Source organism: Achromobacter sp. 01N37, from assembly GCF_056399725.1.
In genome coordinates this window covers 515,814-715,547 of record NZ_JBFTRX010000001.1, presented here as the reverse complement: position 1 = coordinate 715,547, position 199,734 = coordinate 515,814, and the positions used below count along the sequence as shown (strand labels likewise).

The following is a 199,734-nucleotide window of genomic DNA, read 5'->3' as shown; positions in this document are numbered from 1 at the left end:
GCCAGCACGCCCCAGTCCATGCCGGAGGCCGACACGGTTCGGGTCATGGTGGCGACGATGGGCTTGGCGTTCACCGACGTGAGCGTGCGCGCCAGCAGCAGTTCCACCCAGCTGAACATGAAGCAGAAGAAGGCCGCCACGCCTACCCCCGACTTGATCAGCGGCAGGAAGATCGTCAGGAAAAAACGTGGAAACGAGTAGCCGTCGACATAGGCGGTTTCGTCAATTTCGCGCGGCACGCCCGACATGAAGCCTTCCAGAATCCACACGGCCAGCGGCACGTTGAACACCAGATGCGCCAGCGCCACGGCCAGGTGCGTGTCCATCAGGCCGAACGAGCTGTACAGCTGAAAGAACGGCAAGAGGAACACGGCGGGCGGCGTCATGCGGTTGGTGAGCAGCCAGAAGAACACGTGCTTGTCGCCGATGAAGCGGTAGCGCGAAAACGCATAGGCCGCGGGCAGCGCCACGGCCAGCGAGATCACGGTGTTGATGACCACGTAGATCAGCGAGTTGATGTAGCCCGAATACCAGGCCCGGTCAGTGAAGATGGTGCGGTAATGCTCGAACGTGAAGTCGCGCGGCCACAGCGTCAGCGTGCTGACGATTTCCGTATTGGTCTTGAACGACATGTTCAGCATCCAGTACAGCGGCAGGATGGCGAACACCAGGTACAGGATCAGGAAGGCGGAACGCCACCAGGTGGATTGGTCACGCATGGGGATGCTCCTCGTCCAGGCCGCCGGAGGTGCCTGCGCGCTGCATCCAGTTGTAGAGGATGAAGCACAGCAGCAGGATGATCAGGAAGTAGATGATCGAGAACGCCGCGGCCGGGCCCAGGTCGAACTGGCCCACGGCTTTTTGCGTCAGGTATTGCGACAGGAACGTGGTGGAGTTGCCCGGCCCGCCGCCGGTCAGCACGAACGGCTCGGTGTAGATCATGAAGCTGTCCATAAAGCGCAGCAGCACGGCAATCATCAGCACGCCGCGCATCTTGGGCAGCTGGATGTAGCGGAACACGGCCAGCCGCGACGCCCCGTCGATGCGCGCGGCCTGGTAGTAGGCGTCGGGAATGGCGCGCAGGCCCGCGTAACACAGCAGCGCGACCAGCGGCGTCCAGTGCCACACGTCCATGACCAGCACGGTCACCCAGGCGTCGAGGTCGTTGCCGGTGTAGTTGTAGTCCACCCCCAGCCAGGTCAAGGTGGCGCCCAGCAGGCCGATGTCGGTGCGGCCGAACACCTGCCAGATGGTGCCCACCACGTTCCACGGAATCAGCAACGACAGCGCGATGATGACCAGCACGGCAGAGGCGCGCCAGCCGCTGGCGGGCATGGACAGCGCCAGCAAAATGCCCAGCGGAATCTCAATGGCCAGCACCGCCAGCGAAAAGCCGATCTGCCGGAACAAGGCGCCGTGCAATTCTTCGTCCTGCAAGACAGCGGCAAACCATTCCGTGCCGACGAACACGCGGCGTTCGGGGGAAATGATGTCTTGCACCGAGTAGTTGACGATGGTCATCAGCGGCAAGATCGCCGAAAACGCCACGCACAGCACCACGGGCAACACCAGGAACCAGGCTCGATGATCGATGGGTTTCATGGGATCAGCACCTCGTCGCGATAAAAGCAGGTGTGCGGATTCAGCACCGACAGCCAGACCGTGCCGCCCGCCGCCACGGGCACGATGTTGCTGCCCAGCCTGGCGCGCACGGCGGTGCCTTCGAAGTCGGCCACCAGCAAGGTGTAGGTGCCCACGTCTTGCACGCGCTCCACCCGCATGGGCACGCCGCCGGCCGCGCCGGGTTCGGTGACGCGCAGGTATTCAGGCCGCACGCCCAGCTTGACGGGGCCGGCGCCTTCCAGCTTGGCGGCGAGCTCGCCGCTTGCTCCTTCCACCCGCGCCTGCCCTACCGTCAGCCCGCCCTCGCGCCACTGCGCTGGCAGGAAGTTCATGCCCGGCGAACCGATGAAATGGCCCACGAAGGTATGCGCGGGCCGTTCGAACAAGTCGTCCGCGCTGCCCACCTGCACGGCGCGGCCACGCGCCATCACCATGACCTGGTCGGCAAAGGTCAGCGCTTCGGTCTGGTCGTGGGTGACGTAGATCAGCGTCAGCTTGAATTCGTGATGGATTTCCTTGAGCTTTCTGCGCAACTCCCATTTCAACTGGGGGTCGATGACGGTAAGCGGTTCATCAAACAAAATCGCCGACACGTCGCTGCGCACCAGGCCCCGGCCCAGCGAGATCTTCTGCTTGGCGTCCGCCGTCAGGCCGCTTGCGCGCCGGTCCAGCACGGACGACATTTCCAGCATCTCGGCGATGCGGCCCACACGTTCGCGGATGCGGTCTGGCGGGATGCCCCGGTTGCGCAGCGGGAACGCCAGGTTTTCGGCCACCGTCATCGTGTCGTATACGACCGGGAACTGGAACACCTGAGCGATGTTGCGCGCCTGCGGCGTCTTGGCCGTGACGTCCTGCCCATCGAACAGAATCCGGCCATGCGACGGCTGCAGCAGCCCCGACACGCAGTTAAGCAATGTTGTCTTGCCGCAGCCCGATGGCCCCAGCAAAGCGTACGCGCCGCCATCGCGGAACGTGAACTTCAGCGGCAGCAGCGCGTAGTCCTCGTCGGTTTGGGGATGGGCGACGTAGGAATGGGAAAGGTCCAGCTCAATCTGCGCCATCAGGTCAGCTCCCCGGCGCCCGCGGGCTGGCGCGGCGCGGCCAGCAGCGCGCCGTCGGCGCCAAAGGCATAGGTCTGCGCGGGGTCGAAATACAGCTGCACGCGCTCGTCCAGCTTGTACCGGTGCACCCCCGGCAACTGCGCCACCACATCGCCCGCTGCGGTTTCGGCATGCACAAAGGTGTCGGAACCTGAAATCTCGGCCAGCTTCACCGTGCCCGGCAGGCTCAGGTGGCCCGCGCGCGGTTCCACATCCAGCGCGCCCGCCCGCAAGCCGGCGGTGATGTCGCCCCCGGCGTTGGCGGGCAAGTGGCGGTCCACCGCCAGCTCGCCTTGCAGGACGAAACCCGTGCCGGTGCGCCGCGCGGGAAACAGGTTCATGGGCGGGTCGCTGAACGCGCGCGCCACCCGGATGGAATTGGGCCGGTGAAAGACCTCGGCGGTGGGGCCGTATTGCAGCAGTTCGCCGGCATCCAGCACGGCGGTGTGGCCGCCCAACAACAGCGCTTCGCCCGGCTCCGTCGTGGCATACACCACGGTCGAGCGCCCTTCTGCGAACAATTCCGAAAGCTCGTCGCGCAATTCTTCGCGCAGCTTGTAGTCCAGATTGACGAGCGGCTCGTCCAGCAGGATGAGCGGCGCGTCCTTGACCAGCGCGCGCGCCAGCGCCACCCGCTGCTGCTGCCCGCCCGACAATTCAGACGGATAGCGCTCAAGCAAGTGGTCTATGTGCAGGCGCGCCGCCATGGCGCGAACTTTTTCGCGGATGTCCCGTTCGCCGCGCAGCTTCAGCGGCGACGCAATGTTGTCGTAAACCGACATGGACGGGTAATTGATGAACTGCTGATACACCATCGCGACGTTGCGCTGGCGCACGGGAACGCCTGTGACGTCGGCGCCATCGACCAGCACGCGGCCTTCGGTGGGCCGGTCCAGCCCGGCCATGATGCGCATCAACGAGGTTTTGCCGGCCAGGGTCACCCCCAGCAGCACCGTCATGGCGCCCGGAACCGGGGCCAGGCTCATGGGAGTCAGGTGCGTTTGCGAACCGGCGCGCAAACCTATCCTGTCCAGGGTCAGCTGCATCTAGTCTCCTCAACCTACTTATATGTCCCTGTTTTTACAAACGGACTTCGGCATTCGGTACAGCGCGGCACAACTTCCCAGCCGTTGCGCGCAGGGGCGCAACACGATGAGCATACTCTTTCAGATGGCTTTCGTTTTTTGTGCGTTTTACCGAAGAAGCGAACAAAAAACAATCTTGCAGTGCGGCATTATTTTTCGCTTTTGTTGTTTTATCATTCGCATATGACATTAAATCCACGACAGAGCGCCTTGGTCGAAATGGTGCGAGCCCAAGGCTCGGCCACGATCGAAGAACTCGCCAAACGCTTTGACGTCACGCTGCAAACCGTGCGGCGGGACGTGAACATCCTTTCGGAAGCCGGCCTGCTGTCGCGCTTCCATGGCGGCGTGCGCATTGAAGCGTCCACCATCGAGAACATTGCCTACCGCAAGCGCCAGGGCCTGCACGCGGCCGGCAAGCAGCGCATTGCCGAAGCCGTGGCGCGCGCCGTGCCGGACGGCTGTTCGCTGATCCTGAACATTGGCACCACCACCGAAGCCATCGCGCGCGCCCTGCTGCGCCATCGCGGCTTGCGCGTCATCACGAACAACCTGCATGTGGCGGACATTCTGTCTGACAACCCGGACTGTGAAGTCATCGTGGCGGGCGGCGTGGTGCGGTCGCGCGACCGCGGCATCGTCGGCGAAGCCACCATGGATTTCATCCGCCAGTTCAAGGTGGACATCGGGCTGATCGGCATTTCGGGCATCGAAGCCGATGGCACGCTGCGCGACTACGACTTCCGCGAAGTGCGCGTGGCGCGAACCATCATCGAGCAATCGCGCGAGGTCTGGCTGGCGGCAGACAGCAGCAAGTTCAAGCGCCAGGCCATGGTGGAACTGGCGCATATCTCGCAGATCGACCGTTTCTTTACCGACGCGCATCCGCAGGAACCGCTGGCGCAAGTGTTGCTGGATTCCGGCGTGCGCTGCGACGTTGCGGCGGCCCCGAATCCGGCTGGCGCAACCGTCACGACGACCTCCTCGGCAACCCCCGCTTGAATGTGAACGCCAGACCCGGGAGCGCCAGACCCGGGCCACCCGCCCGCCACTGACGCCCCGCACGAATCCACCCGTATTTAATTGGCGGCTTTGCCGCAACAACTTATGAACCAACCGCTAGCCAACGTCACCCCGCCCGATCGCAACCGCCTGTTGTCCACGCTGGACAACACGCCGTCCTGGGACGTCATCGTCATCGGCGGCGGCGCAACGGGCCTGGGCACCGCCGTGGATGCCGCCTCGCGCGGGTTTCGCACGCTGCTGATCGAAGGCGCCGACTTCGCCAAAGGCACGTCAAGCAAAGCCACCAAGCTGGTGCACGGCGGCGTGCGCTATCTGGCGCAAGGCAACGTCAGCCTGGTGCGCGAAGCGCTGCACGAACGTGGCCTGCTCAACCGCAACGCGCCGCATCTGGTGTGGCCGCTGGGCTTTGTGGTGCCGGCCTACAACCTGCTGGATCAGCCCTTCTACGGCATCGGCCTGAAGATGTACGACATGCTGGCCGGCAAGCTGAACCTGGCGCCCAGCCGTTGGCTGTCGCGCCGCGACACGCTAGCCAACGCGCCGACGCTGGCTGAAAAGGTCAACGGCCGCGGTTTGAAGGGCGGCGTGCTGTATTACGACGGCCAGTTCGATGACGCGCGCCTGGCCATGAGCCTGATGCGCACGCTGTTCGATCTGGGTGGCACGGCGGTGAACTACGTGCGCGCCACGGGCCTGACCACCAGCAACGGCAAGGTGGACGGCGTGACTGCCCAAGACGTGATCGGCGGCGCCAGCTTTTCGCTGCGCGCGCGTTGCGTGATCAACGCCACGGGCGTCTGGGTGGACGCCGTGCGCCGCATGGAAGACAAGAACGCGCAGACCATGGTGGCGCCCAGCCAGGGCGTGCACCTGACCTTGCCGCAGGATTTCCTGCCGGGCAAGCGCGCCATCCTGATCCCGAAAACCGACGACGGCCGCGTGCTGTTCGTGGTGCCATGGAATGGTCACACCATCGTCGGCACGACCGACACGCCGCGCAACGACCTGCCGCTGGACCCGGAAGCGGGCGCGCAGGATGTGGACTTCATTCTGAGCACGGCCGCGCGCTACCTTAGCCGCAAGCCCACGCGCGATGACGTCACCAGCGTCTGGGCGGGCCTGCGTCCGCTGGTCAAGGCTACGGGCGATGCGTCGACCAAGCAGCTGTCGCGCGAGCACACCATTCTGGTGTCCAACGCCGGGCTGGTGACGGTAACGGGCGGCAAGTGGACGACCTACCGCCGCATGGCGCAAGACGTGGTGGACACGGCGATTCAGCATCAGCTGCTGACGCAAGCCACCTGCCGCACCGAGTCCCTGCCCTTGCATGGCGCGTCGGGCCTGTCGCCTGCGCAAGAACACGCGGGCACGCCGGACAGCTATTACGGCAGCGATCTGGCCACGCTGAAGGCCTTGCCGGGCGCCGAGCGCATGCTGATCAAGGCCAGCGGCCTGACCGAAGCGCACGTGCGTTTCGCGGCGCGCTTTGAACTTGCGCGCAGCGCCGAAGACGTGCTGGCGCGCCGCAACCGCGCGCTGTTCCTGGACAGCGAAGCCGCAATGCTGGCCGCCCCGGAAGTGGCGCGCATCCTGGCCGAAGAACTGGGCCACGACGCAGCGTGGCAGCAACGCACGCTGCAAGATCTGGCCGTGGTGGCGGCGAAGTACAGGCTGTAATTACCGGCTGTAATTACCGGCTGTAATTACCGGCTGTAGTTAGCGCCTGTAGTTAGCGCCTATAACTACCGCCTGTCATTCACGGCACCCGCAACGGGCTGATCAGAATCATCGCTTCAAACACGCGCAGCATGTCGGGGTCGCATTTTGACCCCGCTTCGCGATTCAGGATGCGCATGATCTCGGCGTGCGACCGAGCAGGATGGTACGGCCGCGTATCGCCCAGCGCATCGTAGGAATCGGCCAGCGAAATAATGCGCGAGAGCATCGGGATGTCGTGTCCCGACAGCCCGGCCGGGTAGCCCGACCCATCGAAATGTTCATGATGATGCCGTACCGCCAGCGCGATCAGATCGCGCTGCGGCATGGCGCTGTGCATGATGATGTCGGCGCCGGTTGCGGCATGCCCCTTCATGATTTCCCAGTCTTCCGCTTCCAGCCGGTTCGGCGAAAACAGCACGCGGTCAGGGGTGCCGATCTTGCCCACGTCATGCAGGCGGGCGGCGACGGCAACGGCCGCTTGTTCGGATTCGCTCAGGCCGCAGGCTTGGGCCAGCGCCACACTTAAGGCGACCACGCGGTCGCAGTGGCGGCCGGTGGCGAGATCACGCGCTTTCATGGCCGCAAACAGCGCGGCCTCGCAGGAACCTGCGGCGGCATGACAGCCGCTGGAACCTTCGGGGTTTTCGGGTACGTCGGGAGGCATCAGGGAAGGCGCGCCGCTGCAACGGAGAGGCACGCTTGTGTCAGAAAGTAGCAATTCTGACACAGTGTGCCGAACTTCAACCCAAACAGACCAATGACCCGGCAAGCGGCGCAGATGCTGCCTTTGCCGCCGCCCCGCTCCAGCTGGCAACGATTTCAGGCCATTATCAGTTCTTCAGCCGCGCCAGCAAGGCCTGCGCCACTCCCACTGACGATGCCGGGTTCTGCCCCGTAACCAGCAAACCATCGCTGACCACATAGGGCTGCCAATCCGGCCCCTTGCTGTACACGCCGCCCAAGCGGACCAGTTCATCTTCCACCAGAAAAGGCACCACGTCGGTCAGTTGCACCGCCGCCTCTTCCGCGTTGGAAAAGCCCGTGACCTGGCGGCCTTGCACCAGCGGTTTGCCATCAGCGGTCTTCGCGTGGCGCAGCACGCCGGGCGCGTGGCACACCGCCGATACCGGCTTGCCCGCCGCCAGCATCGTTTCAATCAAGGCCACCGATTTGGCGTCTTCCGCCAAGTCCCACAAAGGGCCATGGCCGCCCGGATAGAACACCGCGTCGTAGTCCGCCGCCTGCACCTCGGCCAGGCGGCGGGTGGACGCCAATAGGCGCTGGGCCTCGGCATCCTGGCGAAAACGGCGCGTGTCGTCCGTCTGCGCGTCGGGGTCATCGCTCTTGGGGTCCAGCGGCGGCTGGCCGCCTTGCGGCGAGGCCAGCGTCACCGTCGCGCCCGCGTCGACAAACGCGTAGTACGGCGCGGCAAACTCCTCCAGCCAGAAGCCGGTCTTGCGGCCCGTGTTGCCCAGCGTGTCGTGGGAAGTCAGCACGATCAGGATTTTCATGTTGTGCGTCCTTAAGCTGCGGGTTGCTCGTCCGGGCCGACGCGCACAATGCGCTTGCCCGCGTTTTCGCCCTTCAACAGGCCCATCAAGCCGCGCGGCGCGTTCTCCAGGCCTTCAACCACGTCCTCGCGATACTTGATGCGCCCTTGCTGGATCAGCCCTTCCATCGCGTCACGGAATTCACCATAGCGATGCGCGTATTCGTTGAAGATGATGAAGCCCTGGAACGTCAGGCGCTTGGTCAGGATGGTGCGCATCAGCAGCGCCAGACGGTCGGGGCCTTCCGGCTGGCTGGTGGCGTTGTAGGCCGAGATCAGGCCGCAGACCGGCACGCGCGCACGCGGGTTCAAGAGCGGCAGCACCGCATCAAACACCGCGCCGCCCACGTTTTCGAAATACACGTCAATGCCTTGCGGCACGGCGCGCGCCAGGCGGCCGGCCAGATCGGGCAGCTTGTGGTCCAGGCAGTCGTCAAAGCCCAGCTCATCAACCACATAGCGGCACTTGTCCGCGCCGCCCGCAATGCCCACGACCTTGCAGCCGTGGATTTTGGCGATCTGCCCCACGACCGCGCCCACCGCGCCGCTGGCGGCGGCCACGACAACGGTCTCACCCGCCTTGGGTTTGCCGATGTCCAGCAGCCCCATGTAGCCGGTAAAGCCGGGCATGCCCAGCACGCCCAGCGAATACGACGGATGCTGCGGCTTGGCGCCCAAGCGCAACAGGCCCGCGCCATCGGACAAGGCGTAGTCCTGCCAGCCGGACTGGGCCAGCACCCATTCGCCCACGGGGAAATCAGGATGATTCGACGCCACCACGCGCGTGACGGTGCCGCCCACCATGGGCTGCCCCACTTGCACGGGCTCGGCGTAGGACGGCGCATCGCTCATGCGGCCGCGCATGTAAGGGTCCAGCGACAAGTACACAGTGCGCAGCAGCACCTGGCCGGGGCCGGGCTTCGGGACTTCGCCTGTTTCCAGACGGAAATCGCTGTCTGCCGGTTCGCCATGCGGGCGAGCGGCAAGCACGATACGGCGGTTGATCGACGGTGATTGCGACATGAATCCAGCCTCCTACGGGGGAAGCCGCCCGGGTCTTGCGGGCAAGGCCCGGGTGGCAAGATGGGGAACGGCCCATTACACCATCGAAGCCCCGCCCACTGTTTTGTAACCCTGGCGCTTGCTCCCCTTTTAATTAATTAAAGACTTAATTAAACTGCGGCCCATGTCTTCGCCCTCTTCCACCCCGCGCCGTCCCGGCCGCCCCGTGCGCCCCGACAACGCCGCCATGCGCGCCAACTTGCTCGACATCGCCACGGGCCTGTTCGCCGCCCAAGGCGTGGCGGCCACCACCATTTCGCATATCGCCCAGCTTGCGGCCGTCACGCCGGCGATGCTGCATTACTACTTCAAGAGCCGCGACCAGTTGATTGATGCCGTGGTGCAGGAGCGGGTCTTGCCGGTGATCGGCTTCGTGTGGGCGCCGGTGCCGTTGATGGCGGAATCCGCAGGCGACACGAACGCGGACCCCGCCGCCGCCGCACGCCGCTACCTGGTTGAAATCGTCAACCGCATCGTGCAGAGCGCCACCGAACGGCCGTGGCTGCCCGCCTTGTGGATGCATGAAGTCGTCAACGAAGGGGGCCAGTTGCGCGAACGCGTGTTGCCCCATCTGCCGTCAGAACGCTTGCAGGTGTTTGCGGGGCTTATTGCACAAGCCCAGGGCCAGGGCGGGATCACGCCGGGCGTGGAACCCCGGCTGGTGTTCCTGTCCATTCTTGGCCTGACCTTGCTGCCGCTTGCCACGTCCAACCTGTGGCGCCGCATCTGGCAAGGCGATGCGCAAGCGCAAGCGATCGACACCCGCGCCATCGCCGCCCACGCCATCGCCATGCTGACTGGCGGTTTGTTTTCGCCGCCGGCCCCGCCCACCCCCGCCCCCCAGGAATGCCAACCATGAGCATGCCGCGCCCGCTGTTGCATTGTTCTTTGCCCACGCTGGCGCTGCTGCTGCTGGCCGGTTGCGGCAACGACAGCCACCCCTTCTATCAAGGCTATGTCGAAGGCGATTACGTGTATGTGGCCTCGTCCGAAGCTGGCCGGCTGGATGCGCTGGCCGTCAAACGCGGGCAGCAGGTTGCAGCCGACGCGCCGCTGTTCACGCTGGAGGCCACGCGCGAACGCGCGGCCCGCGATCAGGCCAGCGCGCAATTGGCGGCGGCCACCGCGCAGCTGGAAGACATCGCCACCGGCAAACGCCCGGAAGAAGTGGATGTGAGCCGCGCGCAGTTGGCGCAGGCCGAAGCCGCCAGCCGCCGCTCGGCCGCGCAACTGCAACGCGACGCCGCACAATTCCGCATCGGCGGGATTGCGCGCGCGCAGCTGGACGACAGCCGCGAACAGGCGCAGTCGGACGCCGCCCGCGTGCGTGAACTGCGCGCGCAATTGGAAGTGGCCAACCTGCCCGGCCGGCAGGATCAGCGCCGCGCGCAGGCCGCCCAGGTCGATGCCGCGCGCGCCACACTCGCCCAAGCCGAATGGACGCTGGCGCAAAAGCAGCTGGGCGCCCCGGCGGCAGGCCAGGTGTTTGACACGATGTACCGCGTGGGCGAATGGGTGCCCGCCGGCAGCCCCGTCGTCAGCCTGCTTCCGCCCGGCAACATCAAGGTGCGCTTCTTCGTACCGGAAACGGTGGTGGGCGCATTGAAAGTCGGCCAGCAGGCCACCTTGCGCTGCGACGGCTGCGGCGACCCGATACCCGTGCATATCGACTACGTGTCGAATCAGGCCGAGTACACGCCGCCCGTCATCTACAGCCGCGAAAACCGCAGCAAGCTGGTGTACATGGTTGAAGCGCGCCCCACTCCCGACGCCGCCACGCGCCTGCATCCGGGCCAGCCCGTTGAGGCAACGCTGCAATGAACGCGCCGGACAACGCCCGCCCCGCCCCCAGCGCCGTGCCCGACCCCGGGCGCGCCGTCATCGACGTGCATGGGCTGAACAAGCATTTTGGCGACAAGCACGTCGTCAACGATGTGTCGCTGCGCGTGCAGGAAGGCGAGATCTTCGGCTTTCTTGGCCCCAACGGCAGCGGCAAGACCACCTGCATCCGCCTGATGTGCGGCCTGTTGACGCCCGACTCGGGCAGCGGCACCTGCCTGGGCTTCGACATCCTGCGCGAAAGCGCCGAGATCAAGCGGCATGTGGGCTACATGACGCAAAAATTCTCGTACTGGGATGACCTGACGATTCGCGAAAACCTGGACTTCGTGGCGCGCATGTATGGCATGCCGCAGCGCAACGACACCGTGGACCGCGCGCTGGAAGAGCTGGGCCTGCAAAGCCGCGCCAAACAGTTGACGGGGTCGCTGTCGGGCGGATGGAAGCAACGGCTGGCGCTGGCCGCCTGCCTGCTGCACGAACCGCGCCTGCTGCTGCTGGACGAACCCACCGCAGGCGTGGACCCGACAGCGCGGCGCGACTTCTGGGAACAGCTGCATGAACTGGCCGCGCGCGGCATCTCGGTGCTGGTCAGCACGCATTACATGGACGAAGCCGAGCGCTGCCACAAGCTGGCCTATATCTCGTATGGCCGTCTGCTGACGCAAGGCACGGCAGACGAAGTGATTACCGAACAGCACCTGACCACCTGGGCCATCCACGGCCATAACCTGGTGCCGCTGGGCAAGCGCTTGCGCGGCGCGCCGGGCGTAGACCAGACCGTCGCCTTCGGCTCGGCGCTGCACATCAGCGGCCGCGACGCCGAACTGCTTGAACGCACGCTGCGCCAGGCCATCGACGGCCAGGACCTGCGGCTGGAACGCATCGACACCAGTCTTGAAGACGTCTTCATCTATTTGATGAACCGGTCCACCGACAACTTCGCGAGCCCGCCATGATGCGCCATTTGCAGGGCTTTTCGTGGTCGCGCTGGTGGAGCATGGTGCTCAAAGAGTTCCTGCAACTGCGCCGCGACCGCATCACGTTCGGCATGATTGTGGGCCTGCCCATCATGCAGCTGGCGTTGTTCGGTTACGCCATCAATACCGACCCCAAGCTGATGCCCACGGCGGTCATCACCGCCGACCACAGCCCCTTCACGCGCAGCTTCATCGCGGCGATGAAGTCGTCAGACTATTTCCACATCACCGAAGAACTGGACAACGAGGAAGCCGGCCGCGCGGCGCTGGCGCAAGGCCGCGTGCTGTTCGTCGTGACGATCCCGCCGGACTTCTCGCGCCGCTTATTGCGCGGCGAGCGCCCCGCGTTGCTGATTGAAGCCGACGCCACCGACCCCATGGCCACCGGCATGGCGATTGGCGCGGCCACGCAGTTGACACAAGCCGTGGCGCAGAAGGACCTGACGGGGCCGCTGGCCGGACTGGCGGGCGGGCAACCCGCGTTCGACGTGCGCGTGCACCAGCTCTATAACGAAGAGCAGATCTCGCAATACAACACCGTGCCGGGCCTGATGGGCGTGATCCTGACGATGACGCTTGTGATGATGACGGGCCTTGCCATGACGCGCGAACGCGAGCGCGGCACGATGGAAAACCTGCTGGCCATGCCGGTGCGCCCGCTTGAGGTGATGACGGGCAAGATCGTGCCCTACATCGCTATCGGCCTGATCCAGGCCACCATCATTTTGCTGGCCGCGCACTTTGTGTTCCATGTGCCAATTCTGGGCAGCCTGTTGTCGGTGTATATGGCGGCGCTGCTGTTCGTGGCGGCGAACCTGACGGTGGGGATCACGCTGTCGTCGCTGGCGCAGAACCAGCTGCAAGCCATGCAGCTGACCATGTTTTATTTCCTGCCCAACATGCTGTTGTCCGGCTTCATGTTCCCGTTTCAGGGCATGCCGATGTGGGCACAGTACCTGGGCAACCTGCTGCCGCTGACGCATTTCAACCGGCTGATCCGCGGCATTCTGCTCAAAGGCAACGGCTGGTGGGACCTGTGGCCCAGCATCTGGCCGCTGATCCTGTTCACGGCCGTCGTCATGACCCTTGCCGTGAAGTTCTATCGCCGAACCCTGGATTGACGCGCCATGTCCCTGCCCCCACCTTTTTCTTTACCGCACCAGCGCCCACCCCTGGCGGCGCTGAGCCTGCTTGCGCTGCTGGTTTCCGGATGCGCGGTGGGGCCTGATTTTCAGACGCCCGCCGCACCGGATGTGGCGGCGTACTCCGCGCAAGACAGCGCCACAACAAGCGGCGCACAGCAACTGAAACCCGGCGCCGATATCCCCGCGCAATGGTGGACGCTTTTCCATTCCGACGCGCTGGATCAATTGGTGCGCCAGGCGCTAGAGGCCAGCCCCACCTTGGATGAAGCGCGCGCGCGGCTGCGCCAGGCTAGTGAAGATCTGGACGCCGAGACGGGCGGCCGCCTGGCCCCATCGGTTGACGCCAACCTGTCGGGTGCCCGCAAGAAGGTGGACCCGTCCGCTTATGGCGTGCCCGTTGCGGAACCGCCGCCACCGTTCACGCTCTACAACGCGTCCATTGATGTGTCCTACACGCTGGATGTGTTTGGCGGCAACCGCCGCGCGCTGGAAGGCATGGCCGCGCAAGTGGATTATCAGTCGCACGAATGGCAGGCCGCGCGGATGTCACTGGCCGCCAACGTGGTCACCGCCGCGATCCGCCAGGCGGACTTGTCCGAACGGCTGGCCGCCACCCGCGAATTGCTGGCGGCGCAGCTGCGTCAGCAAGACATCATGCGGCAACGCGTGGCTGCGGGCGGCGTCGCGCAGGCGGACTTGAGCAATCAGGAATTGCTGGTGGCGCAAACGCGCGCCACCTTGCCGCCACTGGATAAGCAGTTGTCGCAGGCCACGCACCAATTGGCCGTCTATCTGGGCTTGCCGCCCGCTGCGCTGACGACGCCGCCGTTGCGCCTGGCCGACCTGACGCTGCCCGCCGACGTTCCCACCGGCGTGCCGTCCGCCCTGACACGGCAGCGGCCCGACATTCTGGCCGCCGAAGCGTTGTGGCATAAAGCGTCCGCGGATGTGGGCGTGGCCACGGCAAATCAGTATCCGCAGTTCACATTAACGGCCAGTTTTGGGTCGCAACGCACCAGCGTGGGCGATATTGGCAACGGCGTGAACGTGTGGAACCTGGGGCTGGGATTGGTGCAACCCTTATTTCGCGGCGGTGAACTTCGGGCGCGCAAACGCTCGGCCGAAGCCGCGTATGAAGCGGCTGCCGCGTCGTACCGGCAGACCGTGCTGGATGGTTTTCGCCAAGTCGCCGATGCGCTGCGCGCCGTGCAAACCGATGGCGAAGCCTTCGCTGCCTATGACCAGGCCTGGCGCCGCGCCGAGGACGCCGAACGCATCGCGCAAGGCCGGTATCAAGCCGGCGGCATCAGCCATCAAAGCCTGCTGGACAGCCAGCGCCAGCTGCTGCAAACGCGCATTGCACGCACCGAGGCGGATGCCGCGCGCTATGCGGATACCGCAGCGCTGCTGCAAGCGCTGGGCGGCGGCTGGTGGAACGAACCCGCGGATGCTGCGCCCGCCACTGCAACCCGATAGCGCCCGCGCGTTCAACCCCGAGTCAGAGGGGTGGCACCTTTCTCTGATTCAAACAATGTTCGACCCGATCAGGCGTGCGCACCCCGCCCGCGCGTAGCAGATGGCCCGCAATCATGTCTGAGAATTCGGGTACGAAAGTGGCGTTGTGCGACGTTTGGGAAATGGTGGTATCCGTAGCATCATGCATGCGCTCAAGCTGCACAGATCACTACGATTCATGAATGACCTACTAGACCTGATCGTCTTCTCTCCCGATCCCGACCAACGAGTGCGCCGCAGCGACGCACTGGCTGGCATGGGATTTTCGCCTCGACGCTGTGAGGACTCCAATGGCCTGTTCCGCCTGTTCCAGGCGCGCCGCACGCCTTTGTTGGTGATGGAAGCCGAATTAACCGACCTTTGTATGGCAGTCGCAGGTCTGCGCGCCATGGACACCACCGCCGGCATTGTTGCGGTCTCAACCTTCGACACGCCTGAAAACCGCATCCTGGGGCTGCATTGCGGCGCCGACGCCTGCTTTCAGCCCGACGTGGCCACCGCCGAAATCGCCGCGGCATTGCAGGCGCTGGTGCGCCGCGTTCCGGCCACGGGGCGCCGCCCGCTCGTGCCGGAGATCGAGCCGCGCGTCGTGCCCGCCGCGCCGGTCATCGCCGATGCGCCGGGAAAATGGCAATTCCACGACGCCGCCTGGACGCTGGTCAGCCCGCAAGGCACGCGGCTGTCTTTGACCTTGGCCGAGCGCGAGTTCATGCTCAAGCTCACGGCGTCCGCCGACAAACGCTTGCCGCGCAGCGACCCGCCGGGCGTGGACCCGCAAGCCGGACGCGAATCCGTCCGCCGCACCGACGTCGTCGTCAGCCGCTTGCGGCGCAAGGCGCTGGACGTGAACGTAGAGCTGCCCATCCGCACCGTTTGGGGCTGGGGCTATGCCTTCACCGGAGACATCTGAGCGCCGCTGGCGGGCGTATCATGCGACGTGCGGGGCCGCGAATTGCGGCCCCCGTCCGTCCACCTTTCTATTGCCGCCATGGAAGTCTTTGAACGCCTTCAAGCCCTGCTCGCCCAGCACCAGGTTCGCCACCGCCTGATCGAACACGCGGCGGCGGGCCGATCCGTGGAAGTTGCCGCCATACGCGGCACCGAAGTCAGCCAGGGCGCCAAGGCGCTGGTCTGCCGGGTGAAGATCTCGTCCAACGTGCGCAAGAACGTGCTGGCCGTGTTTCCGGCCGACCAGCAGGCCGACCTGGACGCCATTGCACGCGCCGCGGGCGGCAAAAAGGCGTCGCTGGCCTCGCAAGACCTGGCGCGCGAACTGACCGGGTGCGAGATCGGCGCCATCCCGCCCTTTTCCTTCAACCCCGAGCTGCACTTGCTGGTGGACCCCACCCTGCGCTTACGCCACGATGAAATCGTGTTCAATGCCGGCCGCCTGGACGCGTCCATTCTGTTGAACACGGAAGACTACTTCCGGCTGGCCGCGCCCGATGTGGCGCCGCTGATCAAGGCCTGACGCCCCCCCACCATGATGTCGCCGCCACGATGTCACCCACTCTGAAGCCGCCGTGTCCCGCTCATTCCTGACCCGCGGCGCGCGCAGCTCGAACATGCGCTGGCTGATGAGCCTGGCCCATATGGAGCCTTCGCCCGTCAGCCGATGGGTGGCGCTGCGTGCGGCGCTGGCGATCGGCTTGCCATCGGCGGTGGGCCTGGCGCTGGACCAAAGCGCGGCCGCCGCCCTGGTTGCGCTAGGCGCCCTGCCCGCCATCACCGGCGACAACGGCGGCCCCTACCGCAACCGGGCGCTGTCCATCGGCTCCACCGTATTTGGCGGCGCCTTGGGCTACCTGCTGGGCAACCTGGTGGCTGGACATGGCTTGTGGACCAGCGCCGCGATGACGCTGCTGGTGCTCATCGCCAGCCTGATCGGCACCTTCAACAACATCGCCGCGGTGGCCACGCTGCAATTCGCGGTGTACGTCATTGTGGGCGCGAGCCTGACCTCGACCCTGCCGCCCTGGCTGCCGTCGGTGCTGGTGGGCGCAGGCGGCTTGTTCGGCTTGGCGCTGACCTTGTCGGGGTGGGTGGTGAACCCCATCGCGCCCGAACGCGCCGCCGTGGCGCTGGCGTACCGCAAGCTGGCCGCCATGTTCGCCGCCATTGGCACGTCGCGCACGATGGTGGCGCGCCGCGATATGGAAGCGGCCATGACCACCGCTTACGACACCGTGCTGGCAGCGCGTGGCCGGGCGATGGGGCCATCGCCCCGGCTGGCGCGGCTGGCGGCGCAGTTGCAGGCCTGCACGCCGCTGACCAATGCCGCGCTGGCGCTGGCGCGTGCGGGCCGCGTGCTGCCGCCTGAATGTGCGCGCGTCATGAACCGCCTGGCGGATCGCGTGGAGAACGACGCTGAACCCGACCCAGGCGACGATATCGCCGCCTTGCGCCTGGCCAATATGCCGCAACTGGCAGACGCCCTGGCGCAGGCGTTGCCGTTGCTGGATGGCGCAAAGCCCGTCAACCCGGACCCGCTGGCGGGGCTTGCGCCCGTGCGGCCGCGCACGCCCTGGCGGGTGCTGGCGCGCACGTATCGGCCCGGGCCCACGACGGTGCGCTACCTGATCCGGCTGGCGCTGTGCCTGATCGCGGCGGAAGCCGTGGCGATGGCCGCATCGCTGCCCCGGTCGTACTGGGTGCCGCTGATTGTCGTGGTCATCTTCAAACCGAACTTTGGGTCGGTCTTTGCGCGCGCGCTGCAAAGCTGCGGCGGCAGCGTGGTGGGCGTGGCCATCAGCGCGACCGTGCTGGCCGTGGACCAGAGCGGTGTGGCCAGCCTGCTGACGGTGGCGGCGCTGGCCGCGTTGCTGCCCTGGTCCATTCGCCGCAACTACGGTTTGTTCTCGGCCATTCTGGTGCCCATCCTGATGCTGTTGATTGGCGCCCTGCAACCCGGCACCTGGACCATCGCATTGGCCCGGCTGGTGGATGTAGGCGTGGCGGCCGGCATTGTGCTTGTGGTGGGATACCTGCCCTGGATACGCATCGAACGCAGCAACCTGGACCACGCCGTGTCCGCGTCGATGGACACCTTGGCGGCCTATCTGAACACCGTATTCCAGGCCGATCCGGCCAACCGCCATGACCTGCGCGCTCGCGCCTATGCGCGGCTGTCTGACCTGCGCATCGCCTTGCAGCGCGGGCTGTCTGAACCGCGTCTGGTCAGCCGCCGCGCGCTGGCGTGGTGGCCGGTCGAGGTGGCGCTGGAACGCGTGGCCAACGCCATCTCGGACACCGCGTGGTCGTGGCCGGAAGGCCAGACGCCGCCCAGCGCCGCCGAAGTTGCGCAATTGGCCGACGCCTTGCACGCCATGAGCGTCGCCGTCGACCAAGGCGTGGCCATGCCCGTCACCGCCATCACCGCCCCCTCGCCCGCGCTGGCCGATGTGGCCGCCGAAATCGAAGCCTTGCGCGCCGTGCTGGCCGGGCCGGATTTTGCAGCCGCCCCCGGCGCTGGCGCCCCCAAACACCCCGTCCACCAGGTCTGAACCATGTGTCTTGCCGTATTGGCCCTGCATGCCTTGCCGGGCATCCCCGTCTTGATCGCCGCCAACCGCGATGAATTTCACGCGCGTCCCACGCGCCCCGCCGCGCAATGGGATGACGCGCCGGCCATCTACGCGGGCCGCGACGGCTTGGCAGGCGGCACCTGGATGGGCGTGACCACGTCGGGGCGTTTTGCGCTGGTGACCAATTTCCGCGAGCCCGGCAAACACCTGAACCCGGCGCCGTCGCGTGGCGCGCTGGTTGAAGATTTTTTGCGCGGCACGGCCTCGCCTGCCGATTACCTGGCGAGCACGCACGCTGTTGATCAGGCGTACAACGGCTTCAACCTGATCGTGGGCGACACGCGCGAAGCCTGGTATTTGAGTAATCGCAATGGTGGCCCGCGCGCGCTTGAACCCGGTATCTATGCGCTGTCCAACCACTTGCTGGACACGCCGTGGCCCAAGCTGGCCCGCACCAAGGCGGCGTTCACGGCCGTGTTGGCGCAGTCACCCCAGCCCGATCTGCCTGCGCTGTTCGACGCATTGGCCGACCGCCAAGCCGCAGACGATGAAGACATGCCCGCCACGGGTCTGCCGCGAGATCGCGAAAAACTATTGAGCAGCCCGTTTATCGTCAGCCCCGACTATGGCACTCGCAGCTCCAGCGTCTTGGCGCTCCATGAAGGCGGCGCCGGACAGCTGGATGAAAGGGGCTTTGCGCCTGACGGCACGGTCAGCGGGGAAAGCCGGCTGACCTTTGATTGGCAGGCCGCATAACGCGGCGATATGCTGGGCAAGCGCGAACTCCCGGGCGGCATGCCAGTCGAAATCCTCAGGTCCTTATCAGGAGACCCTTATGAACAAACGCATTGAACGCTGTACCTTGGCCGCCATGATGGCGGTGGGCAGCATCGCACTGGCTGGCGTCTTGTCGACCGCGCAAGCGGCGTTGCCGCCCGTCAAACATCAGGGCACGGTGCAGTACGTAAGCGGCGGCATCGGCATTGACGAATCGGAAGCCATGAAGGCGGCCGCCAAGGACTATCCGCTGGCGCTCACCTTCGCCGCGCAACGCGACGGCAAGGCGGACTATGTGGCCAGCGTCGGCGTCGCCATTCATGACGCGCAGGGCAAGGAAGTCTTGAAGGCCACGTCCGAAGGCCCGTACATGCTGGTCAAGCTGCCGGCAGGCGCTTACAAGATTTCAGCCACCTATGAAGGCAAGACGCAGGAACGGGCGGTGACGGTACAGAACACCGGCACCGCCCGCGCGACGTTTGAGTGGAAATAAGCGAGTGGAAATAAGAGCACGCACGTCGGCGAGGGGCACCGCCCCCGCCGCGTAGCAAAAGCGCTGGTGCGTCAGACGCCCGAAAACAGGATGGCGATCACGAAACCCACGCTGACCGCCCAGACCAGCGAGCGCAGCGCGCCCCAGCCCGCCAGGTACATGGCGATGTAGCCCAGCCGTACACCCAGCCAGCACGCCATCAAGGTGGCAACATGCGCAGGCGGCGCCTGGTTGTACAGCGCGAACAACACGGCGGCGTAGAAGAACGGCAGCGCCTCGAAGGTGTTGACCTGCGCCGCGTTGGCCCGCGCACGCCAGCCTTGCTGACGGGCCAGCCACGCCCGCGGATCGTTGTTGTCGTACTTGTTGCCGCCCGCCTTGGCAAGCAGCGCCGACACGAACGGCAGAATTGCCGCCGCCAACATCAACCACGCGATCATTTTCATTTTGACTCCCGGTGCTGGCGAACAATCGGGTCCGCCGGATACATGGCGGGCCTGCGCCGCCGCTGCGGCATGGTCGCCTGAAAGCGGCGAAATGAAAAGCCTGCACGTAAACTCTGCGCTTTGCCTTCGCATGCTTGCCTTCCATGCCCTTGCTTAGCCCCTGGTCTGCGCTGTTTCTTTCCGCCGCCCTGCTCTGGCCGCCTGCCACGCGCCGCTGGGCGCTGGCGCCGTTGGCGGTGGCGTGGGGGTGGGCGTTGGCGGATGGAGTGATCGACCCGGTGGCGCTGATGGCGCCAGCGCTGTTGCTGCTGGCGGCCGTGTGCGTCCGGCCGGCGGCACCTGACGCGGCCCGCGCGGCCGGGCATGTGTTGTTTCTGCTGCTGGCTGCGGCGCTGTTCCTGCATGGGCTGCCGGGGTTCCACAACCCGCAGGTCATCGCCCCCGCGCCGCTAAGCCCGGACGCGGTGCCGTTCGGCATGTACCTGAACCTGGACAAACCGCTGGTCGCGTTCTGGGTGATGCTGGCGCTGGCCCCGCCGATGGCAGGCGCATCAGGGCGCGCAACCCTCGCCGCCGCCGTGCTGGCGGGCGCGGTGCTGGTGTGTTTGGGATTGGGGTTGGCGTTGAACGTGGTGGGCTGGGCGCCCAAGTGGCCTGAACCTGCCTGGATCTGGCTCGTCAACAACGCATTGCTGGTCACGCTGGCCGAAGAGGCGCTGTTTCGCGGCTATGTGCAGCAGCAGTTGTCGATGTGCTGGCGCCGCCATGCCTGGGGCGGCTGGGCGGCGCTGGCGATTGCCGCCGTGCTATTCGGACTGGCGCATTACGCGGGCGGCTGGCAGTGGATGTTGCTGGCCAGTTGCGCGGGCGTGGCCTACGGCGTGGCGTATCGATACGGCGGACTTGCCGCCGCCGTGCTGGCGCACCTGGGCTTGAACGCCGCGCACTTCGGCTTGTTTACGTACCCGATGCGCGCGGTGTTCTAGGGCCGAACCGGCACGGGCTAACGCGGCCCAAGTGCCGCTAAGCGGCCCGAGGAGGCCCGACGTCCCCCGAAGCGGCCGGCGTTGGCGCTCGTTGGCGCTTCAGGGCAGCGCCGGATAGTCCGTGTAACCCACGGCGCCTTGCGCGTAGAACGTGGACGAATCCGGCGTGTTCAGCGGCGCGTTCAATTCAAAGCGGCGCACCAGGTCCGGGTTGGCGATGTATTGCACGCCAAACGCCACGGCATCGGCACGGCCGGCGTCGATGGCGGCTTCGGCGGATTCACGCGTGAACCCTTCGTTGGCGATGTACACGCCGCCAAACGCGGCCTTCAGCTTCGGGCCCAGGCTATCTTCGCCTTCGTGTTCGCGGGCGCAGATGAATGCGATCCCGCGCTTGCCCAGTTCGGTAGCCACGTAGGTAAACGTGCCGGCCAGATCCGAATCACCCATCGTGTGCGCATCGGCGCGCGGCGACAGATGCACGCCCACACGGCCCGCGCCCCAGATTTCCACGCACGCATCCACCACTTCCAGCAGCAGACGGGCGCGGTTTTCCAGGGAACCGCCGTACTGGTCGGTGCGATGGTTGGTGCTGTCTTGCAGGAACTGGTCCAGCAGATAGCCGTTGGCGGCATGCACTTCAACGCCGTCAAAACCGGCTTCCTGCGCCATCTTCGCGCCATGGCGATAGGCTTCGAGCACGCCCGCCACTTCGGCCGTTTCCAGCGCACGCGGGGTGACGTAGGCGCGCTTGGGGCGCACATGGCTGACGTGGCCGCCGGCCGCAATCGCGCTGGGCGCAACGGGCAGTTCGCCATTCAGGAAGATCGGGTCGGAAATGCGGCCCACGTGCCAGAGCTGCGCAGCAATCAAACCGCCCTTGTCGTGCACGGCGGCGGTGATCTTGCGCCAGCCCTTCACTTGCTCGGTCGACCACAGGCCCGGGGAATCGGCATAGCCCACGCCCTGCGGGGTCACGGAGGTGGCTTCGGTCAGAATCAGGCCGGCGTCGGCGCGCTGGGTGTAGTACTCCAGCATCAAGTCGTTGGGTACGCGGCCTTCGCTTGCGCGCTGACGGGTCAGCGGGGCCATGATGATGCGGTTGCGCAGCGTAAGGTCGCCGACGCGCAGGGGGTCAAACAGGGAGCTCATGCAAAATCCTTCCGTCCCGGATCACGGGGCGCTGGGGCCGCGGCCAGGGGCCTGCGGCTGACTACATATCCTGATTCAATTGCCGCAAAAACGCGGCAATCACGGGTTCATTGCGACGGAAAAATACCCACTGCCCCACCTTCGTCGACGTGATCAGGCTTGCACGCTGCAAGACGGCCAGGTGCGATGACACGGTGGACTGTGACAAGCCGCAGCGGTCATCGATGTGGCCCGCGCACACCCCATGTTCAAAGGTGTGGCCGGGGCGCTCTTCGAAGTACGCCTGCGGTGTCTTCAGCCACGCGAGAATGTCGCGCCGCACGGGATTGGCCAGCGCCTTGAGGATGGCGTCGGCGTCAATGCCCGGCAGGTTGCCGGTCTGATCGGTCGGTGAAGAGGATGCGGTCATATTGGTATATCGCAATTTATCGAATCATATATCGTGAATGCTCGATATATAGTCATGCCCCTGTGCGAATTGGGGTTTTTGCTTTGCAACACGGGAGAGATCAGTCCCCCTGCACCCGGCCACGCAGCCGTTTTACCTCGCCGTGCTGGACCTTGCGCTGCACCCGGCGGCGCTGGGAAGAACGGGTCGGTTTGGTGGCGCGGCGCGGTTTGTCGACCTGAATCGCCGCCCGCACCATGCCGATCAGGCGCTCAATGGCTTCGGCCCGGTTTTTTTCCTGGCTGCGAAACGACTGCGACTTGATGACGATGACGCCCTCTTTAGAGATGCGGTGGTCGCTGACGGCGCACAGCGCGTCCTGGACCTCGGGCGGCAGGCTGGAGGCGCGCACGTCAAAACGCAGGTGCACGGCGCTGGACACCTTGTTGACGTTTTGCCCGCCCGCGCCCTGGGCGCGGATCATGGAGAACGTCAGGTCGCGCTCGTCGATATACAGGGAATCTTGAACATGAAACATGGGCGCGAGTCTATACCAAGTAAAATAATCCGCTTTTGCTTTAATCCGCTTTTGCGTGAACTTACGGCGTCCGGCTCTGCACCACGCCATTACTCCCCCCTATGACCTACTCCGCCAAAGAAATATTCAAGACCCTGCAAGGCGAAGGCGCCCATGCGGGCCGCGCGGCGGTGTTTTGCCGGTTTGCGGGCTGTAACCTCTGGACCGGCCGCGAAAGCGACCGCGCCAGCGCCGCCTGCACGTTCTGTGACACCGACTTCATCGGCACCGACGGCGAAGGTGGTGGCAAATTCACCACCGCCGAGCTGCTGGCCGACGCCATCGCCGCATCCTGGGGCCCAGGTACGGAAGACCGCTACGTGGTCTTCACGGGCGGCGAACCGCTGCTGCAACTGGACGACGCGCTGCTGGCCGCCGTCCATGCGCGCGGCTTCACCGTGGCCATTGAAACCAATGGCACCGTCAAGCCGCCCGAGGGCATCGACTGGATCTGCGTCAGTCCCAAAGGCACCGCGCCGCTTGTCATTGAACGCGGCAACGAGCTGAAGCTGGTCTACCCGCAGCTCAATGCCCTGCCCGAAGCCTTTACGCATCTGGATTTCGAGCACTTTTTCCTGCAACCCATGGACGGCCCCACGCGCGTGAAGAACACCGAGCAAGCCGTTCAATACTGTATGCAGCACCCGCAATGGCGGCTCAGTTTGCAGACTCACAAATACATAGGCATTCCATGATTTACCCGAACGCGCGGCGGAGCACGCAATGATTTCCGTGACCCGCAGGCTGGAATTCGACGCCGGCCACCGCATTCCCGATCACCGCAGCCAGTGCCGCAACCTGCATGGCCACCGCTATGTGCTGGAAATCACCCTGACGGGTGACATCGTGCAAGCCCCCGGCGAATCCGACAACGGCATGTTGATGGACTTCTCCGAAATCAAGCACATCGCCAAGACCCACATCGTGGACGTCTGGGATCACGCGTTCCTGGTGTTTGAAGGCGACGCCGCCGTGCGCGGCTTTTTGGACACCCTGCCCGGCCACAAGACCGTGGTGCTGGACCGTATTCCCACGGCCGAAAACCTGGCCAAGATCGTGTTCGACACGCTGGCCCCGCACTATCACGGCCACTACGGCGCCGACTTGCGCCTGTCGCGCGTGCGTCTGTATGAAACGCCCAACTGCTGGGCGGATTGCAACGGGTAGTTGAAGGATTGCGCGCAATGACGTGGCCGGTTTCTGGCCAGGGGGTTCTGGCCCCATCTGTTGCGCGCATTCCCCCTGGTGCGCTGGCCGTCAGCGCCGCCCGGCAGGGCCGCACCGGCCCCGTTTTTCCACCTATGGAAAGACCCCCTCCTATCTAGCCAATTGAAAAAATCAATGGGGATATTCGCCATTTTCAATTATTAGTAAGCTAATAGATAGGATACAATCTATCTCCATGAACACGCCTTCCGACTCCCAACTCATGGCCACCACCGCAAATCTGATGGTGCTGTCCCGCGCCTATCGTGGCGCCGCTGATAAAGCGCTGGTCGACTACGGCCTGTCGCAAGCGACGGCCTGGCCCGTCATCCTGGCTGGCCGCCTGGGCGACGGCGTGCGCCAAGGCGCGCTGGCCGAGGCGCTGGGCGTCGAAGGCCCGTCCCTGGTTCGTGTGCTGGATCAGCTGGTGGCCGCCGGCCTGATGGAACGCCGCGAAGACGCGCACGACCGCCGCGCCAAGACGTTGCACCTGACGCAAGCCGGCCATGCGCTGCGCGCGCAGGTCGAAGACGTGCTGGTGGAATTGCGCCGCCGCCTGTTCAGCGGCGTCAGCGAAGCCGACCTGGAAGCGTGCCTGCGCGTCTTCGATGCGCTGAAAGTGTCCCTGGGGCGCGGCACCGCAGGCGGCCATCAACAGGACAATCAATCGTGAAATTGCCGAACGTCCGCGAAACCATCTTTTCGCTGAAGAGCTACCTAAGCGCCATCATGGCGCTTTATCTGGCCTACAGCATGGGTTTGCCGCGTCCGTTCTGGGCGATGACCACCGCCTATGTCGTGGCCCAGCCCTGGTCGGGCGCCGTGCGCTCCAAAGCGCTGTACCGACTCGTCGGCACCTTCTTCGGTTCGGCCGCCACCGTGTACATGGTGCCGCGGCTGTCGAATTCGCCCGTCATCATGACGGGCGCCATGGTGTTGTGGGTAGGCGCCTGCCTGTACATGTCGGTGCTGGACCGCACGCCGCGCTCGTACCTGTTCATGCTGGCCGGCTACACCGCCGCGATGATCGGCTTTCCCAGCGTGACGGACCCTTCCCTGGTGTTCGACACCGCACTAGCCCGCGTGGAAGAGATCAGCCTGGGCATCGTCTGCGCCACGCTCGTCCACAGCATTGTGCTGCCGCGTGGCCTGGCGCCCGCGTTGACGCTGCAACTGGACAAGGCCGTGCGCGATGCGCGCAACTGGATGCACGACACGCTTAGCGGGCAGAACGCCGAACAGCGCGACCGCGACCGCCGCGTGCTGGCCAACGACATCACGCAGCTGCGTCTCTTGTCCACCCACGTGCCGTTTGACACTAGCAACCTGCGCTGGACGTCCGGCGCGGTGCGCGCCATGCAGGACCAGATTTCGGCGTTGACGCCCGCCGTCTCGGCCGTGGAAGACCGGCTGCGCGCCTTGCAAGCGAACGATCAGCCGCTGCCGGAACCCGTGTCTACGCTGCTGAACGACATCTCGGAATGGATCAATGCCGGCGCCCAGGCCTCGCACGAAACCGCCGTGCAATTGCGCGCGGCCGTCACCCGCCTGACACCCGCCATCGACAGCCATTCCACATGGCGCGACGCGCTCTTGGCCAGCCTGATGACGCGGCTGCGCGAGTTGATCGACACCTATGACGAATGCCTGGCGCTGCGCCGCGAGATTCGCGCCGGGCTGGAAGGCGCGCCGCTGCGGGCGCCCATGCGCACGCAGCGTTCCAACCGCGACCCGAACGCCGCGCTGCACCGCGACCACGGCATGGCGCTGTTGTCGGCCCTGGCCGCGGGTGTGGCCATTTCAGTGTGCTGCGCGTTCTGGATCGGCACGGCCTGGAGCAACGGCGCGACTGCCGCGCTGATGGCCGCCATCTTCAGCTGCTTCTTCGCGTCGCAAGACAATCCCGTGCCGGGCATCATGCAGTTCCTGACCTACACGGTGTATTCGATTCCGCTGTCGGCGCTGTATCTGCTGGGCATCATGCCCGCCATCCATTCGTTTGAAATGCTGGCGCTAGCGATGCTGCCGACCGCCTTCGTGCTGGGTATTTTCATCGCCCGCCCCGCCAGCGCCGGCAAGGCCATGGCGATGCTGTTCGGCTTTCTGGGCACGATGGCGCTGCAAGACACCAACACTGCCGACGTCGTCTCGTTCATCGACACGCAAGTCGCGCAGTGCATGGGCGTGGCCACGGCCGCCATCATCGCCGCCATCTTCCGCACGGTCAGCGCCGACTGGAGCGCCCGCCGCATCCAGGCCGCCAACTGGAAGGAACTGGCGACCTTGGCCAGCTCGCCGCGCGCGCCTTCCCGCCACACCTACACCGCGCGGATGCTGGACCGCATCGGCCTGTTGCAGCCGCGCCTGGCGCTGGCCCAGCGCCCCGATGATCTGGTTGCCGCCGACGCGCTGAAAGACCTGCGTGTGGGCCGCGACATCACCGAGCTGCAACGCGCGCGCCGCCATCTGCCGATCGCCGAGCCCACGATACAGCCGGTGCTCAATAGCCTGGCGCAGTTTTTCCGCGCACGTTCATCGTGGCGCATCGGCGAAAAAACGCCGGAGTTCCTGGCGCAGATCGACCGCGCCTTGTCCAGCGTTGCCGCCACCCCGCAAGGCCTGGCCGCGCGAGACCGCGCCGTGGTGGCCCTGGTGGGCATCCGCCGCGCCTTCTTCCCCGACGCGCCCGACTACCAACCCGCCCATCCCGCCATGGAGGGCCACGCATCATGATCGGCGAATTCAATCTCTACGGTATTTACTTCCCTTGGCTGCTGGTGCTGGGCGTGGTCACGCTTGGCGTGGCCTGGGCGCTGCGCCGCGTGCTCGCGCGCGCCGGCCTGTACCGCCTGGTGTGGCACCCCGCGCTGTTTGATCTGGCGCTGTTTGTGGTGCTGCTGTATGGCGTCTCCCTGATTTCCCCTTATTTTCTCCAGAGATAGGTATGAAACTCCCCAATGCTCTTCGCCCTGCTGCTATCGGCAAGTTCGCGGTGACGGCGGTTGTCGTCGCCGCCGCCGCTTACGCCGGCTGGCAGCTCTGGGTGCACTACGAAGTTGAACCCTGGACGCGCGACGGCCGCGTCAAAGCCTATGTGGTCCAGGTGGCGCCCGACGTGTCCGGCCTGGTGACCGCCGTGCCCGTACACGACAACCAGGACGTCAAAGCCGGCGACCTGCTGTTTGAAATCGACCGTGCCCGCTTCCAGCTGGCGTTCGATCAGGCGCAAGCCTCCGTGCGTTCGCAGCAAGTGGCGCACGACCAGGCGCTGCGCGACGCCAAGCGCAACCGTTCGCTGGGCCAGTTGGTGGCCGCCGAAGCCGTTGAACAAAGCCAGACCAAGGTGCAGCAGACCGAAGCCGCGCTGGCTCAGGCCGAAGTGCAGTTGAACACTGCCCGCCTGAACCTGGAACGCAGCCGCGTGCTGGCCGCAAGCGATGGCCGCATCACCAACCTGGACTTGCGCGCGGGCTCGTACGCCACCGCAGGACACGGCGTGATGGCGCTGGTAGACGCCGGGTCGTTCTATGTCGAAGGCTATTTCGAAGAAACCAAGCTGCCCGGCATTCATGAAGGCGACCCCGTCACCGTGACCTTGATGGGCGACTCGCGCCACATCCGCGGCCACGTGGAAAGCATCGCCATGGGCATCGCCGACCGCGACCGCAGCACGGGCGCCAACCTGCTGCCCAACGTGAACCCGACGTTCAACTGGGTGCGCCTGGCGCAGCGCATTCCGGTGCGCGTAAAGATCGACGACGTGCCAGAGGGCGTGCGCCTGGTGGCGGGCCAGACGGCGACGGTGTCGGTCGACCCGAAGCCTGTGCAGGCGGCCCAGCAAGACACCTCTCCTGGCACCACTCCGGCCACGACCCAGAGCCCCTCGCAACGCGCGGCGCCCGACACGCCTCCGCCGGCCTGATCGCCTGTTTTTCCGCAACCTGATTTCTGACGATCTATTTTTCAACCCTCTTATCAACGCCAAGCCGTACCTGCCATGAACACCAAACACCTTCTGCCGCTGATGCTGGCCCTTGCGCTGGCCGGATGCACCACCGTGGGCCCTGATTACCAGGTGCCGGCCGGGTCGGTCGTCCAGCGACAGGCGGCCCAGGGTGCGTTCCTGGAAGCGCAGGCGGGCGTGTTCCAGCAGCAGGCGGTGTCGGGCCACTGGTGGCGTTTGTATAACGACCCGGTGCTGGACGGCCTGGTTGAAAAAGCGTTGTCGGCGAATACGGACTTGCGTGTGGCCAGCGCCAACCTGGAACGTGCGCAGGCCGCCGTGCAGGAATCGCAGGCACAGCAGCAGCCGACCATCGGCGTGAACGCGTCGCCCACGTTTGGCCATGTGTCGGGCTTGCAAGAGCTGCAACCGGGCATTGATCCCCCCAGCCGCTGGTCGTACTCGGCGGGCGCCAGCGTGTCGTACCAGCTGGACCTGTTCGGGCAAATTCGCCGCGCCATCGAAGCCGCCAGCGGCGACGCGCAGGCCGCGCAAGCCGCCTACGACGCCACGCGTGTGACGGTCGCCGCCGAGACCGCGCGCGCCTACGCCAACATGTGCGCGGCCGGCATGCAGTTGGCGTCGGCGCAGCACTCGGTGCAGGTGCAAAAGGAATCGCTGGATGCCGTCAGCCGCCTGCAACGCGCAGGCCGTGGCACCACCTTGGATGTGACCCGCGCCCGCAGCCAGCTTGAACAACTGCAAGCCAACCTGCCGCCCTTCCAGGCGCAGCAACGCACCGCCTTGTATCGCCTGGCCGCACTGACGGGCCAGACGCCCAACGAAATTCCCGCATCGCTGCTGCAATGCGCCGCCGCGCCGCGCCTGACCGACACCATCCCCGTGGGCGATGGCGCGTCGCTGCTGCGCCGCCGTCCCGACATCCGTCAGGCCGAACGCACGCTGGCCGCCAGCACGGCACGCATCGGCGTGGCCACGGCGGACCTCTATCCGAAGATCACGCTGGGCTTGTCCGGCGCATCGGGCGGCCCCGCTTCGATGTTTGGCGACCGCGGCACGTTCGGCTGGAGCGTGGGCCCGCTGATCTCGTGGACGCTGCCGAACACCGGCGCGGTGCAGGCCCGCATCGCGGAAGCCGAAGCCAACACCAAGGCCGCGGTGGCGCGTTTTGACGCCACGGTGCTGAACGCCTTGCGCGAAACGGAAAGCGCGCTGGTCGTCTACGCCCGCCAGCTGGACCGCAATGCGTCGTTGCGCGCCGCCCGCGACCAAAGCGCCGAAGCCGCTTCGCAAGCGCGCCAATTGTTCCAGTACGGCAAGACCGACTACCTGACCGTGCTGGACGCCGAGCGCACCCTGGCCACCAACGAAAGCGCGCTGGCCGCCTCGCAGGCGGAACTCAGCAGCGACCAGATCGCCGTCTTCCTGGCGCTGGGTGGCGGCTGGGAAAAGTAAGCCGCAGGCCGGCAATGTCGTTTCCATAATATGGATATGACATTGCCCGCGGGAAATGGCCGCCCGTAGAATTGTCTCATCGCTGATTTTTATAACTATCAATGAACCGCGTGGCGCAGCACATTGCGCCAGAGCGGTTCAGGCAATGAGACAAATCCATAATATGGAATACCTATCAGGGGCGGCGGGTGCGCGCGTCCTCGACAGCATCACCAAACTGACGCCCGACGATGCGGGCCGCGTTGTGATCGCGGGGTCGCACGGCGGCCGCTACGCGGCCTATTGCGCGGCACGCGGCAACGTACTCGCCGTCATCCTGAATGACGCCGGGGTGGGCTGGGAACAGGCCGGCATTGCGGGCTTGGCAGATTTACAGCAATGGGGCGTACCCGCCGCCACGGCCGACTACCGCAGTTGCCGCATCGGCGACGGCGCCGACATGGCACGCCACGGGGTCATCAGCCACGCCAATGCCCTGGCGCAAGCGCTGGGCTGCCGCACGGGTATGGCCGTCGCCGACGCCGCCCTGGCGCTGGGCCAAGCGCCTGCCGGCCAGGCCCGGCCCGCCACGCAGCAAGAATCCCGCTCCATTTTCAAAGCCGCTGCCGATGGCACGCCGCTGGTCATTGGCGCCGACTCCGTATCGCTGGTGGATGCCGCCGACGACGGACGCATCGTGGTCACGGCCTCGCATGGCGAGCGGCTGGCGGGCCTGCACACCGACGGCGTGAAAGCCGCACCGCGTCTTGTGACCTTCAACGACGCCGGTATCGGCAAAGACAGCGCCGGCATCGGCCGGCTGCCGCTGCTGCAACAGCGCGGCATCGCAGCGCTGACCGTGTCGGCCTACAGCGCGCGCATCGGCGATGCCCGCTCGTGCTACCAGGAAGGCGTGATTTCCTGCGCGAACGCACGCGCCCGCGAATGGGGCTGCCGCGTTGGCACGCCGCTGAAAACTTTTATCGACGCCCTGCTGAACGGGCGCGGCACTTACTAGGAGCATTACCCGCATGTCGGAAAAACTGGAAATCACGGGCGGCGAAGCCATTGCACGCATGTTCGCCGCGCACGACGTGGGCTTGATGTTCGGCATGGGCGGCTTTCAGCTGCTGCCGTTCTACGACGCCGTGCGGCGCCTGAAGCTGAACCACAACCTGATCAACGACGAGCGCTGCGCCGTGTTCGCCGCCGATGCCTACACCAAGGTCAGCGGCCGCCCCGGTGTCTGCGACGCAACCCTTGGCCCCGGCGCGACCAATCTGGTCACCGGGCTGGCCGAAGCCTATAACGCCGGCACGGCGATGGTGGCGCTGGTAGGCGATTCGCACCGGATGCATTCGTGGAAGAACATGACGCAGGAAGCGCGCCAGCTCGAGGTGCTGCGGCCGGTGGTGAAAGACGTGCTGCGCGTGGAAAAAATCGAGCGCATCCCGGAACTGGTGCGCCGCGCGTTCGCGGTGGCCACCAGCGGCCGGCCGGGTCCGGTGGTGCTGGATGTGCCGGAAGACATTGCGCACGAGGTTCACGCCTTTGATGCCGACGCCTTTTTTTCCAGCGCCAACTACCGCCGCGCCCCCGCCCTGCGCTGCCGCCCTGCCGCCGACGATCTGGCGCAGGCCGCCAGCATGCTGGCTGGCGCCGCCCGCCCGCTGATGCTGTGCGGCGGCGGCGTACACATCAGCGACGCGGCCAACACCGTGCAAGCCTTCGCCCGGCAATTCAACATCCCCGTGGCGCACACGATGAGCGGCAAAGGCGCAGTCGCCTGCAACGATCCGCTGAACGCCGGCCTGTTCGGCCGCTACAGCCGCATCGCCAACGACCTGATCGCCAAGGCCGATTGCCTGTTTGTCGTGGGCTGCAAGCTGGGCGAAGTGGCCACGCGCCGCTACGACCTGCTGTCGGCGGGCACGCCCATCATTCATTTGGACATCGTGGCCGAAGAGTTCGATCGCACCACCACGCCCGCCTTGCGCTTGTGGGGCGACGTGCGAGCCACGCTGGAAGAACTGGGCGAACGCCTGGCCGCCCAACCCGCGTCCGCGCAAGGCCGCCAGGACTACGTGGATGAAGTGGGCCAGGCCATGCACACGTGGCGCGAATCCGTGAACGGCAAGCTGACGTCGGCCGACAGCCCCATTGGCATGGCGCGCCTGATGCATGAGATCAACGCCGCGCTGCCGGAAGACGGCATTCTGGTGGCCGACGGCGGCTTCGCCGCGCACTGGGGCGGCCTGCTGTTCGACACCAAGCGCGCGGGACGCGGCTTTGTGCCGGACCGCGGATTTGCGTCAATCGGCTATGGCATCCCGGGCGCCATCGGCGCCGCGGCCGCCGCGCCGGGGCGGCAAGTCGTCAGCCTGACGGGCGACGGCGGCTGCAATATGTCGTTGGGCGAGCTGGAAACGGCCGTGCGCATGGGGCTGGCGTTTACGCTGGTGGTCGTCAACAACGCCGCGTCGGGCTACATCAAGGCGCTGCAACATCTGATGTACGGCAGCGGCAGCTACCAATCGTCCGACCTTGTGGAAACCAATTACGCCAACGTGGCGCGCGCGCTGGGCTGCCAGGGCATCCGCGTGGAAGACCCGGCCGACATCCCCGCCGCGCTGGCCCAGGCCTTCGCCTGCAAAGACCGGCCGACCATTCTGGACGTGGTGGTCACGCGCGACCCCGCGCACATGCTGCCGGGCGTGGACAGCCGGGCGGCCAAGATCAAGCCGGGCGACCGCATCGCCTGACCCGGGACATAACAACAAAGCGGCAACGCACACCACAATATCGAAGCGAGGAGACAACCCATCATGAAAGCAAAAACCTGGATGACGCTGGCAGCCGCAACGCTGGCCATGACGCTCACTGGCGCGGCCGGGGCGCAAAGCAGCTACCCCGACCGGCCGATTCGGCTGATCGTGCCCTTCCCGCCTGGCGGCACGTCGGACGTGGTGGGGCGCATCTTTGCCGAAGCGCTGGGCAAGCAGATCGGCCAAACCGTCGTGGTTGAAAACCGGGGCGGCGCGGGCGGCACGGTAGGCTCGCGTGCGGTCGCCTCCGCCGCGCCGGACGGCTACACGCTGCTGCTGGGCACGTCCAGCACCAATGGCACGAACCCCGCCGTGTACAAAAATCTGCCCTATGACGCCATCAAGGACTTCACACCCGTCACGCAGATCATTCGCGTGCCTGGCGTGATCGTCGTGAACAAGAACTTTCCCGCCAAGGATTACGCGTCGTTCGTGACGCTGATCAAAGGCGCGCCAGGCAAGTATTCGTATGCCTCGTCCGGCAACGGCGGCGCCACCCATATGGCGATGGAATACTACAAATCGCTGTCCGGGCTGGACATGATGCATGTGCCGTACCGCGGCACCGGCCCGGCGCTCAACGATGTCATCGCGGGCCAGGTGCCTATTTTGTGGGACACGGCGGCCTCATCGATGGCGCACATCCAGTCAGGCAGCGTGCGCCCAATCGTGGTGGCGGCCAAGGCGCGCCTGCCGCAATTGCCGGATGTACCCACGTTCGCCGAAGTGGGCCTGCCCGACTACGACGCTGAAATGTGGAACGGCCTGCTGGCGCCGGCCGGCCTGCCGAAAGACATTCTTGCCAAGCTGAACGACGCATCGCGCAAGGCCTTGGCCGATCCCGATGTGCAGGCCAAGTACGCCGGAGTGGGCGCGTATGTCGTCGCCGATAAACCCGACGCGTTTGCCGCGATGATTCGTGACGATGTGGCCAAGTGGAAAAAGGTGGCCGACTTCGCGCACATTTCGGCGGAATGACATGGGCCAGCGCTTGAAGGATAAAGTGGCGCTGGTGTTCGGCGCCGGCTCGTCAGGCCCCGGCTGGGGCAACGGCAAGGCGGCAGCCGCCCTGTATGCACGGGAAGGCGCGTGGGTGTTCGCGGTGGACGTGCGCGCAGACGCCGCCGAAGAGACCCGCCGCGTCATCGACGCCGAGGGCGGCCGCTGCGTGGCGCTGACAGCCGACGTGACCGATTCCGCGCAGATTCTGGCGGCGGTCTCGGCGGTGCTGGCCACGGCCGGACGCATCGACGTGCTGCACAACAATGTCGGCATCACAGAAATGGGAGACCCCATCGAGGCCAGCGAGGAAAGCTGGCACCGCGTGCTGGACACCAACCTGACCGGCGTGTTCCTGACGTGCAAGCACGTGCTGCCCGCAATGGTGGCGCAAGGCGGCGGCAGCATCGTAAACATCTCATCGCTGGCGTCGATTCAGGTGAACACGTATCCGTACACGTCGTACTACGCGGCCAAGGCGGGGCTGAACCACCTGACCCGCTCGCTGGCCGTGCGGTATGCGCCCAACAACATCCGCGTCAACGCCGTGCTGCCGGGCGTGATCGATACGCCGCTGATCTATGCGCAGATCGCCGGGCAGTTTGAAGACGTGGATGAGATGCGCCGCCGGCGCAACGCCGCCAGCCCCATGGGACGGATGGGCGATGCGTGGGACGTGGCGCACGCGGCGCTGTTCCTGGCCAGCGATGAAGCCAAGTACATCACCGGCGTCTGCCTGCCGGTGGACGGGGGCAAGGCCTGCGCCGGACGCTAGCCCGCGGGCGCTAGCCCCATGGCATGGGCTTCAAGGCACCAGCGTCAAGGCGCCGGCTTCAAGGCAGCGGCTTCAAGGCAGCGGCGTCAAGGCAGCGGCATCAAACCCGGGGCGCCAGATCGGCCGATAGCTCAGCCGCCGCCCGTTGCAACGCGGCCACCACGTCCTGCAAGCGGGCGCCCGACAGACGCGAGCGTATCGCCGCCACACTCAGCGCCGCCACCACGCGCTGCTCGCGGTCCAGCACCGGAACGCCCACGCCGAGCATGTCGGGAATGATGCGGCCGGGGTTGAGCGCATAGCCGTTCTTGCGCGCGGCGGCGATGTCGTCGCGCAGCATGTCGGTGGACGGCAGATCAGGCGCCACCGTGGCGTCGTAACGCGCCAGCACCCGTTCAATATCGTCATTGGGTAAAAAAGCCAGCAGCGCCAGGCTGCCCGCCCCCACCCCCAGCGGCCGGCGATGCCCCACTTCCAGCGTCAGGATCTTGATGGGAAAGTCGCCCGTCTTGCGGTCGACGCAGACGGCTTCATGGCCGGATCTAACCGACAGGAAACTGGTGTCGCCGGTGGACTGCGCCAGGCGCAGCACGGCGGATTCGGCGATGGCCTTGATGCCGTGCCGCCCTTCCGCGGCCAGGCCGAGAATGTAGGACTCGCGCCCCAGGCTGTAGGTTTTTAGCTTGGGGTTCAGCGACAAAAACCCTTCTTGCAACAGCGCGGCCAACATACGGTGCGCGGTGGGTGGCGTCAGACCAATGTCGCGCACGACGTCGGTCAGCCCCACCCCACGCGCGGGCGCCGCGCCCACATATTTCAGGATGCGCAACACGCGGAAAATGCTTTGCGCGCCGCCCACCGAATCCGCAGCGTGCGGCAACGGGGCCTGGGCCGCCATCAATGCACCGTGGTGCCGTCCGGCGGCGTCTGGTTCAGCCCCAGCGCCGCTTCCCAGGCGCGCAACGGCACGCAGGTCTGCAAGCGCACGATGGCGCGCTGGATCAACGCGGGATGCAGTTCGTGGCCGACGTGGCTGGCGATGTCGATGGTGGAATCGCCATGCAGCTCTTCCAAGCGGGCCTGAGCGGCCTGGATGTGGGCCACGCTCATTACCGGATCATCGGCGCCGTGCAACAGATGCAGGGTGGTGTATTGCGGCGCGGCCTTGGGCAGCTGTGCGTAGCGGCCCGAAAACGCGATGACGCGCCCGGCCATGCCGTCGTGCGCCTGCACCAATTCCAGCGCCATGATGGCGCCCTGCGAAAAGCCGGCCAGCGCGGTGTCGGACTGCAACAGGCTGAAGCGCGCCTGCGCCTCGCGTACATAGGCTTCCAGGGGCGGCATGGCTTGCGCCACGCGTTCGGCGCGATTGTCTTCCGTCACGCCGCGCACCGAGAACCATTGCCGCCCCGAGCCGCCGCCATCAAAGGGCTCGAAGCCTTCGGGTGCCAGCACGGCCGCCGCCGGAAACGCTGCGCGCACGGCCTCAGCCAATGGCCGAAGGTTATCGGGCGAACCGCCCACACCGTGCAGCAGGATGAACAACTGGCGTACGTCGACGCCAGGTTCGGGAAGGAATTCCAATGAGCGGGAAGATGCCATGAAAACTGCTCCGTGCTAGCGTAGCACCGTCCGGCTACGCCTTGATTACCGCATTGTAAAATGCGCGCCTTAATGCGGACGGGCAAGCTGCAAGCCAGACTGCCGCCGCAACGGCCTTCTTTTACCCCTGCAATGCACACACCCACCACCGACTCGGGCGCCACGCCGGCGAGCCAGAACCAGCTGCACCGCGTGCTCAAGGCGCGCCACCTCACGATGATAGCGCTGGGCGGGGCCATCGGCACCGGCCTGTTCGTCGCCTCTGGCGCGGCAATTGCCCAGGCAGGCCCCGGTGGCGCCCTGCTCGTGTATCTGGTGATTGGCCTGATGGTCTACTTCATCATGACCAGCCTGGGCGAGCTGGCCACCTTCATGCCCGTGTCCGGTTCCTTTTGCACCTATGCGTCGCGCTACGTGGACCCGGGATTTGGGTTTGCGCTGGGCTGGAACTTCTGGATCAGCTGGGCCACGGTGGTTGCCGTGGATGTGGTGGCCGCCCAACTGGTCATGGCGTACTGGCTGCCGGACACGCCAGGATGGATATGGAGCGTGGCCTTTCTGGCACTGACCTTCGGGCTGAACGCATTTTCGGCGCGCAGCTTTGGCGAAGCCGAATACTGGTTCGCCATCATCAAGGTGGTGGCCGTGCTGTGCTTCATTGCGGTCGGGCTGGGCATGCTGGTGGGCATCATCCATAGCGGCAATGAAGTGGGCCTGGCCAATTGGAAGGTGGGCGACGCGCCGTTCGTGGGCAACGCGGCAACGTGGGTCGGCGTGGCGATGGTGGTGGCCTATTCCTTCCAGGGCACCGAACTGGTGGGCGTCGCCGCGGGCGAATCCGAGAACCCGCGCCGCAACGTGCCGCGCGCGATCAACAACGTGTTCTGGCGCATTCTGCTGTTTTACGTGCTGGCCATTCTGATCATCGGCCTGCTGCTGCCCTATACCGACCCGCAATTGCTGCGCAACGAAGTGGAAGACATTGCCGTCAGCCCCTTCACGCTGGTGTTCCAGCACGCGGGGCTGCTGTCGGCCGCCACCGTGATGAACGCCGTGATCCTGACCTCCGTGCTGTCGGCCGGCAATTCGGGCATGTACGCCGCCACGCGGATGCTGTTCAACATGGCGGCCGAAGGCCAGGCGCCGGCCATCTTCAAACGCCTGACCGCCAATGGCGTGCCGCTGTACGCGCTGCTGGCGACCACCGCGCTGGCCTGCCTGTGCCTGTTCAGCGTGGTGTACAGCCCGAAGGCGGTCTACATCTGGTTGCTGAATTTTGCGGGCATGACGGAATTCATCGTCTGGCTGAGCATTGCGATCAGCCACTACCGGTTCCGCCAGGGCTATGTGAAGCATGGCTTCAACCCGGATGACCTGCCCTACAAGGCCGGCCTGTTCCCGTTTGGCCCGGTGCTGGCGTTTGTGCTGTGCCTGATCGTGACCTTGGGCCAGAACTATCAGGCCTTCTTGCAAGACCGGATCGACTGGATCGGCGTGGTGTCGACCTATCTGGCCATTCCGCTGTTCCTGGCGCTGTGGATCGGGCATCGCGTGGTGAGGCGGTCGCGCTGGGTCAAGTACCAGGACATGCGGTTTTACGGCGGCGCGTAAATCGAATGTGACGCTGTCCAACGTGACGCAGACATGGCGGATGCCGGCGGGGTCGAAATACTGTATATTTATACAGTGTAAATTCACCCTATAAGCCTCAAGCCCGATACCGGGCCCCACCCGCCATGCAGTCCCCCGAACGCATCCACCCCGCGTTGTGGCGCGCCACCCAGTTGGCTAAAGGCGCCGCCCGCACCCTGCCCACCGGGCACGCTCCGCTTTCCGCCGAGCTGCCGGACGGGGGCTGGCCGCTGGGCGCGCTGGTTGAATTGCTGACCCCGCACCCCGGTATCGGTGAAATCCGCCTGCTGCGCCCCGCGCTGGCCCAATTGGAAACGCGCCGTCCCATCGCCCTGGTGCAGCCCCCGCATGCCCCCCACATCGCCAGCTGGATGAGCTGGCGGCTGGACCCCCGGCAGTTGCTGTGGGTCGCGCCGAAAAAGCCCGTCGATACCTTGTGGGCCGCCGAACAGATTCTGAAAAATGGCAGTTGCGGCGCGCTGATCTGCTGGCTGCCGCATGTGCGCCCCGAATCCTTACGCCGCCTGCATCTTGCGGCGCAGGCTAGCGACCTGCTCTTTATTGCCGTCCGCCCGGCCAACGCCGCGCAGAACGCCACCCCCGCCCCATTGCGGCTGGCGCTTGCGCCCGCGCCGGGCGGCTTGTCTGTCCATATTCTGAAGCGCCGGGGGCCTGTCTGCGACACGCCGCTATACGTGGGCCTGGAACCCGGCGCGCTTACGCCTTCTTCCCCCCGCCATGCGCCTCTGGATCGCCGCCTACCTGCGCTGCCTGCCGCTGGACGCACTACGCCCGCACTGGCCGCATGAGGGTCTGGCATTCGCCGTTCTGGACCAGGAACGCGTTGCCGCCCTTACCCCCGCCGCCCGCCAGGCCGGCGTCAAGGCGGGCATGCGCCGCGCCGGCGCAGCCGCCATCGCCCCCCAGGTCGACTTGCTGCCGCGCCAGCCGCAAACTGAAGCCGATGCGCTCCACGGCGCGGCGCTGGCCCTGCTGCAATACACCCCCGAAATCGCCCTGGGCGACGACGACACCGTGCTCCTGAATGTCGGCGCCAGCCTGATGTTCTTTGGCGGACCGCGCGCGCTCAGCCAGCGCATCCGCGCCACCCTGCGCGCGCTGGATTTGCGCGTGTCGCTGGGCATGGCGCCCACCGCCACGGGCGCCTGGCTGCTGGCGCACCGCCCGGGCCGCCGCATGCCCCGCCGCACCTTGACGCTACCCACGCTGACGCGCCGGCTCGACGCCCTGCCGCTGGCGCTGCTGCCGCAGGCGCTGGCCCGCCGCGACTGGCTGGACGACATCGGCTGCCACACGCTGGCCGACTTGCGCGCCTTGCCGCGCGCCGGCCTGCAACGGCGCAGCACGCCCGAACTGCTGCAAGCGCTGGACGCCGCCTACGGCCAGAAACCCGAGCTCTATCGCTGGATCGAACCGCCCAACCAGTTCTCGCGGCGCATCGAACTCATGGACTATGTCGAGCACACCGACGCCGTGCTGGCGGTGGCGCGCCGGCTGGCCGAACAACTGGGCGGCTGGCTGACCGCGCGCCAACTGGCCGTGCGCCGCGTGGTGCTCAGCATGGAACACGAACGCGGCCGCCACGCCCGCCCGCCCACCGAACTGGAACTGGCGCTGGCGCAACCGGTATGGCAGGCCCCGCAACTGCTGCATCTGCTGCGCGAAAAGCTGAACCACTTCACTCTGGAAGCGCCCGTCATCGCGGTATCGCTGCTGGCGCCCGACACCGTTGAGCAGCCGGCCGCCAGCACCACCCTGTTTCCCGAGCCCGGCGGCACGGCGGCCGACCATGCCCGGCTGCTAGACTTGCTGGTGGCCCGGCTGGGCCGCGATCAGGTCCGCCACGCGCAACCTACCCCCGACCACCGCCCCGAAGCCGCGAATTCCTGGGGCGACGCGCTGGCCGCGCCCCGCCCGCCCGAACCCCTGCCCCCCTTGCTTGACCGCCCGTTCTGGCTGCTGGAAACGCCGCTGCCCTTGAAGCTGTCGGGCCATCGCCCGCAATACGGCGGCCAGGCGCTGCGCCTGATGCGCGGCCCCGAACGCATCGAAAGCGGCTGGTGGGACCCGGCCCTGACCGTGCGCGACTATTTCGTCGCCGAAGACGCCGCCGCCGCGCGCTACTGGATCTACCGCGAACGCGACGCGGAGCACGCGCGCTGGTTCCTGCACGGGCTGTACGCCTGAGGCCGCCGGCATGGACGACGATTCCTACGACGCGCTTGACCCGTCCGACCTGTTGGCGACGCTGCCCGGCTACGCCGAGCTGCAATGCCAGTCGAACTTTTCCTTTCTGCAAGGCGCGTCCCACCCCGAAGAACTGGCCGCACGCGCCGCCGAACTGGGCTACGCCGCGCTGGCGCTGACCGACGAATGTTCGCTGGCGGGCGTCGTGCGCGCCCACATGGAAGCCAAGACCCAGAAGTTGCCGCTCATCATCGGCGCCACCTTCCAGCTGCGCGCCGCCCCCGACGCCGCGCCGCTCGGGCTGACCCTGCTGGCGCAAACGCGCGAGGGCTACGGCAACCTGTCGGAGCTCATCACGCTGGCCCGCACCCGCGCGCCCAAAGGCGAATACCGGCTGGAGCCAGATGACTTCACCGATCCGCCCGAGGGCAGCGCGCATCTGCGCCACCTGCCCGAATGCCTGGCCATCCTGACGCCCGCCTACGGCACCGACGCCGACCGCCTGGCCGAACAGGCGCGCTGGCTGGCGCGCGTCTTTCCGAACCGCGCCTGGGTGGGGCTGAATCTGCTGTACCGCTCGCGCGACGACCAGCACCGCGCCGCCATCGAACACGCCGCGCAGCAAGCCGAGCTGCCCATCGTGGCGGTGGGCCAGGTGCAGATGCATGTGCGGTCGCGCAAACCGCTGCACGACACGCTGACTGGCATCCGCACCCATCGGCCCGTGTCCCAATGCGGCTACGAACTATCCGGCAACGCCGAGCAGCATCTGCGCACCCGCATGCGGCTGGCCAACCTCTACCCGCCCGAGGCGCTGGCGCAAACCCTTGTCATCGCGCGCCGCTGCGCGTTTTCGCTGGACGAGCTGCACTACGAATACCCCGACGAAATCGTGCCGCGCGGCCACACGCCCGCCACCTATCTGCGCCAGGAAACCCTGGCGGGCGCCGCGCGCCGCTTTCCCGCCGGCGTGCCGGAAAGCGTGTCCGAGCAGATCGAAAAAGAGCTCGACCTGATCGCCGACCTGCGCTACGAAGCCTATTTCCTGACTGTCTACGACATCGTCCAATACGCGCGCAGCGTCGGCATCCTGTGCCAGGGGCGCGGCTCGGCCGCCAACTCGGCCGTCTGCTATTGCCTGGGCATCACCGCGGTCGACCCGGTCCGCGGCAACAATCTGTTCGAACGTTTCATCAGCAAGGAGCGCAACGAACCGCCCGACATCGATGTGGACTTCGAGCACCAGCGCCGCGAAGAAGTCATCCAGTACATCTACCGCAAATACGGCCGGCAGCGCGCCGCTCTGACCGCCGTCGTCATCTCCTACCGCCCGCGCAGCGTGCTGCGCGATACCGGCCGCGCGCTGGGCGTGGACCTGGGCGTCATCGACGCCGTGGCGCGCGCCCATCAATGGTGGGACGGCAAAAAGGAAATGCTGCGCACGCTGGGCGCTTGCGGGCTGGACCCGGAATCCCAGGTGGCGCGGCAATGGGCGTCGCTGGCGCAGACGATGATGGGCTTTCCGCGCCACTTGTCGCAGCATCCGGGCGGCTTCGTGATTTCACGCGGGAAGCTGTCGCGCCTGGTGCCAATTGAAAACGCCGCCATGCAAGACCGCAGCGTCGTGCAATGGGACAAGGACGACCTGGACGCGCTGAAGCTGCTGAAGGTGGACGTGCTGGCGCTGGGCATGCTGTCGGCGCTGCGCCGCACGCTGGAACTGGCCGGCCAGCGCCGCGGCCAGCCGCTGGCGCTGCAAGACATCCCGGAAGGCGACGACGCCACCTACGACATGATCTGCGACGCCGACACCGTAGGCGTGTTCCAGATTGAATCGCGCGCGCAGATGACGATGCTGCCCCGCCTGCGGCCGCGCAAATACTACGACCTGGTGGTGCAAGTCGCCATCGTGCGGCCCGGCCCCATCCAGGGCGGCATGGTCCACCCCTATCTGCGCCGCCGCCAGGGCAAAGAAAAAGAAACCTATCCCAGCGAAAAGGTGCGCGGCGTGCTCAGCCGGACGATGGGCGTGCCCATTTTCCAGGAACAGGTGATGCAGATTGCCGTGGTGGCCGCCGGCTTTACGCCGGGCGAAGCCGACCAGTTGCGCCGTTCCATGGCCGCCTGGAAACGCAAAGGCGGCGTGGACAAATTCCGCGTCAAACTCGTGGGCGGGCTGCTGGCGCACGGCTACACGCTGGATTTTGCCGAAGCGCTGTTTCGCCAGGTGGAAGGCTTTGGCGAATACGGCTTTCCCGAAAGCCACGCGGCCAGCTTCGCCCTGCTGGCCTATTTCAGTTCCTGGTTGAAGCGCCACGAACCCGAAGCCTTTCTGGCCGCCCTGCTCAATTCCCAGCCCATGGGCTTTTACGCCCCCGCGCAACTGGTGCAGGACGCCCGCCGCCACGGCGTATGCGTGTTGCCCGCCGACGTCACGGTCAGCGGCTGGGATTCCGCCCTGGAAACCTTGCCGCCTGACCACCCCGGCCCCCAACGGCCCGCCCGCCCCCACGCACCGCCCCGTGACGACACCCGCCCCGCCGTCCGGCTGGGCCTGAGCCTGATCCAGGGCATGCGGGAAGACGCCGTCCGGCGCATCGAAACCGCGCGCGCCCAAGACCCGTTTACCGACACGGGCGATCTGGCGCGCCGCGCCGGCCTCAACCGCCATGACCTGAATGCGCTGGCCGCCGGCGACGCCCTGCGCACGCTCGCCGGCCATCGGCGCCAGGCCAGCTGGGAAGCCGCCGCCAGCGTACACAGCCGCGACCTGCTGCGCGACGCCGCCATCGAAGAAACCCAGGCGCCCCGCTTGTCAGCCCCCTCCGAAAGCCAGACGGTTGCCGCCGACTACCGCAGCGTCGGCCTCACCCTGCATCGCCACCCCGTCGCACTGCTGCGCCCCCAACTCACCGCCCGCAATTTCCAGCCGGCAGAAGTGCTGAACCGCTATCCCAACAAACGTTCGGCACGCGCCTGCGGCATCGTCACCGTGCGCCAACGGCCGCAAACCTCCAAGGGCGTGATCTTCGTCACCCTGGAAGACGAGACCGGCCCCGTCAACGTCGTCGTGCGCCCCGAGCTCATCGAACGCCAGCGCCGCGAACTGCTGGGGGCCACGCTGCTGGGCGTCTACGGCGCCTGGCAAAGCGTAGACGGCGTCCGTCACCTGATCGCCCAGCGGCTGGTGGATATGTCCGATCTGCTGGGCGGGTTGGCGGCGCAAAGCCGGAATTTTCATTGAGGGGTGGGATGAGGTTGAACCGGTGAATTGCGGGCAGTACCCGTGACATGGGTGTCACGCATCGCGGCAATCCCCGACGCGCGCGGCCTATGCTTTGCGCCTCGACTCACCATCGTTGCCGGGGACCCACTCATGTCGCCATCGCGAATCCATTTCTATCAAGAGCACTTGGCTGACCTGCATCAGGCCTTGGTTCAACATCCGATCGTGCTGAAGCATTTAAGCGGCCGGAACATCCGCCTTGATGGTGTAGCGCTATTGCCCGAGGACACTTTCTCCACGCCCTTCGGCAATATCTCAGCCTTGGAATTCGCCCGCTTATTTTCGGTCTTCGACGGCAGCCGCGTGCATCAACAGGCGGAGCACAAATTGGGGCTGGATAATGCGCCACCCGGCCTCTACTACACCGTGGTCAACCCCCGTTTGATACAGGCGCCGTTCAAGAACAAGCTTGGCCTGTATGCACCAGACGCCGGCACCAACTGTCGCCTCATTTACGCGCTGCACATCGACCATTTCTACTTGAGCGCCACGTTGGCGCCCCCTTACCTGGGCCGCTTCGCTTTTGCGCTTTGCGCCATCACGGCCTATCTGTCCGGACTTGTCAGAATATCCCTGATGGCTGCGGGCGGCCTGGGCTACAGCGCCCGCTACATTGGCTATCGGTTCTGGCCGAAACTCGGGTTCGATGCCCCGCTACATACCGGTGAAACCGCTGGGCAAATGCGGTTAACGGGATGCGCCACAGTGCAGGACGTGTTGGCCATTGATGAGGCTTGGTGGATCAGCGCGGGTTCGCAAAGACCTATGGTTTTTGATCTGGCGCCTCATAGCGCCTCCTGGCAAAAGCTAGTACCCTACATCAGCACTCAAATCGCGCCAGGGAGGCTTATATGAATGACCAAACTACGCTGAAATGCGCCAATACGGTTGGCTACGATAAGACAGGCCGCCCAACCCAAGCAACGGGCTCAGAAGACAACTCCGCGAAGCCAGGCCGGGTGATCAAGGTCTCCATGAAGGGTATCCCGGTGGTCACGCAGGGCATTTGGGCGGAAATGATAGCCCGCGCGCGTCAGCCGTCCACGGTCTTCCGTCCTTATCCGATCTTGCCCGACGCAAACTGACTCAGCCCCACCCCCGCTTTCCTTACACCAGGCCCGCCTTGACATCAGATCAACGCGGGTTTTCATTTTTTGCCACGCTGCTGCCGCACCCCATCACAGCCCGCCACGGCTGGTCTATCATGGCTTTTTTGTCGCGTAGTTGTAAGGAGCTTTACATGATCCGCAAGCTGATCCCCTTCCTTCTGGTTGCCACCCTAAGCGCGTGCGCCAATACCGGGACGTCGTCTTCGTCCAGCCGCGCACCGGCAGCCTCCAGCTCCCCTAGCTCCTCCACCTCGTCCGATTCGTCCGGTGGCGCAACGTATGGCGGGTCTTCGTATGGGTCGTCGTCGAACATGCCCGGCAGCAGCATGGGTGGCGGCAAGACTTGCGACGCGGGCGCGCTGCAATCGCAGATTGGCCAGAAAGCCAGCCAGTCGGTCATGGAAGATTTGCGTTCGCGCAGCGGCAGCACCACCGCCCGCATCCTGCGCCCGGGCCAATTGGTCACCATGGAATACAACGCGACCCGCCTGAACCTGATCGTGGATGACAAAGATGTCATGACTGCCATCCGCTGCGGCTGATCCCACCGCACTCCTGCCCCGGGGGCCGGCGCTGAGCCCGGCCCGCCGCTAGGCTTGCCCAACGCCGCTAGGCTTGCCCAAGTTTCGCGCTGGACTTGCCCAAGCCGACTCGCCCAAGCCGCCTCGCCCAAGCCGCCTCGCCCAAGCCGCCTCGCCCAAGCCCCCTCGCCCAAGCCCTCGCCCAGCGCTTCGCGCTATGCCTCGTTCATGGCCGCGGGCGGCACGTGGGGCAGGAATGCCCCCGCCACTTCGAACGCGCATTCCTCGCGCGCAATATCGATCACCCGAGACACGATCGGGTTGACGATGTTTTTCTTGTGCACCGCGTAGTAATTGATGGTCGGCAAGTCCGGTTGCACGTTCAGCTGGCAGAGCGCGCCGCGTTCCACCAGCGGCGCGAAATACGCGCCCGGCAGATAGCTGATGCCCAGGCCCAGCATGGTCAGCTGCGCCATCATCCCCAAGCTATTGCACGTCAGCACGCGCTTGACCGGCAGGCCCTGCTCGGCGAACCAGGCGTCATACAGATGCGACAGCGCGGAATTCGTGGGTTGTGAAATCACCGGATACGGCGCCAGATCCTGCGGCGTCAGCTGTGCCGAAAAATCGATATCCAGCGCAGGGCTGGCCATCCAGACGTTGGTGACCGCGCCCAAGTGCGTGCAGTCGTACTGATAGCTCCAGAACGGGCCCGGCATGATGGCCAGGTCCAGCTGGTCTTGCTCCAGCCGTTCGTAGAGCGTGATGCCGCCATCGATTTCCGGCATCAGTTGCACGCGCGGGTAGCGCAGGCTGATCTGGTTGATCAGCCGCGCCAGCCAGGTCATGCCGACGAGTTCGGTCACGCCCAGCCGCACCACGCCTTCGAAGCTGGCCGGGTCGGCCATGTTCTGCACGATGCGGCTGTTCAAGTCGAGCATTTCGCGCGCCAGTTCGAACAGCTTGCGGCCCTGCGGGGTCATCAGCAATTTCTTGGCGCGGCGTTCAAACAAGGGCGAACCGGCAAAAGCTTCCAGTTCGCCCACCCGCTTGGCCACCGCCGATTGGGTGGTGTGCAATTTTCGGGAAGATGCGCTGAAGCTGCCAAGTTCGGAGCTCCAGTAAAAAGCCTCTAGCTGCTTAAGGGTGTACATCGCGGCGGTCGATGCGAAACGCATGGAAACCCTCACCTTACCATCGCCGCCGCGCTGTCCGACCCGGCCTTAGCCGCGCGGATGCAGGATGTCGGCCAGGAAGCGCTGCGCGCGCGGATGCGACGGCGCGCTGAAGAAGCGCTCGGGCGTGTCCATTTCCAGGATCTCGCCGCCGTCCATGAAGACCACGCGGTCGCAGACGTCGCGCGCGAAACCCATTTCATGGGTCACGCACACCATCGTCATGCCGTCCTTGGCCAAGCCCTTCATTACTTGCAGCACTTCGCCCACCATTTCCGGGTCAAGCGCGCTGGTGGGCTCGTCAAACAGCATCACCGGCGGTTGCAGGGCCAGCGCCCGCGCAATGGCCACGCGCTGCTGCTGGCCGCCCGACAACGCCCCCGGGTAGGCGTCAATCTTGTGCGCCAGGCCCACGCGATCCAGCAGGCTTTTCGCGAGTTCCACCGATTCCTTGCGGGATTGCTTGCGGATGTTCACCGGCGCGAAGAGCACGTTTTCCAGCACGCTCATGTGCGGAAACAGGTTGAACTGCTGGAACACGAAACCAATCTTCTGGCGCAGCGCGTTCAGGTTGGCGCCCTTCTGATAAATGTCTGCGCCGTCGATCAGGATGCGACCTTTTTCGATGGGCTCCAGCCGGTTGATCGTGCGGATCATGGTCGACTTGCCCGAGCCCGACGGCCCGCACACCACCAGCACTTCGCCCCGCGACACCGCCAGGTCCACGTCCTTCAGCACGTGATGCGCGCCGTACCACTTGTTCACTTTTTCAAGCTTGATCATGTTTGTTCCTTTAAGCCATGGCGCGCGAGCGGCGGATACGCAGGTCCAGCCAGCTCAAGCCGCGGCTCAGGCTGAAGCACACCAGGAAATAGATGATGGCCAGGATGCCGAACACCTGTAGCGGCTGGGTCAGCACCAGGTTGTTGACCTGGTTGGCTGCGAAGGTCAGTTCATTGACGCTGATGACATAGCCCAGCGACGTTTCCTTGATGGTCGACACGAACTGGCTGGTCATGCTGGGCAGCACGTTAAAGAGCGCTTGCGGCAGCACCACTTTGCGCATCGTCGTCCAATAGCCCACGCCCAGCGAGCGCGACGCCTCGATCTGACCGCGCGGCACCGCCTCGATGCCCGACCGGATCACCTCCGACAGATACGCGCTTTCATAGACGACCAGCGCGAAGATCAGCGTCCAGAAGCCGCTGACGACCTGGCCCGTCAACTTGGGCACCACAAAGTAGGCCCAGAAGATCAGCATCAGTAGCGGCATGCCGCGCACCACATTGACCAGCGCCTTGCTGGCCACGCGCAGCCAGCCAAACGGACTGACACGCGCCAGCGCGATCAACAACGCCAGCGGCATCGACATCGCCAAGCCCAGCGCGGCCAGAATCAGCGTGAGCGCCAGGCCGCCCAAGGGGCCGTTGGGGTATTGGCCGACCAGCAGCGTCGGCCAGTATTGCAGTAGCAGATCAAGCACCGTGGCCTCCGCGATTCAGACGATAACGGGCGTAGATGCGCGATCCCAGCGCCATGATCAGGAACGATCCCAGCAGGTACATGATCGTCGCCGCGCCGAAGGTGGCAAAGGTGCGATAGGTTTCGTTTTCGATCTCGCGCGCCTGGTAGGTCAGCTCCATCACCCCAATCGCCATGGCGACGCTGGTGTTCTTGAACAGCAGCAGCGCGCGGCCCACCAGCGGCGGAATGGAAATGCGCAGCGCTTGCGGCACGATCACGAAGCGCATGCATTGCAGATAGCTCGCGCCCAGCGCGCGCGCCGCTTCGAATTGCGTGCCGGGAATGGCGCGCAGGCCGCTGCGGATGTCTTCGGCGATGTAGGCCGCCGACCCCAGCCCCAGCGCAATCGCCGCCAGCGACATCTCGGCGTTATGGTCGTACAACCACAAGCGCACGCCTTCCGGCAGCAGTTCGGGCATGCCGAAATACCAGAACAGCACCTGCACCAGCAGCGGCACGTTGCGGTGGTATTCCACATAAGCGTCGACCACCCAGCGGCACGGCGCCAGATTGGTCGCGCGCACCACCACCAGCGTCACCGCGATGGAAAACGCCAGCACCCAGGCAACCAGAAACAGTTGCACGGTGATGGCCATGCCGCTGAGCAGCAGCTGGTATTGGGAAGCGTCAAGTAGGCTCATAAAGCAGTCAATCTCCAACAATCGCGCGGACCACGCCAAACGTCACGGTTTCCAACCGCCCGCCTGGGCAAGCGCCGGAAACCGTGACGGGGCATTCGGGCCTTGGATACGGGCCTTGGATACGGGCCTAGATGCGGGCCTAGTACGGGCATCTAGACACGGGCCTAAACACGGGCCTAAACACGGGCCTAAACACGGGCCTTCATACGGGCCTTCATACGAGTTCTGGCCGAGATCCGCGCTGGGGTTCGCGCTTCAGCCGGCGATGGGGCCGATCTTGAAACCGCGTTCCAGCTTGTAAGGCGTTTCTGCGCCGAACCACTTGTCGAACAGCTTGGCCGCGGCGCCCGAGCTTTCGGCCTCGTCCAGCGCCTGGTTCACCGTTTGCAGGAAACGCGGTTCGGACTTGCGCACGCCCAGACCCCACGGCTCGTCAAACACCGACTTGGCGATGACGGTGACGGGCGCCGTCGGCGGGCTTTGCAGCACCAGACGCGCCAGCACCAGCTCCGACGCAAACTGCGCGTCCACCTTCTTTTGCTGCAAGGCCAGGTACGTGGCCGAGCTGTCGCCATAGCCAATGACCTGGGACTTGTCCAGAATGCGCTTGATTTCGCGCTCCGAGCTGGAGCCCTTGGTGGCGCCAACACGGCGGCCGTTCAGGGCTTCAATGCTGTCAAAGCCCGAATCCTTGCGCACCAGCAGCTTTTGCGGGCTGACGTAGTAGGCGTGGCTGAACGCGATCTGTTCGGCGCGGTCAGGCGAATAGCCCAGGTTGGCCGCCAGAATATCGACGCGCCCTTCATTCAGTTCCGGCACGCGCGCCGCCACCGACAGCAGCTTGTAGCTGACCTTGACGCCCAGCTTGTCGGCGACGAGCTTGCACACGTCCACGTCGTAGCCCACCAGTTGGCGCGTGGCGCCGTCCTGGAAGCTGAAGGGCTGCGACGTGCCCAGCGTGCCGCAGACGAGTTCGCCGCGCGCCTTGATGTCGTCGATCTGATCGGCCTGGGCGGCAGCGCCCAGCGTCAGCGTGGCCAGGCCCAGGCAGGCCGCGAAAAGAGAGTGGCGTTTCATGCGTGATTCCCCTTGTCTGATTTGTGTGGTGGTCGAACTGAATGAATGGGCGCGGCGCGGGCTCAGGCCAGCTTGGCGCAGGCGTCGCGAATGGCCGAGCAGCCTTGTTTGATGTCATCAAGCGACGCCGCGAACGACAGCCGGAACGTGCCCGGCGCGCCGTAAGCATGGCCGTCGATGACGGCAACGCCGGCTTCGCGCAGCAGGTAATGCGTCAGGTCGGTGTCGGTGGCGATCACGTCGCCCGCAGGCGTCTTCTTGCCCAACAGGCCCGAGCAATCCGGGAAGACGTAGAACGCGCCTTGCGGCACAACAATCGCCAAGCCCGGCGTGCCGGACAATTCGGCAATCGCCAGGTCGCGGCGTTCGCGGAACACCTTGGCGAATTCGGCCACGCAGTCCTGCGGGCCTGACAACGCTTCCAGCGCCGCCGCCTGGCTCACGGACGACGCGCCCGACGTGCTTTGCGATTGCAGAATGGCCATCGCCTTGATCAATTCGTCAGGCGCCGCGCCGTAGCCGATGCGCCAGCCGGTCATGGCGTAAGCCTTGGACACGCCGTTCACGACCAGCGTGCGGGCGGCCAGTTCCGGCGCCACTTGCAGCGGATGCACGGTGGCTTCGCCCGTGAAATTCAGGCGGGCGTAGATGTCGTCCGTCATCAGCCAGACGTGCGGATGGCGCTTGAGCACGTCCGTCAGGCCGCGCAGTTCGTCGGCGGTATAGACCGAGCCCGTCGGGTTGCTGGGCGCGTTCATCATCAGCCACTTGGTGCGCGGCGTGATGGCGCGTTCCAGCGCGTCAGGGGTGACTTTGTAATCGGTGGCGGGCGACGTTTCCACGGCGACGGGCACGCCGCCGTTCACCAGCACCATGTCCGGGTACGACACCCAGAACGGCGCAGGGATCAGGACTTCATCGCCGTCATTGAGCGTGGCGGCCAGGCCATTGAAAATCACCTGCTTGGCGCCGGTGCTGACGATGATCTGCGACACCGGGTAGTCCACGCCGGTCGCCTCCAGCAAATGGCCGCGGGCGGCCTTGCGCAGCGCAACCGTGCCTTGGGCCGGCGGGTATTTGGTTTCGCCGCGGTTCATGGCGGCGGTGGCGGCCTGGCGGATATGTTCCGGCGTAGAAAAGTCCGGCTCGCCAATCGTCAGGTCGATGATGCGGCGGCCTTGCTCGCGCAGTTCAGCGATGATGGCGCGCGCGGCAACGCTGGGCGACAGCTTGATGCGCTTGATGCGGTCGGCAACGATGCTCATTTGGCGGCTCCCATCTTCTCGGCCAGCGTCTTTTCCAGCCAGGGCTTGGTGTAGGTGCCGGCGCGCAGCTTTTCCTTGGCCACGGCTTCGTCGGCTTCCTTCTTCTGCGCCAGGGCCAGCACCGCGGCGGCGTGTTCGGCGGGAATCACCACCACGCCATCGGCGTCGCCCACGACCACGTCGCCCGGGTTGACCACCTGGCCGCCCACGGACACGGGCACATTGATTTCACCGGGGCCATCCTTGTACGGCCCCTTGTGCGACACGGCGCGCGCGAAGCAGCCGAATTCGCCTTGGGCGAACACGTCGAAGTCGCGCACGGCGCCGTCGATCACGAAGCCTTCGATGCCGCGCGATTGCGCGTCCATCATCATCAGTTCGCCAACCAGCGCGTTGCTGGTGTCGCCCGAGCCGTCGACCACGATGACGTCACCCGCGCCACCCAGCGAAATCGCCTTGTGGATCATCAGGTTATCGCCGGGGCGGGTCTTGACGGTGAGCGCCAGGCCGACGGTGCGGCGCGTGGCGGCATGCATCGGGCGCAGGCCCGACACACCATACAGGCGGTTCATGCAGTCGCTGATCTGGGCCGAGCCAATCTGGGCAAAGCCCGCCAGCACGTCAGCGGCGACGGCCTGGGCGGGCCGGGAAAGAATGCGGTATCCGATGGGATTCATAAGGAAAGTCAGGGGTAAATGCGTGAGGCGATTAAGCGAACATGCATTACAAAGCCCCCCATGCCTTTCCTCAAAACGATATAAATTCCCAGCGATCCAGGAATTTTATTCGTACATAACAGCGATTAGGGTATTCCCTTATTCGTGATTGCCCATTCAGTCGTCGCCGCCGCTGATGGCTTGACGGGCTTCCGCCAACGCCACCGTCAGATTCTGGACTTTCTTTTTCAACTGATCGCGTTCCTCGGTCACACGCGTCAGCACGCCACGCAGGCGCGCGACCTCGGCGGGCAGGTCCTCGATGCTTTCAATCGGCACCTCGGGCGGCGCTTCGCGCGGCGGCGGGGCTTTGGCCAGACGCACTTCGCGCGCGGCCTGTTGCAGCTCTTTCCTGCCTCCGGCGACGGCGGCGGCCTGACGCTCGGGCGGCAAGGACGCGACCGCCGCTGCGGCGTTGATCGAAATCGCCCCCGCTTTCACCGCCTGCACCAGTTCCGGCGCGGCTTCCTTCTGGATTTTTTCGATCTGGCCCAGCGTGTTGCTGCTGATCCGGGCGGCGCGCGCCAAGGCCTGACGGCTGGGCACGGGCGGCGTCCACGAGATATTCGGCGGCAGGCGCGGGGCATTGTCGGCGCTGGACGCCCCGGCTTCGTCTTCGTCCCAAGGCGGCGAGCCGTCAGCCGGAACGCCGTCGGCGGCGGCAGCGTCAGCCGGCGCACTGCCTTCGGGCGGCGTGCGCGCCAGCAGAATTTCCTTCTTGCGCAAGGCGAGCACCCCGCGCTGGAAGTCCGACACGCTGCGCCGGCCCAGATGGTTTTCGATCATCCACAGATGCACGTCTTCCATCGACTTGAACGCCGTGTTCTGACGCGTCTGGAATTCGATGCCGTGCTTTTTGCAAATGGCGTAACGGTTGTGGCCGTCCACCAGCAGATCGCCCCACAGCACCAGCGCGTCGCGGCACCCTTCAGCCAGCAGGCTGCGTTCCAGCGCCTCGTGCTCGTCTTCGGTCAAAGGGTCTATATAGGCGCGCAGGCCCTCGTCAATCCTGATATCCATGATGTCCAATAAGTTTCTTGCCAACTTCCGCTACGTCAGCCCCTGGCCGCGCAGCAGATCCTGAATGGCCGCCAGCCGCGCCACGGGGTCGGTCAGGCCCAGTAACACGGCCTTGTCGTCCGGCGGCAATGGCAGCATCTCGCACCAGCGGTCTGCCACCCAGCCGCTGTCATCCAGCCGGTACGGCGGCGCCAGCGGCATCCTTTCAGCGGGAACGCCCTCTTGCTGCCATTGGGCCACCAGACGCCCCAGCGCATCGGCGCTGGGCTGCATGGCCGCTGGCACGGGCGTGGGCGGGTCGTCGGCGATGGGCTCGGTCTGGCCCATCCAAAGGCCGTATTTTGCCACCTCGCTGGAAAGCAGCCGAAAACGGCTCGTGCCCACGCAACGCACTTGCAGCAAGGCGGGCATCGGGGCTTCCCATGACGCGATGCGCGCCATCGTGCCCACGGGCGCCAGGGTCTCCACGCCCTCGGGCGTGCGGACCTCTCTGCCCGCCAGCAGGCCCACCACGCCGAACTCGCTGCCCTCCGCGATACAGCGGCGGATCATATCCAGGTAGCGCACCTCGAAAATACGCAGGTGCAGCACGCCGGCGGGAAACAGCGCATTGGATAAGGGGAACAGCGGAATCAGCGCCATGGCTGTCTCCTACGTGACGTCGAAGGCGGCGTCCACCGGCACTTGCATGGCCGTCACCATCGCATTGGTTTGCGCCGCCATGCCTATCACTGACAGCAGTTCGGCGTGCTGGCCATTGGTCATGCCCTTGGCCCGGGCGGCGGCCGTGTGCGAATGCACGCAGTACGAGCAGCCGTTGGCGGTGGATACCGCGATGTAGATCATTTCCCGCACCAGCGGCGAGAGTTCACCGTCGGCCATCATCACCTGCTTGAGCTGCGCCCACACGCGTTGCAATTGCGGCGGGTCATTGGCCAGCGCGCGCCAGAAATTGTTGACGAAATCCGACTTGCGGGTTGCGCGAATATCTTCGAACACCGCCCAGGCTTCCGGGTGCTTGCGGACCTCATCGTCCGATAACAATTTGACCGTGCTCATGCCGTGGTTCCTATGGGTTAAGGCCGTTCAGAGCCGAGAATGCGCGGGGCAAGCTACAGTGCAAGCAGTCGCCAGGCCCGCCGGCAGCGTGAATCGGGCCTTCCATCATAGATCGGCCACGGCCCGGTCCCCACACGGGAAACATCATGCCCCAACTCTCCGCCTACCTCAGCTTCGACGGCAACTGCGCCGACGCCATGCACTTCTATGAACGCGTGCTGGGCGGCCGCATCGAGGCCCTGATCCGCTACGCCGACGCCCCCGCCGACGCCGCCATGCCCGCCCTGTCGCCCGACGACGCCGAACGCATCATGTACGCCCGGCTGGCCCTGGACGAACAAACGCTGCTGGCCAGCGACGCCACGGCAGGCCACCCCTACCCCGGCAAAAAAGGCATGGCGCTGGCGCTGGTCTACCCCACCGTTTCTGACGCGCAACGCGTGTTCGAACAACTGGCCGACGGCGGCAACGTCACGATGCCGCTGCAAAAAACGTTCTGGGCGGAAGCCTACGGGGCGCTGATCGACCGGTTTGGAACGCGTTGGATGCTAAGCGGCGGCAGATTGACGCAGTGACGCGGCAAACGCCCCACCGCTTTTAAATCTTTTGCATTCTTCCACGCGAACCTTGCAGTAATCTGGCAGCGCTCCATTCCACAGGAAGCGCCCGCCATGACATTTCTTGCCAGCGCCACGTTGCTACGCCGCCGCGACGGCCATGAAGCCCGCGTCACCTTCGTCGAGCTGTTCTTCGACCTGGTTTACGTGTTTGCCGTCACCCAGTTGTCGCACAGCCTGCTGCACGACCTGACGCTGATGGGCGCGGTGCAAACGCTGGTGCTGTGGTTCGCCGTGTGGCTGGGGTGGCAATACACCTGCTGGGTCACGAACTGGTTCAATCCCGACGCCATCCCCATGCGCATCATGCTGTTCGCGGTGATGCTGGTAGGCCTGATCGCCGCCGCCGTGCTGCCCGGCGCGTTCGGCGAAAACGGGCTGATCTTTGCCATCTGCTATGCGCTGATCCAGGTGGGCCGCACGGTCTTCATCGTGCTGCACCTGGGCCGCAACCATCCGCTGGCCGATAACTTCCGGCGCATGCTGGGCTGGTTGAGCATTTCCGCCGTGCTGTGGATTGCGGGCGGTCTTGCGTCGGGGCAATGGCGTCTGGCGCTGTGGATACTGGCTGTGGCCTGCGAATACATTTCGCCCATGATCGGCTTCCGGCTGCCCGGCATGGGGCGGTCGACCACCCGCGACTGGACGATCGAAGGCGGCCACCTGGCCGAACGCTGCCAGTTGTTCGTGATCGTGGCGCTGGGTGAAACGCTGCTGATCACGGGCGCCACGCTGGGCGAGCACCCGCATTGGGACATCCCCACCTTGATTGCGCTGCTGGTCGCCTTCCTGGGAACGGCCGCCATGTGGTGGGTGTACTTCGACACCAGCAGCAAGGACGGCAGCGAGGCCATCGTGCACTCCAACGACCCGGGGCGCATCGGCGCATATTTCCACTATGTGCACGTCATTCTGATTGCGGGTGTGATCGTGTCAGCCGTGGCCAACGAGCTGGTCATTCTGCACCCGGATGGCCGCATCACCACGCCCGCCGCCGCCGCGCTGATCGGCGGTCCGGCGCTGTACCTGGTGGGTAACGCCATCTACAAGACGGTGGTGTATGCGCGCTTTCCGCTGTCGCACGTGGTGGGGCTGGTGTTGCTGGCGGTGCTGGCGCCCGTGTCGTTCGTCACCGACAACCTGATGGTGGGCGGCCTGACCACGCTGATCATGATGGTCGTAGCCGTGTGGGAAAGCGTGTCGCGGCGGGATCAAGCGCGCCGTTTGCCGAACACGGATTTCGGCGTGCGCCCATGAAACCGCGTGAACGCCGCGCTGAAATTGGCCGGGTGCCGATAGCCCACGCGATACGCCGCCTGCGCCACCTGGCAGCCCGTTTCCAGTAGTTCCCACGCGCGGCGCATGCGCAGTTCGGTCAGCAAGCGATGCGGGCTGGTGCCGTACAGCTTGCGGAAGCCCTCTTTCAGCTTGAACTCGTTCAGCCCTGTCGACAGGCACAGATACTGCACGGTCAGTTCGCGGTCCATCTGCGTTTGCATCAACGCGCGCGCGGCTTCCAGGCGCCCGATATCGGCCTGGCTGAGCCGGCCCGCTTCGGGCATCGGTTCCAGCCCGCGCAATTGCCGCGACAACAACGTCAGCGCCCGGATATGCGCATCCAGCGGGTCTTCCCCTGACGCCAATTCCTGGGCCGACGCCATCAGTTCCGCCGTGGTCTTGCCGTGCGACAGGCGCCGCAAGCGGCCCTCGCCCAGCAGGCTTTCCGCGCGCGCGTCGCCCGCGTAACGGCGCAGCACCTGTTCCCCCACCAGCAGCCGCAGCTGCGACACCGTGGCGCCGCCCAGATAGCGGCGTTCACCTTGCGCGCGCTGAAACGTCGTGACGGTGGTGGTGCCGCCCCGAAAATCCAGCGCCGCGCCGTCAGCGCCCTGGTAGGCCGACACGCCCTGCATGGCCAAGGTGATCACCAGCGTGCGCGCGCCATACCCGGCAGCGTTCTCTTCGATCAGGTCGCGCGACGGGGTGTATTGCGAATGCACCAGCGTCAGGCCGTCGTCCAGCTCCATCCGATCCGCATGGCAGTCACCCAGATCCGACGGCAAGGCAAGGCGGCGCCAACCCGCACGCGGGCTCGCGCCGGGCTGGGCCAACAAGGAAGAAACACGGATGGACATGAGGCGTTATCCGTTTTGAATACGGAAGGCTCCGGAATGCATACGGATGTGAATGATAGTTGTTCTCATAAAGAAATACCATCGTTGGGGACGGCTGCACCACCGTAGCGGCCGCGACATTTGCACGAGAAGCCCGCTCTTGAAGTCCGCACTGGAAGCCCGATGATGCCCCCTCCCGCCCGTCTTACGCCCCTAGCCTGGGCGCTGCTCTGCCTGACCGCCCTGCCCACCGCCCTCGCCGCCCCCGCCGCGCACGCGCAGCCGTCCGCCGAACTGCCCGCCATCACCGTCACCGCCGACAAGCAGGAACGCGCGCTGGAAGATGTGCCGTCCAGCCTGTCCGTGTATGACGGCGACATGCTGGACGCCCAAGGCATCCACAACGTCGAAGCCTTGCAGACCATCACACCCGGCCTGAGCTTCCAGCCGTTCGGCCAGGCCGGCGTCAATTCGCCCGTGATGCGCGGGCTTTCCGCCAATTTCTTTTCGTTTTCGACCTCAACGCTGTTGGTGGTGGATGGCGTGCCAACCCTGACGGCGCAAGGCTATGACGACCAGTTGCTGGGCATCGACCGCGTTGAAGTGCTGCGCGGCCCGCAGTCCACGCTGTACGGCCGCAACGCCGAAGCCGGCGTCATCAACATCCACACGCGCCAGCCCGACAACACCTTGCGCGGCCAGGTGTCCGCCGAGATCGGCAGCCGCGACTTGCGCGTCATGCGCTTCGATCTAAGCGGCCCGCTGGTTGAAGACTGCCTGTACGCCAGCGTGGCAGGCACCTGGCGCAGCCAGCACGGCTTTATCGACAACACCTACACCGGCCAACGCGAAGACGACCGCGAACTGCGCAACGGCAAAATCGCGTTGCGCTGGACGCCGTCGGCCCACACCGACGCCACGCTGCGCTACGCGCAGATGGACTACCGCGACGGCGCGGCCTTGTGGGGCTCGCCCACCGCGCCGCGCGACACGGTGGCCTCTGGCACGCCCAGCTGGAACCATTCCATCGGCCGCAGCGCGTCGCTGGCCGTGCGCCACGACTTCGATGCCGGGCTGCGCCTGTCATCCGTCACGGCGTGGAACAACTTCCGCGACCGCGTCCAGCAAGACACCGATTTTCTGCCCGCCGACCTGCTGCACATTGCACGCGACCACGAGTTCAGCAATGTGTCGCAAGAGCTGCGGCTGGAAGGCGATTGGAACCGCACGCACTGGCTGGTGGGCCTGTACGCCGATGGCGACGACCACGACCTGCGCAACACGCAAAAGATGCCGATGGGCCTGACCGAAAGCGTCGTCAACCTGCGCGGCAACTCCACCGCGGCGTTCACGAACTGGACCGTGCCGCTGCCCGAGCGCTGGACGCTTGAAGCCGGCGCGCGCATCGAACGTGACCGCGTCCGATTCCGCCCGCAAGGCGCCGACGCGCGCCGCGCCGACTGGACCCGCGCCACGCCCCGCATCGCCCTGCAATACGCCTTTGCGCCGCGCCAGCAAGTCTATGCGTCCGTTTCCGACGGCTTTCGCGCAGGCGGCTTCAACGTGTTCTCGCCCGCTGCGAACTACGCGGCCTATCAACCCGAAACCTTGCGCTCGTACGAAATCGGCGCCAAGGGGTGGCTGCCCGGCAACCGGCTGCGCTATTCCAGCGCGTTCTACGTCATGAGCGTGAAGAACATGCAGGTGCAGCAGATGCCCGTGCCGGGCCTCGTCTACGTGACCAACGCGGCGTCGGCGCGGTCCATCGGCGCGGAATTCGAACTGGAATACCTGCTGGGCGATGGCTGGTCGATGCAAGCCGGGCTTGGCCTGAACCGCACGCGCTTCTCAAGCTTCATGGACGGTGCCGCCGACTACAGCGGCAATCAGAACCCCTTCGCGCCGCGCATCAACGGCTATGTCAGCGCACGTTACGACGCGCCCGCCGGCTGGTACGCGCAAGCGTCACTGACCGGCACCGGCCGCGTGTACCTGGACGCCGCCAACCGCTATACCCGCAACGGCTACGGCCTGGTCAACCTGGCGGCCGGCGTCACCGTGCGACAGATGGAAATCTCGGCCTACGTCAATAACCTCGCCAACCGCCGCTACGACGCCGTGGGCTATCAGAACGGCATCGTCACCGTGTATAGCCCGCCGCGCGAAGTCGGCATGCGCTTCACCTGGCGCATCTAACAAGGACGCTTATGAACCCGCACACTTCCCACCCCATGCAGCGCTATTGGGACCTGACCGCCGCCCCCATCCAGGCCGCAGCGCTGGACACCGCGCTGGAGCTCGGCCTGCTTGACCGCCTGACCGAACCGGCCAGCGCCGCCGACGTCGCCCATGCGCTGGCGCTGCGCCCCGCGCAAACCGCGCATCTGCTGGACATGATGTGGAGCCTGGACCTGCTGCACCGCATCGACGGCGACCCGGTGCAATACCTGTGCCAGCCGGAAGCGCGCAAACATTTCTGCCCGGGCCAGCCAGACTACTGCGGCGACGCGTGGCGTTATCGCCGCCGCGCGCTCACGCATTTCAGCGAACAGATGGGAGATCAATTGCGGGCGGACGGCCCGCCCATCGAACCGTACGTGCAAACCAACGCCACCGGCTGGGCGCAGGCCGCGCGCGTGCAGATCGCCCAGGAACAACGCGCCATCGCCGTCGCCGCCGCCGGCCATGCCATGGCGTGCGTGCCCGGCGCCGCCCATGCGCGGCGCATTCTGGACCTGGGCGGCGGCCCGGGTCTGATCGGGATATCGCTGGTGCAACGCTGGCCGGACGCCACCGGCGTGGTGTTCGACTGGCCCGAGACCGCTGCCGTCGCGCAAGAGAACATCATTGCTGCGGGTTTGTCCGAGCGCATGACGGTGATCGGCGGCGACCTCGCCGCCGACCCCATCGGCCAAGGCTACGACTTGATCTGGTGCTCGTCGGTGCTGCACTTCCTGCCGGACGCGCCCGCCGCGCTGCGCAAGATGCACGATGCGCTAGCGCCCGGCGGGCAGTTGCTCATGGTGCACGCCGAAGTGCCTGCGGAGGCCCACGCCGCCGCCCGCGTGCTGCCGTACTACCTGCCGATGATGCTGCTGGGCCGGCGCGTCACGCGCGCAGGCGAATTGCATCAGGCGCTGGTGGATAGCGGATTCATCGACGTGCGCGGCTTTGATTCCGACCGTTTCCCGATGGCGCCCGTGCACGTATTGACTGCCAGTAAGGCGCACGCATGAGTCCATCGTTACGCAACGGTTTGCGCCAGGCGCTGTTCGGCTGGCTGAATCTGGCGCTGACTGCACCCGGCGTCTATCTGTGGCTGGGCTTGCCGCTGGTGCTGCGCCAGCACGGCTGGTCCGGCACGGCCATCGGCCTGTTCCAACTGGCCAGCCTGCCCACCGTGTTCAAGTTCCTGCTGGCGCTGCCGCTGGACCGGCCACGGGCGGGGCGCGGCAGGCGCGGCACAAGTCGCACAAGTGGCACAAGCGGCATAAGTGGCACATGCGGCACAAGTGGCACAAGTGGCACAAGCGGCACAAGCGGCTCGTTCGGCACCCACTGCTCCCGCTACCGCGGCTGGGCCGTCGCCTTGCTGCTGATCTACGCAGCGGTGCTGTGCGCGCTGGGCTGGCGCGATTTGCTGGATGACAAGCGTGTGCTGTTCGCTTTGGCCACGGCCGCGGCGCTGGCCGGCACCTGGGCCGACGTGCCGGTCAACGCGTTGGCGATTCGCGTACTGCCCGCATCCAGCCGCGCGTGGGCCGGTGGCATCCGGTCGATGGCGCTATGCCTGGGCGCCATTGCGGGCGGCGGCCTGATGCTGGTGGCGCACGCGCGCTGGGGCTGGCAGGCGCCCTTCGCGATCATGGCGGGCGCGCTGGCGCTGGGCGCGGTGTTGACGGCGTTCGTCAGGGAAGACGACGGCAACATTGATGATGCGCCGGCGCTGAATACCGCGCTGGTCGTGGCCTACTTCAAGCGTGATGACACACGCCGCTGGCTGCCGCTTTTGGCATTACTGTTTCCGTTCATCGGATCGGGGTGGTTCTTCTTGAAGCCGCTGCTGCTGGATCAGGGGCTGGCGCCAGAGCGCGTGGCGTGGCTCGTCGGTGTGGCCGGTGGCGGGGTCGGCGCGCTGGCCAGCGCGGCGTCGGCACGCAGCAGCAAGCGCTGGCGTCCCGCCGTGACCGTGCCTGGGCATGCCGCGTTCGGTTGCGCCGCCCTGCTTGCGCTGACCGCCGCCGTCACGCTGCATGCGCCGCCCGCGGTGTTGATCGCTTGCGCCATGGGCATCGCCGCCGCCATGGGCGCCACCGCCGCGCTGGCGTTCAGCCTGATGATGGCGCACGCCCGGCCCGGTTTGCAGGCGCTGGACTATGGCATTCAATCCAGCGTGTTCTCGCTGACACGCATACTGGTGCCGCTGGCGGCCGGGGTATTGATGGATGCCGCCGGGCAAGGCGCAATGCTGGCCGCGTTGGCGGCGGCGTCGGCGGGCGTGCTGCTGCTGGCGCTGCGGTCCAGCGCAAAGCTGAGGCTATGAGATGGGGCTATGAGATGGGGCTATGACCCGGGCTATGACCCGGGCTATGACTCGGACGATGACTCGGACTATGACCCAAGCGATGGCCCGGGCTATGACCCGCCCTCGTCTTGCATCACCCCCCCGGCCGATGCAAGGCCAGCACATCATGCAGCGATTGCGCTGCGCGTTGCATCACCGGTACGGCGCGCAGCAGATCGTCCAGCATCACGCGCGCGGTCGGCGCATGGCAGGCCACGGCGGCCACCACGCGGTCTTCGCCGTCTCTTACGGGCACCGCCACCGCGCTCATGCCGCGCACGAACTCTTCGTTGTCGATACCGATGCCGCGCGCGGCCAGGCGTTCCAACTCTTCTTCCAACTGCGCCGGGTCCGTCAAGGTGCGCGGCGTGTTGCGCGTGAGCGGTAACCGCGCCAGCACGCGGCCGCGTTCCAGCCGGCTCATCGACGCCAGAAACAGCTTGCCGCTGGCCGTGCAGTGCATCGGCACGTGGCTGCCTACGGAAAAGAACAGACGCAAGGGCTCCGACGTTTCCACGCGCTCCATATAGACCACGCGGTCGCCGTCGGGCGCCGTCAGGTTGCAGGTTTCACCCAAGGTGCCCACCAGTTGCGCCAGCACCGCGCGGCAGGCGCGCGTGAATGCCGACGCACGCAACGTCGCCAGCGCCAGCGAGGTGGCTTGCGGCCCCGGCACAAAGCCGTGCTCGGTGGGGGTGGCCGCCACGAAACCCGCGCGCTGCATCGCCGCCAACAAACGCATCAAGGTGGTCTTGGGCATGTCCAGCCGTTGCGCCAGTTGCGCCAAGGTGGGCGGATGCTGCGCGCGCGCCAGATGCTCCAACACGATCAGCGCGCGTAACGACCGCGCGACCTCTTGCTGTTGGGCGGCGGGTTCCGGCGGCTCAGCGGTCTCCGTCGATGCTGCACTGCGATTTTGAAACCGAAGTTGCATGTTCCGTTCCATTTGTCTGCCCCCACGCGTGTTGTGCTTTGTTCTACGCGCCTGCTTCCTAGAATCGCCACAGATCCCGGCCACTTGGCACACCGCGCCAAGCCGGCGGGACCGACCCAGTATATAAGTGCGCCTCGCTGCGGCAAGCAGGGAAAACGCGCCGTACCGCCCGGGTTTCCCGCCCGGGCGACAACAGGGAGACAAGGCGATATGTCCGATACCGTGGATGTCATCGTGGTGGGCGCCGGCTCGGCCGGATGCGTGATGGCCAACCGGCTAAGCGCCGACGGCACGCACGCCGTCTGCCTGCTCGAAGCCGGCCCCCGGGACACGTATCCGTGGATACACATCCCCATCGGCTACGGCAAGACCATGTTCCACAAAGTGGTGAACTGGGGCTACTACACCGACCCCGACCCCAACATGCTCGGCCGCCGCATCTACTGGCCACGCGGGCGCACGCTGGGCGGGTCCAGCGCCATCAACGGGCTCATCTATATTCGCGGCCAACGCAGCGACTACGACGCCTGGGCCGATGCCGGCAACCCCGGCTGGCGCTGGGACGACTGCCTGCCCTACTTCCGCAAGCTGGAAAACAATGACTTGGGCGCAGGGCCCACGCGCGGTCTCAGCGGCCCCTTGAACGCGACCTCCATCAAAACGCCACATCCGCTGGTCGAAGCGCTGATCGCCGCAGCCGGCACGCTGGGGGTGCCGCACGTACGGGACTTCAACACGGGCGAGCAGGAAGGCGTGGGCTATTACCAGCTGACGACGCGCAATGGCCGCCGCTGCTCCACCGCCGTCGCCTACCTGCGCCCCGCCGAAGACCGCCCCAACCTGCGCGTGGAAACCGATGCGCACACCATGGCCATCCTGTTCGAAGGCGGCCGCGCTTGCGGGGTGCGCTACCGCCAAGGCGGACACATCCGCACGCTGCGCGCGCGCCGTGAAGTGGTGCTGTGCGCAGGCGCGCTGCAATCGCCGCAGCTGTTGCAGCTGTCTGGCGTGGGGCCTGCCCAGCTGCTGCGCGAATTCGGCATTCCTGTTGTGCGCGACCTGCCCGGTGTCGGTGAAAACCTGCAAGACCATTTGCAGATCCGGCTGATCTACGAGACCACCCAGCCCATCACCACCAACGACCAACTGCGCAGTTTGCACGGCCGCGTCGGCATGGGGCTGCAATGGCTGTTGTTTCGCAGCGGGCCGCTGGCGGTGGGCATCAACCAAGGCGGCCTGTTCTGCCGTGTCGACCCCGCCAGCCGCACGCCCGACACGCAATTTCACTTTGCCACGCTGTCGGCCGACATGGCGGGCGGCAAGGTGCACCCATTTTCGGGCTGCACGTATTCCGTCTGCCAGTTGCGCCCAACGTCACGCGGCCACGTCCGCCTGCGCAGCACCGACCCCTTTGCTGCGCCCGCCATGCAGCCCAATTACTTGTCCACGGAATTGGACCGGCGCATGACGGTAGCCGCCGTGCGCTATGCGCAGCAAGTGGCCGCCACCGAACCGCTGGCGGGCCTGATGAAGCGGGAATTCCGCCCAGGGCCTGACGTGCGCACCGACGACGAGATTCTGCATTTCTGCCGCGAGTACGGGGCCACCATCTTCCACCCGTCCGGCACCGCCAAGATGGGTCCGCGCAGCGATCCGATGGCCGTCGTAGACGAACGCCTGCGCGTGCATGGCGTGGCCGGACTGCGCGTGGTGGACTGCTCCATCATGCCCACGCTCGTCTCGGGCAATACCAATGTGCCGGTGGTGATGCTGGCCGAACGCGCGGCCGACTTCATGCTGGAAGACTTCAAACAGGCGCAGCGGCAGGCGGATTTGGTCGCCGCCTGAGCGTATTACCAATTACCCATTACCCATTACCCCATTCATTACCCACTCCCCACTCCCCACTCCCCAGGACGCATCCCATCCCGAAACCCCTAAGCCAGTAAGGCGCGCGGCAACGCAGAATGCCCCGCCCCACCAAAGGAGACTGCAATGCCCAAGCAAAATGAAGCCGCGGTACGCAAAGTCGTCACGGCGTCACTCATCGGCGCCACCATCGAGTGGTACGACTTCTTCCTCTACGGTGTCGTGGCCGGCATCGTGTTCAACAAGCTGTACTTCCCCACCGGCGACCCGCTCGTCTCCACCATGCTGGCCTACACCACCTTCGCGGTGGGCTTTGTGACGCGGCCGCTGGGCGGGCTGATCTTCGGCCACTTCGGTGACCGCATTGGCCGCAAAAGCATGTTGGTGATGACGCTGATGATCATGGGCGTGTCCACGTTCCTGATCGGGCTGGTGCCCACTTACGACAGCATCGGCGTCTGGGCGCCTATCCTGCTATTGCTGCTGCGCGTGTTCCAGGGCATCGGGCTGGGCGGCGAATGGGGCGGCGCGGTGCTGATGGCCTACGAATACGCGCCGCCTGGCAAAAAGGGGTTTTACGCGTCGCTGCCGCAGATCGGGCTGGCGATTGGCCTGTGCCTGGCGTCCGGCACGGTGGCGCTGCTGTCCACCTTGCTGACGGATGAGCAGTTCATGGCCTGGGGCTGGCGCGTGGCGTTCCTGGCCTCGGCAGCCATGGTGCTGGTTGGCATGTACATCCGGCTGAACATCAAGGAAACACCGGAGTTCACCGCCGTCAAAGCCAACAACGCCGAAAGCCGCATTCCGTTTTTCGACATGCTCAAGCGTTATCCGGGCAATGTTTTCAAGGGCATGGGCGCGCGCTACATCGACGGCGTGTTCTTCAATGTGTTCGGCGTGTTCTCGATTTCGTACCTGACGCAGACCGTGCAAATCACCCGCACAGAAGCGCTGACGGGCGTGATGGCGGCCGCCTTGGTGATGTGCTTTTTCATCCCTTTCTTTGGCCGGCTATCCGACCGCATCGGCCGCACCCGCGTGTACTTCTGGGGTGCGCTCATCACGGCGCTGGCGTCGTTCCCCGGCTTCTGGCTGATGCTGAACAGCCAGGGCAGCGTGATGCTGATCTGGCTGGCCATCATCATTCCCTTCGGCATCTTCTACGCCGCCGTGTACGGACCCGAGGCCGCGCTGTTCTGCGAGCTGTTTGACGCCAAGGTGCGCTACACGGGCATCTCGTTCGTCTATCAGTTCTCGGGCATCTTTGCGTCCGGCATCACGCCCATCATCGCGACTGCGCTGCTGAAAACGGGCGGCGGGCAGCCGTGGCTGATCTGCCTGTACGTGTTGTTTGCCGGCGCGGTATCGGCGTGGTGCGCATGGCTGATCGGGCGCGGCAAGCCCGCCGAAGACCCGGTCGTGCAGTCTTCGGCGCCGCTGGCGCGCCCGGGGCTGCGCAAGGCGTAACCCCGATCCGCCTGTGTCAGTCGGCTTGTGCGACGGGCGGCTGGACGCCCGTCCACCCACCGCCCAGCGCCTTGAACAAGGTCGCCAACGCGATCTGGCGCTGGGTGCTGACTTCGATGTAGGTCAGCTGATCCGTAAACGCGCTGCGCTGCGCGTCCAGATAACGCAAGTGGCTATCCACGCCGCCGCGATAGCGGGCTTCGGACAAGCGCATCGCTTCCTGACTGGACTGGGCCAACGCCAGGCGCGAGGCCTCTTCGCGGCGCAACGTGTCCGTGGCCGCCAACGCATCGGCCACTTCCTTGAACGCAGTCTGGATCGTCTGCTCGTACTTCGCCACCGCAATGTCGCGGCGCACGGTCGCCAGATCCAGGTTGGCCACGTTGCGTCCGCCCGAGAAAATCGGCAGCGTGATCTGCGGCGTGAACGACCACGCGCGCTGGCCGCCATCGAACAGATTCGACAGGTCGGCGCTGGACGATCCAAACAATCCCGTCAGCGTGATGCTGGGAAAGAACGCCGCGCGCGCCGCGCCGATGCTGGCATTGCGCGATTGCAGCTGATGCTCGGCCGCAAGAATGTCTGGCCGGCGCTCCAGCAATTCCGATGGCGCGCCCGCGGCAAGTTCTTGCACCAGCACGGGTGACGTCGCCAGTTGCTTCGGCAAGTACGGGCTCAGGTCATTCACGCCCACCAGCAGGCCCAACGCATTGCCAGCCTGGCGGACCTCGCGGTCCATGCGTTCGCGTTCAGCGCGCGCCTGTTCCGTCAAGCCCAGCGCTTCCTGGTAGTCCAGCGCCGTGGCGGTGCCGGCCTGACGCCGTTTCACGATCAGTTCCAGCGACGCCTCGCGGCTGGCCAGCGTCTGCTCGGTCACCAGCATCCGGCGCTGGGCGCTGTCGCGGGTCAGATAGGCCTGAATCACTTCGGCCACCAGGCTGATACGCGTGCTGTGCGCCGTTTCCTCGGTGGCGAAATATTCCTGCAACGCGGCGTCAGACAAGCTGCGCACGCGGCCGAAAAGATCGATCTCGAAGGACGTCAGGCCAATGCCCGCCTGATAGCTGCTCTGCACGCCGGCGCTGCCGGTGCTGTTCAAATCGCCCGGCACCCGCTGGCGCGTGCCCGTGCCTTGCGCATTGATGCCCGGCAGGCGGTCGGCGCGTTCGATGCGGTACTGCGCGCGTGCCGCTTCGATGTTCAGCACCGCTTGGCGCAGGTCGCGGTTGTTGTCCAGCGCCAGCGTCACCAGTTGGCGCAGCGGCTCGTCGGTGACGAAGGCTTGCCAATCCAGCGTGCCGGCGGCCGATGGAGCCGACGCGTCCGGCTGGCCGAACTGCGTGGGAATGGGCGCATCGGGCCGTTGGTAAACCGGCGCCATCGAACACCCGGCCAGCGCCGCCGTCAGAATCAGAGCCCCCAGGCTCCGGGGAAAATTCATTTGCATCATGACTCTCACTCCTCGGCCGTGCGCGGGGCAGGCAAGGCGTCCGGCGCCGGCTCGCTGCGCTTCTTGGGCAGCAGCGACAAGACCCAGACAAAGAAGATGGGCACAAAAATCACGCCCAGCAAGGTGGCGCTCAGCATGCCGCCGATCACGCCCACGCCCAGTGCGCGCTGGCTGGCCGCCCCCGCACCGCTGGCCAGCGCCAACGGCACGACGCCCAGGATGAACGCCAGCGACGTCATCACAATCGGGCGAAAGCGCAGCTTGGCCGCCTGAATCGCCGCGTCAGCCAGGGAATGGCCCTGCTCGCGCAGGCTCTTGGCAAACTCCACGATCAGGATGGCGTTCTTGGCCGCCAAGCCGATGATGGTGATCAGGCCCACCTTGAAGTACACGTCGTTCGACATGCCCAGCACCGTCACCGCCAGCACCGAGCCCAGCGCGCCAATCGGCACGATCAGCATCACGGACGCGGGAATCGCCCAGCTTTCATACAGCGCGACCATCAGCAGGAACACCACCAGGAACGCCAGCGCAAACAACATCGGCGCCTGTGCTCCGGCAAATTTTTCCTGATAGGACAAGCCGGTCCATTCATAGCCAATGCCGTTGGGCAGTTCGGACACGATCTTTTCAATCACAGCCATGGCCTCGCCCGTGCTGTGCCCCGGCATCGCGTCGCCCGCGATCTTGAACGCCGGGTAGCCGTTGTAGCGCGAGATCTGCACCGGACCGGTCTCCCAATCCGTCTTCACGAATGCGGACAGCGGCACCATGCCTCCCGACTTGTTCGGCACGTTCAGCATCAGAATGCTCTCGGGCGTCATGCGGTCGCGCACATCGGCCTGCACCACCACGCGCTGCAAGCGCCCGGCGTTGGCAAAGTCGTTGACCGTGGCGGAACCATAGGCCGACGAGATCGCGGTGCTGATGGTGTCAAAGCCCACGCCCAGCGCCTCGGCCTTTTGACGGTCGATGTCCAGGCGCAACTGCGGTGCATCCGCCAGGCCTTCCATCATCGCGTAAGCGATAACGGGCGAGCTGTTGGCCTTGGCCAGCAACTGGTTGCGCGCCTCGGTCAGTGCGGTGCGTCCCAAACCACCCCGGTCTTGCAAGCGCAGCGCGAAGCCGCCGGAGTTACCCAGGCCGTCGATCGGCGGCGGGTTCACGGCCATGATCGAACCGTCTTCAATCGCCGCAAAGCGCGCGTTGACGCCATCGGCCACGTCGGAGGCCGCTTCGCCCTTGCCGCGCTCGGACCAGTCCTTCAGCGTGGGGAACGCGATGCCCGCGTTCTGGCCCGTGCCCGAAAAGCTGAAGCCCATCACGGTAAATGCGTCGCCCATGGCGTCCAACGACATCAAGTGCTGCTCGACATCCGCCACGACCTTGTCGGTGCGGGTGTACGTGGCGCCCGGGGGCAGCTGTACGTCAACAATCACATAGCCCTGGTCTTCGGCCGGCACAAACGACTCCGGCACGCGCACATACAGCACGCCCAGCACCGCCACGATGGCGACGTAGATCACCATATAGCGGCCAGTGCGCTTCACGAGCCGCGTGTTCAGCGCTTCAAAGCGGCCGGTCAGGCGGTTGAAGACACGGTTGAACCATCCAAAGAAGCCTTTCTTTTCATCGTGATGGCCCTTCGGAATGGGCTTCAAGAACGTCGCGCACAAGGCCGGCGTGAAGGTCAGCGCCAGAAAGCCCGAGAACAGAATCGACACGGCCAGCGACAACGAGAACTGCTGGTAAATAACGCCCACCGAGCCGCTCATGAAGGCCAGCGGCAGGAACACGGCCGACAACACCAGCGTGATGCCGACGATGGCGCCCGACACCTGATCCATCGCCTTGATGGTGGCCTCGCGCGGGGACAAGCCCTCTTCGGCCATGATGCGTTCAACGTTTTCGACGACCACGATGGCGTCGTCCACCAGAATGCCAATGGCCAGCACCATGCCGAACATCGTCATCATGTTCACCGAGAAGCCCAGCACGGACATCACGGCAAACGTGCCCAGCAGGCAGACCGGCACGACGATCGTCGGGATCAGCGTGTAGCGGAAGTTCTGCAAGAACAGGAACATCACCAGGAACACCAGCACCATCGCTTCCAGCAGCGTGTGCACCACCTTCGTGATCGCCACGCTGACAAAGGTCGACGTGTCGAACGGCACCGAGAATTCCACGTCTTCAGGGAACGAAGCGGACAACTCCTGCAAGCGCGCCTTCACAGCCTTGACCGTGTCGATGGCGTTGGCGCCAGGCGCCAGCTGCACGGCCGCGCCCACCGACTTCTTGCCGTTCAAGCGGGTTTCGAAGTCATAGCTTTGGCGGCCAACTTCCAGCCGCGCCACGTCCGACAAGTGAACGGTGGAGCCGTCGGCGTTCGCGCGCAGGACGATGTTGCCGAATTCTTCCGGCGTGTCCAACATGCCCTTCACGGCGAGCGTTGCCGTCAGCTCTTGCTCAGGCGAACCCGGGCGGCTGCCGAAACTGCCGGCCGGCACCTGCACGTTTTGCGCGGCGATGGCCGCGTTGACGTCGGCCACCGACAGGCCCACCCCCAGCAGTTTCTGCGGGTCGATCCACACGCGCATGGCGGCTTCGGCGCCGAAGAACTGCACCTTGCCCACGCCGTTGACGCGGCGGATTTCGTTGTTGATGTGGCGCGCGGCGTAGTCGGACAAGCCCACCACATCCTTGTGCGCATCGTCGCCCTTGTACGTCAGGGCGTAGATCATCAGGAAGTTGGAACTGGCCTGCTCCACTTGCAGGCCCTGCTGCGTCACCGCTGACGGCAGGCGCGCTTCCGCTTTCTTGATGCGGTTCTGCACGTCGACCTGCGCCAGGTCCGGGTCCATGCCCGGTTCGAACGTGACGGTGATTTCAGCGCTGCCGCTCGAGCTGCTGGACGACTCGTAGTACAGCATGTTCTTCGCGCCGTTCAGCTCCTCTTCGATGACACTCGTTACCGAGTCCACCAGCACGGACGCGGACGCGCCCGGGTAGGTGGCGGCAATCGTCACTTGCGGAGGGGCTACGACGGGAAACTGCGACACCGGCAGCGACGGAATCGCCAGCAAGCCGGCCAGCGAAATGAAGATGGCCACCACCCACGCAAAATTGGGGCGGCCAATGAAAAACTTGGACATGATCTACCTTTAGGGCTACACGCGGTGCGCGGGCGGCCGATTAGTTCGTGGCACGGGCGGGAGCCTCGCCAGAGGCGGCAACGCGGGCTTGCTCGGCGGGCGCCACGCTGACTTTCTGGCCCGGCACGGCGGCCGACACGCCGCCCACGATGACGCGGTCGCCTGCGGCCAGGCCGTCAACGATGTGCCAGTCAGAACCGCGCATCGCGCCGGTCTGCACCGCACGCGACTCCACCACGTCGTCCTTGCCCACCAGCATCACTTGCGGCTTGCCATCCGTACTGCGCGTGACCGCGCGCTGCGGCACCAGGATGGCGTTGGCGTCCACGCCTTGCTGCGTCTGCACTCGCACATACATGCCCGGCAACAGCAGCACGTCGGGGTTGGCGAACTCGCCGCGCACCGACACCTGGCCGGTGGTCCGGTCCACCGCGATGTCCGAGAACAGCAGCTTGCCGCTGCGCTTTTCGTCGGTGCCGTCGATGGTGAGGGAGATGCTGGCGCCTTCGCCCTGCGCGAGGCTGCCGTCTTGCAAGGCGGCGCGCATGCGCAGCATGTCGGCCACGGGCTGGTTGAAGTCTACGTAGATCGGGTCCAGTTGCTGAATCTTCGCCATCACGGTGGCTTCGTTCTGGCCCACCAGCGCGCCTTCGGTCACTTGCGCCCGGCCGATGCGGCCAGAAATCGGCGCCTTGACCGTGGCGTAGTCCAGGTTCAGCTGCGCGGTTTCCACATCAGCCTGCGCCGAACGGCGCGCGGCCTGGGCGCTTTTCAGCGTGGTGGCAGCGGTATCGAAATCCTGCTGGCTGACGGCTTCGATCTTCACCAGCGGCGTGTAGCGCTTCAGGATCGCCTGCGCGTCGGACACGGCGGCGTCGGCCTTGGCCAGTTCGCCCTGCGCGCGCGACAACGCGGCCTTGAACGGCGCGGGGTCGATTCTGAACAGCACGTCGCCCGCCTTCACGTCAGCGCCTTCTTCGAAATTGCGGCTGAGCACGATGCCCGCCACGCGGGCGCGCACTTCCGCCACCCGCACGGGTTCAACACGCCCCGGCAACGCGCTGGTCATCGTGAAGCGCTCGGGTTGCACCGCCAGCACCTGCACCGGGCGCGGCGTTTGCGCCTGGGGCGGCTCGGACTTGTCACCGCCGCAACCGGCCAACACCAGTGCCGCCAACAATGCCGTCAAGGGCAAGCGCCGCTTCATGTGAGTTTTCATTTTTGTAACCTTGCGCCCCGCGGCACCGTCATTTACCAAGTGGGCGATGCTACCTTAATGATTGATTTGAATCAATAATGATTCATTTGATTTTGTGAAGTTCAACAAAGCGGCTTCACAAGTCTTTACTTGTCAAAATCACGAAAGTTTGTACAAAGTGAATCGCACATGCTCCAATACCCGGCAAACGGGGATTCCACACACACATATGGAAAGGGGCAGGCAATGTCTGACGAGGCGGGGCACGAACGCTTTTTAGTGGCGTTGGCGTTGGCGATGGTGGATCAGCCGCGCGCGACCTTGCAGGAACTGGCCAAGGCCGTGGGCGTCAGCAAGGCAACGCTGTATCGCTTCTGTCAGACGCGGGACCAACTGGTCCTGCGCCTCACCAAGCATTGCGCGCACGTCATGAAGAAAGCGCTGGCGGACTCGCATCTGGACTCCGCCCCGCCGCGCGAGGCGCTGCGCAACCTGATCAATCAGAATCTGGCGCACAAGGAATTGACGGCCTTCCTCATGTACAACTGGAAGCCCGACAACGAGCAGCAGCCCGACATCATGAACAGCTGGTCGGGCTACCAGGAATCGTTGGACGCGTTCTTTTTGCGCGGGCAGCGCGAAGGCGCCTTCCGCGTCGATATGACGGCGGCGGCGCTAACCGAGATGCTGTTCGGCGTGCTGACCAGCATGGTGGACGCCGAACGGCGCGGGCGCGTGGCCCGGCTGGGCATTGCGTCGGTGGTGGAACAGATGATGCTGCACGGCATCGCCACCGAACCGGCGCGCGCCCCGGCGTAGAGGCAGGCGGCGCGAGTTGCGATTGCCCGGCGCGGGTGGCGATTGCGCGTGGTGGCCTGGCGATCAGGCCGACGCGACGGGCCGCCCGAAGAACGGATAGTTGGGGTCGTTGTAGCCGTGCGTGGACGCATGGCCCGGCGTGACCCAGCCGTCAACGATCGCTTCGTCTTCCGGCGTGATCTTCACCTCAAGCGCCGCGTAGTAATCGTCCATCTGCGCCAAGGTGCGCGGGCCGGCGATGACGCCAGTGATGACCGGATTGGCCAGCACCCAAGCGGTAGCAAAATGCCCCGGCTGCACGCCGCGCGCGGCGCTGTGCTGCACCAGCTGCTGCGCAATCTGCAACGACTCTTCACGGAACTCGGTGGCCAGCATGCGGCGGTCGCCACGGCCGGCGCGCGTATCGGATGCGGGCGCCTGGCCCGGCAGATACTTGCCCGTCAACACGCCGCGCGCGATGGGGCTATAAGGCACCACGCCCAGGCCGTAATGCTTGCAGGCCGGCAGAATTTCCACCTCGGGGCCGCGATTCAGCATGTTGTAGTACGGCTGGCACACCACCGGCTGCGGCACGCCCATCTTTTCGCACAGGCGCATCACTTCCGCGATGCGCCAGCCACGAAAGTTCGACAAGCCAAAGCTGCGCAGCTTGCCCGCGCGGATCAGGTCGCCCAGCGCCCACAGCGCTTCTTCCAGATTTTCTTCGTGATAGTCGCGGTGCAGGTACAGGATGTCCATGAAATCCGTACCCATGCGCGTGAGGCTTTGCTCCACGCCGCGCATCAGCCATTGGCGCGAGTAATGCGACTGGTTCGGGCCCTTGCCCACGACGTTGCCGATCTTGCTGGCCAGCACCCAGTCGTGGCGCTGGCCTTGCAGCAGCTTGCCCACCACTTCTTCCGAACGGCCTTCGTTGTAGACGTCGGCCGTATCAATGAAATTGACGCCATGATCGCGCGCCGACGCAACAATGCGTGCGGCCTCGTCATCCGGCGTCTGTTCTCCAAACATCATGGTGCCCAGACATAGCGGCGAGACGCGCAGATTGCTGGTTCCCAGTCGGCGGGTATTCATGGCTTGATTCCTTGTTCGGGTGGCAAGGTCGGAATGTTACGCCTCTGGCGCGTCGACTGCCGCAAGGATTTTTCCGAACAGCGCGTCTGCATGCGCGGAATTCAGCCAGCGCACGATCACGACCATCTTGCGTTCGGGTTCCACCCACGTGAACGAGCTGCCCGCGCCCACGCCGAAGAAGCTGGACGCCGGCACGCTGGGGAACACGCGGCCTTCGTGGTTCAGCCAGATCAGGTAGCCGTAATACGGCGCGATGGCGCAAGGCGTGCGCATCGCTTGAATCCATTCGCGCGACAGGATCTGCTTGCCGTTGGCCTGGCCGTCGTTCAGCAGCATCTGGCCAATCAGCGCCTGGTCGCGCGCGCTGATCGACATGCCGCCGCCCCAGTGCGAACCGCCGGGCACGGACGGCATGCGCTGGCCGTCGATCTCGACCCAGGCGGTGTCATACCCCACCCATTGCCAATCTTCGCTGGCGCCGATGGGGCGCGTGACGGCTTCGCGGAAGACGTCGGGCAAGGGCTTGCGAAACAGATGCAGCAACGCGTACGACAGCTGGTTGATGCGCACGTCGTTGTATTCCCAGTACGTGCCGGGGCGTTGCAAGGGGCGCGCGTCGCCCTTCTTGCCATCGGGCGGCACGCCGAAGGTCACGGCGCGATAGCGGTCGGCCTGGTCCGATACGCCAAAGCGTTCGCCTTCCCATTCGCTCGTCTGCTGCAACAGATGGCGCCACGTGATGTCGGCGTTCTGGCCTTCATCAAAGCCGATGCCCGGCACGCGCTTGCCGACCGGTTCATCCACGTCAGGCAACAGGCCACGGTCATGCGCCACGCCCGCCAGAATCGCCAGGTACAGCTTGGCCACGCTGAAGGTCAGGTCGGCGCGCTCGGGCTCGCCCCATTCCGCCACCGTCTTGCCGTCCACCACCACCACGCCCGACACCGGGCCGCGGTCGTGGATGGGGCCCAGCAGCTTGTTCCAGGGCGGCGGGTCGTTCAGGTGTACGCCGAAGTTGCCCTTGACGCTGCGGTCCCAGGTGGATTCATGGTCGTTGGCGAACTGGATCGCCTGCTGCATAAGCGTGTTCATGGTTTCCCTTATGTTGTGTGGTGTGTCAGGCCGCAGCGCCTTCAGGCGTGCGCGCCAAGAATTCCATGGCGGCCTGCAAGCCGCCCGTGCGGTGCGGCACGCCCGCTGCCGCCAGCCCCATTTCGACGCCGGCCAGCGTGCCGCACAGCGTCAGGTCATTGAAGTGGCCCAGGTGGCCGATGCGGAAAATGCGGTCGGTAAGCTTGCCCAGGCCCTGCCCCAGCGACATATCGAAGCGGTCAAGAATGACCTTGCGCAGCGCGTCGGCGCTATGGCCTTCGGGCAGCAGCACCGCCGTCAGCGCGGGGCTGTGCGCGGATGCGTCCAGGCTCAGCAACTCCAGCCCCCAGCCGGCGACCGCCAGACGCGTCGCGCGCGCGTGGCGTTCATGGCGCGCGAACACGCGCGGCAGGCCTTCGGCTTGCAGCATGGCCAGCGCTTCGTGCAGGCCATACAGCAGGTTCGTGGACGGCGTGTACGGGAAATAGCCTTTGGCGTTTGCCGTCAGCATTTCGCGCCAGTCCCAGTAGGAACGCGGCAGTTTGGCCGTGTCGGCCGCGGCCAGCGCACGCGCGCTGACGGCGTTGAACGCCAGGCCCGGCGGCAGCATCAAGCCCTTTTGCGAACCGGCAACGGTGACGTCCACGCCCCATTCGTCGTGGCGGTAGTCGATGGAACCCAGCGAGGAAATCGTGTCCACCATCAACAGCGCGGGATGCGCCGCGCGGTCGAGCGCGGCGCGCACGGCGGCGATGTTGCTGGTGACGCCGGTAGACGTTTCGTTATGCACCACGCACACGGCCTTGATGCGGTGCTGCGTGTCTTCGGCCAGCCGCGCGCCGATCACGCTGGCGTCCACGGGATGGCGCCAGTCGCCTTCGATGTAATCCACGTCCAGGCCCAGGCGGCCGGCCAGCTTCTTCCACAGGCTGGCGAAGTGCCCGGTTTCCACCATCAGCACGCGATCGCCGGGCGACAAGGTGTTGACCAGCGCCGCTTCCCACGCACCGGTACCCGAAGACGGAAAAATCACCACGGGCGCTTGCGTCTGGAAGACGTGCTTGGCGCCTTCCAGCACGGCACGGCCCAGCGCGCCGAATTCCGGCCCGCGATGGTCGATGGTGGGCTGGTCGATGGCGCGCAAGACGCGGTCGGGCACGTTGGTCGGCCCCGGGATTTGCAGGAAGTGCCGGCCGGACGGATGGGAATTCAGGGAAAGCATGCGACGCCCCAAAGTGGAAATTTTTGTATACCAGCGAAAGTTGCGCGGCGATTCAAACGGCTTTTGGCGCCGTCCCGGCCGAGCAGGCGGACTTGCGGCATGCGCCACTCTATCCCATTGTTTTTGCACCGATAACCTAGGGTATACACCCATGATTGAAGTGCTTGCGACAGGTTTATAGTGCAAAAAAACACGGGGAAAAATTGGTATACCAATGAGCAGCAATCCTAGCCTGATGCCGAATTTGGCCGGGTCGGCACGCGCCGATTCCGCCATGCCCGACGCCCCGCCCGAGGCCGCCGCGCCGACGGCGGCGCGCGTGGCCGGCAACAGCCGGACGCTGCCGGGCGCCGTGGCCGGCGCGCTGCGCGAACGCATCATCCAAGGTGAATTCCCCCCCGGCTCCCGCCTGAACGAACGCGCCCTGTGCGACATGCTGGGCGTGTCCCGCACGCCGATGCGCGAAGCGTTCCGGGTGCTGGCGGCTGAAGGGCTGGTGCAGATTGAACCCAACCGTGGCGCGCAGGTGGTGGCGCTGTCGGAAGCGAACATCCGCGAAGCCTTTGAAGTGATTGGCGGGCTGGAAGCCATGTCGTGCCGGCTGGCGTGCGAACGCGCCACCGACACCGAAATCGCCGAGATCCGTGCGCTGACCTACGAAATGATGGCCAGCCACGCCCGCCACGATCTGCCCACGTATTTCCGCACCAACCGCGACATCCACGAACGCATCAGCCTGGCGTCTCACAACAGCCTGCTCAAGCAGCTGTACGACGCGCAGAACGCGCGCATTCAGAACCTGCGCTTCGTGTCGAACGAGAACCGTCAGAAATGGGATCTGGCGATGCGGGAACACATCGAGATGGCCGAGGCCCTGGACGCGCGCGACGCGGACCGGCTGGCGGGCATCATGCGGCAGCACTTGCAGCGCAAGTGCGAAGCCGCGCTGAAAAGCTTGAACCCCGATGCGGCGCCCAAGTCCGCGCAATCGTCCGAAACTGGTTGAGCCCACTCCCAGCGCACGGACGATAACGATAAAACCAAGGGTGGCGCGGCCCGGAGCGAGATGATGGATACGCAGTACATGTAGTGCCTTCCAGAGGAGCCTTCACCATGGCTGATTTTCGCGTCACACCGCAACGCTTCAAATCGCATCGCTTCACGTCCGCTGTATCTGCATCGCCCTTGCGCGGCATCACCCCGCTGCGCGCCCTTGCCGCCGCCCTGCTCGCTTGCGCCACGCTGGCGTCCCAGCCCGTGCTGGCTGGTAAAAAGGACGACACCTTGCGCATGGCGTATGACCAGGCGCCCGAAAGCGTCGACCCGTATTTCAACAACGTGCGGATCGGCGTCATCATCGCCGCCAACGTCTGGGACACGCTGCTCTACCGCGACCCCGTCACCAATGAGTACAAGGGGCAACTGGCCAAGAGCTGGAAGCAGATCGACGACAAGACGATGGAATTCGAGTTGCGCGAAGGCGTCAAATTCCATAACGGCGAGGAGTTCGACGCGGACTCCGTCGTGTACACGCTGAACTACGTGGCCGACCCGAAGAACAAGGCGGTGACCCAGCAGAACGTGTCGTGGATCGACAAGGTTGAGAAAATCGACAAGTACAAGGTGCGCCTGACGACCAAGGAGCCCTTCCCCGGCGCCAAGGAATACCTGTCCACCACCGTCGCCATCCACCCCGCCAAGTACTACCAGGAAGTCGGCCCCAAGGGCATGAACGCCAAGCCCGTGGGTTCAGGCCCGTACAAGGTGGTGGACTACCAGCCCGGCAAGTCCATCACGCTGGAACGCAACGCCGACTACTTCAAGGATTCGCCCAAGGCGCAACCGAAGATCGGCAAGGTCGTCATCCGCTTCATTCCCGACCGCCAGACGCAAATGGCGGAAGTCATCTCGGGCGGTGAAGACCTGATCATGAGCGTGCCGAAAGACCAGGCTGAACAGCTGGGCCAGATGCCGAACCTGCAAATGGTGACCGGCAACACCATGCGCATCGTGTTCATGCAGATGAACATCCAGGACGGCACCCCGGCGCCGCAGCTGAAAGACGAACGCGTGCGCAAGGCCATCATCCACGCGATTGACCGCGACGCCATGTTGAAGAACATCGTGGGCGAAGGCGGCGGGCTGATCAACACCATCTGCACGCCGTCGCAAGTGGGTTGCACACAAGACGGCGCGCCCACCTACAAGTACGACCCGGCGCTGGCCAAAAAGCTGCTGGCCGACGCCGGCTACGCCAATGGTTTCGACATCGACATCGTGGCCTACCGCGAACGCAACCAGACCGAAGCCATCATCAATTACCTGCAGGCCGTGGGCATCCGCGCCAAGCTGAACTTCCTGCAATACGCCGCCATGCGCGACATGATCCGCGCGAACAAGGCGGCGCTCACGCACCAGACCTGGGGTTCCAACCTGGTCAACGACGTGTCGGCGTCGACCCCCGTGTACTTCGCCTTCGGCAACGACGACGTCACGCGCGATGCGCAAGTGCGCGACCTGCTCAACAAGGGCGACCACACCATTGAAAGCGCGCCGCGCAACGCCGCCTACAAAGAAGCGTTGGACCTGATTGCGCAGAAGGCGTATGCCGTGCCGTTGTGGACGCTGCCCGCCTACTACGTAGCCACCAAGGACGTGAACTTCAAGCCCTATTCGGATGAGCTTGTCCGCTTCTGGGACATGAGCTGGAAGTAAGCGCCAGGGAATCGCCGGGCGGGCATGGCGCGCGCCCGGCGGGCTGAACCGTTAGAGGAAGTCCAATGCTTTATTTCACGATCAGGCGCCTGGGCCTGGCGGCGCTGGTGGCGCTGACCGTATCGATCCTGGCGTTCCTGCTGCTGCATCTGTCGGGCGACCCGGCGCTGGCGCTGGCCGGCGAAGGGGCGCGGCAGGCCGACATCGACATGATCCGCAAGACCTATGGGCTGGACCGGCCAATGGTGGTGCAGTACGCCGATTGGCTCTGGCACATCATGCAAGGCGATTTCGGCACGTCGGTGTACTTCAAGACCGAAGCCGGCCCGCTGATTCTGTCCAAGCTCAAGACCACCTTGCTGCTGGGCATGGGCGCACTGGCCTTTGCGCTGCTGATTTCGATTCCGCTGGGCGTATTGGCCGCCATCTACAAGGGCAGCGCCATCGACCGCCTCTGTCTGGCCATCGCGGTGCTGGGCCAGGCGCTGCCGAACTTCTTCTTTGCGCTGATCCTGATCATGCTGTTCTCGATCTCGCTGCGCATCCTGCCCGTGTCGGGCAGCGGCACCTGGCAGCATTTCGTGATGCCCGCCATTGCGCTGGGCTACTACGTGGCGCCGGCCTTCATGCGGCTGATCCGCGCCGGCATGATCGAAGTGCTGGGCGCGGATTACATCCGCACCGCGCGCGCCAAGGGCCTGCCGGCCCGCAAGATCATCTTCAAGCATGCGCTGCGCAACGCCATCGTGCCCGTGGTGGCGCTGGCGGCGGTGCAGCTGGGTTATCTGCTGGGCGGTTCGGTCGTCATTGAAACCATCTTCGCGCTGGACGGGCTGGGGTATCTGGCCTACCAGAGCATCACGTACAAGGACTATCCGGTGATGCAGCTGATCGTGCTGCTGCTGTCGGTGTTGTACGTGCTGCTGACGCTTGCCGCTGATATTGCCAACGCGTGGTTGGACCCGCGCATCCGGGTGTCCTGACATGACTACGCCTACCTTGACTCCACTTGTTCCCGGCGCTCCCGCGCCCATCGAACTGACCGCGTCCACCTTGCGCTGGCGCCGGCTGCGCCGCAACAAGGCCCTGCTGGCAGGCGGCGGCATCCTGTTCGTGATCGTGATGATTGCGCTGCTTGCCCCGTGGATTTCGCCGCACGACCCCTACTTCCAAGACTTGGCTTACCGCACTGCACCCCCCGTCTGGTACGCCAAAGGCACCTGGCTGCATCCGCTAGGCACCGACCAGCTGGGCCGGGATTATCTGTCGCGTCTTTTCTACGGCGCGCGTATTTCGTTGTTGATCGGCATCAGCGTCGCGCTGATATCAGGGCTGATCGGCACGGCCATGGGCATGGCGGCCGGCTACTTCGGCGGCAAGGTCGATATGGCGGTGTCGTTCCTGATCACGACCCGATTGTCGATGCCCGTGATCCTGGTGGCGCTGGCGACGGTAGCGATTGTCGGCGGCTCGTTGTGGGTGGTGATTCTGGTGCTGGGGTTCCTGAAGTGGGACCGCTACGCCGTTGTCATGCGCAGCGCCACGCAGCAGGTGCGGTCATTGGAATACGTGGCGGCGGCGCAAGCTGCGGGCGCGTCCACGTGGCGCATCGTCTGGGGCGAAGTGCTGCCCAACGTGGTGCCGCAGCTGATCGTGATTGCCACCCTGGAAGCCGCCAGCGCCATTTTGCTGGAAGCCTCGCTGTCGTTCCTGGGGCTGGGCGTGCAGCCGCCGCTGCCGTCATGGGGGCTGATGATCTCGGAAGCCAAGGCCTATATGTTCTTCTCGTTCTGGCTCATCGCCATTCCGGGTTCGGCGCTGGCGCTGTTGATCTTCGCGATCAACCTGGCCGGCGACGGGCTGCATCAACTGCTGACGCCTGAAGAGAGGGCCTGACCATGGCCGACAAAGAAATCGTTTTGGACGTGCAGGGGCTGACGGTCGATATCGCCACGCCGCGCGGCGCGCTGCATGCCGTGCGCGACGTGTCATTCCAGGTCAAGCGCGGCGAAACGCTGTGCCTGGTGGGCGAATCGGGCTGCGGGAAATCAATGACGTCGCTGGCCATCATGGGCTTGCTGCCCAAGGCCGCCAAGCGCACCACCCGCCGGCTGGCGGTGCTGGGCGAAGACCTGTCGGCCGCGCGCGGACGGCGCATCAACGCGCTGCGCGGCAGCAAGATGGCGATGATCTTCCAGGAACCGATGACGGCGCTGAACCCCGCCTATGCCATCGGCGAACAACTCACCGAACACTACATCCACCATCGCCACGCCAGCGCGCAGCAAGCGCGCGACCGCGCCGTTGAACTGTTGGAAAAGGTGGGCATTGCCTCGGCCGGGCAACGGCTGACGCAGTACCCGCACCAGCTGTCCGGCGGCTTGCGTCAGCGCGTGATGATTGCGATGGCGCTGATGTGCGGCCCGGAACTGCTGATTGCCGACGAGCCCAGCACCGCGCTGGACGTCACCATTCAGGCGCAGATTCTGCGCCTGCTGGCCGACCTGCAAGCCGAGCTGGGTATTGCGATGGTGCTGATCACGCACGATCTGGGCGTGGTGGCGCGCATCGCGCAGCAAGTCGCGGTGATGTATGCCGGGCAGATCGTCGAAGAAGGCCCGGTTGAAGATATCTTCGCCACGCCGCGCCATCCGTATACGCAGGGGCTGCTGGGCTGTATTCCCGTGCCTGGCCGCACGCCGCCCGGCGAATCGCTGGGCACGATACCCGGCGTGGTGCCCTCGCTGGTGGGCGACTTGCGCGGCTGCGCCTTTGCCGACCGTTGCCGCTATGTGCAACCGCAGTGCCGCGACACCATCCCCGTCTACGGCCATCCGCCCGAACAGCAATGGCGCTGCATCCGCCAAGAGGAAGGAGTTACGGCATGAGCGCGCTCTTGCAAGCTGAAGCCGTCAGCCGGCAATTTTCGATCCGCACGGGCATGTTCCGTCCGCGCAGCACCTTGCACGCGGTCAACGGCGTGGACCTATCCGTGGAACGCGGCGCGGTGCTGGGCATCGTCGGCGAATCGGGCTGCGGAAAATCCACGCTGGCCCGCATGCTGCTGGGCCTGACGCCGCCCAGCGAAGGCGCCATCAAGCTCGACGGCCAGGACATCCGGCAGATGGACCGCCGCGCGCTCGCCCGCCGCGTGCAGCCGATTTTCCAGGACCCGTATTCGTCGTTGAACCCGCGCCGCTCCATTGCGTCCATCGTGTCGCTGCCGCTGGAGGTGCACGGCATTCCCAACCCGAAGCTGCACAAGGCCATCGAGATGCTGGAACGCGTGGGGCTGCCGCCGCGTCTGGCGCACAACACGCCGGGGCAGTTGTCGGGCGGGCAACGGCAGCGCGTGGCGATTGCGCGCGCGCTGGTCATGAACCCAGAAATCGTCATCTGCGACGAGCCGACATCCGCGTTGGACGTGTCCGTGCAGGCGCAGATCATGAACCTGCTGATGGACCTGCGCCGCGAATTCAACCTGACCTATGTCTTCATCAGCCACAACCTGGCGGTGGTGGAGCACATTGCCACCGACGTGGCCGTGATGTATCTGGGCCGCGTGGTGGAATCCGCTCCCACGGCCAAGCTGTTTCACGACCCGCGCCATCCGTATACGCAGGCGCTGCTGGCTTCCGTGCTGACGCCCGAGCCCGGCCTGGGCATTCCCGACATGGGGCTGGGGCTGTCCTTTCCCGACCCGCTGCATCCGCCATCAGGCTGCCCGTTTCACCCGCGCTGCCAGTACGCCATGGCCCAATGCAAAACCGAACGGCCAGCGCTGACGCTGCGTGATACGTCGGTAGTGGCCTGCCATCTGTATCCCCCGGCATCGTCTTCCCTTGCCGCATCGAATGCGTCTTCACCGCTATCTTCGATACCCACTTCCACCGGAGCCCGACCATCATGACCCGTGAGCAAGCCATCGCCCAAGCGGAACTCTGTTTTGATTCGGGCGCCTTCCGCGCGCTGCTGGCGCGCCGGTTGGCGCTGCCCACGGAAAGCCAGAATCCCGAACGCGCCGCCGTGCTGGCGGATTACCTGGAGTCTGAAATCCGCCCGGCGTTTGAAGCGCTGGGTTTCACCTGCCGCACTCTGACGCACCCGAAGGCCCTGGCGCCCTTCCTGTATGCCGAGCGTATCGAAGACCCCGCCCTGCCCACTGTGCTGGGCTATGGGCATGGCGACGTCATCCGCGGGCTGGAAAAAGAATGGAAGGATGGCCTGTCGCCCTGGGCGCTGACCGAAGCCGAAGGCCGCTGGTACGGGCGCGGCATTGCCGACAACAAGGGGCAGCACACCATCAATATGGAAGCGCTGCGCCTGGTGCTGGAAGCGCGCGGCAAGCTGGGGTTCAACGCCAAGTACCTGATTGAAATGGGCGAAGAGACGGGCTCGATGGGCTTGCGTGAACTGTGCGCAGAGCATCGCGACCTGCTCGCCGCCGATCTGCTGATTGCCTCTGACGGCCCACGCCTGGCCGCCCAGCGCCCGACCATTTTCCTGGGCGCACGCGGCAGCCTGAACTTTGACCTGAGCATTGAAGCGCGTGCGGGCGGCCACCATTCGGGTAACTGGGGCGGGCTGATTTCCAACCCGGGCATCCAGCTGGCGCACGCCATTTCCACCATCGTGTCGCCCACCGGCCAGATCCGCATCCCGGAATGGGTGCCCGCCGAACTGCCCGCCGCCGTGCGCCGCGCGCTGGCTGACTGCCAGGTGGATGGCGGCGCGGACGGCCCCGAGATTGAACCCGACTGGGGCGAACCCGGCTTGTCGCCCGCCGAACGCGTGTTTGGCTGGTGCTCGTTTGAAGTGCTGGCCTACAAGACCGGCAACCCCGACACGCCCGTCAACGCGATTCCGCCACGCGCCTGGGCGCGTTGCCAATTGCGCTTTGTGGTGGGCGTGAACCCGGACGACCTGATCCCCGCGCTGCGCCGTCATCTGGACAGCCATGGCTTTCCGATGGTGAAGATTGCGCTGACGCGCGAATCCATGTTCTGCGCGACGCGCATCGACCCCGACGACGCCTGGGTGCAATGGGCGGTGGATTCGCTGGAGCGCACCTCGGGCCAGAAGACCGCGCTGCTGCCGAACCTGGGCGGGTCGCTGCCCAATGACATCTTCACGGATGTGCTGGGCCTGCGCACCATCTGGGTGCCGCATTCCTACCCGGGTTGTTCGCAGCATGCGCCCAATGAACATCTGCCGCCGGAACTGCTGCGTCAGGCGCTGGGCTTGATGACGGGCTTGTACTGGGACTTGGGCGCGGGCGGCACGCCGGCCATCACGCGCTGAATTTTTCTGCGGACGGCGCGGCGCGGTAACTACTTCCCCGTCCGCAGAAAATCAATGAAGCGACGCACCTTGGCGCTGACATGGCGCGTATCGGCGTACACCGCGTACACAGGCTGCGGCGGCAACGCGTAAGACGGCATCACGCGCTGCAACGCGCCGCGCGCCAAGGGCTCTGCCACCAGCCAGTCGGGCAGCGCCGCCACGCCGCAACCGCCTTCCGCAAAGGCCAGCAACGCCGACGCCGTATCCGCATGCGCCACGGGCGACACGCGCAGCGTGTGCTCGCGCCCTTTGCTGTCCATCAAGCGCCACTGGTCGCTACGGCCCGGCCGATTCGCCAGCCACGGCATCGCGGCCAATGCCGCAAGCGACCGTGGCGTGCCTTGCTCCGCCAGCAACGCCGGGCTGGCCACCACCAACAGCTTGAATTCACCGATGGGCGTGGCGCGGTACGTGGAGTCCGCCAACGCGCCCACGCGGATCGCCACGTCCAAGCGTTCGCCAATCAGGTCCGCATGCGCCGACCCCGCCTGATAGCTGACCCGCAACGCAGGATGCTGCCTGGCGAACGCGGCGAGTGCTGGCGCGACGATGCGGTTGCCATAGTCCACCGACGCCGTCACCCGCAGGCTGCCTGACAACGTCAGCTGCCCGGATCGCGCCTGGTCCACCGCGGCGTCGGCGTCACGCAGCAGGCGGGCGCAATCGCCGTAGAAGCCCTCGCCCGCCTCGGTCAGCGCCAAGCGGCGCGTGCTGCGTGTCAGCAGCGCCACGCCCAGCTCCTGTTCCAGCTGCTTCACGTTGAAACTGACAACGGCCTTGGTCGTGCCCAGCGCGTCGGCCGCCGCCGTGAACGAGCCGGCGTCCACCACGGCGACAAACATCGACAGACGATTCAGGTTGATCATGGCAAGGATTGATTGTCAAAATAATCCGAACAGTATATCTAGCTGTGGGCTGTTTTTTAGAACATGGCAGGCTGTCTAGAATGGCGCTCCTGGTTGATTTCACTGCACTTTCATGACGGATCTTTCTTCTTCCCACCCGCCTTCGCCGCAGGACGCCCACTTGCAGTTTGCGCTGGACGTTCATGCACACATCGAACAATGGATCGGACAGACCGACGCGCCGGCATCCGTGTTGACTGCCCTGCTTGGCAGCTTTGCGCCTGCGTTCAGCATGATCACGACCGACGGACAACGCCTGCCGCACGGGGCGTTGCCCGCGTTGTTCGCCGGCTTGCGCGGGTCGCGTCCGGGCTTGAAGATTCAGATCGATGAATGGGCGGTGCAATATGCGGACGCGGGCTCGGCCGTGCTGACCTATCGCGAACGCCACACCTGGAACGGCGGCGCCACGCAGCGGCGCGCCACTGCGCTGTTCACGGCGGGCGAAGATGGCCAGCCGCAATGGGCGCATCTGCACGAAACCTGGGCCTGACCCGGGCGCTATATCCCTGATAGCTATAAACAAGCGGCAAATAAATCGTTGGCGGGCGCGCCATGACTCTTTAGAGTCCAACGCCTTCGCGCCCCCACATTCGGCGGGCGCGCCAACGCTACGAGCCGCTGTCATGCCTACCCAATTTCAAGCTGTACGCCGCACCCCCCTGCAATTTCAAGCGTTACGCCGCAGCACCCTGCTCGGCTTGCTGGCCTTTGCCGGCGCGGCGCTCACCGGCCCAGGCGCCGCCCACGCCGAGCAACGCGTCATCCGCATCGTGGTGCCTTATGGCACCGGCGCGGTGCAGGACACCATCGCGCGCGCCATTGGCGACGAACTCGGCCAGGCGCTGAACGCCTCGATCGTGGTGGAGAACCGCGCAGGCGCGGGCGGCACGGTAGGCACGTCACAAGTGGCGCGCGCCAACCCGGACGGCAACACCCTGGTGCTGGCCGCCGCCAGCCACAACATTGCGGGCTACCTGTACAAGAACCTGAGCTACGACCCCTACAAGGACTTCACCGGCGTGGCGTACCTGGGCAACACCGGCTACATCATCCTGGCGTCCTCCAGCTTGAACGCAAAGACCCCCGCCGACTTCATCCAGGCCGTCAAAGCCAAGCCCGGCGCGTACGACTATGCGTCGGCCGGCAACGGCAGCGCATCGCACCTGGGCATGGCGTCCTTCCTGGCCACGGCCGGCGCGCAGATGCAGCACATCCCCATGAAGTCCACGGGCGACGCCGTCACCGAACTGCTGGCCGGCCGCGTGCAAGCCGTGACCGCCGCCACCATCGGCGTCACCGCCTATCGCAACGACCCGCGCGTGACGTTCCTGGCCTACACCGGCAAGACCCGCTCGCGCTTCGCACCCGACCTGCCCACCGTCGCCGAAAGCGGCCTGCCCGGCTACGCCTTCGATTCCTGGCTGGGCCTGCTGGCCCCCGCTGGCCTGCCCGCCGCCGAACGCGACAAGATCAACGCGGCCGTGAACAAGGTGCTGGCGGACCCCAAGGTGCAAACCCGCCTGGCATCGCTGGGCGTGGAAGCCGAAGCGAAAACCCCGGCCCAGTTTCAGGAGCTGCTGAAAGCGGATTGGGAAGCAGCGGGTAAATTGGTCGCGGCGTCGGGCGCACGGGTGGAGTAAGCCCACGGGCGGCGGCTGCAATTTTCGGACTATGTTGGCCAATTGCAGCCGGTTGCATCCGCGACCGCCCAAAAAAAAGCCTCCGGCTAGGAGGCTTGTCGTTGAGGGTGGCGTATGCCATCCAGTAGTAAGTCTGTGATGAATTCCGCTAGCGCCTGTTGTTGGACCGCATCCGGCATCTGGCGCGTGAAGCGTTCGATGATGCCCATCAGCGACTGCGCAAACCAGTCCGCTGAAATCTCCGGGCGGAACAGGCCCGCCTGCTGCTCGGCGCGAATGTTGTCAGCAATCATCGCCACCAGTTCGTCCTTCAACGCTTCGGCCGCCGCCACTTGAAAGAAGCCGATGCGGGTCAGGTTGGGGTCTTCTTGCAGGATGGCAAGCAGGCCCAGGACGCCACGGCGGATGCGGTCCGCCAGTTCGGTGCCGTCAAGGCTGGCCGGTAAACGCGCCTGGCTGATGGCGAGTCGCAAGCGTTGCGCGAACATGCCGACCAATTCGTCGTAGGCCGCTTGCTTGCTTGAGAAGTATTGATAAAAGACAGGCTGCGTCACGCCGGCCCGGGCGACGATGTCGCTGATCCGGGTATGCTGAAATCCGCGTTCGGCGAACTCCGCTGCGGCAACCTCCAACAGCTGTAAGCGGGTGCGTTCACCTTTGGTGAGACGCTTGTCTTGCGATAAAGATGGGGGTAGTGCCGTAATCATCGCGAGAAAGTACTACCGTTCACCGCTTTCCGCTACTACTTCGCAGGCGTTGCGAAACGCACTGTGACCGCTCTGACACCGCGCGCAAATGAACGGCCTTCCAAGCTGACAAAACCCTGAAACAACTGCCGTCGCGATTTCGCGACAAAGGGTGTGGCAGCAACGCCGCGTCCCAACCGCCCCCGTTTGAAGTCACTTGAAATAGCAGTAGCGTTTGCAACCACTTTTGATGCGGACGCACTGGCACGCGCAGCAGTAAAGTAGTGCTATCGCCGCACGTCTTTTACGAAAGGCTGTGGGCGGCGAATCAGGAGCAAGATCATGAAACGGTTTACAGGCCGGATGGTTGTCGTGGCGTTGGCGCTTGCCGTTGCAAGCGCACCTGTGATGGCTGGCGGACGCGGGGGTGGCTGGGGCGGTGGCGGCTATGGTGGCGGTGGCTACCATGGTGGCTATCACGGCGGTAATAACTATCACCACCATGGCGGTGGCGGCAGCAGCTCGGCCGGGTGGTGGGTAGGCGGCGCATTTGCCTTGGCCGCGGTTGGCCTCTTGCTGGCGGCTGACTCTGGCCCCAGTTATGTGCAGACTGGCGTCTATGCCTCGCCGGGCGTGGCTTACACCAGCCCGCCCGTGTATGCCGCACCCGTGTATGCCGCACCCGCCTATGCCGCACCGGTGTATGCCGCGCCCGTCTACGAAGCGCCGCCCGTTGCCTACGCGCAACCGCAGCCGCAATACGCGCCCGTGCAATATGAATCGGCGCCCAAGGTCAATTCGGCCCAGGCCAACGCCACCAACGAATGCCAGCGCTGGGCCATGAACCAAAGCGGTTACGACCCGGCCACCATTTCGCAATGGACCACGCAGGTGATGGTGGACTCGTACAACCATTCGCTGGACTCCTGCATGACCAGCCGGGGCTACCGCGCCAACTAAGCTCGCAACCCCGGGCTTTCCCGATTGCCCCCACGCGCCGGCCTGCACACACTGCATGCCGGCGCGTTGCTTTGGACCGCCGTCATCACGCGCGGCCATACCGCCGCGCAACAAGGGGAAGCCATGTTGAAGTTCAAGCGGCTAGCCGGCCTTTGCGCCGTCAGCGCGTTGTGTGCCGTCTCGTTCACCGTTCAAGCCCAAACCGACACCAAGCCGCAGGCCATGACCATCGTCGTGCCTTATGGCGCGGGCGGTATCGTCGACAACACCGCGCGGGCGTTTGCCCAGAAGCTGGCCACGGAACTGGGGCGGCCCGTCATCGTTGAAAACCGGGGCGGTGCGGGCGGCATGATCGGCATGAACACCGTGGCCCGCGCGCACGACGAAAACACGCTGGGCTTTACCGCTGTCAGCCCGGTGACCTTGTCGCCGCACGTGATGAAAACCTTGTACGACCCCCTGAAGGATCTGGCGCCGGTGGCGGCCGTGATGTATTCGCCGGTGTACCTGGTGGGTGGCCCGAAGTTCACCGGCAAGGATTTCAAAGCCATGCTGGATCAGGCCCGCGCAGACCCCGACGGCTTGTCGCTGGCGACGGCGGGCGTGGGGTCGCTGGGCCATCTGATGCTGGAACAGATCAATGGCCAGGCCAAGGTGCGCATCACGCATGTGCCGTACAAGGGCATGGCGCAGATGGTGCCCGATGCGCTGGGCGGCCAGTTCACGCTGATGCTGGTGAACGCGTCCGCGCCGGTCAACACGCTGATCGACGAAGGCAAACTCAAGCTGCTGGCGGTGGGCTCCCCTGCCCGCCTGCCTGCCCGCCCCAACACGCCGACGTTTGCCGAGCTGGGGTATCCAATGGCGAACATGACATCCACATTCGGATTTTTCGCGCCCGCCACCACCAGCGCCGACTTTCGCCAGCGCATGAACGCAATGATCAACAAAGTGGCGGCGATGCCAGACATCAGCAAGCCGCTGACCGAGGCGTTGAACATCATGTCGCCGGGCAGCGTCGAGCAATTCGCGGCGCAGGTGCAACGCGAATACGCCGACAACGGCAAAATCGTGAAGGCTGCGAATATCCGCAGCGAATAAGCGGCGGCAAGGCGGCGGGCTTAGCGCCGCCAGCCGCGCCAGATGAAGACGGCGCCGGCCGCCAGCAACACGGTTGCCGGCAGCACCCAGACAAAGCCCGAAGACGTGTAGACCACCTGGTCGACGGGGTCGTAGTAACGGCCCAGTTCGTTGAAGTCCCACTTCAAGTAGAACGCGTACCAGGCGTAGTAGAAGAAGGCGGACAGCGCCAGGCACAGCACGGCGCTGATACGCATGACGACCCCCGCCCTACGCGCCATCTTCGGCCTCCAGCCGTAACAAACAGGCTTCGGCGTCGGCCCATTGCTTTTCGCTGAAGACCTGCACACCGGCGCGCGTCAGCAATTCCGCCGTCACGCCCACGCCCGGTTGGCGCTTGCCTGCGAAATGGCCGTCGTAGACATAGCCGCTGCCGCAGGATGGGCTGCCTTCCTTTAACACTGCGATGCGAATGCCGCGCTGTTCGGCAAGCGCCAGCGCCGCCTGGCCGCCTTGCACGAACGGCACGGTGACGTCGTCGCCCGTTACCGCGACCACGCGCGCGCCGTTATCCAGCACGTCGGCGGCGCGTTTACCGGGTGCGATTTCAGCGGGCGGACGCGGAATGGGCATCCCGCCCGCCACTTCCGGACAGACGGAGACGACCCGGCCTTCGGCGCGCCAGCGCACGAGGACGGCGTCATCGTGAGGCACCCCGCGCCCGTCGTAGCGCACGGGGTTGCCCAACAGGCAGGAACTGATCAACACGTATTGCATGGCGTAGCCTGCGCGGAAAAATGACGCCCTGAAAGATCAGGAAGCCGATTCATCCGACTTGCGCGGGCGACGGGTACGGCTGGCCGTTTTGGCGGGGGCTGCGCCGGCATCGGCAGTGGCCGCGTCTGCGGGGGGTTGATTTCCCGTCTTCGCTGCCGTCTTTGCCGCTGCGGTCTTGGCGCCCGTGCTGGTGGCGGTCTTTGTGGCCGTCTTGGTTGCAGTCTTAGTCGCCGTCTTCGTTGCAGTCTTAGTTGCAGTCTTGGTTGCAGTCTTGGTTGCCTTCTTAGCGGGCGCCGCAGTGGTCGTCTGCGTGGTCGTCTGCGTTGCCGTTTTCGCCGGGGCCTTTTCTTGCGCCTTCTTAGCTTCCTGCTCGGACGCTGCGCGGGCGGCAGCCTCGGCGGCGATGCGCGCGGCGCCGCCTTCAAACGGGTCCGACACCTTGACCGGCGTCTTGACCGATTCGCGGCGCGCCTCGGGCGGCGTTTCCACAAAAGTCCATTCCGCGATGTTCACAGCAGGCAGCGGCTGGCGCGCCTGCGGCAACGGGGTCGGCATGGGCGGCAGGCGCGAGGGTTGAACCGGCTTGGTTTCCTGCGCACGCGCCAGCGCATCGGCGCGCATGGCCTCGAGCTTGGCGGCTTCCTTGGCGAGCTCCTGCGCGGTTGCGCGATCGGCTTCCGCTTGCTTGCTGGCTTGGGCAGATGCCTCGGCCTGTGCCGCAGGCGACGCGGCGGCGGGGGCTTGCGCCACGTTCGCCGCGGCCTCGGGCGCTGCGGCCTGCACATCGGACACCGCGTCAGCCGGGGCGGCTGCGGCCGGCGTGTTCATGGACGCTACGTTTGCGTGTTGATCACTGTGCTGGCTGGCGCCTCGGCCCGACTTGCGGCCGCCACGCGATCTGCGGGAGGGCCGGGAATCGGTGTCTTCCTGAACGGCGTCGGTTTGCGTGGCGCCGGTATCGGCCGGCGCGGCGGCGGACGTGGAAGCGGTGGTGGGAGCGGTGGTGGCGTGATGGCCTTGCGCGGCACGCGAGCTATTGTTGCGGCCGCCACGGTCTGCGCGGTCGGTCCGTTCGTTGCGCTCTGCGCGATCGCCACGGTCTGCACGTTCGGTGCGCTCGGCACGGTCGCCGCGTTCGCCACGCTCTGTACGATCACCGCGATCCGTGCGATCACCGCGATCGGCGCGAGCCGTAACCGGTGCGGTGTCGGCAACGTCGCCCGCATCCGCGCCATCCGCGCTATCGCGAAACACATACGTGCCGGCATTCTCTTCGCGGCCGACTTCCAGGAAGCCGCGCTTTTTTGCTTCGTCCAGCAAGTTGCCAAAAGCCCGGAAGCCGTAGTACGACTCGTTGAAATCCGGTTTGCGGCGCTTGAGCGCGTCCTTCAACGCGGATGCCCAGATCTTGCCGCTGTCGCCGCGTTCGGCCATCAGCGCCTCGAAGGTCTCGACAACCATCTCCACGGCCTGCGTCTTACGGGCGTCCAGCTCTTCCTTGCGGCGAATTTCTTCGTCGGGCGTGCGGCGCTGGCCGCCAGTGGCCGCACCGCGGTTATCGCGACGGCCGTCGGCGGTGCGCTGCACTTCGCGCGCCAGGTCGTCATAGAAGATGAATTCGTCGCAGTTGGCGATCAGCAGGTCCGACGTGGATTGCTTCACGCCCACGCCGATCACCTTCTTGTTGTTCTCGCGCAGCTTGGATACCAGCGGGGAAAAATCAGAATCACCGCTGATGATCACGAACGTGTTGACGTGCGACTTGGTGTAGCAGAAGTCCAGCGCGTCCACCACCAGCCGGATGTCGGCCGAATTCTTGCCCGATTGGCGCACGTGCGGAATTTCGATCAGCTCGAAATTGGCCTCGTGCATGGGGGCCTTGAATTCCTTGTAGCGTTCCCAGTCGCAATAGGCTTTTTTGACGACGATGCTGCCCTTGAGCAGCAGGCGTTCCAGCACGGGACGAATGTCGAATTTCTGATACTTGGTGTCGCGCACACCCAGCGCCACGTTCTCGAAGTCGCAGAAAAGCGCCATGCTGACGTTTTCGTTGGGGGTATTCATATTCTTCTCCAAAGCCGAGGCGGCCACATTACACCGGGCCGCCAGATAGCGCTCATGATATACATATCCGCCTTCAGCTCATCATTTTGCCCGATCGCCCGCCGTGCCTGACGCTCCTGCCTACCCCGCCCTGGTGACCCCCAGACTGACGCTTCAGCCCCTGTGCATGCAGGACGCCGAGGCCATCCAGCGCATCTTTCCGCAATGGGAAGTGGTGCAGTTCCTGGCGGATCAGGTGCCTTGGCCCTACCCGGAGAACGGTGCGCGCGACTATCTTGAGCACGTGGCGCTGCCCGCCATCCAGCGGGGCGAAGAGTGGCATTGGACGCTGCGCACCCACGCCGACCCGGGCCGCATGATTGGCGTGGTCAGCCTGATGGACAACGACGCCAATAACAATCGCGGCTTCTGGCTGGACCCCGGTTTTCGCGGGCAAGGCTATATGACCGAAGCCAGCGAGGCCGTCACGGCCTATTGGTTCGACGTGTTGGGCAAGCCGCTGCTGCGCGCGCCCAAGGCCATCGTCAATACGGGGTCGCGCAAGATTTCCGAACGCGGCGGCATGCGCGTCGTGGCGGTTGAAGAACGCGGGTTTGTCAGCGGGCGCTACCCCGCCGAGATCTGGGAAATTACGCGTGAGGAATGGCAAGCGCGGCGGGCGCTGCAAGCCGCGCAATGACGGCAGGCGCGGCCGGTTCGGCGCGGTTGGCCACCTTGATCCGCCCCTTTTTTCTTGCCTGCCCGCCGCCCCCTGACAGGCAGCCTAAGCCGGCGCTTACCGGCCCTTTAGGCCCGCTTTCCGGCGAATTGACCCGAATGACTCCTGGCTAGAATTCCCGACATTCCGGCATTCCGCGCGTAGGGGTGCTTTTCCCTTCGGGCAAGATCCATGAATCCGTCTTCCGTCATCGGCGCCGTTGTTGGCCTGCTTACTCTGCTTATCGTCGTGGCGCTGTCCGCCACCGACGCCAGCATGTACTTCAACTTGCCAGGCCTGGCCATCGTCTTGGGCGGCACGTGCGCAGCCTTGTTCATCGCCTACCCGCTGCATGAAGTGCTGCGCGTGTTCTCGCTTGTGCGCACGGTGTTCCGCAACGACCAGCACGACCAGCAGCGCGACATCGAAGAACTCGTGTCGATGGCGCAGCTGTGGATGAACACCGACGTCCACAAGGTCGAGCAAGCCCTGAAGAAAGTGTCGAACCCGTTCCTGCGCACGGGCGTGCAGCTGATCATCGACAACACCCCGGAAGACCAGATCATTGAAGTGCTGCAATGGCGCGTGGCGCGCCTGCGTGCCCGCGAACAGGCCGAAGCGCAGATGTTCCGCGTAATGGCGACCTTTGCCCCGGCCTTCGGGATGCTGGGCACGCTGGTTGCGCTGATCAACCTGATGGCCGTGCTGGGTGACGGCAGCATGACGATGATCGGCCAGCATCTGGCCGTGGGCCTGATGACGACGTTCTACGGCATCTTGCTGGCCAACCTGATCTGCAAACCGATTGCGCTGAAGCTTGAACGCCGCACCGCGCGCCGTGTGGAATCCATGAACATGGTGCTGCAAGGCATCTCGATGATGTGCGAGAAGCGCGGCCCGGCTGTGGTGCGCGAGACGCTGAATTCCTTCGTGCTGCACGTTGAAGACGAAATCTACGACGGTGGCGCTGGCGCCGCGCCCCAGGCCAAACCCAAGACGGAAGGCCAGGTCAAACCCGCCGCCCAGCCCGTCTCCATCAACCGCCCGGCCCCCGCGCGTCAATGAGCCTGATTTCTCCTTCCCTGGCGCAGCGGATCGAGCAGGCCCGCCAGGCCCAGTTGCGCGCGCAGAAAACGGCCGCCAACAACAGCGGCTGGCGCCCCAGCAAAAGTGACCGCAAAGACCGCTATTCCCGCTGGCACGTTGAAGAAACGGTCGAACAGGATTCCGAAAATTGGCTGCTCAGCTATCTGGACCTGATCACGCTGCTGCTGGCCATGCTGGTGGTGATGCTGGCCGTGTCGCGCCTGCATGGCCAGGCTTCCGGCCCGTCGGACGAACCGATGGAGCTTGTCGGGACGCTGGCCAAGGCCGGCCTGCCCAAGTACGACGGCGAATATTCTGAATTCGACACGCCCGCCATTCCCGCCAGTTGGGCCGAACTGCCCGCTGCCCCTGCGGCCACGGCCACGTCCGCCGCCCCCGCCGACGACGACAGCATGAAGGTGGCCGATGCCGCCCCGCCGCTGATGGCGCCGTCCAAGGAATCCTTGGGGCTGGGCGACCTGGGCAAGTCGGTGGACGTGATCATCAACGAGCAGTCCGTCAGCTTCCGCATCAGCAACGAACTGCTGTTCCCGTCGGGCCAGGCCACGCTCAGCCCGGCCGGCCTGGACGTGATCAAACGCCTGGCGACGATTCTGAACAAGAACGAACACCAGGTGTCGGTCGAAGGCCACAGCGACCCGGTGCCGATCCAGACGCGCCAGTTCGCTTCGAACTGGGAACTGTCCAGCAGCCGCGCCACCAGCGTGCTGCGCGAGCTGGTGCGAGACGGCGTCGCCGGCCAGCGCCTGCGGGCAGTAGGCTATGCAGAAACGCGCCCCATTGAATCCAATGACACGCCGGCCGGCCGCGCCGCCAACCGCCGCGTCGAACTGATCATGGATATTGCGCCGAAGCAGGCGCCGGCGAAGGAAGCGAAAGCACCGGCATCGGCGTCATCCTCGGCGGCACCGGCAACAGCCGGTTCGTCTTCGGCTGCATCGGCAACAGCCGGTTCGGCATCGGCTGCTTCGGCACCGGCTGCTTCGGCACCAGCTGCTTCGGCATCGGCGGCTTCGGCAGCAGCACCGGCGGCGCAAGCGCCCGCGGCCACCGCGCCCGAATCCGCCGCTGCCGCGCCCGCGCCCGCCACGCAGCCGGCCCCGGCTCGCACCTAAGGCCCCCCCGCAACAGGCCGGCGCGCGGCCTCGCGCGCCACCATGACGATCTTCCAGGAAGGGTGACAAAAGTCTCCCTTCCAAGCTGGCGCGTGGCCGGACAACAGCGTTAAGCTTCGGCCATTCCACCCTCAGGCCAGAACAGGAAACGCCATGTCCTATATGTTGCTGATCGTTGAACCGGTAGGCCAGCGCGCCCAGCGCACCCCCGAAGAAGGCCGCGAGGCCTATGCGCAAATGGTGCGCTACGCCGAAGAACTCAAAGGCCGCGGCCTGCTCGTCAGCGCCGAGTCCCTGAAATCCGAATCCGAAAGCGTCCGCCTGCAAATTCGCGACGGCGAACGCTCGCTGATGGACGGCCCATACGCCGAAGCCAAGGAAATGATCGGCGGTTTTTTCCTACTGACCTGTGACACCCGCGAAGAAGCCCTGGCGCTGGCCGCCGAGTGCCCGGCGGCGCAATGGGCAACGGTGGAAGTCCGGGAACTGGGGCCGTGCTTTATGTAGGAACGGGGCTTCGTCACGAGACGTAGCCACAGCCATTTGCACAAATGACTGCATATTCCTAGAATGCATTCAATGAATGCATCAGGAGTCTTCGCATCATGCCTATGTTGACCGTTAGAAATATCTCCGAAGAAGTGCACCGCGCACTGCGCGTGCGCGCCGCCCAACATGGCCGCAGCACCGAGGCCGAAGTGCGCGCCATCCTCGAAGAGGCCGTCAAGCCTGAAGGACGCGTCAAGCTCGGTTCATTGCTTGCGCAGATTGGTCGCCATGCCAAACTCACCGAACAGGAAGCTGCCCTGTTCGATCAACGCGACAAAACACCCGCCGCGCCACCGAGGTTTGAATGATCTTGCTAGATACGAACGTCATATCGGAGCCACTGCGCCAGGCGCCTGCCGACGCGGTCATTGAATGGATCGACCAGCAGCCGTTGGAGACGCTGTTTCTTTCCGCCGTCACTGTTGCCGAATTGCGGTTTGGTGTTGCCTGCATGCCGGCGGGTAAACGACGCGACACGTTGTACAGCGATCTGGAGCAACGCGTCCTGGCGCTATTTGCCGGGCGGGTATTGGCGTTCGATATCGCGGCGAGTCTGGAATACGCTGCGCTGATGGCGCGAGCCCGAGCCGCTGGCCAGGCGATTTCGGGCCCAGATGGATACATTGCGGCGACGGCTGCCGCGCATAGCATGAGCGTAGCCACCCGGGACGTTGCGCCGTTCGAAGCTGCGGGCGTATCGGTCATCAACCCCTGGGGCCATTGACACCCATCCTAGTATTTACCCTAGCTTCGCGACATTCCTGTCGATCTGAGTCACCCCCATTCGTCGTCCCCCTGCAAGCCCCCGAAATTCCCTCCGGAACCCAGGTGGCGATGTCCTACCCCAAGGAGAGACTCAGATGCGATTCATGATCATCGTGCGGGCCACGCCCGATAGCGAAGCCGGCAAGATGCCGGACGAAAGCCTGCTTGCCTCGATGCTGACCTACCACGAGGCCCTGGCCAAAGCGGGCGCACTCCTCGATGCCAACGGCCTGCACCCCACTAGCAAAGGCTGGCGCGTGCAATACGACGGCCAGCCGGACGGCAAGCGCACCGTCATCGACGGCCCCTTCGCTGAAACCAAGGAACTGATCGCCGGCTACACCTTGATTCAGGTGCGCTCGCGCGAGGAAGCGATGCAATGGGCCATGCGCTTTCCCTCGCCCTTTCCCGGCCAGCGCTGCGAGATCGAGGTGCGCCAGCTTTTTGAGCTGGACGAATTCGACCCCAGCCAGGAAGTCGAACGATTTCGCGACATCACCGGCGTCAGCCACTGATCCTCTGGAGACCCCATCATGCACAAGAAAATCTTCGTCAACATCGCCATCGGCGACATGCAGAAATCGCAAGCCTTCTTCAAGCAGCTGGGCTTCACGTTCAACCCGCAGTTCACCAATGACCAGGGCGCCTGCATGGTGATCAGCGACGACATCTACGCGATGCTCCTGACCCGCGATTTCTTCAAGGGCTTTACCGACAAGCCGCTGGTGGACCCCAAGCAAGCCACCGAAGTGCTGATCTGCCTGTCGTGCGAAAGCCGCGCCGAAGTTGATGACCTAGTCGCCCGCGCGCGGGCCGCCGGCGCCTCGGTGCCGCGCGAGCCGCAAGACCACGGCTTCATGTATGGCCACGGCTTCGAAGACCTGGACGGCCACATCTGGGAACTGGTCTACATGGTGCCCGGCGAGGTCCCCGCAGCATGACGCAAGCGGCCACGCATCGCGCCATTGAAGCCGTCTGGCGGATCGAGGCCGCCAGCGTCATCGCCGGCGTCGCGCGGCTGGTGCGCGACGTCGGGCTGGCCGAAGAACTGGCGCAGGATGCGCTGGTGGCCGCCCTGGAACGCTGGCCCGATACCGGCGTGCCGGACAACCCCGGAGCGTGGCTGATGACCACCGCAAAGAACCGCGCCCGCGACCGCTTGCGTCTGGACGCGCTGCACACCCGCAAGCACGAGCAGATCGGCCACGAGCTGGAAGCCTTGCATGCGGATGTGGAGCCCGACTTTGTCGACGCCCTGGACGCCGCGCGCCAGGACGACATTGGCGACGACCTTTTGCGCCTGGTCTTCACCGCCTGCCACCCCGTGCTGTCCACCGACGCCCGGGTGGCGTTGACGCTGCGCCTGCTGGGCGGGCTGTCTACCGCCGAGATCGCGCGCGCGTTTCTGGCGTCCGAATCCACCATCGCCCAGCGCATCGTGCGGGCCAAACGCAGCCTGACGGCGGCCAACGTGCCGTTTGAAGTGCCGCATGCACAAGACCGCGCGCCCCGGCTGGCGTCGGTGCTGGAAGTCATCTATTTGATCTTCAACGAAGGTTATTCAGCGACCTCGGGCGACGACTGGATGCGCCCGGCGCTGTGCGATGAAGCGCTGCGGCTGGGCCGCATCCTGGCCGAGCTGACGCCCGACGAAGCGGAAGTGCACGGCCTGGTCGCGCTAATGGAATTGCAGGCGTCACGCCTGCACGCCCGGACCGATGCGCAAGGCCGCCCCGTCCTGTTGATGGAACAGGACCGCAGCCGCTGGGACCCGCTGCTGATCCGGCGTGGGCTGGCCGCGCTGGCGCGCTCGGACGCGCAGGGCGGCGCACGCGGCCCGTATGCGCTGCAAGCGGAATTGGCCGCTTGCCATGCGCGCGCCCGCAAGCCAGAAGACACCGACTGGCCGCGCATCGTCGCGCTGTACGACGCGTTGGCACAGGTGATGCCGTCGCCGGTGGTGGCGCTGAACCGCGCCGTTGCCGTGGGCATGGCCTTTGGCCCGCAAGCGGGTCTGGATCTGGCCGATGAGCTGTCCTCCAACCCCGCCCTAGCCAACTACCACTGGCTGCCCAGCGTGCGCGGCGACCTGCTCGCCAAGCTGGGCCGCCACGCCGAAGCACGCGCAGAATTTGAACGCGCGGCCGGCATGACACGCAACGCCCGTGAACAAGCGCTGTTGCTGGCGCGCGCCAAGGAAATGCCGGCGTAGACCGCGCGACTGTCAAATATTGTCAATGCACGCAACGCGCGGACAGGCCGGGAGTAGCCTGATCCGAATCGTGAAAAGCGGGTTGCGGAGCGTCGCATGAACAAGACAGGCATGGTGTTGCTGGCATCAACGGTTGGCGTCCTGGCCTTGATCGTGCCTTTTTCGCTGTCGCTCTATCTGGCGCAGACCCAGGGCCGTGACGACGCGCTGACCGCATTGCACGATCTGGCGGAAGACGTGCTGCACCGGGCCGACAATGCGCGCCTGCAAATCAGCGACGCCATCGACGCCCTGAACAACAACCCCGCCGAACCGCCCTGCTCGCCCGAACAACTGACGCGCATGGGCATGTTGTCGGCGGCGTTCAGCCACGTGGCGGGCATGGCGCGGCTGGAGCAAGACGCGCTGGTCTGTACCACGCTGGGCTGGCAAGGCGTCCCGCTGAATCTGGGCGCACCGCATGGCAACCGCCAATACGGCTTGCGCTTTTGGAGCGCGATCGAATTGCCCAACCTGCCCGGGCAGACTTTCAGCGTGCTGGGCCGCGACGGCTACGCCGCGCTGGTGTATCCCGATTTGGCGATCGACCTGCTGAACCGCGAATCGCCCGTATCGCTGGCCTTCTTTTCCACCGGACAGCGCTTGATTCTGGGCCGCCGCGGCACGATCCAGGACGAATGGATCGACCGCTATCAAGGCCAGCCCATCCAGTTCGAAGACGCTGGCTACTTTGTGGTGATTCAGCCGTCCGACACGGGCGACAGCGCGGCGTTGGCCGCCATGCCCTCAGCGCTGGTGCAGGCGCAGGTGCAGCGGTTCGCCTACATACTCGGGCCCGTCGGCCTGATCTTGGGGATCTTGCTGACGGGCGTCGTGGTGTTCGTCGCGCGCCGCCGCCTGTCGCTGAGCGGCGAGCTGGAAGCCGCCATCGACCGCGACGAATTCTTCGTGGAATACCAACCCATCATCGACCTGCAAGACGGCCGATGCGTGGGCGCCGAAGCGCTGGCCCGGTGGCGCAATGAAGACGGCGCGCTGGTCAGCCCCAACGTGTTCATTCCGCTGGCCGAAGCCAACGGCATGATCCAGCGCATCACCACCCGCGTCATGGAAATCGTGGTGCGCGACGCCGCCGAATTGCTGCGCGCTGACCCGCAGCTGAATATCGCCATCAACCTGTCGCCCGACGATTTGCATTCGGAAGGCATGGACACGCGCATGAAGGAACTGGCGGCCAGCGCCGGCATGGGCCCCGCCAGCCTGATGTTCGAAATCACCGAGCGCGGATTGATGTCGCCCGACAAGGCGCGTGGCGTGTTGCTCGCCGTGCGGGCGGGCGGCTTTCGCGTGGCGATCGACGACTTTGGCACGGGCCATTCCAGCCTGTCTTACCTGGCCACCTACGAGCTGGACTTCCTGAAAATCGACAAGATGTTCGTCGACACCCTAGGCACCGACGCGCCGACCAGCCTGGTGACGTTTCACATCATTGAACTGGCGCGCTCGCTGGGCTTGCAGATGATTGCCGAAGGCGTGGAAACCGAAGCGCAGCGCGAAATCCTGCGCGAGCGTGGCGTGCAATATGCGCAGGGCTGGTTGTTTGGCCGCCCCATGAGCATCCAGAAACTGGGGACATTCATTGCACGGGCGAGCCAGGGGCTGCGGCCAACTGCCGTGATTTAATCCCAGGCATGTGTTCCGTGCATGCCGCCCCGTCGGGCCCCGGCGCGCCCGCTTTGACGGGCGTGCCGGCGGCGTTCGACCACCCCAACGACCGCGCCGAGTTCCGCCGCACAGCGCATCAGCCCGGCGTGGAGCTTTACCGCGCCCACATCATCCGGCACGCGTTCGAGCCCCACACGCATGAAGCCTATGGCTTGGGCGCAATCGAATCCGGCGTCGAACGGTTCCGCTACCGCGGCGCGGACCATCTGGCCCCGTCCGGCTCGGTCGTGCTGATGAACCCCGACGAGCTGCATACCGGCCGCGCCGAAACGGAAGGCGGCTGGCGCTATCGCATGGTTTACATCGACCCCGGCGTCGTGGCGCGCGTGACGGGCGAAGACGGCTGGTGGTTCGATACCGCCGTGGGCCATGACGCCGCCAGCGCGCAACGTGTCACCGCCCTGCTCGACACCTTATGGCACGCGCATGAACCGCTGGCCTTCGACAGCGCGCTCTACGCACTGCTGAACGAGTTCCGCCGACACGCGCAGGTGCCGCGCCATGCGCCGCCCGAAGGCGCGCCGCGTTTTGCGCCCGTCATCGAGTTCCTGCGCGCCAATCTGTCGCGCCGCCTTACGCTGGACGAGCTGGCGGCGGTGGCGGGCTTGAGTCCGTTTCATTTCCTGCGGCGCTTTCAGGCGCACTATCACGCCACGCCGCAGCAGATGCTGATGGCGCTGCGCCTGTTCGAGGCCAAGCGCCTGCTGGCCGCCGGCATCGAACCGGCGCAAGTGGCGCTGGCGGCAGGCTTGACTGACCAAGCGCATCTGACGCGCGCCTTTTCGCGCCGCTACGGCGTCACGCCCGCCCGTTACCAGAAGCAGGTTCGCGCTTGAAGCCGGTTCTCGTCTGAAGCAAGTTCGGGCCTGAAGCAGTTTCACGCCTGAAATAGGTTCGCGCCCGAAGCGCGCCAGCGTCGCCACCGCAATCTGGTACAAGACCCGCCCTGCCCGCGCTGGCTAGACTGCCCGCATTGATTTGCAGGAGCAAGGTATGTGGGCAGGAACCCTTTATGCGCTGGCCGCGGGCTTGATGTGGGGGCTGGTGTTCGTGGGGCCGTTGCTGCTGCCGGAATACCCGGCGGCGCTGCAATCCGTGGCGCGCTACCTGGCGTTCGGGCTGATCGCGCTGCCGCTTGCATGGCTGGATCGCAACCGCTTGCGGCAATTGCGCCGCGCCGACTGGATCGAAGCGCTGAAGCTGGCCGCCATCGGCAACCTGCTGTATTACCTGTGCCTGGCCAGCGCCATCCAGCGCGCAGGCGGCCCCGTCCCCACCATGATCATCGGCACCTTGCCGGTGGTGATCGCCATTTGCGCCAACCTGCGCAATGCGCGCCGCGACGGCAAACTGCCCTGGATGCGTCTGGCGCCATCGCTTGCGTTGATTGCGTTGGGCATCGGCTGCGTCAACCAGGTAGAGCTGCAAGCGCTGCGCCAGGACGCCGATGCCGACATGTCGCGCTACGCGGTCGGCGCCTTGCTGGCGCTGGCCGCCGTCGCCTGCTGGACCTGGTATCCGCTGCGCAATGCCGACTGGTTGCGCGCGCACCCCGACCGCAGCCCCAGCACCTGGGCCACCGCGCAGGGCGTGGCCACGCTGCCGCTGGCCTTGGCGGGCTACGCCATCCTCTGGGGCGGAATGGCCGCCACGGGCAGCGCGTTCGACATGCCGTTAGGCCCGCGCCCCGACGTGTTCCTGGGCCTGATGATCATCATCGGCTTGTTCGCCTCGTGGCTGGGCACCTTGTGCTGGAATGAAGCCAGCCAGCGCCTGCCCACCGCCTTGGCCGGCCAGCTCATCGTGTTTGAAACCCTGGCCGCGCTGGCCTATGCCTTCATCTTGCGCGGCACGGCGCCTGAACCGCTGACGCTGATTGGCATCGCCTGCCTGGTCGTGGGCGTGCTGCGCGCCGTGCGCGTCAAGCCGATACCCGTAACAGTACCCGCTACAGCAAGTCCGGCAAGCGGCTCAAGTCGTCGATGACGTCGAACGCGCCTTCGTCCAGCAAGCGCTGGCGCTGGTTCGGCCCATTGTGTGACGCGCCCACATAGCCCACCGCCCGCATGCGCGCGGCGCGGGCAGCCCGCACGCCCGGCACGCTGTCTTCCACCACCACGCAATCCAGAATCGCCGCGCGCATCTGGCGCGCGGCAAACAGGAAGACGTCGGGTGCGGGCTTGCCCTTGGCCACTTGCGCCGTGCTGAACACGTTGGGCGCGAAGTCGTCCCACAGGCCCACCAGCTTCAGCGCGGCTTCCAGTTTGGGCGGCGTGCTGCTGCTGGCCACGCAGATATCCATCCCACGCGCGCGCAGCGCCGCCACGGTTTCGTGCACATGCGGCAAGGCCCGCAGTTCTTCGCGGAACGTGTGCGCCAGGCGGTCGGCATACTGCCGCGCGAAGCTGTCGGGCAAGGTGCAAGCGTTTTCGGATTGCAGGGTTTGCCACATGTCGGCATCGGGTATGCCGGCGAAACGGTGAGCGGCTTCTTCGGGCGTGATCGTGATGCCATGTTCGGCCAACGCGCGCGATTGCGCACGCGCGGCGATGATTTCGCTATCGATCAGAACGCCATCGCAATCGAAGATGACAAGGCGGGTGGTAGACGGTTGCATATCGGCTCCAACAAGGTCGGCCTTCATGATAGGCCTCGATCATGACGTTGCGCACGCGGGCGTCGATGGCGCATTGAGGCTGCGCAATGCCGCTAGAGTCTGGCCGCCCGCACCCGCCGCAAGCCGCCTGCAATAAGCACCCCCGCCACGCCCGCCGCCACCACCACGTAGGATGCCGCGCCCCAGCCGTAACGGTCGATCACCCCCCCGACGGTGACCGGGCCAATGACCTGGCCCAAGTTGCTGCCCTGCATGACCAGGCCCACCGACGCCGCCGTCAGCCCCGCACGCGGCGCCACCAGCGGCGCGGTGCCTAGCAAGGTGGCGGGAATCAGTCCGCCTACGGCCGAGAACAGCACGCAGAGCAGAAAGGTTGGCATGGCGGGAAGCACCGAGCGGAAGATCAGCAACGCCACCACGGCCATCGCCGCACTGGCGCAAGCTATCAAGGTCGACCGCCGCCAGCCGCGCGCAAGCAGCACGCCCGCGCCCAGGTTGCCGATCAGATTCGCCGCGCTGGCAATGGCGCTGTAGAGCCCCGCCTGGGCCAGCGTCAAGCCCAATTGTTCCATCAGCAACACGGGCAGGAACGTGAACAGCGCGAAGAACATCAAGCTGTAGAGCGTGAACGACAAGGCCAGCAGCACCGGGCCTGCGGCGCTGAGCGTGTCGGTGGTGTCTTGCCGCATGCCGCGCCACGACAGCGGTGGCCCGGGCGGCGACGCGGGCGCCAGCGCAACCACGCTCACGAACGCCACCGCCACCGCAACACCCGCGCACCACCAGTACGCCTGCCACTGGTCAAAGGCTTGCGACGCCAGCATCGCAATGGCCATGCCCGCCGGCATGTAGCAGCTCCAGAGCGCAAACGCGAAGTCGCGGCCCGAGGCCGACACCATGCGTTGCAACGCGGCGGGCCCGGCGACGGTGATCATCAGGAACCCCAGCCCTTCAATTACGCGCGACGCCAACAGCACGCCGTAGCCGGGCGCCATCGCACCGATGACGGTGCCCAGCGCCGTCGCCAACAGGCCCAACAGCAACATGCGCCGCGCGCCGAAACGCGCGATGACGCCGCCTGCGGCGATGCCGCCCACCACGCCCAGAATTGAAAACACCGCCGTCAGCGTGCCAATCGACGCCAGGTCCAGGCCCATGTCCGTGCGCAGCAGCGGCGCGGCAATGATCACCTTGCCCACTTGCAACGACGCCACCACGCCCGCCCCTACCACCGCCAGCACCGCGGCCCAGCGCGTGTCGCTCGCGATCATTGCGCCCTCTTCGCATAGCTCACGCCCATGCCGGCGCGCACATCGTTCTGGATGCCATAGGGCGCAATCGGGTAGCGCAAGCCGTTGGCCGCCAGCGCCTTCATGCCCTCAATGGCAATCGGCAGATAACGCGGTGGCAAGGCCATCAGCATTTCTTCGTCGGGCACGCCGCCGTATCGGCGCTCGGCAAAACAGGGCAAGGACAGGCTGGGTTCGCCCGTGGCCAGCGCCCGGCCCCAGGAGTCCGCACAGGCGGTCTCGCCCACCACGCTCCAGTCAAACCGGCGGTAGTTCTTCCACTGCAAGCCATTGATAAGAATGATCATCTGCCCTGGCGTGGCATACACCAGGCAGATATCGGGCGGATCAAGCCGGCCCGATGCCAAGGGCGACACCACCAGCCCGCGATACTTGCCCGCCGGCACACAGGACAAGGCCGATTGGCGTGCGCGCGCATCGGCTTCGGTGGCGTGCCAGACGCCCACGTAGTCCTTGCCGCTTTTCCAGGCTTCGTCTTGCGGCCCCAGGCCGATCACCGCGCGGCACTGCGCGCCGACGAGATCGTCGCCGGTGATCCCCACCGTCCAGCCCAGGCGCGCCGCCATGCCCACGATCTGGTCCGTGGTGTGCGTGGCTTGCGGCCGGCGCAACCCTTTAACGCCCGCCATGTCCGCTTCGTCTTCGAACAGCTTCATGCCGATGACGGTGGTCTTCAGGCGCAGCAGCTTGTTCAGGTCATCCACCAGCTGCGGCCAGTTCATGGCCGCGTCGTGCGTTGTCTCTTCCATTTCCGTCCTTTGGACTGTTGTGTGCCGTAGCGATTGATCTCGCGGTCAAAAACGCGGTTCGCGCATTTACCAGGATAATCGTCGGCGTGCCGTGACGGCGAGCCGTAACAGCATGCGGTGACGGCAGGCCATTACGGCAAGCCGTAAGCATGTCGCAATTCCAGCACGCATGACAACCACCAAAAGAGACATGGACCAACAAGAACGAAACAACGCAACTTCTGAAGGACGGCTGCCCACCGGCGGCTTTGCGGCGATGGTGCCGGAACTGGATGTGTCCAACCTGGACGCCAGCCTGGCCTTCTGGTGCCAACTGCTGGGCTTTGACGTGGCCTATGCGCGGCCCGAAGCCGGCTTTGCGTATCTGGAGCGCGGGCCGCTACAGATCATGCTGTGCCAGATCAACCATGAATGGGACACGGGGCCGCTCGAACGCCCCTTCGGACGCGGCATCAATTTTCAGATGACGGTGCCCAGCATCGAGCCCATCGCCAATGCGCTGGCCGAAGCGAATTGGCCGCTCTTTCGTCCCATTGAGGAAAAGCGCTACCGGGTCGGCGCCGGCTGGTCGGTATGCAGGGAATTCCTGGTGCAAGACCCCGACGGCTATCTGCTGCGGTTTGCGGCGGGAGAAGCAGAAGGGGGCTGAGTCAGCCGGCCAGACTGGGGCGGCTGACTCAGCCGGCGCGACTGGGATGGCTGCTGCGGCTGGCTACGCCTGAAACCGGCCGCGGCTGCAACATCTCGAACAAGGCCTGAACCGGCGCGCTCTCTGCCGCGTGCTGGGAGGCCGCCAAGCCAAACGACCGGTACTGCGGCGCCGCTAGCCGCAACACGCGCAAGCCCCTGCGGTTCTCGGGCAAGGTCAACGCAGGAACCAGCGTCACTCCAAGCCCTTCGCGGACCAGGGCGAACGCGCTTGCCCAATCGCGCACCGTGGCGCGCACGTCCGGGATGGTGATGCCCGCGTCTTGCGCCAGGCTTTGCGCGTGCACGCTGCAACCGCCCGTTGCCAGCACGAAGGGCTGTGCGGCCAGATCCGCAAAGTCGATGGCGTTGCCCGCACGCGCCAGGGGATGCGCGGCAGGCAGCACCGCCATCCATTCGTCTTCACCCAGCGGACACACGTGCCGGCCCGGCGCGGCGTTCAACACCACGCCCACATCCACCGTGCCTGCCGCCAGCAAGGTTTCGACTTCGTCATCGCTGGCTTCCAGCGACACCACATCAATCGCCGGATGCAATTGCCGAAACCGCCGCAGCACGGGCGGCAAAATGGTCGAGAACACCATCGGGAAACTGGCCAGCCGCAAGGTGCCGCGCGAAGCCCCACGCGCGGCTTGCGTCAGCGCCTGAATGCGCTCAAGCGCTCCTAGCATGGCGCGCGCTTCGTCCACCACGCGCAGCCCCAGCGCGGTGGGTACCGTCTGGCGCCGTTCGCGCGTGAAAAGCGGCGCGCCCAGCATGTCTTCCAGCTGGGCGATGGCCTGGCTGGCGCCCGACTGCGTCATGCCCACCTGCGCTGCGGCGTGCGTGATGTTGCCGGCGTCCGCCACCGCCAGCACCAGCCGCCAGTGCATCAGGTTCATCATGGCATTAGCTCTGCTTATGGTTATTTTCTGAAGAAGTAATTTTACGCATGCCTTGCGGCGCTTCAAGATAAGTGCTTTGTTGAATTCAGGACTGACCGATGAAGCTGTATTACGCCCCCGACACCTGCTCGCTGTCGCCGCACATCGTGCTGCGCGAGCTGGGCTTGCCTTTTACGCTGGTGCGTGTGAACAACCAGACCAAGCGCACCGCCGACGGCGGTGATTTTCTGGCGATCAATCCCAAGGGTTACGTGGCCGCGCTGCAACGCGACGACGGGCAAGTGCTGACCGAAGGGCCGGCCATCGTGCAATACCTGGCGGACTTGAAACCGGAAGCCGGACTGGCCCCGCCCAACGGCAGCTGGGAACGCAGCCGCCTGCAAGAATGGCTGAACTTCATCAGCACCGAAATCCATGGCGGCTTCGGCCCGCTGTTCAACCGCGCCCTGCCGCAAGCCGCGCGCGAATGGTGGCAGGCGCGGCTGGAAAAGCGCCTGGACTATCTTGCCGGCGCGCTGGACGCCCAACCGTATCTGGCCGGCAGCCGCTTCGGCGTGGCCGACGCCTATCTATACACGGTGTTGCGCTGGGCGGCGTTCTTCGATATTTCCCTGACACGCTGGCCCGCTCTGGCGGGGTATATGTCCCGCGTAGGCGAACGGGCCAGCGTGCAGGCGGCGCTGGCGGCCGAAGGGCTTACCAGCGGTACGTAACGCCCGCCATCATGCTGCGGGCCTTGCCGTAGTAGCAACCAAAGGAATAGTTGCAGCTGGACACGTAGGTCTTGTCGAACAAGTTTTGCACGGTCAGGCTGGCGACCAGGCCGCGCAAGGCGGGCGACACGTGCGCCAGGTCGTAGCGCAGCGACGCGTCGACGACCGCGAAGGCCGGCGTGCGGAACGTGTTGGCCGAATCGCCATAGGCCGTGCCGGTCCAGCGCACGCCCCCGCCCAGTTCCATGCCGCCCAGCACGTCGCCTGCAAAGCGGTAGTTGGTCCAGAGGCTGGCTGCCCAGGTCGGCAGCGCGGCCAGGCGCTTGCCTTCGTCGTACGAGCCCGGCGTGGAACGCGGGTTCAGATACGTCAGCCCGGCAATCACGTCCAGCCGATCCATCGGCTGCGACTTGATCTCCAGTTCTACGCCTTTGGAACGCACGCCGCCGTTCTGAACTTCGTAGCCCGGGTGGTCGAAGTCTTCAGACGACATGTTCTTCTGACGGATCTCAAACGCTGACAGCGTGATCAGCGTGTCGCTGCCAACGGGCTGGTACTTGATACCCACTTCCACCTGTTTTCCGGTGGTGGGCTTGAAGGACTCGCCTTCGTAATTGGTGCCGATCACGGGCAGGAACGATTCGGAATAGCTGATGTACGGCGCCAGTCCGTTTTCGGCCACGTACGCCAAGCCCACGCGCCCGCTGAAGGCGCTGTCATTGCGGCGCGTGCGCGTATTGGCCAGCAGGTCTTTGTTGTCGATCTTCGCCCAGTCGTAGCGCCCGCCCAGCGTCAGCACAAATTTGTCCAGCTTGACCTGGTCTTGCAGATACAGCCCGACCTGGCTGACGCTGTTGTCCCATTTCGTGGTCAGTTCGGTATCCGGCTGCGCGACGTTGTAGTCGGGGTCGTACAGGTTCAGCGGGGTGGCGGCGTAGTTGTTGTAGCCCGAATACTTGCGCGAGAAGTTCCGGTAGTCCAGGCCAACCAGCACGGTGTGGTCCAGCGCACCGGTGCGGCCTTTCAGTTCAACGTTGTTGTCGATGCTGAGCACATTGTTGTGCTGGCCCCAGTCCAGCTTGGTGCGGCTTGCCTGGCTGTAGTCGGTATTGCCGTCGGCGTCCTGCACGAAGCGGTTCAGGTAGAAGCCGCGATAGTTGTCGCGCACATCCACGAAGCGAATCGTCTGGCGCAACGTGGCTTGCTCCGAGAACTTGTGCGACAAGTCCGTGCCCACCACGAATTGGCGACGATAGAAATCGTTGAAACCGGGCTGGCCGGTGAAGATGTCGCGGTTGATGCGTTTGCCATCGGGGCCGTCGAATACGGTGCCGATGGCAGGCAGCGGCTGGTAGTCGGGCACGCCGCCATCCCGCTGCAACTGCGTATACAAGGTCAGCGACGTTGCCGCGCTGGGCCGCCACGTCAGGCTGGGCGCAATCAGCAGGCGGCGGCTTTCCTTGTAGTCGATCTGCTCGTTGCCGCCGTTGGCCACCCCGGTCACGCGGTAAAGCACCGAGCCATCTTCATTGGCGGGGCCCGTCAGGTCCAGCGCGCTTTCCACGCGGCCATAGCTGCCCACGCCAAAACGCACTTCGCGCAGGCGTTCGTCCGACGGCCGCTTAGACACCAGATTGATCAGCCCGCCCGGCTGGTTCTGCCCGTACAGCACCGATGCCGGCCCCTTCAGCACTTCAACCCGTTCCAGCAGATACGGGTCGATCTGCAACGCGCCGCCCAGGCTGCCGGCGTACGGCAGATAGGTGCCGTCCAGGTACAAGGGCGCCGGGGCGAAGCCGCGCGAATCGACCTCGTCGGCGATCATGTTCGAATCGGTATAGCCGTTGACGTTGACGCCCGGCGTATAGCGCAGCGCCTGAGCCACGGTGGTGGCGCCGCGCGTTGAAATCTCAGCCGCGGTCACCACGTTGACCGTCTGCGGAATTTCCAGAATGGACGCGTCCGTCTTGGTGCCGGTGGCGCTGCGCTTGGCCGCCACGCCGGGTACAGGACCCCAGGCGTTTTCGGTCTGGCCCACCACGCGCACGGGCTCCAACAATGCGGTGCCCGGCGCGGCCGGCGCGCGACGCAGGCGATAAGCACCGCTTTCTTCCGCCACCGCTTCCAGGCCCGTCCCGGCAAGCAGGGCCGCCAACCCATCACGCACGCCGTACGCGCCGCGCAACCCGGGGCTTTGCACGTTGGCGATCAGCGTAGGTTCGGCGCCTACCATCACACCAGATCGGCGCCCGAACTCCAGCAGCACCTGCTGCACCGAACCCGCCGCGATGCCGTACTGCTGCCGGGCGTCCACCGCTTGCGCGTAGGCGGGCTGAACCGGCGCCAACGTGGACACCAGCGCACCGGCCGGCAGGCCAAACGCAATATGGCAAAGCCAGCGGCGCGCAGGCGACAGCGTGGCGGGCGTCGCGCGGCGACGGCAGGGATGATGCGACATGGGGCAATCCTTGTGAGCGTTAGCGTTGGACAGCCCGGCCCGACATGGCGGCTGTCCCTATGTCTAATGCTCGAGTCGCAAAACGGTGCCGGCCTGTTACAAAATAGTCGCGCACCGCCGTCACGGCCCCACCGTCACCCAGTAAGCGCTGCGGGTATGCACACGCACAGGCAGGATTTTTTCGATCAGCCGCAAGACTTTGTCTGTGTCCTGAACGGGGAAGGCCCCGGTCACCCGCAGCTCGGCCACCGCGGGATCGCAACGCAGGAAGCCGCGCCGGTAGCGGCGTAGTTCAGACAGAAAGTCACCCAGCCGCCAGTTGTCGGCGAACACCATGCCGCTGGTCCAGGCGTCGGCGTTATCGGGGCTGGGTTGCGCCGCGTCCACGCTGTAGCGGTCAAAAGACGTGCGCTCTCCGCGGTTCAGCCGAAGCTCGGTTCCGCCCAGACGCGTCTGAATGCGCACGGCGCCTTCCTGCACGGAGACGTGCGTCTGCGCCTCGTCGCCCAACTGGCGCACGATAAAGCGCGTGCCGATCGGGCTGACGAAACCGCTGCGCGTCTCGACAATCAGTGGCCGGCCCGCCGAGTCCTGCCCGGATTCAATCTGGATCTCGCCTTCCACCAGCACGATGCGGCGCGCCTGCGCATCGAAACGCGTATCGACGGCGCTGCGGGTGTTCAGCATCAGGCGGGTGCCGTCTTCCAGCGTCAGCAAGCGGCGCTCACCCACGCCGGAACGATAGGCCGCCGTCCACACCCGCCACGGCGCGGGCTCGCCCGACACCGCCACCAAGGCCCCCGTGACCGACACGCCCAACAAGGCCAGCAGCACGCGGCGCCGGCCGCTATGCGAGCGGCTGATCTGCTCGACGACCTGGCTCGCCAACGCGCCCGGCAGCTTGGCCGCGTGCGCATCCAGCACCTGCGACATCGACGTCACGCGTTGCCACGCCACATCGTGGTCAGGACAGGCCTCGCGCCACGCCTGCCAGCGCGCCAGCTCAGCGGGGGTGGGATCGCATTGCAGACAGATCAGCCAGTCCACCGCGGCAGTCACCACGGCGGGCTGGCTGCGGGGCAGCGCGGATGTGGACGATGAAGACATGGGGCGGCCCGCCTAGCCGTACATCACGCTGAAGCAGCGCTGCAAGGCTTTGGACATTGCCTTCTTCACCACATCCAGCGTATGACCCGTCTGCCGCGCGACCTCGGGGTACGACAAGCCTTCCAGTTGCGCCAGCAGAAAAATGGCGCGCGTGCGCGCATCCAGGCCATCGATCAGGCGGCACAGTTCCACCAGCGTTTCGACCACGATCAGCCGCGATTCCACCGACGGTTCGCAGGGTTCGCCGCGCGCGGCCAGCACGTCCAGATACGCCGCTTCAATCACGCTGCGGCGGTGGTGCCGGAACAGCAGGCGCTTGGCGACCGTCGTGAGATAGGCGCGCGGCTGCGCCAGGATGGGCTGTGGGTCCACCCCGATGATGCGTTCAAAGGTGTCGTGCGCCAGATCGGCCGCGTGGTCCGATCCACCAAGGCGGCGGCGCAAAAAGCCGAGCAGCCAGCGATGGTGGTCGACATAGAGCGTATGGATTGCGTCGTGCGCGGGGGTAGCGGGAACGGGGTCGGACACGACGGGCTCGTTGCGTGGTGTTTGATAACACGAATTAGTCGCGTTCTAATCGAGGCGGCGCAACATCGCCACACGCCATTTCATGACTCCTGGAATCCCATCTCGCATCAAGGTCGAGATGTAGCCCTGACATCAATCCACCGCGTCAATCACCCGACATCGATCCCCCGCATCAGCGCCGCCGCCATCGTGGGCTGGCGCAGTTGCTCCAGCCACCATTGCAGCGCGCGCCCCTCGTGGCCGCCGCGCCATGCCAGATACAGCAGGTTGGGCTCGCGCGGGGTCTCGGTCGCTTTTTCCACCAGCTCACCGCGCGCCAGCAGGGACGCCACGCGATGGCGCGGCAGCCAGCCCACGCCCAGCCCGTCGCGCTGCGCCAGGATCTTGGCGCGCATGCTGGGTACGGCCAGCACCGCCTGCCCCCCTACCCGCCCGTAACCCCGCGCGGCGCTGGTGCGCGACGTGTCGGCCACCACCACCGCGCGATGCTGTTGAATCTGGTCCTGCCGCAAAGGGGGTTTCAGCTTGGCCAGCGGATGACGCGGCGACACCGCGAACAACCATTCCATTGCGCCCAGTTCCGCCCATTGCAGGTTCGGCATAGACTGAGGCTCGTTCGTCGCCCCCACGATCAGGTCGGCCCGGCCTTCCCGCAACGCTTCCCACGTGCCGCCCAGCACTTCATGCGTCAGACGCAGGCTGACTCCTGAATTCAGCCGGTCAAACGCGTGGATCAAGGGCGATATCAGTTCGAATTCCAGGATCTCATCGCTGACGATATGCAGCCGGTCTTCCCAGCCGCTGGCCACTTGTTTGACGCGCTGTGTCAGCCGCGACACGTCCAGCATCAGCCGGGCGGCTTCGTCGGCCAGTAATTGACCGGCCGGCGTCAGTTGCAGCCGGTAGCGGCGGCGGTCAAACAGCAAGGCATCAAAGCGTTCTTCCAGTTGGCGGGCCGCGTGCGACACCGATGAGGGCGCCCGCCCCAGTTTCACCGCCGCGCGGGACAGGCTGCCGCTGTCCCGGATGGCTTCCAGCAGCGCCAGTTCATTTGCCGTCAACATGTGCGATTCCTTCGAACGTGTTCATCCGAAAGATCGTACGACAAAGCGCCAGCCCAGGCGCAACATGGCTACACCTTATCGAACGACTCCCAAGGAGATCACCATGAACCGTTTTGAACATAAGACCGTTTTGGTCACCGGCGGCACCAGCGGTATCGGCCTGGCGGCAGCCCAAGCTTTCGCCGACGAAGGCGCCCGCGTCATCGTCACCGGCCGCGACGAAGCCGCGCTGGAAAGCGCCCGCGCCGCGCTGGGCGGCAACGCCCTGGCCATCCGTAACGCCGCAGGCGCCCCGGGGGCCGCCGCCGCGCTGGCCCAGGCATTGAAGGCCGCGGACGTGCGCCTGGACGCCGTCTTCGTCAACGCCGGCATCGCCAAGTTCGCATCCTTGGCGGACGCCACCGAAGACCTCTGGGACCAGACCTTCAACACGAACATCAAGGGCGTGTTCTTCCAGCTGCAAGCGTTGGAACCGCTGTTGAACCCGGGCGCGTCCATCGTGCTCAATGGCTCCATCAACGCGCACATCGGTATGCCGGCATCCAGCATTTACGCCGCCAGCAAGGCCGCGCTGATCTCGCTGGCCAAGACCTTGTCGGCAGAGTTGCTACCGCGCGGCATCCGCGTGAATGTGGTCAGCCCTGGCCCGATCGCAACCCCCATCTACGGCAAGCTGGGTTTGGACGCGGACACGCTGGAGAAAACCGCCGCCAGTATCCAGTCGCAGATTCCGCTGGGCCGCTTCGGCACCCCGCAAGAACTGGCCTCGACCGTGCTGCATCTGGCCGCGCCGGAATCCGCGTTCATTGTCGGCACCGAGATCATCGTAGATGGCGGAATGAGCCAGCTTTGAGCGGTTACGCCGCAATCGAACGCTGTGCGCGCTTGCAGATGCGCTCGGTTGCGGCGGACGGCTGGCCGGCCAGCCAACGCGCGCACACCTCACGCACCCAGTCCGGCTGATCTTTGCTGGCGTCGTTAAGCCAGTTCGCGACCGAGTCCTGCACATAAACGGCGGGGTCGGCGCGCAATGCCGTAAGCAGCGGCAAGGCTTGGTCTGGATCAGACTTCAGCGCCGCAATGTGGGCGCACCAGACGCCACGCGGCCTCAGGCATTCGCTGGCAAAGCGGCGCACCCGTTCCGACGGGTCTTGTGTCCATGATTGCAGGGCTTGCAAAGACGTTTCCAGTTCGGCGGCCAAGCACGGGCGCACCGCCAGCCAGGCCCATTCGCGCACGCCAAAATGCGCATCGTCGGCCAAGGGGCGAATCCGTTCCAGACGTTCGCCAGGCGTCAAATCCGGAACCCCGCCGACCACGAAGCACGCCCAACCGCGCACCGTGTCAGAGGCATGCGCCGCCAGCATCGGTTCGCAATCAGGCCCAAGTTGATCATTCAACAAGCGCGCCGCCACCGCCATGCGTTTGGAAATGCCTGTGCTTGCTTCCACCTGCATCTGCGCCATGGCGTCGCGCCCGACTTGCGGGGCCACCGCCTGCATCAACGCGGCGAAGTCCACGGCCAGGCACTCCGTCAACGTGGTGGCGGGCGCGCCCGCATTCAGCTGCGCCAGACGGGCCGGGCTGATGTCTTTCACACCCCGGCCGGCGGGCTTAGTCGTGGTCGAAGCGGCGGTGCGCTTCGTAGCAGGCGAAGCGGCGTTGCGCTTCGCGGGGGTCGATGCGCCGGCGCTCATCGCTGGCCCTTTCGCAACGCGGCACGCCCGGTGTCGGTGCCGTGCCAGACGCGCGCCAGCAATTCGCTTAACTGCGCCTTGTCGGGTGCGCTCAGGTTGCCGAACAAGGATGCGATCCAGTCCGTGTGCTCCTTGAACAATTTCGCCGCCATGGATTTTCCTTTGGTGGTCAAAGCCACCGTGATTTTGCGGCGGTCTTCAGTGCCCGCCTGCCGCGACACATAGCCGTCACGTTCCAGCCCATCCACCAAGCCCGTAATGGTGGCGCGCGTCACGCCCGCCCCGTCCGCCAACTGATGCGGCGATAACCCCTCCGCCTGCTCGTGCAACAGGAACAACAGCACGAATTTCCCTTCCGATAGCTGGCGCGGCGCGAGACGAGCCGCGCAATCGCGGTCGATCGCATTGGCTAAAGACAGCAGTTGAAAACACAGGCCGATGTCGTCGGCCGAGTCCAACCCGCGCCGCGCCGCTTCGTCCAGCAGCGCGTGGTGTTTGGGTTCAAGCATGGGTGGCGTGGGGAGCAAGATCGCGTTCCTGATTTGATTCAGCGACAGATAGTAAGGCACCTAATTAGTTTGATGCAAACGCCCCTTTTCGTACACGTCATCCAAGCGCCGGTATCATCTGGCATGGCCTTGACTACCCCACCCGCGCCCATGCTTACCCCGTCCACCACCGTGACTTTGCGTCGCGTGCAAGCGGGCGACGTGCCCATGATTCTGGCCATGGAAGCCGACCCGGCCGTCATGCAGCACAGCACGGGCGTCAAGCCCGCTACCGAGGCGCGGCGGCAGGAGCTTCTGGCATGGCTGGCCGAACCGCAAACCGCTATCGGCCATTGGTCCATCGTCGTAGGCCAAGTCGCCGTCGGCTGGATCAGCCTGGTTCCGCTTGAGGACTCTGGCCGGCTTCAACTGGCCTACCGTCTGAGCCGCGCGGCCTGGGGCCACGGTTACGCAACGCTCGCCGGCAAACTCCTATGCGACTACGCGTGGCGCACGCTGGACGTGCCCCAACTGGTGGCCGTGGTCTGGCCCGGCAACCATGCATCCGGGCGCGTCCTGGAAAAACTGGGCTTTGTGTTCAGCGCCCAAGAACAGCACTACCACCGCGACACGAATGTCTACGTATTGCCGCGCCCCAATGCCCTATCATCCTGATTTTTCCCCTACGAAGAACCGCCAAGCATGACCGACACCACGCAGCCTTTTGACGTTCAAGCCTTCATTGCCCAAAGCCTGGAGGGCATGCAAGCCGCTACCAGCGCGCACTGCGCCACCTGGCATCTGGACGAGGCCGAGCAGTGGTCGGTGGACATGGACGAAGAGAGCATTGTGTTCCAACTGCCGGGCGGCATTACCGCGACGGCGCCGGTGCAGATTGTGGGTACGTCGAACACGGCGGACGGCAGCTTTCTGTGGGGTTGGGACCATCCTTCCGTGCCCGCCGAATTGTCGGAGCACGCGCAACTGGCGCTGGCGTTTGGCCGTGCGCATGGCTTGCCCGCGTATTCGCATCGCAAGGTGCAGTGCGACGACGCGCTGGCCTGGGAATTCACGGCCGTTGCGATGCGCCTGGGTGAAGCCACCGGCACGTACCGGGCGCAAGCGTCTGAGACCGCCTTTGTGTGGATGACTTTCGGACAGGTCACGTTGTCCGCTGCTGAAGACTGACCCCTTCCCATGACCCTGCCCGCTCGCCGCCCGCCCCCTTTGCTGCTTGGCGCCCTGGCGCTGGCCGTGTTGCCGCTGTTTGGGGGCACGGCCGATGCCGCTTCACGCACTGTCTACACCGGCACGCTGCAGGGCGCGGGCGATGTGGTCATGGAGCTGGATAGCCAGGCGGGCGCCAATGGCGAACTGACCGGGCGCTACTTCTATCCGAAGCACGGCGTCGACATTCCCTTGCAAGGCACGGCGCAGGCGCTGGTTGAGCCGAAGCCTTTCTTTGAAGTGGCTGATTCCGGCAAAGATCCCGAAACAGACCCTGCCGCGACGTGGCAAGGCGAGCGCGATGCCAGCGGCTATCGCGGGCAATGGAAAGACGCCCGCACGGGCAAAACGCGCACGTTCAGCCTGCGCCGTGTGGCGGATTACGATCCCGACAAACTGACGCCCGACAGCGCGCAGGCCGTCACCGACGCGATCAGCGGCGGGATGGGCAGCGGTATCAATCGCCACGTGGGCATCAATGCCGGCAACGCACCCTACGAAACCCTGAAGCTTGCCGGCCACGCGGTACCCATCGGCCAAGACAGCGGCGCAGGCCCTGTGGCGTACCAGCTATGGCGCGACCCGCGCACCAAATTCAGCTATCCGCGCTTGAGCCGGCATCCCGACCCACAGGTGCTGACCCGCATCAACCGCCTGCTTGAACAACGCCACTGGCAAATGAACCTGGCCGCGCTGGCGTGCATGTCGTCCGCGTATACCAACGGCAACCCGGCCGCCGGCACCTTGGGCAGCTATGACGAAGAAAGCATCACCGTGCAGTGGTTGTCGCCCGCGCTCATGACCGTGACGGAATCCGGCAGCCTGTACTGTGGCGGCGCACACCCCGACAACCATTTCGAGCCCTACACGTTTGATCTGCTGCGCGGCGAATACCTGGACTGGAACCGCATCTTTGACGCTTACGTGCCGGACGAAAACGGCTGGCGCAAGGAAACGCCCACGCTGCTGGCGTTGATGGAAAAAGCGCGCGCGCCGCTGGCCGACGACGCCCTCAAGGGCGCCACCGAAGACGAATCCCTGGAAGGGTGTTCGGACTTGTGGCCCAGCTATCTGGCCTTGGGCACCGAAGCCCCCGGCGTTTTGACCTTGTCGATCTCCGGCATCGGCCACGCGATGGGCATCTGCCTGGGCACGCATGCGACGGTGCCGTTCAAAGACCTGGCGCCGATCGTGAAACCCGGCGGCCAGGCGTACCTGGTCACCGAGTAGGCGAATCTGCGTATCGGCGGATCTGCGGGTCTGCGGCTTTGCGATTCGGCAAGTCAGCAAACCCGCGTCTCCGCGATTCCGCCCGCCCGGCAGGCGCGCTACTCCAATGACGGATGACGGTCTGCAAGCTGTTGGCGCCGTTGCCGCAGCGCTTCAAGCTTGTCTTCCAGTTCCGCGATTTCGGCATCGACGTCCTGCACGCGTTGCTCGATGGTCTCGTAGGCCTCTTGCAGCAGCGCTTTCGCTTCATGCTTGCTGGACGCATTGGGCGTGTCGCCCCGCAGCGGCCGGTTCGCGGTTTCAGGCAGGAAGAACGACGTGATCAAGCCGATGGTTGCGGCCACGATCAGGTAATAGGCGGGCATCATCAGGTTGCCCGTTTCTTCGACCAGCCAGGCCGCCAGCGTCGGCGTCAAGCCGGCGATGATGATCGCCACGTTGAAGGAACTGGCCAGCGCGCTGTAGCGGATGCGTGTCGGAAACAGCGCGGGCAGTGTCGAAGCCATGACGCCCGTCAGGCAATTGAGCAACACGGCAATGAAGAGCAGGCCCAGAAAGATCAGCCCGGTGTTGTCGCTGCCCACGAACTTGAAGGCCGGCACCGCCAGCACCAACAGGCCCACGCTGCCTGCCAGCAGGAAAGGCTTGCGGCCGACCTTGTCGCTGGCGAACCCGACGACGGGCTGCACGAACAGCATGCCAATCATGACCACGATGATGATCAGCACGCCATGCTCTTCGGAATACCCGAGATTGCTCGTCAGGTAGGTCGGCATAAACGTCAGCAGCATGTAGTAGGTGATGTTCGTCACCAGCACCATGCCGATGCAGATCAGCAGCGCCTTGCGGTACTTGGAAAAAATCTCGCGAAAGGAAACCGTGGGCCGCTCTTGCACCGCGTCCTGGTCTTCCTTTTCCATTTTTTCCAGCTGCTGCGTGAACGCGGGCGTTTCTTCCGCCGCATGGCGCAAGTACAGGCCAAGCAGGCCTAACGGCCCCGCCACGAAGAACGGCACGCGCCAGCCCCATTCCAGGAAGGTCTGCTCCAGCAATATGGTTTGCAGCAGAACGACCATCCCTGCGCCCAGCACGAAGCCGGCGATAGAACCAAAATCCAGCCAGCTGCCCAGAAAGCCGCGCTGGCGGTCGGGCGCGTACTCGGCCACGAAGATCGCCGCGCCCGTGTACTCGCCCCCCACCGAAAACCCCTGCGCCAGCTTGCACGCCAGCAACAGCACGGGCGCCCAGATGCCGATGGACTGATAGGACGGAATCAGCCCGATGCAGAAGGTGCTGATCGCCATGATGATGATCGTCAGCGACAGCACTTTCTGCCGCCCGAACTTGTCGCCCATCACGCCAAAAAAAACGCCGCCCAAGGGGCGGACCAGGAACGGAACCGAGAAGGTGCCCAGCGCGGCAATCGTCTGCACGGCGGGCGAGGCATCGGGGAAAAAAACCTTGCCTAACGCAAAGGCGACAAACCCATAGACGCCGAAATCAAACCATTCCATGGCATTGCCAAGCGCCGCGGCCGTCACGGCCTTCTTGAGCTTGGAGTTGTCGATGACGGTGATATCACCGATCTCCAACGGCCGTGCCTGCTGTGCTAAGGGGGGTGTGGATGTCATCGTCAGCTTCCCTGTTAGTGTGTCCAGGATGGTGCTGACGAAAGCATACGCCGACCGGCCAGGTTTCGCATTGGCCGGTCTTTTTGGATCACCCGCCTATCGGTACAGCACCGTGGGCAGCCACATCCCGATACCCGGGAACATGTACAACAGGAAGATCGCCACAACCTGAATTCCCATGAACGGCATCATGCCCAGGAAGATCTGGTTCAGCGTCACATGCGGCGGCGACACGCCCTTCAGATAAAACGCCGACATGGCCACGGGTGGCGACAGGAACGCCGTTTGCAGGTTCAGCGCCACCAGCAGGCCGAAGAACAACGGGTCGATGCCGAAGGCGTTCAAGAGCGGCACGAAGATGGGCATGAAGATCACGATGATCTCGGTCCACTCCAGCGGCCAGCCCAAGAGGAAGATGATGGCCTGCGCCAAAAGCAGGAACTGGATTGGCGTCAGCCCCAGCGACAGCACCCATTCTTCGATGATGCGCTGGCCGCCCAGCAGCGCGAAGGCCGCCGAAAAAATGGATGAGCCCACGAACAGCCAGCACACCATCGCGCTGGTCTTGGCCGTGAGGAAGACCGATTCGCGCAGCACCGGCAAGTTCAGCCGCCGGTACGCCAGCGCCAGCAAGGCGCCGCCCATCGCGCCCATGGCGGCGGCTTCGCTAGGGGTCGCCAAGCCGAACCCGATGGAGCCCAAGACCGCGGCGATCATCACCGCCAAGGGGAAGAACGACCCCATCAGCATCTTGAAGATTTCCAGCCGCGCCCACGTCAGCGCGGCGTAGAACACGGCGAGCATGACCGCGCAGATGGCGGCGAAGATCCAGAAGCCGGTGGGTGCGGGGCGGGTGTCGTTGGCGGCGGCGGTTGCAGGTTCGGCTGCGGGGTTGGGGGTGGAGGGGGCCGGTGCTGCGGCAGCCGAAGGCGCAGCTTCCGAAGACGGCGGTTCGGCCAGGCCATCGGCGGGCGGTTCACTCAATCCGCCCTCGGCCCCTCCCGAATCAAATCCGCCTGAATCAAACCCGCCCGACCCCAGCTGCAACTCGGCCGGGATTTCATATTCCACCAAAGGCCGCGTCAGCCCGTGATGCACCACAGCCACCAGCAGCACGGTGACCGCCAGCGGCGCCAGCACCGTCGCCATGTTGCGCACCAGAAAACCGAACGGCACGTCGCGATTGCGCCGGCCCTTGAACAGCGCCGCCACCATGCCGGTCAGCGCGCGTGTGTAACCGGTGGCCTCCAGCATCTTCGCTTCGGGCGACAGTGGCACGCCGCGTTCGCTGACCGGCAGCGGCGGCGCCATGTCGGGGCGCAGCTTGGCCACGATGATCACGTAAATCATGTACAGCCCGGCCAGCATGATGCCCGGAAACAGCGCGCCCGCGTACAGCTGCACCACCGACACGCCCGTGGTGGCGCCATAGACAATTAGCATCACCGACGGCGGCAGCAGAATGCCCAGACAGCCGCCCGCCGTGATGGCGCCCGCCGTCAGCCGCACGCTATAACCCGCCTTCAACATGGCGGGCATGGCCAGCAGCCCCATCAGCGTCACCACCGCGCCGACGATGCCAGTGGCAGTGGCGAAGATGGCGCACGTGGCCAGCGTGGCCACCGCCAGCGCGCCGGGCAGCCGCGCCAGCGCCAGATGCATCGACCGGAACAGCTTTTCGATCAGGTTGGCGCGTTCAACCAGATACCCCATGAAGACGAACAGCGGAATCGAGATCAGCGAATCGTTCGTCATCGTGGCGTACGTGCGCTGCACCATCAGGTCCAGCGTCTGGCCAATCGACCGCCCCGCGTCCGCGCTTTGCATGTAATAGGCCAGGAACGTGAACAGCACGCCCATGCCCATCAGCGTGAACGCCGTCGGAAAGCCCAGCATGATGGCCACGACGATCAGCGCCAGCATCAGCAGCCCGATATGCCCCGTGGTCAGCTCGCCCCACGGCGTCAGGAACGCGATCATCGCCAGCACGATCCCGATGCATGACAGGCCAAACCACAACGCCTTGTGGATCTTCATCGGCGGGGCTCCCCTGGGGTCGTCACATAGCGGTCAAGCTGGGCGATGTCTTCGTCTTTCACATGCACCATCTTCTTCAGCTTGTCGACGTCCACTTCCTCGACGTCTTCTTCGCGCGATGGCCACGCGCCGCGCCGCAGGCACAGCACGCAGCGCAACACTTCAGCCACGCCTTGAAGCAGCAGAAACGCGCCTGCGATGGGGATGAAGGCTTTGAAGGGATAGATGGGCGGCCCGTTGGCCATCAGCGACGAATGCTCGCCGATGGCAATCGAATAGGCGGCGTAATACCAGCCCGCCCACACCAGCGCGATGACGCCGGGAAAGAAGAACACGATGAACAGCACCAGGTCCAACCCCGCCTGCACGCGCGGCGGCAGAAAGCCGTACAGGATGTCGCCGCGCACGTGGCCGTTCTTGGCCAGCGTGTAGGCGCCGGCCATCATGAAGAGGATGCCGTAATACATCATCTGCAAGTCGAACGCCCACGCGCTGGGTTGATTCAGCAGATACCGCGCCGCCACCTCCCAGCACACGTGCAGGGTCAGCACCACGATCAGCCAGGCAAAGGTTTTGCCGACGAAGGTGGAGACGCGGTCAATCAGTCGGATAAGACGGATCATCGTGCGGCCTGGTCAGGGATCAGGCCGGCTTCGTGGCGCGCGAAAAATAATGGTTGTAGGCCATCCGGTAATTCACCGAGACGTCGCCGTGCCAGCGCCCCACCCTTTCAGCAAAGGCCCGCTGGGAGTCCAGCACTTTCTTGAACAGCGGGTTTTCGGCCGAGCGTTTGGCGATCATCTCGTCCCAGATCTTCAGCTGCGCCTGCAAAATCGCGTCCGGCGTTTTGTAGAACTTGACGTTGTGATCCTTTTGCAGCTTCACGTAGTCTTGCGAATACCGGTTGGCCGCCTTCCATGACATATCCGCGCTGCACGCCTGCGCGGCATAGCTCAACACCGCTTTCAGGTGCGGGGGCAACGCGTCGTATTTGCCCTTGTTGAACAGCACTTCGAACTGCTCGGCGCTTTGGTGAAAGCTTTGCAGCATGCAGATCTTGGACACGTCCTGAAAGCCCAGCGCCAGGTCGGAAGACGCGTTGTTGAACTCCGCCCCGTCCAGCAAACCGCGGTCCAGCGCCGGCACGATTTCACCGCCCGGCAAGGCGTTTACCGCCGCGCCCATGGCCGTGTACATGTCGATGGCCAGCCCCACGGTGCGGAACTTCACGCCCTTCACATCTTCGACCTTGGTGACCGGCCGCTTGAACCAGCCGAAAGGCTGCGTCGGCATGGGGCCGTACATCAGCGACACCACGTTCACGCCCATGGCCTTCTGGATTTCCACCAGCAATTCCTTGCCGCCGCCGTACTCGTGCCAGGCCAGCAACATGTTGGCGTCCATGCCGAACGACGGCCCCGAGCCCCACAGCGCCACGGCCGTGTTCTTGCCGTACCAATACGCCACCACGCCGTGTCCGCCATCCAAGGTGCCGGCCGACACCGCGTCCAGCAGGTCAAACGCCTTCACGACGGCGCCCGCAGGCAGCACTTCGATCTTCAACTGGCCGCCGGCCATGTCGTTGACCTTTTGCGCGTAGTCGCGGGCGAACTCGTGAAAGATGTCGGTGGCGGGCCAGGTGCTTTGAAAGCGCAGGGAAATGGGCGCGTTCTGCGCCCGGGTGACAGCGGGGAACCCGAGTGCGGCGGCGCCCGCGGCGGCAGCGCCGGAAATGAACTTGCGGCGGGGCTTTGTGACGTGTTGCATGGCTTGTTGTCTCCTTGGGTGGACTACACGGACCAGCTTGTAGTAACTGCACCTGCGAGGACGCGGGGAAACGCCTGCTGCGAGCTTCCCGGTGTCGGGGCTACGACTGCTTTGCAACTTTGTGGTGATTAAACCGTCCTGACAAACAGCTGACAATCAGCTTGTTGTCAGGAATTACCCTAGCCAGAAGTACTAGTGCGTTGGCCGCAAGGCATCAGCCTTCGCCGCACTCCCAACGCGCCACCACGGCGAATGGCGCGTCTTGCACGGCAGGTACGCGCGCCAAGGCGGCGTCGACGGCTGCGGCCGGAACCAGCGCCGGGCCGTCTGCCTGTCCGTCAGACCCGGTCAACAACTGGGCGATGCCATCGAGTTCCGCGCGCAGGTCTTGCGGCAGCGACGGCGCCACGGCACGGAGGTTCGCGGCCACGCACTGCGCGGCTTCCGCCCGGCTGAATCCGTCGTCGATCAGGTGCGAGGCATCCCCCGCGCTGCATACCACGGCTTCATAAGCAAACACGTCGAATGACACCGCTTCGATCTTGCTGGTGTCCGCGTCGTGCCAGACCAGCGCCACACCCACGCCGCCGTTGGACAGCGGCGTCAGGCAATACGCATCGCCCGCCCCCGTTTGGGCGAAAGGCAGAAAGCGGCGGCCATGCTGATAGGCGGGATTCAACCATTCATCAATGGTTTCTGCGGCCTCGTCCGCCTTGATCCATTCGAAGTCATCGATGCACGACAACGCAGGCTGCGCCGCGAGCTTGTTCGCTCTCCAGTCGGCCACCCAGGCTTTGACGTCCGCGCCGTAGTCCGCCAGGCCCGCTTCAATCAAATGGCGCAACAAGGCCGGCAAAGGGATGCCGTGGGCTTGCGCCAAGGCGGGATAAGAATGCATGCCTGCTTACTCCGTTGTGGTGGCCGATGGCCGGGGCGATATTCTAAGCGCGCGTCAGGCGTGGCCGCACCCGGCCGATTCATGCGGCGGACACGGCACCCGCCAACAGGGCGCGCAGTTGCGCACCCTGTTGCGCGATCTCAGGTTCTGACAAGCCGCTGTAGCCGATCACCAGCCCCGGCGGCAAGGCCACGCGCCGGCAGAAGTCCGATAGCGGCAGCACGGCGATGCCCATGGCCCGCGCCCGCGCCTGTATCCCCGCCATGTCCCCATCCGCAGGCAGCCACCACAGCAAATGAAAGCCCGCGTGTTCACCACTGACGCGCAACGGCGCATTGCCCATGGCTTGCGCCAATTCGTGCATCACCTGATCGCGCCGCTGCGCATACACCGCGCGCGCCTTGCGAATATGGCGGGCGAAGCTGCCGTCTTCCAGAAAGCGGGCCAACGTCATCTGCTCGATCATGCTGTTGGACCGCCCGGTGGTGTGGCGCGCGCGCGTGAAGGCAGGCACCCAGCGTTTGGGCAGCACGGCATAGCCGATGCGCAGCGCGTTGAACATGGTCTTGTTGAAGCTGCCCAGGTGAATGACGCGGTCGGCGGTGTCCAGGCTCTTCAACGCGGGCAGCGGCGCGCTGTCGTAGTTGAATTCGCTGTCGTAGTCGTCTTCGACAATCCAGCAGTTTTGCTCCTCGGCCCACGCCAACAATTCCAGACGGCGCGAGACGGGCATCGTGATGCCGGTGGGCGACTGGTGCGCGGGCGTCACGTGTACCAGCTTCACGCCGCGCTGGCGTTTGGCGCGCGCGACCGAGAAGCCGTGCTCGTCAATGGCGATGGGCATGACCTTGGGCGTGAACTGGCTGAACAGCGGCACGGCGGTCAGATAGCCCGGATCTTCGATCAGCACTTTGTCTTGACGCGTCAGCAAGATGCGGGCGCTCAGGTCCAGGCCATCGCGGATGCCGGTCAGGATGACGATTTGATCCGGCTCACACGAAATGCCGCGCACCGCGCCAAGGTAGCGCGCAATCTGCACGCGCAACGGCAGCCAGCCCTGCGATTCCTCGTTGGCCAACTGGCTGGGCGTGACGTGCTGCGCGCTGATCATCAAGCCCTTGCGCCACGCCGGCATGGGAAAAAGCGATGCGTCAGCGGTTCTGGCGGCGAATAAGGGTGTGGGGCCGGGGGGTGTTGCGGACTTGGCGGTGACGGCGCGGCCTGTGCTGCGGGTGCTGGTGTTGGTACTTGGGCTTGTGTTGGTGCCGGTGCCGGTGTTGGTGGTGGTGCCGGTGCTGCTGCCCGTGTTGGCGCTGATGCCGTCGCCCGGCAAGCCCCTGCGGAAGAAGTTGTCGGGAATCACCGCCGACACGTAGGTGCCTGATCCCACCGTACCCGCCGTGTAGCCTTCGCCGCGCAATTGGTCATAGGCCGCTTCAACCGTGGAGCGCGACACCTGCCATCGCGCCGCCAGCTCACGCGTGGATGGCAGGCGGGCGCCCTCCGCCAGCACGCCTTTCAAGATGCGTTCCTGAATCTGCCGGTACACCCAGGCCTGTTTGGATTCGCCTGCGCGGGGCGGGTCGGCAGGCAAGTCCAGGCTGGATTCCTGTTTGGTACGCGCGCGTGTGCTCGTACCGGTGCCGGTGCCTTTGCCTGTGCCTGTGCTCGTACCTGTGCCTTTTCCTTTGCCTGCGCCGATGCCTGCGCCGATGCCTGTGCCGATGCCTGTGGCGGTGATGGTGGTGGTGCCGGTGCCGGTGGCGGTGGCGGTGCCTGTGCCTGTGCCATGGCGCTCGATAAGTGGCTTGCTCATTTTTATGAATATGGCTCTATTCGATAAGCCATTCTATCGATAAATTGGCGTGACCAGATTCCTTTATTCCTATGCCAATCAGGAAGACATCGATGTCATCGCGCTACACCATCACGCTGGAAACCGGCTCGTTCACGACCGATGGCGGCACGTCCATTCTGGATGCGGCCTTGGCCCAGGGCGCCCCCGTGCCCTTCTCGTGCCAACGCGGCGAATGCGGCTCGTGCCGGGCGCAGGTAGTGGCGGGTGACTTCGAACCCATCACCGCGCCGAACGAACGTTCCTACGTGCCGGCGGATAACGAATTGCTGATGTGCCAATGCCGCGCCGTCAGCGATCTGAGCTTGCGCTTTGCGCACTGGACCGCGCCTGCCCGCCCCGCGCAGCGCTACGACGCGCGCGTTGTATCGCGGCGGCCGCTAACCACCGACATCACGCAGCTGATCATCGACATCCAAGGCGATGACGCGTTCGACTATCTGCCCGGCCAGCACGTGCAGCTGCTGCTGGAGGATGGTGGACGCCGCAGCTTCTCGATTGCCAATACGCCCGGCGCGGCAGGCGCCTGTCGGCTGGAGTTCCATATCCGCCGCACGCCGCAAGGCGCTTTCACCAACAACATCTTGCCCGCGTTAACGCCAGGCGACGCCTTGACGCTGGAAGGCCCGTATGGCGCTTGCGTGTTGCCGTCGACGTTGCCGCACGGGGTCAGCCACTTGGTGCTGCTGGCCACCGGCACGGGCTTGGCCGGCGTGTTTCCCATCTTGATGCGCGCCCTGGAAAGCGATCACTTCACCACCGTGACGCTGTATTGGGGCGCGCGCCAACGGGACGATTGCTACGCCAGCGGCCTCTTGAATGCGCTGCAAGGCAAAGGCCCGGCGTTCCGCTGGCACCCCGTCCTGTCGGGTGACGGAACTGCCCGGCACGACGATGCCCGGCACGACGACGCGCACTACGTACAAGATCGCGCCGCCCAAGCCGGCCATGACTGGGCGCGTACGCTGGTCTACGCCTGCGGCAACGGTGCCATGGTGCGTGCGGCGCAAGCGCGCTTGCGTGATGCCGGGCTACCCGATGGCCGCTTTCAGTCGGAAGCGTTTGTACCGGCAAGCGCCACGCTTGCGTCACCGCCCGCCCCTGCCGCTCATCCCTGGGAACGCGTCAGCGAACGCTTCACGATGGACGGCATCCTGCAAGCCCGCCAACGTTCCATCACCGCCGTGCATGAGATCGCCGCGCTGATGACGCCCGGCATCACCACCGCCGACGCCATCGCACGGGCCGACGCGCACCTGCGCCAGATGGGCGCGTCGCACAACTGGCACCCCACCTACATCCGCTTCGGCGCGGATTCACAATCGCCCGCGGTGCATCCCACCGACCGCCAACGCACGCTGGGCGAAGACGACATCTTCGTGATCGATATCGGCCCCGTCTGGGACGGCTATGAAGGCGACTACGGCGACACCTTCGTCACCGGCAGCAATGCCGACCAGCAACGCTGCGCCCAAGCCGCGCGCGACGTCTTCGAACGCACGCGCCTGGCGTGGTTAAACGGCATGACGGGCCAAGCGCTGTATGAGCTGGCGGACACCTACGCGCACGAGCTGGGCTGCAAGCTGGTGCATGAGATACCCGGCCATCGCGTGTCAGATTTTCCGCACGCGCTGTATGGCAAGCATCAGTTGGCCAATGCGGATTTCGTGCCCGGCGATGGCATCTGGGTGCTTGAGATTCAGGTGCGCGACCAGCACCAACCCATCGGCGCGTTTTACGAGGATGTGCTGCTGCGGGCCGCGATGGCCTGAATTGCCCCTACGGCTTGCTCTATGGCTTGCTCTAACGCTTGCTCTACGGCTTGCTCTTGCCTTCCACCCAATGCTTGTCGGCAAGCTTGGGGTCGGGAAACGGCAGTTCCATATTGGTCGGCGGCGAGGCCACCCACTTGCCGCCGTCCTGATAGAAGTCCATGGGCGCCTCGGACGTGCCGGCTGGCATCAGCAGCATGGTGGTGCAAGACACCCGGCCCTTGTGCGACGGCTTGGGTGCGGGCAGGCAGGTGCCGATGGCCAGTTGCGAGGTCTTCATCCCGGGTAGATCATCACCCAGCAGCGTCAGCACGGCGGCGTGGGCTTCTTCCGGCGTGGGGATGACAAGGGGCTGGGCCTGGGCCGTGATGCCGATCGCGGCCAAGGCCAACATGCCTAGCGGAGCAAATTTCATGCGGTTCCTAGAGTGGTGCTGGATGGCGCTAAGAGGTGCTGGATAGCGCCAAGGGATGCTGGGATAGCGCCAAGAGGTGCTGGATAACGCTGCGTAGCTCTACATAGCGCTAAGCGCCGCCACCCAACAGCCGTGGCGGCCTTCGAACGATTCTACCCGGGGCGCCGCACTGCCCTGACCTTGCCGGAATTACCCCCGCCGCAGAAGAAGCGGTCGGCGCCATCCGACTCCAGGCCCGACACGCCCACGCCCGCCGGCATGTCCACGCTTTCCAGCACCGCGCCGGTGTCCGGTTCCAGCCGCCGCAATTCGCTGACGTCGTTTTCCCAGGTGCCGTGCCACAGTTGCCCGTCGACCCAGGTGACGCCGGTGACGTAGCGGTTGGAGTCGATCGTGCGCAGCACCTTGCCGGTGCCGGGGTCCACCTGATAGATCTTGCGCTGCTGATACTGGCCGACCCACAACGAGCCATCGGCCCAAGCCATGCCGGAATCGCCGCCGCCACCGGGCGCGGGGATGGTGGCCAGGACCTTGCCGTTGGCCGGGTCCAGCTTCTGGATTTTGCCTTCGGCGATTTGATAGAGGTGTTTGCCGTCAAAGGCCGTCCCGGCGTTGGCCGCCACATTCAACGCGCGCGGTGTCTCGCCGCTATCGGGGTCCAGCGCGATCAGTTTTTCGCCGACGGCAAACCAGACCTGATGACCGTCGTAGGTGACGCCATGCACGCTGTCGACACCAGGGAAAGGGCCGTATTCACGGAGGATTTGGGCTTGGGTTCGTTTCATGACTGTGTCCTTGAAGGAGGAGACTTCATGCTACTGAGCCGGCAACAACGCGGGGAGTAACAAGCTTGTCGTGAATGCCGGCACGGCGGGCGTCGTCCAGCGGCGGGCGCGGCTATGGCCCAAGGGCTGCGCCTGACCCGAGGCCGCCAGCGCATCCAACGCGCGCTGCACGGTGCGCTGGCTTGCGCCCAGCGCCAACGCCAGCGCGGAACTGGACCACGCCTGGCCGTCGACCAGGCAAGCCAGCACGGCGGCGTGATCTCGGTCCGCCACGTCGACCGGGCGCGCCAGCACGACGACGTTGGCGTCCGCATGCGGCCGCAACACGAAGCCGTGCCGCGTTGCGTTGATGCCCGCCAGCGGCCGCAACGCGGTGCGCAGGCGTCCGATTTCCACGCGCAGCCGCACGCGATGGGAGTCGTCCTGAAAGCCGGTGCGAAACGCTTGGGCGATCAGCAGTTCGCGGGTCACGTCTTGCGGCCAGGCCTCGGCCAGCAGCCGCGCCAGCGTGAACAGGACCGGGCGGCTGGCCAGCGGCACCGTCTGGCCGTCTTGGCGCACGACGTTGCGGCAGGCGTCGATGATCAGCGCCGGGGATGCCAGCAGCGCCTCGACCTCATCCAGCCGCAGATCGCGCGCGCCGTCTTGCAAGACTTCCCGCGCGGCGGGGGCATGCAGCGTCTGCAACGCGTGGTCCACCTCGGCCATCAAGGCGGGAATGCCGGCCTGCCGCGCGGCGTGTTGTGCGCGAGCCAGCGCCGCGCCCGCCGCCCCTGCCTGCACCCGGCGCATGGCGATGCCGCCCGTGATGAGTTCGTGGATGGCGCGCGAGGCGGCGGGCATGGGGCTGGCGTCCACGCCGGCCAGAACGAGATCGGCGTCGTCCAGGCGGCCCAGCAGCAACAGCCGCCGCGCCTGTAGATACGCGGCGTGCGCTGCGTTGAGGGGGTCGCCGTGTGACGCCAATGTGGCGCGTGCCGCGGCCAGCGATTTTTCGGGCCAGGCCAGATCCCGCGAGGCCAGCGCCACTTCGGCTTCGGCCACGACGCAGCGGGCGCGCGCGACCGGATGCGCCGGCCCGAAGGCCCGCGCTGCGTTGCGCAACAGCGCCTTCGCCCGGGAAAAGTCGCCCAATTGCGCCATGGCGATGCCGCGCAGGGCCAGCGCGGGGGCCTCGTCACGCAACGCCACGAGGTTCAGCGCGCCCAGCGGATCGCCCGCGGCCAAGGCGCGCGCCGCGCTTGCGATCAGAAGCTCGTTGGTGATCTCGCCCACTTCAATATCCGCCTTGGCATTCGGGTGCGGAACAATCTACCACCGCCGCTGCGTCGGTGGGGCGTGCCGGACGGCGCGCAAATTGGCACAATGCGGGGCTGCCCGGCCGAGCGGCCGTCGGCTCGGCGACCCCAGCTCGGCGCTCCCGGCTAGGCGCCCCCAACCAAGTCCCCCGCTTAACTACACATAATTGGAACGTATGGAACTGACGCTACCCAAGAGTCTGCAAAAACCGCTGGAACGCGAGGCCGCCGACGCCAACCGTACGCTGCACGCGCACATTCTGAAGAAGCTGGAATCGGTCACACCGCCGGTTGAAGCCATCAACCCGGCCGTGTTGAAAGCCGGGCTGCCCAAGCTGGTGGACTATCTGTCGCGGATGCCGGGCGTGAACGTGCTGTCCTCGCAGGTGACAAGCGATGCCTATTGGTGGGTCAAGTTCACCATCGACCTCCAGAACCCTTTGGCCTGGCAAGTCGTGCAGGAATTGGGCTTTGTGCTGAACGACGCGTCCATCCACGACAAGCTGCCCACCGTGTTCAAGCCGGTGTCGCCACCCCCATATATGAATGGCGGCCCGCAGGACTTTTTGTCCTGGGTGATCGAATCGACCTACAACTATATTGACCCCGCCTGGATCGCGCAGACGCTGGAAGGCTACCTGCCCCGCCCCGTCGACGACCTGAGCCAATGGGCCAGCGGGGATGACAGAGAGTGATCAGCCCAAAGTGAGCGGGTCCGTTGAGCGGGGCCGTTGAGCTGGCCCCCTTGAGCTGGGCCCCTTGAGCTAGGCCCCTCGAGCTGGCCCCCTTGAACCGCCCCCAATTGGGCAGCCTTCAGATGATGCGTCCCCATTTATCGCGCGTGGAGTCCTCACCCCGCCCTTAACCTGCCCGTCAGCGTGTAAACTCCCCCCTTTTTGACTCTGGTGGTATGTTGCAAGCCCCACAGCGCACAGGTTTAAGCGGCCCGACGCTCATTCGCTTGCTGACTCGCCTGACGGATGTCGACGTTCCGGAATCCAGGCAATCGCTGTCCGACCATTTGAGCCTGTGGCTCGGTTGGACGGATGCGATCGCGCTTTCCGCGGCCTTGAATACCCGCCCGCCGGTGATCGCCCCTGGCGCGCGTCAGTTCAGCAGTGCCGAAGAGCGCGAATGCGCGCGTGTCCGGACCACGCTGGCCGATGCCATCGCCAGCGATACGGCGGCCACGGCCGCCAAGCGGCTTGTTCCCGGACAAGCGCCGGCCAAGAAGTCGGCGGCTGTAGAGCAAGCCGAGGCCGATTACTCGAATTTTCGTCAGCGGTATCAGTCGTTGCAGCACACGATGGAGACCAGCGTAGGCAATTTGCGCAGCCGTTTGCGCGGCATGGTTGCGGCCAGAAATGGCGAAATGACAAGGCTGGCCGTCGTGGACGCCATCATGGACCGCGCGCTGCTGCCTAAGGAACGCGCCTTGTTTGGGCTGATTCCAAAGCTGCTTCACACGCATTTTGAACGCCTGCGGCTGGCCGAAGCGCCCGACCTTGAAGCCGAGCCCGCTCCCCAGCCGATTACCCCCGGCGCCTGGCTGGACGTGTTCCGCAAGGATATGCGCAGCGTCCTGCTTGCCGAATTGGATGTTCGTTTACAACCGGTCGAAGGGCTGCTTGCCGCCCTTCGCGCCAGCTAACCAGGACACCATGTCCAAGACTCTGATCAATTTCGTTGTATTCCTGGCCGGTCTGGCCGTTGTGGGCTGGATTGGCGTGGGCTATGCGGGCACGAACCCGCTGGCGCTGGCCGTGACGCTGCTGATTGGCGTCTGTTATCTGGCGGGCGCGTGGGAACTGCTGCGGTATCAGCAGGCCACGTCCACCCTGACGCGGTCCACGGCCTCGCTATCCGAAGCGCCGGCCAGCCTGGCTTCCTGGCTGGATCAGCTGCATCCCAGCCTGCGCAACGCCGCGCGCCTGCGCGTGGAAGGCGAACGGGTCGGCCTGCCCGGCCCGGCGCTGACGCCGTATCTGGTCGGCCTGCTGGTGTTGCTGGGCATGCTGGGCACGTTCCTGGGCATGGTCGTCACGCTGCGCGGCACCGGCATGGCGCTGGAAAGCGCGACCGACCTGGGCGCTATCCGCGCGTCCCTCGCCGCGCCGGTCAAGGGCTTGGGTTTCGCCTTTGGCACGTCGATTGCCGGCGTGGCCACCTCCGCCATGCTGGGCCTGCTGGCTGCGCTGTGCCGCCGTGAACGCGTGCAGGCGGCCCAGTCGCTGGATACCAAGATCGCCACGACCTTGCGCGTGTATTCGCAAAGCTATCAACGCGAAGAATCCTTCAAGCTGCTGCAACGGCAAGCCGAAGTGATGCAGCGTCAGGCCGAAGCCATGCCCACGCTGGTAGACCGCCTGCAAGCCATGATGCAAAACATGGAGCAGCAAACCCGCGCCATCAATGACCGCCAAATGGCCAGCCAGGATGCGTTCCAGGACAAGGCCGAGGCCGCCTACGCCCGCCTGGCGTCGGTGATGGAACAGTCCATGAAGGAAGGCGTGGCCGAAAGCGCGCGCTCGGCCGGCGTGGCCTTGCAGCCCGTTGTTGAAGCCACGATGGCCAGCCTGTCGCGCGAAACCGCCAGCTTGCAAGACACGGTGACGCAAGCCGTGCAGCAGCAATTGAGCAGCCTGACGTCCGGCTTCCAATCGTCTACCGCCAATGTGGCCGACATCTGGAACCAGGCGCTGGCCGGCCAGCAGCGCGCAAGCGAAACGCTGGCGCAGGACTTGCGCGCCTCCCTCGACCGCTTTGCCGAAACGTTTGAGCAACGTTCGTCCGCCCTGCTGGATGGCGTGTCGGCGCGAATGGAAACGTCGTCGGGCAATATGTCCGAGGCCTGGACCTCGGCGCTATCGCGCCAGGAGCGCGTCAGTGAGAAGCTGGCGGGCGACAACCTGCAAGCCCTGACGGCCGCTGCCGCCAGCTTTGAACAACACTCGGCGTCGCTGTTGCGCACGCTGAACGACTCGCACGCGCTGCTGCAATCGGACCTGGCCTCGCGCGATCAGCAACGCCTGGCCGCCTGGACGGAAACGCTGGGCGCCATGGGCGCCACGCTGCGCCAGGAATGGGAACAGGCTGGCACGCAAGCCGCCGCCCGTCAGCAAGCCATCAGCGACACGCTGGCGCAAACCGTGCGCGACATCAACGCCCAGGCCGCTGCGCAAGCCAGCGTGCTGGAAGGCGTGTCGGCGCGCATGGAAGCCGCGGCCAACAACGTGTCGGCCCGCTGGGATTCGGCCTTGTCGCGCCAGGAACAGGTCAGCGAGACCTTGGCCCGCGACAATCAACAGGCCCTGACCACCGCCGCCGCCACGTTCGAACAGCACTCGGCGTCGCTGCTGCGCACGCTGGACCAGTCGCATGCCGACCTGCAAACGGCGCTGGCCGCCAAGGACCACGAGCGTCTGTCCGCCTGGACGGATTCGCTTGCCGGCATGGCCGCCACGCTGCGTCAGGAATGGGAACAGGCTGGCGCGCAAGCCGCCAGCCGCCAGGAAGCGATCAGCGAGTCGATGGCGCGCACCGCGCGCGACATCACCGCGCAAACCGAAGCGCAAGCGCTGCTGCTGGAAAGCGTGTCGGCCCGTTTGGAGTCCGCTGCGAACGGCGTGTCGGACCGCTGGACCACCGCATTGGCCCGCCAGGAGCAAGTCAGCGAGAAGCTGGCTGCCGACAATCAGCAAGCCTTGACGACGGCCGCCGCCACCTTCGAACAACATTCGGCGTCCTTGCTGCGCACGCTGGAACAATCGCACGCCGATCTGCATACGGCGCTTGCCGCGCAAGACCACGAGCGTCTGGCGGCGTGGACCGGCACCTTGACCGCCATGGCCGCCACGCTGGGCCAGGAATGGAAGGCCGCTGGCGAGCACACCGTTGCCCGCCAACAGGAAATCAGCGACACGCTGGCCTTGACCACACTGGACGTCACCGGCCAGACGGAAGCGCAAGCCCGCCTGCTGGAGACCGTGTCGGCCCGCCTGGAAACGGCGGCAAGCAGCGTGACGCAGGCCTGGACCGACGCGCAGGCGCGCCAGGAACAGGTCGGCGAAAAGCTCGCGGCGACCCACCAGCAAGCGCTGGAGACCGCCGCCGCCACGTTCGAACAACACTCGGCATCGTTGCTGCGCACGCTGGACCAGTCGCAAGCTGATCTGCAAGCGGCGCTGGCGTCCAAGGATGAAGCACGGCTGTCCGCCTGGACCGCGAAGCTGGCCGCGCTGGCCGACGCGCTGGGCCAGGAATGGGAGCTGGCTGGCGTGCAAGCCGCGTCGCGTCAGGAAGCCTTGACGCAAGCCCTGGCCCAAACCACCCGCGACATCACCGCACAAACCGAAGCGCAGGCGACGGTGCTGGAGGCCGCATCGACCCGTCTGGAGACGGCGGCAAGCAGCGTCACGCAGGCCTGGACCGACGCGCAGACGCGCCAGGAGCAGGTCAACGAGCAATTGGCGGCGAGCCATCAGCAGGCGCTGGAAACGGCAGCGGCTACCTTCGAACAACACTCGGCGTCGTTGCTGCAAACGCTGGACCAGTCGCACGCGACGCTGCAAGCCGAGCTGGCTGCAAACGACGAAGCGCGCCTGGGCGCCTGGACCGGCAAGCTGGCCGCCGTGGCCGACACGCTGGCCCAGACCGCACACGACATCACGTCGCAAACGCAGGCGCATGCCAGCGAGACCATTGCCGAGATCAGCCGCTTGGTGCAAGCCGCATCCGAAGCCCCGAAGGCCGCGGCGGACGTCATCGGCGAACTGCGCCAGAAGCTGTCGGACAGCATGGTGCGCGACAACGACATGCTCGAAGAGCGCAACCGCCTGCTCGACACGCTGGACACGCTCTTGAACGCGGTCAACCACACCGCGGCCGAACAACGCACAGCCGTGGACGCGCTGGTGGCCTCGTCGGCCGAGCTGCTGGAACGCGTGGGCACGCAGTTCACCGACCGCGTCGAAGCCGAAACCGGCAAGCTTGCGGATGTGGCGGCGCACGTGACCAGCAGCGCCGTGGAAGTGGCCAGCCTGGGCGAGTCCTTCGGCACGGCGGTGCAGCTGTTCGGCGAGTCCAACGACAAGCTGGTCGCGCACCTGCAACGCATCGAAGCGGCGCTGGACAAGTCCATCGCGCGTGGCGACGAGCAACTGTCCTACTACGTGGCGCAAGCGCGTGAAGTGGTTGACCTGAGCCTGATGTCGCAAAAGCAGATCATCGAGAACCTGCAACAGCTGGCCGTCCAGCGCGCCACCGCCGGAGCGGAAGCCGCATGAGCGAAGACATCGACGGCGGCGTCGAGGCCTCCTCCCCCGCCTGGGCCGTCTTCGGCGACCTGATGTCGGTGCTGCTGGGCGCCTTTGTGCTGATCCTGGTCAGCGTGATCGGCGTGCAGTTGCAGTTGTCGACGCAGCTGGAAGAAGAGGTCAAGCAGCGCCAGAAAGAAACGCAACGGCGCGAGACGCTGGAGCAGGCGCTGGCCGGGCCGCTTGCGGCGGGCCGCGTCACCTTGATCAATGGCCGCATCGGCATCAGCGGCAGCGTGCTGTTTGCGCTGAACTCCGATCAGTTGCAGCCCGAAGGCCGGGAGATTCTGAAGACGCTGATCGAACCGCTGTCCGCGTATCTGAAGACGCACGACGAAATCCTGATGGTCAGCGGGTATACCGACGACCAGCAGGTGCGCGAAGGCAACCGCCGTTTTGCGGACAACTGGGATTTGTCGGCGCAGCGCGCCTTGACGGTGACGCGTGCGCTGATCGATGAAGGCGTGCCGTCGTCCACCGTGTTCGCCGCCGCGTTCGGCTCGGAGCAGCCGGTGGCGTCCAACGCCGACGAGGAAGGCCGCGCCAAGAACCGCCGCGTGGAGATCACCCCGATCCCCAAGCCGTCCAACGAACCGGGAAAACCGCGTGAGCAGTGACGGCAGCGCGGGCGTCTCGCCCGACCTTCGTAGCCTTGGCGATGTGCAGGACGTTCAGGACACTCAGGACGTCCGCGACGGTCAGGACGTTCAGGACACTCAGGACGTCCGCGACGGTCAGGACGTTCAGGACACTCAGGACGTCCGCGACGGTCAGGACGTCCCCGGCACTGGCCACGCTCACGACGCGCAGGCCACGCTGGACGCCTGGCGCGACAGCGGGGCTGCCCATGCCGACCCGGTGCGCTTTCAGTTCATGAGCGCCATGGCGCGACGCACGGCGGCATTGCATGGCCCCGCGCGGCAAATGCTGGACGCGAAGTTGGCGGGCTTGCTTAGCGCCTATGAAGCCTCGCTGAACGCGCCTGCCCCGCAGCAGGAAGCGCTCCCTTCCGATGATGCCCCCAGCGCGCTGGCCGGCCTGATCGATTACCTGGCGTACCCGGATGCCCCGGACTGCGACACCGCCTGGACGCGCGACGCGCTGGGGCTGCGCGAAGCCTACCCCGATGTGCAGATGCTGGAGTACTTCCGCGCCGTCTGGTCCCGCGTCAGCGCCGACCGGCAGGTGCGGCAATCGCAGGAACAGGTCCACAAGAACGCAGGCCCGCTGAATTCGAATCAGCTGGTGCACCGCGCCCTGTCGCTGATGCGCGAGCTGTCGCCGGGGTATCTGCAACAGTTCCTGTCGTACACGGACGCGCTGATGTGGATGGAGCAGATTCAAGCTGCGACGGCGCCCGCGCCCAAGGATGCCGGGCGCGCGGGCTCGGCCAAGGCAGGCTCGGCCAAGACAGGCTCCGCCAAAACCGGCGCGGCCAAGAAGACGTCGCGGGCCAAGGCGCGCTGATTGCGCCGATCGCGTTGCTGGCGGCAGCGCCGCCTTTCACCCCCCCCGATTTGCGCGCCAGCCCTTTCTGGGATTACCATACGATCCATATACAAACCATATACGGATCATTCCCTCATGGGCCTCGTCAAAGTCTCTGAGCAGATGCACGAAAATCTGCGCGTCGCCAGCGGCGCACTCAGCCGCTCGATCAATTCCCAAGCTGAACACTGGATGCGCATCGGCATGCTGTCCGAGCTCTATCCCGAACTGCGCCACGCGGACATCTGCCAATTGCTGATCCGCATCGAACAGGCGGAAGGCTTCACCATTGCGTCCTTGTCCCGGCGCTTGCCGGACGGCGTCCAGCAGGAGGCCGCGTAAATGGCAAGAAAGGTTTCCATTAAATCCGCCGCCGATATCGAAATGGCCCGCAAGGCCGGCGCGATGGCGGCGGAAGTGCTGCATATGATTGGCGAACACGTGCGCCCCGGTGTCACCACCGATGAGCTCGACCGCATCTGCAACGAATACATCGTGAACGTGCTGAAGGCCATTCCGGCCAACGTCGGCTATCACGGCTTTCCGAAGACCATCTGCGCGTCGGTCAACCACGTCATCTGCCACGGCATTCCGTCTTCCAAGGTGCTGAAGAACGGCGACATCCTGAACATCGACGTGGCCGTCATCAAAGACGGCTGGTTCGGCGACACCAGCCGCATGTACTACGTGGGCCAGCCCAGCCAGTTGGCGCGCCGCCTGGTCAACACCACGTACGAAGCCACGCGCGCCGGCATCATGGCGGTGAAACCCGGCGCCACGCTGGGCGACATCGGCCACGCCATTCAAACGGTGGCGCATCGCGAACACTTTTCCATCGTGCGCGAATACTGCGGCCACGGCATTGGCCAGATCTATCACGACGAACCGCAAGTGCTGCACTACGGCCGCCCGGGCGAAGGCCTGGTCTTGCAACCCGGCATGATGTTCACGATTGAACCGATGATCAACGCCGGCAAGCCCGCCACCAAGCAGTTGCCGGACGGCTGGACGGTGGTCACGAAAGACCGCTCGCTGTCGGCGCAATGGGAACACATGGTCGTCGTAACGGAAACCGGCTACGAAGTGCTGACGCCCTGGCCCGACGGCTACGGCGACTACCCCGCCATTCCCTGACCGGCCGGTTCAACGTTTCCACCCTTGCCCATGGCAAGGACCGGAGTGCGGGTAAGCAAGGGCACGATCATGATCGTGCCCTTGTTGTTTCCGAGCGCCTGATGGCGTTACCCATGTCTGCCCTGCCCTCTGCCTTCCGCCGTTTGGCCGCCTCGAATCTGGCCGCTCAGTTTTCCGAACAGATGGCGCTGGCGGCCGCGCCCCTGGTTGCCGTGCTGGCGCTGGACGCCACCGCTGCGCAAACGGGCTATCTGCAAACGGCGCAGACCTTGCCCTTCCTGCTGCTGTCCCTGCCCGCGGGCGTGCTGGCCGACCGCATGTCGCGCCGTGCGCTGATGACGGCGGCCGAGTGCGTGCGCGCGTGCAGCTTGCTGGCGTTGCTGGCGCTGCTGTGGCTGGGCGGACTCAGTCTGGCGTGGCTGACGGCACTGGGATTTCTAGGTGCGGTGGGCACGGTGGCCTATAACGTCGCCGCCCCGGCGCTGGTGCCGCGCCTGGTGCCTGCCCGCGAACTGGCCAGCGCCAACCGCTGGCTGGAACTGGCGCGCAGTTGCGCGTTTTCCGCGGGGCCGGCCGCAGGCGGCGCGCTGGTGGGCTGGATGGGTGCGCCGACGGCGTATGTGCTGGCCACCACGTTGTCGCTATTAGCCGCGGTGCTGCTTGCCGGTTTGCCGCAGGACGCGCCCACGTCCACGGCCCGCCGCGATGTGTTGGCCGAACTGCGCGCCGGGGCCGCCTTTGTCGTCGCGCACCCGCTGTTGCGGCCAGTGCTGATCACCGCGGTGTTCTTCAACACCGCCTGGTTCGTGCTCCAGGCCGTGTACGTGGTGTATGCCATTGAACGGCTGGGGTTGTCGGCGGCGGGGGTGGGCATCACGCTGGGCGTGTATGGCGCCGGCATGCTGGCGGGCGCGCTGGCCGCGCCCTGGCTCGCGCGCCGGCTGTCGTTCGGCGCGATGATCGCGCTGGGGCCGCTGTCGGCGCTTGTGGCCAGCGCCATTTTGCTGTCGACCTTGGCCTATGCGTCCGGCCCATGGGCCGCGGTGGGGTTCTTTCTGTTTGGCGCCGGGCCGATTCTATGGACCATCACCACCACCACGCTGCGCCAGGCGGTGACGCCGAATGCGCTGCTGGGCCGCGTGTCGGCAGTGATCCTTACCGCGACGTTCGGCGCGCGGCCCGTGGGCGCGCTGATCGGCGCAACGCTGGCGGCGCGCGTCAGCCTGGACGCCTGCCTATGGGTGTCCACGGCCGGGTTCCTGGTGCAATTTCTGGTGTTGTTCGCGTCACCCGTGCTGCGATTGCGCAGCCAGCCGGATGCGGTGGGAGTTTGAGCGGTGGGGGTTGCGCGGATGGGGTTTGAGTGGATGGGTTTGAGTGGATGGGTTTGAGTGGATGGGTTTGAGTGGATGGGTTTGAGCGGATGGGATTTGAGCGGATGGGGTTTGAGCGGAGGGGCTATGCGCGGATGGAATTTGCGCGAAGGCGGTTATAGCTGCCAAGGCCTTGCTCCCGCCCTGCGCTGTTACCCCCGGCGCGGCCGCGATCTGTATCTGGCGGCGCGGCTTTCACGCCGCTAGACTGGCGCAAATTTCCTCTCTACCTGCCGCTGCAAGATGCTGAAAATATTAGGCAAGGCCTCATCCATCAATGTGCGCAAAGTGTTGTGGACCTGCGCCGAACTACGCTTGCCGTTCACGCGGGAAGACTGGGGCGCTGGCTTTCAGCCGACGAGCGACCCCGCCTTTCTGGCGTTGAATCCCAACGCCATGGTCCCCGTCATTCAAGACGGCGATTTCGTGCTATGGGAATCGAACAGCATCATCCGCTACCTGTGCGCGCAATATGACGGGCAGCCTCTTTACCCCGCCGAACCAAAACTGCGCGCGCGTATCGACCAGTGGATAGACTGGCAGGCGACCGATCTGAACCGGTCCTGGAGTTACGCCTTCATGGCGCTGGCGCGGCAATCGCCCGCGCATAGGGATGCGGCCAGCATCGAGGCATCGTGCCAGAGCTGGTCGCACACCATGGGCATCCTGGAGCAACAACTGGCGCGCACCGGCGCGTATGTGGCGGGCCAGGATTTCACGCTGGCGGACATTCCCATCGGCTTGTCCGTCAACCGTTGGTTCTGCACGCCTTTCGGGGAATTCTCTAAGCCCGCCCTGCCCGCCGTCATGGCCTACTACGACCGGCTGGCCGCCCGCGAGGGCTACCGGCTGTACGGCCGCAACGGCACGGCCTGACGACGCCGGCAGGTCTGACGTAAACCGGCTTACTTCACCACGCCGCACACCAGACGGCCGCCTCCGCCGCCCAACGGCGCGGGCGTGTCGCTGTAGTTGTCGCCACCCACGTGCACCATCACCGCGTGCTTCTTCACGTCGGCCAGCTTCAAATGCGGCGCAACGACCGCTTTCTTGGCGGTGCCATCGGCCGCCACCACGATGAACGGCAGGTCGCCCTGGTGCCCATCGGTGGCCATCGGCCCCTTGTGCGCCTTGGTGCCCTTGGGGTCCAGGTGGCCGCCCGCAGCGCCGCCTGGGGCCATCTGGTTATTCACCATGCCCGGCATGCACGAATCCTTTTCATGGACGTGAAAGCCGTGCTCGCCCGGCGGCAGGCCCTTCAGGTTCGGCGTAATCTGCAAGCCGCCCTTGGTGTCCTTCAGTGAAATCGTGCCGGCGCTCTTGCCCAGGCCGTCGGCCGTCAGGAACGTCATGGTGACGTTTTCGGCAAGCGCGGCGCTGGACGCGCCTGCGAGTGCCAGCGTCGCAACTAGCATCGAGATTTTCTTCATGAAGTGCCTCCTGGAATCATGCACACAAGGTGCGGATGCCCGGCCGGGCGAACCGCGCCGCCCTGGCCCATGGCGCAGAAAACAATAGCACCGGGGCGGCAGAAACAGCCAGCAATCTTCATTCCTGATACAAGCGGGCAGGCTTGTTAACGATTCACCAGCAGCACCAGCGCGTGCAGCGCCACGCCGATCAGACCCCCCACCAGCGTGCCATTGAAGCGGATGTATTGCAGGTCGCGGCCCACGCTCAGTTCCAGTTCGTCGACCAGATGGCGTTCATCCCAGTTTTTCACTGTGCGCGAAATGTGTTCGGTCACGCCAATGCGCAGCCGGCCCGTCAGCCGGCGCGCGCTGCCCAGCACATGGTTGTTGATGGCGTCGCGCAGGCTCGGGTCTTCGCCCAGCTTGCGGCCCAGCGCCAGCAAGGCGCTTTCCAGATGGCGGGCCAGCGCGGAATCTTCGTCGGACAGATCGCGCCGCAATGCAGCATGAATGTCGTCCCACAGGCCTTGCACGTATTCCTGCACCTTGGGATGGTCGATGGCGCGTTGCTTCAAGTCTTCTACTTGCGCCGACAAGGCCGGATCGCTTTTCAAGCGTTCGATGTAGTTCAACACCCAGGCCTCGTAGTCGCGCCGCACCGGGTGATCGGGTTCGGACAGCACGTCGCGCACTTCCTGCACCAGCGCCAGCGCAAGGCGGTCGGCCAGGTTGTCGGCAATGCCATCCACCGACTTGACCACGTCCACCGCCGCGATGATGCGCGGCCATTCCTTGCGCGCAAACTTCACCAGCAGCGTCGACGCGCGTTCTTTCACGTCGTCTTCGCCCAGATATCCGCCCAGGCGTTCCATGGCCGCATCCAGCAATTCCTGATGCCGCCCGTCGCGCGTCAAAAGCCCCAGAATTTCGCCCACGGTGCCGGCCGCATCCCAGCGCCGCAGATTCTTCACAACGAATTCCTGGATGACGCCGCGCACCGCTTGTTCATCCAGCATGTCCAGCGTCTGCAAGGCCACGCGGCGCGCGCCATCGCTTAGTGCATGCGCCTGCTTGGGGCGCACCAGCCAGCGCGACAGGCGTGCGGCCGGGTCGAAGACGCGCAGCTTTTCCATCAGCGTGTCCGGGTCCAGAAAGTGATCGCGAACGAACACGGCCAGGTTGTCGCCGATGCGGTCTTTGTTGCTGGGGATGATGGCCGTGTGCGGAATGGGCAGGCCCATGGGCCGGCGAAACAGCGCCACCACGGCGAACCAGTCAGCCAGCGCGCCCACCGTTGCCGCTTCGCAAAACGCCCGCACCCACGCCCATGCGCCCTGTCCGCCCATGACGTGGCTGGTGATAAAGCCGCAAACCATGGCCACCAGCAACGCCAGCGCGGCAATTTTCATGCGCCGCAATTGCGTGCGGCGCACGTCGGACGCCAAGGTCGAATGGTGGGTGGCAGAAGCGGAAGGCGGCGGAACGGTACGGGCAGAGTCGGGCATGAAATATCCGGCGAGGCGATGCGTCAGCATAACAACAGGCGGGGCGGATCGGCGTAAGAGAAGACGCGCGGACGGTGCGATTGAAATGCGCCCGTCCCCGCGACCCCAGGCGCTTGCCGCGCCGGGCCATTACGGCGCACGCGCACCGTGATAGCGCCGCAGCAAGGGTTGCGCCGACACGCCATGCACCAGCACCGACCCCACAATGGCCGCCAGCAGCACCGGCGCCAGGCTCTGCGTCACGCCGCGCGGCGCTTGCTCCATGGCCAGCAGCAGGTAATAGAACGTGCCGACGCCACGGATGCCCAGCCAACCCGCCAGCCCGCGTTGGCGCCTGTCCAGCGTGGACCCCGCCAGCGACAGCAGCACGCTCGCCGGCCGCACCGCCATGAACAACACGGCGATGACGACAAGCGGCATCACGCCCAGCAGGTCGCGCCAGCACGCCGACACCACGCAGCCGATGATCAGCATCAACGCCAGTTCCACAAAGCGTTCCAGCCCGACTGAAATCGCCATCATCGATTCAGCCAGATGCGCGTGGGCCAGCTTGGGGTCTTGCGCGCTTTCCTCCTGCTTGGCGGGCGTCACGTCCTCAACCGCCGCGCGCGGGTTCTGGCTGCCGCCGGTTGCGCGCAGCTCTTGCTGACGCAAGGCCACGCCCGCGCAGAACACCGCCAGAAAGCCATAGCCATGCGCCAGCAGCGTGGCGCCGTAGCACAACGCAATCAGGCCCAACGCCAGAAATTCATCCACCCCCAGCGCATTGCCAAAGCGGATGCGCAACATGGCGATCAGGCGTTCACTGAGCGTGCCCATCAGCCAGCCAATGGCAATGGCCACGGCCACGCCCCAGACGAGTTCGGCGGCCAACGCCCAGGGGTGCAGCAAGCCATCCGGCCCGGCATTGCACAAGGCAATGCCCAGCACCACAAAGGGAAAGGCCGCGCCATCGTTCGCCCCGCCCTCACCTGACAAGGCAAAGCGCAGCGGGTCGTCGTCGCCAGCTTCCAGCGGCCGCAGTTCATTGGCCAGCACCGGGTCGGTGGGCGCCAACGCCGCCGCCAGCAGCACTGCCGGCCCCAGCGCCAGGCCCCAGCCGGCCATGCCCAGCACCGTCATCATGCCGATCGTCAGCAACATGGCGGGCGCAGCCAGCCGCAGCGGCAGGCGCCATAGCGTGTGTCCGCACGCCACGCGCAGGTGCATGCCGATGGCGAACAGCGATACCGGCAGCGCCGCTTCGGTGATCAGCCGCAGCGCATGGCGGTCGTCGTACACGTCCAAGGTCAGCAGGCCCAGGCCTGCCGGGCCAATCACGAAGCCGACAGCCAGGTAGATCATGGCGCCCGTCATCGGCAGCGCGTCGATGAAACGCTTGGCCAGCGCCATCAGCGCGAACAGCGCGCCGATCAGCAGGAACCAGACCGCTTCGATATTCACGTTCACGCTCCGTACGCGGCAATTGGGTGCGGCGACCCTGGGGGTCAAGCCCCGGTGTTATGGCCTGACTTCGCGCCAGGACTTCGCGCCCTGACATCACGCCCGGACATCGCGCCCGGACATCACGCCCTACTCGCCCAGAAACTCCGACACCGCCTCCAGCCCTTCGATGTGGTCCGCCACCACCTTCGCGATGAACGCAATGGGCACCGACAGCAGCGTGCCCCAGATGCCCCACAGCCAGGTGAACAGCAACAGCATCATGAACACCGCCACCGCGTTCATGCGGGCGATGCGGCCAGACATCCAGGTCGTGACCACCACGCCGATCAAGAGCGCAATGGCGACCGAACTACCCGCCACCGCCAGCGCCGGCCCGAGCTCGCCGAACTGCACCAGCGCGGCAATGCCAGTGGCCACCGCCGTCAGCAGCGGGCCGAAGTACGGAATGATGTGCAGCGCGCCAGCCACCACGGCCCAGGTGGCGGCGTTTTCCAGGCCCAACAGCCGAAACACCCCCCAGGACAACAGGCCCAGCACCAGGTTTGTCACCAGCATCATCGCCATGTAGCGGTGAATGGCGCTGTTGATCTGGTCCAGCATGTGCACGCTGATTTTTTTCTGCGACAAGGTCTTGCCCGCCACTTTCACGAACTTGCGCTTGAACGCGTTGCCGGACAACAGCAGGAAGAACACCAGGAACACGCCCATGGTCGCCTGACCCAGAAAGGCGGCCAGGCCCTTGGAGCCCCACAGCAGGATGTCGCTAAGCCCCGAATCGGACTTGGCCACGACCACTTGCCGGCCCGGCGCAATGCCGCCAGTGTCTTGCAGCACGCTGGCCGCGCCTTTGACGCGTTCCATGATCGAGCCATCCCCGCTGGTAAAGCCGCTAAGCGTGCGAGACAACTTCGCAGAGATTTCAGGCAGCGCCTGCACGATGGAGCCCACCTGGCTTTGCGTAGCGTAGACCAGCCCGGTCAGGCCAATAGCCATCACCCCCATCAACACCAGAATGCCCACGGCACGCGGCAAGCGGGCGCGCTCCATCAGCGTGACGGCGGGGTCCAGCGCATAGGCCACGACAATCGCCATCACCACCGGCACGATGAATTCCTGCGCGAGCTTCAACGAAAACAGCACGGCCAGCACCGTCAGCGTGGTCAGGCAGGCGCCGCGCGCCCACACGTGCGTGACGTTGGGCGCAATATCGGGGATCAAGCCGACGTCTTGCGCGGTGACTTTGTCTTCCTTGCCCGCCTCGTCGTTGGACGCGTCCTTGCCCGCCTCGTCGTTGGACGCGTCTTCGTGCACCACGGCGTTGGCCGCCTGGTCCTTCGCGGCCTGTTCCTTGCGCGCGGACGCACGGCTGCCGGCGTCCTCCCCGTGTGGCGTCAAGACCGCCGGCGTCATGCTTTCCATCCTGCCCTCGCATTGAATTGTTCAATGCGCCCAGCAAGTATCGTTCCCGGGTCGGCCAGCCACCCGCCAGCCGCCGCCCCCGTCAGCCCGCCACGGCCAGCAACCCCGCCTGGCCTTCATGCCCGCGCTGGGCGCGTTCCAGAATGAATTCGATCATCATCGAAATGGCGCGCGGATGATGGCGGTTCGGCATGTACAGCATGTACATGCCGCGCCCGAAGATGCTTAAACGCCATTCCGACAGCATCGGCAGCAGTTCGCCGCGCGCAATGTCATCGTGCACCACGTAGTCAGGTACCACGCCCACGCCCAGCCCAGCCCGGATCGCATCCCGCAGGAACGCGTAGTTACGCGAAATGACCGTGGGTTCCAGCACCACATGCTGCCGGGGCTGGCCGCCGTAGTAGGCCGACAGCCGCAAGGGCCGGCCAATGACGGCGGCGCTGATGATCCGGGTTTGCGCCAGATCTTCGGGCCGTTGCGCCAGCCCGTGCGCATCGGCATACGCCGGGGACGCGCAAGCCACATAGCGCACCTGCCCCAGCTCGCGCGCCACCAGATTCTGTGGCGGCTCGGACATGATGCGCACGGCAATATCGACTTCATCGCGCAGCAGGTCGTCCACGCTGTTCTCAAACAGCACGTCCAGCACGATGTCGGGGTACGCCTGCTTGAACTCCAGCAGCCACGGCGTCATCACGAATTGCCCATAGCCGCTGGGCACGCTTAAGCGCACCCGGCCTTGCGGCGTCTTGCCCAGGGTTTCCACGGACTCGCGGGCGGCAACCAGTTCGTCTTGAATGCTGCGGCCATGCTGATACAGCTTCAGGCCGATTTCGGTGGCTTCGATGTGGCGCGTCGTGCGCCGCACCAACTGCATCCCCACCGATCGCTCCAGCTGATTCAGGTGATAGCTGACATTGGCGCGCGTCATTTTCAGTCGGCGCGCGGCCTCGCTCAAATTGCCGGCATCCAGAATTTCCACCAGCAAAGTCAGGGATTTGGTGTCCATGGGGGTCTCCTTGGGCGTGATTGTCAAATTTTCTTATCCGCCGTGTCAATTCTTGATGGCATTGTCAAGAGTTCTTTACTGGGAAAGAATAAAGAAATAAGAGCTGGAAAAAAAAGCTGGAAGAAATAAGAGATGAGCCGTTCCCGGCTCGCCAGGCGCCGCGACGGCGCCCGCCCAACAGGAGACACGCATTCATGACCGACAGCAGCACTGCCGGCGCCGCACACGCGCGCCGTGAAGACGACATCCTGGTCATTACCCTGGACCACCCTCCCGTCAATGCGCTCAGCGCCGATGTGCGCCGCGATCTGGCCCACGCCATCGACGCCGCGCAATCCGACCCGCAAGTGCGCGCCATTCTGCTGGTCGGCGCAGGCAAGAACTTCATCGCGGGCGCCGACATCCGCGAATTCGGCAAACCGCCCAAGCCCCCCGCCCTGCCCGACGTGTGCAATCAGATCGAAGCCAGCGCCAAGCCCGTCGTGGCCGTGCTGCACGGCGCAGCGCTGGGCGGCGGGCTGGAGGTAGCGCTGGCCGCGCACTACCGCGTGGCCTTGCCCAGCGCCAAGCTGGGCTTGCCTGAAGTGAACCTGGGCTTGCTGCCCGGCGCGGGCGGCACGCAGCGCACGCCCCGGCTGATTGGCGCTGCCGCCGCGCTGGACCTGATGCTGTCGGGCAAGCACCTGTCGGCCAACGCGGCAGTGAAGGCCGGCTTGGTCGACACGCTGGCCGATGGCGAAGGTGATGGCGACAGCGCACTGGCCGCTGGCCTGGCCTACACCCGGCAGTTGCTCGCGCAAGGCGCAGGCCCGCGCCGCAGCCGCGACGCCACGGCCGCGTTGGCCGACAAGGCCACCGCGCTGGCGCAAGCCGCGGCGGCCGGCGAACACGTCGCCAAAACGCTGCGCGGCCTGTATTCGCCCGCGAAGATCGTCGAAGCCGTGCGCGCCGCCATCGAACAACCGTTTGACGAAGGCTTGCGCACCGAACGCGCGCTGTTCCTGCAATGCCTGGACAGCCCGCAACGCGCAGGGCTCGTGCATGCCTTTTTCGCGGAACGCGAAACCACCAAGATCCCCGAACTGAAAGCAGCGCGGCCGCGCCGGCTGGACACTATCGGCGTGGTGGGCGGCGGCACGATGGGCGCGGGCATCGCCGTGTCGGTGCTGGACGCGGGGCTGCCGGTGGTGATGGTTGAACAGGACGACGCGGCGTTGGAACGTGGCCGCGGGCGCGTGGCCCAGGTGTACGACCTGCTCGTCAAGAAAGGCCGCATCACGCAGGAAGAGCGCGACGCCCGGCTGTCGCGGCTGACGGGCGCCACGACCTACGACGCCCTGGACAACGCCGACCTGATCATCGAAGCCGTGTTCGAAGACATGGACGTGAAGCTGGCCGTCTTCGCGCAGCTGGACCGGGTGGCCAAGCCCGGCGCGGTGCTCGCCACCAACACGTCTTACCTGGACGTGAACCGCATCGCCTCGGCCACGCGCGGGCCGGCCGATGTGCTGGGCCTGCACTTCTTCTCGCCCGCCAACATCATGAAGTTGCTGGAAATCGTGGTGGGCGAACACACGTCGCCCGAAACGGTGGCCACCGGTTTCGAGCTGGCGCGCAAGCTGCGCAAAACGCCCGTGCGGGCGGGCGTATGCGACGGCTTTATCGGCAACCGCATCCTTGCCGTGCATCGCCAGGCGGCAGACATGATGATGGAAGACGGCGCATCGCCCTACGACATCGACGCAGCAGTGCGCGAATTCGGCTACCCCATGGGCCCGTATCAAATGGCGGACCTGGCGGGCGGCGACATCGGCTGGGCCACGCGCAAGCGCCGCGCCGCCACGCGCGACCCGGCATTGCGCTACGTGCAAATTCCCGACCGCCTGTGCGAACGCGGCTGGTTCGGCCAAAAGACCGGCCGGGGCTTTTATCTGTATGCCGATGGCGCACGCGTTGGCACGCCCGACCCGGAAGTGCTGGCCATCATCGACGAAGAACGCCGCCGCGCGGGCGTCACCCCGCGCCCGTTCACGCAGGAAGACATCCAGCGCCGCTATCTGGCCGCCATGATCAACGAAGCCGCCAACGTGCTGCACCAGGGCATTGCGCTGCGCCCGTCGGACGTGGACGTGGTGTTTCTGTCCGGCTACGGCTTTCCGCGCTATCGCGGCGGCCCGATGCACTACGCCGACAGCGTGGGCCTGGACCGCGTGCTGGCCGACATCCGCAGCTACGCGAAGGAAGACCCGGCGTTCTGGAAACCGTCGCCGCTGCTCGTGCAGCTGGCCGAATCGGGCCGCAACTTCGCCAGCCTGAATCAGGCTGCAACTTCGCCAGCTTGAACCAGGCTGCCTGATCCCACCTTTTCATTACCGGACATCCTCATGCGCGAAGCCGTTATCGTCTCTACCGCCCGCACCCCCATCACCAAGGCGGGGCGCGGCGAATTCAACCTGATCGCCGGCCCCACGCTGGCCGGCCACGCCGTGCGCGCCGCCGTTGACCGCGCCGGCATTGACCCCGCCCTGATCGAAGACGCCTTCATCGGCTGCGGCTACCCCGAAGGCGCCACGGGCCGCAATATCGGCCGCCAGGCCGTCATCCGCGCCGGCCTGCCGGTGAGCGTCGGCGGCGCCACCATCAACCGCTATTGCGCGTCGGGCCTGCAAGCCATTGCGTCCGCCGCCAGCCACATCGTGATGGACGGCGCGCCCGCCGTCATCGCGGGCGGCGTTGAGCTGGTCTCGCAAATCCGCACCCGCGACGATGGCGTCAGCGGCATGGACCCGTGGATACTCGCCAACAAGCCCGAGCTCTACTTGCCGATGATCGAAACGGCGGACATCGTGGCCGCCCGCTACGGCATCAGCCGCGAAGCGCAAGACCGCTTCGCAGCGCTTAGCCAGGCCCGCACCGAAGCCGCCCAAGCCGCCGGCCGCTACCGCGAAGAGATCATCGCCGTCACCACCACCATGTCCGTCACTGACCGCGCCACCGGCGCCGTCAGCGAGCGCGAAGTCACGGTCGACAAAGACACCTGCAACCGCCCCGGCACCACCTACGAGGCCCTGGCGGGCCTTGCCCCGGTACGCGGCGAGGGCCAGTTCGTCACGGCGGGCAATGCCTCGCAGCTGTCAGACGGCGCGGCGGCCTGCGTGCTGATGGAAGCCGCCGAAGCCCAACGCGCCGGCATCCGCCCGCTGGGCGCGTTCCGTGGCCTGGCCATCGCCGGATGCGAACCCGACGAAATGGGCATCGGCCCCGTCTACGCCGTGCCCAAGCTGCTGGCGCGCCACGGCTTGAAGGTCGAAGACATTGACCTCTGGGAATTGAACGAAGCGTTTGCGTCGCAAGCCCTGTATTGCCAGGAAAAGCTGGGCATCCCCATGGACCGCCTGAACGTGGACGGCGGCTCCATTGCGCTGGGCCATCCGTTTGGCGTGACCGGCGCGCGCCTGGCAGGCCATGTGCTGATCGAAGGCCGCCGCCGTGGCGCCCGCTATGCCGTCGTCACGATGTGCATTGGCGGCGGCATGGGCGCGGCCGGCCTGTTTGAAATCTACTAAGGACCGACATGGACTTGGAATTCACCCCTGAAGAAAACGCCTTCCGCGACGAAGTGCGCGCCTTCCTGGCGGCCAAGCTGCCGTCGCGCCTGTCTGACAAGGTCGCGCAAGGCAAGCTGCTGACGCGTGACGACATGGTCGAATGGCACGCCATCCTGAACCAGCACGGCTGGCTGGCCAGCCACTGGCCCGTGGAATACGGCGGCACCGGCTGGACCACCACGCAGAAATACATCTTCGACAACGAATGCGCGCTGGCCGCCGCGCCCCGCATCGTGCCCTTCGGGCTGAGCATGCTGGGCCCGGTGCTGATCAAGTACGGCAACGAAGCGCAGCGCCGCCACTGGCTGCCGCGCATCCTGGACGGCAGCGACTGGTGGTGCCAGGGCTATTCCGAACCCGGCGCGGGTTCCGACCTGGCCTCCGTCAAGACCACCGCCGTGCGCGATGGCGACAGCTACATCGTCAACGGCCAGAAAACCTGGACCACACTGGGCCAGTACGCCAACATGATTTTCTGCCTGGTGCGGACCTCGCAAGAAGGCCGGCGCCAGGAAGGCATCAGCTTCCTGCTGGTCGACATGAACAGCCCGGGCGTGGAAGTGCGCCCGATCATCACGCTGGACGGCGAACACGAAGTCAACGAAGTGTTCTTCTCGGACGTGCGCGTACCGGTTGAAAACCTGGTGGGCGAAGAGAACCGCGGCTGGACTTGCGCCAAGTACCTGCTGACCTATGAACGCACCAACATCGCAGGCGTGGGCCAGTCCACCGCCGCCTTGGAACGCCTGAAGGCCGTGGCCGCCAAGCAGAAGAAGCATGGCCGCCCGCTGGCCGAAGATCCGGATTTTGCGGCCCGCATGGCGCGCGTCGAAATCGAACTGGCCAACATGCGCACCACCAATCTGCGGGTGGTGGCGGCTGTGGCGGGCGGTGGCGCGCCCGGCGCGGAAAGCTCGATGCTGAAGATACGCGGCACGCAGATCCGCCAGGAAATCACGGCGCTGCAACGCCGCGCCATGGGGCCGTACGCGCGCCCCTTCGTGCCGGAAGCGCTGCACGATGGCTACGACGCCCCGCCCATCGGGCCGGAAGGCGCCGAGAGCGCCGCCGCGCAGTACTTCAACAACCGCAAGCTGTCGATCTTCGGCGGCTCCAATGAAATCCAGAAGAACATCATCTCGAAGATGATCCTGGGACTGTAAGGGCCGGCCATGAACTTTGAACACACCGAAGACCGGCGCATGCTGTCAGACATGCTGCGCCGCTTTGTCAGCGAGCAATACGACTTCGCCACCCGCGAACGCCACGCGCAATCGCCGCAAGGCTACAGCGTGGAATTCTGGCGCCGCTATGCCGAACTCGGCGCCATCGGCGCCTTGTTCACCGAGGCCGATGGCGGGCTGGGCGGCGCGGGCTTTGATATCTCGGTCGTCTTTGAGGCGCTGGGCCGGGGGCTGGTGGTCGAACCCTTCCTGGACGCGCTGATGGTCGGCAGCGCCATTGCCGCCGCCGGCACGCCCGCGCAACGCGAAGCGCTGGACGGCTTGATCGCAGGCGGCATTACCGCCGCGCTGGCGCAGGGCGAACCCGATTCCGGCTACGACCTGAACCAGGTGCGCACGCGCGCCGAACGCGCAGGCGACGGTTGGGTGATCAACGGCGCCAAGGCCGTCGTCACGGCGGGCGAACATGCCGACTTGTTCCTGGTGTCTGCCCGCAGCGCCGGCGCGGAAGACGACGAAGCCGGCATCAGCCTGTTCCTGGTCAGCGCCGGCACGCCGGGCCTGTCGGTGCGCGGCTACGGCTTGATCGACGGCGGACGCGCCGCTGAACTCACGTTCGATAACGTCAAGCTCGGCCCTGACGCGCTCTTGGGCGAGGCCGGCGCGGGCTACTCCGTGCTGGAACGCGCCGTGGGCCGGGGCATCCTGGCGCTGTGCTCGGAAGCCGTGGGCGCAATGGATTGCGCGCGCGACGCCACGCTGGAATACCTGCGCACGCGCCGCCAGTTCGGCACGCCCATCGGCAGCTTCCAGGCCTTGCAACACCGCATGGCGGACGTGCTGCTGGAAATCGAACAAGCGCGATCCGCCGTCATCAACGCCGCCGCCGCCCTTGACCACCCTGACCGCGCCACCCGCGAACGCGCGCTGTCCGCCGCCAAGACCACCATCGGCCGCATCGGCACGCTGGTGGCCGAAGAAAGCATCCAGCTGCACGGCGGCATCGGCATGACGTGGGAGCTGCCGCTGGCGCATTACGCCAAGCGCCTTGTCATGATCGACCACCAACTGGGCGACGAAGACCACCACCTGCGCCGCTACATCGCGCTGGGGCAGGCGTAAGCGGAGGGCTACGGACATGACGCTGGTCTACGCCGCCCCGCCCTTGTCGCGCCCGTTCTCGGCGCCGTTCCCGGTGCGCAGCGCCGCCGACGTGCAGCGGCTGGCTGCGCGCCCCTTGGCGGAAACGCTGACGGTGCAAAGCACTTACGAGATCTTCCGCAATTCCGCGGCCGCCTTTGGCGACAAGACCGCGCTGACCTTTCTGCGCACGGCCGACCCCGCTGACGACGCGCTGCACTGGAGCTACCGCGAACTGCTGGCGGGCATCCACCAGACCGCCAATCTGTTGCACGACCTGGGCGTGCGGGCGGGCGACGCCATCGGCGTGATGCTGCCGGGCTGTCTGGAATATCACCTGGCGTTGTGGGGCGGTGAAGCCGCTGGCATCGTCCAGCCGCTGAACCCGCTGCTGTCGGAAGACAAGCTCGCGTCGCTGATGACGACCGCGCGCGCCAAGGTACTGATCGCCTATGGGTCGGACGCCGAATGCGGCACGTGGTCCAAGGCCGTGCGCCTGCGCGAGCGCGTGCCCACCTTGCAGACCTTGCTGCGCGTGGCCCCGCTGGACGAACCGCTGTCGGAACGCCCTGCGCTGCCCGACTACGCGCTGGACTTCAACGCCAACCGTTCGGCGCAACCGGCCGACCGCCTGGTTAGCGAACGCGTGATCCGCGCAAACGACGTCGCCGCGTACTTTCACACGGGCGGCACGACGGGCGCCCCCAAGCTTGCCATACACACCCACGCCAACCAGGTGTTCACGGCCTGGGCCGCCGTGCAATTGCAAAACGCCGGGCCTGACGACGTGGTCATCAACGGCTACCCCTTGTTCCATGTGGCGGGCGTGCTGCCCGCCTCGCTAGCCGCGTTGTCAGCGGGCGTGGAAACCGTCATCCCCACCACCTTGCTGCTGCGCAACCGCGACGTGCTGCGCAACTACTGGCGGCTGGTTGAGAAGCACCGCGCGACGTCCTTGCAAGGCGTGCCGACCATTCTGGCGGCGCTGGCCGACATCCCGCTGGCGGGCGCCGATATCTCGACGCTGCGCTACTGCCGCACGGGCGCGGCGCCCTTGCCCGCCGAATTGGCCGCGCGCTTCAAGCGCCTGTTCGGGCTGCATGTGAACGAAAGCCTGGGCATGACCGAAATGGCGGGCATTTCGTCGATCACCCCGCCCGGCTCGGAATTCCCCGTGAACTGCGTGGGCTACCCCTTGCCCTATGTGCAGGTGCGCATCGTCGGCCTGGACATCCCGGCGGGCGAAGCCGCGCGTGACTTGCCGGCTGGCACGGCGGGCATGGTGCTGTTCAAGGCGCCGAACGTGATCCCGGGCTTTCTCGACCCCGACGACACCGCGCGCGCCTTCACCGAAGACGGCTGGCTGATCAGCGGCGACGTCGGTTTCCTGGACGCCGAAGGCCGGCTGCATTTGCAGGGCCGCGCCAAGGACCTGATCATTCGCGGCGGCCACAACATCGATCCCAAGACCATCGAAGACGCGTTGGCGTCGCACCCCGCCGTGCAACTGTGCGCCGCCGTCGGCGCGCCGGACGCGTATGCGGGCGAGCTGCCCGTGGCGTTCGTGACGCTGGCAGAAGGCGCGCAGGCAACCGAAGCCGAACTCGTCGCCTATGCCGCCGCGCACGTGGACGAAGGGCCGGCGCGGCCCAAGCGCGTCATCGTGCTGGACGCGATGCCCATGACCAACGTGGGCAAGATCTACAAACCTGATTTGCGCCGCCTGGCCACCGCCGTATCGGTGCAGGCCGTGGTGGCGCGCACCCTGCACGCGGCCGGGCTTCTCGAAGACAGCGATGTCTTCCGAGTGCTGGCCGATGCGCAACCGGATGTCGCCGTCGAAGCGGCGCCGGGTGCATCCGCGCCGCTGAAGGAGCAGCTGCGCGAGGCTTTGTCGCGCTTGCCGGTGAAGGTCGCGTTACGCGACGCGCCGGCAGCCGAATGACGTTTCAACACCAACCATAACAACACCCTGGAGACAACCCTCATGCCCAAGATGCCTATGCGCCGCGCCTGCCTGGGCGCCCTGCTGCTGGCCGCCGCAGGCGCCGCCCTACCGCTGTCCGCCAGCGCGCAAGCCGCGTTTCCCACCAAGCCCATCACGCTGATCGTGCCCTTCCCCGCAGGCGGTTCCACCGACCGCCACCTGCGCATCGTGGCGCAGGACGCGTCCAAATACCTGGGCCAGCCGGTCATCGTGGAAAACCGTCCCGGTGCGGGCGGCACGCTAGGCACGGCCACCATGGCGCGCACCGCCAAGCCCGACGGCTACACCATCGCGCTCTACACGCTGGCCATGCTACGCATGCCCTACATGCAGAAAAGCAGCTGGGACCCGATCAACGATTTCAGCTTCATCATCGGCTTGTCCGGCTACACCTTCGGCTTCACCGTGCGCTCGGACTCGCCGTACAAGACCTTCAATGAATACATCGAAGCGGCACGCAAGGCGCCGGGCACGATCGATTACGGCTCTACCGGCATTGGCTCGTCGCCGCATTTGCTGATCGAAGAAATCGCCATCAACGCCAAGGTCAAGCTGAACCACGTGCCGTTCAAGGGCAATGCCGACATGCAGCAAGCGCTGCTGGGCGGCCACGTCATGGCGCAAAGCGACGCAACGGGTTGGGATCAGTTTGTGGACTCCGGCAAGATGCGCCTGCTGGTCACCTTCGGCGACAAGCGCACCACGCGCTGGCCCGACGTGCCCACCGCGCAAGAGCTTGGCTACAAGGTTGTGTCCACGTCGCCTTACGGCCTGGCCGGCCCCAAGGGCATGGACCCGGCCGTCGTGAAGACGCTGCACGATGCGTTCAAGAAAGCGCTGTTCGACCCGGCCAGCATCGACGTCATGAACCAGCTGAACCAGCAGCCGGCGTACCGCAACAGCCAGGACTACAAGGAATGGGCGCAGGCGACGTACGTGAAGGAAAAGGGGCTGATTGAGTATCTGGGGCTGATGGCGAAGGACTAAGGCACAGGCTAAAGCGCGGGCGAAGGCTCAGACTCGCCCGCCGCTTGCCGAATGGTCTGGAAGCAGATTTCCCGCGTGATACGCGTGGCCGGGCTGATGCTGCGGCTATCTACCGAAACAACAGCGCAGATACCGGGCGACGAGATCGATCGCACCCAGAATGAGGCCTTCTTGCGCATGCTCGCGGGCAGCGTGCGCTCGCTGTTGTCCCGCGGCGAGGAGCGCGACGATGATCAGCCACCCGCAGGCGTAGAAACGCGAGACAAAGAGACAGGGAGCTGATAATGATGGTCGATTTGGACTCCGTTCCCGACTTCGAATTGGGCTCAAACGCCAGGACACTGGCACCACCCGCCTGGAGAATGAACTGTGTAGGTGAGCGCCCACCCGCATTCACGGATGAATGGATTCAAGTCCAGTTCAACGACGAGCGGGTAACGCCCGATCATCCTAGTCACATCTGGGACACGAGACGAGCTGATGACGAGCACTTCGCCGTGTTCTACCGGGCGGGCGGACCCGGCCTCGGGTCGGCCAGTGCACTCAGACGCGAACCCGGCGGGCATTGCGACGAAGGGGCCGGAGGTCGGTTCCTTGTACAGAACTCATTGCTTTGCAATTTTTGCAGCGCATGTGCTAGCCATGCCAATTAGCTCATCATCGCTAAACACCCGCTGCGTGGACACGATCACGTCAAGTTTTTGCCATCCGCGCGCGTTCAAATCCTTGTCTGGTCCCCGGGCCCAAACGTTGAAGCACACGGCGCTCGCTCGGTCGCGGTCAGGTGAATAGTGTGGTCCGTTCCAACCATTATTTGATCCGGCCGCACTGCGGCTGGCCGCCTTTGCGTCTGTAATAACCCGGCCCTTTGGCGCCGGATAGCAGACCTGAGCCTCACAGGTGTGGGCTCGGAAACCCTGGTAGTTCCACTCCAATACCGCTTCAGTGCCGCTAGTCGTGCATCCCTGATCGGAAATCACAGGCTCCGTCTTCACCTCTCTCAATTCGGCAACTTTCGCTTTCATGCAGGCTTCCATACTTTCCGCGAGTGCCTGTAGCGGAGTGAGCGCCAGCACTGCACAACCGATCCTAAACGCGTTCTTTCGCATTTTTGCTCTCCTTTGATGTTTCTAGACGCATTTCTTAACCACCACAGAAAATTACTTCTTTGCGACGGCGCACTTCGCCACCATTGGAGCCCTCTCGGCATCGCCGAAGGCTTCGTTCCGTCGTAACCATCACACTGATTTTGTGGTCACCAATTTGAGTTGGGACTTTCGGGCCGCTTGCTGAAACGTCGAAACACACCCGAGTAGGGCTCTCTTGTTTTGGGACAAAATGCGAGCCGCTGTACGTCGATGCTGAAGCCGATGGCGTAGTGGTCTCCGTCCACGCTTTAGTGATAATCCGCTTCGGCGGGGCTTCGTATCACACTCGGGCGCTGTATGAATAGATTCTGAGACCCACAAGAACGTCGAGCAGAGTAGCCACAGTTGTGCATCCCTTGTCCTTGATAACCAATTCGCTTTTGTACCCCCGTAACACGGGATCATTTGCTCCCACACACGCCGCCATTTCAATGGGCTGGCTAGCAGTCGGCAGGACATAGCAGGCAGGTGATCGCAGTCCTGACCGCGTAAGTCCGCAATTCCGTTATCCGAAAACGCTAACCGACACGCGCCCGAATGTCAGTCTTCAAACTAGAATCAGGTTACGGGAACTTGCCGAATCGCGCATACCCACATTTGGGTATGGAGTGTGGGATCGTGCCGACGCGACTTATACCGGCCCACTTTAATGGGGCCAAATGTGCAGCCATTGTTAGACTCTAAAGGACGCCGAACTGCTACTGGCAAAGCTCGGCGTGCGCGACAAGCCCCCATTCGGTAAATTCGACATGGCTCCACGCTACCAGGGTGCCTTTGTCAGCCGGTCGCTGGAGCATTACGCAGGTGAGGAGGCGGTACCTGTGCGTGAGGTAGGCGCCGGCCGTTGGTGCCTCATAAATGGTATGACGAAGGCGAGCCGCTTGGATAAGGCAGGCTTCCGCCGCACGAATCCACTTCGCGACAATGGGGCGAGTGAAGCCGTGTCGGCGGCTGGAGTCATTTAGCTCGAAGCGTCCGAGGAGTCGAAAGGGCTTGGAGGCGGCAGGGACTCGGTTCGATCGGTGGCACGGCGAAGTGTTCTCGAACGATGTGATCTACGCCAACAAATTCGCAATCTCAGCTTGCAACGCTAAGCGTTTATTAAAATTTATCGTATTACCGACGACCCCACTTTTTCTCATGCACCCGTGCCGATTATGATGGGTGCCCAAGCGGTGGCGGCCTACATCGCAAGTGAGATGCCCCGTATCAACGGAATTCGAGTCTGGAAGAGGGATGGCTGGTACTGGAAAGTCGCGCCTGGCACATTAATCAATCGTTGTGTCGAGGATCGGCCGTTCGTCGGCGAAAGACTGGCGGCAGAAAGCGGATGCTAAAGGCGGCAACGTGCCGACGGCTAGAGGATAAGGATTAACGTCAGCATTTCAGCCTGCAGAATCCGGTAATAGGACACTAGGCTTCTCGAAGGTCTTAACCGGGCTTTCGGTCGTTGAAGGTGCCGGTCATCTTCCAGGTCGTTGCGACGTGGTCTCGGAAATTGCCCCCAAGGTCCAAGCCAGCCTTCTCCAGTTTTACCTTCAACCCTGCGTTGATGTTGTGATCTTCGTCGTAGGTAATGGCCAGGGAGAAGGTGCGCATTCCGCGCTTAAGTCGCCCTTCGGCGACCTCCTGCCACATGCGCTCGTGGGCATACCAATGTAAATTCTCGGGCAACGCGGGCGCGTGGTCGTTCTCGTAGGTCGCTTGATACGCCAAATTGGAAGAAGAGGTCGAGGTGCAGCCGGCTTCGGCACCCACATCGACACCACCACCCTGCGCTGTCAGATTGGCGCTAAAGGTCTTGTCCCATCCTTGAACATGCTCGATCGAAATGCTCGTCGCGCCAAGGCTTGTGAGAAGCCTGTTTGCCTCGCCGACCTTATCCTCGAAGACCTTGCGGTGAAAATTGGCGACCGGGTAGAAGCGGCTGTCGACACACGGATGGGCAGCGTAGACGGTTCCCAAGATCGGATGGCTAGGTTGCATCTCTAGATTCTTGGCTTCGGTGAAGCTAACCTGCTGAATGTTCAGGCCGCCTTCGCGCGCAGTTTTCCAAGAGTCGTAGACGTGTTTAAAGGCGGCCACAGCAACGGCGCTCGCCGCCCTTACCAGTTGATTCCTTCCCGGAATGACCAACGACACCGCGACCATCCCGAGTTCAAGCACGTTCCAGTCAGAGAGCATTTCGCCAAGCTGTGAAGACGAGGCCTTGCGAGAGGCGGCCACGACCTCATCCGGCTGGACAATGATCAGTCTGCGACCGCCAGGCTCCAGGTCAAACGGTTTGCCATTGGCTTGGTTGGATGTAGGCACCTCTCGACTCCGTGATTTCGGCAAGCGCCAATGTATCGAAAATTTTCCAAACTTGCAGGGAACATCGTCCAAGGCGACCCTAATCGGGTGGCGAAGGCGCCCGGGATGCGCCGCACGGCGCACCACGGAGATTCAGGACAGCCATGTTGATAGGCGGCAGGTTGAGAATAGGCATGGGCTCACGGGCAATGTGGGAAAGCGGGGTTTTGGGCTTTCCGGGCGCGCCCTTGGCGAGAAACTTAGGAAATCCGTATATGACGGGCAAGAGTTTCCGGTGCAGCGCAGCAGCTTTCGCGGCGAGTGAGTTCCCAATCGTCCTCCCCGCGCTTCTCCACGCCCCTTTCCCCCACTCGAAGCTCCATGTCCGATTCCCTTGACCCGGTGTTGACCCACCTGGCCGCCCGCCAGCCGCAGATCGAAGCGTGGTTGAAGACCTTTCTGCGCATTCCGAGCGTCAGCGCCGACCCGGCCTACGCCGGCTCGATGGAAGACGCCCGCCGCTTTCTGTGCGAGAGGCTGCGCGCGGAAGGCCTGCAACAGGTGCAGTTGCTGGATGGCGGCGGCGAAGCCGCGGTGTATGGCGAATGGATGGGCGCGCCCGGCCGGCCCACGTTGCTGATCTATGGCCATTACGACGTCCAGCCCGCCGACCCCGTTGAACGCTGGCGCACGCCCCCCTTTGAACCCACGCAAGACGGCGACCGCCTCTACGGGCGCGGCACGTCGGACGTCAAAGGGTCCACCACGGTGGCGCTGGAAGTCGTGTTCGCCTACCTGGCGACGCTGCGCGCCTGCCCGGTCAACATCAAGGTCTTCATCGAAGGCGAAGAGGAAACGGGCAGCCCCACCCTGCGCCCGTTGATTGACCGCTACCGCAGCCTGTTGACGGCAGACGCCGTGCTGTCCGCCGACGGCGGCCGCGCCAGCGCCCAGACGCCCACCATCAACACCGGCGCCCGCGGACATGCGGCGCTGGAAATCAAGCTGCGCACCGCCGCCAAAGACCTGCATTCCGGCCGTTATGACGGCGGCGTCCGGAACGCGCTGCATGAGATGGCCGCGCTGCTGGCCTCGCTGCACGCGGACAATGGCAGCGTCGCCGTGGCGGGTTTTCACGACGGCGCCGAACCGCCCACGCCCCGCCAGCGCCAGGACACCGCCGCCTTTCCCTATGACGAAGCCGCCTTCTTCACCGATGTGGGCGGCGCGTCGCATGGCGAGCCCGGCTACCGCCCGCGCGAACGCATCACCTTGCGCCCCGCGCTGGACGTGAACGGCATGTGGGGCGGCTACACCGGCGCAGGCACCAAAACCATCATCCCGTGTGAAGCCCAGGCCAAACTGACCGTGCGCATCGTCGAAGGCCAGGACCCGGCGCACGTGATTCAGTCGGTGCTGACGCATCTGCAACGCCATTGCCCGGCCGGCGTCGGCCTGGACGTGGTGGCGATGAATGCCGGCTCGCCTGCCGCCACGCTTGCCGCCTGCCACCCCTTGGTGACGGCCGCCGAAGCCGTGCTGCAATCGCCCGGCGGCCCCAAGCCGATTCATGTGCGGCTAGGCGCCAGCGTGCCCATCACGTCTGTGTTCAAAGAGATGCTGGGCATCGACACCCTGATGTTTGGCTTCAATCTTCCCGACGAAGACGTGCATGCGCCCAACGAGTTCTTCCGGCTGTCGTCCATCCGGGATGGGGTGCAGGCGTGGACAAAGTTGCTGGATGCGCTGGGGCGTTTTGAGCCGGCGGCGTTTCACCGCAGCTAGGGCGCGGGGCAGGCAGGCCGGCTTGAATCCAAGATTTGTATTCAAAAAATGTTTGTCTTTCCTGTTCGGCTTTTTGATAGACTGGCTGCCCGATTGGTTTTTCCCTCCCGGCAGCCGCTGCCGCGCCCCATGACCCAGGAAGTTCAGCCAGACCCCAGCGCCGACGATATCGCCCGCGAAGTGGCCGCCGCCATCGTGGCCCACAAGCTGCCCCCCGGCACCCGGCTGCGCGAAGAAGCGCTGGCGCGCGTCTATAAGGTCAGCCGCACGAAGATCCGCGCGGCGTTGCTGATGCTGTCCAAAGACAAGCTGATCAACATCGTGCCCGACAAGGGCGCCTTCGTCAGCAAGCCGGACGCAAACGAAGCACGCGAGGTCTACGCCGTGCGCCGCATTCTGGAAGCGGCGCTGGCCAAGGAATTCGTGGCCCGCGCCACCGCCGCCGACTACCGCCGCATTGACGCCCATCTGGCCGAAGAACGCGCGGCGCTGGAAAGCGGCGACGTCCAGAAACGCAACCACCTGCTGGGCCATTTCCATATTCTGCTGGCGGAAGCCGTGGGCAATTCCGTGCTGACGGGCATGCTGCGCGAGCTGTCCGCGCGCAGCGCCGTCATCACCGTGCTGTACCAAAGCTCGCACGACGCCAGTTGCTCGTCGCAAGAGCACCACGCCTTCATCGAAGCCGCCCGCGCGGGCGACACGGAACGCGCCTGCGCGTTGATGGACGAACACCTGGAACACGTCCAGACGGCGCTGAACTTCACCGACGACAGCCAGGCGGGCGGCGATCTGGTCACCGCGTTGCTGAGCTGATCGCCCGCTTTCGTTGTCCTGCTTTCGTTGTCCCGCTTTCGTTGTCCCGCTTTCGTTTTCCCGCTTTCGTTTTCCCGTTTCAGTCTTCCTGATCCCTCACGCCCGCAGCAGTTGCCCCATGCGCTGCTGCAACCAAAGCTCAGTGGCGCTGGGCGTTGCGCCTTGCAGCCATAGCGTTCGCACAGACAGCATCGGCAGCGCCAGGCCCGCGCACGGCACCCGCGCAAGCGTCGTGCGAAAGCTCTCGTACTCGGCAATGTTCAACGGCAGAATCGCCCAGCCCAGGCCGTCGGCCACCATGCCAGCGATGCTGTAGAAGCTGTCGGTGCGCCATACCGTGGGGCTGAGCACCACGTCGTCCACCCCATCCATCTGCATCACCAGTTGCCGGTAGTGCGCAAGGTCGGTACGCGTGACCTCGGCCAGCGCCGCCAACGGGTGCCGCGCCGCCACGAACACCGCTTGCGCCACATTGCCCAAGTACCGGTGCGCGAAGGCGCTGCCCGGGTCGCCCCGGTCAAAATGAAAAGCGATGCTGGCGCGGCCTTGCTGCACGTAGTCGGCCACTTCGGTCGCGGTGCCGTTCAGCTGCGTCAATTCCAGGGCGGGAAAGCGCTCGGCCAGCTCCCGCACCAACGCGCCCAGCACCTGATACGGCAAGGCTTCATCCAGCGCAATCGACAGCCGCGCATCTTGCCCCGCCGCAAACGACAACGCCCGCTGGTCCAGCCCGCCTGCCTGGCGCAGGAGCTCGCGCGCCTCTTGCAGCAGCACTTCGCCCGCGGGGGTCAGCGTGGCGTTTCGGCGCGAGCGGTCGAACAATTCCACGCCCAAATCCGCTTCCAGCAAGCCCACCGAGGTGCTGACGGCCGACTGCGCGCGGCCCAGGCTGCGGGCAGCCGCCGAGAACGAACCGGCGTCCGCCGCCGCGACGAAATGCCGGATTTGATCCAGGGTCCATTGCATAAAGCCTCCTTTTATCCATCTATTTTATAGATGGAATCAAACTTTTTACGGCAACAAACCAGATAGATAATGCGGCCTTGCAACCGGTGGGCCTGCTGGAGAGCACATCTTCCAGCGCCCGCCGGTTGTGGAATTCAAGGAGTAGAACTATGCAGCGGACTCATTCGAACGCTGTCGCCACGGCCGATCCGCGCCGTTGGCTGGTGCTGGGCATTGTGTCCATCGCCTTGTTGTTGATCGTGGTGGACATGACGGTGCTGTACACCGCCCTGCCCCGTCTCACGCATGATTTGGGGGTCTCGGCGTCGGCCAAGCTGTGGATCGTGAACGTGTACGCCTTGGTGGTGTCCGGCCTGTTGCTGGGCATGGGCACCCTGGGCGACCGCCTGGGCCACAAGCGCCTGTTCATGATGGGGCTGGCCGTGTTCGGCGTGGCCTCGCTGGCTGCCGCCTATTCACCCGGCGCCGCCGCCTTGATCGCCGCGCGCGTGCTGCTGGCGTTGGGCGCGGCCATGATGATGCCGGCCACGCTGTCCATCATCCGCCTTACCTTCGCCAACGAGCGCGAACGCTCGGTGGCCATCGGCATCTGGGCCTCGGTCGCCTCGGGCGGCGCGGCGCTGGGGCCGGTCATTGGCGGCGTGCTGCTGGAGCATTTCTGGTGGGGCTCGGTCTTCCTCATCAACGTGCCCATCGTGCTGCTGGCGCTGCCGCTGGCCTGGCGCTTCATTCCCGCCAGCCGTCCGAACGCCGAACGCCCCTGGGACTTGGTGGGTTCGCTGCAAGTCATGGTGGGCCTGATCTTGTGCGCCTACGCGCTGAAAGAGCTGGGCAAAGCGACAACCTCTTGGCTGCATGCCGGTGTGGGCTGCGTGGCGGGCGTGGCGATGCTGACCTGGTTCGTGCGCCGCCAGCGCAGCCGCCCGTATCCGCTGATCGACTTTTCCATCTTCCGCAACGCCACCTTCAGTTCGGGCGTGGCCGCCGCGCTGTTCGCGGGCGCCGCTTTATTCGGCATGGAGCTCGTATTCAGCCAGCGCCTGCAACTGGTGATGGGCATGTCGCCGATTCAAGCCGCGCTGTTCATCCTGCCCTTGCCGCTGGCCGCCTTCGTGGCGGGCCCGCTGGCGGGCTGGCTGCTGGGATACATACGTGGCCCGCGCCTGATGTTCGTGGCGCTGGCCGTAGCGGGCGCCGGCATGGGCGGCTATCTGCTGAGCTATGACGGCAGCGTCATGCCGCAGATGATCAGCCTGAGCGTGCTGGGCGTGGGCATTGGCGCCACCATGACGGCGGCCTCCAGCTCCATCATGCAAAGCGCCACGCCGGAACGCGCGGGCATGGCGGCGTCAATTGAAGAGGTGTCTTACGAGCTGGGCGGCGCGTTGGGCGTGACGCTGATGGGCTCGATCCTGACCGGCGTGTACGCGCAAACGCTTGCCGTGCCAGAAGGCGTGGACGGCATCGTGCGCGACAGCCTGGACGACGCGCTGATCGTGGCGGAAAGCCTGCCAGCCGATCTGGCCGCCGCGCTGACGCACGTGGCCAAGACGGCATTCGACACCGGCTACGCCGCCGTCATCGCCACGGCGACGGTGATGCTGCTGGCCACCGCGGGGTTCGTGCTGCTGAACCGCTCACGGCGGCCGGCGCCGGAGTCGGGGTCGGGGTCGGCACAAAATCCGGCTTCGGCGGCGGCGTCGGCGGCGGCGGCGTCGGCGTCGGCGTCAGCTTCGGCGTCAGCTTCGGCGTCGGCGTCGGCTTCGGCTTCGGCTTCGGCTTCGGCTTCGGCTTCGGGATCGGCTTCAGCGTCGGCTCCGGCTCCGGCTTCGGCTGTCACGTCAGCCTAGGCTTCCACCCCCGCCACATAAGCGCCGCACCCGTCAGCGCCCGCGGAAGGCGTGGTCCATATCGGCGATCAGGTCTTCCTCGTGCTCCAGCCCGATCGAGATGCGAATCAGCCCTTCTGACACGCCCGCCGCATCGCGCTCGGCCGCTGGCACACCCGAGTGCGTGGTGGACGCCGGGTGGCACACCAGCGATTCCGTGCCGCCCAGGCTGACCGCCGACTTGAACAGATGCAACGCATTGATCAGGCGGAACGCGCGCTCGCGGCCGCCTTCCACCACGAAGGCGAACGTGGAACCCGGCCCCGTGCATTGCCGCTTGTAGACCTCTTGATACGTGCGGTCGGTGATCATCTCGGGGTGAAAGATCTGCACCTTTTCATACGGATTGCCGGCCAGCCACTGCGCCACCTTGGTCGCCGTGCGCGCCGCCTGCTTCATGCGCAGCACCACCGTTTCCATTGACCGCGTGATCATCCAGCACGAATGCGGGTCCAGCTGCGAGCCAAACGCGCTGCGGATACCGCGCACCTTCTTGATCAGCTCCTTCGAACCCGTGACGGCGCCCGCCACCAGGTCACTGTGGCCGCCCACATACTTCGTCAGCGAATAGACCGACAAGTCCACGCCGTGCTCGGCAGGCTTCTGGAAGATCGGGCCCAGCAGCGTGTTGTCGCACACCGAGACCGGGCGATAGCCGTGACGCGTCTCGAAGGCGTCCAGCTCGTTCTTCATGGCTTCGAAATCGATCAGCGCGTTGGTGGGGTTGGCGGGCGTTTCCACATAGAAAACACGCACCGGGCCTTTGGCGGCGGCCGCTTCCAGCGCCGCGCGCATGTGTTTGGGCGACAAGCCATCCTGGATGGGATGCGAGCCAATCCCCCATTCCGGAAAGATCTTGGCAATCAGCGTTTCAGTGCCGCCATACAAGGGCAACGACTGCACCAGTTGATCGCCAGGGCGCAGGAACGCCATCAATACCGCGCTGATCGCCGCCATGCCGCTTGCCGTCACGGCGGCCGCTTCCGAACCATCCAGCAACGCCAGCCGGTCTTCAACGATTTCCAGGTTGGGATGGTTGAAACGGCTATACACCAGACCCGCCGTTTCGCCCTGCGGCAAGGGCTTGCGGCCCGACACCAGATCAAAGAATTCCGCGCCATCTTCGGCCGACCGGAACGCAAACGTCGACGTCAGGAATACCGGCGGCTTGACCGCGCCTTCCGACAGGAACGGGTCGTAGCCGTAAGACATCATCTGCGTTTCCGCATGCAGGGGCCGGCCGAAAATATCTTTCTTGTGATAAGTCGAATACGTCATGGTGTGCCTCTTTCTCTGGGGGTCCAGCCGATCGGGCAGGCGCGTCTCACAGGGTTTGACAATAGCGCCGGCCGCCTCGGAATGTATTGCAGTATGGGCGCAGGCTAGGCCAATTTTCTTTCCAAATCGTCCACAAGACCGCGATAATGTGAAACGTTATTTCCCACCAGAACCAATTTATGAAAGACACTGCCTTGTTACATCAACTTGACGCGATCGATTGGAAAATCATGAAAATCCTTCAAGAAGATGGGCGGTTGAGCAATGCGGAACTGGCCGAGCGCGTATCGCTGTCGGCCTCGCCTTGCTGGAAAAGGTTGAAACGGCTGGAGACCTCGGGCGTCATCCGCGGCTATCAGGCCATTCTGGACCGCCGCGCGCTAGGCATGGGGGTGGTGGCGTTCGTCAGCATCTCGCTGGAAAACCACACCGAAAAGTTGTGCCACGCCTTCGAAGCGGCGATAGCCGCCATGCCCGAAGTGCTGGCCTGCCACAACACAACCGGGCAGCACGATTACCTGCTGCACATCGTGGCGCGCGACTTCGATGCGTATTCGGAATTTGTACGCAACCGCTTGCGCACCTTGCCTGGCGTGAAGGAATTGCTCAGCACGCTGTCGATGCACGAAGTGAAGTCATCGACCAAGCTGCATCTGTAACGTCGGCCATGCCACAGCGGTAGTGCCGGCCATGCCACAGCGCCGCAGCTGGCGCTGTACTGCGGCTTATTCCGTCGCCGCCGGTATCTGCCCTGGCACGACACGGTTGCGGCCCAGGCGCTTGGCCTGATAGAGGCCGCGGTCAGCCACTTGGATCAGATCGGTGCAAGGTTGCGCCTCAGCCGGAATGGCCGTCGCCGTGCCGATGCTGACGGTCAGCCACGGGCCAGAGCCCGTGTCTTTCTGCGGAATCTGCATCGCTTCCACCGCGCGGCGCAGCTTCTCGGCCGCCAAACGCGCGCTGCCGGCCGGCGTGCCGGGCAACACCAGCGCAAACTCTTCGCCGCCAAAGCGTGCCGCCAAATCTGTTGAACGGTCGCAGCTGGCGAAGATGGTGTTGGCGACGCGCTTCAACGCTTCGTCGCCCGCGATGTGGCCATAGGTGTCGTTGTAGGCCTTGAAGTGGTCGACATCGATCATCAGCATGCTGATCTCGCGGCCATCGCGGCGCGCGCGCATCCATTCCGCGTTGAGGTATTCGTCGAAATAACGGCGGTTGCCCAAGCCAGTAAGCCCGTCGGAATTGGTCAGCCGGCGCAATTCCATATTGCTTTCCAGCAGCTGCTGCTGGCTTTGACGCAGTGCTTGATAGGCCTCGTCGCGTTGCACCAGCGCCAGATACGAACGCGAGTGGTAGCGAATGCGCGCCACCAGCTCAATGGAATCGGGCAGCTTCACCAGGTAATCGTTGGCGCCCGCCGCAAAGGCGGCGCTCTTGATGGCGGGGTCTTCCTTGGTGGACAGCACGATGATGGGGATATCGCGCGTGACCGGATGGTTGCGGTATTCCTGCACGAGGCTCAAGCCGTCCACGCCCGGCAGCACCAGGTCTTGCAGAATGACGGTGGGCCGCGTTTGAATCGCTACCGTCAGCGCCTTGTAGGGGTCCGAGCAGTAGTGAAAATCAATGTTCCCTTCCGTCGCCAGCGCCCGCCGGATCGCCTCGCCCACCATGACCTGATCGTCAACAAGCAGCACCATGGCCGCGTGCGAGTTCAGGTCCGCGGAGGCCGAGCTGTCTATGGGAGGGTGCATAGTCATTCCTTGATGTCTGGCAATAGCAATCCGCTCAGGCAAATGCCTGAATCAAGCGGGGAGCAATTTGATCCAATGGTCTGATTTCCACGGCGGCCTCTAGTGCGGCAGCCGCCTTGGGCATGCCGTACACGGCGCTGGTGGCCTGGTCCTGGGCGATGGTCAGGCAGCCGCGTTCACGCAGCGCCTTCAAGCCGCGCGCGCCGTCCTGCCCCATGCCGGTCAGCAGCACGCCCACCGCCAGCCCGCGCCAATGCTGCGCCACGCTATGGAAGAACACATCGATGGAAGGCCGGTACAGGCTTTCCTTGGGGTTTTCGGTGTAGCGCAAGGTGCCATCGGCCAGCAGATGCAGGTGGTCGTCCGTGCCGGCCAAGAGTACCTGGCCCGGCAGCGGCCGTTCGCCTTCGCGCACCAGCCGCACCGGCAACAGCACCTGATCGTTCAGCCAATCGGCCATGCCGGCGGCAAACGACGCGTCCACGTGCTGCACCAGCACGATGCCCGCCGGAAAATTCAGCGGCAAATCGCGCAGCAATTGCGCCAGCGTCGCCGGGCCGCCTGCGGAAGCGCCAATGACCAGCAAGCGCTGGGCATCATGCTTGGGGGCAGGTTTCTCGACGGGTGTCAGCGCCGGGCGGTTGCCGTAACGGCCGATCAGCCAGCCAATGTTGCGGATCTTGCGCAACAAGGGCGCGGCGGCGGTGCGCATATCCGCGCCGCCGACGACGGGCGTATCCACCGCGTCCAGCGCGCCGTGGCCCATGGCGTCGAACACGCGCGACGTGTGACGGGCCACGTCGGCCGTCACCACGACGATGGCGCAGGGCGATTCCGCCATGATGCGGCGCGTGGCCTCGACCCCGTCCATGACGGGCATGATCAAGTCCATCAGCACCACATCGGGCCGATCGCGTGCGCATTGCGCGACGGCTTCTTCGCCGTTGGACGCCACCCAGGCCACTTGCAGGCCCGGTTCAAGCGCGATGGCGCGGCGCAGGGTCTCAACCGCCATTTGCAGATCGTTGACGATCCCGATTCTCACGTGAGTGCCTTTCCGATCAAATCTTCAACAGCGTCAAGCAGCGCATCATCGTGGAAGCTGCCCTTGGCCAGATAGTAATCAGCGCCGGCATCCAGCCCGCGCCGCCGATCCTCTTCACGATCTTTGTAGGACACTACCATTACCGGCAGGCTTTGCAACTTGGGATCGGCCTTGATGCGCGACACGAGCTCGATGCCGTCCATGCGCGGCATGTCCACATCGGTGACAACCAGGTCGAAATCTTCGCCGCGCAGCATGTTCCAGCCGTCCATGCCGTCTACCGCCACCGCCACATCAAAGCCGCGATTCACAAGCAGCTTGCGTTCCAGTTCGCGCACGGTCAACGAATCGTCAACCACCAGCACACGCTTGCGTCGGCGCGTCTGGACGATGGCGCCACCGCCATCCACGCGCGTCAGCCGGCCGCCTTCAATCAGCTTTTGCACCGACAACAGCATGTCTTCCACATCCAGTATCAACAGCGGCGTGCCGTCATCCATCAACGCCCCCGCCATCACGTCCTGCACCTTGCCCAGACGCGGGTCCAGCGGCTGGACCACCAGCGTGCGTTCACCCACATAACGATCCACGGCGATGCCGTACTGCGTGTCGTGGCTGCCCACGACCACCACCGCCACCGACTCCGCCCCCGGCGCGGGTTCGCCCGCGTGCAAAATCTGACGCGCCGAGACCAAGCCAATCTGCCGGTCCATGAAGCGGAAATGCTGATGGCCTTCCAATTGTTCGATGTCTTCCGCGCGCACCTGCAAGGCATGGTTGACGTAGGCCAGCGGGAACGCATAAATCTCGCCCTGCACCTCGACCAGCAAGCTGCGCACGACCGACAGCGACAAGGGCATTTCCAGCACGAAGCGCGTGCCTTGGCCCGTTGTCTGATGAATGCGCACCGCGCCGCGCAGTTGCCGCACCATGGTCTGCACCACGTCCAGCCCCACGCCGCGCCCCGAGATCTCGGTGACTTCGCCCCGCGTGCTGAAGCCCGACAGGAACAGGAATTCCAGCAGCTCGGCCTCGCTCAAACGCGCAGCCGTTTCGGAGTTCGTCAGTTTGCGCTGCACCACTTCCACGCGCAGCCGGTCCAGCGAAATGCCTGCGCCGTCGTCGCTCAATTCAATCAGCAGCATGCCTGCTGCGTGGCGCGCCGACAGCTTGATCAGCCCTTCGGGCGACTTGCCGGCATCCATGCGGTCCATCGGCATTTCGATGCCGTGATCCACTGCGTTGCGCAGCAAATGCATCAACGGCGCGTCCAGCTTTTCCAGGATGTCGCGGTCAACCTGCGTGGCGTCGCCTTCGATCTCCAGCCGCACTTGCTTGCCCAACGAGCGGCCCAGGTCCCGCACCATGCGCGCCATGCCGCCCAGCCCGTCGCCAAACGGCCGCATGCGGCACGCCAGCGCGGTGTCGTACAGGCGTTGCGCCAGATGGCTCATGCGCCAGCCGAATTCATCGACTTCGCTGGTGCGCTGCGTGAGCTCTTGCTGGCATTGTTCGACGATGCGCTGCGCGTCGTCCAACGCGGCCTGCACGCGCGCATCCACCTGCTGGCCCGCCAGCGCCGCGCGTACGCCGTCCAGCGCCTGGCCTGCGCCCGATTGCAAACGGCGCAAGCGCAGCATGGACGCGCCGAATGGCCCGATCCAGTGCGATTCCACCAGCGTTTCGCTGGACAGCCCCAGCAACTTGTTCAAGGTATCCGCCGTCACGCGCAGCACGCGTTCGCCGTCCGACAGCCCTTGGTCCGACGTGCGGCGCGTTAACGCCTGCGCGGCCGGCGCCTGAGACGCCGAAGACGGGGATGCCGATGACGGGAAACCTGATGACGGGAAAGCCGATGACGGGGATGCCGATGTCGGGAAACCTGATGACGTGGCTGCCGACAGCGTCGGCGGCGGATCATCCAGCCGCTGGATAGGCGGGAAGAAATCCGACGGCCGGGGTTCGCGTGGCGGCGTGGGCGGCGCGGCAGGCGGCGCGTTGGGCGCGTTGCTCAGGCGCATGACCAGGTCGTCGATCTCGGCGCCCAGCTCCACGCCGGGCGTGGCCACGCGCTGCAACAAGTCCGCGCCCAACAACAAGGCATCAATGTCGGTGGCCTGCAAGCGCAGGCGCCCTTCCTGCGCCGCGACCAGGCAGTCTTCCATGGCATGCGCGATGCGCACCGCCGGATGCAAGTCCACGATGCGGGCCGCGCCTTTCAACGAATGGGCCGCGCGCATGCAGGCTTCGAGCTGCGGCGCCGACGTCGGGTTGTGTTCCAGCGCCAGCAAGCCGTTGTTCAGCACCTGCACCTGAGTGCGGGTTTCCAGCTGGAACAGCTCCAGCAACGATGCGTCGCGCATTTCGTCCGGATTCACGCCAGGCTCCGTTCCAAAGCTTGCATCAACAAATTCTCGTCCAGTACGCCCACGCTACGCGTGCCGCAGCGGGCCACGCCGCGAGAGTATTTCAAGCTGGCGCCTTCAACCGTGGCAGGCAATGGCTCCAACTGGTCCAGGTCAACGGCGTGGATACCGTCCACTTCGTCCACCGGCAACACCACCGCGCGCCCTGCGCCGCCGAAGATCAGCATGCGGGCCGCGGCCGGCCGGTCACGGGATTCTGCGGCGCCCGCTTCCAGGCTGAGCAGACGCGCCAGCGACACACAGACGGTCAGCGTGCCGCGCACGTTCGTCACGCCCAGCACGGCGGGGTCGCGCCGATGCGGCAACGTCAGAATGGCGCGCGTGGCGGCCACTTCGTCCAGCGAGCGCGTGGGCAGGCCCAGCCATTCGCGGTTCAGGCGAAACACCAGCAGCGACGACAGCCGGGTGCTGTCTTGCCCGTCGGACTCGTCTTCCAACGATTCCATCTGCGGCGGCAGGCGGTCCAGGATGCGCTTGGCGGCGGTCGCGTAAACCGGGCAATTGCGGCAGTGCACATGGCCGGGCAACTGCTCGCAGCTTTTGTCGCCGCGAATGCCGATGCGGTTCCAGCAGTCGTCCACGTCGGACATGAAGGCAAGAGATTCAGTCACGTCGAGCCTCCTGTCGCGCCGCGCGGGCTTGCAGGCGGCGCGCGCCTTCGGTGTCGCCCGCCGACGCAATCAGCGCGGCCAGATGCAGCAGCGCTTCGCGGTGCGTCGGGTCCAGATACAGGGCCTTGCGATACGACGTTTGCGCCTGACGCGCGTCGCCTGCCGCATCTTGCAGCAAGCCCAACAGGTGCAACGCATCGGCGCTGGCGCCGTGGATATCCAGATGCGCCTGGCACTTGGCCATGGCGTCCTGCACCCTGCCCTGGTCGGCCATGGCCGCGATCTGGCGCAGCGAGGCGTCGGCGCTGGGCGTGTCAGGGCGAGCGGCGGGCGCTACGCGATCCATCGGCGCCGGCGCAATCGCCGCGTGCGCTAACGGCAAGCGCGCGGCCGGCGTCTGGGCGACGGGCCGGCGCGGCGGCGTCCACGCATGCACCATCGGCTTGGGCGGCGCGAACGTCTCGGCAGGCGGCGGCAGAGTCTGAGCCAGAAACGCGAACGAGCGCGCGACGGGCACGGCGGGCAGACGGCGCGCGGTCATCAAACTGGTTTCAGCCGGGCCGACGAAGATCACGCCGTCGCCGCGCGTGAAACGGCGCAGCACCTGCACGGCGCGTTCCTGGGTAGGGCCGTCGAAATAGATCAACAGGTTGCGGCAGAACACGAAGTCGTACGGCGCGGCGCCCGCCAACAGATGGGTATCGAACAGGTTGCCCTGCTGGAAGCGCACCCGCGCGCGAACCATGTCGGCTAGCTGGTGGCCGTCGGCCGTTTCAGTGAAATGGCGGCCGCGGTAGGCCAGATCGTCGCCCCGGAAAGAATTGCGGCCGTAGACCGCGCGCCGGGCGAATTCAACCATGCGCTCGCTGATGTCCACCGCGTCCACCTCAAAACGCGAGGCCGGCACGCCCGCGTCCAACAAGGCCATGGCGATGGAATACGGTTCTTCGCCGCTGGAGCACGGCACGCTCAGCACGCGCAACACGCGGTTGTCGGGCACGCCGACGGCAAACAAGCGCTCGCGCGCGAGCCTGGCCATGGCAGCCTGCGATTCCGGATACCGGAAAAACCACGTTTCCGGCACGATGACCGCTTCGATCAGCTGCTGCATTTCGGCGGGGTCGGTCTGCACCCGCATCAGATAATCGCGTTCATCCGCCGCATCTACCGCGCCCATGCGGTGGCGCACGGCGCGTTCGACGGCGGCCTTGCCGATGGAGCCGCTGTCCAGCCCCATCTTGCGTTTGAGCAAGGCGCTGAAATCGTCGACCAGATTCATGACGGGGTCCCGGGGTTTGCACCGGCGTTCGCCGCGGAATTCGCGCCGGAATTCTCGCCGGCATTCGCGTCGGAATTCGCGTCGGAATTCGCGTCGGAATTCGCGTCGGAATTCGCGTCGGCATTCGCGTCGGAATTCGCGTCGGCGTTTGCATCCCTGCGGTCGTCCGGCGGATACAACAAAGCCCGTACAGACGCCGGCAACAGGTCCGCCACCTTGACCGCCTGCACCATGCCATGCGCGTCGCTTAGCACCGGCCCCAGGTAACGCGCGCCGGGGTTATCCAGCCCGTAAGGCTTGAACGCGGCCGGGTCGTAGTGCACGGTTTCGGTCGCCTGCTCCAGAATCAATCCCAGCAAACGGCCGCCATTTCCGCTATTCCCGCTATTCCCGCTATTCCCACTATTCCCGCCATTTCCGCCATTTCCGCCATTTCCGCCATTCCCGCCATTTCCGCCATTCCCATCATCCGCGGCGTCCACGCCATAACGCACCAGCGCCAGACGCGTGCTGGTCACGGCAGCCGCTGCGCTCTTGCCGGCCAATTGGCTCATGTCGATTACCGGCACCGGCACGCCGCGCCGGTCCAGCATGCCCGCCACCCAAGCCGGCGCGCCAGGCACCTGCTTCAACACCCGCATCCCCAGCACCTCGACCACATCGCCCGCGTCCAGCGCATAGCGGTCGCCGCCGATGCGAAACAGCAGGTATAGCCGCCGCGCGGCCGCCCGGGCCGCGTTTGCGTCAGATGCCGGAGCCCATTGCGCCATGGCCCGGCTCACACCTTGAAGCGCGACACGCCGCTGCGCAGGTCGTTGGCCACCAGCGTCAGCTCTTCAATGGCCAGACTGGATTGACGCAGGGACTCCACGGTTTGCTGGGCGGCATCGCTCAGTTGCTGCAAGGCCTGATTGATCTGTTCGGCGCCGGTCGCCTGCGCCTGCATACCTTCGTTAACCATCTGCACGCGCGGCGCCAGCGTCTGCACTTGCTGAATGATCTGCGACAACTGGTCGCCCACCTGTTGCATGTCGGCCATGCCGCGCCGCACTTCTTCCGAGAACTTGTCCATGCCCATCACGCCCGCGGACACCGACGACTGAATCTCGCGCACCATCTGCTCGATGTCATAGGTGGCGACGGCAGTCTGGTCGGCCAGACGACGGATCTCGGTGGCCACCACGACGAAGCCGCGGCCGTACTCGCCGGCCTTCTCGGCTTCAATCGCCGCGTTCAGCGACAGCAGGTTGGTCTGGTCCGCTACCTTCGTAATCGTTGTGACCACCTGAGTAATGTTGCCGGCCTTCTCGTTCAGAATGGCCAGTTTGGCGTTGACGGAACCGGCTGCGCCCACCACATTGCGCATCGTGTCTTCCATGCGCGCCAAGCCCACCTGGCCGCTGCCCGCCAACGACGCAGTCTGCTCGGCCGCGCTGGACACTTCGGTCATGGTGCGGACCAATTCGCGGGACGTGGCCGAGATCTCGCGCGAAGTCGCGCCGATTTCGGTCGTCGTGGCCGCTACTTCTGACGCGGTGGCCTGCTGCTGCTTGGACGTGGCGGCAATTTCCGTAACGGAGGTCGCCACCTGCACGGCGGAACGCTGCGTCTTGCCGACCAGCCCGGTCAGCTCGTCGACCATGCCGTTAAAGCCGGTTTCGATGGCGTTGAATTCGTCTTTGCGCGCCAGCGACAAGCGGCGGGTCAAGTCGCCGCCGCCAGTGGATTCCAAGGTCTTGACGATGTCTCGCATCGGGTTGGCAATGGCGCGCATCAACATGACGCCGCAGATAATGGCGGCAACAACGGCCAGGGCCAGCGAGATCAGCATGCCCGCTTCGGCGGTATCGACCGCCTTCTGGATGCTGAGGGCCGAATCATCGGCCTGCTTTTTATTCTCGGCCACCATCTTGGCCAGGGTATCGCGGCCCTTATAGAACGCGGGACGCAGTTCAGTCTTGATACGTGCCTGCGTGCGCGCGACATCGCCGATAGCGGCGGGCGCCAGGATGTCAGCGCGGATACGCTTGTATTCCTGCAATTCCTTTTCGAATTCGTCGAACATCTTGCGGTCATCACCGCGCGCAATGGTGCGGCGGTACTGCTCAACGCTGTCGTCCAGTAGCTGATCATTCTTCGGCAGCGCTTCCAGCGCGGCGCGGCGTTCCTGATCGGTGTCCGAGTTGTAGGCGTCCTGCAGCACCACAAATCCGGCAAACCACGAGGAGCGGATGGACGTGCTGTAGTAAATGCCCGGCACGGCGTCGGTATTGATCGTGGCGACTTCCGCTTCGATATGCAGCAAGCGCCGGTAATCCACCACCACCATCAACGCCATGATGGCCAGAACAACCAGGAAGCTGGCCAGGATGCGCTGGCGGAGTGTCAGATTCTTCATGCCGGGAGACCTTTGTGCTGGACCAACGCTACAGCGCCCCGGAGGAACGCCGCTGAACGACCCGGCGCGCGTTGCCGCGCGCCTACGCCTGTTCATGACGGGATGTGGAGAGATTCACTAATTATTGCAAAGGCTGGCAGGCTGAGCCATGAAAAACAAGGGAAACCCCTGCATCATGGCCCGGTTCGTCGGAAAAATGCAAAGCCTGGTTACCAGTGCTTGTGTTTTACGGTGACAGACCGCACGCAATCCCGGGGTCAGGCGGGCGCCCGCCACAGCGCATCTGGCAACCGGGTGTTGACCCAGTCGGCGGCCGGTGCGCTGGCCTGTTCGTAGGCATGGGCCAGACGCAGCACGTCCACGTCCGCCTGCGGCGGGCCGATCAACTGCATCCCCATCGGCAGGCCTTGCGCGTTGAAGCCCACCGGCACGCTGATGACGGGGCAACCCGCCAGCGTCCACGGCGTTACCGTCTCCATCCAACGGTGATAGGTGTCCATGGGGCGCCCGGCAATGTGCTTGGGCCAGTCCAATGTGACGTCAAAGGGAAAGACCTGCGCCGATGGCACGGCCAGATAATCAACGTCTTCAAACATCCGCAGCACGGTCTGATACCAGGCGCTGCGCTCTTCAGTCGCCTGGTAGACCTGGCGCGCGGTCATGCCGTCCAGCCCTTCGACTTCCCAGATCACCGCTGGCTTCACGAGCTTGCGCGTCTCGGGGTTTTCGACCAGCCCGTGCAATTGGCCGCCCACCATCAGATGGCGGTGCGCCAGCCACATGCGCCACAAGCGGTCGCCCGCGAACGGCACTTGGTAGTCGGCAACCTTGCAGCCCGCGGAACCCAGCACGCCCAACGCCTGCGTGCAAAGGTCCAGAATGCCCGGCTCCATGGGCAGATAGCCGTCCCAGTCGCCCAACCAGCCGATACGTTTGCCGTGCATGTCCGCGTCCAGCGGCGCGGCGAACTGCGCGGGGTCATCACGCAGGGACAAGGGCGAACGCTTGTCGTGGCCCGCCATCACCGACAGCAGCAACGCCACGTCGCGCGGGGTGCGGCCCATGGGGCCTTCGTACGACAGCTGCTTCAAGAACACATCCGTCGACGGCCCGAATGGCACCCGGCCGGCAGACGGGCGCATGCCATACACGTTGCAGAACGCGGCGGGGTTACGCAGCGAACCGCCAAAATCGCTGCCGTCCGCCACCGGCAACAGGCGGGCGGCCAGCGCGGCGGCGGCGCCACCACTGCTGCCCCCTGCGGTCTTGGAGAGGTCATAGGGGTTGCCCGTGGCCCCGTACACCGCGTTATAGGTATGTGAGCCCAAGCCGAATTCCGGCACGTTGGTGCGTCCGATGAAAATAGCGCCCGACGCCCGCACCCGCTCGATCATGATGGAATCGTGCGGCGTCACCTGATCCTGATAGACCGGCGAACCCATCGACGTGACCATGCCGCGCACGGCCGTCAAATCCTTGGGCGCCTGGGGCATGCCGTGCATCCAGCCCAGCCACTGGCCCGCATCCAGCTGAGCGTCGCGCTCGGCGGCTTCGCGCAACAGCGCATCCGCGTCGCGCCGGGCGACGATGGCGTTGAGCTTGGGATTGACGTGGTCGATATGGGCCAGATAGGCGCCCATGACCTCGACACAGGACAGCTCGCGCCGCCGGATGGCGTCCGACAAGGCGTGGGCCGGCATGGCGACGATGGGATTCAAGCGGGTGGAATCAGCCGGCGTGGCGGGGGGCATGCAGGTCTCCTGGGGTGACTATTGTTGTCGGCACAGCGGTCGCTTGCGGCGCCGCTGAATATGATGCTCGTCATGCTAATGGCGCGTCCCCTTGGACACAAGTGGCTAATTTCAGCCCTGCCGTGCTGCCAATGTCACGGAAATAAATGCTGCGCCAAGTGGTCGACGAACACGCGTAACTTGGGCGATGCCTGGCGGCTGGCGGGCCACAGCGCCCACATCGTGCCGCTGCCGCGCGTGCGGTCCTCCATCACGATCTGCAATTGGCCTGCGGCCAATTCCCGGCGAATCGTAAAGTCGGGCAGGCAGACGATGCCCTGCCCGCCCACCGCCAACGCAATCCGCATCTCGACGCTGTTGCACACCAAGGTCAGCGGCAGCTCGAGCGGCGGCGCGTCAGGCCCCAGCTTCAACGGCCATTTCTCCAGCCGGCCCGTGGCCGGGTAGCGGTAATGCAGGCAGGCATGGCGCAGCAGATCGGCCGCGCGTTTGGGCGTGCCGTGCTCACGCAAGTAGTCGGGGGATGCCGCCAGCACACGGCGAAACGGCCCCAGGCGGCGGCGCTTCAGGCCGGAGTCGTCCATCTCGCCGGTGCGCACCACGGCGTCGTAGCCTTCGCCGATCACGTCGACCATCCGGTCGGTGAAATCCAGGTCCAGCTCCACCTCGGGGTAGTGGCGCATGAAGCTCGCGATGGTGGTGTCGAACAGCCCGCTGTAGCGCGGCAGGCTGACCCGCAGCTTGCCCTGCGGCGCGTCGGACGCGGCGGACAATTCCAGTTCGGCCGCCTCGACCTCAGACAGAATGCGGCGGCAACGGTCCAGGAATTTTTCGCCCTCGGGCGTCAGCGCAATGTGCCGGGTGCTGCGATGAAACAAGCGCACCTTCAAGCGCGCTTCCATGCGCGCCACGCTCTTGCCCACCGCCGATGGCGACACGCCCAGCACACGGCCGGCTTCGGAAAAGCTGCGCGTCTCCGCCACCAGCACGAACACGCCTATGCCGCTCAGGCTATCCATCCCACGCACTCCAATGCGAATCTCAATGCGGACATATTTGTCCGGAATCTTTGGAATCCTAGCCTATTTTTCTTTTATCTCTGGGCCCCTAAGCTTGGCCTCCCTGTCTACAGATGCCCTTGCGTTATGCCCACCCCTGTTGTCTCCGCGTCCCTTCCCAACGCGTCCCTTCCCAACGTTTCCCTTCCTCCCGCTTCCCTTCCTCCCGCTTCTCCCTACCGTTGGCTGCAACTGCTGTCCGCCTGCCTGACAGCCCTGCTCATTCCGTTGTGCTTCACCGGCCCCGCCGTCGTGTTGCCATCCATCAGCCACGCGCTGGGGGGAACGCCGGTTGAACTCAACTGGATATTGAACGGCTACATCCTGGCGTATGGCAGCGTCATCATGGTGTCGGGCAGCCTGACCGACCTGTACGGGCCGCGCCGGGTCTGGCTGTTGGGTCTGGTGGGGTTCTGCGCGGCCACCTTCGTGATTCCGTTTATGCCGACGGCCGCTTGGATCGACGTACTGCGGCTCCTGCAAGGCATGGGCGGCGCGGCCGCGTTCGCCGCTGCCATGTCGTCATTGGCGCCGCTCTTTCACGGCGTGGCGCGCACCCGCGCGTTCAGTTTGCTGGGCACTACCTTCGGCATCGGCTTGTCGTTCGGACCGCTCGCATCGGGCTGGATGGTGGAGGCGGCGGGCTGGGAATGGGTGTTCCTGGCCACGGGTGGCGTGGGCGTGCTGGGCGCCGTCATGGTCGCCATCAGCGTGCGCCCGACTACCGTTGCGGCGCAAGGCCGGCTGGACTGGCCCGGCGCGCTCACCTTTACCGGGGCGCTCGGGCTGTTCACCTACGGCATGCTGCTGGCGCCCGAGGCAGGCTGGAGGGATGTGTACGTCATCGGCGCGCTACTCGCATCCGTGTTGTTGGCCGTGGCGTTCGTGCGCATCGAACGCCGCGTCGCCCGCCCCATGCTGGACCTGAGCCTGTTTCGCAGCTCGCGCTTTGTGGGCGTGCAGGTGCTGGCGGCCTCGCCCGCGTTTTTGTTCATCGTGCTGATCGCGCTCTTGCCCGGCCGCTTCATCGGCATCGACGGCTACAGCGCATGGGAAGCCGGGCAGTTGATGATCGGCCTGGCCGCGCCGTTGCTCATCGTGCCGTTTGTGGCTGCGCTGCTGACGCGCTGGTTCCAGCCCGGCGTACTGTCGGCCGTCGGCTTGATTGCCGTGGCCATCGGCCTCTTGTGGCTGGCCAGCGTCATGGCCACCGGCGCGGCCGGTTTGTGGCTGCCCATGTGTCTGATCGGCATCGGCATCGGCCTGCCATGGGGCTTGATGGATGCGATGGCGGTCAGCGTCGTCGACGCGCGCAATGTCGGCATGGCGACCGGCATCTTCAACACCGTACGCGTGTCGGCGGACGGTGTGGCGATTGCAGTGGTTAGCGCCCTGCTGGCCGGGTTGATTCAGACGCAGTTGTCGGCAGCGCTACCCGGCGCCACCGATGCCCCTTCCCTGTTGATGGCGGCGAATCGCGCAGCGCTGGGTCAGCTGGAGGAAGCTGCGGCGCTGCTGCCGGCCGAGCCGCTAAATGCACGGGTGACGGCAACTGCGCAGGTGCCGGCCGAGCCACCGAATGCACGGGTGACGGCAACTGCGCAGGTGCCGGCGGCGGCACCGAATACGCCACCGCGTGCGCAGCCGCCCGCCATTGCGCTGCTGCAACACATCTATGACGACGCCTTCCGCGTGGTGCTGCATGTGTTGGCCGGCATCGCGCTGTTGACCGCGCTGGCGATCTACGCCTTGCTATGCAGGCGTGAGCGCATCGCCTCGCGGCACGGGGCGTCGGCCATTGACCGAACCGCTGCCCCGGCCATAACGCCACAGCAGAGCAACCGGGGCTAATCCACCCGCCACCAGCTCGGCAGCAGACCGCGCACTTTGGCGCGCCGATAGCGGTCGTCGATAAGATGCACCGTGCCCACATCCTGTTCGGTGCGGATCACGCGGCCTGCTGCCTGCACCACCTTTTGCATGCCGGGATACAGGTAGGTGTAGTCGTAGCCGTTCTCTTCGCCATAGCGCAAGTCCATGGCCCGCTTCATGTTTTCGTTCACTGGGTTCACCTGCGGCAGCCCCAGCGTGGCGATGAAGGCGCCTATCAGGCGCTTGCCCGGCAAGTCCACCCCTTCGGAAAACGCGCCGCCCAACACCGCGAAGCCCACGCCTTGGCCCGTGTCGGTAAAGCGCGCCAGAAACGCCGCGCGGTCGGCTTCGCCCATGCCCGGCGTCTGCAACCAGATCGGCACGCCCGGATGACGCTCGCGCATCAGGTCCGACACCTGCCGCAGGTAATCAAAGCTGCTTAAGAAGCCCAGGTAGTTGCCCGGCCGGTCGGCGTACTGGCTGGCGATCAAGTCGACGATAGGCGCAAGCGACCGTTCGCGGTCGCGATAGCGCGTAGACACGTTGCCCACCACGCGCACCGCCAGCTGCGCCGCTTGAAATGGCGCGGCCACGTCGATCCACGGGGTGTCTTTCGGCAAGCCCAGCGTGTCGCGGTAGAACTGCTGCGGGCTGAGCGTGCCGGAAAACAGCACGGTGGCATGCGCCGCTGCGTAACGCGCCGCCAGATACGGCGCCGGAATCACGTTGCGCACGCACAAGGTCGAGGGCCGCGTCTTGGCGCTGGCCACCCCCACGTCCGACAAGGTCACATCGAACAAGGCGTGCGAGCCAAACTGTTCGGCCAGCCGCATGAATTGCAGCGCCTGGAAATAGAAAACCAGCACCGGGTCGTCTTGCGGCAACGGGGTTTCCGCCATGGATTCCATGATGGCGCCCACCGCCTTTTGCACGGCCGACAACACACCGGGCGCCACCATCTCATAGGCCTGATAGCGTTCCGTCTGCTTCTTGTTCAACGCATTCCAAGAACGCTGCAAGCCGTCCAGCGGCTTCTTCAACGCTTTGGACGCGGCATAGCGCGCCGCCGACAACGACGCCTGATCCAGCTCGCCGGTGTACATGCGGCGCGCGCGGTCAACCAGGTTGTGCGCCTCGTCGACCAGCACCGCGACCTTCCACTGGTAGGCCTGCGTCATGGCGTACAGCATGGCCGACGAGTCGTAGTAATAGTTGTAGTCACCCACGACCACATCGCTCCAGCGGATCAGCTCTTGCGACAAGTAGTACGGGCAAACCTGATGCTCGCGGGCCGTGGCGCGCACGGTGGGCGCATCCAGCCGCACGTGTAGCAGCGCCGCTACGCGCGCTTCTGGCAGGCGGTCATAAAAGCCCTGCGCCAGCGGGCAGGAATCTCCGTGGCAAGCCAGGTCAGGGTGTTCGCAGGTTTTGTCGCGCGCTTGAAGATCCAGTACGCGCAAGCCGGGCGCCGCGGGCTGGGCGTTCAGAGTGTCCAGGGCTTCAATGGCCAAACCCCGGCCCGAACTCTTGGCCGCCAGGAAGAACACCTTGTCCAGCCCCGTGCCGGGGCTGGCTTTGAGCAGCGGGAAGATCGTGCCCAAGGTCTTGCCGATGCCGGTGGGCGCCTGCGCCATCAGGCAACGGCCATCGCGCGCCGTGCGGTACACAGCAACTGCCAGGTCGCGCTGGCCAGCGCGAAATTCGCCGTGCGGAAACGCCAGCTTTTCCAACGCCGCGTCACGCGTCTGACGATGCGCAAGCTCGGTCTTGGCCCACGCCAGGAACCGATTGCATTGTTCCTGGAAGAACGTGGCAAGTTCAGCGGCCTGGTGCGTTTCCACCAGCACCGTCTCTTCTTCGGTGACCACATTGAAATAAACCAGCGCCACGCGCACCTGAGCCAACCCGCGCGACTGGCACAGCAGATGGCCGTACACCCGCGCCTGCGCCCAGTGCACCACGCGGTGATTCTCACGCACGCTGTCCAGCGAGCCGCGATACGTCTTGACCTCTTCAAGCTGATTGGCCACGGGGTCGTAGCCATCCGCGCGGCCCCGCACCAGTAAGGTTTCATGCTGGCCGGACAGCGACACTTCGGTTTCGTAGTCCGGGCCACGGCGGCCCGTGACGACGGCATGGCCCGCCATGCCTTCCAGCCCCGTCGGCGCGGGCGTGAAGCGCAAGTCCAGGTCACCCGCCCGCGCCGTGAATTCGCACAGCGCGCGCACCGCTACGGCGTAGCTCATGCCGCGCCCTCCTGCCAACTGACATGGCAGACCCGCACGGGCATGCCGTGCGAGACGCAGTACTGTAGCCAGCGAATCTGGTTGTCTTGCAATTTGTCGCCCGGCCCTTTGACCTCGATGAGTTCATAGCGGCGCTCGGCCGGCCAGAAACGAATCAGGTCCGGCAGGCCCGAACGGTTGGTTTTGACGTCGCGCAGCAGCCGCGTGAAATACAGCTTCAGGTGCGTGGCGGGCAGGCAATCCAGCGCTTGCAACAGCAGCCCTTCCGACAAGGCGCCCCAGAACACGAACGGCGACTGCACGCCCGCCTTGTCGGCGTAACGCTGCAAGATCACGTCGCGATACGCGGGCGTGTCCAGCTGCGCCAGACAATCCGCGAACTGGGCCACGCGGCGTTGATGGAAATCGGGTGCGTCCAGATCGGCGGGGCCGCGCTGGAAAGGATGAAAGAACGCGCCCGGCAACGGCGCGAACACGGCGGGCCAGCACAGCAGCCCAAACAGCGAATTGATCAGCGCGTTTTCCACGTAATGCACGGGCGCGTCGTCTTGATGCAGATGGTCGCGCGTGACGAATTCCACTGCCGCAGGTGCAGCGGGACGCGGCAACACCAAGTCGGTACGCAGCAATGCGGGCGCCGCCGGCCGGGCCGGTTTACCCATGCCCGCGCTGCGATACAAGCGCGGCAGCATGCGCGCCACGCGCTGGCTTTCTTCTTCACTTTCGGGAGCGTCTTGCGCCAGCATGGCCAAAGCCAGGGCATCCTCAAACTGCCCCATGCGTTCATGGACACGGATACGGCGATGCCGCGCGCCCGGATACACGCAGCGTTCGTACGCCGATTGCGCGTCCGGCCAAGCCTGCGCGCGTTCACAGGCTTGGCCGATGCGAAACAAAACCTTGGCGCGCCGCTTTTCCAGCCAGGGGTTCTGGCTGGCGCACGCATCCACCGCCTGTAGCAGCGCATCCATCTCGGCCCCCTCATCCAGCGCCGCCCGGCACGCCTGCAAAGCCAGATAGCCGTCGACATCCGCACGCGTTTGAAACGCCCGGGACGACGCCTCGAACGGCACGGCCTCGTACTGGAACACCCCCAAGTCGGCCAGCACGAATTCCGACCAGTCTTGATAGAGGTTGCCAAAGAACATCAGCCGGAAGCGTTCGCAAAGATCGCCCACCATCACGCGCCAGACGGGCTCGTCCGCCGCGGGGTTCCACGCCGGATACGCCTTGGGTTCGGGCTGCAAGACGCGCATGGCGTCCAGCAGATCCCCCTTGCGCGCCGTGGCTTTCACCGGGGCATCGGCAAACATCTTGCACAGTTCCGGCTTGGTGTGCAGGGCGAAGAGTTCGTCCAGCGACATGGGCGCGCGCGCATCCAGCCACCCCAGCGCCACCAGCGGCACGGCGGCGGCTTCGGTGCTTTCGATTTCTTCGTACACCAGTCGGCTGGCGCGAAACCACGGCCCGCGCCGCATCAGCATGCGCACCATCAACGCCTGCGACGCCTGCGGCAAAGCCGAAAAATCAGCCAGGAAGCGGCGTTCGGCGGCATCCAGCAAGTCGGCGTAGCGGTCAGAGACCCACGCCAAGGCGCGCTGGAAATTGTGCAGGTAGTAGTAGCGATGCGGGGGAAACATGGGCCTGGCCAGATAGCTGGGTATTTATCCAGTAATCATAGCAGGCGCATCCGCCGCCGGTTGCGGAAAGCATGCTGGATTTGTCACTGCATTCAGCGCTGCGGGTGCCAGACGAAGTTGAAGCCTTCTTCGGCGTCCGGCTCCACGAAGTACGCGGTGATGGCGTCGTATTGCTCGTCCGTGGTCGTGAACGGATGCGCGCCCGTCGCGTTGCGCGCTTGCAGCCTGGCCTTGCACACCGCGTCAGAAGCGTCCAGATAATGCAGCTGATGCGGGCATCCGGCCTGCTCGGCGACTTGCCGCAACCATTCACGGCTGCGGCGGGTGTTGGCCGGAAAGTCCAGCACCACCGACAAGCCTGCCCCGACCAGCGCCGCCACATGGCTGCCCATCGCATTACGCAGCCGGCTGGCGCACCGCGCGTAGTCGGTGATGTCCACGATTTCTCCCGGATACAGCGCCGCCAGCCAGCTGTCTTCGCTGATCAACAGCGTGCCCGGCTGCGCGGCCAGCGCCGCAGCCAGCGTCGATTTCCCTGCGGCGATCTTGCCGCAAAGAAAATGCAACGAGGGTGTGGAAGGGGTTGAAGATGTCATGAAGGGCTCTCCGTTTAAAGAAACAGGCAACAGGCGAGCCAACAAAAAACCCGCCTCTTGGCGGGTTTGTGTAGCGATGTTCCGACGCGCGCTAACCCACCATGATCGTAATGGTGGTAATAATCAGGGCGAACGGGGTCAGGGGTCGGCGCATGAAACAGAGCTTGCGCCTGACGCCGCCGCCTGTCAATTCCCCCAGAAAAAGAAAACGGCGCCGGAAAGCCTGAGCTTTCCGGCGCCGCGGGTTCGCCTTGGATCGCATCGGTTCGCACCATCGCGATGCGATCCAAGCAAGATCCTGCCGTGGCTTATCGCGCCGGCTGAGCCGCCGCGCCTACGTCCTTGCGCACCTTGGCCACGTCGGACGCGCTGACTGCCGCCCCCTTGTTGCCCCAGCTTGCGCGCACGAAGGTCACTACGTCGGCCACTTCCTTGTCGGTCATGCGCCAGTCAAAGCCCGGCATGGCATAGGCCGTGGGAGCCGCCGTCGTGCCCGGCATCTGGGCGCCCTTCAACACGATGTGGATCAGCGACGTCGCGTCCGCCGAATTCACCGTCGAGCTCAGCGCCAGCTGCGGGAACGTTTCCGTGTAGCCCTTGCCGGTGCTGCGGTGGCAGGCCGCGCAGTTGTTCAGGAAGGCCATGGCGCCATCGCCCTTGTCCTTGCCCGTACGCAGCGCCTGAGCCACGGACTCGTCATACGCCAAAGGCTTGGTGGCGTCCTTGTTGACCGGCGGCAAACTCTTCAGATACACCGCGATGGCGTTCAGGTCCGCATCGGTCAGATGCTGCGTGCTGTCTTCCACCACCTGCGCCATGCCGCCAAAGGCTGCCGAATGGCCGTTGCGGCCCGACTTCAGGAAGACGGCAATGTCTTCCTTCGTCCAGCTGCCCAGGCCGTCGGTGACGTCGCCGCGCAGGTTCTTGGCCAGCCAGCCTTCCACCACGCCGCCCGACAGGAAGGCAGAACCGTCCTTGTCGCTCAGCGCCTTTTCTTGCAAGGCGACGCCGCGCGGCGTATGGCAGGTGCTGCAATGGCCCAGGCCTTCCACCAGGTACTGGCCGCGCAGCAAGGCTTCGCGGTCAGCGCCCTTCAGGTCGCTTGAGGCCGGGCCGCTGACGACGTCCGGCGCAAACATCCAGCGCCACACGGTCAAGGGCCAGCGCATCGACATCGGCCACGAAATATCCGTGTCCTTGTTTTCCTGCTTGACCGGCTCCACCCCATGCATGAAGTACGCGTACAGCGCCTTCACGTCATCCGGCGTGACCTTGGCGTACGCGGTGTACGGCATGGCCGGATACAGCGAATGCCCGTCCTTCGCCTTGCCGTGGCGCACGGCCAGGTCGAAGTCTTCGTACGTGTAGTTGCCGATGCCGGTGTCTTTATCGGGCGTGATGTTGGTCGAATAGATCGTGCCCAACGGCGACTCGATGCCCAAGCCGCCCGCAAAGGGCTTGCCGCCCCTGGCCGTGTGGCAGGCAATACAGTCACCGGCGCGCGACAAGTATTCGCCCTGCTTGATCATCTGCGCATCGGGCGCGGCGGGCGTGCCGTCAGCGGCGAACGCCGCGCTTGCGACCAGGGCCGAGAAGGCCGCAACAATGGTTTGCTTCAACATTGTTCCGTCTCCTTAAGCCTGGACCAGCGGGCCGGGGTTCTTCAAATACTGGTCGCGAATTGCCTGCGCGGCCCAGTAAGCCAGGGCGCCCACCAGACCGGTCGGGTTGTAGCCCATGTTCTGCGGGAACACGCAGGCGCCCATCACGAACACGTTCGGCACATCCCAGCTTTGCAGGTACTTGTTGACCACGCTTTCCTTGGGGTTCGAGCCCATGATCGCGCCACCCGTGTTGTGCGTGCTTTGATAGACGCGCGTGTCATACCGCGCGCCCTTCTTGCGCACCGCCACGAAATGCTTCTCGGGGTTCATGGCCTTGGCCACGGTCTCCATGCGCTTGCCCATGTAGCCCAGCATGTCGAACTCGTTGTCATGCCAGTCGAACGTCATGCGCAGCAACGGCTGGCCGTAGGCGTCCTTGTAGGTCGGGTCCAGCGACAGATAAGCGTCGCGGTACGACATCACCGAACCCGAAATGCCGATCGTCATGAAGCGCTGGTAAGCGTCTTGCACACCGGCCTTCCAGGCGGTGCCCCACGACGGCGTGCCCGGCGTCGTCGGCGTCTGCTTGATCGGACGGCCGCCGTAGCGCACGTGGCGGATGCTGGCGCCGCCCACAAAGCCCAGCGGGCCGTGGTCGAATTGGTCGCCGTTCAAATCGTCCATGCCCACGCCGCCCGCGCCGGTACCCACAAACGGGTTCAGCTGGGTGCCCTTAGGCAACAGCACGTTGACCGCGCCGTTCATCTGGTACGCATAGTTCTTGCCGACCACGCCTTCGTTGGTCTTCGGGTCATACGGCTTGCCGATGCCCGACAACAACAGCAGACGCACGTTGTGCATCTGGTACGCCGACAGAATCACCAGATCAGCCGGCTGGTCGATTTCGCGGCCTTGGGCGTCGATGTACGTCACGCCGATGGCCTTCTTGCCGGTCGAATCCAGGTTGACCTTGATGACTTGCGAATGCGTGCGCAGTTCGAAGTTGGGCTTTTTCAGCAGCACCGGCAGAATCGTCGTCTGCGGCGATGCCTTCGAATACATGTAGCAGCCGTAGTTTTCGCAGAAGCCGCAGAAGTTGCAGGGGCCAAGGCGCACGCCATACGGGTTCGTGTACGGACCCGAGGCATTGGCGGCAGGCGCCGGATACGGGTTGAACCCGACCTCGCGCGCGGCCTTCTCGAACAGCTGCGCGCCATAGGTGTTGGGCAGCGCGGGCAGCGGGAATTCCTTGCTGCGCTTGCCTTCCAGCGGGTTGCCGCCTTCAACGATCTTGCCGTTCAGGTTACCGGCCTTGCCCGACGTGCCGCACACGTATTCGAACTTGGAGAAGTACGGTTCCAATTCGTCGTAGGTGACGCCGAAGTCCTGGATGGTCATGCCTTCCGGAATGAACTTCTTGCCGTAGCGGGTTTCGTAGCGCGTGCGCAGTTCCAGCTCTTCCGGCAACACGCGATAGTGCATGCCGTTCCAGTGAAAGCCCGCGCCGCCCACGCCCGTACCCAGCAGGAACGAACCGTTCTGGCGGTAAGGCACGGCAACGTCATCCACGCCATGGCGGATCGTCACGGTTTCTTTGGACAGGTCCTGGAACAACTTGCCGCGCACGGAGTACGCCAGCTCGTCGATCACCTTGGGGTATTCGGCGTCCTTCGGGGTGTCTTGCATGCCGCCGCGTTCCAGCGCCAGCACCTGCAAGCCCGCTTCGGTCAGTTCCTGCCCGAGGATCGCGCCGGTCCAGCCGAAGCCCACCAGTACCGCATCTACTTTGTCTTTCTTGATCGCCATGATTAACCCTTCTCCCCAGAAATCGACACGGGGCCATAGGGGTACTTCACGTTGGGCTGGTCAACCCAGTCCATATAGTCGGCACGCGCGCCGGGAAAGCCCACCATCTTCCAACCCACCATGTTCTTGTTGCCGCCGTAGATCGGGTCGGCAAAGAAACCTTCTTTGGTGTTGGACAGAAGGAAGCTGAAGAACGTCTTGGAAGGCACGCTTTCGAACTCGATCTTGCCGCCTTGCAGATCCTTCAGAATCTGCTCCTGCAGGCCTTTATCCAGTTCGGCGTACACCTTGCCATGCGTCTTCACGCACCAGGCGTCACAGGCTTCGATGCCGTGGCGATAGACCTCGCGCGGATTCTGGTTCAGCTGATAACCCAGTTCCGGCACCTGGTCGGGATGGAACGGGCCTTGCATGTACCAGAGCTTGCCGTGGCCGAACGGCGTTTCCATCTGACGATCAATGAATTCCGGCACACCGGCTTCGATCGCGCCCGGACCATATTGGTCGGCGGGGATCAGGTGATCCACCGCGGCAACGATGAAGGCCCATTCGGGCTTGGTGAAATAGGTGGGCTCGTAAGGCTTGGCCTGGGCGACCTTGCCATCTGCCGCGTTGGTACAGCCGGTGGTGAGTGCACCTACCGCCAACGTCGACGCCGGCACAATGGCCAACGCTTGCAGAAACCGCCGGCGCGGCTTTGCATCATCTGTCATAGACTTCTCCGTGAATATTCCAAGTTGTCCTAGCGCGCTACCGAACATGAACCCTGGAAACACGAACTGCCGAGCTAGTGACAACACGCTCTGTACTGACTGAAATCAAACCCTGCTCTTGAAAAGGGACGTAAGAGAAGGTGCACGCATTATGCGCCTAGAAACGCATCTGATCCGCTCGAATGACCAGATCAGTTTCAATTTCTTGACATGGAAAAGTGTTTTGCTTTAAGGACAAAGTAAGAAGCCCGCAAAAGCGGGCTTTTCTGACAGCAAGGTGAATGGATTCTGTATATTCCGCGACAGGAACCTTCACGGATAGCGAGCATGAGCGACAACACGAAAGTCTGGAAAAGTTCGACGACCACCCGCAGCTGGAGTTCCGCCACTGACCTGACGCCAGCACAACAAGCCAGCATTGAAGAATTGCTGGACGGCAAAATGGACGGCGTCAGCGTGTCGGAAAAATGGAGCTACGCCGGCACTGAAAATGGCGAAACGTTCAAGGTCGATATCGACAACGGCGCGGTCACCGTGAACGGCCGCCGCTACGACAGCCTGGACGACGTCCCGCGCGCGGAACGCGAACGCATCGAAGCGTTGCGCAGCAGCCAGGGCATGGAAGGCTTGTGGGGCATGTTGAAAAGCGCAGGCGTGGACGTGAGCGAGCTGGGTGGCGGCGCTGCGGCCCGGAATGACAAGCCCGCGTTCACGATTGAAACCGAAGGCAATGGCGCCGATTCGCCTGCCGCCACGACGACGCGGCCAATATCACGGGCGGTGCCGCTTGCGCCCCCGGCCATCAACGCCGGCACAGCCATGTCGCCCGGCGCGGTGCCGGCGCGTGGCGGATTTCGCCGCACATTGTTGATTGGCATCGCCATCGGCCTGGGGCTGTGGGTGGCGCGGGCGCTGAATCTGTTTTAAGACACGCGGGGTGCGGCCGGCGTGTTCGGCGCGTTCTGTGTGTAGAACACGCTCAGCGCGTGCAGCACATCCAGCGCGCCCAGCGCATCAAGTCGTGGTCTGCACATGCAGACGGCTGGACTTGCAGCGGTGCAGCGCCCGGTAGTATTCCAAGGGCCGCCCATTGGACCCATACGCAATCGACTCGATGCGCAGCAGCGGTTCAGCGCTGGCCATGCCCAGGAGTTCGCAGGTTTGCGCATCGGGGGCCACTGCATCTATCCACCGTTCGGCGCGCACGATGCGCAGGCCATATTGACGGCGCAGCACGTCGTACAAAGACCGGTTTTCCAAACGGGCGCGATGCAGGCCCGGCGCCAGATCGGCCGGCACCGCCGTTTCCACCAGCAGCTGCAATTCCCCATCGACACTGCGCAGGCGCTTTAGCGCCACCACCATGTCCGCATCGGTCAACGCCAAGGACGACGCTTCTTGCGCAGTCGGCGCGCGCAATTCCTGCATCAGCACCTGCGTACGCACGGTGCGCCCCTTGCGCGCCATTTCATCTGAAAAGCCCAGCACGGTCGACACGAAGTCCTCATCGCGTTCGCGTGCCGACACGAAGGCGCCCTGCCCTCGGATCTTGTAGATCAGCCCATTGCGCACCAGATCCGCCAAGGCCTCGCGCACCACGATCCGGGAAATGCCGTACTGTTCGCCGAACTCGGCCTCGGTGGGCAGCTTGGCGCCTACCGCCAGTTCGCCCTGAAGTATCTTGCTGCGCACCACATCCCGGAACTGCGTCCAGAGCGGTGCGCCGGCGTTGCGGTCCAGGGTGTCTTGGGTGGAAATGGAGCTGCTCATGTCGTGATGGGGCTTGAAATCGAATCCGCAGGCACGGCGGCGCTCAGGCTTGACCCCGATGCCTCCTTGCTTGCGGCAAGGTCTACAAAATGCCGGTCGCGCAGCGTAGCGGCGCAGGCCAGCCACTCTTCGCGCCGGCGCGTGGCGCTCCAGCCCAGCGCCGCAGCGGCCACATCCGCCAGTTCTTCCAACAACGCGGCGCTGACGCGCCCGCCTATCGCCAACAAGGTGCGGCGGATCACCAGGTCAGCCAGATGCCGCACCCCGGTGTCCCGGCACAGCATGCGGATCTCGGCGGCCGAGTAGGCCGGCGCATGCTGCAAGGGCGTATCGCCCGCTGCCGCAAAGGCCTGCGCCAAGACGGCCGCGCGGGAACCGTAGCGGTCCGCCAGCTCTGCGATGCGCGCGCGCGGCAGGCCCGACTGCGCCTGCACGTTGTCTATCCAGTGGCCCCGCTTGGCGGCATCCAAGGCCCAGTCCGCGCCGCCGCCAATGGGCAGCGTCTCGGTCGTGCGCAGCCGGGGCAGGCCCAGTTGCGCCAATACGTGATTGGCGGCCAGCTCGGCCAGCGAGCGGAAGGTGGTCCACTTGCCGCCAACCAGGCACACAAGCGGTACCGTGCGCACTGCGTTTGGCGGATCGACCGCCACCGCATGGCTGCGAGAAATCTGCCCGGGCTTGTCGGCATCAGACTGCGCCAGCGGGCGCACGCCGACGTAAGTGTAGACCACGTCTTTGCGCGCAAATTGCAGCCGCGGAAAGACCTCGCCCAGCACGTCCAGCAGGTAATCGATTTCGGCCGGTTCGGTTGCCGCCAGGTCAGGATCATCGACAGGGATATCGGTTGAGCCCACCAGCACGCGGTCCATGAACGGATAGACGATGCAGACGCGCCCGTCCGATGCCTCGAAGTACGCCATGCGCCCATCTAACGCCGCGCGCAAGGCCGGATGATCCAGAATCAGATGCGAGCCCTTCGTGCCCATGACGCGCGAGCCCGCCCCTTCCAACGCGCCGGCTGACCGGTCAAGCCAGGCGCCGGTGGCGTTGACGACGGTATCGGCGGTGACGTCCACCGTTTCGCCCGTGATCTCGTCGTGCAAGGTGAGCGTCTTGCCCCGGCAGGCCGTCACACAGCAATAGTTGGCGGCCAGCGACGCAGCTTGGTCGGCGTGGGCATCCGCCATCAATTCCTGAATCAGCCATTCGGGATGGCTGATCCAGGCATCAAAGTAGGTGGCCGTCCAGCGAACCGAATCCCCGAACAGGGACGCGTCCGCAAGCGGCGTGCGGGCAATGCGATGGCCGGGCATCACGCGCTGGCGCCGCCCCAGGCGGTCGTAAAGCCGCAAGCCCAACGCCACAACAAACAGGCCTCGGGCGCCAGGCGACGCGGCGAATCCCGCAAAGCGCAGCACGCTGCCCAGCAATCCGCCAAAACGGCTGGACAACGGCACCACGGTTTCCAGCGGGCGCACCAGATGCGGCGCATTGCGCAACAGCAGATTGCGTTCGCGCGTGGCTTCCGCCACCAGACCGAACGCGCCGCTTTCCAGATAGCGCAGCCCGCCGTGAATCATCCGCGACGGCGCACTGCTGGCACCGGCGGCAAAGTCGCCCTTGTCCACGATCAGGCAGTCCACGCCTTGCAGTGATAGGTCGCGGAATACGCCGACGCCATTGATGCCCGCCCCTACGATGACCGTCGAAAAGTGGCGGCCCGCCAAGGAGGCGGGGCGCACATAGGGCAAGGTGGCCGGCGACATTTCCGGCAAGTTGGCGGCCGTCATGGTGCGGGCCTTGCCAGTTGTTCAAAGGCGGGCGCCATGCTGCCGATCAGCGCTTCAAACCCGGCGAAATATTCCGCATGCGCTTGCAAGGCGGCCGTATCGGGTTCGACCGTGACGCAGCGCACCGGCAACACATCGTCCGCACACGCCCCTTGCGACAGCGCCGCATAGCCCGCCGCACCGCGCGCGCCGGTCTCGTCGTCGCCGCAGCGCTGCACGGGATGCCCCAGAAAATTCGCCAGCAGTTGCACCAGCCGAGGGTCGCGCGCACCGCCGCCCAAGGCCGCAATGCCCGCACCCGCCGCCGCACCCACCGCCGCGCCTACCGCCGTGCCCACCTCCGCACCATCACCCGCACCCACCGCCGCCGGCACGCCCAGGCCGCGCGCCGCCAGGCGCTTCAAGTGCCAGGCATGCAAGGCCACCACCGCGTCGATCACGGCGCGCGCCATGTGCGCTCGGCCATGGTGTCCCTTCAAGCCGACGAACCCCGCCGTGGCGCCTGCCGCTACCCCGCCCCCATTGATGAAAGGCAGAAAACGCAGGCCCTCGGCGCCCAGCCGCGCCGACATCGCGCAGTCCACCACGGCAGCCGCACCGACGGCCGCCTTATTGATTGCCGCCATATCGACGGCTGCCGTATCGACGGCCGCCGCATCGACGGCCGCCGCATCGGCGAACGGCATCGTGCGCGCCAGCCACGCCACATTGGCCATCGACGACGGGCTGTTCTCTAGATAGAGCCGTTGGCTGGCGGGGCCGAACCGCACGATGGCGCCCACGTCTGGCTTGGGCTCGCGCGCGGGCGCCACCACCGCGTTCACGCACCACGTGCCAAACACCGCCACCGCGTGGCCGGTTTTTACCGCCCCCACCGCGGCCAACGATGCCAACAAATCAATCGCGCCCACCGCAATGGGCAGCCCCGCCGGCAAGCCGCAGGCGGCGGCGCGTGCCGGCAACAGGCGCCCGATAACCGTGCCGGCAGGCACGATGGGCGGCAACGCTCGCGCCATCAGGTCGGACAAGCCCGCGGCCTCAAACGCCATCGCCGACCACGCGCCGGAATCCAAAGACAGCAAGCCCGCCGTGCTGACATCACTGGCGTCGGTGGCGGCCTGCCCGCTTAACAGGAACGTCAGGTAGTCCTTGGCGAACAGCAGCTGCCGGATCTTCCGGTGCTCGCCGCCATGCACATCGAACAGCTCAGCAGCGATCAGGCTGGATTGGCCCGCCCAAGGCCGGCAACCCACCTCCTGATACAAGGCGTCGCCCCAGCGCTGCGCCACGGTGCGGGCGCGAGCGGCGGCGCGCTGGTCAGTGGAAGCCACGGCGCGCCCCGCCAACAGCCGTCCTTGTTCGTCCAGCGCATAGAGCCCGGCGCCATGACCGGTGCAGCTCAAGGCACGTATGTTGACCACGCGTGGCCCCAACTGTTCGGCCACGCTGCGCAGGGCGCGCATCAGCGCGGATTCGATGGCGTCCGCGCTCAGCTCGCATCCCCCGCCAGGCAGGTGCGTATACGGCAACGCGCCCCCCGAAGCGGCCAGCGTGGCTCCCGTCCCGGCCTCGAAGGCAACTGCCTTCAGGCCCGTGGACCCCATGTCGATACCCAGGAATATGTCGGCGTTCATGTTATGACATTGTCTACAGATATTTTTCGCAGGATAGCAGTGTTTCCCCTAGTAAAAGAAATAATTACGCTGCCATATAGTTCAGTCGATGTCATAACAACGAGTTGGACCAATCAGGTCCACGCCACCGGGTATCCGAGCCACCAGGCATTGGATCAATGCGAGGAAAAGGAGCGCAACATGAGAAGAGATTTCTTGAAGACCGTAGCTGCTGCGGGCGCCAGCCTGGCAGGAGCCAATGCCTTTGCCCAAAACGCGCCCGCAGCGCAAGGAACCGGGCTGAAAGGCGCCAACAACGACGTATATGTGATGAACGTCATGGTGTCCGGGGTGGAGTACTGGTTCCCGGTGTACGAAATGATGAAGCAGCTGGGTCAGACCCTTGGCGTGAAGACGCGCTATTCCGGCACGCCGGAGTACGACGTCAACAAACAACTGGCGTCGTTTGAACAAGAGCTGGCGCGCAAGCCCGCCGGCATCCTTTTGCATCCGATGAACCCCGACCCCTTCATCGAACCCATCAACCGCGCGGCCGCCATGGGCATCCCGGTTGTCACCTTCGCGGCCGACTCCCCCAATTCCAAGCGCGTGTCGTTCGTCACGTCCGACAACGAACGCGAAGGCGTGCAGGCTGCCGACGCCATTGCAGCCGCCTTGAACGGCAAGGGCGATTACGCCGTGCTGGAGAACCCGGGGCAGGACAATCACGACCGCCGCATCGCCGCCTTCATCAACCGCATGAAGACCAAATACCCGGGCATGAAGCTCGTGGGCCGCGCGGCCAGCAATCAAGACCCCAACAAGGCGTATCAAGCCACCTTGAGCCTGGCGCAAGCCAATCCCAACCTGGCCGCGCTTTTCATGCCCGAGGCGAATTCCGCGCTGGGCGCCGCGCAGGCCAGCATCGAGACCAAGAAGAACATCAAGGTGCTGTGTTGCGACGTCAACGCGAAGATTCTGGACATGATCAAGTCGGGCGAAGTCTATGGCTCCGTGAACCCGAACCAGGGCGTGCAGGGCTACATGGGCATGATGCTGCTGTTCCTGGCGCGCAACCAGCAACTGATCGACCCGATGAACGACGCCAAGCGCAACGGCACCAATCCGATGGCGGTGCCGTTCCTGGACAATGGCCTGTCGATTGTCAGCAAGGCCAACGCCGACGACTTTTACTGGGATAAATACCTGGCCCGCCGCGGCACCAAGGGCATTAACGAATGAGCGCGCCTCCGCCACTGCTGGCGCTACACGGCATCGCCAAGCGTTTCGGCGCATCGCGGGCGCTGGCCGGCGTGCACTTCTCGCTGCAACGGGGCGAAATCCACGCCCTGTGCGGCGAGAACGGCGCCGGCAAGTCAACGTTGATGAAGATCATCGACGGCATCTACACGCCCGACGAAGGCGACATCCATCTGGATGGCGAACGCGTGGTCATCAATGGCCCCGCGCACGCCATGCAACTGGGCATCGGGCTGGTCCACCAAGAGATCGCGCTGTGCGGCGACGCCACGGTGGCGGAGAACATCTTCATGCCGGAAATTTCCACGCGCCCGCGCGCCTGGATGGACTTCGCCAGCCTGAATGCCCGCGCAGCCCAAGTGCTGGCCCGGCTGGGGCAAGACATCGACCCCGCGCTACGCGTGGACGAACTGGGCATTTCCAGTCAGCAACTGGTGGAAATTGCCAAGGCGCTGACGCTGAACTGCAAGGTGCTGATCCTGGACGAACCCACCGCGGCGCTGACCGAAGTGGAGTCCGCCGCCCTCTTTCGCGTCTTGCACGACCTGAAGGCGCAGGGGATCGGCATCATCTATATCAGCCATCGCATGGCCGAGATCTTTCAGCATTGCGATCGCGTCACCGTGCTGCGCGACGGGCGCGACGTGCTGTGCGCCCCGCTTGCGGACTTGAGCCCCGATGCGCTGGTGCGGGGCATGGTCGGGCGGGACCTGGGCAGCTACTACCCGCCCAAGCAAGGCGATAACGCGGGCGATGACAACGCAGATGCCCCGCTGCTGCAAGTCGACAACATCGCTGATGACGTTGCCGTGCACGGCATTTCGTTCACGCTCAAACGCGGAGAAATCCTGGGCGTGTCCGGCCTGATGGGCGCCGGCCGCACCGAGCTTGCGGAAACGCTGTGCGGCTTGCGGCGCGCACGCCGCGGCGAAGTCCGCCTGCGCGGCAAGCTGCTGCGGCTGCGCCGCTATGGCGACGCCCTGCGCCACGGCATCGCCTACCTGAGCGAAGACCGCAAGGCCGCCGGCCTGTTCCTGGAGCTGCCCATCGAACAGAACGTATCGTCCATGGCGCTCAAGCGCATCAGCTCACGCTTCGGGCTGCTGCGCCGGCAAGCCGAACGGCGGCTGGCGCTGGAATTGGGCGCGCGCTTGAAGCTCAAGTCCGACGGCGTGGCCATCGACACCGCCAGCCTGTCCGGCGGCAACCAGCAAAAGGTAGCCATCGCAAAACTGCTGGCGACCCGGCCCGCCATCTTGCTGATGGACGAACCCACGCGCGGGGTGGACGTGGGCGCGAAGTCCGAGATTCACCACATCCTGCGCGACCTGGCCAATCAGGGCGTGGGCGTGGTGGTGATTTCGTCCGAGCTTCCGGAAATCATCGGCCTGTGCGACCGCGCGCTGGTGATCCGCGACGGCCGGCTGGCCGGTGAATTGGCAGCAAGCGAAATGAGCGAAGAGCGCCTGCTAAGACTGGCGTCGGGCCTCACCGCCGAGGAGACAATCTGATGTCCGAACTTAAACCTTCCCCCTCGGCCGACGCGGCGCTGATGCCCGAGGCCGGTCTCACGGCCCGCCGGCCCGCGCCCGAAAGCAAGCTGCGGCACAAGCTGGCAAGCATGCGTGAAGCGGGCTTGCTGCTGATCATCGCCTTGCTGGCCATCGGCATGAGCTTCGCGTCGCCGCACTTCCTGACGTGGGAGAACATCCGGGCGATGCTGTTGTCGTTCTCCATCGAAGGCATCGTGGTGGTCGGCATGACCTTGCTGGTGATCGTGGGCGGCATCGACCTGTCAGTGGGTTCCGTCGTGTGCATGGCCATGGTGATAACCGGCAAGCTGTTTCTGATGGGGGTGGACCCCTGGACCGCCAGCCTGGCCGCCATTGGCGCAAGCGCCATCGTGGGCGCGCTGATCGGCTTGTGCGTTACCCGGATCGGGCTCAGCCATTTCATCGCATCACTGGCCTTCATGGTGATCGTGCGGGGTCTGTCGCTGGCCATCACACAAGGCACGCCGCAGTCGTTGTTTTCGCTACCGGCGCAGTTCAAATTCATTGGCCAGGGCGTCATCGGCGGCATCCCGGCGGTGATCCTGATCTTCGCCACGATTGTTCTTATCAGCGACTTCGCGCTGCGCCGCGCCGCCCTGCTGCGCAAGGTCTTCTACACCGGCAGCAACGAGAAAGCCGCGCTCTATTCCGGCATCCGCACGGGCCACGTGAAATTCTGGGTCACCGTGCTGTGCTCGGCGCTGGCGGGGGTGGCGGGCGTGGTCTACACCGCGCGCTTCGGCGCCGCCACGCCCACCTTCGGCCTGGGCATGGAGCTGAACGTCATCGCCGCCGTCGTGATTGGCGGCGCCAGCCTGAAAGGCGGTTCGGGCACCGTGCTGGGCGCCGTGCTGGGGCTGGCGCTGCTGTCGGTGGTGACCAGCTCGCTCATCCTGCTGGACGTATCACCGTACTGGCAAGACGTGGTCAAAGGATTGATTCTGCTTGCCGCCGTCACCGTCGATCATCTTATGAACGTCAAGAAGGGACACCGATGAACATCACCACATTGGGCGCATCCGGCATCACCTGCGAATCCGTCGGGCTGGGCACCTGGGCAATGGGCGGCTGGATGTGGGGAGGCGGCGATGACGCCGCCGCCATCGACGCCATCCGCGCATCGGTTGACGCAGGCGTGCGCCTGATCGACACCGCGCCCGCCTATGGCCTGGGCCATGCCGAGTCCCTGGTGGGCACGGCTTTGAAAGGCCGCCGCCACGACGCCATCATCGCGACCAAATGCGGGCTGGTGTGGCACACCCGGCAAGGCGCGCATTTCTTTGACGAAGACGGCAAGCCCGTGCACCGCTTTCTTGGCCGCGAGTCGATCTTCCATGAAGTCGAACAAAGCCTTGCGCGTTTGCAGACTGACTACATCGACCTGTACATCACGCACTGGCAAGACAGCACCACGCCGGTCGCTGAGACCATGGACGCCTTACTGACGCTTAAGCGGCAGGGAAAGATTCGCGCCATCGGCGTCAGCAACGTGTCTGCCGACACCCTGGCGGAATACCTGCAACATGGCCAGGTCGACGCCATCCAGGAACGGTACAGCCTGATTGATCGCGACCTTGAGTCCACCTTGCTGCCCTTGTGCCGGGACCATGGCGTGGCATCACTAGGCTATTCGTCGCTGGCGCTAGGCCTGCTGGCCGGTCCGATCGACCCGGCGCGCCAATTCACCGGCGACGACCAGCGCGCAGGCAACCCGCGCTTTTCCGCCGCCAACCGCTTGCGGCTACAGACCTTCTTCCAGGACCTGGAACCCGTGCGGCAACGCATCGGATGTTCGCTGGCGCAACTGATGATCGCCTGGACCACGCGCCCGGGCGGCGTCACGCTGGCCCTGTGCGGCGCGCGCACGCCAGAGCAGGCGCGCCAGAACGCGGGCGCGGCATCCATCAGCCTGGACGCCGACGCCATCGCTGCTATCAACACGGCGGCTGAATGCCATCTCTCGGCGTTGGACTGAGCATCAGATTCGTCACATCCGATTCGTCACATCCGATTCGCTGCATCCGTTTCGCTGCATCCGATCGCTGCATCCGTTTCCCTAAATCCGATTCGTCGCATCCGTTTCGCCACACCCGTTTCGCTACATCCGATTCTCCGCATGCGCCGCCCCCTCCCACATCAAGGACGCCAAGATGCCGCAAGATAAAACCGCCCGCCTGAACCGACTGCTGAACCGCGGACGTTGCCTGGACATCGCCGTGGACCACGGGGTCTGCAACGAACCCAGCTTCCTGGATGGCCTGGAAGACATGCCCGCCGTCATCGAGCAACTGGCTGCCGCGCGGCCCGACGCCATCCAGCTCAACTTCGGCCAGGCCGACCTGCTGCAACACCGCGCCGGCCGCGACAAACCCGCGCTGGTCATGCGCCTGGACATGGGCAACCCCTACAACGCCACCACGCACCGCGTGATGTGGGCGGTATTGCAAAACACGCAGGACCCCGTACTGCCCGCCATCCAGATGGACGCAGCCTGCGTCGTCGTCAATCTGTTCATGCTGCCCGACGAACCCGACCTGTTCCGCCAATGCGTCGCGAACATCGCCCGAGTGCGGGCCGACTGCGACCGCTATGGCATGCCGCTGATGATCGAGCCGCTGGTCATGGCGCCGCACTCCGCCAAAGGCGGATACATGGTCGACGGCGACGCCGAAAAAATCGTGACCCTGGTGCGCCTTGCCCGCGAAATGGGCGCCGACATCATCAAGGCCGACCCCACCACCCACACCCAAGACTTCCACCGCGTCGTGCAAGCCGCACGCTGCCCGGTACTGGTGCGCGGCGGAGGCCGGGAAGATCTGCGACGCGTATTCGAAAGATCGCGCGAACTGCTGGACCAAGGCGCGGTGGGCTTGGTATACGGGCGCAACGTCTACCAACATGCCAACCCGCAAGCGGTAGTGCAGGCGCTGATGGCGATGATTCATCAAAACGCCAGCGCGCAAGATGCGTGGGGCGTGTATGAACAAGGGGGCATTGGGGCCCTTCAGCCAGCATAGACAGGCCCCGCTTCAATCAAGGTGGGGACGGGCGCTAGTGACGATGTCTTCGGCCGCGGCGGTTACCCCCGCCGCCCATAACACCCTAAAAACATTTCCACTGCCGCATCCGCCACGCGCTTGCTCTCGGCGTCGCCCAGCGGCGGTTGCCCCAGCGTGACCTGGGGCCAGAAGGCGAAGCTCTTCACCAGACCTTGCAACTGGTGCCCGGCAAAGTCCGGGTCCACATCGGTCAGCTTCCCGTCTGCAATCGCCGCGCGTATCCACGCCGTCACGCCGCCCTCTTTTTCACCCATGCGGCACACGATGCCCTGCGCGCGTTCGGGGGAATGGATGATTTCGGCCATCGCTACGCGCGCCAGATCAATGAAATTCGGGTCGGCCAGCAGCGCGAGCTTTTGCATCAGCAACTGCCGCAACTGCTCGTCCAGGGCAACGTCGGCCCGATACGGAAGATCAACGCTGGCGATACTGCTGGCCCATAGCGCTTCAAGGATGTGAGAGAACAGTTCTTCCTTGCTGGGGAAATGGTTGTAGACCGTGCGCTTGGACACGCCCGCCGCGGCGGCGATGCGGTCCATGCTGGTGGCCTCAAAGCCAGCCGTTCGAAACTCTTCCACCGCCGCCCGCACGATGGCCTCGCGTTTGCGATCGGTCAGGCGTTGGGGGGGACGGGGCATGGCGGCTTCAGGCTCGACGGGTTAACGTGCTGCGGATTTTACACTGGTCAGTGTACTTTTCAGAAAAACGAAACTACACTGCGCAGTGTAATTTTCTGCCTGGAATGCTTACCGTGACCGCCCTGACCTCCTGCCCGCAATCCTCGCCACCCCGCTACGCCGAATCGCCCCAACACCGGGACGGCCGCTTTCGCAACCCGCTGCCGCGCCCGTCGCTGGGCTTCTGGCAAGGCTTGAAACTGACCTGGACGTTCTTCTTCGCCAAGCCCAAGCACACCGTGCCGGACCGCGCCATCCCCGTGCGCGCAATCGACATCGCAGCGCTGGAAGCCGCGCCCGACCGCAGCCTGTACCGCCTGGGGCATTCGACCATTCTGATGAAGCTGCGCGGCCGCTATTGGCTGACCGACCCGGTGTTTTCCGAACGCGCGTCCCCCGTGCAATGGGCTGGCCCCGCGCGCTTCCATGCGCCCCCGATCTCCATCGAAGACCTGCCGCCCATTGCCGGCGTAATCCTGTCGCACAACCATTACGACCACCTGGACCGCGCCGCCATCGCCAAGCTGGCCGGCAAAACCGCCCGCTTCATCACGCCGCTGGGTGTGGGCGACCAGCTCATCGCCTGGGGCGTGGACCCCGCCCGCGTCGAACAGCTGGACTGGTGGCAATCCACCGACGCCGACGGCCTGCGCCTGACCGCCACCCCGGCCCAACATTTCTCGGGCCGCGGCCTCGCCGACACCGACCGCAGCCTCTGGGCGTCATGGGTCATCCAGGACGCCGACTTCCGCGTGTTCTTCAGCGGCGACAGCGGCTACTTCGACGGCTTCAAAGCCATCGGCGACGCCTACGGCCCCTTCGACCTGACGCTGATGGAAACCGGCGCCTATGACAAGCGCTGGGCTTTCGTCCACATGCAGCCCGAAGAAACGCTGCAAGCGCATCAGGATCTGCGTGGCCGCTGGCTGCTGCCGATTCACAACGGCACCTTTGATCTGGCGCTGCATCCGTGGGAAGAACCGTTCGAACGGATCATGGCGCTGGCAAAGGAAAATGACGTCTCGCTGACCACGCCCATGATGGGTGTGCGGGTGAACATGACGGCGCCGGGGGTGGGTACGCCGTGGTGGAGAAAGGGCGGCGTCACGCCATAATCGCTCCAGTACAATCCGGGGTTTGGCGACGTTGTGATCGCCCACCCTCTGGACCAAAGCATGTTGCGACTGTCTGAAATCAAGCTGCCGTTGAACCACACGCCCGAAGAATTGCCTGCCGCGATTCTTAAGAAACTAGGCGTACCGGCCAGCGATCTGCGCGGCTTCACCATCTTTTTGCGCAGCTACGACGCGCGCAAGAAACACAATATCCTGCTGACCTATACGCTGGATATCGACATCGAAAATGAAGCCGCGCTGCTTCAGCGCTTTCACGATGATCGCCACGTCAAGCCGACGCCCGACACCGAATACAAATTCGTCGCCCAAGCGCCCGCCACGCTGAGCAAGCGCCCCATCGTCATCGGCACCGGCCCCTGTGGCCTGTTCGCCGGACTCGTCCTGGCGCAGATGGGCTTCAAGCCCATCATCCTGGAACGCGGCAAGGCGGTGCGTGAACGCACCAAAGACACCTGGGGCCTGTGGCGCAAACGTATCCTGAACCCGGAATCGAACGTGCAGTTCGGCGAAGGCGGCGCAGGCACGTTCTCGGATGGCAAGCTCTACAGCCAGATCAAAGACCCCAAGCACTACGGCGAAAAGGTCCTGAAAGAATTCGTGCTGGCCGGCGCACCGGAAGAAATCCTGTTCGTCAGCAAGCCGCACATCGGCACGTTCCGCCTGGTGGGCATGGTGGAAGTGATGCGCGACACCATCACCAAGCTGGGCGG

The 199,734-nt window shown here is 65.1% G+C and carries 180 protein-coding genes and 1 pseudogene (1 of these 181 cut by a window edge); 98 read left to right on the top strand and 83 right to left on the bottom strand.

What is annotated here, in order from left to right:
- From AC1DSJ_RS03130 to AC1DSJ_RS03115, 4 genes are all read right to left on the bottom strand, one after another.
- Positions 1 to 719: carbohydrate ABC transporter permease (locus tag AC1DSJ_RS03130; protein ID WP_476760263.1), on the bottom strand; the 719-nt coding region annotated here is incomplete at its 3' end.
- A complete protein-coding gene (locus tag AC1DSJ_RS03125; protein ID WP_441370994.1) occupies positions 712 to 1,602 on the bottom strand; it encodes a carbohydrate ABC transporter permease in 891 nt (296 codons plus the stop codon). The genes AC1DSJ_RS03130 and AC1DSJ_RS03125, both read right to left, overlap by 8 nt.
- On the bottom strand, positions 1,599 to 2,687 hold the full coding sequence (locus tag AC1DSJ_RS03120; RefSeq protein ID WP_441370993.1) for an ABC transporter ATP-binding protein: 1,089 nt from the start codon (positions 2,685 to 2,687) through the stop codon (positions 1,599 to 1,601). The genes AC1DSJ_RS03125 and AC1DSJ_RS03120 overlap by 4 nt, the downstream gene beginning before the upstream one ends.
- Positions 2,687 to 3,772 carry an ABC transporter ATP-binding protein gene (locus AC1DSJ_RS03115; protein ID WP_427951967.1) on the bottom strand — a complete coding sequence of 362 codons (1,086 nt, stop codon included), beginning with the start codon at positions 3,770 to 3,772 and terminating at the stop codon, positions 2,687 to 2,689. Before AC1DSJ_RS03115 ends, AC1DSJ_RS03120 begins: the two co-directional genes overlap by 1 nt.
- Before the next feature lie 222 nt (positions 3,773 to 3,994).
- On the opposite strand from AC1DSJ_RS03115, the gene AC1DSJ_RS03110 reads away from it, so the two are divergent.
- A complete protein-coding gene (locus AC1DSJ_RS03110) occupies positions 3,995 to 4,813 on the top strand; it encodes a DeoR/GlpR family DNA-binding transcription regulator (protein ID WP_217483338.1) in 819 nt (272 codons plus the stop codon).
- Between the two features lie 105 nt (positions 4,814 to 4,918).
- Positions 4,919 to 6,514 carry a glycerol-3-phosphate dehydrogenase/oxidase gene (locus tag AC1DSJ_RS03105; protein ID WP_054421697.1) on the top strand — a complete coding sequence of 532 codons (1,596 nt, stop codon included), beginning with the start codon at positions 4,919 to 4,921 and terminating at the stop codon, positions 6,512 to 6,514.
- A 79-nt stretch (positions 6,515 to 6,593) separates the two neighbouring features.
- On the opposite strand, the gene AC1DSJ_RS03100 is transcribed toward AC1DSJ_RS03105, so the two are convergent.
- The 3 genes from AC1DSJ_RS03100 to AC1DSJ_RS03090 form a co-directional block, all read right to left on the bottom strand.
- Positions 6,594 to 7,220 carry an HD-GYP domain-containing protein gene (locus tag AC1DSJ_RS03100; protein ID WP_342065990.1) on the bottom strand — a complete coding sequence of 209 codons (627 nt, stop codon included), beginning with the start codon at positions 7,218 to 7,220 and terminating at the stop codon, positions 6,594 to 6,596.
- Between the two features lie 166 nt (positions 7,221 to 7,386).
- Entirely contained in the window at positions 7,387 to 8,067 is a 681-nt protein-coding gene (locus tag AC1DSJ_RS03095; RefSeq protein ID WP_175169063.1) for a type 1 glutamine amidotransferase domain-containing protein, read from the bottom strand.
- An 11-nt stretch (positions 8,068 to 8,078) separates the two neighbouring features.
- Entirely contained in the window at positions 8,079 to 9,128 is a 1,050-nt protein-coding gene (locus AC1DSJ_RS03090; RefSeq protein ID WP_175169064.1) for an NADP-dependent oxidoreductase, read from the bottom strand.
- Positions 9,129 to 9,291: 163 nt separating this feature from the next.
- Here AC1DSJ_RS03090 and AC1DSJ_RS03085 point away from each other — a divergent pair, with 163 nt between their 5' ends.
- The 10 genes from AC1DSJ_RS03085 to AC1DSJ_RS03040 all read left to right on the top strand — a co-directional run bounded on the left by AC1DSJ_RS03085 (position 9,292) and on the right by AC1DSJ_RS03040 (position 19,440).
- Positions 9,292 to 10,026 carry a TetR/AcrR family transcriptional regulator gene (locus AC1DSJ_RS03085; RefSeq protein ID WP_441370992.1) on the top strand — a complete coding sequence of 245 codons (735 nt, stop codon included), beginning with the start codon at positions 9,292 to 9,294 and terminating at the stop codon, positions 10,024 to 10,026.
- Positions 10,023 to 10,988 (top strand): HlyD family secretion protein, encoded by a 966-nt coding sequence (locus AC1DSJ_RS03080; RefSeq protein ID WP_054421686.1) that lies wholly within the window; start codon positions 10,023 to 10,025, stop codon positions 10,986 to 10,988. The genes AC1DSJ_RS03085 and AC1DSJ_RS03080 overlap by 4 nt, the downstream gene beginning before the upstream one ends.
- Positions 10,985 to 11,965 carry an ABC transporter ATP-binding protein gene (locus AC1DSJ_RS03075; protein WP_441370991.1) on the top strand — a complete coding sequence of 327 codons (981 nt, stop codon included), beginning with the start codon at positions 10,985 to 10,987 and terminating at the stop codon, positions 11,963 to 11,965. Before AC1DSJ_RS03080 ends, AC1DSJ_RS03075 begins: the two co-directional genes overlap by 4 nt.
- A complete protein-coding gene (locus tag AC1DSJ_RS03070) occupies positions 11,962 to 13,107 on the top strand; it encodes an ABC transporter permease (RefSeq protein ID WP_441370990.1) in 1,146 nt (381 codons plus the stop codon). Before AC1DSJ_RS03075 ends, AC1DSJ_RS03070 begins: the two co-directional genes overlap by 4 nt.
- A gap of 6 nt (positions 13,108 to 13,113) precedes the next feature.
- Complete coding sequence (locus AC1DSJ_RS03065; RefSeq protein ID WP_441370989.1) at positions 13,114 to 14,607, top strand: efflux transporter outer membrane subunit; 1,494 nt, start codon at positions 13,114 to 13,116, stop codon at positions 14,605 to 14,607.
- 217 nt (positions 14,608 to 14,824) lie between these two features.
- On the top strand, positions 14,825 to 15,556 hold the full coding sequence (locus AC1DSJ_RS03060; RefSeq protein ID WP_054421676.1) for a response regulator transcription factor: 732 nt from the start codon (positions 14,825 to 14,827) through the stop codon (positions 15,554 to 15,556).
- Positions 15,557 to 15,634: 78 nt separating this feature from the next.
- A complete protein-coding gene (locus tag AC1DSJ_RS03055) occupies positions 15,635 to 16,117 on the top strand; it encodes a YbaK/prolyl-tRNA synthetase associated domain-containing protein (RefSeq protein WP_441370988.1) in 483 nt (160 codons plus the stop codon).
- 52 nt (positions 16,118 to 16,169) lie between these two features.
- The gene (locus AC1DSJ_RS03050; protein ID WP_441370987.1) at positions 16,170 to 18,149 is read left to right on the top strand and encodes an FUSC family protein; all 1,980 of its coding nucleotides are present in this window, start codon (positions 16,170 to 16,172) and stop codon (positions 18,147 to 18,149) included.
- A 3-nt stretch (positions 18,150 to 18,152) separates the two neighbouring features.
- Complete coding sequence (locus AC1DSJ_RS03045; protein ID WP_441370986.1) at positions 18,153 to 18,926, top strand: NRDE family protein; 774 nt, start codon at positions 18,153 to 18,155, stop codon at positions 18,924 to 18,926.
- Between the two features lie 79 nt (positions 18,927 to 19,005).
- The gene (locus tag AC1DSJ_RS03040) at positions 19,006 to 19,440 is read left to right on the top strand and encodes a flagellar hook assembly protein FlgD (RefSeq protein WP_054421665.1); all 435 of its coding nucleotides are present in this window, start codon (positions 19,006 to 19,008) and stop codon (positions 19,438 to 19,440) included.
- 71 nt (positions 19,441 to 19,511) lie between these two features.
- Here the strand turns inward: AC1DSJ_RS03040 and AC1DSJ_RS03035 are convergent, their stop codons facing one another.
- Complete coding sequence (locus tag AC1DSJ_RS03035; RefSeq protein WP_175169069.1) at positions 19,512 to 19,886, bottom strand: MAPEG family protein; 375 nt, start codon at positions 19,884 to 19,886, stop codon at positions 19,512 to 19,514.
- Positions 19,887 to 20,029: 143 nt separating this feature from the next.
- Here AC1DSJ_RS03035 and AC1DSJ_RS03030 point away from each other — a divergent pair, with 143 nt between their 5' ends.
- The gene (locus AC1DSJ_RS03030) at positions 20,030 to 20,872 is read left to right on the top strand and encodes a CPBP family intramembrane glutamic endopeptidase (RefSeq protein ID WP_441370985.1); all 843 of its coding nucleotides are present in this window, start codon (positions 20,030 to 20,032) and stop codon (positions 20,870 to 20,872) included.
- Between the two features lie 99 nt (positions 20,873 to 20,971).
- Here AC1DSJ_RS03030 and AC1DSJ_RS03025 read toward each other — a convergent pair whose 3' ends face one another.
- From AC1DSJ_RS03025 to arfB, 3 genes are all read right to left on the bottom strand, one after another.
- Positions 20,972 to 22,024 carry an alkene reductase gene (locus AC1DSJ_RS03025; RefSeq protein ID WP_054421657.1) on the bottom strand — a complete coding sequence of 351 codons (1,053 nt, stop codon included), beginning with the start codon at positions 22,022 to 22,024 and terminating at the stop codon, positions 20,972 to 20,974.
- 61 nt (positions 22,025 to 22,085) lie between these two features.
- The gene (locus AC1DSJ_RS03020; RefSeq protein WP_054421655.1) at positions 22,086 to 22,433 is read right to left on the bottom strand and encodes an ArsR/SmtB family transcription factor; all 348 of its coding nucleotides are present in this window, start codon (positions 22,431 to 22,433) and stop codon (positions 22,086 to 22,088) included.
- Positions 22,434 to 22,533: 100 nt separating this feature from the next.
- On the bottom strand, positions 22,534 to 22,950 hold the full coding sequence (arfB, locus tag AC1DSJ_RS03015; RefSeq protein ID WP_054421652.1) for an alternative ribosome rescue aminoacyl-tRNA hydrolase ArfB: 417 nt from the start codon (positions 22,948 to 22,950) through the stop codon (positions 22,534 to 22,536).
- Positions 22,951 to 23,051: 101 nt separating this feature from the next.
- Here arfB and queE point away from each other — a divergent pair, with 101 nt between their 5' ends.
- From queE to AC1DSJ_RS02960, 11 genes are all read left to right on the top strand, one after another.
- Positions 23,052 to 23,684: a 7-carboxy-7-deazaguanine synthase gene (gene queE / locus AC1DSJ_RS03010; RefSeq protein WP_175169072.1), complete on the top strand. Its 633-nt coding sequence runs from the start codon at positions 23,052 to 23,054 to the stop codon at positions 23,682 to 23,684.
- Positions 23,685 to 23,712: 28 nt separating this feature from the next.
- Entirely contained in the window at positions 23,713 to 24,156 is a 444-nt protein-coding gene (queD, locus tag AC1DSJ_RS03005; RefSeq protein WP_054421646.1) for a 6-carboxytetrahydropterin synthase QueD, read from the top strand.
- Positions 24,157 to 24,391: 235 nt separating this feature from the next.
- Positions 24,392 to 24,868 carry a MarR family winged helix-turn-helix transcriptional regulator gene (locus tag AC1DSJ_RS03000; protein WP_054421643.1) on the top strand — a complete coding sequence of 159 codons (477 nt, stop codon included), beginning with the start codon at positions 24,392 to 24,394 and terminating at the stop codon, positions 24,866 to 24,868.
- Positions 24,865 to 26,928 carry an FUSC family protein gene (locus AC1DSJ_RS02995; protein WP_346550084.1) on the top strand — a complete coding sequence of 688 codons (2,064 nt, stop codon included), beginning with the start codon at positions 24,865 to 24,867 and terminating at the stop codon, positions 26,926 to 26,928. The genes AC1DSJ_RS03000 and AC1DSJ_RS02995 overlap by 4 nt, the downstream gene beginning before the upstream one ends.
- On the top strand, positions 26,925 to 27,137 hold the full coding sequence (locus AC1DSJ_RS02990; RefSeq protein ID WP_054421638.1) for a DUF1656 domain-containing protein: 213 nt from the start codon (positions 26,925 to 26,927) through the stop codon (positions 27,135 to 27,137). The genes AC1DSJ_RS02995 and AC1DSJ_RS02990 overlap by 4 nt, the downstream gene beginning before the upstream one ends.
- A 2-nt stretch (positions 27,138 to 27,139) precedes the next feature.
- A complete protein-coding gene (locus tag AC1DSJ_RS02985) occupies positions 27,140 to 28,117 on the top strand; it encodes an efflux RND transporter periplasmic adaptor subunit (protein ID WP_346550086.1) in 978 nt (325 codons plus the stop codon).
- 75 nt (positions 28,118 to 28,192) lie between these two features.
- On the top strand, positions 28,193 to 29,614 hold the full coding sequence (locus tag AC1DSJ_RS02980) for an efflux transporter outer membrane subunit (RefSeq protein WP_342066002.1): 1,422 nt from the start codon (positions 28,193 to 28,195) through the stop codon (positions 29,612 to 29,614).
- Between the two features lie 163 nt (positions 29,615 to 29,777).
- A complete protein-coding gene (locus tag AC1DSJ_RS02975) occupies positions 29,778 to 30,611 on the top strand; it encodes a hypothetical protein (RefSeq protein WP_441370984.1) in 834 nt (277 codons plus the stop codon).
- A 13-nt stretch (positions 30,612 to 30,624) separates the two neighbouring features.
- Positions 30,625 to 32,355, top strand: a complete 1,731-nt coding sequence (locus AC1DSJ_RS02970) for a thiamine pyrophosphate-binding protein (RefSeq protein ID WP_054421630.1) — start codon at positions 30,625 to 30,627, stop codon at positions 32,353 to 32,355.
- A gap of 63 nt (positions 32,356 to 32,418) precedes the next feature.
- Positions 32,419 to 33,396 carry a Bug family tripartite tricarboxylate transporter substrate binding protein gene (locus AC1DSJ_RS02965; RefSeq protein ID WP_054421627.1) on the top strand — a complete coding sequence of 326 codons (978 nt, stop codon included), beginning with the start codon at positions 32,419 to 32,421 and terminating at the stop codon, positions 33,394 to 33,396.
- A 1-nt stretch (position 33,397) separates the two neighbouring features.
- A complete protein-coding gene (locus AC1DSJ_RS02960) occupies positions 33,398 to 34,192 on the top strand; it encodes an SDR family NAD(P)-dependent oxidoreductase (protein WP_441370983.1) in 795 nt (264 codons plus the stop codon).
- A gap of 100 nt (positions 34,193 to 34,292) precedes the next feature.
- Here the strand turns inward: AC1DSJ_RS02960 and AC1DSJ_RS02955 are convergent, their stop codons facing one another.
- Both AC1DSJ_RS02955 and ypfH read right to left on the bottom strand, forming a co-directional pair.
- Positions 34,293 to 35,090: an IclR family transcriptional regulator gene (locus tag AC1DSJ_RS02955; RefSeq protein ID WP_054421622.1), complete on the bottom strand. Its 798-nt coding sequence runs from the start codon at positions 35,088 to 35,090 to the stop codon at positions 34,293 to 34,295.
- Positions 35,090 to 35,794 carry an esterase gene (ypfH, locus tag AC1DSJ_RS02950; protein WP_054421618.1) on the bottom strand — a complete coding sequence of 235 codons (705 nt, stop codon included), beginning with the start codon at positions 35,792 to 35,794 and terminating at the stop codon, positions 35,090 to 35,092. Before ypfH ends, AC1DSJ_RS02955 begins: the two co-directional genes overlap by 1 nt.
- Positions 35,795 to 35,926: 132 nt before the next feature.
- Here ypfH and AC1DSJ_RS02945 point away from each other — a divergent pair, with 132 nt between their 5' ends.
- The 7 genes from AC1DSJ_RS02945 (at position 35,927) to AC1DSJ_RS02915 (ending at position 44,571) form a co-directional block, all read left to right on the top strand.
- Positions 35,927 to 37,405 carry an amino acid permease gene (locus AC1DSJ_RS02945; RefSeq protein ID WP_054421616.1) on the top strand — a complete coding sequence of 493 codons (1,479 nt, stop codon included), beginning with the start codon at positions 35,927 to 35,929 and terminating at the stop codon, positions 37,403 to 37,405.
- A 125-nt stretch (positions 37,406 to 37,530) separates the two neighbouring features.
- Complete coding sequence (gene imuA / locus AC1DSJ_RS02940) at positions 37,531 to 38,235, top strand: translesion DNA synthesis-associated protein ImuA (RefSeq protein ID WP_054421614.1); 705 nt, start codon at positions 37,531 to 37,533, stop codon at positions 38,233 to 38,235.
- Complete coding sequence (locus AC1DSJ_RS02935; RefSeq protein WP_054421611.1) at positions 38,165 to 39,634, top strand: Y-family DNA polymerase; 1,470 nt, start codon at positions 38,165 to 38,167, stop codon at positions 39,632 to 39,634. The genes imuA and AC1DSJ_RS02935 overlap by 71 nt, the downstream gene beginning before the upstream one ends.
- Before the next feature lie 10 nt (positions 39,635 to 39,644).
- Positions 39,645 to 42,878 carry an error-prone DNA polymerase gene (locus tag AC1DSJ_RS02930; protein WP_441370982.1) on the top strand — a complete coding sequence of 1,078 codons (3,234 nt, stop codon included), beginning with the start codon at positions 39,645 to 39,647 and terminating at the stop codon, positions 42,876 to 42,878.
- 132 nt (positions 42,879 to 43,010) lie between these two features.
- Positions 43,011 to 43,775, top strand: coding sequence for a hypothetical protein (locus AC1DSJ_RS02925; RefSeq protein ID WP_441370981.1), 765 nt, complete (start codon positions 43,011 to 43,013; stop codon positions 43,773 to 43,775).
- Positions 43,772 to 44,005, top strand: coding sequence for a hypothetical protein (locus tag AC1DSJ_RS02920; protein ID WP_441370980.1), 234 nt, complete (start codon positions 43,772 to 43,774; stop codon positions 44,003 to 44,005). The genes AC1DSJ_RS02925 and AC1DSJ_RS02920 overlap by 4 nt, the downstream gene beginning before the upstream one ends.
- 155 nt (positions 44,006 to 44,160) lie before the next feature.
- A complete protein-coding gene (locus AC1DSJ_RS02915; RefSeq protein ID WP_441370979.1) occupies positions 44,161 to 44,571 on the top strand; it encodes an I78 family peptidase inhibitor in 411 nt (136 codons plus the stop codon).
- Positions 44,572 to 44,765: 194 nt separating this feature from the next.
- Here the strand turns inward: AC1DSJ_RS02915 and AC1DSJ_RS02910 are convergent, their stop codons facing one another.
- From AC1DSJ_RS02910 to AC1DSJ_RS02865, 10 genes are all read right to left on the bottom strand, one after another.
- Positions 44,766 to 45,728: a LysR family transcriptional regulator gene (locus tag AC1DSJ_RS02910; RefSeq protein WP_156336407.1), complete on the bottom strand. Its 963-nt coding sequence runs from the start codon at positions 45,726 to 45,728 to the stop codon at positions 44,766 to 44,768.
- 45 nt (positions 45,729 to 45,773) lie between these two features.
- Positions 45,774 to 46,508, bottom strand: coding sequence for an amino acid ABC transporter ATP-binding protein (locus AC1DSJ_RS02905; protein ID WP_175169082.1), 735 nt, complete (start codon positions 46,506 to 46,508; stop codon positions 45,774 to 45,776).
- 10 nt (positions 46,509 to 46,518) lie between these two features.
- Positions 46,519 to 47,208 carry an amino acid ABC transporter permease gene (locus AC1DSJ_RS02900; RefSeq protein ID WP_054421595.1) on the bottom strand — a complete coding sequence of 230 codons (690 nt, stop codon included), beginning with the start codon at positions 47,206 to 47,208 and terminating at the stop codon, positions 46,519 to 46,521.
- A complete protein-coding gene (locus AC1DSJ_RS02895) occupies positions 47,201 to 47,890 on the bottom strand; it encodes an amino acid ABC transporter permease (RefSeq protein WP_054421592.1) in 690 nt (229 codons plus the stop codon). The genes AC1DSJ_RS02900 and AC1DSJ_RS02895 overlap by 8 nt, the downstream gene beginning before the upstream one ends.
- 255 nt (positions 47,891 to 48,145) lie before the next feature.
- Complete coding sequence (locus AC1DSJ_RS02890) at positions 48,146 to 48,967, bottom strand: ABC transporter substrate-binding protein (RefSeq protein ID WP_054421589.1); 822 nt, start codon at positions 48,965 to 48,967, stop codon at positions 48,146 to 48,148.
- A 62-nt stretch (positions 48,968 to 49,029) separates the two neighbouring features.
- Positions 49,030 to 50,232, bottom strand: coding sequence for an aminotransferase class I/II-fold pyridoxal phosphate-dependent enzyme (locus AC1DSJ_RS02885; protein ID WP_342066008.1), 1,203 nt, complete (start codon positions 50,230 to 50,232; stop codon positions 49,030 to 49,032).
- A complete protein-coding gene (locus AC1DSJ_RS02880) occupies positions 50,229 to 50,909 on the bottom strand; it encodes an RraA family protein (RefSeq protein ID WP_427951926.1) in 681 nt (226 codons plus the stop codon). The genes AC1DSJ_RS02885 and AC1DSJ_RS02880 overlap by 4 nt, the downstream gene beginning before the upstream one ends.
- A 156-nt stretch (positions 50,910 to 51,065) precedes the next feature.
- On the bottom strand, positions 51,066 to 51,968 hold the full coding sequence (locus AC1DSJ_RS02875) for a hypothetical protein (protein WP_441370978.1): 903 nt from the start codon (positions 51,966 to 51,968) through the stop codon (positions 51,066 to 51,068).
- 30 nt (positions 51,969 to 51,998) lie between these two features.
- A complete protein-coding gene (locus tag AC1DSJ_RS02870) occupies positions 51,999 to 52,610 on the bottom strand; it encodes an LON peptidase substrate-binding domain-containing protein (RefSeq protein ID WP_054421583.1) in 612 nt (203 codons plus the stop codon).
- A gap of 9 nt (positions 52,611 to 52,619) precedes the next feature.
- Entirely contained in the window at positions 52,620 to 53,027 is a 408-nt protein-coding gene (locus tag AC1DSJ_RS02865) for a carboxymuconolactone decarboxylase family protein (RefSeq protein ID WP_054421581.1), read from the bottom strand.
- Positions 53,028 to 53,173: 146 nt separating this feature from the next.
- Here AC1DSJ_RS02865 and AC1DSJ_RS02860 point away from each other — a divergent pair, with 146 nt between their 5' ends.
- Both AC1DSJ_RS02860 and AC1DSJ_RS02855 read left to right on the top strand, forming a co-directional pair.
- A complete protein-coding gene (locus AC1DSJ_RS02860; protein ID WP_054421580.1) occupies positions 53,174 to 53,602 on the top strand; it encodes a VOC family protein in 429 nt (142 codons plus the stop codon).
- Positions 53,603 to 53,698: 96 nt separating this feature from the next.
- Entirely contained in the window at positions 53,699 to 54,901 is a 1,203-nt protein-coding gene (locus AC1DSJ_RS02855; protein WP_175169087.1) for a low temperature requirement protein A, read from the top strand.
- Here AC1DSJ_RS02855 and AC1DSJ_RS02850 read toward each other — a convergent pair.
- Positions 54,856 to 55,779, bottom strand: a complete 924-nt coding sequence (locus tag AC1DSJ_RS02850) for a helix-turn-helix transcriptional regulator (protein WP_054421576.1) — start codon at positions 55,777 to 55,779, stop codon at positions 54,856 to 54,858. The two genes, AC1DSJ_RS02855 and AC1DSJ_RS02850, sit on opposite strands and share 46 nt — an antisense overlap.
- Before the next feature lie 165 nt (positions 55,780 to 55,944).
- Here AC1DSJ_RS02850 and AC1DSJ_RS02845 point away from each other — a divergent pair, with 165 nt between their 5' ends.
- From AC1DSJ_RS02845 to AC1DSJ_RS02835, 3 genes are read left to right on the top strand one after another with little or no spacing between them, the layout of a single operon-like run.
- The gene (locus AC1DSJ_RS02845) at positions 55,945 to 57,954 is read left to right on the top strand and encodes a TonB-dependent receptor (protein ID WP_441371080.1); all 2,010 of its coding nucleotides are present in this window, start codon (positions 55,945 to 55,947) and stop codon (positions 57,952 to 57,954) included.
- An 11-nt stretch (positions 57,955 to 57,965) separates the two neighbouring features.
- Positions 57,966 to 58,994: a methyltransferase gene (locus AC1DSJ_RS02840; RefSeq protein ID WP_441370977.1), complete on the top strand. Its 1,029-nt coding sequence runs from the start codon at positions 57,966 to 57,968 to the stop codon at positions 58,992 to 58,994.
- Positions 58,991 to 60,301 (top strand): MFS transporter, encoded by a 1,311-nt coding sequence (locus AC1DSJ_RS02835; protein WP_441370976.1) that lies wholly within the window; start codon positions 58,991 to 58,993, stop codon positions 60,299 to 60,301. Before AC1DSJ_RS02840 ends, AC1DSJ_RS02835 begins: the two co-directional genes overlap by 4 nt.
- Positions 60,302 to 60,416: 115 nt before the next feature.
- Here AC1DSJ_RS02835 and AC1DSJ_RS02830 read toward each other — a convergent pair whose 3' ends face one another.
- Positions 60,417 to 61,268, bottom strand: coding sequence for an IclR family transcriptional regulator (locus tag AC1DSJ_RS02830; RefSeq protein ID WP_441370975.1), 852 nt, complete (start codon positions 61,266 to 61,268; stop codon positions 60,417 to 60,419).
- Between the two features lie 198 nt (positions 61,269 to 61,466).
- Here AC1DSJ_RS02830 and AC1DSJ_RS02825 point away from each other — a divergent pair, with 198 nt between their 5' ends.
- Together AC1DSJ_RS02825 and AC1DSJ_RS02820 are read left to right on the top strand one after the other, a co-directional pair.
- A complete protein-coding gene (locus AC1DSJ_RS02825) occupies positions 61,467 to 63,104 on the top strand; it encodes a GMC family oxidoreductase (RefSeq protein WP_441370974.1) in 1,638 nt (545 codons plus the stop codon).
- 147 nt (positions 63,105 to 63,251) lie between these two features.
- A complete protein-coding gene (locus AC1DSJ_RS02820; RefSeq protein ID WP_175169093.1) occupies positions 63,252 to 64,592 on the top strand; it encodes an MFS transporter in 1,341 nt (446 codons plus the stop codon).
- 16 nt (positions 64,593 to 64,608) lie between these two features.
- Here AC1DSJ_RS02820 and AC1DSJ_RS02815 read toward each other — a convergent pair whose 3' ends face one another.
- Genes AC1DSJ_RS02815 through AC1DSJ_RS02805 form a run of 3 tightly spaced genes read right to left on the bottom strand, consistent with a single transcriptional unit; the run spans position 64,609 to position 70,416 of the window.
- Positions 64,609 to 66,042, bottom strand: a complete 1,434-nt coding sequence (locus AC1DSJ_RS02815; protein ID WP_441370973.1) for an efflux transporter outer membrane subunit — start codon at positions 66,040 to 66,042, stop codon at positions 64,609 to 64,611.
- Between the two features lie 5 nt (positions 66,043 to 66,047).
- The gene (locus tag AC1DSJ_RS02810) at positions 66,048 to 69,197 is read right to left on the bottom strand and encodes a multidrug efflux RND transporter permease subunit (protein ID WP_441370972.1); all 3,150 of its coding nucleotides are present in this window, start codon (positions 69,195 to 69,197) and stop codon (positions 66,048 to 66,050) included.
- Between the two features lie 40 nt (positions 69,198 to 69,237).
- Positions 69,238 to 70,416, bottom strand: coding sequence for an efflux RND transporter periplasmic adaptor subunit (locus tag AC1DSJ_RS02805; protein WP_054421565.1), 1,179 nt, complete (start codon positions 70,414 to 70,416; stop codon positions 69,238 to 69,240).
- Positions 70,417 to 70,641: 225 nt separating this feature from the next.
- On the opposite strand from AC1DSJ_RS02805, the gene AC1DSJ_RS02800 reads away from it, so the two are divergent.
- The gene (locus AC1DSJ_RS02800) at positions 70,642 to 71,214 is read left to right on the top strand and encodes a TetR/AcrR family transcriptional regulator (RefSeq protein ID WP_054421564.1); all 573 of its coding nucleotides are present in this window, start codon (positions 70,642 to 70,644) and stop codon (positions 71,212 to 71,214) included.
- 63 nt (positions 71,215 to 71,277) lie between these two features.
- On the opposite strand, the gene AC1DSJ_RS02795 is transcribed toward AC1DSJ_RS02800, so the two are convergent.
- Genes AC1DSJ_RS02795 through AC1DSJ_RS02785 form a run of 3 tightly spaced genes read right to left on the bottom strand, consistent with a single transcriptional unit; the run spans position 71,278 to position 74,602 of the window.
- The gene (locus tag AC1DSJ_RS02795; protein ID WP_054421561.1) at positions 71,278 to 72,288 is read right to left on the bottom strand and encodes an aldo/keto reductase; all 1,011 of its coding nucleotides are present in this window, start codon (positions 72,286 to 72,288) and stop codon (positions 71,278 to 71,280) included.
- 36 nt (positions 72,289 to 72,324) lie between these two features.
- Positions 72,325 to 73,380, bottom strand: a complete 1,056-nt coding sequence (locus AC1DSJ_RS02790; RefSeq protein WP_441370971.1) for a serine hydrolase domain-containing protein — start codon at positions 73,378 to 73,380, stop codon at positions 72,325 to 72,327.
- A gap of 25 nt (positions 73,381 to 73,405) precedes the next feature.
- On the bottom strand, positions 73,406 to 74,602 hold the full coding sequence (locus tag AC1DSJ_RS02785) for a pyridoxal-phosphate-dependent aminotransferase family protein (protein WP_441370970.1): 1,197 nt from the start codon (positions 74,600 to 74,602) through the stop codon (positions 73,406 to 73,408).
- A 274-nt stretch (positions 74,603 to 74,876) separates the two neighbouring features.
- Between AC1DSJ_RS02785 and AC1DSJ_RS02780 the strand changes: the two genes are divergently transcribed.
- The 7 genes from AC1DSJ_RS02780 to AC1DSJ_RS02750 all read left to right on the top strand — a co-directional run bounded on the left by AC1DSJ_RS02780 (position 74,877) and on the right by AC1DSJ_RS02750 (position 82,618).
- Positions 74,877 to 75,608, top strand: coding sequence for a GntR family transcriptional regulator (locus tag AC1DSJ_RS02780; protein WP_054422400.1), 732 nt, complete (start codon positions 74,877 to 74,879; stop codon positions 75,606 to 75,608).
- A gap of 107 nt (positions 75,609 to 75,715) precedes the next feature.
- Entirely contained in the window at positions 75,716 to 77,317 is a 1,602-nt protein-coding gene (locus AC1DSJ_RS02775) for an ABC transporter substrate-binding protein (RefSeq protein WP_082386943.1), read from the top strand.
- A gap of 65 nt (positions 77,318 to 77,382) precedes the next feature.
- On the top strand, positions 77,383 to 78,300 hold the full coding sequence (locus AC1DSJ_RS02770; RefSeq protein ID WP_175169094.1) for an ABC transporter permease: 918 nt from the start codon (positions 77,383 to 77,385) through the stop codon (positions 78,298 to 78,300).
- Between the two features lies 1 nt (position 78,301).
- Entirely contained in the window at positions 78,302 to 79,213 is a 912-nt protein-coding gene (locus AC1DSJ_RS02765; protein ID WP_441370969.1) for an ABC transporter permease, read from the top strand.
- Between the two features lie 2 nt (positions 79,214 to 79,215).
- The gene (locus AC1DSJ_RS02760; RefSeq protein ID WP_054421553.1) at positions 79,216 to 80,205 is read left to right on the top strand and encodes an ABC transporter ATP-binding protein; all 990 of its coding nucleotides are present in this window, start codon (positions 79,216 to 79,218) and stop codon (positions 80,203 to 80,205) included.
- Positions 80,202 to 81,227, top strand: coding sequence for an ABC transporter ATP-binding protein (locus AC1DSJ_RS02755; protein WP_441370968.1), 1,026 nt, complete (start codon positions 80,202 to 80,204; stop codon positions 81,225 to 81,227). The genes AC1DSJ_RS02760 and AC1DSJ_RS02755 overlap by 4 nt, the downstream gene beginning before the upstream one ends.
- Positions 81,224 to 82,618: a M20 family metallopeptidase gene (locus AC1DSJ_RS02750; RefSeq protein WP_441370967.1), complete on the top strand. Its 1,395-nt coding sequence runs from the start codon at positions 81,224 to 81,226 to the stop codon at positions 82,616 to 82,618. The genes AC1DSJ_RS02755 and AC1DSJ_RS02750 overlap by 4 nt, the downstream gene beginning before the upstream one ends.
- Before the next feature lie 29 nt (positions 82,619 to 82,647).
- Here the strand turns inward: AC1DSJ_RS02750 and AC1DSJ_RS02745 are convergent, their stop codons facing one another.
- Positions 82,648 to 83,526, bottom strand: a complete 879-nt coding sequence (locus tag AC1DSJ_RS02745) for a LysR family transcriptional regulator (RefSeq protein WP_441370966.1) — start codon at positions 83,524 to 83,526, stop codon at positions 82,648 to 82,650.
- Between the two features lie 112 nt (positions 83,527 to 83,638).
- Here AC1DSJ_RS02745 and AC1DSJ_RS02740 point away from each other — a divergent pair, with 112 nt between their 5' ends.
- A complete protein-coding gene (locus AC1DSJ_RS02740; protein ID WP_441370965.1) occupies positions 83,639 to 84,058 on the top strand; it encodes a hypothetical protein in 420 nt (139 codons plus the stop codon).
- A gap of 133 nt (positions 84,059 to 84,191) precedes the next feature.
- The gene (locus AC1DSJ_RS02735) at positions 84,192 to 85,208 is read left to right on the top strand and encodes a Bug family tripartite tricarboxylate transporter substrate binding protein (RefSeq protein WP_441370964.1); all 1,017 of its coding nucleotides are present in this window, start codon (positions 84,192 to 84,194) and stop codon (positions 85,206 to 85,208) included.
- 86 nt (positions 85,209 to 85,294) lie between these two features.
- Here the strand turns inward: AC1DSJ_RS02735 and AC1DSJ_RS02730 are convergent, their stop codons facing one another.
- Positions 85,295 to 85,840: a TetR/AcrR family transcriptional regulator gene (locus AC1DSJ_RS02730; protein WP_254600464.1), complete on the bottom strand. Its 546-nt coding sequence runs from the start codon at positions 85,838 to 85,840 to the stop codon at positions 85,295 to 85,297.
- 396 nt (positions 85,841 to 86,236) lie between these two features.
- Between AC1DSJ_RS02730 and AC1DSJ_RS02725 the strand changes: the two genes are divergently transcribed.
- Together AC1DSJ_RS02725 and AC1DSJ_RS02720 are read left to right on the top strand one after the other, a co-directional pair.
- The gene (locus tag AC1DSJ_RS02725) at positions 86,237 to 86,854 is read left to right on the top strand and encodes a hypothetical protein (RefSeq protein WP_346550136.1); all 618 of its coding nucleotides are present in this window, start codon (positions 86,237 to 86,239) and stop codon (positions 86,852 to 86,854) included.
- Between the two features lie 123 nt (positions 86,855 to 86,977).
- Positions 86,978 to 87,955, top strand: coding sequence for a Bug family tripartite tricarboxylate transporter substrate binding protein (locus AC1DSJ_RS02720; RefSeq protein WP_441371079.1), 978 nt, complete (start codon positions 86,978 to 86,980; stop codon positions 87,953 to 87,955).
- 20 nt (positions 87,956 to 87,975) lie between these two features.
- On the opposite strand, the gene AC1DSJ_RS02715 is transcribed toward AC1DSJ_RS02720, so the two are convergent.
- Genes AC1DSJ_RS02715 through AC1DSJ_RS02705 form a run of 3 tightly spaced genes read right to left on the bottom strand, consistent with a single transcriptional unit; the run spans position 87,976 to position 90,775 of the window.
- On the bottom strand, positions 87,976 to 88,191 hold the full coding sequence (locus AC1DSJ_RS02715) for a hypothetical protein (protein WP_441370963.1): 216 nt from the start codon (positions 88,189 to 88,191) through the stop codon (positions 87,976 to 87,978).
- Between the two features lie 13 nt (positions 88,192 to 88,204).
- Positions 88,205 to 88,711 carry a 2-thiouracil desulfurase family protein gene (locus AC1DSJ_RS02710; RefSeq protein WP_441370962.1) on the bottom strand — a complete coding sequence of 169 codons (507 nt, stop codon included), beginning with the start codon at positions 88,709 to 88,711 and terminating at the stop codon, positions 88,205 to 88,207.
- A gap of 36 nt (positions 88,712 to 88,747) precedes the next feature.
- Entirely contained in the window at positions 88,748 to 90,775 is a 2,028-nt protein-coding gene (locus AC1DSJ_RS02705) for an NYN domain-containing protein (RefSeq protein WP_441370961.1), read from the bottom strand.
- A gap of 103 nt (positions 90,776 to 90,878) precedes the next feature.
- On the opposite strand from AC1DSJ_RS02705, the gene AC1DSJ_RS02700 reads away from it, so the two are divergent.
- From AC1DSJ_RS02700 to AC1DSJ_RS02645, 12 genes are all read left to right on the top strand, one after another.
- Positions 90,879 to 91,454, top strand: a complete 576-nt coding sequence (locus AC1DSJ_RS02700; protein WP_441370960.1) for a GNAT family N-acetyltransferase — start codon at positions 90,879 to 90,881, stop codon at positions 91,452 to 91,454.
- Between the two features lie 210 nt (positions 91,455 to 91,664).
- Positions 91,665 to 92,537 (top strand): motility protein A, encoded by an 873-nt coding sequence (locus AC1DSJ_RS02695; protein ID WP_054421534.1) that lies wholly within the window; start codon positions 91,665 to 91,667, stop codon positions 92,535 to 92,537.
- On the top strand, positions 92,534 to 93,694 hold the full coding sequence (locus AC1DSJ_RS02690; protein ID WP_441370959.1) for an OmpA/MotB family protein: 1,161 nt from the start codon (positions 92,534 to 92,536) through the stop codon (positions 93,692 to 93,694). Before AC1DSJ_RS02695 ends, AC1DSJ_RS02690 begins: the two co-directional genes overlap by 4 nt.
- A gap of 153 nt (positions 93,695 to 93,847) precedes the next feature.
- Complete coding sequence (locus AC1DSJ_RS02685) at positions 93,848 to 94,201, top strand: YciI family protein (protein WP_054421532.1); 354 nt, start codon at positions 93,848 to 93,850, stop codon at positions 94,199 to 94,201.
- Between the two features lie 98 nt (positions 94,202 to 94,299).
- Entirely contained in the window at positions 94,300 to 94,551 is a 252-nt protein-coding gene (locus AC1DSJ_RS02680; RefSeq protein ID WP_441370958.1) for a FitA-like ribbon-helix-helix domain-containing protein, read from the top strand.
- Positions 94,548 to 94,967, top strand: a complete 420-nt coding sequence (locus AC1DSJ_RS02675) for a type II toxin-antitoxin system VapC family toxin (RefSeq protein ID WP_441370957.1) — start codon at positions 94,548 to 94,550, stop codon at positions 94,965 to 94,967. Before AC1DSJ_RS02680 ends, AC1DSJ_RS02675 begins: the two co-directional genes overlap by 4 nt.
- A 136-nt stretch (positions 94,968 to 95,103) precedes the next feature.
- Positions 95,104 to 95,523, top strand: coding sequence for a YciI family protein (locus AC1DSJ_RS02670; RefSeq protein WP_441370956.1), 420 nt, complete (start codon positions 95,104 to 95,106; stop codon positions 95,521 to 95,523).
- A gap of 18 nt (positions 95,524 to 95,541) precedes the next feature.
- The gene (locus tag AC1DSJ_RS02665) at positions 95,542 to 95,949 is read left to right on the top strand and encodes a VOC family protein (RefSeq protein WP_054421526.1); all 408 of its coding nucleotides are present in this window, start codon (positions 95,542 to 95,544) and stop codon (positions 95,947 to 95,949) included.
- A complete protein-coding gene (locus AC1DSJ_RS02660; RefSeq protein ID WP_175169104.1) occupies positions 95,946 to 97,220 on the top strand; it encodes an RNA polymerase sigma factor in 1,275 nt (424 codons plus the stop codon). Before AC1DSJ_RS02665 ends, AC1DSJ_RS02660 begins: the two co-directional genes overlap by 4 nt.
- Positions 97,221 to 97,316: 96 nt before the next feature.
- Positions 97,317 to 98,903 carry an EAL domain-containing protein gene (locus tag AC1DSJ_RS02655; RefSeq protein WP_441370955.1) on the top strand — a complete coding sequence of 529 codons (1,587 nt, stop codon included), beginning with the start codon at positions 97,317 to 97,319 and terminating at the stop codon, positions 98,901 to 98,903.
- Positions 98,904 to 98,956: 53 nt separating this feature from the next.
- Positions 98,957 to 99,781 carry an AraC family transcriptional regulator gene (locus tag AC1DSJ_RS02650; protein ID WP_428980456.1) on the top strand — a complete coding sequence of 275 codons (825 nt, stop codon included), beginning with the start codon at positions 98,957 to 98,959 and terminating at the stop codon, positions 99,779 to 99,781.
- Between the two features lie 157 nt (positions 99,782 to 99,938).
- A complete protein-coding gene (locus tag AC1DSJ_RS02645) occupies positions 99,939 to 100,931 on the top strand; it encodes a DMT family transporter (protein ID WP_441370954.1) in 993 nt (330 codons plus the stop codon).
- On the opposite strand, the gene AC1DSJ_RS02640 is transcribed toward AC1DSJ_RS02645, so the two are convergent.
- The 3 genes from AC1DSJ_RS02640 to AC1DSJ_RS02630 all read right to left on the bottom strand — a co-directional run bounded on the left by AC1DSJ_RS02640 (position 100,894) and on the right by AC1DSJ_RS02630 (position 103,621).
- The gene (locus AC1DSJ_RS02640) at positions 100,894 to 101,562 is read right to left on the bottom strand and encodes an HAD family hydrolase (RefSeq protein WP_342066033.1); all 669 of its coding nucleotides are present in this window, start codon (positions 101,560 to 101,562) and stop codon (positions 100,894 to 100,896) included. The two genes, AC1DSJ_RS02645 and AC1DSJ_RS02640, sit on opposite strands and share 38 nt — an antisense overlap.
- A gap of 92 nt (positions 101,563 to 101,654) precedes the next feature.
- Entirely contained in the window at positions 101,655 to 102,833 is a 1,179-nt protein-coding gene (locus AC1DSJ_RS02635) for an MFS transporter (RefSeq protein ID WP_054421516.1), read from the bottom strand.
- On the bottom strand, positions 102,830 to 103,621 hold the full coding sequence (locus tag AC1DSJ_RS02630; protein ID WP_441370953.1) for a DUF169 domain-containing protein: 792 nt from the start codon (positions 103,619 to 103,621) through the stop codon (positions 102,830 to 102,832). The genes AC1DSJ_RS02635 and AC1DSJ_RS02630 overlap by 4 nt, the downstream gene beginning before the upstream one ends.
- 190 nt (positions 103,622 to 103,811) lie before the next feature.
- On the opposite strand from AC1DSJ_RS02630, the gene AC1DSJ_RS02625 reads away from it, so the two are divergent.
- A complete protein-coding gene (locus tag AC1DSJ_RS02625; protein WP_441370952.1) occupies positions 103,812 to 104,270 on the top strand; it encodes a bleomycin resistance protein in 459 nt (152 codons plus the stop codon).
- Between the two features lie 28 nt (positions 104,271 to 104,298).
- Here AC1DSJ_RS02625 and AC1DSJ_RS02620 read toward each other — a convergent pair whose 3' ends face one another.
- Positions 104,299 to 105,213: a LysR family transcriptional regulator gene (locus AC1DSJ_RS02620; protein ID WP_441370951.1), complete on the bottom strand. Its 915-nt coding sequence runs from the start codon at positions 105,211 to 105,213 to the stop codon at positions 104,299 to 104,301.
- Positions 105,214 to 105,311: 98 nt separating this feature from the next.
- Between AC1DSJ_RS02620 and gstA the strand changes: the two genes are divergently transcribed.
- Positions 105,312 to 105,926 carry a glutathione transferase GstA gene (gene gstA, locus AC1DSJ_RS02615; protein ID WP_054421510.1) on the top strand — a complete coding sequence of 205 codons (615 nt, stop codon included), beginning with the start codon at positions 105,312 to 105,314 and terminating at the stop codon, positions 105,924 to 105,926.
- Here the strand turns inward: gstA and AC1DSJ_RS02610 are convergent.
- From AC1DSJ_RS02610 to AC1DSJ_RS02595, 4 genes are all read right to left on the bottom strand, one after another.
- Positions 105,910 to 108,384, bottom strand: coding sequence for a TonB-dependent siderophore receptor (locus AC1DSJ_RS02610; protein ID WP_441370950.1), 2,475 nt, complete (start codon positions 108,382 to 108,384; stop codon positions 105,910 to 105,912). The genes gstA and AC1DSJ_RS02610 overlap by 17 nt on opposite strands.
- A 120-nt stretch (positions 108,385 to 108,504) precedes the next feature.
- Complete coding sequence (locus tag AC1DSJ_RS02605) at positions 108,505 to 109,491, bottom strand: FecR domain-containing protein (RefSeq protein ID WP_441370949.1); 987 nt, start codon at positions 109,489 to 109,491, stop codon at positions 108,505 to 108,507.
- A 12-nt stretch (positions 109,492 to 109,503) separates the two neighbouring features.
- Entirely contained in the window at positions 109,504 to 110,019 is a 516-nt protein-coding gene (locus AC1DSJ_RS02600; RefSeq protein ID WP_054421505.1) for a sigma-70 family RNA polymerase sigma factor, read from the bottom strand.
- 149 nt (positions 110,020 to 110,168) lie between these two features.
- Positions 110,169 to 111,083, bottom strand: coding sequence for a LysR family transcriptional regulator (locus AC1DSJ_RS02595; protein ID WP_342066038.1), 915 nt, complete (start codon positions 111,081 to 111,083; stop codon positions 110,169 to 110,171).
- Between the two features lie 103 nt (positions 111,084 to 111,186).
- Here AC1DSJ_RS02595 and AC1DSJ_RS02590 point away from each other — a divergent pair, with 103 nt between their 5' ends.
- Positions 111,187 to 111,936 (top strand): SDR family oxidoreductase, encoded by a 750-nt coding sequence (locus tag AC1DSJ_RS02590; protein WP_054421501.1) that lies wholly within the window; start codon positions 111,187 to 111,189, stop codon positions 111,934 to 111,936.
- A gap of 4 nt (positions 111,937 to 111,940) precedes the next feature.
- Here AC1DSJ_RS02590 and AC1DSJ_RS02585 read toward each other — a convergent pair whose 3' ends face one another.
- Positions 111,941 to 112,780 (bottom strand): DNA alkylation repair protein, encoded by an 840-nt coding sequence (locus tag AC1DSJ_RS02585; RefSeq protein WP_441370948.1) that lies wholly within the window; start codon positions 112,778 to 112,780, stop codon positions 111,941 to 111,943.
- On the bottom strand, positions 112,777 to 113,289 hold the full coding sequence (locus AC1DSJ_RS02580; RefSeq protein ID WP_175169529.1) for a MarR family winged helix-turn-helix transcriptional regulator: 513 nt from the start codon (positions 113,287 to 113,289) through the stop codon (positions 112,777 to 112,779). The genes AC1DSJ_RS02585 and AC1DSJ_RS02580 overlap by 4 nt, the downstream gene beginning before the upstream one ends.
- A 123-nt stretch (positions 113,290 to 113,412) precedes the next feature.
- On the opposite strand from AC1DSJ_RS02580, the gene AC1DSJ_RS02575 reads away from it, so the two are divergent.
- Genes AC1DSJ_RS02575 through AC1DSJ_RS02565 form a run of 3 tightly spaced genes read left to right on the top strand, consistent with a single transcriptional unit; the run spans position 113,413 to position 115,725 of the window.
- Positions 113,413 to 113,943, top strand: coding sequence for a GNAT family N-acetyltransferase (locus AC1DSJ_RS02575; protein WP_441370947.1), 531 nt, complete (start codon positions 113,413 to 113,415; stop codon positions 113,941 to 113,943).
- Between the two features lie 27 nt (positions 113,944 to 113,970).
- A complete protein-coding gene (locus AC1DSJ_RS02570; protein WP_054421497.1) occupies positions 113,971 to 114,456 on the top strand; it encodes a DUF6882 domain-containing protein in 486 nt (161 codons plus the stop codon).
- 9 nt (positions 114,457 to 114,465) lie between these two features.
- A complete protein-coding gene (locus tag AC1DSJ_RS02565) occupies positions 114,466 to 115,725 on the top strand; it encodes a hypothetical protein (RefSeq protein WP_441370946.1) in 1,260 nt (419 codons plus the stop codon).
- A gap of 98 nt (positions 115,726 to 115,823) precedes the next feature.
- On the opposite strand, the gene proP is transcribed toward AC1DSJ_RS02565, so the two are convergent.
- The 6 genes from proP to pdxR all read right to left on the bottom strand — a co-directional run bounded on the left by proP (position 115,824) and on the right by pdxR (position 123,874).
- A complete protein-coding gene (gene proP / locus AC1DSJ_RS02560; protein WP_175169117.1) occupies positions 115,824 to 117,356 on the bottom strand; it encodes a glycine betaine/L-proline transporter ProP in 1,533 nt (510 codons plus the stop codon).
- A gap of 96 nt (positions 117,357 to 117,452) precedes the next feature.
- Positions 117,453 to 119,393, bottom strand: coding sequence for a TRAP transporter large permease (locus AC1DSJ_RS02555; RefSeq protein ID WP_441370945.1), 1,941 nt, complete (start codon positions 119,391 to 119,393; stop codon positions 117,453 to 117,455).
- Positions 119,390 to 120,016, bottom strand: a complete 627-nt coding sequence (locus AC1DSJ_RS02550; RefSeq protein ID WP_175169119.1) for a TRAP transporter small permease subunit — start codon at positions 120,014 to 120,016, stop codon at positions 119,390 to 119,392. The genes AC1DSJ_RS02555 and AC1DSJ_RS02550 overlap by 4 nt, the downstream gene beginning before the upstream one ends.
- 19 nt (positions 120,017 to 120,035) lie before the next feature.
- Positions 120,036 to 121,160 carry a TRAP transporter substrate-binding protein gene (locus AC1DSJ_RS02545; RefSeq protein ID WP_054421487.1) on the bottom strand — a complete coding sequence of 375 codons (1,125 nt, stop codon included), beginning with the start codon at positions 121,158 to 121,160 and terminating at the stop codon, positions 120,036 to 120,038.
- A gap of 214 nt (positions 121,161 to 121,374) precedes the next feature.
- A complete protein-coding gene (locus AC1DSJ_RS02540) occupies positions 121,375 to 122,058 on the bottom strand; it encodes an SMI1/KNR4 family protein (protein WP_441370944.1) in 684 nt (227 codons plus the stop codon).
- A gap of 79 nt (positions 122,059 to 122,137) precedes the next feature.
- Positions 122,138 to 123,874 carry a MocR-like pyridoxine biosynthesis transcription factor PdxR gene (pdxR, locus tag AC1DSJ_RS02535; protein ID WP_441370943.1) on the bottom strand — a complete coding sequence of 579 codons (1,737 nt, stop codon included), beginning with the start codon at positions 123,872 to 123,874 and terminating at the stop codon, positions 122,138 to 122,140.
- 92 nt (positions 123,875 to 123,966) lie between these two features.
- On the opposite strand from pdxR, the gene AC1DSJ_RS02530 reads away from it, so the two are divergent.
- The gene (locus AC1DSJ_RS02530; RefSeq protein WP_441370942.1) at positions 123,967 to 125,685 is read left to right on the top strand and encodes an NAD(P)H dependent flavin oxidoreductase family protein; all 1,719 of its coding nucleotides are present in this window, start codon (positions 123,967 to 123,969) and stop codon (positions 125,683 to 125,685) included.
- A gap of 43 nt (positions 125,686 to 125,728) precedes the next feature.
- Here the strand turns inward: AC1DSJ_RS02530 and AC1DSJ_RS02525 are convergent, their stop codons facing one another.
- The 3 genes from AC1DSJ_RS02525 to AC1DSJ_RS02515 all read right to left on the bottom strand — a co-directional run bounded on the left by AC1DSJ_RS02525 (position 125,729) and on the right by AC1DSJ_RS02515 (position 128,160).
- The gene (locus AC1DSJ_RS02525) at positions 125,729 to 126,100 is read right to left on the bottom strand and encodes a hypothetical protein (RefSeq protein ID WP_156336395.1); all 372 of its coding nucleotides are present in this window, start codon (positions 126,098 to 126,100) and stop codon (positions 125,729 to 125,731) included.
- Positions 126,101 to 126,252: 152 nt separating this feature from the next.
- Positions 126,253 to 126,885 carry a Vgb family protein gene (locus AC1DSJ_RS02520; protein WP_441370941.1) on the bottom strand — a complete coding sequence of 211 codons (633 nt, stop codon included), beginning with the start codon at positions 126,883 to 126,885 and terminating at the stop codon, positions 126,253 to 126,255.
- 30 nt (positions 126,886 to 126,915) lie between these two features.
- Complete coding sequence (locus tag AC1DSJ_RS02515; protein ID WP_441370940.1) at positions 126,916 to 128,160, bottom strand: helix-turn-helix domain-containing protein; 1,245 nt, start codon at positions 128,158 to 128,160, stop codon at positions 126,916 to 126,918.
- A gap of 199 nt (positions 128,161 to 128,359) precedes the next feature.
- Between AC1DSJ_RS02515 and AC1DSJ_RS02510 the strand changes: the two genes are divergently transcribed.
- The 9 genes from AC1DSJ_RS02510 to AC1DSJ_RS02470 all read left to right on the top strand — a co-directional run bounded on the left by AC1DSJ_RS02510 (position 128,360) and on the right by AC1DSJ_RS02470 (position 138,369).
- The gene (locus tag AC1DSJ_RS02510; RefSeq protein WP_054421478.1) at positions 128,360 to 128,878 is read left to right on the top strand and encodes a hypothetical protein; all 519 of its coding nucleotides are present in this window, start codon (positions 128,360 to 128,362) and stop codon (positions 128,876 to 128,878) included.
- 215 nt (positions 128,879 to 129,093) lie between these two features.
- Positions 129,094 to 129,834, top strand: a complete 741-nt coding sequence (locus AC1DSJ_RS02505) for a DUF3348 domain-containing protein (RefSeq protein ID WP_441370939.1) — start codon at positions 129,094 to 129,096, stop codon at positions 129,832 to 129,834.
- Positions 129,835 to 129,844: 10 nt separating this feature from the next.
- A complete protein-coding gene (locus AC1DSJ_RS02500) occupies positions 129,845 to 133,468 on the top strand; it encodes a DUF802 domain-containing protein (RefSeq protein ID WP_441370938.1) in 3,624 nt (1,207 codons plus the stop codon).
- Entirely contained in the window at positions 133,465 to 134,115 is a 651-nt protein-coding gene (locus AC1DSJ_RS02495; RefSeq protein WP_441370937.1) for an OmpA family protein, read from the top strand. The genes AC1DSJ_RS02500 and AC1DSJ_RS02495 overlap by 4 nt, the downstream gene beginning before the upstream one ends.
- Positions 134,116 to 134,314: 199 nt before the next feature.
- Positions 134,315 to 134,965, top strand: a complete 651-nt coding sequence (locus AC1DSJ_RS02490; protein WP_441371078.1) for a DUF2894 domain-containing protein — start codon at positions 134,315 to 134,317, stop codon at positions 134,963 to 134,965.
- Positions 134,966 to 135,082: 117 nt separating this feature from the next.
- Positions 135,083 to 135,328 carry a ParD-like family protein gene (locus AC1DSJ_RS02485; protein WP_054421473.1) on the top strand — a complete coding sequence of 82 codons (246 nt, stop codon included), beginning with the start codon at positions 135,083 to 135,085 and terminating at the stop codon, positions 135,326 to 135,328.
- On the top strand, positions 135,329 to 136,120 hold the full coding sequence (gene map, locus AC1DSJ_RS02480; RefSeq protein WP_054421470.1) for a type I methionyl aminopeptidase: 792 nt from the start codon (positions 135,329 to 135,331) through the stop codon (positions 136,118 to 136,120).
- A 113-nt stretch (positions 136,121 to 136,233) separates the two neighbouring features.
- Positions 136,234 to 137,454, top strand: a complete 1,221-nt coding sequence (locus AC1DSJ_RS02475; protein WP_441370936.1) for an MFS transporter — start codon at positions 136,234 to 136,236, stop codon at positions 137,452 to 137,454.
- Positions 137,455 to 137,736: 282 nt separating this feature from the next.
- Positions 137,737 to 138,369 carry a glutathione S-transferase family protein gene (locus AC1DSJ_RS02470; RefSeq protein WP_441370935.1) on the top strand — a complete coding sequence of 211 codons (633 nt, stop codon included), beginning with the start codon at positions 137,737 to 137,739 and terminating at the stop codon, positions 138,367 to 138,369.
- Positions 138,370 to 138,398: 29 nt separating this feature from the next.
- Here AC1DSJ_RS02470 and sodC read toward each other — a convergent pair whose 3' ends face one another.
- From sodC to AC1DSJ_RS02445, 5 genes are all read right to left on the bottom strand, one after another.
- Positions 138,399 to 138,923 carry a superoxide dismutase family protein gene (gene sodC, locus AC1DSJ_RS02465; protein WP_054421467.1) on the bottom strand — a complete coding sequence of 175 codons (525 nt, stop codon included), beginning with the start codon at positions 138,921 to 138,923 and terminating at the stop codon, positions 138,399 to 138,401.
- A gap of 146 nt (positions 138,924 to 139,069) precedes the next feature.
- Complete coding sequence (locus AC1DSJ_RS02460; protein WP_156336454.1) at positions 139,070 to 140,314, bottom strand: DUF445 domain-containing protein; 1,245 nt, start codon at positions 140,312 to 140,314, stop codon at positions 139,070 to 139,072.
- 225 nt (positions 140,315 to 140,539) lie between these two features.
- Complete coding sequence (locus AC1DSJ_RS02455) at positions 140,540 to 141,853, bottom strand: cation:proton antiporter (RefSeq protein ID WP_427945333.1); 1,314 nt, start codon at positions 141,851 to 141,853, stop codon at positions 140,540 to 140,542.
- 129 nt (positions 141,854 to 141,982) lie between these two features.
- Positions 141,983 to 143,266, bottom strand: coding sequence for an AI-2E family transporter (locus AC1DSJ_RS02450; protein WP_175169129.1), 1,284 nt, complete (start codon positions 143,264 to 143,266; stop codon positions 141,983 to 141,985).
- Between the two features lie 91 nt (positions 143,267 to 143,357).
- The gene (locus tag AC1DSJ_RS02445; protein ID WP_175169130.1) at positions 143,358 to 144,287 is read right to left on the bottom strand and encodes a LysR family transcriptional regulator; all 930 of its coding nucleotides are present in this window, start codon (positions 144,285 to 144,287) and stop codon (positions 143,358 to 143,360) included.
- Positions 144,288 to 144,481: 194 nt separating this feature from the next.
- On the opposite strand from AC1DSJ_RS02445, the gene AC1DSJ_RS02440 reads away from it, so the two are divergent.
- From AC1DSJ_RS02440 to AC1DSJ_RS02410, 7 genes are read left to right on the top strand one after another with little or no spacing between them, the layout of a single operon-like run.
- A complete protein-coding gene (locus AC1DSJ_RS02440; RefSeq protein WP_441370933.1) occupies positions 144,482 to 146,629 on the top strand; it encodes a 3-hydroxyacyl-CoA dehydrogenase NAD-binding domain-containing protein in 2,148 nt (715 codons plus the stop codon).
- Positions 146,630 to 146,671: 42 nt separating this feature from the next.
- The gene (locus AC1DSJ_RS02435) at positions 146,672 to 147,853 is read left to right on the top strand and encodes an acetyl-CoA C-acyltransferase (protein ID WP_441370932.1); all 1,182 of its coding nucleotides are present in this window, start codon (positions 146,672 to 146,674) and stop codon (positions 147,851 to 147,853) included.
- 8 nt (positions 147,854 to 147,861) lie between these two features.
- Entirely contained in the window at positions 147,862 to 149,058 is a 1,197-nt protein-coding gene (locus tag AC1DSJ_RS02430) for an acyl-CoA dehydrogenase family protein (protein ID WP_427945323.1), read from the top strand.
- 9 nt (positions 149,059 to 149,067) lie between these two features.
- Positions 149,068 to 150,201 carry an acyl-CoA dehydrogenase family protein gene (locus AC1DSJ_RS02425; protein ID WP_441370931.1) on the top strand — a complete coding sequence of 378 codons (1,134 nt, stop codon included), beginning with the start codon at positions 149,068 to 149,070 and terminating at the stop codon, positions 150,199 to 150,201.
- 16 nt (positions 150,202 to 150,217) lie between these two features.
- Entirely contained in the window at positions 150,218 to 152,164 is a 1,947-nt protein-coding gene (locus AC1DSJ_RS02420) for an acyl-CoA synthetase (protein WP_441370930.1), read from the top strand.
- A 42-nt stretch (positions 152,165 to 152,206) separates the two neighbouring features.
- Positions 152,207 to 153,193 (top strand): tripartite tricarboxylate transporter substrate binding protein, encoded by a 987-nt coding sequence (locus AC1DSJ_RS02415; RefSeq protein ID WP_054421458.1) that lies wholly within the window; start codon positions 152,207 to 152,209, stop codon positions 153,191 to 153,193.
- Positions 153,194 to 153,244: 51 nt separating this feature from the next.
- Positions 153,245 to 153,475, top strand: coding sequence for a hypothetical protein (locus AC1DSJ_RS02410; RefSeq protein ID WP_441370929.1), 231 nt, complete (start codon positions 153,245 to 153,247; stop codon positions 153,473 to 153,475).
- Positions 153,476 to 153,798: 323 nt separating this feature from the next.
- On the opposite strand, the gene AC1DSJ_RS02405 is transcribed toward AC1DSJ_RS02410, so the two are convergent.
- Entirely contained in the window at positions 153,799 to 154,302 is a 504-nt protein-coding gene (locus tag AC1DSJ_RS02405; RefSeq protein ID WP_441370928.1) for a hypothetical protein, read from the bottom strand.
- A 1,470-nt stretch (positions 154,303 to 155,772) separates the two neighbouring features.
- On the bottom strand, positions 155,773 to 156,654 hold the full coding sequence (locus AC1DSJ_RS02400; RefSeq protein WP_441370927.1) for a hypothetical protein: 882 nt from the start codon (positions 156,652 to 156,654) through the stop codon (positions 155,773 to 155,775).
- A 360-nt stretch (positions 156,655 to 157,014) separates the two neighbouring features.
- Here AC1DSJ_RS02400 and AC1DSJ_RS02395 point away from each other — a divergent pair, with 360 nt between their 5' ends.
- The gene (locus AC1DSJ_RS02395; RefSeq protein WP_441370926.1) at positions 157,015 to 158,418 is read left to right on the top strand and encodes a M20/M25/M40 family metallo-hydrolase; all 1,404 of its coding nucleotides are present in this window, start codon (positions 157,015 to 157,017) and stop codon (positions 158,416 to 158,418) included.
- Positions 158,419 to 158,547: 129 nt separating this feature from the next.
- On the top strand, positions 158,548 to 159,234 hold the full coding sequence (locus AC1DSJ_RS02390) for a GntR family transcriptional regulator (protein ID WP_054421454.1): 687 nt from the start codon (positions 158,548 to 158,550) through the stop codon (positions 159,232 to 159,234).
- Between the two features lie 96 nt (positions 159,235 to 159,330).
- Here AC1DSJ_RS02390 and AC1DSJ_RS02385 read toward each other — a convergent pair whose 3' ends face one another.
- Positions 159,331 to 160,200: a LysR family transcriptional regulator gene (locus AC1DSJ_RS02385; RefSeq protein ID WP_175169139.1), complete on the bottom strand. Its 870-nt coding sequence runs from the start codon at positions 160,198 to 160,200 to the stop codon at positions 159,331 to 159,333.
- Between the two features lie 149 nt (positions 160,201 to 160,349).
- On the opposite strand from AC1DSJ_RS02385, the gene AC1DSJ_RS02380 reads away from it, so the two are divergent.
- Positions 160,350 to 162,050, top strand: coding sequence for an MFS transporter (locus tag AC1DSJ_RS02380; RefSeq protein ID WP_441370925.1), 1,701 nt, complete (start codon positions 160,350 to 160,352; stop codon positions 162,048 to 162,050).
- Positions 162,051 to 162,083: 33 nt separating this feature from the next.
- Here the strand turns inward: AC1DSJ_RS02380 and AC1DSJ_RS02375 are convergent, their stop codons facing one another.
- Positions 162,084 to 163,367, bottom strand: a complete 1,284-nt coding sequence (locus AC1DSJ_RS02375; RefSeq protein ID WP_054421452.1) for a cystathionine gamma-synthase family protein — start codon at positions 163,365 to 163,367, stop codon at positions 162,084 to 162,086.
- A gap of 179 nt (positions 163,368 to 163,546) precedes the next feature.
- Here AC1DSJ_RS02375 and AC1DSJ_RS02370 point away from each other — a divergent pair, with 179 nt between their 5' ends.
- Positions 163,547 to 164,026 carry an Lrp/AsnC family transcriptional regulator gene (locus tag AC1DSJ_RS02370; protein ID WP_082386936.1) on the top strand — a complete coding sequence of 160 codons (480 nt, stop codon included), beginning with the start codon at positions 163,547 to 163,549 and terminating at the stop codon, positions 164,024 to 164,026.
- A 66-nt stretch (positions 164,027 to 164,092) separates the two neighbouring features.
- On the opposite strand, the gene AC1DSJ_RS02365 is transcribed toward AC1DSJ_RS02370, so the two are convergent.
- The 9 genes and pseudogenes from AC1DSJ_RS02365 to AC1DSJ_RS02325 form a co-directional block, all read right to left on the bottom strand.
- Entirely contained in the window at positions 164,093 to 165,121 is a 1,029-nt protein-coding gene (locus tag AC1DSJ_RS02365) for a response regulator (protein WP_175169140.1), read from the bottom strand.
- A gap of 34 nt (positions 165,122 to 165,155) precedes the next feature.
- Positions 165,156 to 166,166: a chemotaxis response regulator protein-glutamate methylesterase gene (gene cheB / locus AC1DSJ_RS02360; RefSeq protein ID WP_054421449.1), complete on the bottom strand. Its 1,011-nt coding sequence runs from the start codon at positions 166,164 to 166,166 to the stop codon at positions 165,156 to 165,158.
- Positions 166,163 to 168,544, bottom strand: a complete 2,382-nt coding sequence (locus tag AC1DSJ_RS02355; RefSeq protein ID WP_441370924.1) for a hybrid sensor histidine kinase/response regulator — start codon at positions 168,542 to 168,544, stop codon at positions 166,163 to 166,165. Before AC1DSJ_RS02355 ends, cheB begins: the two co-directional genes overlap by 4 nt.
- Positions 168,541 to 169,182 (bottom strand): chemotaxis protein CheW, encoded by a 642-nt coding sequence (locus AC1DSJ_RS02350; RefSeq protein WP_441371077.1) that lies wholly within the window; start codon positions 169,180 to 169,182, stop codon positions 168,541 to 168,543. Before AC1DSJ_RS02350 ends, AC1DSJ_RS02355 begins: the two co-directional genes overlap by 4 nt.
- 13 nt (positions 169,183 to 169,195) lie before the next feature.
- Complete coding sequence (locus AC1DSJ_RS02345; protein ID WP_342066064.1) at positions 169,196 to 170,482, bottom strand: CheR family methyltransferase; 1,287 nt, start codon at positions 170,480 to 170,482, stop codon at positions 169,196 to 169,198.
- Between the two features lie 164 nt (positions 170,483 to 170,646).
- Positions 170,647 to 171,252, bottom strand: a pseudogene (locus AC1DSJ_RS02340) (chemotaxis protein CheW); the annotation flags it as partial.
- A gap of 8 nt (positions 171,253 to 171,260) precedes the next feature.
- Entirely contained in the window at positions 171,261 to 172,880 is a 1,620-nt protein-coding gene (locus AC1DSJ_RS02335; RefSeq protein ID WP_441370923.1) for a methyl-accepting chemotaxis protein, read from the bottom strand.
- Between the two features lie 257 nt (positions 172,881 to 173,137).
- Positions 173,138 to 174,631, bottom strand: a complete 1,494-nt coding sequence (locus tag AC1DSJ_RS02330) for an amidase (protein ID WP_441370922.1) — start codon at positions 174,629 to 174,631, stop codon at positions 173,138 to 173,140.
- Between the two features lie 134 nt (positions 174,632 to 174,765).
- A complete protein-coding gene (locus AC1DSJ_RS02325) occupies positions 174,766 to 175,650 on the bottom strand; it encodes a LysR family transcriptional regulator (protein ID WP_054421444.1) in 885 nt (294 codons plus the stop codon).
- Between the two features lie 126 nt (positions 175,651 to 175,776).
- Between AC1DSJ_RS02325 and AC1DSJ_RS02320 the strand changes: the two genes are divergently transcribed.
- Positions 175,777 to 177,540 (top strand): MFS transporter, encoded by a 1,764-nt coding sequence (locus AC1DSJ_RS02320; protein WP_441370921.1) that lies wholly within the window; start codon positions 175,777 to 175,779, stop codon positions 177,538 to 177,540.
- On the opposite strand, the gene AC1DSJ_RS02315 is transcribed toward AC1DSJ_RS02320, so the two are convergent.
- The 6 genes from AC1DSJ_RS02315 to AC1DSJ_RS02290 form a co-directional block, all read right to left on the bottom strand.
- Positions 177,537 to 179,807 carry an ATP-dependent DNA helicase gene (locus AC1DSJ_RS02315; RefSeq protein WP_441370920.1) on the bottom strand — a complete coding sequence of 757 codons (2,271 nt, stop codon included), beginning with the start codon at positions 179,805 to 179,807 and terminating at the stop codon, positions 177,537 to 177,539. The two genes, AC1DSJ_RS02320 and AC1DSJ_RS02315, sit on opposite strands and share 4 nt — an antisense overlap.
- Positions 179,804 to 181,447 carry a VRR-NUC domain-containing protein gene (locus AC1DSJ_RS02310; RefSeq protein ID WP_441370919.1) on the bottom strand — a complete coding sequence of 548 codons (1,644 nt, stop codon included), beginning with the start codon at positions 181,445 to 181,447 and terminating at the stop codon, positions 179,804 to 179,806. The genes AC1DSJ_RS02315 and AC1DSJ_RS02310 overlap by 4 nt, the downstream gene beginning before the upstream one ends.
- 92 nt (positions 181,448 to 181,539) lie before the next feature.
- Positions 181,540 to 182,043, bottom strand: coding sequence for a P-loop nucleotide/nucleoside kinase family protein (locus AC1DSJ_RS02305; protein ID WP_441370918.1), 504 nt, complete (start codon positions 182,041 to 182,043; stop codon positions 181,540 to 181,542).
- A gap of 308 nt (positions 182,044 to 182,351) precedes the next feature.
- Positions 182,352 to 183,665, bottom strand: a complete 1,314-nt coding sequence (locus tag AC1DSJ_RS02300) for a c-type cytochrome (protein ID WP_054421439.1) — start codon at positions 183,663 to 183,665, stop codon at positions 182,352 to 182,354.
- A gap of 12 nt (positions 183,666 to 183,677) precedes the next feature.
- A complete protein-coding gene (locus AC1DSJ_RS02295) occupies positions 183,678 to 185,453 on the bottom strand; it encodes a GMC family oxidoreductase (RefSeq protein WP_054421438.1) in 1,776 nt (591 codons plus the stop codon).
- A 2-nt stretch (positions 185,454 to 185,455) separates the two neighbouring features.
- Positions 185,456 to 186,166 carry a gluconate 2-dehydrogenase subunit 3 family protein gene (locus AC1DSJ_RS02290; RefSeq protein ID WP_054421437.1) on the bottom strand — a complete coding sequence of 237 codons (711 nt, stop codon included), beginning with the start codon at positions 186,164 to 186,166 and terminating at the stop codon, positions 185,456 to 185,458.
- A gap of 327 nt (positions 186,167 to 186,493) precedes the next feature.
- Here AC1DSJ_RS02290 and AC1DSJ_RS02285 point away from each other — a divergent pair, with 327 nt between their 5' ends.
- Positions 186,494 to 187,093, top strand: coding sequence for a hypothetical protein (locus AC1DSJ_RS02285; RefSeq protein WP_441370917.1), 600 nt, complete (start codon positions 186,494 to 186,496; stop codon positions 187,091 to 187,093).
- 87 nt (positions 187,094 to 187,180) lie between these two features.
- On the opposite strand, the gene AC1DSJ_RS02280 is transcribed toward AC1DSJ_RS02285, so the two are convergent.
- From AC1DSJ_RS02280 to AC1DSJ_RS02270, 3 genes are read right to left on the bottom strand one after another with little or no spacing between them, the layout of a single operon-like run.
- Positions 187,181 to 187,936, bottom strand: a complete 756-nt coding sequence (locus AC1DSJ_RS02280) for a GntR family transcriptional regulator (RefSeq protein ID WP_054421435.1) — start codon at positions 187,934 to 187,936, stop codon at positions 187,181 to 187,183.
- Positions 187,933 to 189,702 carry a glycerol-3-phosphate dehydrogenase/oxidase gene (locus AC1DSJ_RS02275; protein ID WP_441371076.1) on the bottom strand — a complete coding sequence of 590 codons (1,770 nt, stop codon included), beginning with the start codon at positions 189,700 to 189,702 and terminating at the stop codon, positions 187,933 to 187,935. Before AC1DSJ_RS02275 ends, AC1DSJ_RS02280 begins: the two co-directional genes overlap by 4 nt.
- 20 nt (positions 189,703 to 189,722) lie before the next feature.
- Entirely contained in the window at positions 189,723 to 191,360 is a 1,638-nt protein-coding gene (locus tag AC1DSJ_RS02270) for an FGGY family carbohydrate kinase (RefSeq protein WP_441370916.1), read from the bottom strand.
- 180 nt (positions 191,361 to 191,540) lie between these two features.
- Between AC1DSJ_RS02270 and AC1DSJ_RS02265 the strand changes: the two genes are divergently transcribed.
- The 5 genes from AC1DSJ_RS02265 to AC1DSJ_RS02245 all read left to right on the top strand — a co-directional run bounded on the left by AC1DSJ_RS02265 (position 191,541) and on the right by AC1DSJ_RS02245 (position 197,169).
- Positions 191,541 to 192,581 carry a substrate-binding domain-containing protein gene (locus AC1DSJ_RS02265; protein ID WP_054421433.1) on the top strand — a complete coding sequence of 347 codons (1,041 nt, stop codon included), beginning with the start codon at positions 191,541 to 191,543 and terminating at the stop codon, positions 192,579 to 192,581.
- The gene (locus AC1DSJ_RS02260) at positions 192,578 to 194,110 is read left to right on the top strand and encodes a sugar ABC transporter ATP-binding protein (RefSeq protein ID WP_342065742.1); all 1,533 of its coding nucleotides are present in this window, start codon (positions 192,578 to 192,580) and stop codon (positions 194,108 to 194,110) included. Before AC1DSJ_RS02265 ends, AC1DSJ_RS02260 begins: the two co-directional genes overlap by 4 nt.
- Before the next feature lie 41 nt (positions 194,111 to 194,151).
- Positions 194,152 to 195,150: an ABC transporter permease gene (locus AC1DSJ_RS02255; protein WP_441371075.1), complete on the top strand. Its 999-nt coding sequence runs from the start codon at positions 194,152 to 194,154 to the stop codon at positions 195,148 to 195,150.
- The gene (locus AC1DSJ_RS02250) at positions 195,147 to 196,127 is read left to right on the top strand and encodes an aldo/keto reductase (protein ID WP_441370915.1); all 981 of its coding nucleotides are present in this window, start codon (positions 195,147 to 195,149) and stop codon (positions 196,125 to 196,127) included. The genes AC1DSJ_RS02255 and AC1DSJ_RS02250 overlap by 4 nt, the downstream gene beginning before the upstream one ends.
- A gap of 175 nt (positions 196,128 to 196,302) precedes the next feature.
- Entirely contained in the window at positions 196,303 to 197,169 is an 867-nt protein-coding gene (locus AC1DSJ_RS02245) for a class I fructose-bisphosphate aldolase (protein ID WP_441370914.1), read from the top strand.
- Between the two features lie 62 nt (positions 197,170 to 197,231).
- On the opposite strand, the gene AC1DSJ_RS02240 is transcribed toward AC1DSJ_RS02245, so the two are convergent.
- Positions 197,232 to 197,849: a TetR/AcrR family transcriptional regulator gene (locus AC1DSJ_RS02240; RefSeq protein ID WP_441370913.1), complete on the bottom strand. Its 618-nt coding sequence runs from the start codon at positions 197,847 to 197,849 to the stop codon at positions 197,232 to 197,234.
- Between the two features lie 104 nt (positions 197,850 to 197,953).
- Here AC1DSJ_RS02240 and AC1DSJ_RS02235 point away from each other — a divergent pair, with 104 nt between their 5' ends.
- Together AC1DSJ_RS02235 and AC1DSJ_RS02230 are read left to right on the top strand one after the other, a co-directional pair.
- Positions 197,954 to 199,003, top strand: a complete 1,050-nt coding sequence (locus tag AC1DSJ_RS02235; protein WP_054421428.1) for an MBL fold metallo-hydrolase — start codon at positions 197,954 to 197,956, stop codon at positions 199,001 to 199,003.
- Positions 199,004 to 199,063: 60 nt separating this feature from the next.
- Positions 199,064 to 199,734, top strand: partial view of an NAD(P)/FAD-dependent oxidoreductase gene (locus AC1DSJ_RS02230; protein ID WP_054422382.1) — the start only. The gene runs 943 nt beyond the window's last position; the window shows 671 of its 1,614 coding nt (coding positions 1–671); its start codon is at positions 199,064 to 199,066; the stop codon falls past the right edge of the window.

Excerpts from the sequence above, each read along its gene's own strand:
- AC1DSJ_RS02705 (WP_441370961.1), bottom strand. The coding sequence starts at position 90,775 with ATGAATACCCCCAACGAAAACGTCAGCATGGCGCTTTTCTGCGACTTC.
- AC1DSJ_RS03055 (WP_441370988.1), top strand. The coding sequence starts at position 15,635 with ATGGAAGTCTTTGAACGCCTTCAAGCCCTGCTCGCCCAGCACCAGGTT.
- AC1DSJ_RS02285 (WP_441370917.1), top strand. The coding sequence starts at position 186,494 with ATGAGCGACAACACGAAAGTCTGGAAAAGTTCGACGACCACCCGCAGC.
- AC1DSJ_RS03125 (WP_441370994.1), bottom strand. The coding sequence starts at position 1,602 with ATGAAACCCATCGATCATCGAGCCTGGTTCCTGGTGTTGCCCGTGGTG.
- AC1DSJ_RS03115 (WP_427951967.1), bottom strand. The coding sequence starts at position 3,772 with ATGCAGCTGACCCTGGACAGGATAGGTTTGCGCGCCGGTTCGCAAACG.
- AC1DSJ_RS02925 (WP_441370981.1), top strand. The coding sequence starts at position 43,011 with ATGTCGCCATCGCGAATCCATTTCTATCAAGAGCACTTGGCTGACCTG.
- AC1DSJ_RS02410 (WP_441370929.1), top strand. The coding sequence starts at position 153,245 with ATGGTCTGGAAGCAGATTTCCCGCGTGATACGCGTGGCCGGGCTGATG.
- map (WP_054421470.1), top strand. The coding sequence starts at position 135,329 with ATGGCAAGAAAGGTTTCCATTAAATCCGCCGCCGATATCGAAATGGCC.
- AC1DSJ_RS02835 (WP_441370976.1), top strand. The coding sequence starts at position 58,991 with ATGAGTCCATCGTTACGCAACGGTTTGCGCCAGGCGCTGTTCGGCTGG.
- AC1DSJ_RS02865 (WP_054421581.1), bottom strand. The coding sequence starts at position 53,027 with ATGAGCACGGTCAAATTGTTATCGGACGATGAGGTCCGCAAGCACCCG.
- AC1DSJ_RS02500 (WP_441370938.1), top strand. The coding sequence starts at position 129,845 with ATGTCCAAGACTCTGATCAATTTCGTTGTATTCCTGGCCGGTCTGGCC.
- AC1DSJ_RS02585 (WP_441370948.1), bottom strand. The coding sequence starts at position 112,780 with ATGAGCGCCGGCGCATCGACCCCCGCGAAGCGCAACGCCGCTTCGCCT.
- AC1DSJ_RS02980 (WP_342066002.1), top strand. The coding sequence starts at position 28,193 with ATGAACACCAAACACCTTCTGCCGCTGATGCTGGCCCTTGCGCTGGCC.
- AC1DSJ_RS02820 (WP_175169093.1), top strand. The coding sequence starts at position 63,252 with ATGCCCAAGCAAAATGAAGCCGCGGTACGCAAAGTCGTCACGGCGTCA.
- AC1DSJ_RS02520 (WP_441370941.1), bottom strand. The coding sequence starts at position 126,885 with ATGAAACGAACCCAAGCCCAAATCCTCCGTGAATACGGCCCTTTCCCT.
- AC1DSJ_RS02790 (WP_441370971.1), bottom strand. The coding sequence starts at position 73,380 with ATGAACACGCTTATGCAGCAGGCGATCCAGTTCGCCAACGACCATGAA.
- AC1DSJ_RS02590 (WP_054421501.1), top strand. The coding sequence starts at position 111,187 with ATGAACCGTTTTGAACATAAGACCGTTTTGGTCACCGGCGGCACCAGC.
- AC1DSJ_RS02695 (WP_054421534.1), top strand. The coding sequence starts at position 91,665 with ATGAATCCGTCTTCCGTCATCGGCGCCGTTGTTGGCCTGCTTACTCTG.
- AC1DSJ_RS02485 (WP_054421473.1), top strand. The coding sequence starts at position 135,083 with ATGGGCCTCGTCAAAGTCTCTGAGCAGATGCACGAAAATCTGCGCGTC.
- AC1DSJ_RS02530 (WP_441370942.1), top strand. The coding sequence starts at position 123,967 with ATGTCATCGCGCTACACCATCACGCTGGAAACCGGCTCGTTCACGACC.
- AC1DSJ_RS02745 (WP_441370966.1), bottom strand. The coding sequence starts at position 83,526 with ATGATCAACCTGAATCGTCTGTCGATGTTTGTCGCCGTGGTGGACGCC.
- AC1DSJ_RS02290 (WP_054421437.1), bottom strand. The coding sequence starts at position 186,166 with ATGACAGATGATGCAAAGCCGCGCCGGCGGTTTCTGCAAGCGTTGGCC.
- AC1DSJ_RS02450 (WP_175169129.1), bottom strand. The coding sequence starts at position 143,266 with ATGACGCCGGCGGTCTTGACGCCACACGGGGAGGACGCCGGCAGCCGT.
- AC1DSJ_RS02935 (WP_054421611.1), top strand. The coding sequence starts at position 38,165 with ATGCGCCTCTGGATCGCCGCCTACCTGCGCTGCCTGCCGCTGGACGCA.
- AC1DSJ_RS02895 (WP_054421592.1), bottom strand. The coding sequence starts at position 47,890 with ATGAGCCTACTTGACGCTTCCCAATACCAGCTGCTGCTCAGCGGCATG.
- AC1DSJ_RS02985 (WP_346550086.1), top strand. The coding sequence starts at position 27,140 with ATGAAACTCCCCAATGCTCTTCGCCCTGCTGCTATCGGCAAGTTCGCG.
- AC1DSJ_RS02550 (WP_175169119.1), bottom strand. The coding sequence starts at position 120,016 with ATGATCCGTCTTATCCGACTGATTGACCGCGTCTCCACCTTCGTCGGC.
- AC1DSJ_RS02470 (WP_441370935.1), top strand. The coding sequence starts at position 137,737 with ATGCTGAAAATATTAGGCAAGGCCTCATCCATCAATGTGCGCAAAGTG.
- AC1DSJ_RS03045 (WP_441370986.1), top strand. The coding sequence starts at position 18,153 with ATGTGTCTTGCCGTATTGGCCCTGCATGCCTTGCCGGGCATCCCCGTC.
- AC1DSJ_RS02330 (WP_441370922.1), bottom strand. The coding sequence starts at position 174,631 with ATGCCCCCCGCCACGCCGGCTGATTCCACCCGCTTGAATCCCATCGTC.
- AC1DSJ_RS02655 (WP_441370955.1), top strand. The coding sequence starts at position 97,317 with ATGAACAAGACAGGCATGGTGTTGCTGGCATCAACGGTTGGCGTCCTG.
- AC1DSJ_RS02570 (WP_054421497.1), top strand. The coding sequence starts at position 113,971 with ATGACCGACACCACGCAGCCTTTTGACGTTCAAGCCTTCATTGCCCAA.
- AC1DSJ_RS02310 (WP_441370919.1), bottom strand. The coding sequence starts at position 181,447 with ATGTTTCCCCCGCATCGCTACTACTACCTGCACAATTTCCAGCGCGCC.
- AC1DSJ_RS02725 (WP_346550136.1), top strand. The coding sequence starts at position 86,237 with ATGAAACGGTTTACAGGCCGGATGGTTGTCGTGGCGTTGGCGCTTGCC.
- AC1DSJ_RS02875 (WP_441370978.1), bottom strand. The coding sequence starts at position 51,968 with ATGGATATCAGGATTGACGAGGGCCTGCGCGCCTATATAGACCCTTTG.
- AC1DSJ_RS02690 (WP_441370959.1), top strand. The coding sequence starts at position 92,534 with ATGAGCCTGATTTCTCCTTCCCTGGCGCAGCGGATCGAGCAGGCCCGC.
- AC1DSJ_RS02715 (WP_441370963.1), bottom strand. The coding sequence starts at position 88,191 with ATGCGTATCAGCGCCGTGCTGTGCCTGGCGCTGTCCGCCTTCTTCTAC.
- AC1DSJ_RS02595 (WP_342066038.1), bottom strand. The coding sequence starts at position 111,083 with ATGTTGACGGCAAATGAACTGGCGCTGCTGGAAGCCATCCGGGACAGC.
- queD (WP_054421646.1), top strand. The coding sequence starts at position 23,713 with ATGATTTCCGTGACCCGCAGGCTGGAATTCGACGCCGGCCACCGCATT.
- AC1DSJ_RS02750 (WP_441370967.1), top strand. The coding sequence starts at position 81,224 with ATGACCCGTGAGCAAGCCATCGCCCAAGCGGAACTCTGTTTTGATTCG.
- arfB (WP_054421652.1), bottom strand. The coding sequence starts at position 22,950 with ATGTTTCATGTTCAAGATTCCCTGTATATCGACGAGCGCGACCTGACG.
- AC1DSJ_RS02380 (WP_441370925.1), top strand. The coding sequence starts at position 160,350 with ATGCAGCGGACTCATTCGAACGCTGTCGCCACGGCCGATCCGCGCCGT.
- AC1DSJ_RS03090 (WP_175169064.1), bottom strand. The coding sequence starts at position 9,128 with ATGTCGCAATCACCGTCGATCAACCGCCGTATCGTGCTTGCCGCTCGC.
- AC1DSJ_RS02960 (WP_441370983.1), top strand. The coding sequence starts at position 33,398 with ATGGGCCAGCGCTTGAAGGATAAAGTGGCGCTGGTGTTCGGCGCCGGC.
- AC1DSJ_RS02670 (WP_441370956.1), top strand. The coding sequence starts at position 95,104 with ATGCGATTCATGATCATCGTGCGGGCCACGCCCGATAGCGAAGCCGGC.
- AC1DSJ_RS02870 (WP_054421583.1), bottom strand. The coding sequence starts at position 52,610 with ATGGCGCTGATTCCGCTGTTCCCCTTATCCAATGCGCTGTTTCCCGCC.
- proP (WP_175169117.1), bottom strand. The coding sequence starts at position 117,356 with ATGACATCCACACCCCCCTTAGCACAGCAGGCACGGCCGTTGGAGATC.
- AC1DSJ_RS02300 (WP_054421439.1), bottom strand. The coding sequence starts at position 183,665 with ATGTTGAAGCAAACCATTGTTGCGGCCTTCTCGGCCCTGGTCGCAAGC.
- AC1DSJ_RS02255 (WP_441371075.1), top strand. The coding sequence starts at position 194,152 with ATGCCCGAGGCCGGTCTCACGGCCCGCCGGCCCGCGCCCGAAAGCAAG.
- AC1DSJ_RS02235 (WP_054421428.1), top strand. The coding sequence starts at position 197,954 with ATGCTTACCGTGACCGCCCTGACCTCCTGCCCGCAATCCTCGCCACCC.
- AC1DSJ_RS02620 (WP_441370951.1), bottom strand. The coding sequence starts at position 105,213 with ATGATGAACCTGATGCACTGGCGGCTGGTGCTGGCGGTGGCGGACGCC.
- AC1DSJ_RS02605 (WP_441370949.1), bottom strand. The coding sequence starts at position 109,491 with ATGTCTTCATCGTCCACATCCGCGCTGCCCCGCAGCCAGCCCGCCGTG.
- AC1DSJ_RS02645 (WP_441370954.1), top strand. The coding sequence starts at position 99,939 with ATGTGGGCAGGAACCCTTTATGCGCTGGCCGCGGGCTTGATGTGGGGG.
- AC1DSJ_RS02885 (WP_342066008.1), bottom strand. The coding sequence starts at position 50,232 with ATGAGCATCGTTGCCGACCGCATCAAGCGCATCAAGCTGTCGCCCAGC.
- AC1DSJ_RS02555 (WP_441370945.1), bottom strand. The coding sequence starts at position 119,393 with ATGAAGATCCACAAGGCGTTGTGGTTTGGCCTGTCATGCATCGGGATC.
- AC1DSJ_RS02375 (WP_054421452.1), bottom strand. The coding sequence starts at position 163,367 with ATGACGTATTCGACTTATCACAAGAAAGATATTTTCGGCCGGCCCCTG.
- AC1DSJ_RS03040 (WP_054421665.1), top strand. The coding sequence starts at position 19,006 with ATGAACAAACGCATTGAACGCTGTACCTTGGCCGCCATGATGGCGGTG.
- AC1DSJ_RS02930 (WP_441370982.1), top strand. The coding sequence starts at position 39,645 with ATGGACGACGATTCCTACGACGCGCTTGACCCGTCCGACCTGTTGGCG.
- AC1DSJ_RS02625 (WP_441370952.1), top strand. The coding sequence starts at position 103,812 with ATGGACCAACAAGAACGAAACAACGCAACTTCTGAAGGACGGCTGCCC.
- AC1DSJ_RS03065 (WP_441370989.1), top strand. The coding sequence starts at position 13,114 with ATGTCCCTGCCCCCACCTTTTTCTTTACCGCACCAGCGCCCACCCCTG.
- AC1DSJ_RS03100 (WP_342065990.1), bottom strand. The coding sequence starts at position 7,220 with ATGCCTCCCGACGTACCCGAAAACCCCGAAGGTTCCAGCGGCTGTCAT.
- AC1DSJ_RS02765 (WP_441370969.1), top strand. The coding sequence starts at position 78,302 with ATGACTACGCCTACCTTGACTCCACTTGTTCCCGGCGCTCCCGCGCCC.
- AC1DSJ_RS03075 (WP_441370991.1), top strand. The coding sequence starts at position 10,985 with ATGAACGCGCCGGACAACGCCCGCCCCGCCCCCAGCGCCGTGCCCGAC.
- AC1DSJ_RS02525 (WP_156336395.1), bottom strand. The coding sequence starts at position 126,100 with ATGAAATTTGCTCCGCTAGGCATGTTGGCCTTGGCCGCGATCGGCATC.
- AC1DSJ_RS02920 (WP_441370980.1), top strand. The coding sequence starts at position 43,772 with ATGAATGACCAAACTACGCTGAAATGCGCCAATACGGTTGGCTACGAT.
- AC1DSJ_RS02610 (WP_441370950.1), bottom strand. The coding sequence starts at position 108,384 with ATGTCGCATCATCCCTGCCGTCGCCGCGCGACGCCCGCCACGCTGTCG.
- AC1DSJ_RS03095 (WP_175169063.1), bottom strand. The coding sequence starts at position 8,067 with ATGAAAATCCTGATCGTGCTGACTTCCCACGACACGCTGGGCAACACG.
- AC1DSJ_RS03030 (WP_441370985.1), top strand. The coding sequence starts at position 20,030 with ATGCCCTTGCTTAGCCCCTGGTCTGCGCTGTTTCTTTCCGCCGCCCTG.
- AC1DSJ_RS02880 (WP_427951926.1), bottom strand. The coding sequence starts at position 50,909 with ATGAATCCCATCGGATACCGCATTCTTTCCCGGCCCGCCCAGGCCGTC.
- AC1DSJ_RS02545 (WP_054421487.1), bottom strand. The coding sequence starts at position 121,160 with ATGCAACACGTCACAAAGCCCCGCCGCAAGTTCATTTCCGGCGCTGCC.
- AC1DSJ_RS02795 (WP_054421561.1), bottom strand. The coding sequence starts at position 72,288 with ATGAATACCCGCCGACTGGGAACCAGCAATCTGCGCGTCTCGCCGCTA.
- AC1DSJ_RS02315 (WP_441370920.1), bottom strand. The coding sequence starts at position 179,807 with ATGAGCTACGCCGTAGCGGTGCGCGCGCTGTGCGAATTCACGGCGCGG.
- AC1DSJ_RS02385 (WP_175169139.1), bottom strand. The coding sequence starts at position 160,200 with ATGCAATGGACCCTGGATCAAATCCGGCATTTCGTCGCGGCGGCGGAC.
- AC1DSJ_RS02565 (WP_441370946.1), top strand. The coding sequence starts at position 114,466 with ATGACCCTGCCCGCTCGCCGCCCGCCCCCTTTGCTGCTTGGCGCCCTG.
- AC1DSJ_RS02335 (WP_441370923.1), bottom strand. The coding sequence starts at position 172,880 with ATGAAGAATCTGACACTCCGCCAGCGCATCCTGGCCAGCTTCCTGGTT.
- AC1DSJ_RS02915 (WP_441370979.1), top strand. The coding sequence starts at position 44,161 with ATGATCCGCAAGCTGATCCCCTTCCTTCTGGTTGCCACCCTAAGCGCG.
- AC1DSJ_RS03070 (WP_441370990.1), top strand. The coding sequence starts at position 11,962 with ATGATGCGCCATTTGCAGGGCTTTTCGTGGTCGCGCTGGTGGAGCATG.
- AC1DSJ_RS02250 (WP_441370915.1), top strand. The coding sequence starts at position 195,147 with ATGAACATCACCACATTGGGCGCATCCGGCATCACCTGCGAATCCGTC.
- AC1DSJ_RS02855 (WP_175169087.1), top strand. The coding sequence starts at position 53,699 with ATGACATTTCTTGCCAGCGCCACGTTGCTACGCCGCCGCGACGGCCAT.
- AC1DSJ_RS02780 (WP_054422400.1), top strand. The coding sequence starts at position 74,877 with ATGCCCGACGCCCCGCCCGAGGCCGCCGCGCCGACGGCGGCGCGCGTG.
- AC1DSJ_RS02800 (WP_054421564.1), top strand. The coding sequence starts at position 70,642 with ATGTCTGACGAGGCGGGGCACGAACGCTTTTTAGTGGCGTTGGCGTTG.
- AC1DSJ_RS02910 (WP_156336407.1), bottom strand. The coding sequence starts at position 45,728 with ATGCGTTTCGCATCGACCGCCGCGATGTACACCCTTAAGCAGCTAGAG.
- AC1DSJ_RS02270 (WP_441370916.1), bottom strand. The coding sequence starts at position 191,360 with ATGAACGCCGACATATTCCTGGGTATCGACATGGGGTCCACGGGCCTG.
- AC1DSJ_RS02295 (WP_054421438.1), bottom strand. The coding sequence starts at position 185,453 with ATGGCGATCAAGAAAGACAAAGTAGATGCGGTACTGGTGGGCTTCGGC.
- AC1DSJ_RS02430 (WP_427945323.1), top strand. The coding sequence starts at position 147,862 with ATGGACTTGGAATTCACCCCTGAAGAAAACGCCTTCCGCGACGAAGTG.
- AC1DSJ_RS02975 (WP_441370984.1), top strand. The coding sequence starts at position 29,778 with ATGGAATACCTATCAGGGGCGGCGGGTGCGCGCGTCCTCGACAGCATC.
- AC1DSJ_RS02580 (WP_175169529.1), bottom strand. The coding sequence starts at position 113,289 with ATGCTTGAACCCAAACACCACGCGCTGCTGGACGAAGCGGCGCGGCGC.
- AC1DSJ_RS02850 (WP_054421576.1), bottom strand. The coding sequence starts at position 55,779 with ATGTCCATCCGTGTTTCTTCCTTGTTGGCCCAGCCCGGCGCGAGCCCG.
- AC1DSJ_RS02630 (WP_441370953.1), bottom strand. The coding sequence starts at position 103,621 with ATGGAAGAGACAACGCACGACGCGGCCATGAACTGGCCGCAGCTGGTG.
- AC1DSJ_RS02970 (WP_054421630.1), top strand. The coding sequence starts at position 30,625 with ATGTCGGAAAAACTGGAAATCACGGGCGGCGAAGCCATTGCACGCATG.
- AC1DSJ_RS02405 (WP_441370928.1), bottom strand. The coding sequence starts at position 154,302 with ATGCGAAAGAACGCGTTTAGGATCGGTTGTGCAGTGCTGGCGCTCACT.
- AC1DSJ_RS02840 (WP_441370977.1), top strand. The coding sequence starts at position 57,966 with ATGAACCCGCACACTTCCCACCCCATGCAGCGCTATTGGGACCTGACC.
- AC1DSJ_RS02435 (WP_441370932.1), top strand. The coding sequence starts at position 146,672 with ATGCGCGAAGCCGTTATCGTCTCTACCGCCCGCACCCCCATCACCAAG.
- AC1DSJ_RS02735 (WP_441370964.1), top strand. The coding sequence starts at position 84,192 with ATGCCTACCCAATTTCAAGCTGTACGCCGCACCCCCCTGCAATTTCAA.
- AC1DSJ_RS02660 (WP_175169104.1), top strand. The coding sequence starts at position 95,946 with ATGACGCAAGCGGCCACGCATCGCGCCATTGAAGCCGTCTGGCGGATC.
- AC1DSJ_RS02720 (WP_441371079.1), top strand. The coding sequence starts at position 86,978 with ATGTTGAAGTTCAAGCGGCTAGCCGGCCTTTGCGCCGTCAGCGCGTTG.
- AC1DSJ_RS02345 (WP_342066064.1), bottom strand. The coding sequence starts at position 170,482 with ATGAATCTGGTCGACGATTTCAGCGCCTTGCTCAAACGCAAGATGGGG.
- AC1DSJ_RS02845 (WP_441371080.1), top strand. The coding sequence starts at position 55,945 with ATGCCCCCTCCCGCCCGTCTTACGCCCCTAGCCTGGGCGCTGCTCTGC.
- AC1DSJ_RS02365 (WP_175169140.1), bottom strand. The coding sequence starts at position 165,121 with ATGCACCCTCCCATAGACAGCTCGGCCTCCGCGGACCTGAACTCGCAC.
- AC1DSJ_RS03080 (WP_054421686.1), top strand. The coding sequence starts at position 10,023 with ATGAGCATGCCGCGCCCGCTGTTGCATTGTTCTTTGCCCACGCTGGCG.
- AC1DSJ_RS03105 (WP_054421697.1), top strand. The coding sequence starts at position 4,919 with ATGAACCAACCGCTAGCCAACGTCACCCCGCCCGATCGCAACCGCCTG.
- pdxR (WP_441370943.1), bottom strand. The coding sequence starts at position 123,874 with ATGAGCAAGCCACTTATCGAGCGCCATGGCACAGGCACAGGCACCGCC.
- AC1DSJ_RS02755 (WP_441370968.1), top strand. The coding sequence starts at position 80,202 with ATGAGCGCGCTCTTGCAAGCTGAAGCCGTCAGCCGGCAATTTTCGATC.
- AC1DSJ_RS02420 (WP_441370930.1), top strand. The coding sequence starts at position 150,218 with ATGACGCTGGTCTACGCCGCCCCGCCCTTGTCGCGCCCGTTCTCGGCG.
- AC1DSJ_RS03120 (WP_441370993.1), bottom strand. The coding sequence starts at position 2,687 with ATGGCGCAGATTGAGCTGGACCTTTCCCATTCCTACGTCGCCCATCCC.
- AC1DSJ_RS02680 (WP_441370958.1), top strand. The coding sequence starts at position 94,300 with ATGCCTATGTTGACCGTTAGAAATATCTCCGAAGAAGTGCACCGCGCA.
- AC1DSJ_RS03085 (WP_441370992.1), top strand. The coding sequence starts at position 9,292 with ATGTCTTCGCCCTCTTCCACCCCGCGCCGTCCCGGCCGCCCCGTGCGC.
- AC1DSJ_RS02240 (WP_441370913.1), bottom strand. The coding sequence starts at position 197,849 with ATGCCCCGTCCCCCCCAACGCCTGACCGATCGCAAACGCGAGGCCATC.
- AC1DSJ_RS02675 (WP_441370957.1), top strand. The coding sequence starts at position 94,548 with ATGATCTTGCTAGATACGAACGTCATATCGGAGCCACTGCGCCAGGCG.
- AC1DSJ_RS02425 (WP_441370931.1), top strand. The coding sequence starts at position 149,068 with ATGAACTTTGAACACACCGAAGACCGGCGCATGCTGTCAGACATGCTG.
- AC1DSJ_RS02990 (WP_054421638.1), top strand. The coding sequence starts at position 26,925 with ATGATCGGCGAATTCAATCTCTACGGTATTTACTTCCCTTGGCTGCTG.
- AC1DSJ_RS02825 (WP_441370974.1), top strand. The coding sequence starts at position 61,467 with ATGTCCGATACCGTGGATGTCATCGTGGTGGGCGCCGGCTCGGCCGGA.
- AC1DSJ_RS02265 (WP_054421433.1), top strand. The coding sequence starts at position 191,541 with ATGAGAAGAGATTTCTTGAAGACCGTAGCTGCTGCGGGCGCCAGCCTG.
- AC1DSJ_RS02760 (WP_054421553.1), top strand. The coding sequence starts at position 79,216 with ATGGCCGACAAAGAAATCGTTTTGGACGTGCAGGGGCTGACGGTCGAT.
- AC1DSJ_RS02320 (WP_441370921.1), top strand. The coding sequence starts at position 175,777 with ATGCCCACCCCTGTTGTCTCCGCGTCCCTTCCCAACGCGTCCCTTCCC.
- AC1DSJ_RS02350 (WP_441371077.1), bottom strand. The coding sequence starts at position 169,182 with ATGTCCGACGTGGACGACTGCTGGAACCGCATCGGCATTCGCGGCGAC.
- AC1DSJ_RS02575 (WP_441370947.1), top strand. The coding sequence starts at position 113,413 with ATGGCCTTGACTACCCCACCCGCGCCCATGCTTACCCCGTCCACCACC.
- AC1DSJ_RS02305 (WP_441370918.1), bottom strand. The coding sequence starts at position 182,043 with ATGACATCTTCAACCCCTTCCACACCCTCGTTGCATTTTCTTTGCGGC.
- gstA (WP_054421510.1), top strand. The coding sequence starts at position 105,312 with ATGAAGCTGTATTACGCCCCCGACACCTGCTCGCTGTCGCCGCACATC.
- AC1DSJ_RS02475 (WP_441370936.1), top strand. The coding sequence starts at position 136,234 with ATGTCTGCCCTGCCCTCTGCCTTCCGCCGTTTGGCCGCCTCGAATCTG.
- AC1DSJ_RS03020 (WP_054421655.1), bottom strand. The coding sequence starts at position 22,433 with ATGACCGCATCCTCTTCACCGACCGATCAGACCGGCAACCTGCCGGGC.
- AC1DSJ_RS02510 (WP_054421478.1), top strand. The coding sequence starts at position 128,360 with ATGGAACTGACGCTACCCAAGAGTCTGCAAAAACCGCTGGAACGCGAG.
- AC1DSJ_RS03035 (WP_175169069.1), bottom strand. The coding sequence starts at position 19,886 with ATGAAAATGATCGCGTGGTTGATGTTGGCGGCGGCAATTCTGCCGTTC.
- AC1DSJ_RS03060 (WP_054421676.1), top strand. The coding sequence starts at position 14,825 with ATGAATGACCTACTAGACCTGATCGTCTTCTCTCCCGATCCCGACCAA.
- AC1DSJ_RS02325 (WP_054421444.1), bottom strand. The coding sequence starts at position 175,650 with ATGGATAGCCTGAGCGGCATAGGCGTGTTCGTGCTGGTGGCGGAGACG.
- queE (WP_175169072.1), top strand. The coding sequence starts at position 23,052 with ATGACCTACTCCGCCAAAGAAATATTCAAGACCCTGCAAGGCGAAGGC.
- AC1DSJ_RS02635 (WP_054421516.1), bottom strand. The coding sequence starts at position 102,833 with ATGATCGCGAGCGACACGCGCTGGGCCGCGGTGCTGGCGGTGGTAGGG.
- AC1DSJ_RS02640 (WP_342066033.1), bottom strand. The coding sequence starts at position 101,562 with ATGCAACCGTCTACCACCCGCCTTGTCATCTTCGATTGCGATGGCGTT.
- AC1DSJ_RS02370 (WP_082386936.1), top strand. The coding sequence starts at position 163,547 with ATGAAAGACACTGCCTTGTTACATCAACTTGACGCGATCGATTGGAAA.
- AC1DSJ_RS02445 (WP_175169130.1), bottom strand. The coding sequence starts at position 144,287 with ATGGACACCAAATCCCTGACTTTGCTGGTGGAAATTCTGGATGCCGGC.
- imuA (WP_054421614.1), top strand. The coding sequence starts at position 37,531 with ATGCAGTCCCCCGAACGCATCCACCCCGCGTTGTGGCGCGCCACCCAG.
- AC1DSJ_RS02390 (WP_054421454.1), top strand. The coding sequence starts at position 158,548 with ATGACCCAGGAAGTTCAGCCAGACCCCAGCGCCGACGATATCGCCCGC.
- AC1DSJ_RS02890 (WP_054421589.1), bottom strand. The coding sequence starts at position 48,967 with ATGAAACGCCACTCTCTTTTCGCGGCCTGCCTGGGCCTGGCCACGCTG.
- AC1DSJ_RS02965 (WP_054421627.1), top strand. The coding sequence starts at position 32,419 with ATGAAAGCAAAAACCTGGATGACGCTGGCAGCCGCAACGCTGGCCATG.
- AC1DSJ_RS02460 (WP_156336454.1), bottom strand. The coding sequence starts at position 140,314 with ATGAAAATTGCCGCGCTGGCGTTGCTGGTGGCCATGGTTTGCGGCTTT.
- AC1DSJ_RS02440 (WP_441370933.1), top strand. The coding sequence starts at position 144,482 with ATGACCGACAGCAGCACTGCCGGCGCCGCACACGCGCGCCGTGAAGAC.
- AC1DSJ_RS03110 (WP_217483338.1), top strand. The coding sequence starts at position 3,995 with ATGACATTAAATCCACGACAGAGCGCCTTGGTCGAAATGGTGCGAGCC.
- AC1DSJ_RS02815 (WP_441370973.1), bottom strand. The coding sequence starts at position 66,042 with ATGATGCAAATGAATTTTCCCCGGAGCCTGGGGGCTCTGATTCTGACG.
- AC1DSJ_RS02260 (WP_342065742.1), top strand. The coding sequence starts at position 192,578 with ATGAGCGCGCCTCCGCCACTGCTGGCGCTACACGGCATCGCCAAGCGT.
- ypfH (WP_054421618.1), bottom strand. The coding sequence starts at position 35,794 with ATGGCATCTTCCCGCTCATTGGAATTCCTTCCCGAACCTGGCGTCGAC.
- AC1DSJ_RS02770 (WP_175169094.1), top strand. The coding sequence starts at position 77,383 with ATGCTTTATTTCACGATCAGGCGCCTGGGCCTGGCGGCGCTGGTGGCG.
- AC1DSJ_RS02860 (WP_054421580.1), top strand. The coding sequence starts at position 53,174 with ATGCCCCAACTCTCCGCCTACCTCAGCTTCGACGGCAACTGCGCCGAC.
- AC1DSJ_RS02740 (WP_441370965.1), top strand. The coding sequence starts at position 83,639 with ATGACGGATCTTTCTTCTTCCCACCCGCCTTCGCCGCAGGACGCCCAC.
- AC1DSJ_RS02785 (WP_441370970.1), bottom strand. The coding sequence starts at position 74,602 with ATGCTTTCCCTGAATTCCCATCCGTCCGGCCGGCACTTCCTGCAAATC.
- AC1DSJ_RS03025 (WP_054421657.1), bottom strand. The coding sequence starts at position 22,024 with ATGAGCTCCCTGTTTGACCCCCTGCGCGTCGGCGACCTTACGCTGCGC.
- AC1DSJ_RS02945 (WP_054421616.1), top strand. The coding sequence starts at position 35,927 with ATGCACACACCCACCACCGACTCGGGCGCCACGCCGGCGAGCCAGAAC.
- AC1DSJ_RS02810 (WP_441370972.1), bottom strand. The coding sequence starts at position 69,197 with ATGTCCAAGTTTTTCATTGGCCGCCCCAATTTTGCGTGGGTGGTGGCC.
- sodC (WP_054421467.1), bottom strand. The coding sequence starts at position 138,923 with ATGAAGAAAATCTCGATGCTAGTTGCGACGCTGGCACTCGCAGGCGCG.
- AC1DSJ_RS02275 (WP_441371076.1), bottom strand. The coding sequence starts at position 189,702 with ATGTCGCCGGCCACCTTGCCCTATGTGCGCCCCGCCTCCTTGGCGGGC.
- AC1DSJ_RS02710 (WP_441370962.1), bottom strand. The coding sequence starts at position 88,711 with ATGCAATACGTGTTGATCAGTTCCTGCCTGTTGGGCAACCCCGTGCGC.
- AC1DSJ_RS02540 (WP_441370944.1), bottom strand. The coding sequence starts at position 122,058 with ATGCATTCTTATCCCGCCTTGGCGCAAGCCCACGGCATCCCTTTGCCG.
- AC1DSJ_RS02685 (WP_054421532.1), top strand. The coding sequence starts at position 93,848 with ATGTCCTATATGTTGCTGATCGTTGAACCGGTAGGCCAGCGCGCCCAG.
- AC1DSJ_RS02665 (WP_054421526.1), top strand. The coding sequence starts at position 95,542 with ATGCACAAGAAAATCTTCGTCAACATCGCCATCGGCGACATGCAGAAA.
- AC1DSJ_RS02955 (WP_054421622.1), bottom strand. The coding sequence starts at position 35,090 with ATGGCGGCCCAGGCCCCGTTGCCGCACGCTGCGGATTCGGTGGGCGGC.
- AC1DSJ_RS02775 (WP_082386943.1), top strand. The coding sequence starts at position 75,716 with ATGGCTGATTTTCGCGTCACACCGCAACGCTTCAAATCGCATCGCTTC.
- AC1DSJ_RS02805 (WP_054421565.1), bottom strand. The coding sequence starts at position 70,416 with ATGAAAACTCACATGAAGCGGCGCTTGCCCTTGACGGCATTGTTGGCG.
- AC1DSJ_RS03000 (WP_054421643.1), top strand. The coding sequence starts at position 24,392 with ATGAACACGCCTTCCGACTCCCAACTCATGGCCACCACCGCAAATCTG.
- AC1DSJ_RS02495 (WP_441370937.1), top strand. The coding sequence starts at position 133,465 with ATGAGCGAAGACATCGACGGCGGCGTCGAGGCCTCCTCCCCCGCCTGG.
- AC1DSJ_RS02415 (WP_054421458.1), top strand. The coding sequence starts at position 152,207 with ATGCCCAAGATGCCTATGCGCCGCGCCTGCCTGGGCGCCCTGCTGCTG.
- AC1DSJ_RS02395 (WP_441370926.1), top strand. The coding sequence starts at position 157,015 with ATGTCCGATTCCCTTGACCCGGTGTTGACCCACCTGGCCGCCCGCCAG.
- AC1DSJ_RS02505 (WP_441370939.1), top strand. The coding sequence starts at position 129,094 with ATGTTGCAAGCCCCACAGCGCACAGGTTTAAGCGGCCCGACGCTCATT.
- AC1DSJ_RS02830 (WP_441370975.1), bottom strand. The coding sequence starts at position 61,268 with ATGGAACGGAACATGCAACTTCGGTTTCAAAATCGCAGTGCAGCATCG.
- AC1DSJ_RS02280 (WP_054421435.1), bottom strand. The coding sequence starts at position 187,936 with ATGAGCAGCTCCATTTCCACCCAAGACACCCTGGACCGCAACGCCGGC.
- AC1DSJ_RS02905 (WP_175169082.1), bottom strand. The coding sequence starts at position 46,508 with ATGATCAAGCTTGAAAAAGTGAACAAGTGGTACGGCGCGCATCACGTG.
- AC1DSJ_RS02245 (WP_441370914.1), top strand. The coding sequence starts at position 196,303 with ATGCCGCAAGATAAAACCGCCCGCCTGAACCGACTGCTGAACCGCGGA.